Annotated in this window: 136 protein-coding genes, 1 tRNA gene and 2 pseudogenes (1 of these 139 running past the window's edge); 69 read left to right on the forward strand and 70 right to left on the reverse strand. The window is 42.1% G+C overall.

Features of this window, described 5'->3' with window-relative positions:
• Both V7K76_RS21665 and V7K76_RS21670 read left to right on the forward strand, forming a co-directional pair.
• Positions 1-310, forward strand: partial view of a TauD/TfdA dioxygenase family protein gene (locus V7K76_RS21665; protein WP_334951815.1) — the final stretch only. It extends 659 nt beyond the left edge of the window; only the last 310 of its 969 coding nucleotides appear in the window; its start codon lies off the left edge, out of view; the stop codon is at positions 308-310.
• Between the two features lie 93 nt (positions 311-403).
• A complete protein-coding gene (locus V7K76_RS21670; RefSeq protein WP_334951813.1) occupies positions 404-574 on the forward strand; it encodes a hypothetical protein in 171 nt (56 codons plus the stop codon).
• A 75-nt stretch (positions 575-649) separates the two neighbouring features.
• Here the strand turns inward: V7K76_RS21670 and V7K76_RS21675 are convergent, their stop codons facing one another.
• Complete coding sequence (locus tag V7K76_RS21675; protein WP_334779763.1) at positions 650-1,201, reverse strand: DUF2231 domain-containing protein; 552 nt, start codon at positions 1,199-1,201, stop codon at positions 650-652.
• 589 nt (positions 1,202-1,790) lie between these two features.
• On the opposite strand from V7K76_RS21675, the gene V7K76_RS21680 reads away from it, so the two are divergent.
• The 3 genes from V7K76_RS21680 to V7K76_RS21690 all read left to right on the forward strand — a co-directional run bounded on the left by V7K76_RS21680 (position 1,791) and on the right by V7K76_RS21690 (position 4,147).
• Complete coding sequence (locus V7K76_RS21680) at positions 1,791-2,357, forward strand: HD domain-containing protein (protein WP_334951811.1); 567 nt, start codon at positions 1,791-1,793, stop codon at positions 2,355-2,357.
• 407 nt (positions 2,358-2,764) lie between these two features.
• The gene (locus V7K76_RS21685; RefSeq protein ID WP_334951809.1) at positions 2,765-3,289 is read left to right on the forward strand and encodes a hypothetical protein; all 525 of its coding nucleotides are present in this window, start codon (positions 2,765-2,767) and stop codon (positions 3,287-3,289) included.
• A gap of 21 nt (positions 3,290-3,310) precedes the next feature.
• A complete protein-coding gene (locus V7K76_RS21690; protein WP_334779966.1) occupies positions 3,311-4,147 on the forward strand; it encodes a CheR family methyltransferase in 837 nt (278 codons plus the stop codon).
• Between the two features lie 364 nt (positions 4,148-4,511).
• On the opposite strand, the gene V7K76_RS21695 is transcribed toward V7K76_RS21690, so the two are convergent.
• Both V7K76_RS21695 and V7K76_RS21700 read right to left on the reverse strand, forming a co-directional pair.
• Positions 4,512-5,033 carry an SH3 domain-containing protein gene (locus tag V7K76_RS21695; protein ID WP_334951807.1) on the reverse strand — a complete coding sequence of 174 codons (522 nt, stop codon included), beginning with the start codon at positions 5,031-5,033 and terminating at the stop codon, positions 4,512-4,514.
• 377 nt (positions 5,034-5,410) lie between these two features.
• Positions 5,411-6,922: an AAA family ATPase gene (locus V7K76_RS21700; RefSeq protein ID WP_334779758.1), complete on the reverse strand. Its 1,512-nt coding sequence runs from the start codon at positions 6,920-6,922 to the stop codon at positions 5,411-5,413.
• A 467-nt stretch (positions 6,923-7,389) separates the two neighbouring features.
• Between V7K76_RS21700 and V7K76_RS21705 the strand changes: the two genes are divergently transcribed.
• The gene (locus V7K76_RS21705) at positions 7,390-8,853 is read left to right on the forward strand and encodes a S8 family serine peptidase (RefSeq protein WP_334951805.1); all 1,464 of its coding nucleotides are present in this window, start codon (positions 7,390-7,392) and stop codon (positions 8,851-8,853) included.
• A 31-nt stretch (positions 8,854-8,884) separates the two neighbouring features.
• On the opposite strand, the gene V7K76_RS21710 is transcribed toward V7K76_RS21705, so the two are convergent.
• The 7 genes from V7K76_RS21710 to V7K76_RS21740 all read right to left on the reverse strand — a co-directional run bounded on the left by V7K76_RS21710 (position 8,885) and on the right by V7K76_RS21740 (position 13,262).
• The gene (locus V7K76_RS21710) at positions 8,885-9,406 is read right to left on the reverse strand and encodes a YceD family protein (protein ID WP_334951803.1); all 522 of its coding nucleotides are present in this window, start codon (positions 9,404-9,406) and stop codon (positions 8,885-8,887) included.
• Between the two features lie 250 nt (positions 9,407-9,656).
• A complete protein-coding gene (locus V7K76_RS21715) occupies positions 9,657-10,184 on the reverse strand; it encodes a Jag family protein (RefSeq protein WP_334951801.1) in 528 nt (175 codons plus the stop codon).
• On the reverse strand, positions 10,181-11,332 hold the full coding sequence (gene yidC, locus V7K76_RS21720; protein WP_334779753.1) for a membrane protein insertase YidC: 1,152 nt from the start codon (positions 11,330-11,332) through the stop codon (positions 10,181-10,183). Before yidC ends, V7K76_RS21715 begins: the two co-directional genes overlap by 4 nt.
• Before the next feature lie 229 nt (positions 11,333-11,561).
• Complete coding sequence (locus V7K76_RS21725; protein WP_334779752.1) at positions 11,562-11,954, reverse strand: PH domain-containing protein; 393 nt, start codon at positions 11,952-11,954, stop codon at positions 11,562-11,564.
• Positions 11,941-12,363 (reverse strand): ribonuclease P protein component, encoded by a 423-nt coding sequence (gene rnpA, locus V7K76_RS21730; protein ID WP_334779751.1) that lies wholly within the window; start codon positions 12,361-12,363, stop codon positions 11,941-11,943. The genes V7K76_RS21725 and rnpA overlap by 14 nt, the downstream gene beginning before the upstream one ends.
• 25 nt (positions 12,364-12,388) lie before the next feature.
• Entirely contained in the window at positions 12,389-12,523 is a 135-nt protein-coding gene (gene rpmH / locus V7K76_RS21735; RefSeq protein WP_094327629.1) for a 50S ribosomal protein L34, read from the reverse strand.
• A gap of 226 nt (positions 12,524-12,749) precedes the next feature.
• On the reverse strand, positions 12,750-13,262 hold the full coding sequence (locus tag V7K76_RS21740; RefSeq protein WP_334779750.1) for a DUF2808 domain-containing protein: 513 nt from the start codon (positions 13,260-13,262) through the stop codon (positions 12,750-12,752).
• 766 nt (positions 13,263-14,028) lie between these two features.
• Between V7K76_RS21740 and V7K76_RS21745 the strand changes: the two genes are divergently transcribed.
• From V7K76_RS21745 to V7K76_RS21760, 4 genes are all read left to right on the forward strand, one after another.
• Positions 14,029-15,201: a Re/Si-specific NAD(P)(+) transhydrogenase subunit alpha gene (locus V7K76_RS21745; protein WP_334779965.1), complete on the forward strand. Its 1,173-nt coding sequence runs from the start codon at positions 14,029-14,031 to the stop codon at positions 15,199-15,201.
• A 105-nt stretch (positions 15,202-15,306) separates the two neighbouring features.
• On the forward strand, positions 15,307-15,600 hold the full coding sequence (locus V7K76_RS21750) for an NAD(P) transhydrogenase subunit alpha (protein ID WP_179066403.1): 294 nt from the start codon (positions 15,307-15,309) through the stop codon (positions 15,598-15,600).
• Positions 15,597-17,003 carry an NAD(P)(+) transhydrogenase (Re/Si-specific) subunit beta gene (locus tag V7K76_RS21755; protein WP_334779749.1) on the forward strand — a complete coding sequence of 469 codons (1,407 nt, stop codon included), beginning with the start codon at positions 15,597-15,599 and terminating at the stop codon, positions 17,001-17,003. Before V7K76_RS21750 ends, V7K76_RS21755 begins: the two co-directional genes overlap by 4 nt.
• A gap of 257 nt (positions 17,004-17,260) precedes the next feature.
• The gene (locus tag V7K76_RS21760; RefSeq protein ID WP_334779747.1) at positions 17,261-17,995 is read left to right on the forward strand and encodes a hypothetical protein; all 735 of its coding nucleotides are present in this window, start codon (positions 17,261-17,263) and stop codon (positions 17,993-17,995) included.
• Positions 17,996-18,260: 265 nt separating this feature from the next.
• Here V7K76_RS21760 and V7K76_RS21765 read toward each other — a convergent pair whose 3' ends face one another.
• The 5 genes from V7K76_RS21765 to V7K76_RS21785 form a co-directional block, all read right to left on the reverse strand.
• Positions 18,261-18,710 (reverse strand): type II toxin-antitoxin system VapC family toxin, encoded by a 450-nt coding sequence (locus tag V7K76_RS21765; protein ID WP_334779746.1) that lies wholly within the window; start codon positions 18,708-18,710, stop codon positions 18,261-18,263.
• Complete coding sequence (locus V7K76_RS21770; protein WP_334779745.1) at positions 18,707-18,985, reverse strand: hypothetical protein; 279 nt, start codon at positions 18,983-18,985, stop codon at positions 18,707-18,709. The genes V7K76_RS21765 and V7K76_RS21770 overlap by 4 nt, the downstream gene beginning before the upstream one ends.
• 39 nt (positions 18,986-19,024) lie before the next feature.
• A complete protein-coding gene (locus tag V7K76_RS21775) occupies positions 19,025-19,261 on the reverse strand; it encodes a hypothetical protein (RefSeq protein WP_334779743.1) in 237 nt (78 codons plus the stop codon).
• 232 nt (positions 19,262-19,493) lie between these two features.
• On the reverse strand, positions 19,494-19,949 hold the full coding sequence (locus V7K76_RS21780; RefSeq protein ID WP_334779741.1) for a DUF29 domain-containing protein: 456 nt from the start codon (positions 19,947-19,949) through the stop codon (positions 19,494-19,496).
• Between the two features lie 312 nt (positions 19,950-20,261).
• Positions 20,262-20,897, reverse strand: coding sequence for a type I restriction endonuclease subunit R (locus V7K76_RS21785; protein WP_334779740.1), 636 nt, complete (start codon positions 20,895-20,897; stop codon positions 20,262-20,264).
• 1,276 nt (positions 20,898-22,173) lie between these two features.
• Here V7K76_RS21785 and V7K76_RS21790 point away from each other — a divergent pair.
• The 4 genes from V7K76_RS21790 (at position 22,174) to V7K76_RS21805 (ending at position 27,325) form a co-directional block, all read left to right on the forward strand.
• Entirely contained in the window at positions 22,174-22,815 is a 642-nt protein-coding gene (locus V7K76_RS21790) for a hypothetical protein (RefSeq protein WP_334779739.1), read from the forward strand.
• Positions 22,816-23,035: 220 nt separating this feature from the next.
• Positions 23,036-24,364, forward strand: coding sequence for a hypothetical protein (locus tag V7K76_RS21795; protein ID WP_334779738.1), 1,329 nt, complete (start codon positions 23,036-23,038; stop codon positions 24,362-24,364).
• An 835-nt stretch (positions 24,365-25,199) separates the two neighbouring features.
• Positions 25,200-26,450 (forward strand): RNA polymerase sigma factor SigC, encoded by a 1,251-nt coding sequence (sigC, locus tag V7K76_RS21800; protein WP_334779737.1) that lies wholly within the window; start codon positions 25,200-25,202, stop codon positions 26,448-26,450.
• A gap of 419 nt (positions 26,451-26,869) precedes the next feature.
• Positions 26,870-27,325 (forward strand): Fur family transcriptional regulator, encoded by a 456-nt coding sequence (locus tag V7K76_RS21805; protein WP_334710252.1) that lies wholly within the window; start codon positions 26,870-26,872, stop codon positions 27,323-27,325.
• A 132-nt stretch (positions 27,326-27,457) separates the two neighbouring features.
• Here the strand turns inward: V7K76_RS21805 and V7K76_RS21810 are convergent, their stop codons facing one another.
• Entirely contained in the window at positions 27,458-28,600 is a 1,143-nt protein-coding gene (locus V7K76_RS21810; protein WP_334779736.1) for a peptidoglycan-binding domain-containing protein, read from the reverse strand.
• Positions 28,601-28,609: 9 nt separating this feature from the next.
• Positions 28,610-32,893 (reverse strand): cobaltochelatase subunit CobN, encoded by a 4,284-nt coding sequence (cobN, locus tag V7K76_RS21815; RefSeq protein ID WP_334779735.1) that lies wholly within the window; start codon positions 32,891-32,893, stop codon positions 28,610-28,612.
• A 94-nt stretch (positions 32,894-32,987) separates the two neighbouring features.
• Between cobN and V7K76_RS21820 the strand changes: the two genes are divergently transcribed.
• A complete protein-coding gene (locus tag V7K76_RS21820; RefSeq protein ID WP_334779734.1) occupies positions 32,988-35,033 on the forward strand; it encodes a GAF domain-containing sensor histidine kinase in 2,046 nt (681 codons plus the stop codon).
• A 275-nt stretch (positions 35,034-35,308) separates the two neighbouring features.
• Here the strand turns inward: V7K76_RS21820 and V7K76_RS21825 are convergent.
• The 5 genes and pseudogenes from V7K76_RS21825 to V7K76_RS21845 form a co-directional block, all read right to left on the reverse strand.
• Positions 35,309-36,601, reverse strand: a pseudogene (locus V7K76_RS21825) (MFS transporter).
• Between the two features lie 483 nt (positions 36,602-37,084).
• Positions 37,085-37,158 (reverse strand) — tRNA-Pro (locus V7K76_RS21830).
• A gap of 50 nt (positions 37,159-37,208) precedes the next feature.
• A complete protein-coding gene (locus V7K76_RS21835) occupies positions 37,209-37,574 on the reverse strand; it encodes a DUF1818 family protein (protein ID WP_334779733.1) in 366 nt (121 codons plus the stop codon).
• 181 nt (positions 37,575-37,755) lie between these two features.
• Entirely contained in the window at positions 37,756-38,301 is a 546-nt protein-coding gene (locus tag V7K76_RS21840; protein WP_334779964.1) for a hypothetical protein, read from the reverse strand.
• A 198-nt stretch (positions 38,302-38,499) separates the two neighbouring features.
• The gene (locus tag V7K76_RS21845; protein WP_179064685.1) at positions 38,500-38,736 is read right to left on the reverse strand and encodes a DNA-directed RNA polymerase subunit omega; all 237 of its coding nucleotides are present in this window, start codon (positions 38,734-38,736) and stop codon (positions 38,500-38,502) included.
• Between the two features lie 150 nt (positions 38,737-38,886).
• Between V7K76_RS21845 and V7K76_RS21850 the strand changes: the two genes are divergently transcribed.
• Entirely contained in the window at positions 38,887-39,306 is a 420-nt protein-coding gene (locus V7K76_RS21850) for a fasciclin domain-containing protein (RefSeq protein ID WP_334779732.1), read from the forward strand.
• 214 nt (positions 39,307-39,520) lie between these two features.
• Here V7K76_RS21850 and V7K76_RS21855 read toward each other — a convergent pair whose 3' ends face one another.
• A complete protein-coding gene (locus V7K76_RS21855) occupies positions 39,521-40,987 on the reverse strand; it encodes a glycoside hydrolase family 13 protein (protein WP_334779731.1) in 1,467 nt (488 codons plus the stop codon).
• A 790-nt stretch (positions 40,988-41,777) separates the two neighbouring features.
• On the opposite strand from V7K76_RS21855, the gene V7K76_RS21860 reads away from it, so the two are divergent.
• Positions 41,778-43,505, forward strand: coding sequence for a S8 family serine peptidase (locus V7K76_RS21860; protein ID WP_334779729.1), 1,728 nt, complete (start codon positions 41,778-41,780; stop codon positions 43,503-43,505).
• 114 nt (positions 43,506-43,619) lie between these two features.
• Entirely contained in the window at positions 43,620-43,919 is a 300-nt protein-coding gene (locus tag V7K76_RS21865; protein WP_334779728.1) for a hypothetical protein, read from the forward strand.
• 39 nt (positions 43,920-43,958) lie between these two features.
• On the opposite strand, the gene V7K76_RS21870 is transcribed toward V7K76_RS21865, so the two are convergent.
• Positions 43,959-44,330 carry a CU044_2847 family protein gene (locus V7K76_RS21870; RefSeq protein WP_334779727.1) on the reverse strand — a complete coding sequence of 124 codons (372 nt, stop codon included), beginning with the start codon at positions 44,328-44,330 and terminating at the stop codon, positions 43,959-43,961.
• A 147-nt stretch (positions 44,331-44,477) separates the two neighbouring features.
• Here V7K76_RS21870 and V7K76_RS21875 point away from each other — a divergent pair, with 147 nt between their 5' ends.
• Positions 44,478-48,032 (forward strand): nSTAND1 domain-containing NTPase, encoded by a 3,555-nt coding sequence (locus V7K76_RS21875; RefSeq protein WP_335030004.1) that lies wholly within the window; start codon positions 44,478-44,480, stop codon positions 48,030-48,032.
• A gap of 62 nt (positions 48,033-48,094) precedes the next feature.
• Here the strand turns inward: V7K76_RS21875 and V7K76_RS21880 are convergent, their stop codons facing one another.
• Positions 48,095-48,250, reverse strand: coding sequence for a hypothetical protein (locus V7K76_RS21880; RefSeq protein WP_334779725.1), 156 nt, complete (start codon positions 48,248-48,250; stop codon positions 48,095-48,097).
• 393 nt (positions 48,251-48,643) lie between these two features.
• Between V7K76_RS21880 and V7K76_RS21885 the strand changes: the two genes are divergently transcribed.
• From V7K76_RS21885 to V7K76_RS21895, 3 genes are all read left to right on the forward strand, one after another.
• Positions 48,644-49,933: a glucose-1-phosphate adenylyltransferase gene (locus V7K76_RS21885; RefSeq protein ID WP_334779723.1), complete on the forward strand. Its 1,290-nt coding sequence runs from the start codon at positions 48,644-48,646 to the stop codon at positions 49,931-49,933.
• 54 nt (positions 49,934-49,987) lie between these two features.
• Positions 49,988-50,605 carry an AAA family ATPase gene (locus tag V7K76_RS21890; RefSeq protein WP_334779722.1) on the forward strand — a complete coding sequence of 206 codons (618 nt, stop codon included), beginning with the start codon at positions 49,988-49,990 and terminating at the stop codon, positions 50,603-50,605.
• A 113-nt stretch (positions 50,606-50,718) separates the two neighbouring features.
• Positions 50,719-51,714, forward strand: a complete 996-nt coding sequence (locus V7K76_RS21895) for a DnaJ C-terminal domain-containing protein (RefSeq protein WP_334779721.1) — start codon at positions 50,719-50,721, stop codon at positions 51,712-51,714.
• Positions 51,715-51,786: 72 nt separating this feature from the next.
• Here V7K76_RS21895 and V7K76_RS21900 read toward each other — a convergent pair whose 3' ends face one another.
• From V7K76_RS21900 to V7K76_RS21910, 3 genes are all read right to left on the reverse strand, one after another.
• Positions 51,787-52,440 carry a glutathione S-transferase family protein gene (locus tag V7K76_RS21900; protein WP_334779720.1) on the reverse strand — a complete coding sequence of 218 codons (654 nt, stop codon included), beginning with the start codon at positions 52,438-52,440 and terminating at the stop codon, positions 51,787-51,789.
• A 230-nt stretch (positions 52,441-52,670) separates the two neighbouring features.
• The gene (locus V7K76_RS21905) at positions 52,671-53,207 is read right to left on the reverse strand and encodes a peroxiredoxin family protein (protein ID WP_334779719.1); all 537 of its coding nucleotides are present in this window, start codon (positions 53,205-53,207) and stop codon (positions 52,671-52,673) included.
• 201 nt (positions 53,208-53,408) lie between these two features.
• Positions 53,409-54,020 carry a peroxiredoxin gene (locus tag V7K76_RS21910; RefSeq protein WP_334779718.1) on the reverse strand — a complete coding sequence of 204 codons (612 nt, stop codon included), beginning with the start codon at positions 54,018-54,020 and terminating at the stop codon, positions 53,409-53,411.
• 131 nt (positions 54,021-54,151) lie between these two features.
• Here V7K76_RS21910 and V7K76_RS21915 point away from each other — a divergent pair, with 131 nt between their 5' ends.
• Positions 54,152-56,311: an amylo-alpha-1,6-glucosidase gene (locus V7K76_RS21915; RefSeq protein ID WP_334779717.1), complete on the forward strand. Its 2,160-nt coding sequence runs from the start codon at positions 54,152-54,154 to the stop codon at positions 56,309-56,311.
• 255 nt (positions 56,312-56,566) lie between these two features.
• On the opposite strand, the gene V7K76_RS21920 is transcribed toward V7K76_RS21915, so the two are convergent.
• From V7K76_RS21920 to V7K76_RS21940, 5 genes are all read right to left on the reverse strand, one after another.
• Positions 56,567-57,226: a Uma2 family endonuclease gene (locus tag V7K76_RS21920; protein WP_334779716.1), complete on the reverse strand. Its 660-nt coding sequence runs from the start codon at positions 57,224-57,226 to the stop codon at positions 56,567-56,569.
• A 142-nt stretch (positions 57,227-57,368) separates the two neighbouring features.
• Positions 57,369-58,604, reverse strand: a complete 1,236-nt coding sequence (locus V7K76_RS21925; RefSeq protein WP_334779715.1) for an LL-diaminopimelate aminotransferase — start codon at positions 58,602-58,604, stop codon at positions 57,369-57,371.
• Between the two features lie 228 nt (positions 58,605-58,832).
• Positions 58,833-60,185, reverse strand: coding sequence for an NAD(P)/FAD-dependent oxidoreductase (locus V7K76_RS21930; protein ID WP_334779714.1), 1,353 nt, complete (start codon positions 60,183-60,185; stop codon positions 58,833-58,835).
• A 658-nt stretch (positions 60,186-60,843) separates the two neighbouring features.
• On the reverse strand, positions 60,844-61,056 hold the full coding sequence (locus tag V7K76_RS21935; RefSeq protein WP_334779713.1) for a hypothetical protein: 213 nt from the start codon (positions 61,054-61,056) through the stop codon (positions 60,844-60,846).
• Positions 61,057-61,062: 6 nt separating this feature from the next.
• Positions 61,063-61,989 (reverse strand): DUF4349 domain-containing protein, encoded by a 927-nt coding sequence (locus V7K76_RS21940; RefSeq protein ID WP_334779712.1) that lies wholly within the window; start codon positions 61,987-61,989, stop codon positions 61,063-61,065.
• A gap of 285 nt (positions 61,990-62,274) precedes the next feature.
• On the opposite strand from V7K76_RS21940, the gene ilvC reads away from it, so the two are divergent.
• Both ilvC and glcD read left to right on the forward strand, forming a co-directional pair.
• Complete coding sequence (ilvC, locus tag V7K76_RS21945; RefSeq protein WP_334779711.1) at positions 62,275-63,270, forward strand: ketol-acid reductoisomerase; 996 nt, start codon at positions 62,275-62,277, stop codon at positions 63,268-63,270.
• Positions 63,271-63,738: 468 nt separating this feature from the next.
• Positions 63,739-65,211 (forward strand): glycolate oxidase subunit GlcD, encoded by a 1,473-nt coding sequence (gene glcD, locus V7K76_RS21950; RefSeq protein ID WP_334779710.1) that lies wholly within the window; start codon positions 63,739-63,741, stop codon positions 65,209-65,211.
• 419 nt (positions 65,212-65,630) lie between these two features.
• On the opposite strand, the gene V7K76_RS21955 is transcribed toward glcD, so the two are convergent.
• A complete protein-coding gene (locus V7K76_RS21955) occupies positions 65,631-66,824 on the reverse strand; it encodes an FAD-dependent oxidoreductase (RefSeq protein ID WP_334779708.1) in 1,194 nt (397 codons plus the stop codon).
• Between the two features lie 256 nt (positions 66,825-67,080).
• On the opposite strand from V7K76_RS21955, the gene V7K76_RS21960 reads away from it, so the two are divergent.
• The 5 genes from V7K76_RS21960 (at position 67,081) to V7K76_RS21980 (ending at position 71,934) form a co-directional block, all read left to right on the forward strand.
• Positions 67,081-67,584: a hypothetical protein gene (locus V7K76_RS21960; protein WP_334779706.1), complete on the forward strand. Its 504-nt coding sequence runs from the start codon at positions 67,081-67,083 to the stop codon at positions 67,582-67,584.
• A gap of 5 nt (positions 67,585-67,589) precedes the next feature.
• The gene (locus tag V7K76_RS21965; protein WP_334779705.1) at positions 67,590-67,874 is read left to right on the forward strand and encodes a hypothetical protein; all 285 of its coding nucleotides are present in this window, start codon (positions 67,590-67,592) and stop codon (positions 67,872-67,874) included.
• Between the two features lie 400 nt (positions 67,875-68,274).
• Complete coding sequence (locus V7K76_RS21970) at positions 68,275-68,784, forward strand: (2Fe-2S)-binding protein (protein ID WP_334779704.1); 510 nt, start codon at positions 68,275-68,277, stop codon at positions 68,782-68,784.
• Positions 68,771-69,748 (forward strand): FAD binding domain-containing protein, encoded by a 978-nt coding sequence (locus V7K76_RS21975; protein WP_334779703.1) that lies wholly within the window; start codon positions 68,771-68,773, stop codon positions 69,746-69,748. The genes V7K76_RS21970 and V7K76_RS21975 overlap by 14 nt, the downstream gene beginning before the upstream one ends.
• Positions 69,745-71,934: a xanthine dehydrogenase family protein molybdopterin-binding subunit gene (locus V7K76_RS21980; protein ID WP_334779702.1), complete on the forward strand. Its 2,190-nt coding sequence runs from the start codon at positions 69,745-69,747 to the stop codon at positions 71,932-71,934. Before V7K76_RS21975 ends, V7K76_RS21980 begins: the two co-directional genes overlap by 4 nt.
• A gap of 74 nt (positions 71,935-72,008) precedes the next feature.
• Here V7K76_RS21980 and V7K76_RS21985 read toward each other — a convergent pair whose 3' ends face one another.
• On the reverse strand, positions 72,009-72,671 hold the full coding sequence (locus V7K76_RS21985) for a class I SAM-dependent methyltransferase (RefSeq protein ID WP_334779701.1): 663 nt from the start codon (positions 72,669-72,671) through the stop codon (positions 72,009-72,011).
• Positions 72,672-73,027: 356 nt separating this feature from the next.
• On the opposite strand from V7K76_RS21985, the gene V7K76_RS21990 reads away from it, so the two are divergent.
• A complete protein-coding gene (locus tag V7K76_RS21990) occupies positions 73,028-73,966 on the forward strand; it encodes a phosphoribulokinase (protein WP_334779963.1) in 939 nt (312 codons plus the stop codon).
• Here the strand turns inward: V7K76_RS21990 and V7K76_RS21995 are convergent.
• The gene (locus V7K76_RS21995) at positions 73,960-74,247 is read right to left on the reverse strand and encodes a hypothetical protein (protein ID WP_334779700.1); all 288 of its coding nucleotides are present in this window, start codon (positions 74,245-74,247) and stop codon (positions 73,960-73,962) included. The two genes, V7K76_RS21990 and V7K76_RS21995, sit on opposite strands and share 7 nt — an antisense overlap.
• Positions 74,248-74,455: 208 nt before the next feature.
• Between V7K76_RS21995 and V7K76_RS22000 the strand changes: the two genes are divergently transcribed.
• The 3 genes from V7K76_RS22000 (at position 74,456) to radC (ending at position 76,019) form a co-directional block, all read left to right on the forward strand.
• Positions 74,456-74,758, forward strand: a complete 303-nt coding sequence (locus tag V7K76_RS22000) for a type II toxin-antitoxin system HigB family toxin (RefSeq protein WP_334779699.1) — start codon at positions 74,456-74,458, stop codon at positions 74,756-74,758.
• The gene (locus V7K76_RS22005) at positions 74,739-75,155 is read left to right on the forward strand and encodes a helix-turn-helix domain-containing protein (RefSeq protein ID WP_334779698.1); all 417 of its coding nucleotides are present in this window, start codon (positions 74,739-74,741) and stop codon (positions 75,153-75,155) included. Before V7K76_RS22000 ends, V7K76_RS22005 begins: the two co-directional genes overlap by 20 nt.
• 132 nt (positions 75,156-75,287) lie before the next feature.
• A complete protein-coding gene (gene radC / locus V7K76_RS22010; RefSeq protein WP_334779697.1) occupies positions 75,288-76,019 on the forward strand; it encodes a RadC family protein in 732 nt (243 codons plus the stop codon).
• A gap of 158 nt (positions 76,020-76,177) precedes the next feature.
• On the opposite strand, the gene V7K76_RS22015 is transcribed toward radC, so the two are convergent.
• The 3 genes from V7K76_RS22015 to V7K76_RS22025 all read right to left on the reverse strand — a co-directional run bounded on the left by V7K76_RS22015 (position 76,178) and on the right by V7K76_RS22025 (position 80,754).
• The gene (locus tag V7K76_RS22015) at positions 76,178-76,969 is read right to left on the reverse strand and encodes an SDR family NAD(P)-dependent oxidoreductase (protein ID WP_334779696.1); all 792 of its coding nucleotides are present in this window, start codon (positions 76,967-76,969) and stop codon (positions 76,178-76,180) included.
• A gap of 142 nt (positions 76,970-77,111) precedes the next feature.
• On the reverse strand, positions 77,112-78,587 hold the full coding sequence (locus V7K76_RS22020) for a PGAP1-like alpha/beta domain-containing protein (RefSeq protein ID WP_334779695.1): 1,476 nt from the start codon (positions 78,585-78,587) through the stop codon (positions 77,112-77,114).
• 157 nt (positions 78,588-78,744) lie between these two features.
• Positions 78,745-80,754: a hypothetical protein gene (locus tag V7K76_RS22025; protein WP_334951782.1), complete on the reverse strand. Its 2,010-nt coding sequence runs from the start codon at positions 80,752-80,754 to the stop codon at positions 78,745-78,747.
• 828 nt (positions 80,755-81,582) lie between these two features.
• Here V7K76_RS22025 and V7K76_RS22030 point away from each other — a divergent pair.
• From V7K76_RS22030 to V7K76_RS22050, 5 genes are all read left to right on the forward strand, one after another.
• Positions 81,583-82,977 (forward strand): NADH:flavin oxidoreductase, encoded by a 1,395-nt coding sequence (locus V7K76_RS22030; protein ID WP_334779694.1) that lies wholly within the window; start codon positions 81,583-81,585, stop codon positions 82,975-82,977.
• 66 nt (positions 82,978-83,043) lie between these two features.
• The gene (locus tag V7K76_RS22035) at positions 83,044-84,510 is read left to right on the forward strand and encodes a cytochrome c (RefSeq protein ID WP_334779693.1); all 1,467 of its coding nucleotides are present in this window, start codon (positions 83,044-83,046) and stop codon (positions 84,508-84,510) included.
• Between the two features lie 31 nt (positions 84,511-84,541).
• Positions 84,542-85,978, forward strand: a complete 1,437-nt coding sequence (locus tag V7K76_RS22040; RefSeq protein WP_334779691.1) for a cytochrome c — start codon at positions 84,542-84,544, stop codon at positions 85,976-85,978.
• A gap of 7 nt (positions 85,979-85,985) precedes the next feature.
• Entirely contained in the window at positions 85,986-87,266 is a 1,281-nt protein-coding gene (locus V7K76_RS22045; RefSeq protein WP_334779690.1) for a hypothetical protein, read from the forward strand.
• Between the two features lie 5 nt (positions 87,267-87,271).
• A complete protein-coding gene (locus V7K76_RS22050; protein ID WP_334779689.1) occupies positions 87,272-88,858 on the forward strand; it encodes a GMC family oxidoreductase in 1,587 nt (528 codons plus the stop codon).
• Positions 88,859-89,027: 169 nt separating this feature from the next.
• On the opposite strand, the gene V7K76_RS22055 is transcribed toward V7K76_RS22050, so the two are convergent.
• Complete coding sequence (locus tag V7K76_RS22055; protein ID WP_334779688.1) at positions 89,028-89,168, reverse strand: hypothetical protein; 141 nt, start codon at positions 89,166-89,168, stop codon at positions 89,028-89,030.
• Positions 89,169-89,242: 74 nt separating this feature from the next.
• Between V7K76_RS22055 and V7K76_RS22060 the strand changes: the two genes are divergently transcribed.
• Both V7K76_RS22060 and V7K76_RS22065 read left to right on the forward strand, forming a co-directional pair.
• A complete protein-coding gene (locus tag V7K76_RS22060) occupies positions 89,243-89,515 on the forward strand; it encodes a type II toxin-antitoxin system HicB family antitoxin (RefSeq protein WP_334779687.1) in 273 nt (90 codons plus the stop codon).
• Entirely contained in the window at positions 89,493-89,723 is a 231-nt protein-coding gene (locus tag V7K76_RS22065; RefSeq protein ID WP_334779686.1) for a hypothetical protein, read from the forward strand. Before V7K76_RS22060 ends, V7K76_RS22065 begins: the two co-directional genes overlap by 23 nt.
• Before the next feature lie 452 nt (positions 89,724-90,175).
• Here the strand turns inward: V7K76_RS22065 and V7K76_RS22070 are convergent, their stop codons facing one another.
• The 3 genes from V7K76_RS22070 to V7K76_RS22080 form a co-directional block, all read right to left on the reverse strand.
• Positions 90,176-92,752, reverse strand: a complete 2,577-nt coding sequence (locus tag V7K76_RS22070) for a tetratricopeptide repeat protein (RefSeq protein ID WP_334779961.1) — start codon at positions 92,750-92,752, stop codon at positions 90,176-90,178.
• Between the two features lie 75 nt (positions 92,753-92,827).
• On the reverse strand, positions 92,828-93,274 hold the full coding sequence (locus V7K76_RS22075; RefSeq protein ID WP_334779684.1) for a hypothetical protein: 447 nt from the start codon (positions 93,272-93,274) through the stop codon (positions 92,828-92,830).
• Between the two features lie 345 nt (positions 93,275-93,619).
• On the reverse strand, positions 93,620-94,300 hold the full coding sequence (locus V7K76_RS22080) for a glutathione S-transferase family protein (protein ID WP_334779683.1): 681 nt from the start codon (positions 94,298-94,300) through the stop codon (positions 93,620-93,622).
• Positions 94,301-94,622: 322 nt separating this feature from the next.
• Here V7K76_RS22080 and V7K76_RS22085 point away from each other — a divergent pair, with 322 nt between their 5' ends.
• Complete coding sequence (locus V7K76_RS22085) at positions 94,623-96,176, forward strand: cation:proton antiporter (protein ID WP_334779682.1); 1,554 nt, start codon at positions 94,623-94,625, stop codon at positions 96,174-96,176.
• Between the two features lie 134 nt (positions 96,177-96,310).
• On the opposite strand, the gene V7K76_RS22090 is transcribed toward V7K76_RS22085, so the two are convergent.
• From V7K76_RS22090 to V7K76_RS22100, 3 genes are all read right to left on the reverse strand, one after another.
• Positions 96,311-96,871: a DUF3124 domain-containing protein gene (locus V7K76_RS22090; protein WP_334779681.1), complete on the reverse strand. Its 561-nt coding sequence runs from the start codon at positions 96,869-96,871 to the stop codon at positions 96,311-96,313.
• Between the two features lie 291 nt (positions 96,872-97,162).
• Complete coding sequence (locus tag V7K76_RS22095) at positions 97,163-97,840, reverse strand: potassium channel family protein (RefSeq protein ID WP_334779680.1); 678 nt, start codon at positions 97,838-97,840, stop codon at positions 97,163-97,165.
• Between the two features lie 215 nt (positions 97,841-98,055).
• On the reverse strand, positions 98,056-101,079 hold the full coding sequence (locus V7K76_RS22100; RefSeq protein WP_334779679.1) for an MFS transporter: 3,024 nt from the start codon (positions 101,077-101,079) through the stop codon (positions 98,056-98,058).
• 253 nt (positions 101,080-101,332) lie between these two features.
• On the opposite strand from V7K76_RS22100, the gene V7K76_RS22105 reads away from it, so the two are divergent.
• The gene (locus V7K76_RS22105; protein ID WP_334779678.1) at positions 101,333-101,668 is read left to right on the forward strand and encodes a hypothetical protein; all 336 of its coding nucleotides are present in this window, start codon (positions 101,333-101,335) and stop codon (positions 101,666-101,668) included.
• Positions 101,669-101,723: 55 nt separating this feature from the next.
• Here V7K76_RS22105 and V7K76_RS22110 read toward each other — a convergent pair whose 3' ends face one another.
• The 6 genes from V7K76_RS22110 to V7K76_RS22135 all read right to left on the reverse strand — a co-directional run bounded on the left by V7K76_RS22110 (position 101,724) and on the right by V7K76_RS22135 (position 113,805).
• Positions 101,724-102,062 (reverse strand): hypothetical protein, encoded by a 339-nt coding sequence (locus tag V7K76_RS22110; RefSeq protein WP_334779677.1) that lies wholly within the window; start codon positions 102,060-102,062, stop codon positions 101,724-101,726.
• 915 nt (positions 102,063-102,977) lie between these two features.
• The gene (gene lnt, locus V7K76_RS22115) at positions 102,978-104,648 is read right to left on the reverse strand and encodes an apolipoprotein N-acyltransferase (RefSeq protein ID WP_334779676.1); all 1,671 of its coding nucleotides are present in this window, start codon (positions 104,646-104,648) and stop codon (positions 102,978-102,980) included.
• Positions 104,629-107,241 (reverse strand): DNA topoisomerase (ATP-hydrolyzing) subunit A, encoded by a 2,613-nt coding sequence (gyrA, locus tag V7K76_RS22120; protein WP_334951777.1) that lies wholly within the window; start codon positions 107,239-107,241, stop codon positions 104,629-104,631. The genes lnt and gyrA overlap by 20 nt, the downstream gene beginning before the upstream one ends.
• A 729-nt stretch (positions 107,242-107,970) precedes the next feature.
• Positions 107,971-109,380 (reverse strand): family 2B encapsulin nanocompartment shell protein, encoded by a 1,410-nt coding sequence (locus V7K76_RS22125; RefSeq protein ID WP_334779674.1) that lies wholly within the window; start codon positions 109,378-109,380, stop codon positions 107,971-107,973.
• Between the two features lie 301 nt (positions 109,381-109,681).
• The gene (locus V7K76_RS22130) at positions 109,682-111,091 is read right to left on the reverse strand and encodes a family 2B encapsulin nanocompartment shell protein (protein WP_334779673.1); all 1,410 of its coding nucleotides are present in this window, start codon (positions 111,089-111,091) and stop codon (positions 109,682-109,684) included.
• A 359-nt stretch (positions 111,092-111,450) separates the two neighbouring features.
• Positions 111,451-113,805, reverse strand: coding sequence for a family 2 encapsulin nanocompartment cargo protein terpene cyclase (locus V7K76_RS22135; protein WP_334951770.1), 2,355 nt, complete (start codon positions 113,803-113,805; stop codon positions 111,451-111,453).
• A gap of 975 nt (positions 113,806-114,780) precedes the next feature.
• Here V7K76_RS22135 and V7K76_RS22140 point away from each other — a divergent pair.
• From V7K76_RS22140 to V7K76_RS22150, 3 genes are all read left to right on the forward strand, one after another.
• Positions 114,781-114,921, forward strand: a complete 141-nt coding sequence (locus tag V7K76_RS22140; protein WP_334779670.1) for a hypothetical protein — start codon at positions 114,781-114,783, stop codon at positions 114,919-114,921.
• A 97-nt stretch (positions 114,922-115,018) separates the two neighbouring features.
• A complete protein-coding gene (locus tag V7K76_RS22145) occupies positions 115,019-120,418 on the forward strand; it encodes an ATP-binding sensor histidine kinase (protein WP_334779669.1) in 5,400 nt (1,799 codons plus the stop codon).
• A gap of 77 nt (positions 120,419-120,495) precedes the next feature.
• The gene (locus V7K76_RS22150; RefSeq protein ID WP_334779668.1) at positions 120,496-126,354 is read left to right on the forward strand and encodes an AAA family ATPase; all 5,859 of its coding nucleotides are present in this window, start codon (positions 120,496-120,498) and stop codon (positions 126,352-126,354) included.
• 230 nt (positions 126,355-126,584) lie between these two features.
• Here V7K76_RS22150 and V7K76_RS22155 read toward each other — a convergent pair whose 3' ends face one another.
• On the reverse strand, positions 126,585-127,712 hold the full coding sequence (locus tag V7K76_RS22155; protein ID WP_335030005.1) for an ABC transporter ATP-binding protein: 1,128 nt from the start codon (positions 127,710-127,712) through the stop codon (positions 126,585-126,587).
• Positions 127,713-128,144: 432 nt separating this feature from the next.
• Here V7K76_RS22155 and mrdA point away from each other — a divergent pair, with 432 nt between their 5' ends.
• From mrdA to V7K76_RS22170, 3 genes are all read left to right on the forward strand, one after another.
• On the forward strand, positions 128,145-129,992 hold the full coding sequence (gene mrdA / locus V7K76_RS22160) for a penicillin-binding protein 2 (RefSeq protein WP_335030006.1): 1,848 nt from the start codon (positions 128,145-128,147) through the stop codon (positions 129,990-129,992).
• Positions 129,993-130,100: 108 nt separating this feature from the next.
• Positions 130,101-130,352 carry a helix-turn-helix domain-containing protein gene (locus V7K76_RS22165; RefSeq protein WP_335030007.1) on the forward strand — a complete coding sequence of 84 codons (252 nt, stop codon included), beginning with the start codon at positions 130,101-130,103 and terminating at the stop codon, positions 130,350-130,352.
• Positions 130,330-131,079 (forward strand): hypothetical protein, encoded by a 750-nt coding sequence (locus V7K76_RS22170; protein ID WP_335030008.1) that lies wholly within the window; start codon positions 130,330-130,332, stop codon positions 131,077-131,079. The genes V7K76_RS22165 and V7K76_RS22170 overlap by 23 nt, the downstream gene beginning before the upstream one ends.
• Here V7K76_RS22170 and V7K76_RS22175 read toward each other — a convergent pair.
• Both V7K76_RS22175 and V7K76_RS22180 read right to left on the reverse strand, forming a co-directional pair.
• Positions 131,042-132,199, reverse strand: coding sequence for a DNA cytosine methyltransferase (locus V7K76_RS22175; RefSeq protein WP_335030009.1), 1,158 nt, complete (start codon positions 132,197-132,199; stop codon positions 131,042-131,044). The genes V7K76_RS22170 and V7K76_RS22175 overlap by 38 nt on opposite strands.
• 75 nt (positions 132,200-132,274) lie before the next feature.
• Positions 132,275-133,084: a M15 family metallopeptidase gene (locus V7K76_RS22180; RefSeq protein WP_335030010.1), complete on the reverse strand. Its 810-nt coding sequence runs from the start codon at positions 133,082-133,084 to the stop codon at positions 132,275-132,277.
• Positions 133,085-133,186: 102 nt separating this feature from the next.
• Here V7K76_RS22180 and V7K76_RS22185 point away from each other — a divergent pair, with 102 nt between their 5' ends.
• Entirely contained in the window at positions 133,187-134,104 is a 918-nt protein-coding gene (locus V7K76_RS22185; RefSeq protein ID WP_334779960.1) for an AEC family transporter, read from the forward strand.
• Positions 134,105-134,162: 58 nt separating this feature from the next.
• On the opposite strand, the gene V7K76_RS22190 is transcribed toward V7K76_RS22185, so the two are convergent.
• The 3 genes from V7K76_RS22190 to tsaB all read right to left on the reverse strand — a co-directional run bounded on the left by V7K76_RS22190 (position 134,163) and on the right by tsaB (position 136,536).
• Complete coding sequence (locus V7K76_RS22190) at positions 134,163-134,621, reverse strand: hypothetical protein (protein ID WP_335030011.1); 459 nt, start codon at positions 134,619-134,621, stop codon at positions 134,163-134,165.
• Between the two features lie 46 nt (positions 134,622-134,667).
• Positions 134,668-135,582 (reverse strand): hypothetical protein, encoded by a 915-nt coding sequence (locus V7K76_RS22195; protein WP_335030012.1) that lies wholly within the window; start codon positions 135,580-135,582, stop codon positions 134,668-134,670.
• A 297-nt stretch (positions 135,583-135,879) separates the two neighbouring features.
• On the reverse strand, positions 135,880-136,536 hold the full coding sequence (gene tsaB / locus V7K76_RS22200; RefSeq protein WP_335030014.1) for a tRNA (adenosine(37)-N6)-threonylcarbamoyltransferase complex dimerization subunit type 1 TsaB: 657 nt from the start codon (positions 136,534-136,536) through the stop codon (positions 135,880-135,882).
• Positions 136,537-137,006: 470 nt separating this feature from the next.
• On the opposite strand from tsaB, the gene uvrA reads away from it, so the two are divergent.
• Positions 137,007-139,895 (forward strand): excinuclease ABC subunit UvrA, encoded by a 2,889-nt coding sequence (uvrA, locus tag V7K76_RS22205; RefSeq protein ID WP_334779661.1) that lies wholly within the window; start codon positions 137,007-137,009, stop codon positions 139,893-139,895.
• Between the two features lie 252 nt (positions 139,896-140,147).
• On the opposite strand, the gene V7K76_RS22210 is transcribed toward uvrA, so the two are convergent.
• From V7K76_RS22210 to V7K76_RS22225, 4 genes are all read right to left on the reverse strand, one after another.
• Complete coding sequence (locus V7K76_RS22210; RefSeq protein WP_334779660.1) at positions 140,148-141,713, reverse strand: HNH endonuclease family protein; 1,566 nt, start codon at positions 141,711-141,713, stop codon at positions 140,148-140,150.
• 183 nt (positions 141,714-141,896) lie between these two features.
• On the reverse strand, positions 141,897-142,301 hold the full coding sequence (locus tag V7K76_RS22215) for a helix-turn-helix domain-containing protein (protein ID WP_334779659.1): 405 nt from the start codon (positions 142,299-142,301) through the stop codon (positions 141,897-141,899).
• Between the two features lie 11 nt (positions 142,302-142,312).
• Positions 142,313-142,726, reverse strand: a complete 414-nt coding sequence (locus V7K76_RS22220; protein ID WP_442936206.1) for a DUF2358 domain-containing protein — start codon at positions 142,724-142,726, stop codon at positions 142,313-142,315.
• Between the two features lie 30 nt (positions 142,727-142,756).
• Positions 142,757-143,902 carry a glycoside hydrolase family 10 protein gene (locus V7K76_RS22225; RefSeq protein ID WP_334779657.1) on the reverse strand — a complete coding sequence of 382 codons (1,146 nt, stop codon included), beginning with the start codon at positions 143,900-143,902 and terminating at the stop codon, positions 142,757-142,759.
• Between the two features lie 976 nt (positions 143,903-144,878).
• Between V7K76_RS22225 and V7K76_RS22230 the strand changes: the two genes are divergently transcribed.
• On the forward strand, positions 144,879-146,948 hold the full coding sequence (locus V7K76_RS22230) for a vWA domain-containing protein (protein ID WP_334779656.1): 2,070 nt from the start codon (positions 144,879-144,881) through the stop codon (positions 146,946-146,948).
• A 235-nt stretch (positions 146,949-147,183) separates the two neighbouring features.
• Here V7K76_RS22230 and V7K76_RS22235 read toward each other — a convergent pair.
• A pseudogene (locus V7K76_RS22235) lies at positions 147,184-147,396 on the reverse strand (DUF4351 domain-containing protein); the annotation flags it as partial.
• Between the two features lie 396 nt (positions 147,397-147,792).
• Between V7K76_RS22235 and V7K76_RS22240 the strand changes: the two are divergent.
• Together V7K76_RS22240 and V7K76_RS22245 are read left to right on the forward strand one after the other, a co-directional pair.
• Positions 147,793-148,134: a hypothetical protein gene (locus V7K76_RS22240; RefSeq protein WP_334779655.1), complete on the forward strand. Its 342-nt coding sequence runs from the start codon at positions 147,793-147,795 to the stop codon at positions 148,132-148,134.
• Entirely contained in the window at positions 148,134-148,832 is a 699-nt protein-coding gene (locus V7K76_RS22245) for a DUF6745 domain-containing protein (RefSeq protein WP_334779654.1), read from the forward strand. Before V7K76_RS22240 ends, V7K76_RS22245 begins: the two co-directional genes overlap by 1 nt.
• A 42-nt stretch (positions 148,833-148,874) precedes the next feature.
• On the opposite strand, the gene dcd is transcribed toward V7K76_RS22245, so the two are convergent.
• Both dcd and V7K76_RS22255 read right to left on the reverse strand, forming a co-directional pair.
• Positions 148,875-149,444: a dCTP deaminase gene (gene dcd / locus V7K76_RS22250; protein ID WP_334697832.1), complete on the reverse strand. Its 570-nt coding sequence runs from the start codon at positions 149,442-149,444 to the stop codon at positions 148,875-148,877.
• Between the two features lie 86 nt (positions 149,445-149,530).
• Positions 149,531-150,067: a P-loop NTPase family protein gene (locus tag V7K76_RS22255; RefSeq protein WP_334779653.1), complete on the reverse strand. Its 537-nt coding sequence runs from the start codon at positions 150,065-150,067 to the stop codon at positions 149,531-149,533.
• A gap of 348 nt (positions 150,068-150,415) precedes the next feature.
• Between V7K76_RS22255 and V7K76_RS22260 the strand changes: the two genes are divergently transcribed.
• The 8 genes from V7K76_RS22260 (at position 150,416) to rnhA (ending at position 156,415) form a co-directional block, all read left to right on the forward strand.
• The gene (locus V7K76_RS22260) at positions 150,416-151,039 is read left to right on the forward strand and encodes an adenylate kinase family protein (RefSeq protein ID WP_334779652.1); all 624 of its coding nucleotides are present in this window, start codon (positions 150,416-150,418) and stop codon (positions 151,037-151,039) included.
• 142 nt (positions 151,040-151,181) lie between these two features.
• Positions 151,182-151,925: a ribonuclease PH gene (gene rph, locus V7K76_RS22265; RefSeq protein WP_334779651.1), complete on the forward strand. Its 744-nt coding sequence runs from the start codon at positions 151,182-151,184 to the stop codon at positions 151,923-151,925.
• 274 nt (positions 151,926-152,199) lie between these two features.
• Positions 152,200-152,922, forward strand: a complete 723-nt coding sequence (gene pgl / locus V7K76_RS22270) for a 6-phosphogluconolactonase (RefSeq protein WP_334779650.1) — start codon at positions 152,200-152,202, stop codon at positions 152,920-152,922.
• Between the two features lie 216 nt (positions 152,923-153,138).
• Positions 153,139-154,011 (forward strand): FHA domain-containing protein, encoded by an 873-nt coding sequence (locus tag V7K76_RS22275; RefSeq protein WP_334779649.1) that lies wholly within the window; start codon positions 153,139-153,141, stop codon positions 154,009-154,011.
• A gap of 182 nt (positions 154,012-154,193) precedes the next feature.
• Complete coding sequence (locus V7K76_RS22280; protein ID WP_334779648.1) at positions 154,194-154,937, forward strand: M50 family metallopeptidase; 744 nt, start codon at positions 154,194-154,196, stop codon at positions 154,935-154,937.
• Positions 154,937-155,122: a hypothetical protein gene (locus V7K76_RS22285; protein ID WP_334779647.1), complete on the forward strand. Its 186-nt coding sequence runs from the start codon at positions 154,937-154,939 to the stop codon at positions 155,120-155,122. The genes V7K76_RS22280 and V7K76_RS22285 overlap by 1 nt, the downstream gene beginning before the upstream one ends.
• Before the next feature lie 7 nt (positions 155,123-155,129).
• Positions 155,130-155,384 carry a hypothetical protein gene (locus V7K76_RS22290; protein WP_292854786.1) on the forward strand — a complete coding sequence of 85 codons (255 nt, stop codon included), beginning with the start codon at positions 155,130-155,132 and terminating at the stop codon, positions 155,382-155,384.
• Positions 155,385-155,506: 122 nt separating this feature from the next.
• Positions 155,507-156,415 (forward strand): ribonuclease HI, encoded by a 909-nt coding sequence (gene rnhA / locus V7K76_RS22295; protein ID WP_334779646.1) that lies wholly within the window; start codon positions 155,507-155,509, stop codon positions 156,413-156,415.
• A 63-nt stretch (positions 156,416-156,478) separates the two neighbouring features.
• Here rnhA and cruG read toward each other — a convergent pair whose 3' ends face one another.
• The gene (cruG, locus tag V7K76_RS22300) at positions 156,479-157,675 is read right to left on the reverse strand and encodes a 2'-O-glycosyltransferase CruG (RefSeq protein ID WP_334779645.1); all 1,197 of its coding nucleotides are present in this window, start codon (positions 157,673-157,675) and stop codon (positions 156,479-156,481) included.
• A gap of 145 nt (positions 157,676-157,820) precedes the next feature.
• Complete coding sequence (gene cruF, locus V7K76_RS22305) at positions 157,821-158,729, reverse strand: gamma-carotene 1'-hydroxylase CruF (RefSeq protein WP_334779644.1); 909 nt, start codon at positions 158,727-158,729, stop codon at positions 157,821-157,823.
• Between the two features lie 733 nt (positions 158,730-159,462).
• Between cruF and V7K76_RS22310 the strand changes: the two genes are divergently transcribed.
• Positions 159,463-159,912 (forward strand): hypothetical protein, encoded by a 450-nt coding sequence (locus V7K76_RS22310; RefSeq protein WP_334779643.1) that lies wholly within the window; start codon positions 159,463-159,465, stop codon positions 159,910-159,912.
• Between the two features lie 202 nt (positions 159,913-160,114).
• Here V7K76_RS22310 and V7K76_RS22315 read toward each other — a convergent pair whose 3' ends face one another.
• The gene (locus V7K76_RS22315; RefSeq protein ID WP_334779642.1) at positions 160,115-160,888 is read right to left on the reverse strand and encodes an MlaE family ABC transporter permease; all 774 of its coding nucleotides are present in this window, start codon (positions 160,886-160,888) and stop codon (positions 160,115-160,117) included.
• Positions 160,889-161,769: 881 nt separating this feature from the next.
• Here V7K76_RS22315 and V7K76_RS22320 point away from each other — a divergent pair.
• Positions 161,770-162,102 carry a hypothetical protein gene (locus V7K76_RS22320; RefSeq protein WP_334779641.1) on the forward strand — a complete coding sequence of 111 codons (333 nt, stop codon included), beginning with the start codon at positions 161,770-161,772 and terminating at the stop codon, positions 162,100-162,102.
• 782 nt (positions 162,103-162,884) lie between these two features.
• Here V7K76_RS22320 and V7K76_RS22325 read toward each other — a convergent pair.
• The gene (locus tag V7K76_RS22325) at positions 162,885-163,052 is read right to left on the reverse strand and encodes a hypothetical protein (RefSeq protein ID WP_334951757.1); all 168 of its coding nucleotides are present in this window, start codon (positions 163,050-163,052) and stop codon (positions 162,885-162,887) included.
• A 97-nt stretch (positions 163,053-163,149) separates the two neighbouring features.
• Positions 163,150-163,530 (reverse strand): hypothetical protein, encoded by a 381-nt coding sequence (locus V7K76_RS22330; RefSeq protein WP_334779639.1) that lies wholly within the window; start codon positions 163,528-163,530, stop codon positions 163,150-163,152.
• 480 nt (positions 163,531-164,010) lie between these two features.
• Between V7K76_RS22330 and V7K76_RS22335 the strand changes: the two genes are divergently transcribed.
• The 5 genes from V7K76_RS22335 (at position 164,011) to V7K76_RS22355 (ending at position 171,499) form a co-directional block, all read left to right on the forward strand.
• Complete coding sequence (locus V7K76_RS22335) at positions 164,011-167,565, forward strand: NB-ARC domain-containing protein (protein WP_334779638.1); 3,555 nt, start codon at positions 164,011-164,013, stop codon at positions 167,563-167,565.
• Positions 167,566-167,669: 104 nt separating this feature from the next.
• Positions 167,670-168,029: a hypothetical protein gene (locus V7K76_RS22340; protein ID WP_334779637.1), complete on the forward strand. Its 360-nt coding sequence runs from the start codon at positions 167,670-167,672 to the stop codon at positions 168,027-168,029.
• Positions 168,030-168,098: 69 nt separating this feature from the next.
• Complete coding sequence (locus tag V7K76_RS22345; RefSeq protein WP_334779636.1) at positions 168,099-169,433, forward strand: KamA family radical SAM protein; 1,335 nt, start codon at positions 168,099-168,101, stop codon at positions 169,431-169,433.
• Between the two features lie 649 nt (positions 169,434-170,082).
• Positions 170,083-170,274, forward strand: coding sequence for a hypothetical protein (locus V7K76_RS22350; protein ID WP_334709115.1), 192 nt, complete (start codon positions 170,083-170,085; stop codon positions 170,272-170,274).
• A gap of 88 nt (positions 170,275-170,362) precedes the next feature.
• Complete coding sequence (locus V7K76_RS22355) at positions 170,363-171,499, forward strand: AI-2E family transporter (protein ID WP_334779635.1); 1,137 nt, start codon at positions 170,363-170,365, stop codon at positions 171,497-171,499.
• Positions 171,500-171,655 lie beyond the last annotated feature (156 nt).

Raw genomic sequence — 171,655 nt, forward strand, 5'->3', positions numbered from 1 at the left:
CAAGCTGCTGCTTGAGTTGTTCTTCAACCAAGTTACCAAGCCTGCTTACACCACCCGCTTCCGTTGGAACAACGGTGATATTGCCTTCTGGGACAACCGCGCCACCGTGCATTTAGCTCCTCAAGATTTGGATCATTTGGATGTTGAGCGTTTGTTATATCGCACCACCATTACTGGTGATGTTCCAGTTGGGGTTGATGGTTTCCGCTCAGAAGTGGTTCAAGGTGAAGCGTTCAGTTCCGAAGTACCAACCGTCTTCAAGCAAAAAGCTCAGAATCTAGAAGCACAACCACAACCAGTACTTTCCTAAGCTACAAAATACTAAATTGGGCTGCCTGCATCTGACGCAGCCCGGTATTAGGGACTTCCAATAAAAAATAATCAAGCTTTATTCCAGAACCGAATGGCACTAAGAAAAGCCGAAAGGATTGTGTCACCTCGTTCCCAGTCTGAAGACTGGGAATGTATTCCCAGAGGCTCTGCCTCTCTAGTCAGTCCACTGGAGGCGGAGCCTCCCAAAATCGTTTCCCAGCCTGGAGGCTGGGAACCAGCCAGTCTAAAGGCTGTGTTTTAACTTAGTGCCATTCATTCCAGAACCTTTGTAGAGACGTAGCACTGCTACGTCAAAACAATTCTTTTTCACAGATGTTTATGGATATCTTCTGCTACCTGCACCCACTACACCGATTTTGTGGCGATAAGAGAGTTCAGCACCGAACCAACCAGAAATACTAGTCAGCGTACCGACAACAATCGAGAGTAACAGTCCCCAAGGTAGTATTCGGGATTCAGCGTCACCCAAGCGTATGAGAAAGTTGACGAGTGATAAAACTAGTAAAGAAACATTAAGTATCAAATGTGCCCAGCCGGCGGTGCGCTTGCGGACTCGTTCAATTTTCAAAAAGTCGCTAAGACCGATCGCAGCAGCGAGTAAACCTCCAGCTAATCCGAGTCCAATTAACCATAACGAAGCCCTAGCCCAGAAGAAATCACCAGTTAACCAGTAGCCAATGTCACTTCCCAAGGCGGCGGCTAAAAAGGCTATGGGAAAGATCACACTCAGGGGATGTAAGGGATGTCCGGCGATCGCAACTGTGCTAGGTACACCGCTATCACGATACTCACTATCGTTACTTTCAATAACTGGTGGAATATTTGGGAAAGGTGTTGAATTTGTTGGCGTTGTTTCTGTAGTTTCCATTATTAGTATCCTAAATTTATTAGATCAGAAGGAATTCAACACTGTTCGGTTAAGGTAGGAGACACGGTGAATCGCCGTCAAGACAAAATACTGATTATTGTAGAGACGGCGATTTATCGCGTCTTTGTGTTTCATCAAAAAACCTTAACCAAACCGGATTGAGAAAGAATATATTCAACATCAGCTTCAGGTTGCAAGCTTAGTTTACCTACTTCTTCTATATTTTGTATTTTGTTTTTCTGCCCTTTTATTCAGTACAATCTGAACATTATTAATTTAATAAAATATCATCAGATTTTTATCTATCTAGCGATGTAATACAAATTTAAATTTTGTCTATCTATGAGATCAATTTATTTTAATTGCTAGAAAGTACGTATATAGACAGCCATAGACATTGCTTTTACAATCATTTTTTCAAATGCAACATAAACCCAGGTACAAAATCTTCACGGCTTAATATTGCTGTAGCTGGAACAGTTTGTTATAAAATTGACACAAACCCTTTAATTGGTGTAGTTATCCTGAATTCTGACCGGGGGCGGAGCGTCTTTGCCTTCGCTGCTTGACATTTAACTCCTTTTATACAATGCTTTCAGAACGTTTTACCGCAGCCCTCATCTACGCCACTGAACTGCACGCCAGCCAAGTTCGTAAAGGTTCAGGTGTACCCTACGTTGCCCATTTGTTAGGTGTCGCTAGTATTGCTTTAGAATATGGGGCAAATGAAGATGAAGCGATCGCAGCTCTCTTACACGATGCGATCGAAGATCAAGGTGGCGACGCAACACGAGAAGAAATTCGCCGTCGCTTTGGTGACAATGTAACAGCAATTGTAGATGGTTGTACTGATGCTGATACAACTCCCAAACCCCCTTGGCGACAGCGCAAGGAAGCATACATCGCTCATATTTCTACTGCTTCCCCATCGGTTCTGCTCGTGTCATCAGCAGATAAACTTTACAACGCCCAATCCATTCTCAAAGATTATCGTGTTTTGGGTGATTCGCTCTGGGAACGTTTTCAGGGGCGCAAAGAAGGGACTCTTTGGTATTATCGGGCGCTTGTGGATGCCTTCAGAAAAACTGGAATCACGCTAATTATTGAGGAATTAGAACGGGTAGTTGCACAAGTTGAACTATTAGCATCTCAATAAAAAAATTTAGCGAACAGAATTCAGTAGTCAGAAATCAGAATTCAGAATGAATTTTGACCGAAAAAGCGGATAGCGCAGCGTAAAGCCTGCGGCATGGCAACTCTTAGAGACGCTGCGCGAACGCTTAGAGCGAGTATTCGATAGCGCAGCGTTAGCGAGTATTCGAGCGTCGCGTCTTGATTCTGACTCCTGAATTCTGACTTCTGAATTCTTCTTCAATTCCCCAGAATTAAATAAAAGATTCGTAATGAACTAGACAAATATCCTTTTTACAGACACGATATAGTCATGTCTCTTACAAACAAATTTTGGAACGAATTTTGGCTTTTAGGTTCTCTCTCTAGATAAAAAATCTTTCTCTCGGTAGATAGGTGTACTGACATTATTATGAATGCTATGTTACCAATATGACAATAGTAAGACGAAATACCTTAAATCGAACCGTAAGTCCTCCAGAAAACTTGACAGAAAAGTATATGGAAGCAGAGCGTATGCATGATGTTCTGCTTTTACTGCAAAACTTGATTAACAGTGAAGAAGCCACTGTGAAACTAATTCTGGATTGTCTTTATGATGTTGGTTCAGTGAATCTGATCAATCAAAAGCTTCGCTTGAAACCCTTAAACAGGGTGATGAAATTAATTGCCCGAATGTCAAAACCAGTTTTTAGAACTATAGCTTTAAATTGGTTTAAAAAGAACTGTCCCCAATTGATTACTAATTGGCTACATACGCAGGTTGCTTTTGAAAAGCCCCAAAATAAACCCGAACAAGTAGCGATCGAAGTTGTCCAACTAGAACCTTATGCTATACCACAGACAGAAAATCTCAGCCAAGAGGTTCAAAATCTGCGCTATCAAATTAGATGGCTAGCTGGGATTTCAATAACAGCGATCGCTATTTTAGTAGTAACAGCCATTCGGTTAAACTGAAACCTATGAATTATGAATATAATGCCTCTGCCCAAACCGATCTTGGAGGACATAGAAATACATCTGCTTTTGGAAGGGGTATATCAGTACTATGGTTATGACTTTCGTAATTATGCTCTTTCCTCGCTCAAGCGCCGCATTCAGAGCTTCATGCAATTGGAGGGATTAGCAAATGTTTCTGCATTGCAAGAGCGATTACTCCACAACCGTGCCTATTTGGAACGATTTTTGCTTGCTCTGACGGTGAACGTCACATCAATGTTTCGCGATCCCAGCTTTTATAACACCTTTAGAAATCAAGTTATTCCCTTCTTACAAACCTATCCATTTATTCGCATCTGGCACGCTGGATGCTCAACCGGTGAAGAAGTATACTCAATGGCAATTTTACTGCAAGAAGAAGGACTTTACCACCGTTGCCGCATATATGCCACTGATACGAATGAGAAGGTATTACAAAATGCTAAAAGTGGGATTTTCTCGCTGAAATTGATGCAGGAATACACTCACCTTTATTTGAAAGCAGGTGGCAAGAAGTCTTTTTCAGAATATTATACCGCAGCTTATGATAATGCGATTTTTCGAGCATCCCTAAGAGAAAACATTGTTTTTGCCCAGCATAATTTAGCAACTGACAGTTCTTTTAATGAGTTTAATGTCATCCTTTGTCGTAACGTCCTCATTTATTTTAATCAAATACTTCAAAAACGAGTACATGAACTGTTTTATAATAGCCTTTCCACCTTTGGTATCTTAGGTTTAGGAAGACAAGAATCTATTAGATTTACCTCTTATGAGCAGTACTATCAAGAGATAATCAAGGGTGAGAAAATATATAAAAAAATAGCAGGCGCTTAGGGTCCACATTCCGCAGATATTAAAGAAGTCGGAAGTCGGAAGTCGGAAGTCGGAAGTACAGTTTTGTAATGGGGATTTAGACCCCACCACAAAACTGACTTATTTATTGAACCGGGGGACTTCAACCCACCGAATTCGTTAAAGCGGATTTCATAATTATAAAATTGAATAACTTCAAACCTGAAATGATTGTAGAGCAATTCTTTCAGGCTTTTTTCCTATAAAATAATAAGGCGGTAAGTGGAAAGAGAAAAAGCATGAACGAGGCATTAGAAGCCATAAAAGTCCTAGATATATTTTCTGGGGAAGCAATCAAAATTAGAGCCAGATGGAGCTATTGAGTAGACACTTATGATTTTTTAGACTATTGTCCATCAACTTTTCCATCAATTTTTTCAGTATTACCTGCTTTTACCCAACCTTCTTGTTCGCTACCTTCCAAACGGATCTTTTGCCAGGATTTATCGTCGTTTTCTTCCAAAATAATAATTTTTTGATTAAAACGAACCCCACCAATCTTTTCAGCTTCTTGACTTGGTTGCGATCGCAAACTCAAACCTTCGGCCCAACTCACACGCCCTCGGTAGGCTCCTGCTGGCAATGGTTTTGGTGATGGAGTAGCCTTTGGTGATTCTGTGGGAGTAGGGGTTGGACTTGGAGACGATTGAGCCTGAGTTTCAGGTTTAAGGGTAGGTTTACCTCCTCTAGGCTCAGTTGCTTTTGGAGCTTGAGCTTTCAGCGAGGGACTATCGTTGGAAAAAATGGGTTTGGCAGGCGCTATGCTGGTACTCCGCATGAAGTAGAGTGCAACTGCAACGCCGCTACCGATTAACACAGCGATCGCTAAGATAAACCCCAGTATAAACTTTGTTAAGCCAGACAACATAATTAAAACCTGATTATCAAGAGTTAAGGGTGAAGGAGAGCCAGTTATCTGTGTATTTTCCTCCCATTGAGAGGAGTGGCGTTAAACTGGCTCTCAAGGGTTACAGCAAGTAACCCAGCCGATAAGAATCAATAGTCCATAATAATTCATCATTAACTATTGACTATGGGCTTTTGACTAACTCATTATTGTAGCTACTGCTGAATAGACATCGACCGAATGTAAAAGGGACTGGGGATTAGGGACTGGGGACTAGGGATTAGGGATTAGGTGCCAAACCCTTAAAATTATGGTGGGGGCTTTTACGCACCACCATAATTTTAAAAAACTTTTTCCCAGTACCCAGTACCCAGTACCCAGTACCGGACTTTCGTCTATCACGTAGTGCGCCGGAGGCGTTCGCTTAAAGGACTGTGTTTTGATGCTAAACGCGCTCTCCCAGCCGCCGCCCATTCTTGGAGTTGCTGAATTTGCTCTACAGCAGTTCGCGCCAAGGGTATGATCTGACTTGCTGCTTCTAAAATATCGTCGTTAGCAAAGTCGCGGTTTTGGCTAAATCCAATATGCATCGCTTCAATTAAAGTTTGCTCAATCTCTGCCCCAGAAAAATCAGGCGTTTCATAAGCTAGCCTATCGATGTCATAACTTTTCAAGTTATGGGGACGCAATCGGGATAAATGAACATCGTAAATTGCTTTTCTCTCTTCTTGAGTGGGCAAACCCACAAAGAAAATTTCATCAAATCGCCCCTTACGGAGCATTTCTGGCGGTAACGCTTGGATGTCGTTGGCGGTAGCGACGACAAACACGGGTGAGCTTTTTTCGGCTAGCCAGTTAATAAAAGTGCCAAACACACGGCTGGCTGTTCCGGCGTCCCCTTTGCTACCAAGTCCCGCAAAGGCTTTATCTATTTCATCAATCCATAAAATACAGGGGGCAAGGGCTTCAGCTACTTGAATCATTTGACGAGTCCGAGATTCTGATTCACCCACCAAACCACCAAATAACCTGCCTACATCCAGACGTAGTAAGGGTAAATGCCAGTGATGAGCGATCGCTTTTGCTGTTAACGATTTACCAGTTCCCTGAATACCCACCAACATTAAACCACGGGGGTGCGGTAATCCGTACTGTCGCGCCTTATCTGTAAATGAGCCTCCCCGACGAATCAACCAATCTTTCAAGTTATCCAGTCCGCCGATATCAGAAATTTGCTCAGTGGCGGGGTAGAAGTCCAGGATTTGGGTTTGGCGAATAGTTTGGCGCTTTTCTTCCAAAACCAGATCCACGTCTTCTGGTTGCAATTCTCCGTGGGTAGCGATCGCTTTTGCCAAAACCCGGCGAATCCGTTCCATCGAAAGTCCTTGACAAGAGCGTACTAAGTCATCTAAAACTTTGCCAGAAAGGGAGTTACTAGTACCTTGTAGTAAGCGTTCCACCTCAGTTTTAATTTCTGGGGCGGCGGGTAAAGGAAACTCGACGACTGTCAGCACTTCCGTTAAGTCGTCAGGAATAGCGATGCGCGGCGAAAGTAGGACAATATTTTTGGGTTGCGACTTGAGGAGTCTGGACAGGTTGCGGAGTTTGCGAGCGATCGCTACATCATCTAAAAAGCGATGATAATCTCGGAGAATCAATACCGCAGGTGCGGAAGCTGGTAATTTTTCGATAAATTCTAAAGCTTGCAACGGGTTACGTCGCCCAAACCCAACATCATTGGGGTTTCCCTGGTAGCCATCGACAAAATCCCAAGTATACACTGGGCGATTACCCTGGTTGGTTGCTTCTTCCCGAATTGCTGCTTCTACCCGTTCTTCCTCATAAGTGGGAATATAAATTAAGGGGTAGCGGGCGCGTAGCAACAGTTTAAACTCTTCACGGAAGTTCATATTTAGCTGTGATTATTAGTTCTTCTCTCATTGTTCAGGTTTGTATCGCCTCTCACAACTAAAAAACCAACATCTACCAGTTTATAGTGGTTGCCAGTGCGATCGCTGGTTTTGCTTCAGCCAATTTTTTGAGTCTGAGCTAGGCAAATTGGTTGGGCGAACTTCAAGAAACCTCTTACACCAGCCCACCGATTATAAAGTCTCGGATTTGATTTATACACGATATTAGATTTACCTTGCCATCCTTAATTTTTAGGATGTAACAGAGTTGCTAAAACTTGGAAATTATACTCAAATATTTCCAGTTTTCTTAAGTTTATTTGTCAAATACATATCAATTTTATATTGAGAAAAATATTAATTATTTAATTAATGATAACAATCTTTAAAACCTGAAAATAACTAAGGTTTTGACAGTTTGCTTATATTGCCAAAATAAAACTGCAATTCCTAAGGGGGGGATACTGATGTCTATGGACTATATGAGTAATAATTCCTTATCTAATAACGGTCTAAATATTAGCTCTCTCCCTTCATATAATTACTTAAATCTCAACAATAACTACGACTTGAACTTCAATAGTTATAGTAGTTTTAACCAAGGGACAAGTTATTTAGAGACGGACATTAATCAGAATCAGCAGTTTACTTCGACTTCTCTTAGCACTAGTGGAACATATAATCCCATCTCCGGCTATGGCTTAATTGATGCCGCCTCAGCCGTGGCTCAAGCTGCTGGTCAAAATACCTTTTCTGACGTTCCTAATCTTGGTGCTAATAATTGGGGAGATAACCTGGTAAAAGCTCCAGAAGCTTGGGCAAAGGGATATACAGGTAAGGGTGTTGTCGTTGCCGTTCTGGATACTGGGGTAGATTATAATGATACACAGTTGCAAAATAATATCTGGACAAACCCCAATAATGATGCGGCACAAGGGTATGCTAATGATGTTCACGGATGGAACTTTGTGGACAACAATAATAATGTCTTAGACACATCCACAATCGGTCATGGCACTCATGTTTCTGGCATCATTGCTGGAGAAAACAACGGTTCTGGCATCACTGGTGTTGCTTATGATGCCAAGATTATGGCAATCAAAGTTTTGGATAACTCTGGTGCTGGCTCTGACACTACCATAACAGAAGGTATTTACTATGCCGTGGATCATGGAGCTAATGTGATTAACCTCAGCCTGGGTGGTGCTTATCCTAACATGGCTCTAGAGTCAGCTATTCAATATGCCAGTAGCAAAAATGTTGTTGTTGTCATGGCAGCTGGTAATGATAGTGCCAACACCCCCGATTATCCAGCAAGTTATGCCAAAAACTGGGGACTAACAGTAGGAGCGGTAGATCAGAATAACAATATAGCCGACTTCTCTAATCGTGCTGGATCTGATCCACTTGCCTACGTTACTGCACCTGGTGTGAATATTTCCTCTACAATTCCAGGTAATCAATATGCGACTTATAGTGGTACATCGATGGCAACACCTTTCGTTGCTGGTGTCGTTGCTCTCATGCTGAGTGCTAACCACAACTTGACTGATGGTGAAGTCCGTGAGATTGTCACACAGACAGCACAGCATAGTACACAAACTACAACCTCAGAAGATATTGCCAGCCCTACACTCAACAGCATGATTGCCAGCACTAGCTTCAGTAGTCAACTTGTAGCCGAGAAAATGATTGAAATTTCTAGCTCAGAGGTTATGTCTATAATCAACAGTATGGTTACTAGCCCGATAATTGGAAGCAACAATATTTTAATTAACTCAGATATTCAGTCACAATCTTTGAGCAACGACCAGAAGACTTTTGACGATAGCAGTAGTAATGATAATACTGATGCTGAAAACATTAACCTACTGGAACTGTACCAAAACAATAAAACAACTAGCCTGCGTAGGCAGGCTAAGTTGGTGTAGCCCCAGACTTCAGTCTGATGGAATTACCGAATTACTGTCCCGAAAGTTGCTTTTTCAGTGCTTCTAGAGAAGCCCAACGGTGATCAATTGGAGTTTCAGGACTATCAGAACTATCAACAGTACTACTTACAGGAATACCTGGACAATTGCGATCGCACAGTTGCCGTTGTGGTACTGCCAAGCACATCTGCTCATACAGCCACTCGTTGGGATAAAAATAACCATCGGGCGGTAAGCTTTCCAGCAACTCTTCCATAACTACTTCCCTTTCTAAGGGCAAGTCATTTGCCTGATTTGCAGTTTCGTCTAACCAGATGATTTCTTTCGTATCAAGCCCTAAACGTCGATTGTATTGCTGCAAACATCGGTTGCAGGTACAAGTAATAATTGTTTCTGCCTGACTAGACACTTGCAAGTAATTACCATGATGCTGTACGCGCACGTGGCCGCGAACTGGCGTCAAGGTTTCCAGACCAGGCAGAAATTCATTAACCTGAACTTCCTCTGTCCGCTCCGGGGCTTGAGTTAGCTGCGGAATATAAATTGCGTCCATAGGATTCGTGAGATATCCTCACTAAAATTTATCTTCATTATCAGCAATTATACTGATAATACATCTTTATTTTATCTCTTAAGAACAAGAGAAATTTTGAAATTATATAGTTATGAGTTTTCAATTAACTCATAACTCTGACAATTTTAGATTTTGGTTCGCACCTTTGGTGCGCTTACAGCGCAACTTGGATTTTGGATTGAATAAAAAATCTAAAATCTAAAATCTAAAATCCAAAATTGAACGACTCCTAACTCCCAACTCCTTCCAAGGAAGCTGGACGGACAACCAGATGACGATGCGGTTCTTTACCCCGACTGAAGGTTTCCAAATCTCCAAATTCTTTCAAGAAGGTATGGACTTGGCGACGTTCAGCAGAACTAAGAGATTTGATTTCCACTTCTCTACCAGAAAAGCGCACTTCATCGGCTGCTGCTTCTGCTAATGCGCGAATTTCGGCTTCTCTTTTGACGCGGTAGCCATTCAACTCAATGGTGTAAGAGGCTTGTTCCTCTAGGGGTTGACTGAGGTTTAGAACCGAATTTGCTAGATACTGAATCGCATCTAGCACAGAACCATCAGCACCAATTAATACCTGGATTTGTTCTGAGGTTAAATTAGTTTGATCAATTGTCAACCAGTAGTTATCTGGTTCTGGGGAATCGCCATCTTGAGATTGGGCAGTTTCTAAATGACCCTGAATCTCAGATGGTATTCCAGTGAGTTCTAGCAGTGTTTTTAACCACTGCTGACCTCGCTGCATCGAAATGTTGCTCATGATCCCCCTGTAGCCTTTTTCTTGGCACTTTTTGGTTCAAATGGGAGTGCCTTTTGTTCTGTAACTGCGACTTCTTTCTCCTGGGTTTCCACGATTTTTTGCAGTTCTTCTGGTAGAGGCTCGCGGGAGAGAAGATAAGTTTGTGCGGTTTGGAATATATTACCAATCACCATATACATCAGCACTCCAGCCGGCAGGGGGAAGAATAAAAACATCCCAGAAAAGATGACGGGAGTGATTTTGTTAACTGTATCCTGCTGCGGATTGCCACCACTGGAATTTTGCCCAGAAAGCATTTGGCTAACATAAAGGCTGATTCCAAAAAAGACAATCATGGCGACGATATCCCAGTGGATTGTACCGTCTGGATCTTGTGCGCCAACCCTGCCTAAGGCATCGATGAATAGAAAGCCTTTTTCTGCTGCTAGTCCGGGAATTGTTCCTTGAATGCTAACTTCTCCTGGTTGCAAGGCTTCTACATTACCTTCAGCATCAATTTTTATCCTATCTTCACCTTTGGTAATTTTCCAATCAGGAGTCAGCTTATTTTCTGGGTGTTCTGCTAAAAGTACCTGAAATGGTTTACCTTCAACAGTCTGATACTGTATCTTGGTTTGCTCTCCCACTGCTAGTTTGTTTCCGCTGGGAATGATGGCAGCTACTTTAACGTGTTCTCCATCGGCAACGTAAATATTTTGAGGGGCAGTGGCAAAAGCTTGCGGTTGAATTTGTTCGATTTGTTCTGCAGGAACAATTTGCAGGTTAACACTGTAGCTTGCACTTGCGAAAGGTGAACCCCGCAAAGTGGCAAACAGGGCTAACAAAACTGGCATTTGTATTAGTAATGGAAAACAGCCTGCCAAGGGATTGCCAAATTCTTTTTGAACATTGACCATTTCCTCCTGCTGCTTTTGCGGTTCATCCTTATAGCGCTCTTTTATTTCTGCCATCCGCTTCTGCATCAGAGGTTGTACAATTCGCATCTTCCGCATGTTGCGAATTGAGCCAGCACTCAGGGGATAGAGCGCGAAGCGGACTATCAAGGTCAAAGCAACGATCGCTAATCCGTAGCTAGGCACTATACCATAGAAAAAATCTATGATTGGCAGCATCACGTTGTTCGAGAGAAAGCCGATACCAAAATCCATTATTCTGAATTCAACCTGAGGTACTGTAAACTGAATCTAATTTATCTAAATCATCATTTGTCGGCGACTATCTTTCGCTACGGATAGCCGCACATTTCAAAAAAGGGGAGTAGGGAGTGGGGAGTGGGGAGTGGTATGAAGTTTTTAGTAAGTGAGAAGTTCGGAATTTTAGATTTGATGTAAGTAAATTTTGCATTCACTATTCCCTACTCCCCACTCCCCACTCTCATCACTTGTTGGCAGTGGCGACATATTCGGGATTTTTCGCGGCAACTCTTTCGCTGATGTAGTCATAGACTTCCCGAAAGTTGGGAATTGCACGTAATTCGAGACGACTGCCATTTTTTAGGGTGATGGCCATATCTCCCCAAAAGCCAAGGCCACGGGGGACTTTGACGATTTTGACAATTTCTGAATAAATTACGTCAGTGCGATCGCGCCCTTGCCAACCTCCGATCACCGTAATTCGGCGATCGGTGATGCGAAAACGCAGCCACAATGCCCTGACAATTGCTCCGACTGTTAATGGTATGCCAACAACAGTTAGCCCAATCAGCAGGTTGATAATTAAATCCCCAATGTGGGGGCCACCTTCATAATAAACATCTTCACGAATTCCCATCGAACACCTCAGCTTGTGCCAACAACTGCTCTAATTCTTGCAGAAATTGTGGGCTTACGCACTTAGATTCTGCTGCTGTGGGTTTGACAATGACCACTAGCCGCCATCCCGGTAATAATTTTGGTAGTAAATTGTGTAAGGCAGCAGTAATTTGCCGTTTGATTCGGTTGCGAACTACTGCCCTTTTGCTGACTTTTGTGCTAATCGAAATGCCAATTCGCGTGCTGGCAAGATGTGCTGAGTCAGTTGCTTGTGTAGTCTGAGTGGCAGTATCTAATGCAGGTTTGATTGAATACATCGGTTTTAAGGCTCTTAATGTTAAATAAGAGCCATGACGCCGAATTCCTTCGCGGAAAACTGCCTGGAAATCCTTTCGGGATTTTAGCCGATTTGCTTTGGGCAAAGCCACAGATGCTCTTTTAGCTTGATATTCCCTAAACGCTCAGGCGGTGACGCCCTTTTCTTCTTCTGGCGCTAATCACGTTTCTGCCGTCTGGTGTCCGCATCCTAGCGCGAAAACCAGAAGTTCTTTTTCTCTTACGGCTAGTACCGCCCAGTGTTCTTTTCATACTGTTCTCCTCTTAGGTGATTTTTATAAAAACTCACAATCTCTAATTGTATCACTTTATTAGGGAATTGGGAATGGGGCATTGAGAAGACGCAGAGGGGCCGGGGGCAGAGGGGAAAACTCTTCTCCCCTACTCCCTACTCCCTACTCCCTACTCCCTACTCCCTACTCCCTACTCCTTACTCCCTACTCCTTACTCCTTACTCCCTACTCCCTACTCCCTACTCCTAACTGATGCTCACAATCCATGTTCCCAAATAACGCAGCAGTGGCACATCGCCAGGGGAGAGGACTTGACAGTTAAAATAGTAAACTCCACCGAAGGGTGGGTTTTGTACGTTAGATAAGACTAACTCAACCTTACTACCTGCTGGCACCGGCTCTTCGGGAAAAATATTAATCAGCTTACCTTCTTTGTCCCACTTCACTTCCGAAAGCTTAACGGCTTTGTCTTTGACTCGGACTTCAATGTTTTTCGGGTCAAAAATTCCTTTGTAATAATCGGGGTAGGTAATGGCAAATTGACCAACTGCCAATTTCATTTTTTGGGCTGGAATCCTCAATATGTATCGATCCCAACCATTAGCTTGTCCACCAAAATCTAACCGAAAAGGCAGCTGATTCTCGCCTTTGACGCCGCTAAACAGCGTTAATCCAGGTAAACTTTGCGCCCAAGTCAGGGCTGGTAATCCAGTAACCAAAAAGCCAGTCACGGCTAAAGCAGAAAGTAAACGTCGCATAATCGGGTTTCCTCTTACCAAAAGATAAATCTGTTATCTAAAATAACTGTGTGTTAGTATTCTTTACTAAACTTTACTACTGACTTCCTGACAATGGACGTTTAATTGTGATAAAAAGTGCCATTTTCCCCAAAGTTTGGTTGGTAGTAAAATTACTTAGTATTAGATTCGATGTAGGATATTAAATTTACTTCATTCCCTTGTAAAGTCTTGATTTGATTAGTTTAGTTGGTCTAAATTTGAACTAGATAGAAACACAGTTGGAATTAGATTGTATTTCTAAATATGTATAAGTGTATCTAAATTTGATAATTTTGTTATAAAAATTGAGCCGCGCCATCAGCGATCGCCACTTAGAATTAGGCTAAATTGATTAAAATAAGTTGGAATGAAAGTCGTAATCATTAAAATTTGATTGGAAAATTATCAAGCTTTCAAAATTCGGTCAATATTACTCTATAAGAAAGGAATACCAAAATTTCTCAATCCCGAAAATAAGCTGAAGATAAAAATGCAAAATTTGGGAATCAATTTAGGATGTGCAATATGTAACCCTGTTTGCAACTATCTGAAAATATGACATCTGCGAACGGCAAAGTCAGGCTTTGCCTAAAGAGCTAAGAGTGGGAGAGGAAAGATTCAAGGTTCAATCTACAAGTAAAATTCATGGCTGATGTTGCTGCCTAAGTACTATGAGCGCAAGACACCCATCGTCTGGACAATCGCTTACTTGGCAGAGATTAAGCATTTATCTTCAGGAGATTTCATGAGAATAGCAGTTGCTAAAGAAATTGAAGTTTGTGAACGTCGTGTGGCATTAATTCCTGACACAGTTACCAGATTGGTAAAACAAGGTTTGGAAGTGTGGGTAGAAGCAGGTGCAGGAGAGCGATCATTTTTTGGCGATTCTGACTATGAAGCCGCAGGAGCCACAATTATCAGCGATACTGCCAAATTATGGGGCGAAACAGATATCTTACTGAAAGTCAGTCCACCGCAAGAACGAGAAGATGGACGCTCAGAAATTGACTTGTTAAAGGAAGGGGCTGTTTTAGTCAGTTTCCTCAATCCCTTGGGAAATCCCATTGTGGCGCAGCAACTAGCAAATCGGAAAGTCACCGCTTTGAGTATGGAGATGATTCCCCGTACCACCAGGGCGCAAAGTATGGATGCTTTGTCTTCGCAAGCTTCATTAGCAGGTTACAAGGCAGTATTAATTGCCGCAGCTGCATTACCGAAATATTTCCCGATGTTAACCACAGCCGCAGGTACGATCGCACCAGCGAAAGTATTTATTATGGGCGCTGGTGTAGCCGGATTGCAAGCGATCGCTACCGCCAGACGTTTGGGAGCAGTGGTAGAAGCCTTTGATATCCGTCCCGCCGTCAAAGAAGAAGTGCAAAGCTTAGGGGCAAAATTCGTTGAAGTTAAATTAGACGAAGAAACCGTCGCCGCAGGTGGTTACGCCAAGGAAATCTCTGAGGCTAGCAAACAACGTACCCAAGAAGTTGTTGCCGAACACATCAAAAATTCTGATGTGGTGATTACCACGGCTCAAGTACCTGGGAGACAAGCGCCACGACTAGTTACAGAAGAAATGGTGGCACAAATGAAACCCGGTTCAGTGATTGTAGATTTGGCTGCTGAACAAGGTGGTAACTGCGCCTGCACCGAACCCGGCAAAGATATTGTGTGGAATGGTGTAACAATTATCGGCCCCATCAATCTCCCATCATCGATGCCAATTCATGCCAGCCAATTGTATGCCAAGAACGTAACATCGTTGATGCAATTGTTAATTAAAGACAAAGCTTTGCAGGTGGACTTTAGCGACGACATCGTTGATGCAGCTTGCGTTACCCACGCTGGTGAAATTCGCAATCAACGAGTGCGGGATGCGCTACAAGTTTTGAATACTCAACAACCGGCAGTTAGTTAGGGAGTAAGAATTTTAGATTTTAGATTGAAATTTAATCCAAAATCCAAAATCCAAAATCCAAAATTGAATCGCCCAATGCCCATTTACAAAAGGAGTTTTGATTTCATGACAGAGGCATTACTTGCTGCTTTGTTTGTATTTGTTTTGGCATCTTTTATCGGTTTTGAAGTCATCAACAAAATCCCACCGACTTTACACACGCCCTTAATGTCAGGCTCAAACGCGATTTCTGGCATTTCGGTACTGGGAGCAATAGTTGCTGCTGGTGCTAGAGAAACGAATGTGTCAGTAATTCTTGGTTTGATTGCTGTGGTATTAGCAACAGTCAACGTTGTGGGTGGTTTTTTAGTGACAGACAGAATGTTGCAAATGTTCAAGAAGAAGGAGATTAAGGCGTGAGCGACTTTTTACCAACTGGCATTCAGCTGACGTACTTAGTCGCTGCATCGTTATTCATTCTGGGCTTGAAAAAGCTGGGATCACCTGCTACAGCGAGGAACGGTAATATTGTAGCGGCTGTAGGGATGCTGCTAGCAATTGTAGCAACAATGCTGGATCAACACGTGTTGAACTACGAGATGATATTGTTGGGCTTGGCGATTGGATCGCTGATTGGTGCGATCGTAGCTTACAAAGTCCAAATGACCGAAATGCCCCAAATGGTGGGTTTACTCAACGGTTTGGGCGGTGCAGCTTCGGCGCTAGTAGCCGTTGCCGAATTCTGGCGGTTATTAGATAGTTCTCAGCCGATACCCCTAGATGTCAACATTTCCATGCTGTTGGACGTGTTAATCGGTGGTGTTACATTCACCGGTAGTTTTCTCGCCTTTGCCAAATTGCAAGGTTTAATTAGCGGTTCCCCGATTACATTTCCATTCCAGCAACCATTTAACCTTTTGCTTCTGGGTGCGTATCTGGTAGGTAGTGCCTATTTAATCATCACACCAGATAGTTTACCCATATTCTTGGGAGTAGTTGGCGTTTCATTGGTGTTGGGTGTGATGTTCGTCATCCCCATTGGTGGCGGCGATATGCCGGTGGTCATTTCGCTGTTGAACTCCTTATCAGGTGTAGCGGCGGCAGCGGCTGGATTCGTGGTGATGAACAATATGTTAATCATCGCTGGGGCTTTGGTGGGAGCATCTGGCTTAATCCTCACCGAAATTATGTGTAAGGCGATGAACCGCTCCTTATTTAGTGTGCTGTTCAGCGCTTTTGGTACAGGTTCTAGTTCTGGTGGTGCTGCTGCTAGTGGTGGTGCAACTGATCAAACCGTCCGCAGCATCGATCCTGAAGAAGGGGCGATGATGTTGGGTTATGCCCGTTCTGTGGTAATTGTACCTGGTTATGGTATGGCAGTTGCCCAAGCGCAACATAGCGTCCGGGAATTGTCAGATCAGTTAGAAAAAATGGGTGTTGATGTTAAGTATGCCATTCACCCCGTTGCTGGGAGAATGCCGGGACACATGAATGTGTTGCTGGCGGAGGCAAATGTGCCTTATACGCAGTTGTACGACATGGATGATATTAATCCCCAGTTCGATCAAGCGGATGTGGCTTTAGTAATTGGGGCAAATGATGTGGTAAATCCGGCGGCGCGGAGTGATACAAATAGCCCGATTTATGGTATGCCGATTTTGGAAGTTGATCGGGCGAAGCAGACGATTGTAATTAAGCGCGGGATGAGTACGGGTTTTGCCGGTGTAGATAATGAGTTGTTCTACAAGGATAAAACTACGATGCTTTTTGGTGGCGCTAAGGATATGGTGGCGAAGTTGGTTTCGGAAGTGAAGCAACTTTAACGAACCGCAGAGGCGCAGAGAGCGCGAAGTAAAGAAAGAATGTAGAGAGTTTGCTTGCTTTGGGGGTTTGATGCTTCTGAGGCAAGTTTTTTGTTGGGGAATTATCTCACGCAAAGGCGCAAAGAATAAAAAGTTTATTTATTATAGACTTGATAATTTAGGAAAATTTTAACTTTGGTTATTTAACTTGACATTCCATATATACTCGATTAGTTTTGACGAACAAGTTTTAATTTTTTCAGTAAAATAACAGAGTTATGTTGAGTCAAGATTTTTTTAATGATGAGTTTCTAGAAAAAAGAGTTGATACATTTTATGGATATGGTAATTATAAAGGAAATTATTGGTTTATTGGTATGGGAGAAGCAGGAGGAGAAGATTTTCAAGATATTGAAAAAAGAATAAATATATGGTCAAACAGGGGCAAATGTGAAATAGATGATGTTGCAGAATATCATATAGATATGGGAACATGGGACGAAAACATACAACCAACATGGAATAAATTGATTCGCATTCTCTTAAGTGCTAAAGGAACAGTGAATATTCATATAGAAGATGTCCTTAAATATCAAATAAACGAATTAGCTAGAAAAGATAAAGAGACTTGTTTATTAGAATTATTACCTTTACCCTCACCATCTCTTAAACATTGGATATATGGTGAACATTCTCAGCTTACTTTTTTATCTAATAAAGATACTTATAAAAAATATTGTCTTGAAAAGCGAATAAATCATATTAGTCAAAGAATAAAAGAACATCAACCTAAAGCTGTTGTTTTCTATGGTATAGGATTTAAAGATTATTGGAGAAGAATAACTGAAAAAATAACGGATATTGAGTTTTCACCAACTTCAGAAGGTTTCTTAATTTGTCAAAATACTCAGACTGTGTTTGTTATCGCTAAACATCCTGTAGCTTTTGGCGTAACTAAACAATACTTCCATGACATTGGGAGAGCGATCGCTGCTAAAATAGCGGAAAAATAATTATTTGCGTAGTTTGTGGTTCGTTTAAAAAAAGCGATCGCCTGTAAAAACTCCACAGTGCGATCGCCCTTTTCTTTCTCTGTATTCTCTGCGCCTAATAAGGTTCGTTAAAAAGAGCGATCGCTTGCAGCAAAACCTCTATTGTGCGATTGCTCTCTTCTGGCTCTGTGTTCTCTGCGCCTCTGTGGTTCGTTAAAAAAAGCGTAGGCGAAGCCCGCCGTTCGCGGAGCGTCTCGTAGAGAAGGCATCGCTCTGCAATATATAATTAAGACTGCGGTGTAACACTGCGCGGATCAACAACTATAATCGCAGAAAAACGTTTAAAGTCATCAATATTAAATGTAATTAGATGTGTAATCTGGTGCGTTATCATCGCCGCAACTAAACGTGCATCATGCACCTGTTTTCCCATGACTTGGTATTTTACAATTAGAGATTCCCACTCACCAAAAATTTCAGGTGTATCAAGGTGTAGTATAAATATCTTCTTAAGTTTCTCAGTTTCTTGTAATGCTTGAGCCGTGGATAAACCTAAACCATTACTATTAATTGGTCTTGTAGCAACAGCCCAAAACTCAATGAGATTCTGTGGAATTATATATAATAATTCACCTTGTCTCTTAAGCATCAAGATCGCTCTTTGAGTATCAAAGTGCATTGGGCTATTCTTCTGCACCAAACGCAGCAAAATATTAGTATCCACCAAATAGCTCATAACATTTCATTTTCTCTGGTGTAAATACTCTCTCGACTAATCGCTTCATCTGAAAGCGCTGGTGCTAATGAAAAAGCAGGACTATTTATTAAGTCTGTTAATATAGCTTCCCATTCTTCCTGAGTTGATACTTGATAAAAAAAACTTTCTTCATGGCTGGTTAAACTGTTTTCAATCAGAGATGCAAGATAAGCTTCTACCGATAAACCTTGTGCAGCAGCTTCAGCAATGAGACGAGCCTCTATTTCTGGTTTCAATTGTAACTGTATGGTCATTTATTGTCTCCTATCCTAATTCCCTGAGTTGTGGAAGTCTTAATCTGGATAGTCGCAAAAGTCTTCTCCCTCTAAGTCAGAGAATATATCTAATTCACTACCAGGTGCATAATCTACAATAACTGTCACTGCCGCTAGTGTTAATTGGCGTTTTTGCTCATCTTTGGTAAGTGAGTATTTTTCTTGAAGAACTAATTGCAGGGCTGACTCAGCTATCTTCAGGCGATCGCTTATGCTCAGGTTTGGGAGTGCTTGGAGAATTTCTTTAGTTTCCATATTAATTCATAGAGCAACTCATATTACTAATGCTAGTGAAATTATAATAAGCGATCGCCTGCAAAATCTCCAGCGTGCGTAGGCGTTCGCGTAGCGTCTCCAAGAGTTGCCCGCCGTAGGCATCGCTCTCTTCTTGCTCTGTGTCCTTTGCACCTAATAAGGTTCGTTAAAAAGAGCGTAGGCGAAGCCAGCCGTTGGCATCGCCTGCAAAATCTTCACCGTGCAATTATGATTAATTTGGAAAAAAATCAGAATCTAAGGTTTCATCAACAGAAAAAGGATAGTCTTTGGGAAAAATAGACAGAGGAAGACCTGTTTCAATAGATGCTTCTTTTCTAGCGTGTTGGTAACAAATGTCAAAAACTTCCGTGTAATAGTATTTTAAGCTAGGACTATCTACAAATGTTTCTTGTAATCTTTGACGATGTTCATAGATTGTATATAACCAGCTATTAGATCGGTTCTGGGGTTGAAATTTGTATTTGAGAAGGTGCATTAAAAGCACTCTAAGATTACTCCTTAAAGCATTTTTCTCACTTCTTCCCATACTTTCAATTTCTTCAATTAAATTTTCTAACTCTAATTCTAAAAATTTTTTGTTTTTTAATAAATCAACAGTGTATTCTAACCACAAGTGATAATCTTGTGCATAGAGACTATTTGTTTTAGGAACAGATTGATTGCTCATAATCTTCTCCTTTCTGGATATATAATTTTAACATTGTTAGAGGATTTAGCCGAAGCCTTACTAGATTTATCAATGCAAGCTGATTTAGTGGCTTCGTTGCAACATCAGCAATAAAATATGTATTCTACCAAGCGTAGGCGTTCGCGTAGCGTCTCGTAGAGAAGCCCGCCGTACCACTTCGTGGAAGCAAGCTACGCGGAGCGTCTCGTAGAGAAGGCATCGCTCTCTTTTTCCTCTGTGTTCTCTGCGTCTCTGTGGTTCGTTAAAAAGAGCGTAGGCGCTTTGTTAAAAAAGCGATATTATAGCAACTTCTCACCCCAACATGGCTTGTCCCAACCGCTTTAGAATCCGCAAGACTTCAGCTAACTCATGTCTTCGAGGAAATAAAGAAAATGTCCGTGATACATCGTACTGCGGAGTGTCTGTGAGAGTGAGCTTGAGAAATACAAACTCATCGCCGTTTGTGGCCATTCCGAACACAGATTTATCACTCTGAGGATTAGTCAGCATATGAGCTAATAACTGCGGTAATGCTGCTGCTACTGGAATACTAGTTCGTTTCGACTCCACCACCAAAATCCACAGTTTTTCCTGCACAACTAGTGTGTCAATAAAGCCGCGAATCGTTTCATCAGGATCTTCAAGTTCTAATGCAACACCATAGGGTGAGCGAATTCGATATGGTGGATCGAGAAAGCCTGTTAGTTCTAACAACGGCGAAACCACCAAAAGGTTAATCGTACCTTCTAACAATAGACCATCAACTCGATGGTAGTCATAACGCTGCTTAATCCGAGCAATACCCGCCTGTTCTTGTTGGTTTAGTTCGGGTAATTCGTCAATCCACTCATAGAAAAAGCGATCGCTATCAGCTTGAGTTAAATTACAGCGAGTCTGTAAATCGTTCAAGCTTTTAATGGTATCAGTAATTCCAACGCTGGAAACCATCTGCTATTGTCTCATCATTGCGTTTAGTCTAGCATTAGTACACAACGCTTTCCCCTTAACAATTCCCGTCTAATTTCATAATCTATAATTTCTGGTAAAATTACTTCATATCCTCTCTCAAAGAGCGTATAAAACCATTCTTGACATTGCAGAGCTAGAGGCGTTGCTTTTGGATTAGTAATTAATCCCACAGGTGCAGAATCTAAGATATAACCTTACTCATTACTCTCTATCCTCTGCGCCTCTACAGTTCGTTAAAAAAGCGTAGACGTTAGCATAGCCTCTGGTAGAGAAGTCATCGCAATTCACCCGCCTGCGATCGCTTTGCAAGTTTCCACACTTAGTATATATTTGTTGGCTAATTCTAAGTACTCTCCTTTGTCTACTATTCGGGGCGATCGCACCATGTCAATAAGATTGTAATATTGTCAATAAATCCAATAATAATCTCATTAATCCTTGCTTATCGACAAAGATTTTAGCGTTGGCGTAGCCCAGCTTAGTAATCGCTTTGAGACTTGAAAAGTAAATAAAACTAGAAATACTGATTTTTTGTTGCTTCTTAGGGTTGGTTGCGATCGAGAGTAATTTAGATGTGTTTACCCTGTACATCTGGTCTATTTGCCATGAAATTTAATGAAGAGGTGGTGACAATTCCCAGTGTACAACTTTGATAACTGTCCACAATACTGTTGCATGTCCCAAGCTCATGGTAATATTATTTTACTGTCAGGGAGATATTATTTTATACATCAAATTGCAACCATGCTGAAACAGCTACTTAAGTGTGCTGCTTCCAAAGAAGAAAAAATTATTCGACCTATCCAGGAAATCAACGAAAGCGCCAACCTGCAAGGCACGGAGCTTTTAAAAATTTGCTTATATAAGGTACTAAAGAGCTAAATAAAGCCTTTTTAGGAATCATGTCAGCCAGCTAAAAAGGCATAAAACCCTTTTAGAATGGCAAAAAATTAGACAAGAGTAAATAGAAAAATTTTGACACAATGTCAACTGTTTTTTGTATATGTAAAAATATCAAAAAGCCCGACTTTTGTTGTCAACAATACATGAGTATTGTGTGTTTTATTTAGATACTGATTATTTTCGTATTTAGTTACCTATATATATAAGTTCTATTTGATTGGTGAAAACTTAAGCTACCTCTACCAAATGAGGCAAATACTTAAATTCAACAAATGATTTAGGACTGCTAGATCAATCTTGATTTAGGAAAAAATCGATTATTAACAAAGTAACTAAGAGTAACAGGAAAAACATGAATATCATTGTTAGTTTGTTTGGAGCGATCGCTCTCCAAGTATCTCTGCTGGCTGCGATGTCTAGCATGGCAATGGCTGATGACAGACCTCTACGCGTCCGTCTCCGGGAGAATCATGCTGTTTCTCAACAAAAAACAACACAGAGGATTTGCTCTTTAGATCCCATTGAGGACTTATTGCCTCCACCACAAATTAAGACAAATAACTCTTTACTTTCTTACCTTGCTGAACAGGGTTTTACACAAAATAAAGAGGGTTCTTGGGTCTGCTATGCGAACGATCCTAAAAAAGAAGGGCGTTACTTTACTCTATTTAAGGTTAAACAAGTTGATAACAGGCTTATAGCAAGCTCTTTTTTAGATGAAGGCAGTCTGATTCAGGGGCAGGAAAATCGTAGTTTGGACTTCTTTATGATGCTAATTGAGCATCATATGAATACTACTCAAGAGAACCGTCAAGGTATTCGTAGATATTTAGAAGCCTTTGTTTCCTTAGTAAAGCAAGGGAAGATCAAACCCACACGTCGGGGGTTTCTTTTCGACCAACCAAACCGGGCATTGGTCTTGTATCACACACTCTCATCAGGAAATCTCAAAGGTACAGGAATCACGATCAACATTTATTTACCTAAGAGTTGAATTGGGGACTGGGGACTGGGGATTGGGGACTAGGGACTGGGGACTGGGGATTGGGGACTAGGGACTGGGGACTAGGGACTAGGGACTAGGGGAGATAGAACTTGAAGTATTCACATCAAAGACTCATTCATTTCTCAAACCAGCTAATTCTCAATCCCCAATCCCCAATCCCTAATTCCCAATCCCCAATTAAATCGTTGTCGTTTAGTGGAGGTGCATCTTGCCTAAATCAATTGTTCAAAGAATTGCGATATCGAAAGCGAGTCGATTTGCAGCGATCGCATTTTCATCTGTTGCAGTAATACTCACTACATGTCAATCTGCTTTTGCACAGTTAAATGTTGGCCGCTATGGTATCCAACAAGGACTGGAGTCTGAGTATCTCCAGTACCAACTCAATAACCAGAATTTGAACCAGATGCGAGTCATTCCTGCATGTGATGTGGGATTTGGTCTGACCTGCAATAAAACAGGATCGGTAATCCAACAATTAGTAGAGTTAAATAACGGAACTAGTTATCAAAACCTCCTGATGCGAGCAGCTGGTGGTGAGAAAAACTTTCAGAATTTCGCTAGCTTCTACGGCAATAATCCTAATCTCTCTGCGGTGCCTTACGCTTCATTTTGGAGAAACGCATCTCCCACAATCATGGATGGATCTCAATACCTTCTTGGACAACCTTTTGGTCGCAATCCAGTAGAAGGACTCGGACTTGTAACTAAGCAGTTCTACTGGGCACCGTACTCAGGAGTAGATAACTCGGTCAGTCTCCGTAGTGGGTTACTAGACCTAAAATTGTCATACGGACGACTGCTGTTTGAAGAGGCCTCGAAAATTCCTAACATTAATGAGCAGATTCAATCTCTAGGTCTATCGCCAGAGATGACAAATTTTTATGTAAATAAAATCTCTACAGGCTTGGATGCATTGAGTTCTGGAGATCAGAACCAACTCCAACAGAAGATTTTTGAAGTACTATCCTTTCCATACTCCGAAGACGGCGGGGAACTCGGACGCCCCAATAACGGGATTCCACAAGAATTTAATCAGTTCTTAGGAGAAGATATCCCCGGAGATACTTTACTAAGTGACAATCCAGCACCCTTGGATGGAGAAACAATTGCTTTCGATGCTTTCCCTGGTTCTGAGGGAGATGTTTTGACACCCAACAATTCTGATTCATTTCCACTCGGGCCAATAATCGGAGTTGCAGGTCTTGGTCTAATTCTGCTTCTACTACTGAGTGGTGATAGTTCTTCAGCTAAATCATCAGTTTCTTTAGGAAATACACCTTCTCCAGTAAATACACCTTCTCCAACAAATACACCTTTGTCTCTCACCAACAAAGGTGAATGCGATCTGACTCCTAGTGGTAATGGTTCCGATCACACACAAATCATGGAGATTCCGTGTAATGTTACTCCTAAACCCCCTACGGAAGTGAGGAAGGTAGTGGAGCCATCAATGATGAAAGCGCTTATATTGCTAATTGTTCTACTATGTATAGTGCGTTATAAACAGCACTCTTTAACAAGTCGTAATTCGTAATTATGTTACGGGGATTTAGAACCTATCTATACAAAGCTACCTATGGAGGTAGCGATGTCTATATAGCATTTCCCGACAAGCGTAAGGTACACCCGTAGGGGCACAACATGTTCATTGGTGTCAACTTAACGTGAAACCGCTTGTCCGCCGGGAATCTTCTTAGTGCCATTCATCCAATAACAACGCCGCCGTACATCGCTCTAAATTAGCTTCTGGGTAAAAGTCGCTACAAATCTTCTTAATCTACACAGTATTAAATACAGTTGAGATGAGATTTCCGCCGATTCTTGTTGAAACTGACAGGTTACTACGGCACTGAGAGAGTATTTAATAACTTCCCCACGTCTTCTATCTCCGTGTCGAGAGAATTTTTGCCGTTAATACTAATCACTTCCTAAATATCTATTAGTTCTACTTATACCTGAATAATCCTGAGAAAAAATTAGTAAATCGTCAGGATATTACTTTTGTGGGCATGTAAATGTGACTATGCCAATTATAAAGATGACATTCACTGAAGGATGTTTATACTGTGTTACAAAAGTTACGATCAAAAACCATCGAAGTTGAAATATTAACTAAGTAGTTGAAATATTGAAAGCCTAGCTGTGGATTGAAATAGCTATTGGTTGAATCAAAAATTTAGCAGCCGATTAAGTTCAGTAATACTGTATCCAATAAAACCATTACAGTTAATTTCTAAAAAAATTGTAATGGAACGTTCAACCATGTTAGTTCATCGTTAATCGCGGGAACAATAGCAACAGTTGAATAGCTGACCGTAATCTAAGCTGACCGAAATCTATTGTTACCTGGAGCCATTGAGACGATCTTTATGCCAGCAACATCTTTTTATGCAGACGCCCCCTACAACACCAAAAAGTCCCGCCAGGCTTTGGACTCGGATCTCACGGTTGATGACAGTGAGTTATCGGTAGATGACCTACAGGAGCTAGAACTGGCTTCTGCTGACAATGCTAACTTTGCTGCTAGCACTAACCGTCGGAGTACAGACCTAGTACGTCTATATCTTCAAGAAATTGGTCGGGTTCGCTTGTTGGGGCGCGATGAAGAGGTTTCAGAAGCTCAAAAAGTCCAACGTTATTTGCGGATGCGGATAGTACTTGCTAAGGCCGCGAAGGAAGGGGATGAAGTGATTATGCCCTATCTTCGGTTAATTGAAGTTCAAGAACGTCTTACTTGCGAACTAGGACATCGGCCGTCTTTGGAAAGATGGGCTGCTACTGCTGATATAGTTTTATCCGATCTTAGGCCGACTTTGGCAAATGGCAAACGTCGCTGGGCTGAAATCGCTAAGTTGACAGTAGAAGAGTTGGAGCAAGTTCAGTACCAAGGACTCCAAGCAAAAGAACACATGATTAAGGCGAATCTTCGCTTAGTTGTGTCTGTTGCCAAGAAGTATCAAAATCGTGGTTTGGAATTGTTGGATTTAGTCCAAGAAGGTACATTAGGTTTGGAGCGGGCTGTAGAAAAATTTGACCCAACAAAGGGTTATCGCTTCAGTACTTATGCTTACTGGTGGATTCGTCAGGGTATTACACGGGCGATCGCTACTTCTAGTCGCACGATTCGCCTACCGGTTCACATCACCGAAAAGTTAAACAAAATCAAAAAGGCTCAACGCAAAATTGCTCAAGAAAAAGGTCGCACTCCAACTCTAGAAGATTTAGCAACTGAGTTAGAGATGACACCGACCCAAGTCCGAGAAGTTTTGTTACGGGTTCCTCGCTCCGTTTCTTTGGAAACCAAAGTAGGTAAGGATAAAGACACTGAGTTAGGCGAATTACTCGAGACTGACAGTGTAACTCCAGAAGAAATGTTAATGCGAGAATCTTTACAAAGAGATTTGCATCATCTTCTGTCAGATTTGACTAGCCGGGAGCGCGATGTAATTTTGATGCGGTTTGGTTTGGCAGATGGTCATCCTTATTCTTTAGCAGAAATTGGTCGCGCCCTTGACTTATCGCGCGAACGAGTCCGCCAAATTGAATCCAAGGCTTTGCAAAAGCTACGTCAACCCAAGCGCCGCAACCTCATCCGCGATTATTTGGAATCTCTAAGTTAGTCATTTGTCATTAGTCATTTGTCATTAGAAAATTACACTTGACAAATGACTAGGGACAAAAGGCTGATTTAATTCCCAGCTTAAAAGCTATTTATAGGCTTACAGCAAATAATTAGCATTAAATTGTACAAGAGTTGCCCCAGACCTTTGCTCAGATATCTTAAAGGTGGGGAGCAACTAGACAATTCAAAATTAACTTATACAAAATTCAAAGTCAAGGGATGCAATCGTTACAAGTATCCTAATTATTAGCTGTATGCAAATTAAATGCACTACAGCTTATTACTTGAATTTTGCTCAAGATTTGATGAATTGTTCTTAAATATTTAGTAAGAATTATCAATAGGCAATGATTGTTGCAAATTGCTCCTAAGATTTGTTATATTCTCAACTAACAAGCTTTGTTGAGAACTATTAGTATGACTGTCTACACAACTACTTCACTCAAGGCCGAACTGAATGAACGAGGCTGGCGATTAACTCCCCAGCGCGAAACGATTTTACACATTTTTCAAGAACTTCCGCAAGGTGAACATCTGAGTGCGGAGGATCTTTATCATCGGCTAGAAACTGATGGCAAAGGGATCAGCCTATCAACTATTTATCGGAGTTTGAAGTTGATGGCCAGGATGGGAATTTTACGGGAACTAGAATTGGGTGAGGGACATAAGCATTATGAGATCAACCAGCCCTATCCTCATCATCACCATCACTTAATTTGTGTTAGATGCAACTCAACTATTGAGTTTAAAAATGATTCAATTTTAAAAATTGGGTCAAAAACTGCTCAAAAAGAAGGTTTTCACCTCTTAGACTGTCAAATGACTATTCATGCAGTGTGTCCCAAGTGCCAACGAGCGCTGATGCCACTTTAGCACTTGGGTGGATAAATAAGACGAAACTACTCAAATTTACCAAAGAATTGGAACTTTGAGCAGTTTGTAATTTGCTGTTACTGGAGGCAAACAACCACTTGGGGACTGACACTAACGACACTAAAGCGGATGTTAAAAGCGTCCGCTCTTAAGATCCTTTAAGCTAATGCCGTAGAATTCCTGGGCTTGTTTAATCGCTTTTTTGGTGTCATCCGCCATTACACCATTCAGCTTGCCTTTATAAAAACCCCGCTCCCGCAGTCGCGTTTGGATTTCTAGGGTATTAAATTCACTTTTGCTAGTAGTATTAACTGAGCCATATAACTTAGCTCGCGTAGTTGGGCCAGCAACACCACTTGCTGTTAAGAAATTAGCTGCCTGAAATCTCTTTACAGCATCAGCAGTAAAGGGGCCATAGTAGCCATTTGGCTCTCCCTCTAAATATCCTGCTTGGATCAATTGTTCTTGAAGGACTCTAACAGGCTCACCGCGATCGCCTACACGAAGTTTATCTCGATTGACTACCTTTTTAGGAGCCTCTTCTCCATCACCAATGCCAATTCCTGGCAGTTTACGTAATGTTGCTGGGCCTACGATTCCATCAACGCTTAATTTGTAAGAATCTTGGAACCGCTTGACAGATTCTTCAGTAATTGGGCCAAATATTCCTGTAGCGTTTCCGTAATAAAAGCCTGCAACTCTTAACCGTTCTTGCAAAACTCTGACATCTTCACCTTCATCCCCCTTCGCAAGGTAGTTGGGATTGCGGCGTTTGCTGTCGGCTGAACTAGCTGAACTAGTAGTGCTAGACTTTTTAGCCTGTTCACTTACAGCAGTAGTTTTTTTAGTTTGTGTAGTTGCTACAACTGTGGACTTTTTGGCTTGCCAACTTTCTAATTTTTGCAGGGTGCTGGCTCCAACAATGCCATCCACTGGTAAGCCAGCGGCCTTTTGGAAGCGCCGCACAGCTTCTTGTGTGGATACGTCATATACTTGGCTAACAGAAGCTTGGTAAAAACCTGCTGTTTTTAACTTTTGTTGTAGATTTCTGACAGAAGGGCCTTGATCGCCTTTTTCTAGTGCCATGACGCTGCTAACAGCACCAAGAATAGATAAAGACAGAGCAAGGGGCAACATATACTTCCAAGCCCTACCAGAAAGCCTTTTCCAGTCTGGCGCAGCTGCTTTGTTAAACAAAGAACTGAGGGATACCAATTCACTGGGTGTGCTGTCTTCGTAGGCGAAAGCTAGGTGCAAATACGCAAGATTCTCCATATTTGTTTCCTACACCATTGATTTTTCTTCGATAACTGCTTCAGCTTGATGTACTAGGTTCCTCAAAGCTTCTAATGTTCCTATATTTACATCCTCCCACAAATTGCGCTGATGTGCTTCTAATAATTTTTCAGCAATATCACGCAGTGCGTAAGGGTTCTTTTGCTGAATAAATTCTACAACAACTGGATCGAGTAAATAAGCATCTGCTACGCCTTGATACATGTAATCTTCGACACATTTTGCGGTTGCATCGTAGGCGAAGAGATAATCTACTGTCGCCGCCATTTCAAAGGCTCCCTTGTATCCGTGACGCATAACTCCTGTAATCCACTTAGGATTAACTACGCGAGAACGATACACCCGTGCAATTTCTTCTTTCAGTTGGCGAACGCGTGGTTGGGCGGGTATGGAATTATCTCCAAAATAAGTTTGGGGATTTTTTCCCTGTAGAGAACGCACTGCTGCTGTTAAGCCACCCTGAAATTGGTAATAATCATCAGAATCGAGTAGATCGTGTTCACGATTATCTTGATTGTGCAGGACAACTTGCATTTGTGCCAAGCGTTGCTTGAAGGCTTCGGTATTGGGGATTGGGGACTGGGGACTGGGGACTGGGGATTGGGGACTGGGGACTGGGGACTGGGGACTGGGGACTGGGGACTGGGGATTGGAAATTTTATCCTCCCCTGCTCCTGTTCCCGAAGAATAGGCGTAAGAACTCCAGTTGATGTAGGCGCGGGCTAAATCTTGGTCATCTGTCCAGTTTTGCGATTCGATTAAACCTTGGAGTCCGGCGCCGTAAGCACCTGGGCGAGAACCAAAGATGCGATAGCGCGATCGCACCACGGCTTCTTGTATAGTTAAACCTTGGCTTGTCCACAAATCAGTTTCTTGGCGAACTGCATCCGCTAGGGGATTTTGTTCTGGCGGTTCATCTAAGTCTGCTACTGCTGATACTGCTTGATCGAATAAGTCAATTAAGTTGGGAAAAGCATCGCGGAAGAATCCCGAAATTCGCAAGGTGACATCTACACGGGGACGCCCCAAAATCGCTAGGGGCAAAATTTCAAAATCTACTACTCGCCGTGCTGCACCATCCCATACAGGTTGAACTCCGAGTAAAGCCAAGGCTTCGGCTATATCATCACCGCCTGTTCTCATGGTGGCTGTTCCCCACATTGATAAGCCTAGTGTTTTGGGATACTCGCCATGTTCTTGAGTGTAATATTCAACGAGGGTTTCGGCGGCTTTTCTGCCGATATCCCAAGCTGTCTCTGTGGGAATGGCGCGAATATCGACAGAATAAAAGTTTTTCCCTGTTGGTAGAACTTCTGGGCGGCCGCGTGTGGGTGCGCCAGATGGAGCGCTGGGGACGTAACCGCCATCGAGTCCGTGTAATAAATGGGTGATTTCTTCGGGGGTTTTTTGTAAGGCTGGGAGGAGGCGATCGCGTATCCAGGTGGAGAGGCGATGAATCGCGTCTCCACCCTCAGCACAGACGCGATGAATCGCGTCTCTACAAGAATTCTGAATTCTGAATTCTGAGTCCTGATTTATTAGTTCTTCTACTAGAAGGGCGGCGTGTTCTTCTAGAACTTCGACGATATCACCGAGGGTACGGCATTGTGTGCCATTGACTATTGAGTATTCACCACTAGTCATTGACAAATCGGCTGTGAGGGGATCGAAATCTAATCCCCAATCTTGAGCGATCGCACGGGTAATACCTGGAGAATGGCGATTGGGGATGCGAGCGATCGCTACTATTAAATCTCGCAGTTGCCTTCCTTGGGGACATTGCCCAAAAATATGCAAGCCATCGCGGATTTGGGCTTCTTTCAATTCACACAGATAGCCACCGATGGAATTCAAAACCAGAGATTCAGAATTAAAAATTTCTGTTTCATTTTGGATTCCTAAATCTAGATGGAGATTTTCTTTGATCACCAGTTTGTGGATGCGATCGCGAATCACTGGCAAACGTGAAGGATCTAAACTGTCGGCTTCATAATACTCATCAATTAAATTTTCTAACTGTTCTAAAGAACCGTAGAGTTCCGCGCGAGTCATCGGTGGCGTGAGATGATCTATAATCACCGCTTGAGCGCGACGTTTAGCTTGGGAACCTTCACCAGGATCGTTGACAATAAACGGGTACAGGTGGGGAAGTGCGCCAAAAGCTACTTCTGGATAACAATTACTTGATAAAGCCACACTTTTACCCGGTAGCCATTCTAGATTTCCGTGTTTCCCTACATGAACTACAGCATCAGCACCAAAACATTCTCTGACCCAATAGTAGAAAGCTAAATAAGCATGGGTTGGTTCTAAATCGGGTGCATGATAATTCAAACTGGGGTCATTATCATAACCCCTTGCTGGCTGAATTCCCACAAAAATGTTGCCGAGTTGGATTCCGGGAACGGGGATGGGGATTGGGGATTGGGTATTGGGTATTGGGTATTGGGTATTGCTGTCGTTTATCCCGTTTTCCTTTTCCCCAGTCACCAGTCCCCAGTCCCCAGTCCCCAGTCCCCACCTTTCACTAATACCTTGCTGAACTGCTAGCGGTAATGAAGCGAAATATTCTTGATATTCGTCCCAAGAGACGCTTTGGTGTACTGGAAGCCATTCTCTACCTTCTGGATCGTTGGTTACGCCAGATGTTAGCCGTTGAATCAACTCATCTCCTTGAGTGGGTGGATTTTCTACTTCATACCCAGCCTGATGTAAAGCTTGCAGGATTTCTACACAACTAGCTGGGGTGTCGAGTCCCACACCATTGGCGAGGCGGCCATTGCGGTTGGGGTAGTTTGCTAGAATCAGGGCAATTCGCCGTTCTTGGGGTGGCTTGGAACGTAGACGCGCCCAATTTGCTGCTAGTTTAGCAACGAACTCAATGCGATCGCTCACTGGTTCATAAATTACCACATCTGTTTCTAAATGGGGATTACGAGTTTGCAATGCTTTAAAAGACACAGCACGAGTAATAATCCGCCCATCTACTTCTGGTAGCGCCACATTCATCCCAATATCGCGGGGAGACAGCCCTTGAAACTGTGACTCCCACTGCTCAATTGATCCGCCACTGAGAATTACCTGCAATACAGGCACATCTAATTTTTGCCAAAGTTCGGTTTGGGGTGTTTCACTTTCCAAACGTGCTAGAGAAAAACTGGTAGTATTTAGCAGCACAGCGATTGATTCGGCTTCTTTGGGTTGGAAAAATTCACTCAACTCAACTTGAACATCTGGTTCACGCAATGAAGAAACAAATACTGGCACTGGTTGTAAATTTTTCTGTACCAAAGCTTCGCATAAAGCATCAATTACTTTAGTGTTTCCCGCTAAATAATGAGCGCGGTAGAAAAGGATGCCGATTTTGGGGATTGGGGATTGGGGACTGGGGATTGGGGATTGGGGATTGGGGACTGGGGATTGGGAGATTTGAAAATCTAAGGTGGATGAATCTAGTTCCGAGGTGGATGAACGGAGTTCTGAGATGGATGAATCCAGTTCCGAGGTGGATGAACGGAGTTCTGAGATGGATGAATCCAGTTCCGAGGTGGATGAACGGAGTTCTGAGGTGGATGAATCCAGTTCCGAGGTGGATGAACGGAGTTCTGAGGTGGATGAATCCAGTTCCGAGGTGGATGAACGGAGTTCTGAGGTAGATGAATCTATTTGTAACTCTCCCCTTCCCCAGTCCCTAGTCCCCAGTCCCCAGTCCCCAGTCCCCAGTCCCCACTCATACAATCCCACACGCGGAATCGGTTGAGGTGGCGCAGGATTGTATACAGTTGATAAACAACTATCGGAGATAAATTGCAGAGCATTAACGAAATTTTCCACGCCGCCTTCGCTAAAATACTGCCATATTTGGTTAACAATAGCCAAAGGCACGGTAGACTGGGAAATTAAATCGGGATCAAAAGCGTCATCCCCTGGCATTACAATGAGGGTTCTACCATTACGTTGCACAATTTCTTGCACTACTTCTAAGCCATAACCCCAATAAGAGCGTCCTCCTAACAAGCGCAAAATAATTACTTGGGCATGTTCTAAAACTTGCTCTCCATAAGTATCTATACTTAATTGTTGCTGCAACTGCAACAGGTTGGCGACTCTTAAAGCCGGAAAGCTTATAGGTAATTTGGGAACCGCAGCTGCCAAGGTTTGAATGTCGGTATCAGCAGCCGTAATCAACACGAAAGGCGCTGGAGTTTGTTCTAAAAAAATTAAACCTTCTGACTGATTCCATCCACCCGATGTGCTACTTATACGATGCATAATCCTGTGTTACCGTCTTAAATTGTTGGTTAGTACATAATCAAAAGAAACTTTTTTCCCTGGATTCAGCCCTCTCTTACCAAAATGATTGAAAATGCTTAGTTCTCCTGATTTGAGCTTTTCTCGAACCTTGCCTATTGTTGTATTTAATCAGCTTGGGGTGTTGTTAGAACAGATGGCTCAAACGGTGGGAAGTACCGCTCTGATACTGACAGAAGTTGTGTTGGTGCGGATTTACATACCTGGAAAGTGGCAACGACAAAGGTTTACATTAGTGGTTTCTGAGCAGTTTAGCGTTCTTTTGGTAGGAACCTTTGAGCAAGGAAGCAGGGAAACAGAGGGGCAAGGAATTTATTCAGAAATCAATGCTCAGTTGACGTTTAATTTAGAGGCGATCGCTTCTTTTGTCTGCGAATTGAGAGATTTATTTGAGTGCGATTCTGATACTCACCAAAATCTCGAACGCTATCAGCAAATTATTAGACCCAATGATGCCACGCTCCAAAGTCAATTTACGCTGTTGTTATTAGAATCTCTCCTAACTCAGCCAAACCAAGAAATAATAGCACCTCCAAGCCCGATTGATCCGGCGGTTTACATCTGTCAGCCAGTGGAAGATGCTTTAAAAAAACAAATTTCCCAAGAGCGGTTGTTGAATCAGGTAACAACACAGATCCGCAAAAGCCTAGATTTGCCTGTCATTATGGCAACAGCAATTACACAGGTGCGTGAGTTTCTGGAATTAGACAGATTAGTAATTTATAAATTTGCAGGTTCCCAAGTTAATACTCAACCATACCAGTCTGACATTATTCCCTTAAATGAAACAGCACTGACAACAGGTATGGAACTATCAGTTAGGGAACCTTGCGAAATCTATTTTTCTATACATGAAAACAACGGTGAACACTCGCCTTTTGTATCAGTTAATAATAAAACCCTCTTAGAAGACTACCAACAATATGGAGGTTATATTGTCTATGAAGCCCGTGCTACAGATGCGATTCGCTCGGTATTGAATTACACAGAAAAAAATTGTTTTATCCAAAGCTCTCAATGTTGGGAGAAGTATTGCCAAGGCTTTACCTTAGCCGTGGATGATGTCGAAAAAACTTATGCTCTGGAAGAGTGTTTGTTAAATTTTTTAAGGGAATGCCAAGTTAAGGCTAAGTTCGCTGCACCGATTATCTTTGAAGACAAACTGTGGGGATTGCTGATTGCTCATCAGTGCGATCGCCCCCACCAGTGGAATGATAGCGAAAAAAACTTGCTAATTGCGATCGCAGAACAATTAGCGATCGCTATTCACCAAGCTGAGTTAATGCAAACCCTCACCCAAGAAAAACAAAATCTCGAACAACGAGTGATTGAGCGTACAATAGCTCTCCGTGATGCTCTCCTCGCCGCCGAAGCCGCTAACCGTCTCAGAAGTGAGTTTCTCGCTACTATCAGTCATGAACTGCTCACGCCTTTAACTTATGTGATTGGGATGTCTTCGACGTTATTACGCTGGCCTTTGGGTGAATTGAGTCAACGACAACGGGGTTATCTGCAAACAATCCACGATAGTGGAGAACATTTATTAGAAATGATTAATGACATCCTCGATTTATCGCAAATCGAGGCTGGGAAGACAGCTTTAAATATTTCTGAATTTTCTTTGGTGAATGTTGCTCAAAATGCTGTAGAGTCACTGCGAAAAAAAGCAACAAGCGAACAAATTAATCTCATCTTGGATTTGCAAATCGATCCCAAGCGCGATCGCTTTATCGGCGATGCAGAAAGAGTAGAACAAATTCTCTGGAATCTGTTAACTAATGCGATTAAATTCACCCCTGAAAATGGCAGCGTTACCTTACGTCTTTGGGTGGAAGATGACACTGCTATTTTTCAAGTGGAAGATACCGGGATTGGTATTCCTGAAGAACAATTACCATTACTGTTTGAGAAATTTCAGCAACTCGATACACCCTATCGCCGCCGCTACGAAGGCACCGGAGTTGGACTAGCTTTAACAAAACAACTTGTACAACTCCATCGGGGTCGAATTGAAGTAGAATCAACTGTTAGTATTGGCTCAATTTTTACTGTATGGATACCAACTCAGGCAGTGAGAGTGTTTAGGAGTGCTGAGTGTTGAGTAATGAGTGCTGAGTAATGAGTGCTGAGTGCTGAGTAATGAGTGCTGAGTGCTGAGTAATGAGTAATAGACATCTCCAGAAATTAAATATGCGTTACCCAGAACCCTTGTAGAGACGTAGCAGTGCTACGTCTCTACGTTATTTTTCGGAGATGTCTAATGAGTAAAAATACCAGTCCCCAGTCCCCAGTCCCTAGTCCCCAGTCCCCAGTCCCCAGTCCCCAGTTATTCTTTCATTCAAGGCTGTGAAACTTGTTTCATCAGGACTGCCTTCTTCACCGATCGATCCAACGGCTCACTGCTGGCGATTGTGTAGAGAACCATAGCGCACCTAACATACTCAAACTGCCACAGACAATCAAGGCATTAGTCGCACCAAAATTATGCGCCAAAGTTCCAGCTAACAGGTTCCCAAAGGGCATCATACCCACCATTGCTAAAGCATAAAAACTCATCACCCGTCCGCGCTTATCTTCGGCAACTAGGGTTTGGATAATCATATTACTACTGGTGATCATGAGGATGGTAAAGCAACCTGTAAACACCAGTATGACGATCGACAGCCAAACTTGACGCGATAGTGAAAAAGAGATCAGACTCATCCCGATAAAGACTTGAGAAACTACAATCAAACGCTCTAAACCCTTAATCCCTCGCCTGATACTCAGATACAAACAAGCAAACAGCGATCCAATCGGCGCTGAGGTACTCAGGTGAGCCATTGTAGTTGCATCCCCATTTAAAATCTTAGCGGCGAAAATGGGCATGAGCGCGATATGAGACATTCCGACTAAACCTTGTAACGCCAGCATTAATAAAATTGCTCTAATGGGCTGGAATCTGGAGACATATTCAAAGCCCTCACGCAATTTTTGTAAAGTATCGCTAAGGTTCGTCAGAGTCAGCGTGGGTCTGACTTTCAGCCGCATCGCTAGCAGGGTAAAGATGGCAGGGATATAGCTGAGAGTATCGTAGAGAAAACAATATTTCACCCCTAGCGTCGCAATCAAAATCCCGCCCATAGCTGGCCCCAACACCAGCGAGGAACTTAACATCACTGAATTCAAAGCGATGCCTTCGGCGGGCTACGCCAACGCATTACTCAAATCGGCGCGATCGCCTACGGTTTCGGTGACAATTGTATGGCGCACAGGCATATCTAATCCCTTGAGCAAACCATTGAGAACACTCAGTACCAGTAGGATGGGAAATGTAATCCAATTCTGAAAGGTCAGAATCGTTAAAGCCAGGGAAACGCTGATTCCCAATATTTGCACCACCATTAACAAGTCCCGACGACTCCAGCGATCGGATAATACGCCGGAAAAGGGAATCAGTAATAATGTCGGTAAAAATTGTACAAACCCTGCAACTCCCAACAACCAAGCCGATTTAGTCAAATCGTATACTAGCCAAGGAATAGTCAACTGCTGGGTCATAAATGTCCCAGACATTGATAGTAACTGTCCCCCAAAAAACAGGCGAAAATTACGCCAACGAAAGGCGGGTAAATGGTGGTAAAGGGTTTTACTTATGCGATCGCCTACTTGCCCATTCCAAATTTTCATCAGGAGGAATTTTAATATGCTCTACGAATAATTAGATTAGCTAATTATTATAGGATAATTGCGATCGCTTATCTGTTTGGGCTAACACCTTTACCTAAATAAACCTCGTCTAACTTGAGAACGGGAGCATCCCAATTTTGCTTAAATCTTTTCCCTCACCCCCAGCCCCTCTCCCATCTTTGGGAGAGGGGAGACATAATTCTAGTTCCCCTTCTCCCAAAGATGGGAGAAGGGGTTAGGGGATGAGGGCTATCAAGGTTTTTGCACATTTGGGATGCTCCCCTTGAGAACTGTAGTTTTTTACTAAAATTTTGCGATTGCTTCCTACCCTGCGGGAACGCTAAGAGCGAACGTTGCAATGACACAACAGAATAATTCAAAACTCCAGGTTTCAACATGGATGAGGTTTAAGCTTTCGTAATAAAGCTATGAAAAAACCTGCTAATCATTTTGCAAAGACTAGCAGGTATGGCTTATCATCAATCGGAGCGGCGGGATTCGAACCCACGACCTCCACTACCCCAAAGTGGCGCGCTACCAAGCTGCGCTACGCCCCGGTCAGAATTACTATTATATAACAAAATTCTTGGATAATCAAGAGGTAAATTTAAAAAACCTTAAGTATCCCAGTCGCTTGCAGTAAATCTGGAACAGCAGAAGCACTCCATTTACCTTCTACACATCGCCCTGTATTCAAGATGAAGCGCAGACTGTAATCATGAGGATAGCCTTCTACTTCCATCCATAATAAATCGCTTTCGGCTTCACAAGCAATTTTTTCCTCTTCCATTAACTCATCTGCAAGTTGTTTCATGGTGTCTGCTAGCTGTGCTAGTAGACGGCAAAAATCATTCAACTCGGCTTCGGTTAACTCAATTGCCCAATCATCTGTACCGACTAAACCTTTAAACTCAGGTGTGTCAGGGTTCCAGCCAATACGCCAACCCAATCCAGTTTTAATTACGCGTTCCATAGTTTAATTTTTGAAACGTAGAGGTACGTAGGTCACGTCGCTTTGCTCCGAATTCAAAATTCAAAATGACGCTCTCTACGAGACGCTAAAAGCGAACGCGGACTCGCTAACGCTACGCTAACAAAATTCAAAATTAATGATCCCCATAAATTTAGGGGCTTGTATCATGAGTCGTTTTAGGTCATTTCAGTAGTTCGGCCCCTCCCCGTTGTGGTGGCTGTGGGGGTGTGGATGTAGCCGGACTGGTTGTGGTGTTGGGGTTAGGGGGTACGGTATTTTGGGAAGTGGGGTTAAATATATTAACTAAGACTTGTACTAAGGCATCTCGCTGGCTGCGGGTAAGATTGGTGATGGCTTTGCGATCGCCATCTATCGGATTTTCCCGTAGTGAATCATTCCCTGGATAGCTAGCATCATACATAGTTTCATTGACACCCAGGTAATCAGCTAAAGTTAGCTTCCAATCCAAGCGATAAATTGGGGCGCGACCTTTGGTATAAATATGATATCTAATGAGACGATTTGCTAAGGTGTTGTTTTCGGCAACCTTCCCGTTTTCTTTGCTGATATATTTATTTTCTAGTGGAAAATCTGGCAACTGTTGATACACTTGCTGCCAAACATCGCTAGGGGTGATTCTCTGAGCGTATGCTGGTTGGATACCAAGTAAAGTTGTCTGTGTTGATTTGTCCGCCCCTAAACCTAAAACAATTACACCCACTACCATGAAGGCAAGTAGTAGTTGTGTTAGCAGATAGCTAGGGTTTAGCCAGTGCTGAATTCCGAGTTTTGAGAGGATTGATTTACGTAAAAGTTTTTTCTTTTTCATAGAACGATATTTTGGGCGTTGCTGAGTGAAGATATGAATTTGCTTTATTCAGAATTCATAATTCCTAATTCAGCACTCAGCACTCAGCACTCAATCTTATAGTTCGCCGATAATTTCTGGCTGAGTCAATTCATCAGACATTTCGATAATTGCCCTTAGCACTGGCTTCATGATTGCATCTTCGTTACTTTCAAAGTCTTCGTAACGCCGACGTTTAGCACGATTTGCCACCTGAACCGTAATGCGGTAACGATTTGAGGCTGCACTAATTAGATCCTCAGCACGGTGCATAATCTGAGATTGAGTTGTCTCGAACTTAGAACGCTTTAGCATAATCAGTGGTTCTTGGGGTCATTCTCCAGTGTAACAGTAGTAAATCAGTCTGCTGCTGTCTGTTTAATCGCCAGCAACCTTTCCACTGATAGAGGCTAAGAGTATTTTAATCACTTATAAGTAACTTGTAGTATAAGATAACGCACCCTCATGGCTGACCTTGTGGAAACTGCGATCGCAGCTGGTAATTTCAATACCCTAATAAAGGCTGCTAAAGCTGTAAATTTCATAGAAACTTTGAAAAGCCCTGGTTCTTTCACACTCTTTGCACCAACTGACGAAGCTTTTGCTAATCTGCCAGAGGGAACTTTAGATTTGTTATTACAAGATATTCCCAAGCTCCAGAAAATTGTGGCGTATCATATCGCTAGTGGGGATATTCGATCTGATGATTTGCTAGAGATTAATGAAGCAGAGACGCTTGAAGGTTCAATTCTAGCTATTGAATCTGCCGACGGTAAATTTAAGGTGAATAACGCCAATGTCCTCAAAACAGATATTCTGACAGACAATGGCGTAATCCATATTATTGACGCGGTGTTGATACCTGCAATAGTTGCGGGAAGGTAATAGACATCTCCGAAAAAGAATGTAGAGACGTAGCATTGCTACGTCTCTACAAGGGTTTTGGGTAACGCATATTTAATTTCTGGAGATGTCTAATGTATTGGGTATTGGGTATTGGGCATTGGGCATGGGGCATGGGGAAAGAGGAGGTAGGAGGCAGGAGGCAGAAGTTTTTGAATTGATTTCTCCCCAGTCCCCAGTCCCCAATCCCCAGCCCCTACTTCCCAATCCCCAAAATGCACCCACTGCGTGCGGGAATAGTCAATGACAGGTGCTGAGTTTCTCCGTCACCATTCCACTTAATTTCAGCAGTGCCATATAACAACTTGTTGGGTTGAGTACGCAAAGTTGGGACATCTGCATTCGCTGTTGCCGAACTTGTGCCAGCGTTGACGGCAATTATCAATTCTTCTGTGCCTAAAGTTCGCGCAAAGATATAAAGTTGTCCTTGAGCATGAAGAACTTGGTAATCACCTGTACGCAAAGCTGGGTAAGTTTGACGTAGGGTAATTAATTGACGGTGAGTATTGAAAATTTCTTGATTCCAGTTACTCTCTAAAGGAAAGCCACGACGCGAGTCGGGATCTATGCCACCAGGTAAACCAACTTCATCACCATAGTAGATGCTAGGGGCACCGGGAAAAGTCAGTAGTAGTAGAGTTGATAATTCCACGCTGGCTATATCGCCGCCTGCAATAGTCATCAATCGGGCTGTATCGTGACTTGCAAGTAAATTGAGTTGAGTTAGCTGAATTTCCCAAGGGTAAAGTTGCAGTACTTCTTGGATTTTAGTGGCGTACTCAGCAGCAAATAAAGGTGGATAGGGTTGATAGTCGCGGCTTTGGACTTGTTCTAAGACTACGCGATCGCCTGCTGCAAAGGCAATTGTCGGCCCGGCAAATAGATAATTCATCACGCCGTCAAATTGTGTCCCATCTAGCCACTGGCGGGAATCTCCCCACACTTCGCCCACAATATAAGCTTCGGGATTGATGGCTTTGACGCGATCGCGAAATTCCTGCCAAAAGCCAGGAGTCTTTATTTCAAATGGTACATCCAACCGCCAACCATCAATGCCTAATTTAATCCAATATTCGGCAATCTCCATAATGTATTCCCGCACTTCTGGATTGTCGTGGTTAAATTCTGGCAAGGCGCGATTTCCCACCCAACCCCCGTAGTTTGCAGGCAATTCCCCGTTGTAAGGTGCTAGAGGCCAGCCTTCAATTTTGAACCAATTTACCCAAGGCGAATGGGGGCCATTTTCTAAAACGTCGTGGAAAAAGAAAAAGCCACGGCTGGAATGGTTAAACACCCCATCCAGAACGACTTTGATATTGCGTTGGTGGGCTGCATCAAGCAATTCCTTAAAAGCCTCGTTGCCCCCTAACATCGGGTCAACTTGGTAATAATCGTGGGTATGATAGCGATGATTGCTGGCGGATTGAAAAATGGGTGTGAAGTAAATCGCGTTAATCCCCAAATCCTTTATGTAGTCTAATTGCTCCATGATGCCCCATAAATCGCCGCCTTTATAACCTTGAAGGGTTGGCATAGCTTCCCAATCTTCCCAACGGGCTTCCTGCAATAACCGTTTGCGCGGCTGTTTGCTTCTGGCAAAGCGATCTGGGAAGATTTGGTAGAAAACAGCGTGCTTCACCCAGTCTGGTGTTTGAATTTGCATGAAAAACTCTTTGTACGTTCAGAAGCGATCGTTGCAAATATTAGCTTCTTTTTGGCTCTTACTTATGATAGAGAATCTGTAATTTGCCAGTATTCATTAGCGATTTAGACTTTTGATTGCTATTTTATACACAAATGCTATCAGTAATTTGTTTTAGTTTTTAATAGTTCAACAAAACAGACTCGCCACTGATTGCATTCTGACCCCTGAATTCTTATTCAAAAAATTTATCTTTTTTATTTATTACTTAATTATTCTTAATTTTATTTTATTCACTTTGTCCGTAATGATTTAGGCAGACAATGGATTAGTTTAATAGCTTCATAAAAATTACCTGTTACCCAAACTTGGGTAATTCTTAGATACGGCTGCTCAAAAATGTCTCATGAACCAGAGAAAATTACTATGAGGGAGACTTCATTCAGGAATATGAGTTATAAATTAGCAGTTGTCTTAGGAATAAATTCCTGCATCCTAAGCTTATTTGATGTTATCTCTGAAAAAAATAGATAACTATAGTCGCATCAAATAATCAAGGCTAAAAAAATACATATAGGACTAGTATTTGATTTATGAAAAAATCCAAGTATGTGTAGGGTGTGTTACGGTTTCCGTAACGCACCAAAATCTTCGGGTGGTGCGTTAGCCTACGGCATAACACACCCTACAAGGCTACTGAGATATTTTCAGAAATCAAATATGATTCCTATAGTTTGCGTTAATGCTAGAGCGACTGATCTTGCTAAAATCACTACTTCGTTGACAGCGAATAATTTAACTTGAGGTAAAAATGAGACACGAAAAACTTTCTCCCGGACTACTGTTAGCATTTCAAGACTATCAAAATGAAGGAGATAAAGCTTTAGTTACACACAAAAAATCCCTTGGCATCATTGCCCACAAAAGCCCAGTAAAACCTACTAAGAACGTTGTTTTTATTTACTGCGACCCTGATGCAGACTTAAGTTACTTATCACAATATAATATTGAAGTCAATCAAAACTCTGGGAGTGTGCGGACGGCTTTCTTACCGATAGAGAGTTTAGATGCCTTATCTGAAGAAGATGTGATTCAGCGAATTAAGCCATCACGCAAACTTCATTTGAGGATGGACACTGCCCTGGCAACAGTCAAACTACCAGAGTTCAAGAACCGAACCGGATTGACTGGTAAAGGAGTAATCATCGGCATTATAGACAGTGGTATTGATCCGAAACACCCCGCCTTTGCTGGACGAATTTTACACATTTGGGATCAAACACTGCCAGGGCCAGGAGTCACAGAGGGCGGCTATGGGGCTGAATTAACGGGAGCGCAACTGACAATTTCTCAGGATACTGCCGGACATGGTACTCACGTTGCTGGCATTGCCGCTGGTGCTGATACTAACTATGGCGGTGTCGCACCAGAAGCGGAATTAATTATCGTCAGGTCAGATTTACAGGATGCCCACATTGCCGATGGTGTGCGTTATGTTTTCCGAGTTGCTAGAGAGTTGGGACGCCCAGCAGTGGTAAATCTCAGCTTGGGTGGACACGCTGATGCCCATGATGGTAGCGACTCCTTATCAAAGATAATCGATGCCGAAACTGGCCCCGGAAGAATTGTTTGCTGTGCTGCGGGTAACGAAGGAAATGATAACATTCATGGACAAGCGATCATACCCAGTGGATGCACTAGTGGTATGCGCTTTAATGTTCCTTTAAATCAAATAGGCATAGTTTGGTTAAACGCCTGGTATTCCAAAGACAGCGAATTGGAAGTATCTGTGCAGAGTCCTAACGGTTTTGTTACCCCCTTCCAAAAAATAATTACTGACGGTAATGCCGCCCAAGATTACCAGTTACCAGATGCACGGGTGCAATTAGCGACACCAGCGCCAGATAAAGCCAACGGCGACCATAATTTCTTTGTGCAAATACGTGGTATTGACCCCTCGCCAGTAATGGGAGGTGTTTGGCAACTACTAGTCCGCAACACTTCTTCAACTGACACACGTTTAGATGTGTGGACATTAGATGACACTTCGTCAGTGTTTTTTACAGGTAAAAGTGTGAAGGATGCGGTCAAAATTGGTTCGCCGGGAGCCGCTAGCACTGCAATTACAGTTGCTTCTTATACTACTAAAGCCACCTACACAGATATTGATAACCAAGTGCGAGAAATGGGGTTAGAACTGCATACTATTTCGGAATTCAGTAGTGAAGGGCCTCTACGCAATGATGGACACAAGCCCGATGTCGCAGCGCCCGGAGCAATGATTATTTCCACCCTTTCCGCCGATGCCAGTTTTGACCGCTCATCGATGATTAATTCCAAGTTTGTGGTGCAGGCTGGTACAAGTATGGCGACACCCTTCGTTAGTGGGTTAGTGGCATTGCTGTTGCAGCGAGATCCTAAACTCGATCCGGGTGCTGTGAAAGACTACCTACGAAAAAATAGTGCAATTCCCGGAAAAGATGCAGGCACATTTGATGAAAAATGGGGCTATGGAGTGATTAATGCTTTAAATCTGTAATTAGACTGAGAAAGGTGGATATTATTTCTGTACAAAGGTAGGCAATAATAACCGATAAATTTGATAAGTTAGGGTAGGCAGAAATTGTCTACCCTCTTTACCAAGGAGTTGCTGATGAATTATCAGAAACTAGATGCCGCTCTTGCTACAGCCCTGAATGACGTTCAAGATTTAGAAGAAACTAATTTGGCAGTTTTTATCCATACTGAACCAGTTTTAGACTCGGTTGCAACTGCTCTTTTAGAAAGTTTAGGTGTCAGTGATGTTAGCAGTGGCAAAGACATTTTCACGGCAACACTGTCAGCAAATGCCATTTCCCTGTTGTCAGAGGAACCTTGGGTGAAATTTTTGAAGCGATCGCACCAATTACGTTTGGTTAATAAGAAAATCAATATAGGCAAGTTGGGCATTTAATGGGTATTGCCTACCTTTTGTACAGATAATTTTTTGTTGTTACTGTGAATCAGGTTTTGGTTTTTCTGGAAACTTACACTTCACTTGAATTTCCAGATTACTTTCAGCAGAGCCTTCAGTAATGTAAGGAATGCCAGCCTTTCCACCCAGCTTAATGCCAAATTTAAGACTTACCTCCTCAATCTCCGCAGTATTGAAGTCTTTAAAAGCACTAAGAGCATAGATAGTATAAGAGCGAATCATTTGCCGAGCTTGTTGCATCTGAGCGATCGCATCTGTTCGCACATCCTTGTATTCTATGCCATCATCATCCTCCTCAATTTCCTGAGTTATTTCGGTAGCTGTGACGTTAATCTCAATCTGCTCAATCTCCCCATCTGCTTGGAAAAATAGTTGCTGCACTTCTGACATAAGCTGCCTCGATTAAAGTTTTGTAACGTATCTGAATAAATTTCAGCTTGCTTGCAGAAAAATAACAGATGGTATTGTTTCTAATAACACAGCCATTGATTGTGTCTGTCAAGATTATCCCGCATTTACCAACCCAAGGTGTGTTAAATGGCACGATACGCGCTTGTTATTGGCATCGCTGAGTATGTCAGCCCATCATTACCGCGTTTGTCGAAGACTACAAATGATGCTGAAGCGATCGCGCAACTCTTAGAGCAATATGGTGATTTCCAGTCTGTACAAAGACTACCACAGCGTTGGAATAAAGATAAAAAAGGCTATGAAATGGCAGCGTCAAAAGTTACTGGCGCTCAACTTGGCCAAGATTTGAGAACATTCCTGCTAGAGCAAGCAACTAATAATGAAGCGCTGATTTATTTTAGCGGACACGGTTTTACTATTTCCGATAACTTGGGACAACAAAAGGGATATTTGGCAAGTTCTGATTGTCAGATTGAATTTAAGGAAAACGAAAATGTTGAACAAAAATATGGCATTCCCCTGGATAGCCTTAACGACTTAATTCGAGCTTCGCAATTGAGTAGTTTAGTGATGCTACTCGATTGCTGTCATAGTGGCTATTTTCTGGAAAGACAGTTAATAGAAAGAACTCTTAACGCTTTCAGTTCGCAAAAAGATTATTACTTAATTACAGCTTGTCGCGGCTTTGAAAGTGCGGGAGTGATTAAAAGTGAAGAATACAGCATTTTCACAGGTGCAGTTGTTAAGGGATTGACAGCAGAAAATGTAGGTAGTAGTAGGCGAATAAGTGGCGATCGCTTGTTTGATTTTGTCAGCAACGAGCTTAAAGGTTCCGTACAGGAGCCGATTCGCATGGGTTGGGGACGTTCCATTACTTTGGTAACTTATCCCCAATTAGATGTTACCACATCCGAAAAAATTGCTTTCAATCAGGAAAATCCTTATCGGGGGCTTTATGCTTTTGAATCAGAGCAAGCGCAATATTTCTGTGGACGAGAAGAAGCAGTTCGTACCCTAATTTTGCGTTTAGCAGAGAGTCGATTTTTGGCTGTAATTGGCTATTCAGGTAGTGGGAAATCTTCCTTAGTAAAAGCGGGTTTGTTACCACAACTAAAAGGCGATCGTCTCCCTGGAAGCAGTGAATGGGCGATCGCATCTTTTACACCAGGAGAGCATCCATTAGGTAAATTAGTTGACATTTTAGCTCGACAACAGCAGCAAAATAAACCGCATCTATTATTTATCGATCAATTTGAAGAAATATTTACCCTGTGTCAAGACGATGAGGAACGCAAAACTTTTATCCGCTTAATAGCACAGGAAGTAAAAAAGGCTGAGGTAGAAACGCGGATAATTTTGACAATTCGCGGTGATTTCTTAAATCGTTGTGCTGACTATCGAGAAATTATTACTCTCATTAATAATATTCCTCCCACATCATTCATCATCACACCGATGTCTTTTGCTGAGTTAGAAGAAGCAATTGAAAAACCAGCAAAATTACATGGGGTAACATTTGAACGTGGTTTAGTTTCACAAATTTCCGCCGATGTAGTCAACCGTCCTGGTGTACTACCCATACTGCAATATGCGCTTAAGGAATTGTGGCGAGTTTGCATTGAAGAACCGGAATCGCCAGAACCACTTTTAACTCGTAAAGGTTATGAAGAAATTGGTGGAGTTAAAGGAGCTTTAGACAAACGAGCGACAATTTTGTATCAAAGTTTAACAACTGTAGATCAAGCCTTTGCGCGTTGCTTGTTTATGGAATTAGTGCAGTTAGGTGAAGCTGGAGAAGTGACGCGGCGGCGTGCTAGCTGGGAGAGATTAGAAGTAGTTGCAGATTCTCCACAACAATTGCAAAGGGTTGTAGGATTACTGGCAGGTTCCCAACAACGTTTAATTATCACCGATCAAAATACTGTAGAAGTTGCTCATGAAGCGCTTTTATCTGAGTGGAAATTATTAAATAGTTGGATTACTGAAAATCTGGAGAATATTCGTCTGATTCGTTCTTTAGAGGAAGATTGCCAGGAATGGCTACAAAGATTTAATAAATTAGATGAAGCACTATTGGCAGGTGCAAAGTTGGCTGTAATTTCTGAATGGGTGAATAAGACTCAGCCCAGACTTACGCCATTAGAATCAGAATTTTTGCATAAGAGTTTGGAGAGACGCGGCAGACAAATTCAAGCTCAACTACAGCAAGAACGCCAATTGCGAGAAGCGGCGGAAGCTAGAGCTAATGCGGAGGCGGAAAAAGTTAAACAGCAAAAAGCTAAAGTTAAAGCTGAAAGGCAAAGAACTCAAGCATTTGCAGCTTTAGCAGTCGTATTAATTGCATTATCAGCATTGTGGGTTAAATCCGAAAAGGATAATACAGAAGTAGTCAAAATGGGAGAAGTCAAAATAGGAGAAGTCAATACATGGATTAAAGTGTCTCAAACATTCTTTGAAGATAATAGACAAATTGAAGCATTAATGGCAAGTGTACAAGCACTCCAGCGACTAAAAAATATAGATGAGAAAGACCCTGAACAGCTTAAGCGACTGGAATCCATTATCTATACTGTCAAAGAGCATAATCGATTAGAAGGTCATAAAAGTAGCGTTTGGGGCGTGAGTTTTAGTCCTGACGGAAAAATAGCCTCTTCTAGTGACGACAAGCTAATCAAGATTTGGGATAAAAATGGCAAGTTATTATACGATTTGCCCGGGCATACTGGTGGAGTTTGGAGTGTAAGATTTAGCCATAATGGAAAATTTCTAGCCTCTACAAGCCAAGATAAAACGTTCAAACTTTGGAATATAGACGCGAAAGAAAATAAACTGATAAAAACTTTTACAGGTCACAATAATACTGTTTATGATGTTAGTTTTAGTCGAGATGATAAAATTATTGCTTCTGGTGATCGTGATGGAATCATCAAAGTTTGGTACACTGATATTCAAGATAACCCACATCAACCCATTAACACATTAAATATCGGGGAATTACTTAAAAAGGAGGGATATAATATAAATAAACCACCTCGAGTTAACAGTCTAGACATTGATCCTAATGACAGTTCAAAAATTGCTTACGTTGATGATGATGGTAGTGTTAGAATTTGGGATTGGGAAAAAAAGGATACTCCCCCAGAAAACATTGGTACACATGGTAAAAGAGCTTTGCTTATAGTTAGATATAGTTTGCAGAGAAAAAACTTACTGGCTTCTGCCGATGAGGATGGTAATATATTTATCTGGAATACTAAAAATAAACAGAAAAAACCGATAGCAATAATCAAGAATGCTCACGCAAGTATAATATACGGCTTAGATTTTAGTCCTAATGGTAAAGTGCTCGCTTCTGGCGGTGTTGATCAAACTGTAAAGGTGTGGGATGTAGATAAAGCTATTAATGGAGAAGGTTCTTTAATAGCAACTTTGAAAGGACACACTCTGCAAGTTAATCGGTTAGAGTTTAGTCGTGATGGCAATATAATTGCTTCTTCCAGTAACGATGGAACTGTAAGACTCTGGAAGTGGCAAAGCAGTTATAGAAAAGATGTTACGGCTGAAGTGGAAAACTTGTTGAAATATAGCTGTAACTTTTTAGAAGAATATTTACAAACCAATAAAAATATACCAGATTATTTGAATAATCAATCTGGTATCTGCTCTTTTAAAGAAAAGTGAACAACTTCACTATTTAGAATGCTGTTTTAGTCGTCAATTTTATCCTTATTTCTTGCTTGGGTTTACTTGCTTGGTTTTATGGGAATGATGCCTTGAATGCCTTGAAAGTCTTTATCTGGAATATGTTCATTAGGATTTTCTTGAGTTGTTCCTTGAGTTGGTTCATTTGGCTTTTTTTGATTATCTGTGTTAGAATTGGAGTTTTTAACGTTCGCCATATATCTGTCACCCTATTTTAAATAAGTTAGCTTAATAGCTGGCTTTTAACTTGCTTTTAGCCAACTGTAAGTGAATACACTATAGAAACAATATTTTACGGATTACATATAGAACTTTTTTAGATTTATTTTTATCACGAGGTTTGTTACAGACTATTTACCTTTTTCCTTTGCAAGCTGTCTCACATGGATAAAATTCTACGCGAGGGATGTGTAGTCGAAGTTTCCTACACTTTTCACCCCAATTAATACAAATGTTCTAATTACAGCACTATCGATTACTACCAGCATTCTGTAAAATTCATCCTAAAGAATCAGATGATCCCCCTTACCTGTGGTGGCAGACAGTCCTAAACTGAAGATGAGAGTTGAAAGGCAGCTGGGAGAAATTTTGTGAAAAAAGTTTTATCAATCATTCTTGGTGGTGGCGCGGGTACTCGACTTTACCCGCTAACCAAACTCCGCGCTAAACCAGCAGTACCAGTAGCGGGTAAGTACCGCCTAATCGATATCCCTGTTAGTAACTGCATAAATTCCGAAATATTCAAAATCTACGTCCTGACACAATTCAACTCAGCTTCCCTGAATCGTCATATCGCCCGTACCTACAACTTTACTGGCTTCAATGAAGGCTTTGTAGAAGTGCTAGCCGCACAACAAACACCAGAAAACCCTAACTGGTTCCAAGGTACAGCCGATGCTGTACGTCAGTACCTGTGGTTAATGGAAGAATGGGATGTTGAAGAATATCTAATTCTCTCAGGCGATCACCTCTACCGCATGGATTATCGCCAGTTTATCCAGCGCCATCGGGAAACGGGGGCTGATATTACTCTCTCAGTCATCCCCATCGATGAGCGCCGTGCTTCAGATTTTGGCTTGATGAAAATTGACAATTCTGGTAGGGTAATTGACTTTAGCGAAAAACCCAAAGGTGAAGCGTTACTCCAAATGCAAGTTGATACAAGCGTACTGGGATTATCAAAAGAACAAGCCCAGCAACAGCCTTACATCGCCTCAATGGGGATTTATGTCTTTAAAAAAGAGGTTTTGTTCAAGTTGTTGAGAGAAGGTATAGAAAGGACTGATTTCGGCAAAGAAATTATTCCTGATGCCTCTAAAGATTACAACGTTCAAGCTTACCTTTTTGATGACTACTGGGAAGATATTGGAACAATTGAGGCATTTTATCATGCCAATTTAGCCCTGACTCAGCAGCCCCAGCCACCTTTTAGTTTCTACGATGAAAAAGCACCAATTTATACCCGCGCTCGTTACTTACCTCCAACTAAACTTTTAGATTGCCACATCACAGAATCAATTATCGGCGAAGGTTGTATTCTGAAAAATTGCCGCATTCAACATTCAGTTTTAGGAGTGCGATCGCGGATTGAATCTGGCTGTGTCATCGAAGAATCTTTGCTCATGGGTGCAGATTTTTACCAACCTTCTGTGGAACGCCAATCCAATGTAGAAAAAGGTAACATTCCTGTAGGTATCGGTACTGATACACTCATTCGTGGTGCCATCATCGATAAAAACGCCAGCATCGGTCACGATGTCAAGATTATCAATAAAGATAACGTGCAGGAAGCTGAACGGGAAAATCAAGGTTTCTACATCCGCAGTGGCATCGTTGTCGTGTTGAAAAATGCTGTAATTCCCGATGGAACAATCATTTAATAGTGCTGAGTTGTGAGTGCTGAGTGCTGAGTTAAGATTTATAAGTTATGAGTTATGAATAAAACTTCCAATCACTCTTCACTCCTAACTTCTTACTCAGCACGGGCTGAACGCCCCGCTACCGCTAACAGCACTCAGCACGGGCTAAACGCCCCGCTACCGCTAACAGCACTCATTTTGCTGATTGGTCTTCCAGGTAGCGGTAAGTCAACTTTAGCAAAACAATTACTGGCAGAATGCCCCCAGATGCCACTGATTTCTACAGATGACATCCGGGGGCAATTGTTCGGTTCCCAAGCTGTTCAGGGGTCGTGGCTGCTGATTTGGCAGGAAGTAAAACGGCAATTTCAGCAAGCTATTTCCACAAATAATACAGCTATTTTCGATGCCACTAATGCCCAGCGCCACCATCGCCATGAAGTTATTGCCTTAGCTCGTGACTTGGGCTTTACCCACATTACGGGAATTTGGGTGGATACACCAGTTTGGCTGTGTTTGGCACGGAATAAAAGGCGATCGCGCCAGGTTCCTGAAGAAGTTATTTTGCGGATGCACCGTCAACTCCGGGATGCTCCCCCAAGTCTGGAAGAAGGACTAGACAACCTGATCCGCCGATCAGAAAAATTGGAGTACGGAAATTGCGATCGCTTGGTGAGCGAGAACCACACTTGATTTTATATATTTTTTGTTAACTTAAAATCAGATTATTTTTGCTTGGCACTATACCAGGCAAATTAAACATCTTAAAAAAAAACATAACGGGAATTTCTATAGGAGGCTGGTAGATGGCTGCAACCGACTTCAAGGACTATTACGCTATTTTGGGAGTCAGTAAGACTGCCAGTCCAGAGGAAATTAAACAAGCCTTTCGTAAATTAGCCCGCAAATATCACCCTGATGTCAACCCAAACAACAAACAGGCAGAGGCACGCTTCAAAGAAGTTAGCGAAGCCTACGAGGTTGTGTCAGACCCAGATAAACGCAAAAAATACGACCAATTCGGTCAATATTGGAAACAAGCTGGTGAAGGTTTCCCATCTGGCGGTGTTGGCACCGATATGGGTAACTTTGACTTCAGTCAATACGGAAATTTTGATGAGTTCATCAATGAGTTGCTAGGACGTTTTGGTGGTGCTGCGCCTCGCGGTGGGCAACAAAGTTACTCTTACCGCCCTCCTACAGGCGCGCCAAGTGGTTTTGGCGGCTTTAACGATTTTGCGTTTCAAGATGCAGGTGCGGGTACTAGCCAAGATAGTGAAGCTGTGATCGCTCTAACTCTAGCTGAAGCATTTCATGGTGTGCAAAAACGCTTTAGTTTAGGTAACGAAACAATAGATGTTCGCATCCCATCTGGGGCTAAAACTGGTACTCGCTTGCGCGTGCGGGGCAAAGGTCAAATTAACCCTATGACTAAGCAACGCGGGGATTTATATTTAAAAGTCGAACTTCAACCGCACTCGTTTTTCCAAATGGAAGGCGAGAACTTGGTGTGCGAAGTGGCAATCACACCAGATGAAGCTACTTTGGGAGCGTCTATTGATGTACCCACTCCCGATGGTTCAGTTAATGTCAAGCTACCAGCAGGAGTGCGTTCTGGTCAATCTCTGCGTTTGCGTGGCAAGGGTTGGCCTCTAGCTAAGGGTGGACGTGGCGATCAGTTGGTGAAAGTGGCGATCGTCCCACCAAAAGACCTCAGCCCACAAGAACGAGAATATTATGAAAAAATCCGCGCTATACGTACTTATAATCCCCGCAGTCATTTGAACCAAGTCAGACTTTGAATATTTTTGATTGTAGAGGCGCGAAGCGGCAAGAAGTGCAACTTTGCGTTTCTAAATTCATTAGGGATAAATTTACTTTGCCATTCTCGCCACCACAATGGACTTAAACGCTTCTACTACCTCCGGTGTAGGCTCGGTAGCTTGCCACGTTGTCCGTGCTACTAAGCGATCGCACCAAGCACTTAGTTTGGGATAATCACTTAAGGAAATGCCTACTCTCGGCAACCGCGTTACCACAGTTCCAGCTACAACTTCGGCAAAAGTGAGGTTGTGACTAGCAAAGTAAGGGCGATGGTCTAATAAATTTTCAAAAAACTTTAGCACTGTGGTAATTTTATGCAGTGCCTTCTCGATTTTTTCTGGATCTCCTCCAGGCAAGCCTAGATACTGAGGTAAAAATATGCTGGTTGCGGGCAAAAGCTCATTCACAGTTACTAGTTGTACCATACGTGCGATCGCTAAATCCTTGGCATCTTTAGGCAACATCGCAGGTGTTGGATATTTTATCTCTAAATAGTCCAAAATTGCTAAGGATTCCACTACATTAAAGCCATCATCCACCAACACTGGAATATGATGGAAAGGGTTAATTGTCAAAAACTCCGGTTTAAACTGCTCTCCATCCAGTTTTATCTCTACCAATTCAAACTCAAGTCCTTTTTCCAGTAGAGTAATCCAGACGCGACGCGAGTTGGGAGAAATCGACGCGTGATGAAGTGTCAGCATGAAAAACCTCACAGTTTTATAAGTAAGGCGGACAATGCCAATTTTACACCTTATAAGTAAGTCGGTGAGAAAAATTCAATGTATATGAATAAATATAAATTAGCTGTAGGGTGTGTTATGCCGTAGGCTAACTTCCTTGAGATTGTTGACGGTGCGTTGCGCTTTGCGACAACACACCCTACATTAAAATTCCTTAACATAGCTGGAAATATTAGCACCGACTTACTTACTCAATTGAATTGTTCTAATAATGTCTCAACGCTAGCATTATGATCCAGAAAAGAAAATAAATGCCAGTAGCGGAGTTTTCCTTCTTTATCTAATATAAATTGGGCTGGTAAAGGCGCTCCCAGTGCTTGTCCTACTTGATAGGTACGAAATACTCTACAACTAGGATTGCTCAGTAATGGCATTTGCAAGCCTAAATCTCTCACAACTATTTGACTCTGCCGTTCATCGGTACTAGTAATCATTAAAACTTCTATACCGAGTTTTTTAAATCGTTCATAGTTTTCATTTAACTCTTTGATGTGAGGAAAACAAAAAGGACAATATTGCTTTTCGGTAAAGATGCGAGTAAAGGCAATTAACACAGGTTGCTTACCTTTATAATCAGACAATTTTACTAATCTTCCGTTAGTAATATCTGGCAGTTGAAAGTCTGGTGTTCCCACTCCCAATCTGAGCTTATTGCTAGCTGGAACTGGTAAGAAATTACGGAAGAATCGCTCATTTAATAAGCCCCTAAAATCATTTGAAGTAAGCATAATAAAATTTTAGATTTTTGATTTTTGATTTTGGATTGTTAAAAAGTTATTGGATAAGCGTTTGAGCGTTTCATATTTAATGAAAAAACCATAGATATATACGGAGGTTGACATTGTTGAATGTATATCTCTGTTTATCTATGGTTTTCATTGATTTTACTCTCAACTCCAACAGTATGGATTAGAGTTTGCTAGCTAAATTTAGACAGCAGAGAAGTAGACTTTAGACTTCACTGGGTCAGGATTGAGTGTTTTGTCACCAGGTTGCCAACCAGCTGGGCAAACTTCATCGGGGTGAGACTGAACATACTGAATTGCTTGTAATGTCCGCAGGGTTTCATCAACGCTACGACCAAAAGCTAGATTGTTAATGGTGGCGTGCTGTATGATACCATCTTTATCGATGATGAATAGACCACGCAGGGCAATGCCTGCTGCTGGGTCAAGAACGTTGTAAGCGGCGCTAATTTCTTTCTTGATGTCGGAGACTAGAGGATAATTCAAGTCGCCAACGCCACCAGATTTACGATCTGTTTGAATCCAAGCGAGGTGGGAGAATTCACTGTCAACGGAAGCCCCAAGGACTTCAGTATTGATTTTCTTGAATTCTTCGTAGCGATCGCTAAATGCTGTAATTTCAGTAGGACAAACAAAGGTAAAGTCTAGTGGGTAGAAAAACAGGACGACATACTTACCGCGATAATCGGAAAGTTTGATTGTCTTAAATTCCTGATCTACTACAGCAGTTGCTGTGAAATCGGGAGCTTGTTGACCAACGCGGAGGCTTCCTTCGGTTCCGTAAGTAAGGGACATTAACCTAATTCTCCTTTATCGGTTTATTAGCGTTGAAATTCGGGTTAGGTAAAACTCACCCATCCACGCTCTCACAGTTTAATTACGATCTGTTACGACTATATCATACTCATAACGATTTTGAGTAGCAAATGCCTGATTTAGATACAAGAGAATGGTTGCTTACCAATGGCTTAGGAAGTTTTGCCAGTGGTACTGTTTCTGGTGTCCGCACACGTACTTATCATGGTTGGCTGTTTGCCGCGACAAACCCGCCTTCTGGGAGGACTCTGCTGTTTTCGCACCTAGAAGCTAGTTTGGAAATATTAGGGAGCGTTGTGTCACTAGGGACAAATTTTTGGGGTAAAAATCAGATTGAGCGGACAGGCTACGAACTGCTACGCAATTTTGATATTAACCCAGTTCCAAAATGGACTTGGGGTCAAGATAACTGGCAGTTAACCAGAGAGTTAGTGATGCCTTATGGGTTGGTGGGGGCTGGGGACTGGGGACTGGGGATTGGGGACAAGGGGACAAGGGAACAAGGGGACAAGCAATGCCCAATTCCCAATTCCCCTGCCCAATTTTGCCATCGAATTTTAATTCAGTATCGCTATGAGGGAAATCATACAGCGATTTTACGGTTGCGACTGTTGATAGCAGAACGTGACTTTCACCACCAGCAGACATATAGTCAAGAATTAAAGTTCTCACAATTGCTAGGGCAACAGCAAGTCTGTCTACAAGGAATCAATTCTGGACATTTCGGTATACCTTGGCACTTGCGCTGGACACAGGGAAATTATCAACCAGATGCAGTTTGGTATTGGGATTATGGATTGTCTGAGGAGACGAAACGGGGATTAGGCGACAAAGAAGACTTGTACAGTCCTGGTTACTTGATAGTCACACTGCAACCAGGAGATACAGTAACTCTAGAAGCGCGAGTAGGTTTTCCTGACTCGGTGTCAGGTATTCTCACCCCTGAAACCTTTGCAGAAGCCGTGGAGGCAGAGCAAGAAAGGCTCTCAAAGATTTTTGGATGGAGTGAGGGACGCAGAGGGGCAGGGGAGCAGAGGAGCAGAGGAGCAGAGGAGCAGGGAAATAATTATGAATGTCCAATGCCCAATGCTCCATGCCCAATGCCCCATGCCCAATTCTCACTCAATCAACAACTACTCAAAGCAAGCGATCAATTTATCGTCTATCGAGCCTCAATTGCAGGCCCTACGGTGATTGCTGGTTATCACTGGTTTAATGACTGGGGACGCGACACATTAATCGCCTTACCGGGGTTGGCACTAGTTCCACAACGCTTTGATCTGGCAAAAGGAGTATTGCGAACTTTTGGGCATTATTGTCGCCACGGTTTGATTCCTAATGCATTTCCTGATATCAATGGTGAACCTATTTATAACAGTATTGATGCGGCGTTGTGGTGGATTGAAACTTTAGGACTTTATTTAGAAGCTACCCAAGACTGGGATTTTTTGGCAGAGCAATTCCCGATAGTACAGCAAATCTACAAAGCATTTGTCGGTGGTACACATTTCAATATCCAGGTCGATGCTACTGATGGGCTAGTTAGTTGGGATACTCGTGGTGTAGCCCTCACTTGGATGGATGTGGTAATTGGATCGCTTCCCGTTACTCCCCGTCACGGAAAGCCAGTGGAAATCAATGCATTGTGGTATTCTGCTTTATGTTGGCTGAGTCAGTGGGCAGAGCGTTTGAGCCAGCTTGAGTATGGCTCGCCAGTGCGTCTCACGAAGCAATCACAGCGTTATGCTCAACAAGCACAACTTGTAAAAACCTCGCTGCAAAAGTTTTGGAATCCTCAGCTAGGTTATTTGTACGATACTATTGAGCCGGACGATCGCCGGAATTTTCAAATTCGTCCTAATGCTGTTTTGGCGTTGTCGCTGCACCATTGCGGATTTTCTGAACAGCAAGGGTGTCAGATATTAGATTTGGCAACTACCAGCTTGCTTACTCCCTATGGTCTTCGCAGTCTTGATCCAGGAGATCCTGAATATAAAGGGAGATATGAGGGCAACCAAGAGCAACGCGATCGCGCTTATCATCAAGGTACTGTTTGGACTTGGCTAATTGGGCCATATATTCGGGCTTGGCAATGTTTTTATCCCCAACAATCGCTGCCTTTTGATTGGCAACCCCTGCTAGATCACTTCCGATTTGACGCTTGTCTTGGTTCTATTTCTGAGATTTTTGATGGCGATTCACCTCACACACCCAGAGGAGCGATCGCTCAAGCTTGGTCGGTTGCCGAAGTAATCCGCCACATTAAATAGTGCTGAGTGATGAGTGATGAGTGCTAATTGTTGAGTTTTGAGTGTTGAGTTTTGAGTGCTGAGTGTGATATATCGCTATAAGTAGCCATCATAAAAGAATGGCATTAATGCCTGTAATCTCTATGGAGTATAGCTTAGAGCTTTTCTTAGTGCCATTCAATCCAGTAGCTATTCTATTAGCCACTAAATAGACATCTCCAGAAATTAAATATGCGTTACCCATAACCCTTGTAGAGACGTAGCAGTGCTACGTCTCTACATTCTTTTTCGGAGATGTCTAATCAACGCTTCTAATTCTTCTAAAGCTTGAAAACTTCCTACTTGCCAACTACGTTCTACAGCAGCAGGGATAATCTGAGTAATAGCTATATCCTCAAAATTAGGACTGGTATTAGATTTTATATATTTCCCCTCTTTCAGTAAATAAATAGAAAGGTTTCCACTGTCGTAAACCCATAATTCTGGGACTCCAATGGCTTCATAAGCATCGAGAGTAGTTTTTGATGTAACATCAGTTTCAATTGCTAAATCTGGCGGCGGATCATCAGGTTGCAAGCGGCGATGACCAATCATCTGTTGATAATTTTGAATATAAAAGCAAGCATCAGGTTCAACTCCTGCCACACCTTGCCGTTTAAAGGTGGTGGAACCAAAAGGTTGGTATCTGATATCTTTAGCCTTCAACAATATTTTGACAATATCAGAAATTAAATCTTTGGGAATTTCATGTTCTGGTAAAGGAGCCATAATTTCTAAAGCACCCTGGCTGTAGGCAACTCGTGTATTTCTTTTGTCTCCCAATTCTTGTAAAATAGATTCAAATTCTTCCCAGCTAACATCAGGAATTGTCACCGTGCTACCAGGTGCTAACTGCATCTGGCTAACAGCTTTGAAAACGAGGATAGCAGCAGTCATGTCGCTTCTCTACGAGACGCCAAGGGCGAACGCTCCAATTCAAAATTCAAAATTCAAAATTCAAAATCTATCAGGTTACGGTGGGCTGTATATCCACCGTAACCTTTAGATTAATAGATTGAGTTTAACAAAAGCGATCGCTCTACACCTTAAACTTCTCGGTAATCCGCTTCATCGCCTCTTCGACATTCTCCCGACTGTTAAACGCTGAAATGCGGAAGTAACCTTCACCCGCAGCACCAAAGCCAGAACCAGGTGTCCCCACAACGTTGACAGTTTGGAGCAGCTTATCAAAGAATTCCCAACTGGATAAACCATTAGGCGTTTTTACCCAAACATAAGGTGCATTCACGCCACCATACACCGCTAATCCGGCGGCTGTGAGTTTCTCGCGGATAATTTTAGCGTTTTCTAGATAGAAACTCACCAATCCTTTGATTTGTGCCTGTCCTTCTTCGGAGTAAACCGCTTCGGCTCCGCGTTGGATGATGTAGGAAACGCCGTTAAATTTGGTAGACTGGCGACGATTCCACAGTTTCCACAGTTCGACATCGGAACCATCAGCGGCTTTTGCGGTGAGTGTCTTCGGTACTACAGTTAACGCGCAACGGGTTCCTGTAAAACCTGCGTTCTTGGAGAAAGACCGAAATTCGATCGCAACTTCTCTTGCACCTTCAATTTCATAAATTGAGTGCGGAATCGCTGGATCGGTAATATAAGCTTCGTAGGCTGCATCAAAGAAAATAATCGAGTTATTAGCTTTGGCATAGTCTACCCAAGCTTTGAGATACTCTTTGGTAGCAGTTGCGCCAGTGGGGTTATTGGGAAAGCAGAGATAAATTAAATCGACTTTCTTTGCGGGAATCTCGGCGGTAAAGTTGTTATCAGCCGTAATTGGTAGATAAACTAAACCTTCAAATTCGCCTTTATCGTTGGCATCCCCAGTATTTCCCACCATTACGTTAGTGTCTACATACACAGGGTAAACTGGGTCAGTAACAGCAATTATATTGTCATGACCAAAAATTTCCAGAATATTGCCCGTGTCGCACTTAGAACCATCGGAGATAAAGATTTCTGAGGCATCTATATCGGCTCCTCGTGCTTGGAAATCATGAGTAGCAATTTTATCCCGCAACCAAGCGTAGCCTTGCTCAGGGCCATAGCCTTTGAAGGTATTGCGATCGCCCATTTCTTCCACAGCTTTAATCATCGCTGTGCGGCAAGCCTCTGGTAGAGGTTCGGTAACATCACCAATGCCCAACCGAATAATTTTAGCATTACTGTTCGCTTCTGCAAAGGCATTCACCCGCCGAGCAATTTCTGGAAACAGATAACCCGCTTTCAGTTTCAGGTAGTTGTTGTTAATAGTTGCCATTATGTAGATTATGAAAAACGCCCTCAAATAGCTTACTGCTAATTTATGAGGGCGGGGAGTAAGAATTTTAGATTTTAGATTTTAGATTTTAGATTGAAATTTAATCCAAAAGACGCTCTCTACGAGACGCTGCGCGAACGCGGACTCGCTCTAAGCGAAGCCATGCCGCAGGCTTTACGCTGCGCTATCGCCAATCCAAAATCCAAAATTGAATTGCCCAATTAGATATTATCGGCTGTTGACTATTTCCTGATGTGTAATTACTGTGGCGATCGCTAATTCGTGAGTGGGTGGTGATTCTTTTCCTGTAATCAATCTTGCTCCGCGATTACGGGTGAAGTAGTTCCACGCCCACTGAATCATTACTACTAATTTGTTGTTAAATTCAATTAAGAAGTAGATGTGAATCACCAGCCAAAATAGCCATGCAAAGAAACCTTTCAGCTTGATAAAGCCTAAATCTACCACGGCAGAATTGTGCCCAATCATCGCTAAACTACCATGATCGGTATAAGCAAAGGGTGGCAAATTTTTACCTGCAAGCCGCTGTTTAATTAATGTTGCGACATATTCACCTTCTTGCTTGGCTACAGGCGCAACACCAGGTAGGGGTTTACCATTTTGATGAGAAAAATTTGCCAAGTCGCCAACTACAAAAATATTGGGATGTCCCTTAACACTCAAGTCAGGTTCAACGATAATCCGTCCAGCGCGATCGCACTCGGCACCTGTGCGTTCTGCTAGCACTTTGCCCATTGCGGAAGCTTTCACACCTGCTGCCCATAATACCGTTTTTGAGGCAATCTCTTTAACTTCATTGCCTTGTTTGAGGGTAACAACATCATTTGCAATATTCGTTACCAATGTTTTTGTCTGGACAATTACCCCCAACCGCGTCAAGGATGCTTCCGCTTCTTGTGATAACTCTGGTGCAAAGGGTGGCAAAATCCGATCCAAACCTTCTAATAACAAAATCTTGGCTTCTGATGTGTCGATGTTGCGGAAATCTTCTTTGAGGGTTTGGTTTGCTAATTCTGCGATTGCACCTGCTAATTCTACACCTGTTGGGCCACCACCCACAATTACAAAAGTTAACCAAGCACGGCGTTTTTCTGGATCGGTTTCATTTTCTGCGGCTTCAAAAGCTGAAAAAATCCGGCTACGCATTTCTATGGCATCTTCTACAGTTTTCAAGCCTGGGGCGAATTCTTCCCAGTTATCTTTGCCAAAGTAGGAATGCTTCGCACCTGTAGCGACAATTAACGTATCGTAAGCTATTGCTTCGTTGCCCACAGTGACTTGTTTGGCTTCTGGATCGATATTATTCACCTCTCCCAGCAGCACTTTCGTATTCTTGCTCTTGCTGAGGACAGAACGCAACGGTGAGGAGATATCAGCAGGAGATAGCGCACCTGTGGCGACTTGATATAAAAGGGGTTGAAATAGATGAAAGTTACGTTTATCGATTAGGGTAACGTTTACTGCCGCCTTGGCGAGTGTTTTTGCCGCATAAAGTCCACCAAAACCACCGCCAACAATAACTACTTGATGGGGTGGATTATTGTCAAGTGAATTTACCATAAGAAATATTATCGTGTATGCCGACTATTGTAACTATTCTTAACAAATTTGTATCAAAAATGTCATCATATATGTTGTATTGCTCTTTACATTTGAAAAAGTATTAAAGTGATCGAGGCTACAGGATGAATCAATTCAAAATTCAAAATTCAAAATTAAATTCAGCTACCTACAAGGGGTGGGGTTTCTAGCTACCTTGGGAAATAAGGATTTTTTCTCGTGCGAACGCTAGGGACTTCCAAGAAATAAATTATCCAAATAAACGAACCACAGAGACAAGGCAGCGCGGTCTTGGGGGTTTCCCCCATGAGCGACTGCCGCGCAGAGAACACAGAGAGAAGAGAAATAGAGAGGATTTTTGCGTCAGTTTTGGGATATTCTTTTATTTGGAAGTCCCCTAGCGCGAACACGCCACTTGCGAGCGAAAGCGCGTAGCGGGACGAAGTACGGTTTTAAACCTTCACTTTTTTGATATACTAAAAACAGATGATTGCTAGACTTTTGCCCAGGCAAAAATCTTTGTATATCAATACTCTTGGCGATTTTAAAACTAAAGCTGCAACCCGTCTTTAGTATAAACAAAACTTTTTAAGTAAAAGGTTCAAACCATAAAGGCTTAAAATATTTAACCGAATACCGTGGGTTTAAGTCCCCCAGTTCAATAACCAGCAAGTTTTGGGTCGGGGTCTAAATCCCCGGACGCTCGCAGGCTCGCTACCGCTTCGCTAACACAAAACTTAATTACGTTAGCGCAGCGTAAAGCCTTCTCTTTTAGAGACGCTAACGCGAACGGCATGGCTTCGCTTAGAGCGAGTCCGCGTTCGCGCAGCGTCTCGTAGAGAGCGTCATTTTGAATTTTGAATTGATTCATGCAGGTTCACTCAGAAGTAGTTGACCCTGGTGTTTGTGTCAAACGTGGGGAATGAGTTCGCCGCCAACGGGTAAAGCCATAGATAAGAGTAACAAAAATTAACAAATAGGGGCTGTAAACAATTAACCAAATACCCAGCTTGAGTAAGCCAACAGAAAATGCACTTAGAGAATGGGTAGAGTTGTTCCAAGTTTCCTGAACTTGCAAACCTAAGGCAGGTTGGGGACTAGTGCTAGAAACTGCTGCTTCTAAGTTCAGCGTAATAGTGGAATAAGCAACTTGATTTTTGAGGTTTTTCAGTTGGGCATCAATTTGTTCTATGGTTTGCCGGACATTACTCAGTTCTTGGGAAACACTAAGCACATCTCTAATAGAACCTGCCCGATCCATAATTTTTTGCAAATTGGCTTCAGTCTTTTGCAAATTGGTTAATCTAGCTTGGAAATCCACCAGGCGATCGCCCACATCTTCGGCAGTGATATTACGACTATTAACGGTGCCCAATTTAGCTAGTTCTTCTAGGGTAGGTTCCAGCCGATTTTCTGGTATCCGCAATTGGATGGTTGCTGTGTAACGCGGGTTGTCTTTTTTGGGTTGTTGTTGTTTCAACCCGATTAAATCCCCTTGCTGTTGATTGATAATTTGCGAAACAGCATCAACAGTCTTATCTACAGAGTTGACAGTCAAAGACATTGCTGCCTTTTTGATGAGTTGGGGACGAGAACGGGCTATTGGTGAAGTTTCCGCGTTTTGGGAAATACTGTTTTGACTAGCAGGTGCAGATACTGTATTTGCGGCGCTATCGGCTGCAATTTGAGGTAAAGCCTTATTTGCCAACCGATCGGAAGAGGCGCAACTGGTGAAAATCACCCCTCCCAATAACGCACTCATAAATAAAGCAGATGTACGCGGCAATTTAGTCGAAGTGTACATAATCTACCCCCAGATAGATGAAGTTAACCCCAGTATTACTGAACTAAAACTCAAAGCTTGTATTGTTGCGATTTATGTAACAGGATTGGGCATTGGGCATTAGTCATTGGGCAATAATTAATAGTTCTTCTTTCCCTGCTTCCTCATCTCCCCAATCCCTAGTCCCCAGTCCCCAATCCCCAGCCCCCAATTCAATATTTGACAGTTCAGCTGTGGTTACTCAATTTGAGGTACAATCTTAAGTCTGCAAATTAATGATGATGCTTGCTGACAGGAGATGCTTCTATGGCCCGGATGTATTATGACGAAGATGCCAATTTAGACCTTTTGGCTGGAAAAACTATCGCTATTATCGGCTATGGTTCCCAAGGTCATGCCCACGCTCTCAATCTCAAAGATAGTGGTTTGAATGTGATTGTGGGACTATATCCGGGTAGTAAGTCAGTTGCAAAAGCCCAAGCAGCTGGATTAACTGTGAAAAATGTTGCAGATGCCGCTAATGCTGCTGACTTCATCATGATTTTGTTACCTGATGAAGTCCAAAAAACGATTTATAAAAACGAGATTGAACCTAATCTAGAAGAAGGGAATGTGTTAGCTTTTGCTCACGGTTTCAATATTCACTTTGGGCAAGTTGTACCACCTGCTAACGTAGATGTGGTGATGGTAGCACCCAAAGGGCCGGGGCACTTGGTACGGCGGACTTATGAAAGTGGTGAAGGCGTACCAGCGTTATTTGCAGTTTATCAAGATGCCAGTGGTCAGGCACGCGATCGCGCCATGTCTTATGCTAAAGGTATCGGTGGAACTCGCGCCGGTGTTCTTGAAACTACTTTCCGTGAAGAAACCGAAACCGATTTATTTGGCGAACAAGCCGTATTGTGCGGTGGTTTGAGTGCTTTAATCAAAGCCGGATTTGAAACTTTGGTAGAAGCTGGTTATCAACCAGAATTGGCTTATTTTGAATGTCTGCATGAAGTCAAGCTGATTGTTGACTTGGTTGTAGAAGGCGGTTTAGCCAAAATGCGCGACAGCATTTCTAACACCGCTGAATATGGCGATTATACCCGTGGTCCGCGGATTGTTACCGAACAAACCAAAGCTGAAATGCAGAAGATTCTCAGCGAAATTCAATCTGGACAATTTGCACGAGAATTCGTTCTCGAAAACCAAGCTGGTAAACCAGGATTTACCGCCTTGCGTCGCAAAGAAGCTGAACACCAAATTGAAGAAGTTGGTAAAGATTTACGCGCTATGTTTAGCTGGTTGAAAAAGGCTTAAGCAAAGAATGTAGAGAATCAAACTTCTACTTTAGGGACTTCCAACAAATAAATTATCCAATCTTGTGGGGTGGACATCTTGTCCGCCCTTGACTATGGGCTTGTCGCCATTGGTGTCAACTTAACGTAAAGCCAGACTAGAATACCGATTTACTAATCATCAAAACCAGGTTTTTGTTTTGGCGAAGACCGTCTCCGAAAAAGAATGTAGAGACGTAGCAGTGCTACGTCTCTACAAGGGTTATGGGTAACGCATATTTAATTTCTGGAGATGTCTAATAGGTAATATTTGTAGATTATTCACTCGCTGTTGAGTTTCGATATTCAACGCACTTGTTAAGAGACATCGCACCTTCCGTACTCAAATTATGCGATCGCTTTTACTCACCCTTGACTGCTATTCTTGCAACAATAGTAATTAGAGCTATACTAACCAGCCTACAACATCTACCTTGAACTTTAAGAAACTATGCTTGCCCAAGATAAAAAACAACGCAACTGGAAACCCATTCTCAAAGCATTCGAGGCTATCCTTGGCAAAAATGGTGTGGTGCAACGCCGTGAAGAACTAATTACCTATGAATGCGATGGTTTAACTGGCTATCGCCAAAGTCCTGCTGTGGTGGTTTTACCCAGAACTACAGAACAAGTTGCCCAAGTTGTGAAGATATGCAATCAATATTCTATACCCTTCATCGCACGCGGCTCTGGCACTGGTCTATCTGGTGGTGCTTTACCAGTGAAAGACTCTGTTTTAATTGTTACTTCATTGATGCGGCAAATCATCAGCATTGACTTGGAAAATCAACGGACAGTTGTACAACCAGGGGTGATTAATAGTTGGGTAACACAAGCCGTTAGTGGTGCTGGATTTTACTACGCACCTGACCCTTCCAGTCAAATTATCTGCTCTATTGGGGGCAACATTGCCGAAAATTCTGGTGGGGTGCATTGTCTTAAATACGGTGTTACGACTAACCACGTTTTAGGATTAAAAATTGTCACACCAGAAGGGGAAATTATCGATTTAGGCGGACAAATCCCAGAAATGCCTGGTTACGATTTAACAGGTGTTTTTGTTGGTTCTGAAGGCACTTTAGGAATTGCCACAGAAATTACCTTGCGAATTCTCAAAAGTGCAGAATCAATTTGTGTGCTGTTGGCAGATTTTACTAGCATTGAAGCGGCTGGAGCAACTGTTTCTGACATCATCAGCGCCGGCATTATTCCTGGTGGGATGGAAATGATGGATAACTTCAGCATCAATGCAGTTGAAGATGTTGTTGCAACTAATTGTTATCCCCGCGATGCTACTGCAATTCTGCTTATAGAAATTGACGGTTTAGAAGTGGAAGTTGCAGGAAATAAGCAGCGAGTTACCGAAATTTGTAAAAAAAATGGTGCGCGTAATGTCACTTCTGCTACTGACCCAGAAACCCGATTGAAATTATGGAAAGGACGCAAAGCAGCTTTTGCGGCGGCTGGACATTTAAGCCCTGATTATTATGTACAAGATGGTGTAATTCCCCGGACTCAGTTGCCTTATGTTTTACATGAGATTGAGGCATTAAGTAAACAATACGGTTATCGTGTTGCTAATGTATTTCACGCTGGTGATGGCAATCTTCATCCGCTAATTCTTTATGATAATTCTGTGTCTGGGGCATTAGAGCAAGTAGAAGAAATGGGTGGAAAAATTCTCAAACTTTGCGTCCAAGTTGGTGGTAGTATTTCTGGCGAACATGGCATTGGTGAAGAGAAAAAGTGCTATATGCCACAGATGTTTAGCCAAGTTGATTTAGAAACTATGCAATGGGTACGGCAAGTTTTTAATCCTAAAGGGTTAGCAAATCCTGAAAAGATATTCCCCACACCACGAACTTGTGGTGAAGCTGCAAATGCATCGGCACTCAAACAATTTGAAGGTGTGGAAAGATTTTAATTTTATCGAAAGGTTTATTTACAGAATCACTAACAGTTGCTCATCGAAATCTTTGAAAAACTCAGGTTTACTTCTGTAACGTGAATTTGCTTGATTTCGATGATGCAGCCTAGCAATACGCTTGGGTTAAGGGTTATTGGTGTAAATAATTGGAGTCAGTAAGGTAAAATAGGAATTCAAAAATTTAATATTTCACTCTACCCTAAAAAGATAGTTGTCCATAAAAATTAACAATTTGATTAAGTTATGTTGATTTTGCGCGAATAATTCTCAATTATTCAACGAATTTATTGCGTTTCAGGGCTTGACTAAAAACAGTCACTTCTGATATTCTCAAATTACTCAATATAATTGGCGCTAGCTATGAGTTTTTCAACTAAGTCGCGCTCAAAGTAACTTTTTTGATACCATATTAAAATTTAACTTTTTACAGAGGGCTTGAAATCGTACACCCATTTGTGAAAATCATCATTAAGACTCGTTTGCCGTTCTTGCGTCTGCCCTGTAGATGCGGCGAAGTTAGTGTCGTAGTAACGCATTTCGCCTAAGGCGCTACGAGCTTGGATGATTTTCGTGCGCTCGATGCGAAGTTGTTCGTAGCTAGTCAGAACTGCTTGGAGATTCGCTGAATCAGCAAAACACTCTCGCAGTTGGTATGCATCTTCAAAAGTGGTATTGGCTCCTTGTCCCATAGCAGGTGCCATTGGATGGGCGGCATCACCTAAGAGTGTGACTCTGCCTTGACTCCATCTGCTTAATGGTGGGCGATCGCAAATCGGCCCTTCCCAAATTTGCTCGGCTGGTGTCGCTTCTACCACCGCTCGAAAGGATTCATCCCAGTCGGCTAATTCATGGAGAATACGGGACTTTACCTCATCGGCACTGTGAGAAAGGGAGTATTCAGGCGAGAATTTCCGACTAATCCAACTGGTATAACCGCCACCCACATTGAGAAGATACATAAACTGTTTATTGCCTTTGACAAAAACTAGTTCATAGTCATTAAATAGCTCGTGGCGATACTTGATGACGGCACGCCAACACATACTACCGATATAATTAGGCTTACCCTCGCCAAATAAAGTTTCTCGGATGACAGAGTTGACGCCATCAGCCCCAATCAGCAAATCTGTATGTACTGATTTTTCACCATCAAAATGAATTTCCACACCGTTTTCATCTTGCTCAAAGCCGATGCAGCGATGATTGAGGTGAATGATGTCAGATGGTAATCTTGATGCCAAGACTTGCTGTAGACGATACCACCAAATAGTCAACAATGGTTGTCCGTATTGCTCTAAATATTTAGTTGCGTTAGTTCGGATTGTTTCTCCTTGAATATTCTTTAAAACCGTGTGGTGAACTTCGCATCCTGAACTTTTGAGGGCTTCGACAATTCCCGGCGCGATCGCATCTAGGGAATTCAAGCCATTGGGGGCAAGTCCAAGTCCAGTTCCAGCCGGACGAAATTCTTGAGCTTTTTCGTATACTTGAACATCTATCCCTTGGCTTCTCAGTGCTATAGCAGCAGCTAAACCACCTGGGCCAGCACCGACAATAGCAACTTTGTCTACTATAGGTTTGGATAATTTCTCAGTTAGATTTGTGTTCATGTTTCTCAGGGGAATAGGGAATAGGGAACTGTTAACTGGGGAAAGAGGTAATATTAATCTACGATTGCTGCTGGTAACAAAAACTACATGCTCTCAGAATTTTTCGCGAATCTGACAACCTCGAATAAATACCATTACGTCAATTTTGGCGATAAATTAACTAAATTTGATTTTTAAATTTCATAAACTTACTGTAACAGAACTAAGCTTGCTGTATCATTTTTATATTCAAAAAAGATTGTGAAGAGGAGTTGGGATGAAATTTAAATCCGCTTCTGTATGTGTTGGTTTAAGCCTGCTGAGTTTTTCAGTCAGTTCATTGCCGCGTTTTGTAAATTCACCACAAGTCCTCGCCCAAGATGTTAGCGCTTCATGTCCTCTAGAATATGAAGTTGCCATTACCTTTCTGAATTCTAAATGTCAGGAAGTAAAAATAGAACAGCCTCAGACTTTTTATCGCTACTATAGTAACAGTGGAAATAAATACGGCAGGTATTTAACAGCTGACAAATATAAAACAAATGTAGAAGTCATCAAGAATTTAGCTCTAAATCAAGCATGGGGCAATCAAGCCACTAGGATAGAAACAATAACTTTACCCGCAGGAACGATAACTTATCAAGGCATTGTTGGTCCTCAAGCACCTGCGGAATGCTATCCAGGTGGTGGTCAACAGACATTTATTAAAGATTCAAAAGATCCAAATATCAAGTGGTCTGACGGAGAAAATATAGTTGTAGAAAAGTTTAGTTGTCCGTAAAAATCATGGGAACCAAAACAGAAGAATTTATCAAGCTGATCGATCGAGCCTCTGAGATTGCAGAACAGATGCTAAAAGATAAAAAACCTGAGCTTTTAGCACAGATAAACAGTGCGATCGCAGCCTTACAATCGATTAAAAGCCAGACATTGAATGGTAAACTTGAACCATCAGGAGGAACTTCAACCCTTGGTCTAGCTCATGGTGTGGCGGATTGGATTGAGCCGTTAGATTCGCCATTATTAAAAGCTGTCGGTGCAATCGAGGAATATTACCAAAAACAACTCTAAATTTTTGGGAACACGATATTAAGAAGTAAAAAATGAAAGGGAGTAGGGAGTAGGGAGTGGGGAGTAGGGAAACTAAGCAGGCTTTTCCGAAAAGCGGGGTTTCAACCAATATGCGATACAAGGATTTTTTCTCTGACGAGACGCTGTTCGCGTTCGCGCCACTTGCAGGCGTTAGCGTGTAGCGGGACGTTCGCGGTAGCGTCTCGTAGAGAAGTACAGCTTTAAACCTAAATCGAGGGCTAATTTCTTCCCCTATTCCCTACTCCCTACTCCCTACTCCCGCCCCGAAGAGATTGTAAAAATATTGATAAATTTCTTTGTTTATTTTAACTTTTAACTTGTTCAAGCCCCTAAATTTACTTTATGGGGATCATTAATTTTAAATTCGGAGCGAAGCGACGTGACCCAGGAATTGAAAATATTAGGTTTAGAGGAAGTAGAATTATCGTTGAATGTCAATAATGTTTCCTACACACTGAAGCTAGAACCTCGTGTTACTTTACTGGATGCAATACGCGAAAAGCTAGGTTTGATGGGCACTAAAAAAGCTTGCGATCGCGGTGAATGTGGTGCATGTACTGTATTAGTTGATAATCGGCGAATCAACTCTTGTATGACTCTAGCTGTAATGCACATCGGTAGTAAAATTACCACAATTGAGGGACTAGCACAAGATGGCAAACTCCATCCGATGCAAACAGCTTTTATTACCCATGATGCTTTTCAATGTGGTTACTGCACATCGGGTCAAATTGTCTCAGCCGTAGGGATGATATTGGAAGAATTACCAAAATCTGAGGTGGAAATTCGAGAAAAAATGAGTGGAAACCTTTGCCGTTGTGGAGCATACCCAAATATTATCGCGGCGATTCAGGATGTGCTAGAGGAAACAAAAAATGCAGCCATTTAGTTATGCTAAAGTAACTTCACAAGAGACTGCGATCGCAACAGTTGAGCAAGACAAGACTGCTGCATTTATTGCTGGTGGCACAGATTTACTCGGATTAATGAAAGATGGTGTCCAAACAGCGAATATATTAATTGATATTAATAGTTTGCCCCTAGCAGATATTGAATCACAGCCTGATGGAATCCGCATTGGTGCAATCTCTCGCATGAGTGATGTGGCTTTTCATCCCCAAATTCAAGAATTTTATCCAGTAATTAGCCAAGCTTTATTACAAAGTGCTTCACCACAACTAAGAAACATGGCAACAGTGGGCGGTAATTTACTGCAACGAGTCCGCTGTGGTTACTTTCGCGATCCGGTTTTTCCTTGTAATAAACATACTCCCGGTATCGGTTGTTCGGCAATTACAGGTTACAATCGAATGCACGCTATTTTCGGGGCGAGTGAACATTGTATTGCCGTTCATCCCTCAGATTTAGCTGTAGCCTTGACGGCATTAGATGCCGTGATTTGCATCCAAGGAGTAGAAAAAAATAGGCGAATTTCAATTCATGATTTTTATCTCTTACCAGGTGAGACGCCACAAAAAGAAACTCTATTACAGCCTGGAGAATTAATTGTTGCCATTGAAGTGGCTAATTCTGCTTATAAATCCCATTATTTAAAAGTTAGAGATCGTGCTTCCTACGAATTTGCTCTCGTTTCCGTAGCTGTTGCCTTAGATATAGAACAAAATATCATCAAATCAGCACGCATCGCTTTTGGAGGAGTAGCACCTAAACCTTGGCGTGCATGGGAAGCTGAGGAGTTATTAAAAGGGAAAGTAATTAACGAAGCTATCTTTACAGCCGCAGCCGAAGCAGCTGTTAAAGAAGCGAAACCGCAAACACACAATGAATTCAAAATTGAATTAGTCAAACGCGCTTTGGTACGCGCACTCTCAATTGTGGCAGAAAAATTATGAATAAAATTATCGGTAAACCACTCGATCGCGTTGATGGTAGGCTGAAAGTTACCGGAGAAGCACCTTACACAGCCGACGTGCCAATAGAGAATTTAACCTATGGAGTGATTTTTCAAAGTGCGATCGCCAGTGGTAAAATTATCCAAATAGACACATCCGCCGCCGCAGTCGCCCCTGGTGTGATAGATGTCGTTACTTACCAACAAACCCCATCTCTGGTAAAAATACCCTTCTTTGGCCCTCAACAACCCCAGCCAACGGAAAAAGACCATAATATCTACTACGATGGTCAACATCTGGGGATTGTAATTGCCAAAACTTTAGAACAAGCCGAAACTGCTGCCTCTAAGATAAAAATTATCTACGCAGAAGCCATTCCAACGCTCACAATGGCACATGCAGAGATATTTGAACCCGAATCAATATTTTTTGGCATCATGCCGGGTAAAATCACCAGAGGGGACATTGAATTGGGGAAAGCCCAGGCACATGTGCTGGTAGAGCAAGTATATACCACACCAATAGAACATCATAATCCCTTAGAACCTTCTGCAACGATCGCAATGTGGGAAGGGGATAATTTGACATTGTATGAAACCACTCAAGGCATTTCTGCAACCCAAACAGGGATCGCATCTGTTCTCAATATTCCTCAAGAAAATGTCCGTGTCATCTCCAAATATTTAGGCGGTGGATTTGGTTGTAAGGCGCTGCTGCGATCGCATACAATTCTAGCTGCCATTGCATCTCGTCAAGTAAAACGCCCCGTGAAAGTTGTGCTAACGCGATCGCAAATGTACACAGCTTGCGGCCACAGATCCCAAACTCAGCAGCAGCTAACCTTAGGTGCAACCAAAGAAGGTAAACTAACCCTGATCAATCACATTGGCACATCCTTAACTTCCCTCTTCGATGACTTTGTAGAACCTGTGGGTGCAGCCACAATCATGATGTACGCCTGTCCCAATTTGGAAATTAAATACCGTTTAGCACGTATCAATACTGCCACACCAACCTTTATGCGTGGCCCAGGAGAAGCCACGGGAATGTTTGCCCTAGAGTCGGCAATGGATGAACTGGCATACACCTTAAATACTGACCCAATAGAACTAAGACTAAAAAATCATGCAGATATCGATCCCCACAAAGGATTACCTTGGTCAAGTAAATCCCTAAAAGAATGTTACCAAAAAGGGGCAGAAATTTTTGGTTGGTCACAACGCAACCCAGTTCCCCGTTCTATGCGGGATAATCATTTTCTGATTGGTTGGGGAATGGCAAGTGCAACATTTCCCACCAACGTTCAAACAGCATCGGTAAGGGTAGAAATTTTTGCCACCGGAGAAGTGAAAGTACAAAGTGGTACTCAAGACATCGGTACTGGCACGTATACAGTGATGACGCAGGTAGCTTCGGAAGTATTAGGCTTACCAGTACAGTTTGAATTAGGTGATAGCAATCTTCCCAAAGCCCCGATTACAGGGAACTCAATTACCGTTGCTAGTGTTTCTCCGGCGGTGCATAAAGCCGCGATCGCCGCACGAGATAGAATAATTCAAATGGCGATCGCTGATTCTAATTCTCTGCTTTATCAATCTCAAGCAGAAGATATTACCGTTGAGTCAGGGCAAATATTTTTAAAACAAGATCCATCAAAGCGAGACAGCTATACCGATATTCTGCTTCGCCACGGATTAGAAAGTTTAGAAGTTACAGAGGAATCTTCACTCAACCCAGAAAGCAAAGAATACGCCAAACACTCATTTGGTGCAACGTTTGTCGAAGTTGCAGTTGATGAGTTGTTGGGAGAAATCAAAGTTAGACGTTGCGTAGGCGTTTATGGTGCTGGACGAATTCTCAACTTTAAGACAGCGCGGAGTCAAGTTATTGGCGGCATTACCTGGGGAATCGGCATGGCGCTGATGGAAAAAACTGTAATGGATATCAATCAGGGCAGAATAGTTGGTGCTAACCTTTCAGATTACCTGATTCCGGTTCATGCAGATATTCCCAATATAGAAGTGCAATTTGTTGAAGAACACGATCCTTATGTGAATACACTAGGAACCAAAAGCTTAGGAGAACTTCCGATTGTTGGGGTAGCTGCTGCCATATCTAACGCAGTTTATCATGCCACCGGTAAGCGGATTCGTGACTTACCAATTACGCCAGATAAGCTGCTTTGAAAAAGATTACACCAATTTGAACAAAAGGCAATTCTCAATAATCCAAAATCCAAAATCTAAAATCCAAAATGGTATTACTTCTTCAGTGCCAGAGTTAAACCATCTGCGATCGCAACTAAACTTAGACTAACTCGCTCATCTTGATGCAGCTTTTGATTAAAGGCACGAATTCTTTTAGTTCTATTATCCTGCACTTGGGGGTCAGCAACCCTACCTGACCAGAGGACATTATCGATGGCAATCAATCCCCCCGGACGCACTAATTGCAGCGATCGATCATAATAATCATCATAGTTCCTCTTATCTGCATCGATGAAAGCAAAATCAAAAGTTTCCGCTTCCTCAGTTGCCAGTAGCCGATCCAAAGTCTCCAAAGCTGGGGCAATATGCAGTTGAATTTTATCCGTCACTCCAGCTTCCTGCCAATAGCGTCGAGCGATCGTTGTAAACTCCTCACTAATATCACAGGCTACCACCTTACCATCTCTCGGTAACGCCAATGCCACCACCAAGGAACTATAACCTGTAAATACCCCAATATCCAAAGTTTTCTTCGCTCCCAACAACTGCACCAGTAACGCCAAAAACTGCCCCTGTTCGGGAGCAATCTGCATTCTCCCTATTGGATAATCGGCTGTTTCCTGTCTTAATTGAGTTAAAATTTCCGGTTCTCGCAGAGAGACTGACAGCAAATAATCATACAGGTTTTGTTCGAGTCCTAATGTTTTAGTTGTCATAAAATTGGGTATTGAGAATAGGGGACGAGTCTTTTTTACTCGTAAATGATTTTTTAAAATTCAAATTTGAAAACTCAAAATTAATACAGTGTAAGCATTTCATTGATTTTGAATAGGTGGTTTATTTACGCCGTGTTGTACTAGTTTTTATGCGTACAGATAACTCTAACAATCATGTAAATTATAAATTATCATGCAAAAAGCGTGGTTTACCGCCGTAGGCATCGCACAAACATTTTATGTGTAGAGATATTGCATAGCAAGTCTTTATTTGAGTTACTTGCTTAAACCCTTCTAGAATAAAAACTATTGTGGGTATTTTATTACTAAATTTGTTTTTATTGTGGGAGGTTATGATGAGCCGTCCAATCATTCTTGGTATTGTCGGCGACAGTGCGGCTGGTAAAACAACACTAACGCGAGGAATCGCTCAAGTACTCGGCCCAGAAAATGTCACGCTCATTTGTACAGATGATTATCACCGTTACGATCGCCAACAACGTGCAGAAATTGGTATTACTGCCCTCCACCCGGACTGCAACTACTTGGATATTATGCAGCAACACCTATCGTTGCTACGTACAGGACAGCCAATTCTGAAGCCAGTTTACAGCCATAAAACCGGTACATTCGAGCCACCACAGTATATCAAGCCCAGTAAATTTGTGATCATTGAGGGATTACTCGGTTATTCTACTCGTGCCGCCCGTGACTCTTACGACGTAAAAGTTTACCTTGCACCGCCTGAAGAACTACGCGCGAAATGGAAAGTCAAGCGAGACACCCAAAAGCGCGGTTACACTGCTGAACAAGTGCTAGCGGAACTAGAAAAGCGTGAACCAGACTCAGCACAATTTATTCGTCCGCAGCGACAATGGTCTGATATAGTCATTAGTTTCTATCCACCCGCTGAGAATGATGATGAAATCAATGGACATCTGAATGTCCGTCTGGTATTACGTCCGACAATTCCCCACCCAGATTTTACCGAGATTATCAACTCTGGCTATGGTAATTCTGACTCAGCAATCCGCTTGGGGCTAGACAGAGATATGAGTAAACCTGTAGATGTTTTAGAAGTTGATGGTCATGCCACCTTAGAACAAGTGAATAAGCTAGAGCATATTATTTGTTCTGATATGCCCCATTTACGAAATATTTGCGATCGCGAAAGTAATCCCGAACTGGGTAAAATTGCTGGTACAACTGGAGAAACATTGCAAAGTTATCCTCTCGCACTCACCCAGTTAATAATTACCTACCACATGCTGAAAGCAACTCAAATTTATCAGTAATCAGCGAAGATGAAGGGGTTTAATGGGTTTGTGTAGAGGCAAACCCGCTTGTTGTCATAAGCTTCAATTTGCCAACTTTCTCCGACAATTGCAATACCTCCCCTTGTCACAGTGGAATCGGCAAGTGTGAATCGGCGAATCAGCACAAATGGCTCTGCGGGTTCGGGAACGCCGAAGCGCTTTTGCAGATCGTTACCGACTTCTTGAATTTTAGAGTCAATAAAACCTTTGAGATTGTTGAATAAATCATCGAACATAGCGTAGTTTACCGCCGTAGGCATCGCCTATGGTAGCAGGTACATAATTGCACTTATTAAACTTGGTAACAAGTATATTTTCACTGAAAGTCTACTGTCATTAGGGGTAAAGCGAAAAATCTAATCATTTAACTATTGACATCAACTTAGCAAATTGCTAAGTTTTAATAACTACGGTTTGACACTTCGAGGGACATTCTTATGAGCTTTATTTTGAAAAAATTCATTTATTATGCATATTATTTCCAATACAGCACTAAAACTTTTTTATCAAAAGTATCCCGATGCTGAATCTAGTTTACGTGGTTGGAACAAAATTGCAAAATTAGCCAAGTGGCAAAATATACTTGAAGTTCACCAAGCTTTTAACTCTGCCGATCCAGTAGGTGAGCTTACAGTTTTTAATATTCAAGGAAACAAGTATCGCCTTATTACCTATATTGACTATCAAAGTCAAAAAGTATTTATTCGCAACGTATTAACTCATACAGAGTACGATACAGAGAAATGGAAAAATGACCCTTGGTTTAAATAAACGTCCTACCTACATTGAACTGCTGCAAGCATTTCCTCCTCGTCCTATCAAGACTGAGGATGAGTTATCTGCTACCCAAAAAGTTATTAATTCTTTGATAGATAGCGCTCCATTAACATTGGATGAAAAAGATTATCTTAATATTTTAGGCACTCTAGTTTACGAGTTTGAACAAACGCAAGAGCCTGTGCCTGATATTTATGGAATAGATTTACTTCAGGTTTTGATAGAAGAAAATGGGCTACTTCAAAAAGATTTAGTACCCATTTTCAAAACAGAATCTATTATATCGGCCATATTGAAAAAGCAGCGTAAATTAACAACTAGACACATTGAAGAACTCGCGAAATTTTTTCATATTTCACCTGCTGCTTTCTTCCCAAATAGTCTTGAGTAACTTGGTATAAGATATATAGAAATAGAGAAAATTTCCTAAAATTAAAGATTTTCTCAAATAATGATGATTTTGAGAGCAAACGAGGGATAACTAAGGATAGTTCTATGTGTGGTGCTATTTTCTTAGTTTAATATGACCTATTGCCTCAGAATTGCCGATATACCTACAAATGAGCGTCCGCGTGAGCGATTAATGACGCATGGAGCGAAAATTTTAGCCACAGCAGAGTTAATTGCAATTCTTCTAGGCACTGGTCAAGGGCCAGGAAAACTATCTGCTGTGGGTTTGGGACAATATATTTTGAGCGAATTAGGCAAACACCAACGCGATCCTTTGGCAGTTCTGCGAGAAGTTAGCCCCGCAGAGTTGATGCAAATTTCTGGTGTTGGCCCGGCGAAGGCGACAAGTATTTTAGCAGCAATTGAATTAGGTAAACGCGCCTTTCAATCTCGTCCAAATGATGGCACATTAATTGATAGCCCACTTGCGGCTGCTGCTACCCTTAGCCAAGATTTGATGTGGCAGACACAAGAACGTTTTGCAGTGGTGCTGTTAGATGTCAAGAATCGTTTACTGGGTACGCAAGTAATTACCATTGGTACTGCAACTGAAACCCTCGCCTCTCCCCGTGATATTTTTCGAGAAGTTATTCGCCAAGGCGCAACGCGGGCAATAGTTGCCCACAACCATCCTTCTGGGAACCTTGAACCCAGCCAGGAAGATATAGAATTGACGCGTCAGTTATTAGCAGGGGCGCAGCTTTTGGGCATTCCGGTACTAGATCATTTGATTTTGGGTAATGGCAATCATCAGAGTTTACGGGAAATAACAACCTTGTGGGATGAACATCCACAGGGAGATTAAAATAATTCGTAATTTGTAATACTCGCCTCCGGCGAGAAGCAAGCTACGTAATTCGTAATTAAAGACTTGTGAGAATTGCAAACGGCAGATTCCCGACTTCTTTAAGAAGTCGGGAATCTTGTTTCTGCGCGTTTGATTTAGGATTGCTATGTTACAACTTACTTGCTTTCCTGCATATTTCTGACCATTTTAGTCACTAGCTTTCTGGGAGTAAATCTTACAGATTCAGCGAGGAGCTTATTTTTAATTCCAGGAACAATAACAGTTTTGTTTTCAAATAAACCACGATAGCCGATTTCGGCTACCGCTTCCGCAGTCATAATTTTTTGACCGCTTACCAACTTTGAGTCTTCCATTGCGGCTCTTTGTTGAAAACCGGATTCGGTAGGCCCTGGACAAAGGGCTGTTACAGAAACGCCTGTACCTTCTAATTCATTAGCGATCGCTTCTGAGAACGATAAGACATAGGCTTTACTAGCGTAGTATACTGCCATCAGCGGCCCTGGCTGAAAAGCAGCAGTCGAAGCCACATTTAATATTTTTCCAGACCCCCGCTTAACCATACCCTTGAGGAATAACTTGGTTAAATGTGTCAGACATAAGACATTGACCTGTAGCAATTGCAATTCAGCATTCAAGTCAATTTCGTGAAATAATCCGTAGGTAGCAAAGCCAGCATTATTTATCAGCACATCAACTCTAATTGATGCTTGTTCTAGCTCAGTAAAAATTTCTTCTGGGGCTGATGGATTAGATAAATCCTTGGAAATAACTTTGACATCAATGCCAAATTTCTTTTTAAATTCATCAGCGATTTTATTCAGCTTGTCCACGCTTCTAGCTACCAACACAAGATTGTAACCATCCTGAGCAAATAACTTCGCGAATTCATAACCGATGCCGCCAGATGCACCCGTAATTAGAGCCGTTTGTTTGCGATTACCTTGCATAATTTTTCCTTTGTTAACTGCTTCAAAACAAATGAATCATTAGTAACCTAACGTTCTTTAATGACCCTCGCTATAGGAAAGTCTAAAATCTTTATCCAGGTAGATTTTGGTCACTCACTAGGCTTCTTATGAAAAATGACATTTATTTCCATTGGGAAATTTCTAAGCGAACTGCCGCATTTGTTCCTAAGACTTTTTGCCCCCGTTCAGGTAAAGAAACATAAGCAACATATACATCTGAACTGGATTCTGGATTGGGAGTTAAGTCTATTACTGGCTCTTTTTGATCGGAATTCCAACTATAGGTAGCTTTGTAAGTGTTATTTGATGCGGCAACATCGGTAATTAAATAGTCAGACCACAGAGGTACTTGGTCGAGATGACTGTCACGCAACCAATTTGTCTCTTGTTTTGTAAAAGAATGCAGTGCTAAACGCAGAGCATATCTACAGGTATTATCATCACTAGCTGAATTTCTGGGGATTAAGAAAGCTGTAAACAGGGGAATAGGTTTATCTGTTCTGAGTAACTCTTGGGTGATTGGGCAATAATGAGCGATCGCTTGCTCATATATAGCAATAGGAAGACCACGCAAAGCAACCCTAGTTTCCAGTTGATAAAAATTATTGTCCTGGTCTTTTAACTCAATATTGCTCAGAGATAGTTTTACCTGGATATCACCAAACAAAAAGCGTTGTAAATTTTGATAACCTTCTTCTGAGTTGACTATGCCATAACGCCCACCATGAGAACGGTGAACATAAGCACGATGAGATCCTGTGATGTAAGCTTTATCGATTTGAACTAGACCATCACTTTTCACCCCTACAGCCTTTTGTGAAATACCAAAAAGTTCTTCATAATCATGTGCATTAGTACCGATTAGAGAAAAAACGCGGTTTGGCGGGAATGCATCTTCTAGGCTTTGTAGTTTTTCTAGCTGAAAGTCATCGGGTAACTCATTTGTTGGATCGTTGGCTTTAGGTGTTAAATACTGGTACATTCTCTGGGGGCCAAAGTCATCAGAATTATTTAATTTAAACTTGTCTCTAAGACTTTCGATTAAGCCACTTCCAATCTCAAAATAAATACCACCATGAGGTGTAGCGTAGGTAAATAATTTGTCAATGTGATCCACAGCTTGCTCACCTTGATCTGGATAAATCTTTTGAATCAAGCTACGACAAACAAGACCTCCCATTGAGTGAGCAACAAGATAAATTTTGTCAGCACCCGTCGTTTTCTTAACATCATCAATCAGTGTTCTTAAACCCTCAGCTATCTGCTCCATTTCCTGTCTGACTACACTTGAAGAGTTAAAACTAGGTGTAGTTACATCATAAAATCGGTAGACCCAAATAGTTTTATTAAGTTGTCCAGATAATCTTTTAATTTGATTGCTCACATTTTGATTGTCAACAATCGGTTGATAACCATGATCGGTCATTAGCCGCAGTAATGGACTCTCGAAAAAAAACTTCTGGGGATTTTCGTTCTCATCTACTCGAATATGGGTTGAACCATTATTGAATCCATAAAATGGATCGTCAACTACATGCTCAACATCTTTTTGTGTACCTGCATATCCACGAACGAAGATGATTGGTAAATACTGCATATATATCCCCGCTATGTAATAAATATTTTTGCTCGTTCCCAGTTTTAACCTGGGAACGAGTGCAGAGTATTCAGACAAGTTGTTTTAGTACAAAATTTGATCAATTCGTAGTGAATTCTCTGTGCCTCTGGAGCATTTAAAACACTACGAAGCTGTACTAGAAGGTTTTCACAAACTCAATTAGGGCCTTCTTATCTTTATCTGGGAGATCGGAACCAAAATAGTGACCCTCATCTTCCACGAAGTCAGGAGATTTGTTGGCTCTTAAAAGCACACGTGCCAACTTACTCTTAATTCCTCCACCTGGTTTCAAGTCTTGGAAAAGGCTGCTGAGATTGAGAGATGTAATTGCCTCTCTAATATTGATGCTTGCCAGCAAATTCACAGGCGTACCTTTAGGAACAGGAATTCTAAATCTCGGATTCGGATCTCCTGGGGGAAGCTCTAATTTCGTATCTTTAGATGTCCTGCTGATAATTCCCTCGCGCTTTTCAGGCCAGAGTAGCTTTTCCATTGCATCCGTATAGGCTTCTACACGTCCTTTCACTGAAGGATCTTCGTTGTAAAGTCCTAGTGTGTTGTTGTGAAGAAGTGGTGCTGTTGCCCAAATACTTACTAGCGAAGGTGTACGATAATATCCCAAACCGCCGTCTGGTATTTTAAATTCGATGGGTTTTTTCTCATCAAAGGGGTTGTACAGCGTCAAAGTACCTGGTGATGGCAGTTCTTTGTAAGTCTTGGATGAGAACTGATCCCAAATATGCCCCTTAGTGGCATTTGTTCCTAGCGATCGCGCCGCATTAGTACCAATTAGGGTAACTGGATAACGCTGGTCATCAGACAAAAAGTTGTGGTCTAAAAAGTTACTACTGAGTACAGACTCTTCATACCATTTCTGAGCCTGTTCGGGGTCAGCAGCAATTTCAGCAGGTGGCTTTTTGCTGGAATGGCAACTAGCACAAGTGCTGGCAAAAACCAGTTTGCCACGTTTGAGAACTTCCTCGTCTTTAGTTAAGAAGTCTTCACCATCAGGTGCATCTTTTAGGTGCAGCGGCTTGATGGTTTTCAAGAATGCTTCGGCATCAGCCATACGTGCTTCTGTCTGTCTCCAGCCTTCGCAGTCTTTCCGCGCCTTGGCGATGTCAAAAGGTTTTTGGGGAGTTCTGCCTAATAAAGGTTCATGGAGACTTGTCCAGTAATCGCCACACATCCCAATGTTGACGTAAACCCGTAGTGAGGCATTTGCCACTCCTGTGGAGTCTGCACCATCCTTGAGAATATGATTCACATCCTTGGTTGAACCATCGTTCATCACCTCTGGATATTTGGGGCGATCGCCTAAATTAAAAATGGCATTGATCGCATTCGGATTGTTGATGTGATCGGTAGCAATTCGAGAAGTATCAGAAGTCCCAGGTTGTTGAGAGTCAAGTACTTGCTTAATAAAACTATTTTCCCCAACGCTGGTTCCAAAGAATTTGTTTTCCTTGATGTACTGATTACCCAATGCTGGTACGAGGTTTTCCCATTTTGGATGTTCCTTGTCTTTGGGTGGGTTGAGGGGATCTAACGCCACGTGACAGATGGCGCAAGACTGCCCAATTAAGTAGGGAGGCTCGACTTGTGAGGTTTTGAAATATTCCTCAGAGTTCCATTTTGCTTGGTCGAAGTTGGGATTGGGGAACTTACGCAACCCAATAACACCACTTGAGAGCGGGTCTTTACATTTATCTAGCCGCAACCCGTATTCATCTTTTTCTGTGGATTTTTCACATCCAGGATCGTTAATTGCGCCATATAACTCAAATCGCTTGTCATGCTCTTTTGAGTCAATCAGCTTTAGCAGGTCAGCACCACCATTTGTCCGTTTCGCTAAATCACGATAGTACTTATCATTACCGCCAGTCCATAAGTACCAGGTGCAACGACCCCGTTTTTCGGCATCTGTCAAATTCTCCTTTGTGTACTCCGGGAGATAACCGATACCCTCGCAGTTATCAGGGTATTCGCTTACACCAGTGTCAGAGTACTTGTTACTTATGGGCGCAGGTGTTTCACTATACTCATCAGCTAGGGCTGTAGGCGTTCCATAAAAGCCGCAGACTATAAACATAGTCACGAACAGAAGGAGCAGACAGCCCTTAAAAATTAGACTTGTCTTTTTCATAAAACTCTCTGGTTGTAACCCCTAAACCTTCTCCATTGCACCTCACGTTTGCAGAGGCACACTAATGCTTCATCACTAATTTCCCATTTTCCAGATTTAGTCTTGGGATATTTTGATGATTTAAAATGTACCTTACTGAGGTTCGTTATATATGAACTTACTACACAAGTTTGCAAAACGTCATTAATAAACTTTTATACATTTCTAAACAAAAAATTTAAAAAATTGTAAATTTACAGTGGTTTGAATAACCAATTTGCTATGGTTATATGCGTTACTTACGTACTTGGTAATGTTTGTAACAAATCGTCAAGTGCTTCTTTTAAAGTTGCCTTAACCTGATCAGAGAAATAAAAAAGAGGAAAATTTTAGCTTTTTTTAAGAATTGCTCTGTAAATACCGTAGGTTTACAAATTGCAAAAGTCTTTATATAACTGTAAAAACCAATAAGGCTAAATACCCATGCTGAAACTTGGTAAGTAAATCTAAGTAACAAAAAATTAATAATTAGCGTTCCCATCCGAAAACCTGCACTGTGGATTTGTAGACATAAGAAATTGCCCTCGCAGAGACACTAGTACCGCAAGGCGGAATTCAAAATGACGCTCTCTACGAGACGCTAAAAGCGAACGCAGACTCGCTAACGCTGCGCTAACAAAATTCAAAATTCAAAATGAATACAGCGTAAGCGTTTCATTAATTTTGAATGGGTTGTTTATTTACGCCATGTTGTACTAAAAAAATATTTCTCTGGCGAGACTGTTAGTGCTACGAATAATTTTGACTTCTAATTTTATTGCCGAAAGAACACGAAAGAGAGAGGAACAAATGGAAAACGATATTATCTTTGAACCATTGAGATTTCGTAATCTCACAGTAAAAAATCGGATATTTCGCTCTAGTATTTCCGGAAGATGGGATAACTACGATGGTTCAGGTACTCAAGCCCGAATCAATTGGGAAGAAAAGTTTGCTCGTGGTGGTGTCGGGGCAATTATTACTTCCTTTGTTCCAGTCGCCATCCGGGGCAGAATTATGCCCAATTACGCCACAATTCACTCTGATGAAACCGTTCCTTTTTGGCGAAAAGTAGGAGAAAAAGTCCATGAATATGACTGTAAATTTATCTTACAATTAAGTCATTCTGGGCGACAGCAGGATATTGGCGGTGTCGAAAACTTAGGGAAAAAAGCATTAAGTTCTACTAGCCAAACCGAGCCATTCCACGGCTTTTTGTGTCAATCGATGACACTAGCAGAAATTAAAGAAACAATCCAATACTTTGCCAATGGCGCTAGACGTGTCCGGGAAGCAGGTTTGGATGGAATAGAATTGCATAGTGCTAATGGATATCTTTTTAACCAATTTCTCAGTTCTGGAATTAATGACCGTCAAGATGAATATGGTGGTTCATTAGAGAATCGAGCGCGGTTTTTGCTAGATGTTATTAGAGCAATTCGCAAAGAAGTAGGTAAGGACTTTCACCTACAATTCAAAATTAGTGCTGTTGATTATAACAACGCTGTCACCTTTTGGGAAAAACCAGGTAATACCATCAAAGATTCCATTCAAGTTTGTAAATGGGCAGAAGAAGCTGGGGCTGATGGCGTTCACGTATCAACTGGTAGCTTATTTCCTCATCCACTCAATCCCATTGGTGATTTTAATTTTGATGTCATTACTAGAACTTATGATACTATGTTGTCGAGTGGCGTAGAGACTACACGTAACTACATTTTATTTCGCAATTCCTTTTTGCATCCTGTTTTCAATCTTTTATGGAATCGAGTCAAAAAGCAATTGGCTCCGCAAGCATTTAGTGGTGACGATGTAAAAGACCCTAAAATCAAGCAATTACTGGCAGAGAACCAAGGCAGAAACTTACTAGATGCCAGAGAAATTAAAAAGCACGTTAATATTCCCGTACTATGTACTGGTGGTTTGCAACAGGCTTCTTATATTCGTCAGGCAATTAATGATAAGTATTGTGATGGTGTCACAATGGCTCGTACCCTAATTGCTAATAATGACTTAGTTAAATCTTTTCAAGCAGGTAAAGACCTAGCAGATAAACCCTGTACCTATTGTAATAAATGCCTACTGAATGTAACTGAAAATCCTTTAGGTTGTTACGAGCAGGATCGCTTCAATAGTTATGAAGAGATGATGGAAGAAGTAATGTCAGTCTTTCATCCAACTCAGTTTGCCAATTCATCTAAATAAAAAAGCGATGGGTATCAAATTGACAATTTCGCTTACAAATAATCTCGACAATATGGGGAGTGTTTCATGACTGAACAAACAAACCCTACCCTACTCCCGACCTCAATTAAGGGAATCTTCCGGCGAATTTGGGTTGTGATTGTCGGTGTTATTGCAGTAGCAGTATTTTTCCTTTGGCCTGTTTTCTCTAACTCTCCAGTGGATTATGCTGACATTGAAAACCACTTTAAATATGGTTCAATTGGCAGCGAACCCATCAATGGTATTCCTTACTGGATTTGGAAAGTTTTACCAGAATTATTCCCAGATAAATTACCTGGCAAAGGTTATGCTTCTCTGGGATTTATCAAAGAACCTGATCAAGATTTACCTGTAGGTTTTTCGCAACGGCGAGTATTTATTAATCGAGTTGGATTGAATTGTGCTGTATGTCATACAGGGACGCTGCGAGATAATCCTAATAGCGACCATCAAGTGGTTACAGCAATGCCTGCTAATGTACTTAATTTGCAGGGATATATCAAATTTTTATCAGCAGTTGGTCTGGATGAGCGCTTTACTGCCAACCGGATGTTACCAGAAATTGAAGAAATCAGTGGTGGTCTGAATCCCATTGAAAAATTACTTTATCGCTTCATTGCAATTCCCCAAACTAGAGATGCACTAATTAATCAGGCATATCGACTTAAGTTTGTGGAAGAACAACCAGATTGGGGGCCAGGTAGAGTAGATACTTTTAATCCTTATAAAGCGATTCAATTCCATTTCCCAATGGATAAATTGCGTCAGGATGAACTAATTGGTACTTCTGATTTCCCCTCAATTTGGAATCAAAGACCCCGCAAGGGACTAGAGTTGCATTGGGATGGTAATAATAGTTCTGTTGATGAACGTAATAAAAGTGCAGCCTTAGGCACTGGAGTTACACCCACAACGATTGATTTGCCTCGGATTGATCGAATTGCCGATTGGCTTTTGGAACTACCACCACCAAAATATCCCTACGAAGTTAATGAAACTTTAGCAGCCACCGGAAAACCGCTTTTTGAAAGTAATTGCGCTAGCTGTCACGCTTTTGGTGGGGCTTATACAGGCAAAGTTGTGCCAATTCAAGAAATTGGAACAGACCGACATCGCCTAGATTCATTCACTTATGAAACCATCTCTAACCAAAATACCTTGTATGCAGGTTATCCGTGGCGCTTTAAGCATTTCCGTAAGACTAATGGCTATGCAAATATGCCCCTTGATGGTGTTTGGTTACGCGGCCCTTATTTGCACAATGGTTCAGTCCCCACCCTACGGGATTTATTAGAAAAACCAGAGAATAGACCACAAGAATTCTATCGGGGCTATGACGTTATCGATAGAGCCAAAGTTGGCTTTGTCTCTGATGTTGCTGAAGAAAATGGTAAAAAATACTTCAAGTTCGATACAAAACTTGATGGTAACAGCAATAGCGGTCATTTGTACGGCGTTGATCTTTCCCCAGAAGAGAAAGATGCAATTGTTGAGTACATGAAGAAACTTTGAAGGACACTTTAGCAAGGAGAAACCTAAGTTTATGGCAATACTTAAGTCAAAATTAGGGAAAATAATCACCTCAATTGCTGTAGTTATTGTCCTGATTTTTGGGGTTGTGGGTTACGCGGGATGGTACAGTCTTTTCCGCGAAGCTCCTAGCGAAGTTTATGAGTTACCAGAGGATCATTTTAAATATGGTTCTATTGGTACAGAACAGGCGCAAGGTGTACCGTATTGGATTTGGTTAGTATTGCCGCGCATCTTTCCCGATAAGCTACCAGGTCCAGGAGGTTATACTTCTTTGGGAATTACATGGGAAGAAGGTAAAGAGCTACCAGTCGGTTTTTCTAAAAAAACCATTGGGTTTCCGAGAGTTGGGATAACTTGTGCTGTTTGTCATCATGCTACTTATCGAGAAAACCTCAAAGATAAGCCAACAATTATTGCAGCCGGGCCTGCTAACAAATTTGATTCTCAAGGCTATGTTCGGTTTCTTGGTAACGCTGCTAGTGACCCCAGATTTGAACCTGACTATATTCTTGATGAAATTAAATATAGTCATGAGTTTTCTTGGTGGGAAAACCTGCTTTATCGTTTTGTAATTATTCCCGAAACTAAGAAAGGATTGCTGCAACAAAAAGCAAACTTTGCTTGGACTGATTCTCGTCCCAATTGGGGGCCGGGTAGAATTGACCCCTTTAACCCTGTGAAGTTCACTACCTTAAAGTTGCCTAAAGATGACACCATTGGTAACTCAGATATGATGCCTCTGTGGAATCAAAAGCAACACCAAAACTTTGCTCTGCATTGGGATGGTTTAGAAACTTCATTGCGAGAAACGGTGCAAACTGGCGCTATTGGTGACGGTGCAACCAAAGAGTCTCTACCAGTGAAGGATCTCCAAAGGGTAGAAGATTATATTTCAGAATTACCACCTCCCAAATATCCGTTTGCAGTTGATCAGCAATTAGCTACACAAGGAAAAGAAATTTTCAGCAGTACTTGTGCATCTTGCCATGCCTTTGGCGGCGAAAGGACTGGTAAGGTAATTCCTGTTGCAGAAGTGGGAACTGACCGCCACCGTCTAGATATGTGGACGCAGCAAGGAGCAGATACTTACAACAAATTTGGTGATGGTTATCCCTGGGACTTCAACGAGTTGCGGAAGACTGATGGTTATGTATCTGTCTCTCTTGATGGTCTTTGGTTAAGAGCGCCTTATCTCCATAATGGTTCTGTGCCATCCCTAGAAGATTTGTTAGAAAAACCAGAGAATCGTCCCCAATCTTTTTACCGAGGATTTGATGTCTACGACCAGAAAAAAGTTGGCTTTATTTCCGAAGGAGAAGAAGCGGAACGTGTAGGTTTTAAATACGACATTAGCGTTCCTGCTAATAGTAACCAAGGACATCTCTATGGCACTGATTTACCTGCCAAAGAGAAACAAGCATTAATTGAATATCTCAAAACTTTGTAACTAAGCTATGAACAAATATGCTGTTTGGTTTCGCCGCATCGTCTGGCTAGGCGTTATCCAAGATTGGGCGATTGGCTTACCGGCGATTTTTGCACCGAATTGGTTGCTGGAATTACTTCACCAAAGACCTACCCAAGACCCAGTATGGACTTCCTTTGCTGGTTTGCTAGTGGTTCTGCTGTCGCTGTTCTACATTCCTGGAGCAAATGACCCCTACCGCTACACTCCCAACGCTGTATTAGCGACCCTTTCCCGTCCGCCTGGAGTTCTGTTCTTTTTCTTTCTTTACCCCAATATTTATCCTGCCTTCGGGATTATTGACTCAGTTTTGTGCTTATTCCAAATCCCATTGTTGATACTAACTATGCTCAACAACCCTCAAGCTTCTACCCCGGACAACGATGTTTTCGAGTATGACGGGTCTACCTACAAAGAAGTAAAAGAAGTTGGTTTTAGTGAACCCTATGGTGAACCCCTGCCTTACCAACAAGGTGTAGGATTGACAACTTTTGTCCAGTTGTTTAATGATGCAGCGCGGAATTTGTTCGACAGGCGTGATATCCGCCCCTATTACGATAAGCTAATCCACGCTAATGGTGTTTGCTATTCAGGTCTTTGGAAAATCACTGAGAATTCACCTTACACGGGTTATTTTACTAAGGGTTCAGAAGGTTTAGTATTTGCTCGTCTTTCCGTTGCTGGTGCTGGAATTAAACGGGGCGATCGCAGGGCCTTGGGTTTAGCTGGTAAAGTTTATCCTACCCTCAATCCTCACGAAAAGGTAAAACCAGGTAATTTCGTGACTGTCGATTATCTCACAGGCATCAAGACGAAGCATATCACTGATACTGAGTTAACCAATTTTCCTGATGTTGGCCCAGATATTGGTGCTAAACTTGTTAACCGCGTGATTTTCCGACTGGTAGATAAAAGACCAGGGTTTCGCCAAGTCTTTCCCATCTCTACCCTTGGTGTCGAACCAGGAAGCAAGGTTGTTACCCCAGACCTGTTTATGCTCAGAGTGGCAGAAGGCACACCTAAAATTGATGCAGAAGATTTCCGGGATGAATTGCGACTAGAAAAGTATCCTAACAATACCTTGGTCTACACCATCAACGTCAAAAACTTCGATGAAAAAGAGTGGACGCAGTTGGGCGTAATTGAATTGAATGACTATGCCATCTGCGAAGGTTGCGATAAACGGATACACTTTTGGATTCCCCGCGATATCCCAGTACCAAAAAGAGATAGCCTTGCCCGCCCTTCAGACCCCGTTGTGATTAAGTAAATCCTATGAGCCAGCAATTTGATGTCATTGTAATCGGTAGCGGCTTTGGTGGGTCAGTAGTTACCTGCCGTTTGGCTGAATCAGGAGCGCGGGTTTTGGTGTTGGAACGCGGTCGGCGTTGGACGAAAGACCAATACCCACGTCAAGCTAAAGATGCCTGGATTTATGAACACACCCAGCCGCAAAAACATAATGGCTGGCTCGATTTACGTTTTTTTAAGGGGATGGCTGTTGCTCAAGGGGCCGGGGTTGGTGGCGGTTCTCTGTGTTATTCCAGCGTGGTTTTAGAAGCAAATCCAACGCGATTTGAGCAAGGTTGGCCACCGGAAATTACTTATAGTGAATTGCAGCCTTATTACGATCGCGTGCGGAAAATGATGGGTGTCCATCCCATACCTCCAGGGCAACATACCCAACGGGCAAAATTGATGGAACAAGCGGCGCAAAAGGTAGGATATGGCGATCGCTATCAAAGTATGCCCTTAGCAATCTCCTTCGATCCAGACTGGAATTACCAACTGGAAGACCCATTGAATGAAAAGCACTCCCGGCAATTTGTCAATGCCCAAGGGCAAAAACAAGGTACTTGTATTCATTTGGGTAATTGTGATTTGGGGTGTGATGTCCATGCCAAGAATACCCTCGATTTGAACTACATCCCGGCTGGGGAAAATAAAGGGGCAGAGGTGCGATCGCTCCACTTGGTACGCTATATTCAACCAGAAGAAGGTGGTTATCGCGTTATTTTTGACCGCATTGAAAACGGGCAATTAATTCGTGGGGAAGAGAGGGGCAAAATAGTTGTCATCGCCGCAGGTTCCCTTGGTTCTAGTGAGTTGCTATTAAATAGCCGCGATAAGTACCGCACTTTACCTAAAGTTAGTCAGCAACTCGGTAAAAATTGGAGCGCTAACGCCAACGTTCTTACCCCCGATTTCTACGGCAAAGATGTTGAGGTTAGGCAGTCCATTGGCCCAACGATTACCGCAGGTATGGACTTTACTGACAGTAGCTTTGAGGGAGAGAGTTTTATTATTGAAGATGATGGCTTTCCCAATATGTTGCTGAATGCCATTAGCAGCAAGCTGAATTCTGGTAATTTCAGCCTATTCGCCCTAGCTTTACGCAACCATTTGCAGCGTGGTTTGGATGAAAAGAATCCCTTAAGTAACGTTATGGTTTGGCTAGGTGCGGGTGTTGATGCTGCCGATGGGCAACTTTCTCTCGGTCGTAACTGGCTCAAACCTTGGGAAACAGACTTAAAACTTGATTGGAATATCCAGCGCTCAAAGTCTGCAATTGATGCCATCTTGAATCTGCAAAAGCAACTTTCCCAAGTCAACGGCGGTAAACTTTATATTCCTTTTTACTGGTCAGTTCTCCGCAGTTTGTTAACAGTGCATCCTCTGGGAGGATGCAAAATGGGGACAACTGCTGAAGATAGTGTGGTCGATCATAAAGGAGAAGTTTTCGGCTACAAAAATCTTTATGTCGCTGATGGGGCAATTTTACCTCAAGCTATTGGACGCAATCCTTCTATGACTATTGCTGCTTTAGCAGAACGGGTGGCTCACTTGATGGTGAGCAACTGATAAGTAAGTCGGTGATAAAAATTCAATGTATATGAAGAAATATAAATTAGCTGTAGGGTGTGTTACGCCGTAGGCTAACTTCCTTGAGATTGTTGACGGTGCGTTGCGCTTTGCGACAACACACCCTACATTAAAATTCCTTAACATAGCTGGAAATATTAGCACCGACTTACTTACACTTGATAATTTTTGCTTGCGGGGGCGATCGCTCTTCATCATTGACAACCACATAATAGCGTAGGCGTAGTCCGCCCTTATGCGCTTGTAGATTTACACTTCTTTGTAGAGCATTCACTTTGAACACGATCATTCAACTGAGATAAGCCGTCAGAGTCATCAATTTTTTAATGTAAAATTAAACATGGCAGCACAACCCAAGATTTCATGACAATAAGGTTTATTCTGAGCGAATATGTTGACCGAGCGATCGCCCAGGCAATTTATGACAAGTTAGAAGATGGTACATTTACAGGTAGAATTCCTGTTTGCAAAGGAGTGATAGCCTTTGCATCGACTTTGCGCGAGTGCGAGGATGAATTACGCTCAATACTGGAAGACTGGATTTTGCTTGGGTTAAAACTGGGACATTCTTTACCAATGATTGATAATATTGATCTCAACAAGGAGCCAACCCTTGAGCCGATGGATACCGTGTAAACGTCGGGATTTTGTGAAGAAATTACGACGGATTGGGTTTGAGGGGACTTATTCTGGAACAAGACATCAGTTTATGGTTTATGGCCAACATCGTCTAACTATTCCCTCTAATGATGAGTATTCTGTACCGCAATTGCGGATGATGATTGGGGAAGTTGAGGTGATTCTAGAGCGGGAAATTGCGCTAGATGAATGGAATAGCCTTTAAGATTTGCAAAAGAAGCGATCGCTTGCAATTTACACTTCTTTTTTAGAGCGATTCCCAGCTTGCAGCTCAATGATATACCAAAATGAATGCGTGAATTACTTAAATGAGTAAGCAAACTGGGGTTTGAGAAAGTAAAAGCTCATTTTACTTGCGGAAAACACTAAAATGAGTAAGCAAACTGGGGTTTGAGAAAGTAAAAGCTCATTTTACTTGCGGAAAACACCAAAATGAGTAAGCAAACTGGGGTTTGAGTAAGCAAAAGCTTATTTTACTTGCGGAAAATACCAAAATGAGTAAGCAAACTGGAGTTTGAGTAAGCAAAAGCTTATTTTGAGTAAGTGAAATGGCATTTTGAGTAAGTAATCAGATATTTTTACTTAGTTCAATATGAATTTTAGTCTAGGCGATCGCGTTTTTCAGTTTTATCACGGTACGCTTTGCACAAAACTAGCTTATTCTGGATTTGGGGGGAGGCGATCGCGAAAATCTGCTAAATTTTTACGCACAGTAACAGTATTAGGATGATTTGCGCCTAACCGTTGCTCTAAAATATCTAAAGCTTGGATGTAAAGGGGTTCGGCTTCGCTGTATCTGCCTTGGTTACGGTAGAGTAATGCTAGGTTGTTGAGGCTAACGGCGACATCTGGATGTTCATCTCCGAGCAGTTGACGCCAGAGTGCCAAAGCTTGGATGAAAAGGGGTTCGGCTTCGCTGTATCTGCCTTGGGAGTTGTAGAGTGACGCTAGGTTGTTGAGACTTTGTGCGATATCTGGATGTGATTCTCCCAGTAGCTGGCGCCTGAGTGCCAAAGCTTGGATGAAAAGGGGTTCGGCTTCGCTGTATCTGCCTTGAGAGTTGTAGAGTAACGCTAGGTTGTTGAGACTTTGTGCGATATCTGGATGTGATTCTCCCAGTAGCTGGCGCCTAAGTGCCAAAGCTTGGATGTGAAGGGGTTCGGCTTCGCTGTATCTGCCTTGGGCACGGTAAAGTTCGGCTAGGTTGTTGAGCCTAGAGGCGACATCTGGATGTGATTTTCCCAGTAGCTTGCGCCCAAGTGCCAAAGCTTGGATGTAAAGGGGTTCGGCTTCGCTGTATCTGCCTTGGTCATGGTAGAGTGCCGCTAGGTTGTTGAGCCTAGAGGCGACATCTGGATGTGATTCTCCCAGTAGCTTGCGCGTGAGTGCTAAAGCTTGGATGTGAAGGGGTTCGGCTTCGCTGTATCTGCCTTGGGATTTGTAGAAATACGCTAGGTTGTTGAGACTTTGTGCGACATGTGGATGTGATTCTCCCAGTAGCTGACGCCTGAGTGCCAAAGCTTGGATGAAAAGGGGTTCGGCTTCGCTGTATCTTCCTTGGGATTCGTAGAGATACGCTAAGTTGTTGAGGCTAAGTGCGACAGATGGATGTGATTCTCCCAGTAGCTGACGCCTGAGTGCCAAAGCTTGGATGTAAAGTGGTTCAGCTTCGCTGTATCTGCCTTGGTCACGGTAGAGATAGGCTAGGTTGTTGAGACTTTGTGCGACATGTGGATGTTCTTCTGGTAGCAGCTTGCGCCTGAGTGCCAAAGTTTGGATGTAAAGGGGTTCGGCTTTGCTGTATCTTCCTTGGGATTCGTAGAGATTAGCTAGGTTGTTGAGGCTAGCGGCGACAGATGGATGTTCTTCTCCCAGCAGCTTGCGGTAGAGTGCTAAAGCTTGGATGTAAAGGGGTTCGGCTTCGCTGTATTTGCCTTGGGAGTAGTAGAGTCCTGCTAGGTTGTTAAGGCTAGTGGCGATATCTGGATGTTCTTCTCCCAAGCGCTTTTTAGTGACTTTTAGACATTGTTCATACCAGGGTAAAGCTTGGTTATATAAACCTTGACCATTATAAAATAGGGCGTTACCGATGAAAGGCCAAATTAAATCATCATTGCTAAGGTATTGAATGAGATGATTCGCTACTTCAGCTATATGAGGTATGGCGGGAGAAACGCCGGTGATTTGCTCAAGGGTGGGTGTTTCAGGAATATCTTTGGCAACTGCTACCATTACCCGACAAAGCGATCGCTTTAATTCCTCTACCTGTTCTAAACCTGTAAGCTTATCTTGAAAAAACTCCCTTAGCAATGGATGCAGTTGATAGATTTTCTCACCCTTATATTGGAGTAGATGTAACTGTAACAAATCACGTCTGGCTTTTTTCCAATCTTGAGCCTCATCTGCTATTGTTATAGCCTCCACCAGTTTCCAAGGAATCGGAGCTAGGGCAAATAAACTCAGAAGACAGCCTAAAAGTTGGTCATTTTTTCGCAAACGTCGCCAACTCAACTCAAAAGCAGCAGCCACACCCAATTTAGCAGTCATTTCTGGTCGAGTTTCGTCTAAAGATTCATTCTTCAGACGCTCATTTTCCAGATATTGCAGCATTTCTGCTAAAGATAGCTCCTCATCACCTAACAAATAACGCCCGACTAATTCCAAACCCAAGGGCAAATATCCTAGCCACTTACAAAGTTTTTCTGCAACTAAGTGTTCGCGTCGCAGTCGTTCCCTACCAATTATGGATTCAAATAACTGCATTGCCGCTAGTGAAGTCAGCACATCTAAATCTAATCGCACTATTGGCGGCTGTAATTTTTCCCGTGTGGTAATCAACACTTTAAAGCGAGAAAATGGCGGAGGTAGGTAGGGCTTAACTTGTTGATATTCTCCAACATCGTCTAATACTAGCAGCACATCACCTTCGCGCCAGTGCTGCCAGCAGTATTCCACTTGACTGGGTAAGTCTCCATCCAGATATTGTGGTGGGTTTAAGTCAAGTTGCGTTCTGGCAAACTGCACAACTTGAATGCCTACATCTCCAGTCTTTGCCAGCAACCAGCAAATTCCACCTTTGTAAATTTCACGGTGAGCCATTGCATATTGTAAGGCCAATTCTGTTTTACCCAGTCCACCCATGCCAGCGATCGCCGCAATTACCACCTGATTATTTTCCTGCAACATCTCATGCAGGTTTTGCAATTCCGCTTCACGTCCAATAAACTCCACCACCCCACTCACGGGTAAATTTTGCGGTGTTTCAGTACAGGGATTTAACTTTACCTGTTCCCGTTCAGGCGACTGTAGTCAGTTGTAAGTGTTGTGCTGTTGCTCAATTATTACTTGTTGGGCAATTGTTGATCCTTTCTCTACTTTGATCTGGTCTGCTAACTTAGCAAAGTTGTTGACAATTGATGGTTGCGACTCAATTTTTTTTGCTAATTTTTGAATTTCCTCAGCACTCCCAGATTGGTCATTGTTGGTTGCTGCTTCGACTTCTCGCACAGATTGAGCAATTTCGGTATCTGCGTCTGCTGCTGCTTTTAATTCCAGTACTGCTTTGCCATAATCTAACGGCTGCTGTGTTCCATCTGCTAGCAAGGGTAACTTATTCTTATTATGTAGCTGTTCGATTAACTCACGACTTTTGTCTAATGCAGCTTCCCCAAGCTTTTCGCCAGTTTTTTCTAGAGCTTTAGTTAAAACTATAGTAGCGATTGCTGTTGCAACTGCGGTCAATGTTACAGGTTCCATAATAATGAAATAGTTGATTGCAGTAGGATATACAAATACAGTTCTGTCTATTTCGGAAATATATCATAGATAATTAAACCCATATCCCGCCTGGCAATCAATTGCAAAGCTAATAGCCCAATCCACACCAGTGAAATTAAAATCCTTACTGTTCGGTTCAGACAAGAGACGCGATGAATCGCCGTCTCTACAAAACGATTGATTTATTGTAGAGACGGCGATTTATCGCGTCTTTATAATGCGATTTATCGCGTCTTTATAATGATTCATCGGATCTTTGCTCTATAATTTCCATCAAAAAACCTTAACCGAACCCTATTGAGTCTGGAAAAACAATCCGCGAAATTACGATTGGATGCGTTCAAACCAATCTTTAACATGAGAATATGATAAAATCCGCTCTTTAAGCGGACTAGTACGAAGTATCTCATCTATTTGTGCAGCGACAGCTAAATCCGCTATGCTCTGATGGCTTCCCACTAACCAATCTTGCTGACTGAGGATGGTATCAAGGTTGCCGAGATGGTTGAAAAACTTTTTTTCAACGCGGTTCTTGTCGATGCGACCGATTCCTTGAGCATTCAATTGCTTTTCGTAGGTGTAGCGAGCCAGAGGAGCAAAGATTACTTGCTCAAACTTTGATCGTCCTTTACATAATAAGCTGTTCGCTAGCTGGAGAGCATCTGGATAGCGGAAGCGAAAATATACTTCAAACCAGTACAATGATTCATCTGCCCAGTCTTCCCACAAATAGGCTTGTGCTAAATCTTTGCTATCTGCGGGGTAAAGTGGATGTTCTGGATGTCGGGCTTCCAAAAATTCTGCAATTTCCGAGCTGTCTTGAATCTTCTCACCATCGTATTCAATCACGGGAAGCTTGCCCACAGATGACAATCGGGAAGCTGCCACTGCCAGCAGACCATTATAGTTGACAACAGAATAGGCGAGATGCTTGTGCTTAAGAATCTTACGAACCTTGTTACAAAAGGGAGAAACTTCCCATTGATGCAGGATGATTTTTGGCATCGCGCTCACCGATATTTTTGAATGTCGATAGATTGGGGATTGGGGACTGGGGATTGGGGATTGGGAAGTCTTAAAAAAGAGAAGGCGATCGCTGTTTGATGTTAATACTGAGGGTTAGAGGAAAGATTGTCTAGAGTTATCTACAAATTTTTATATTAGCAGTAGCGATCGCCTTTACTCTGAGTTAACTGCTGGATTACCCAGCTACGGTAGCGAGGTACTGCCCCATTCAGTTCTGAACCCACATCCTAAAGTTGCTAATTTGGCATGAATGAGGGGAGAATTTATCAGTCAAGTCAAAATACCTTTCCAAAACGTAATAGTGGATGTTACCGAATTAGTCAAAGTTTCAATTATTCTCTTACTTGTTGCTACCGGTGTAGCTATGCTCTCCCGGCGGCTGCGAATTCCTTATGTTACAGGTTTAGTATTAGCAGGTTTGCCAATTACTGAGCTATTATCTCGTCGGGTTGGTTTAAGTCCAACCCTTGTTTTGGATCTTTTCTTACCAATTCTCATCTTTGAAGCTGGTATTAATACAGATGTCAGCCGCCTACGCAGCACCTTTAAACCAATTGCCCTATTAGCTGGGCCTGGGGCTTTGCTTTCCAGTGGTATTATTGCTGTCCTGTTAAAATTTGGGCTGGGGCTGGATTGGATACCTGCGTTATTTGTCGGAGTAATGCTGGCAAACACTGATACAGTTTCCATGATTGCCGTCTTTAAGGATATACCAGTACCTTCGCGGCTTTCTACCATCGTTGAAGGAGAAACTTTATTTAACGATGCCGCTGCCCTAGTTTCCTTCAACCTGATTGTACAAGTATATTCAACAGGCTCACTCACATTTGTAGAGGGAATCCAACAACTGCTATTTATCTCTCTAGGAGGCTGCGTTGTCGGGTTAGTTTTAGGCTACCTGAGTATACCCGTATTCGCCCGTTTAGATGATGCTCTTAGTAGTCTTTTACTGACAGTCGCAGTTGCATTAGGAACTTTTCAGGCTGGGCAATTTCTTGGTGTGTCAGGCCCCGTGGCTGTAGTTGTTGCTGGATTAATTTTCGGGAATCTAGGACTTTCTCGCAATACCTCTGCTTCTAGCCGCATCACTTTATTGAGTTTCTGGGAATATGCCAGTTTTACGGTCAACACCTTTATTTTTCTATTAATTGGTGTAGAAATAAACTTGGTAACGCTCTGGAAAACTTTACCTGCAATTTTACTTGCAGTTTTGGCTTATCAAGTCGGGCGAGTTCTTACAGTCTATCCGCTACTAGCTGTGGTTCGTTGGATTGACCGCCCAATTCCGCTACGCTGGCAACATTTACTGTTTTTAGGCAACATCAAAGGTTCGCTATCAATGGCTCTGGCGTTGAGCTTACCTGCCACATTGCCAGGGCGAGAAGTTTTGATAGCTATAGTCTTCGGCTGTGTGCTGGTGTCCTTAGTGGGACAGGGTTTAAGTTTGCCTTGGGTAGTAAAACGCTTAAAGTTAACTAAATTTTCCGAAATTCAACAACAGGTTGAAGAATTACAAGCTCAGTTGATAACGGGTAAGGCAGCACAGGATGAATTAGATAGTCTGTTGAAATCAGGGGTGTTACCAAAAGCGGTTTATGAAGAGATGCGTTCAGGTTATCAGGTGCGAATTGCCGGTGCAGAAAAGACGCTACGGGAACTATATAATCGCCGCCCTGATGAGGTGGAAGGCGAAAGTGGCAAGAGCAGTAAACTTGAAGCGATTCGCCGACGTTTACTCTTAGCAGAAAAAGGAGCGCTCAATGAGGCGATGCGGAAGCGAATTCTCTCGGAAGAAATTGTGCGTGGACGGATACAGACTCTTGATGAGCAATTGTTGAAATTGGAAGATGATTAATATTGGGGCATTGGGCATTGGGCATTGGGCATGGTTTGAGTTTTGTGAGGTTAAGACAAGAGACGCGATGAATCGCCGTCTCTACAATAATTAGTGTTTCGTGGAAACTAGGAATGAAGAAACTTAATTACGAATTATTTTAAAGGCGATCGCTTATCGTTATTTTGGCTTTTAATTACTCTACCAGGACTAACAAAGGAAATTCCCTGTTGAAAGTCAGTACCAATCATGACTGCCTCTACTATAGGTTCGGATATTTCTGTTTGGGCTACCCATTCGACAATAAAGTTTGCGCCTAAACCTCCACTGGTATCATTTCTATTGATAAAAAAATCTGTAGAAGCCAGGGCATCAAGTTGAATAGGGCGCTCTAAATACTGCTTCACTAATTTTCCTTCTGAGTTGTAGTAGCGCACAGAGGTAATAATAATCGGATTGGTCAAATCTGTATTCCGAATACTGAGTGTAACAGCTAACTCAAAAATCTCCTGGCGATTGTAATGATAGATATGAGAATAAACTGGGACATAAAGAGTTTGACTGCTAGCTATCTTAAAATTCTTATCCAGCGTCACTGCTTTTTGCACCGGGGTTGCTTGAATAGCACTAGGTTGTGACTTGGGTGGAATATTTGTGGATTCACAAGATGCCAGAATAATAGCGATCGCTAAATAAATATATCGATACGGCTTCATCAAAACTCACCAATTTTTTTATATGTGTAGCTAACCCTACCTAATAAAACAGGAATCAGAATTCAGAATTCAGAATTCAGAATACTATACCCATAAAGGGATAGAGTTTTAAGGTGAGAATATTTTAATTTTGTTCGCCCACCATTCCACTCGCTTTTAACCAATATTCAGACGCGACTCGAAAATACTCGCTTGCCGCCGGCGCTATCACCCACTCGTACAGAATTCATACTGAATTCTGACTCCTGAGTTCTGAATTCTTCTTATAAACAGTTTAGGTAGGAACTATGCTCAACATCTTTGTTCAATAAAATCAATGACTTGATGTAAAGATCCTGGTTTAGTCACAATCAGCACAGTTGAATGAGGTTCCAGTATTGTACTACCGTTAGGAATTATCAAATCTTCGTGGGGATGGGATTGATAGCCAATAATTAGCGAACCACTAGGAAATTGTGAATCCTGAGCAATTTCGGCAACGCTACGACCAGCAACATAGCAATTGTTGGGGATGGAAAGTTTCAGAACCTCAATCTGTCCCTGCTCAAAATGCATCATTGATTCCACTTGCGGATACTCAATGGCATTCACCATTGTTGAAACTGATAGTTCAACAGTACTGATAACGTGGTTAGCTCCAGCTATCCGCAACGGTTCGGCAAAATCGGGGTGGCGCATCCGACTTAAAATATGGGTTACACCGTAGTGTTTCGCAAGAGTTACCATTGCCAAGTTTAAGGCATCACTTCTCAGAACCGCCGCCAAGGAACCAGCTTTGCGAATCCCAGCTTCTAACAATACTTCTGTACTCACAGCACTGCCTTCAAAAGCCATTGCTCCCACTTGTTCACGGGCGTAGCGGCAAGCGATAGGATCAATATCAATTACAGCAACAGTATGTCCTAGTTCTACCAGCTTTTGCGCCAAACTTAAGCCCACTAAGCCTGCTCCACCAATTAGTACGTACATGAATATTCTTAATGCTCCTTCACTCCACTCTCTAGGCTAACAAGGAATGAAGCTATAGCTTTTAAGCTTCCCCGCGCTAAAGCGACGGAGATTTCCGAAGAGTCCAGAAAAGAACTTTCTTAGACGTAGTAGGTTGGGTGGAGCGGAGCGCAACCCAACAGATATACTGTTATCCTTATTCTTTAACTATTCTGAATTCTGAATTCTTAGTTTCTCTAATTGTCCAGTCCTTTAAAATTGTAATTTTTGAATTGGTATTTTTCGAGCAACTCTTTAACTTGAGTGGCTACTAAAGGATGTGTATCTTTCTGTAACTGGGGGAGGATTTGCAGGAGAACGCGATGTGAAACCATATTCAAGTATGCGATCGCAGCTTCTCTAACAAAGCCGGTTGGATGACGTAAACTCACTAATATCTCAGAACTGGTGAGTCGGATGCGTGTAACTTGAGCATAATGAAAACAGCAAGCTAGACACCAGTCAGACAGGAAGTTACCCAACATCAGCAATCTGTGGAGGCGATCGCTAACTACCATATTCTCATATTCTACGACCTTGGCTTCGATCAGATGTTGCAATTTTTCTGACTGGGGTCGGTTATCTAAAATATTCAGCAACAAAGACTTTGAAGACAAAGTTACCGTATGCTCTAAGATTTCTAAGCCCCGCGCTAAGTTTACCACTGAGGGCGATCGCAGATTGAAGGATGCTGCCTGCATCTTTTCTGGCGAGTAAAGCAGTCTCAATAACAGTAGCACCCGCTCTTTGACATCCAATTCCAATTCTAAAAGGGCGCGTTGCAATAACTCAGAGACAATCACAATCCTCTCCCTAGATTGATAATTTTCTTTTTGGTCTATTGTTTGGAAATCAATGTATGCGGCGTAAATTTCACCTAAAAATTTTAATTCCTGTTTAATTAAATTTTCTACCCGACTTTCATAAAATCGATCTACTAAACCTTTAATTCCTGGTTGTTTGTGTATTTTTAGTAAGCTGCGAAGAATATGATCTCTTGTAGTACCCCAGGATATCTCCAAGTTTTCCCATAAAGTATCCAAAGCTTCTTGAGTGCCGACTTGAGCAATGGTGCGCCAAGCATACATCCGCACTACTTCTGGTTTGTAAATATTCGTAGCTAACCGCAACAGCATTTCTAAAGCTTCATTTTCTAGTCGCGTTAGGGCTGACATTGCTGTACTGCGGGTTGATTTGTAATAAAGTGCTGCAATCAGTGCCGAATAGTACTCTTCTAAATGAGTTGCTGCAATCATTTCCAAGACAGCACAGCGCACTCGTAATGACTCATCTTGTAATAAATTCGGGATGTGAATCCGCAACGCCTGCAAATAAACTGCTTCTCTCAGCGCTCTAACTCCATTTATCCGTTCGCGTTCTTGCTTATGAGTCAGCATCCGGCGCATGGTTTGGGTAGCTGCTACCTTTTGCATCGGCGTTCCCTGACGTAAGACTAAAGCGGCGGCGGTGGCGCGGATGAGTGAGTTTTGCCGGGGGTTCAGGTATTCTTCTAGGAGGCCTAAATTGGGATTTGGTTCAGCCAGCCAAACGTAGCGTAGCGCTAAGGCAAAAACTTCGGGGCTAGTTTCTTGGGATTGTTCTAATAAAGGACGAATGTCGGCTAGATAAGCCGGATTTGCACCTCCCGTCAGCATCACCTCCAAACTTTGGCGTTGCAAATCTGGGGTTAACTTGACTAGTAGGGGTGCTAAAACTTCCGCAGCTCCTTGGGAATCCATTTGGGCTAAAAGTTCAATACAAGAGCGTTTATCAGCCTCACTGCCTTTTTCTGCCAAAGCTTTGATTACTCCCTGCTTGAAGAATCGTAAGCCCATATTGGTTGCACTTAAGTGACCCCGCGCCACACTCAAGACTAACAGTTCAACGTAGCGCGATCGCAATTCCCAAACTACTGTTAAACAAGTGCCAGCGATTAGCATTGTTTCTGCTACTAACACCCATTTTTGCAGTGATACAGGTACAAACCGTCCACAAAATAATAGAGTTGCAAAAATTAGCGCTCCTGTCAAACCTGTGGCGATCGCTTCGGCAGTTCCACCAGATAAAGTCTGCATCCGGCTGCGTATTCCCTCTGGAATCGGTTGGTACAGGATGGGGCCACTACTCATCACAAAGGTGTAGCGCAGAAGTTCATCAAAGAATTTAACAATTACCAAACCCCAAAAAAAGCTTTGTGATTGGATGGCTGGAATTAAATGCAGCAATATCAGCACACCCGGTAGTGAAAAACCAACGGTAATTGGTAAAAGCGTAGCAGTGAAAAATACCCCCATTCGTTCAATAATTCGGCTGGAAATAAACCACTGCAATAACAACTCACACAGTCCCAACGTCCCACCAAACAGACCCAAGAAGCTGGCGAGTTCTCGCTCGTCCAAATTGGATTGGAGTTCGCGCAAATACTGAAAGTCTATTAACAACCCAATGACTTGCAACAGACCAACAAAGGCAAACAACTGCCAGACATACCGTTTCAGTGGACTTTTAATGAAACGCTGACGTGAAGCTTGTTCTTCAGGAATTAGTCTTTGTGGGGTTTCAGGAAAAGCTCCTCGATAGTGATTAGTTAAATAGAATAAAATCCCCGATCCGAATAAAATCACTACACAGGAGATGAGGACAATCTTATTTAGCGTGGTGTATTGTACTAGCCAAGGCAAACTAAAGCCACTAATTACATCTGCGACCAACAGACCACTACTCACCAATGGATAAGTGCGCTTAATCTCCCGAATGTTAAATAGTTGGTTGGCGACAATAGAGATGTTGAGGTCGTTAACCACATAAAGTGCATCTACCCACAGCCGCAGCAGAAATACCGAAATAACTGCCAGGTAGGAAAAATGAGACCCCCAACGTAATACAATTAATAAAACTAATGGTACTAACATGCAGGGTGCGATCGCCACAATCACCCGACGTAAGGGAAACATCTTTTGCAGACAAGAGTATAAAAAAACCAGCCCAGCACTCATCGCGGCACTAGCAATATACATCCACGGCAGCAGATGAGTCCCATACTCATCCAAAAACAGCGCCACCGTACTGTCCTCTGCCCAGCGCAGTCCTACACATACAGTTGTGTAAAAAAGAAACATTAGCTGAGTTCGTTCGCTCTCCTCTGGCCGGAGATTCACCCACTGTAGTAATCGTGTTAGAACACTTTTATTTGCAGCCAACCAGTAATTTTTCAGTTCCATGCAGTTTTAGTTTCTGGTAGTATCACCGTTTCAGGAGGCAGAATAGCGCAACCGTAGGGGGTAGGAGTCTTTAAATTTTGAATTTTGAATTTTGAATTTTGAATTTTTAATTGATTTCTACCCCATCTCCTGGAAATAGCAAAAGTCCTGAGCGACTGAGTATTATGTTTCCCACTCAGCCTTCAGGACTATCGATTTGAGATAAATTTAAATTGTTTTAGCTCCCTTCATACTGCGACTGAGCCTGCCAGTAATGGCAGCAATAGTGTTGAGTATAGTGTATCGACAAGTACAACATCTTACGGATGTATTGCGATCGCTAGAAATAGAAGGATTAATGTGGGTGGAAGCAATGAAAGTCAGTAAACAAGCGTTGTTTCAAAGACTCAATAGTTTGCCGGCTCACCTATTTGCACTAGTTTTTGAGCAAGTGATAGAGCATCTGTCAGCGAAAAGGAGCGCAAAAGAATTAGCCCCAGCTTCGTCATCAGTAGCACAAAGATTTACCGCCATCTGGATTGGAGATGCGTCATTAATGAATGGCACTAAGAAAAGCTCAAAAGCTTGTGTAGCCTCGTTCCCAGCCTGAAGGCTGGGAACCAGTCAGGGCAAGGGCTGTATCTTAACTTAGTGCCATTCGGTCATTAATACCGTCGTCGGATTATCTGCCGTCCGCCAAAGGGCTGCCGACGTTGGATTATTTGCCGTTGTCTCAACTGCTGGCGTCGAATTATCTGCCGTCTGCCGAAGGGTCGCCGGCGTTGAATTATCTCCCGTCGTCGGATTCTTTGGTATCGTCCTTCTCGCCGTTGAGCAATCAAAAACTCTCCGGTTTTATTTCCAACCAGGTTAGCATCTGGTGCAACGCTCTGTTCATTCAGAGCATTACTTTGAGAAATATTTTTTGCTTCAGCTAATGAGGGTGGAGACACAAAGGCAAATAGCAACACTGCTATTGAAGATAGCTTCCTGAAACCTTTCATGTTTTTGCTTCTCTAAACTTTGGTAATAACTTTATTAAAACATTTTCAAGTCTGAAAATTATCACTTAAACGCTTTTTTAAAACTGAATTTGGTATGAGATTCTAATACGTAATTTCATCCTTGTGAATAGTTGCAGTTTTTTTATCATTGTGTATATAAATATTGATTATTTAGCAGAATGTAATTTTTTCTACATCTATATTAGATAGGTTTATTAAGTTAATAGACTAAATTTATGTTACTGTGAAATGGGACGAAAAGCCTTGCTTAGTAAGGATTAAGATACTCTATTTTTATTTAAAAAAGTCTTAGATCGTACTTCTCTCCACCCCAAAAGATGTATCAAAACTGTATGTAACCGATAACTACTAAATATTCTTAGTATAAACTGTAAATAATAAGCTGTTATCAGGTTTTTAGCTCCAACCAAACGAACTCAAATAAACCCTAAATATTTTGAGACACGATATGCGATCAAAATACCTACAATTCCCCCGATAACACTCCATAGGATCGAGGTAATCGATAACAAACTTCCACCCCATAATATCGGTATATAACTGCCAATAGTAGTTCCTAAAAACATACCAATTCCGATCAGTAATTTATTCATTTGGAAGAAGCCTCAAAAATGGTTGAGTAGCTATGAATGTCCAGAATTTAGCTTGCAAAGGAAAATTCCGTACTTCTACCTTGCTCAACTTTTGAGTCACTGGCAAGGGTAAAATTACAGCAGGTTTCATCTATTTGAACGACATCTATCGTCAGGGCACAGCAATGTTTATTGGTGTCAACTTAAGCTGAAACTCCTTTAAAACCCAATACGCTTGGGTTAAGGATAATCGTAGGTTGGGTGGAACGAAGTGAAACCCAACAAACCCGCGAAAATGTTGGGTTTCGTTCCTCCACCCAACCTACGCATCTGAGGGGTTTTTGGCGCTAACTGAACCGTATTTATTTATACTGCGAATTACCAACCATGCTCCTCCAGAGGAGATAAATAACAACGGTGTTAACCAATCACCCCAGCGCACATATAAAGTCTGTGTCTGTCGCCGATAAATTGTTTCAGCATGAGTTTCGTAGGTATTATATCCAGATATCCACAAGGTTCTACCATGAGGATTTATAAAGGCTGAATATCCAGTATTAGTTGCTCGTGCTGACCAGCGATCGGTTTCAATAGCCCGCATGATATCCTGTGCATGATGCTGGAATGGCATCGATGCAGTGTAATGAGCATCATTAGAAGAACTGAGGATAAATTGCCCACCCGCCGCAGCTTGACGGCGAAATTGTTCAGGAAAAGCAGATTCGTAACATATACTAGCGATCGCACGACCAAATGGAGTGTCAAATATCTGATTTGCTGAACCAGCAACTTGATGTGCATCCAAAGGCGACAAGCGTTTAACTAGTCCACCTAAAATTCCTTCAAAGGGAATATATTCTCCCAGAGGTACTAGTTTGGCTTTATCGTAGCGGCTGACAATTTCACCTTTACTATTGAAAGTAAACAAGCTAATTGTATAACTATCTCCCCGTTCGCCAAAAGCCCCAATCCAAGCAACTACGCCTTTTTCCTTAACTGCTGCGACTAAGGCAGTTCCCAGCAAGTCACGTTGGAAAATAGGTAAGGCTCCTTCTGGGGTGAGGACTGCATCGACACCTTGATTTGCTAAAGTTAGATACCCACTGGTGTAATTTTCTTGAGCGCGACGAAACCCTTCTGAACTTCTTAAAAGTCGGTTTGGAATATTACCCTGAACAATCCCCACTTTCAAGGCTGCTTCTGGTGGTTGGGCAATGGGACGACTGTATAAGATAAAACCTATGATATGTAAGGTAATTAATAGTCCTGTGGCTGTAACTAAGTATTTATTAACGAACCACAGAGGCGCGGAGGACACAGAGGTTCTCTCTGCGCTCTCTGCGTCTCTGCGGTTCGTCCATCCTTCTGCAATTAACCCATTAACAGCAACAATCGCCGCTGTCACAGTATTAGGCCCAGAGAGTTGCCCCAGATGTACAATTACGAGATTGTGCGGACTCTGCGTGTAAGCCAGGGAACTCCACCAAAGAGGCCCCGCACTCCACAGACTTTCTAAACCGCACCAGACGGCTGTACCAATCAATATACGTAGCCAGGGTTTTTGCCCGCCCAGGCGAACCATCACAGCCGCCCAAATAGCAACGAATATCCCTCCCAAGACACTGATAAATCCCCAACAGAAAAGGGTGATTGCCAAACTCGGCAACCACGGAACGCCCAACCAAGTCATGGGATGAATTCCCGTAATCCAAAATAGGGCGACACCGTGATAACCGATACCCCAGAGGAAAGCAGGGGGAGATGGGGGAGATGGGGGAGCAGGGGGGGATTGGTTTTTGCGTTTGGAGTAAGTAACAACTAATACCCATAAGGGAACTAGGGCAATCCAAGCCAAGAACCATGCACCCACTGGAGCGACGGTTAGTCCCATTAAAATCCCACTGGCTAAGGCAATCAAGTAAGGGAGTAAGGCGGTTAACCTCTCCCCCTGCCTCCCCTGCTTCCCCTGCTTTTTACTCTGCTTCTTCTGCATCGGCAGCATCAGGCGGAACTATTGCCACTCCGGTAATAGCGTCATCTTCATCTAAACGCTGTACTCTTACCCCAGTCGCCGATCGCGATTGGATCGAAATCGCATTCACCGCTTGCCGGATGATAATACCGCGATTTGTCACCATCATGATTTCATCATCATCATTGTTGACAATACGTAGGGTTGCCAATTTATCTTTGGTTTTGCGGTTTTTGAACTTGGTTGCCATTAAACCTTGACCAGCACGATTTTGTAGTCGGAACTGGGCAACTGGTACGCGCTTACCATATCCTCCCATTGTAATTACCAACACCCAAGGGCCAACAACGCCACTGGTAGGCACTTCTGCGGACTCTTCATTAGTTTCGGTAATTTCGATATCTTCTGTTTCGATTGTTTCGATTGTTTCGATATCTTCAATTTCGGCTTCTGTAACATTCAAAGTTTCAAGAATTGCTGCGGGCAGAATATCCATACCCACCAGTTCATCTTTATTTTTGAGTTTCATGGCTTTCACCCCACGAGTCGCCCTACTTAAAGGACGCAGTTGTTCGTGGTTGCACCGGAAGTTAATCGCCATCCCGTTACGAGAACCAATGATTACACTGTCCTCGACTCTGGCGCGTCGCACCCAGCGGAGTTGGTCGCCTTCTTCTAAGGAAATAGCAATCAAGCCATTGGCGCGAATGTGACTAAATGCTGCCAATTCGGTTTTCTTGATATTGCCACCCTTCGTAAGCATGACCAAGTATTCTTCGTTGCTAAACTCGTCAACCGGTACAATTGAGGTAATTTTTTCCTCTTTGGGAATCGGTAGCATTTGGACAATTGGTGTCCCGCGACTGGTACGCGAACTTGCTGGAATTTGATAAGCTCTTAAGCAGTAAACGACACCACGCTCACTAAAGAATAAAATACTATCGTGATCGCAGCAAGTTAAGAAATGCTCAATAGTATCATCATCTTTGACCTTGGCTGCGGCTTTACCTCTGGTAGCACGGCTTTGCGCTTCAAAGGTATTAACTGGCATCCGTTTGATATAGCCTTGCTCTGTCACCAAAATGATCGCTTTTTCATTAGCAATTAGGTCGCGATCGTCTAATTCCCCTTCTCCTGGTAAAATTACCGTGCGCCGGGGTGTGGCAAAGCTAGTTTTGAGTTGCCCAACTTCGGTTTCAATGATTTCTAGCACTCTCTCCCGCCGGGCCAAAATATCCTGCAAGTCGGTAATCTTCGCTTGCAATTCATCGTGTTCCAGACGGATTTTGTCTGCTTCTAAGGCAGTCAAGCGCCGCAGTTGCATTTGCAAAATCGCATCTGCTTGCACTTCTGAGAGTCCATAAGTTGTGATTAATTCGCCTTTAGCTGTGGGTGCATCGGGGGCATGGCGAATCAAGACAATAATTGGATCTAACTGAGCCAGGGCAATTAATAACCCTTGGAGGAGATGGTCGCGTTCTTCGGCTTTGCGTAGTTCGTAGCGGGTGCGTCTGGCTATGGATTCAATACGGAAATCCAAGAATACGCTTAAAAACTGCTTAAGGGTGAGTACTTGGGGTTCGCTATTCACCAACGCCAACATATTTGCGCCGAAGTTGGCTTGCAGTGGCGTTTGCTTGTAGAGGTTGTTCAGAACAACGCGGGGATAAGCATCACGCTTGAGTTCGATGACAATTCGCATCCCGTCGCGATCGCTTTCATCCCTTATATCTGCGATGCCCTCTAGCCGCTTTTCGTTCACCATTTCGGCGATTTTTTCAATCAGCGCCGCTTTGTTGGTTTGATAGGGCAACTCGGTAATGATAATTGCTTCTCTATCTGGCCGTCCCCGTTGTTCAACGGTTTCAATGTTAGCGACACCACGCATGGTAATGGAACCACGCCCAGTGGTGTAAGCTTCTCGAATGGCAGATGTTCCTAAAATCTGCGCCCCAGTCGGAAAATCTGGGCCGTGGACATACTGCATTAATTCCAGATCGGTGATTTCTGGATTGTGGATTACAGCCACCAAAGCATCAATCAATTCGCCCAAGTTGTGGGGGGGAATGTTGGTGGCCATACCCACGGCAATCCCAGAGGAACCGTTGAGCAATAACTGGGGAATCCGTGCTGGTAAAACTGTCGGTTCTTGTTGGGAACCGTCGAAGTTATCGGCAAAGTCTACAGTTTCTAATTCGATGTCGTGGAGTAGACCAGCACTAGTTAAAGCTTGCAAGCGGCATTCTGTGTACCGCATCGCGGCTGGCGGATCGTTATCTACCGAACCAAAGTTACCATGCCCGTTCACTAGGGGCGATCGCATGGAAAAATCCTGCGCCATCCGCACCAAGGCATCATACACCGCCGTGTCGCCGTGGGGGTGATATTTACCTAATACTTCCCCTACCACACGGGCGCATTTCTTAAAGGGGCGATCGTGGAGCAGACCTAGCTCGTGCATTGCGTAGAGAATGCGGCGATGCACAGGTTTTAGACCATCCCTGGCATCTGGCAGCGCCCGACCCACTATCACGCTCATGGCGTATTCCAGATAAGACTGCGACATTTCGTTTCGCAAGTCTGTCGGGATAATCCTCTCCTGTGAGGTTGTCATAACCTAAAAATCTCCAAAAATCGTAGATTTTAGCTTTTTTACTCAACAAAGCGCAAAATTATTCTAAATTGCTCTTGAATAATTGCTATATTTTGATACAATCTTAGCATATATTGCTTTTTATTGCCTTGGAGAGCTAACTTAAGGCGCTAACGCCTGCAAGTGGCGCGAAACTAGTATTAAACTTTTTCACTCATTTAAAACTCTATCCCTTCCCTACAGGACGCTGCGCGTAGCTTGCTTCCCTGTAAGGGTACATGGGTAGAGAATTCACCAATTCTGACTCCTTTTTATCATTGGAATTCTGGTGTAAAAGACTGTGCTACGAATGGCACTAAGTTAAGATACAGCCCTTGCCCTGACTGGTTCCCAGCCTCCAGGCTGGGAACCCATTCTGGGAGGCTCCGCCTCCAGTAGCTTGACGAGAGGCAGAGCCTCTCGGAATACATTCCCAGCCTCCAGGCTGGGAACGAGGCTACACATGCTTTTGGGCTTTTCTTAGTGCCATTCGACTGTGCTACTGGTTTATAAATAACTTTATGGGAATACTAAATCTGGAAATCTTATAGATTAGGTTTACGAAAAAGATAAGGTTCAAAGCCTCGCCCGCAAGTGGCGCGATAGCTCCCTTGCTCCCTCGCTTCCTTGGTTGAAGCCCCACCCGCAAGTGGCGTGGTTTTTCTCCTCTGCTCCCCTGCCCCTCTGCTCCTCTGCTTTTTCACCCTTCCCTCAGCGTCCAATTTCCACATCTTCCAGAATGCCAAGTGCATCGGGGATGAGAATGGCTGCGGAGTAGTAGGCGCTGACAAGGTAAGAAACGATCGCTTTTTCGCTGATGCCCAAAAACCGCACAGACAAACTGGGTTGGTATTCATCAGGGATACCCGTTTTGTGTAGACCTACCACCCCTTGGTTTTCTTCTCCGACACGGAGTACCAAAATAGAGCTAGTACCTTCCTTGGTGATCGGAATTTTGTTACAAGGAAAAATCGGATAGTTGCGCCATGCAGGTACAATCTTTCCGTTCACCTGTGTGCTTGGAGAATAGATTCCACGACGGTTACACTCCCGGTTAAAAGCTGCGATCGTACGAGGGTGAGCCAGGAAAAAATGGGATTTGCGCCGCCGAGAGAGCAATTCATCAAAATCATCTGGAGTCGGTGGGCCGGTGCGGGTAAAGATGCGTTGCTTAAGGTCGGCATTGTGCAACAACCCGAAATCAGGGTTATTCAGCATTTCGTATTCTTGCCGTTCTCGCAACGCTTCGATAGTCAGCCGTAATTGTTGCTCCGTCTGGTTTATCGGTTCGTTGTAGAGGTCAGCAACTCGCGTATTCACCTGTAAAATGGTTTGAGCGACGCTTAACTCATACTCCCGTGGACTCAAGTCGTAATCAACAAATGTCCTGGGTAACTCAGTTTCCTGACTATGACCGGCGGACATGACGATCTCGGCTTGATTGTACCTATCCTGAGGTTTGCTCAACATCGCTCTCAAGCGATCGACCTGAGTTTGCAACGCTTCAGACTGGTTTAGCAACTCCCGAAACGCCTGTATTGGCAAAGACAAAACTATACAACGCGTAACAGCTCTCAGGCTAACTTCCCATGTATCCTGAGATAAAACTATCGCTTCGCCACCAAAACAATCGCCGTCAGCTAAGATATCCCGTAAAGCTTCCGCCTCATATTTTCCTGCCTTAAGCTGATTAACTTTACCATGAGCAATTAATAACACCTGGTCGGCTGGTTGACCTTCCTGGACAATTACCTCACCAGGGGCAAATTCTTGTTGCACAAAGCGAGCTGCCAAGGCGTTGAGTACCTCAATATCCTCAAACCCACGCAGTAAAGATAGTTCACGAAGTGCTTGGGGAATGACCCGTACTTCGGCCCCTACATTGGTAAAGCTAACCCGTCCATTGCCAACATCATAGGTCAAGCGACGGTTAACCCGATAGGCTCCACCTGTGACTTGCACCCAAGGCAACATCTGTAACAACCACCTGGGGGTAATGCCCTGCATCTGGGGCGGAGTTTTCGTGGTTTTGGCTAAATTCCGTGCCCCTTTAGTGCTTAAGCTAATCTGGGATCGCCCGTTTTCTTGGTCTAAATTTGGCCCAATCGAAGCATCTGTCATAAAGTTAACGTTTCATGTAACTAAATTTACATTCCTAAGAGAGAGCATTGGGGGGTAGAGGCGAACGCTTGCTCTGACTGGTTACCAGCCTCTAGGCTGGTAACCCATTCTGGGAGGCTCCGCCTCCCGTAGCTTGACAAGAGGCAGCAGCCCCTTTAAATACATTCCCAGCCTGGAGGCTGGAAGACGACACAAGTCTTTAGGCTCTTCTTAGTGCCATTCACCAATGAGCATTGCTGTTCCCTGACAACAGATGTGGTTCAAATACATGAAAACTGCTGTAAAGAGGATGTCCGACTACTTAGAGACCAATTTCTACATCTTCAAGGATGCCTAATGCGTCAGGAACAAGAACGGCTGTAGAGTAGTAAGCGCTGACTAGATAGGAAATAACAGCCTTTTCGTTAATACCCATGAAGCGCACAGATAAACTAGGCTGATATTCATCAGGAATGCCAGTTTTATGAAGACCAATGACACCCTGGTTGGTTGCTCCCGCACGGATTAAGAGAATCGAGCTAGTACGCTCTTTGGTAACTGGAATCTTATTGGAAGGATAGATGGGAATACCACGCCAAGAGGGAATTGCACTGTTACCTGTGGGGATAGGATCGGGATAGAGTCCTAGACGGTTGCATTCTCGACCAAAAGCAGCAATAGCGCGGGGATGAGCTAAGAAAAAGCTTGGTTCTTTCCAAACAATAGAGATCAATTCATCGAGATCGTCAGGAGTTGGCGGGCCACTGCGGGTAAAGATGCGTTGTTTGAGATCGGCATTGTGTAACAATCCGAAGTTACGATTGTTAATTATTTCGTGTTCTTGGCGTTCCCGTAATGCTTCGATGGTGAGCCGCAATTGTTCTTCAGTCTGATTCAGGGGTTCGTTGTAGAGGTCAGCAACCCGTGTATTGATTTGCAAAATAGTTTGAGCGACGCTTAACTCATATTCCCGTGGATTGAGTTCATAGTCTGCAAATGTCCCTGGTAATACTTCCTCTGCAAGGTGGCCGGAGGTAATATCAATTGAGGCTTCCCCTTCTTGGTTTTTGGGCTGGCGCAATTTTTCTCTGAATCGATCCACTTGCGCTTGCAGAGCCTCAGACTGGTTAACCAGGTTTTGAAAGGCTGCTTCAGGCAGAGATAAGATTATAGAACGAGTCAGGGCGGTGAGAGTGACATCCCAAGTATCCTGGGATTCCACTAAAGCGTAGTCACCAAAATGATCGCCATCGGCTAATACATCCAAAACAACTTGCTCATCATACTTGCCAGGGCCAATTTTATTGACTTTACCATGAGCAATCAACAATACTTGATCGGCCGCTTGACCTGCTTGGATGATCACATCTCCAGCAGCAAATTCTTGTTGCACAAATTGACTAGCCAAGGCGTTTAACACCCCAACATCTTCAAATCCCCGCAATAAAGGTAACTCAGTGAGTTCTTGAGGAATAACCTGTATCTGAGCGCCTGTATTGCTAAAGCTAACCCGTCCATCCCCAACTGTATAAGTTAAGCGGCGGTTGACCCGATAGGTGCCACCCACTGTTTCTACCCAAGGCAGCAGTTTTAAGAGCCACCGTGAGGTAATGCCCTGCATCTGGGGTTGGGTTTTGGTGGTTGTTGCCAAATTACGCGCCGCTTCTGTCCCCAAACTTATTGGCTGTTGCTCAATTTGATTTTCTAGGGGAGTATTTGCTGCATTAGTCATAATAAATCTCCATTGGTAGTGTTTGTTGACAAATTACTTAACGGAATACGGACTCAGATTGGAATGGCACTAAGAAAAGATACAGCCCTTGCTCTGACTGGTTCCCAGCCTCCAGGCTGAGAACCCATTCTGGGAGGCTACGCCTCCAGTAGCTTGACGAGAGGCAGAGCCTCTTTTAAATACATTCCCAGCCTCCAGGCTGGGAACGAGGTGACACAAGCCTTTGGGCTTTTCTTAGTGCCATTCGACTCAGATTGAGCTAACCTTTAGACATCTCCATAAATTAAACATGCGTTATCCAGAACCCTTGTAGAGACGTAGCACTGCTACGTCTCTACATTCTTTTTCGGAGATGTCTTTTAGTTCTTAATTAATAGCGATCCGATTTTGGTAGCTGAAGTCCCTAACCCTGTTGGGCCACTCAGTAAGTTCTGCACCACTGGCTGAACATTGGTTTGAGTTGTTTCCTGACCGACACTTGGTCTAATCTGGATCGCCGCAGTGCCTAACCCTGTAGGGCCTTGGAGTAAGCGTTTTTCTGTCGAGTTATTCCGCAATTCAAATTCCTTATAGCGGTCTACTGCTCTATGCCATTTGAGTACCCCACACATCCACTGCTCTAGTTTCTTGATATATCCGTACAGTTTCTTACGGGTGCTTGTATCCAGTCCGAAATCATCACACAAGGCAGGGAGTTCAGTAGCAACAATATGTTCAAACTGAAGGGCACGAGAGGTCATCAGGTCGTTAACAATTGCGATCGCGTGGGGGATATCGCAGTTCAGGAAATTCTGAACCGCCAGCACACCGTTATTAATCTCGCCCTCAAATTCGATTTCTTTCTGATAAGAGAAAATATCGTTTGTCAAACAGGCGAAATCAGCAGCCGAATTATCGATATTCTGCATGGTTCGGGTGCGGAATATCTCTGGTGGGATCTCGTCGCCTTGAGAAAGTCGAGACAGGCTCATGGTTAGATCGGAACCAAAGGTCTTACGACGCATTTCCACATAGTCTATCGGGTCTGGAATGCGATTTTGGATTTGGTTAGCTAGTTCCCATAACCAGCTTTCCGTCATATCCTCAATCGCCCGACGAAACAGACGACGAGCATTAGGGTTCATGGGGCCAGCCGTCCGCGCCCAAATATCCGCCAAACCCCGTTCGACTGGGTTGGTGGCTTCGGGAACAGGACTCCCATCAAGGGGCATAAAGTCCGATAACCTAGCGTTGAAGATTTTCGCCCCGGCCATGTTGCGGCTATAACCATACAGCGCCGGGAAGTAGTCATCAGCATAGGTTCCCCAAACCAGCCAGCAGGCTGTGATATTCAACTCAGCACTAGACCCATTGGGATGAATATAAGCACCGCATAAAGCTACGTCAGCCACATCGAATTTATGGTCATCCCAAATGTAAATGCTCGGTATCCCTGGTAGTCTGTCCAGCATCCCCATTTGACGCGCCCATTCCTTAGAATGCCGCCGAGCCTCTTCTAGATGGGGATTCAAACTGGTGGAAAAGGGCATATAAAACTGTGGCAGGGTTACTGGCCCTACAGGCTGATAGGGAACATGGGTGAAGCTTTTAAACCGTTTTAGTCCCAAACTATCGTATAAGGCTCCCAGACGGGCGGCCGATGTGCCTAGTCCAGTGGGGCCACCTAAAAACCAACTTGCTGTCGAAGATTTGTCTGATGCCTGGTTCATGTAGCGGCTCGATCGCGTATGCCACTCATGACCCCCCGACTGCCAGTCCTGAAGTCCTTTGGCATATAGGACAACTTTCAGACGCTCATCAGGAGTCAGACTATATTCCTCGAACAAGGAAGGAAGTTCAGTAACAAAGGTATTCTCGAACTGTTGCACGCGAGATGTGAGTAAGTCGTTAGTCAGGTTGGCTGCTTCTTGGGTACTCACATCGAGGAATCGTTCCAAGACCAAGATACAGTTCGCATTTTCCCCTTCTTCTTCTACTTCTCTTTGATAAGAGAAGATGTCATTTCGCAGATGTACCCCATCAGAAAAGGTGTCTTTGAGGACACGCATTGGTCGAGATGGCGCGATCGCAGCTGGAATTTCTGCCCCAACCGCGTGTTCTACTAGGTTAGCTGACCAGGGCGCTCCCCCTACCTTACGGCGCATCTCAATGTACTCAATGGGGTTCGCGACTCGATCTTGGCTGATATTGGCGAGTTCCCACTGAGATTCTTTGAGAAGATTGATGGTACTTTCAGAAAATCGGATTACCCAGTCTTGGGAGGCATTGGGAATGGTGCGATTCCAGAGGTCTACTAAACCCAGTTCTACGGCGTTGGTGGGTTCTGGCGACGTTTCTTGGGGCTGTACAGGCATAAACGCTGGTAGTCCATTGAGGTACTTCTTAGCCCCGGACATATCTTGGGTACGCTTGTAAAGCTCAAGGAAGTGATCGTCAAAGAAAAATACCCAAACATACCAGTCAGTTACCAGATTGAGCATCTGTTCATCGGCATCTGGATGGGTATAGGAACACAATAGTGCATAGTCATGGGCATCAAACTTGCGCTCATCCCAAATCCCATAATCTTCTGATCCTTCTGCCCCACCCAAAATTCCCATTTCATAAGCCCAAGCTTTAGAATGTACCCGTGCTGCTTCCAGGTTTGGGTTCAGCCGTGCCGGCCAAGGTACATAAAAACTCGGCAACTCAAAAGGTTGCTTACTTGAAGTCATTGTCCATTTAAACCTATCAGTTTAAGCTCATTGTTTTGATTTAAGTCTTGTTAATTTTTTTGATATTTTTGGTTAATCTTTGATACCATGAACTTTCTCCTTATAATCGAAAAATTCACAAATTGCTCTTACCAGAATTTCGTGAAATTGTTTAACCGACTACCGTGGGTTTAAATCCCCCAGTTCAATAACTGGCAAGTTTTGGGTCGGAGTCTAAATCCCCGTCACAAAACTTAATTACGAATTATTTAAGATAATCCACTTTTTGCTGTGCCTACTTAAATAAATTAAGCGGCTTTTTAGTTAAATCTCATTATGCAGGAGTCTGAATGAATATATAGGAGTGCGATTTGATTTCTGAAAAAATCTAAGTATCTGTAGGGTGTGTTATGGCGTAGCCTAACGCACCTAAATCGTTAACTGGTGCGTTAGCCTTTGGTGTAACGCACCCTACGTATATTTCAGAAATCAAATATGAGTCCTATATACTGATTGACTATCAATTGCTGCTTCTAAAGGACTAGGTTTACGCCCCGCAGCAACTCGAACTCACTAAGAAAGTTTGTCATACACCTTCAGCCAAGTATTATCTTTGCTTTATCTCCAAAAATAGCTATAAACATCTGTCTTTAAGATCATCTCAGCTTTATCAATAAAATGCAATAACAGTTAAGACGTTTAGTTATCATTAATTGGATAGTTAAGACAGTTAAGAAAATAATTAAGTAGACAGTTAAGACAGTTAAGAAAATAATTAAGTAGACATTTAAGACAGTTAAGACAGTTAAGAAAATAATTAAGTAGAGAATGAAGTGAATAATTAAAATATAAAAAAAAATAATAAGTAATATATCAGTTCCCAATGAGAGCAATGCGATGGTAGTTCCTACAGAACAGTGCAGGTAATCAGAAATAGAGCCAATCCTCCGGCAAACCGAGCCTACAAGTAAGGAAAATCGTTACTGAAACGATCGCTTGTTTTTTGTTCTGAACCTCGAAACCCTATATATTTCGTACCTGCACCCGTTTGTAGGGACTAGCGAAGAAATATCCAGAGGCGATCGCTGGGTAATTGAGGCATCAGCTGGAACAGCCTGCCATGTTGCGATCGCGTAGCATCTCATAGAAAGCGTCCTGGTTGAATTTTGAATTCCGCCTTGCGGTACTAGTAATTTGGGAATACTAAATCTGGAAGTTTTAAGGATTTAGCAGTATGGTTAGCACTATTGTCAGTATTCCCGGATATCGCATCAGTAAAGAACTCTACAATGGTTCCAGAACCTTGGTTTATCGGGGGTATCGAGAAACCGACTCATTACCTGTAGTGATTAAAATACTGAAAAATCCTTATCCGAATTTAAGTGAACTCTTGTCATTTCGCAATCAGTACACCATTGCTAAAAATCTCAACTCACCGTTAATCATCCAAACCTATAGCCTAGAAGCCTATCAGAATGGCTATGCGCTGGTGATGGAAGACTTTGGCGGGATTTCTCTCAAAGATTATTTCACCTCTGACCAGGGGCGATATATCGCGTCTGGTGAAGAGTTTTTACGGATTGCGATCGCACTGTGCAATACCTTAGATGTATTGTATCGAGAGCGGATTATTCATAAAGACATCAAACCCGCCAATATTCTCATTAATCCCGAAACCAAACAAGTTAAATTAATTGACTTTAGTATTGCATCTTTACTACCACGAGAAACCCAAACACTAATTAATCCCAATGTCTTAGAAGGGACACTAGCTTATATTTCCCCAGAACAAACAGGCAGAATGAATCGGGGAATTGACTATCGGACTGATTTTTATTCTCTGGGTGTGACATTCTACGAGTTACTTACTGGTGTTTTACCATTTCAATCAAACGATCCGATGGAGTTGGTGCATTGTCATATTGCAAAACTTCCACCCCTAGTACATGAAATTAACCCACAAATCCCGTCTGTAGTCTCGGAGATTGTCAGTAAATTGATGGCAAAAAATGGTGAAGACCGCTATCAAAGTACCTTGGGACTGAAATTTGATTTAGAAAATTGTTTAACTCAACTGCAAGAAACGGGTTCCACTGAGAACTTTCAAATTGCCCAAAGGGATATGTGCGATCGCTTTATTATCCCGGATAAACTCTATGGACGAGAAACCGAAGTATCAACCCTCCTCCAAGCATTTGAAAGAGTGAGCCTTGGTGCAACAGAAATGATGCTGGTAGCTGGTTTTTCGGGAATTGGTAAAACAGCAGTTGTCAACGAAGTTTATAAACCGATTGTGCGGCAACGCGGTTATTTTATCAAAGGGAAATACGACCAATTTGGGTGCAATATTCCTTTCAGTGCATTTGTGCAAGCATTTCGAGATTTAATGGGACAACTGTTAACAGAAAGTGAAGCTCAAATCCAGCAATGGAAAAGCAATATATTAGAGGCTGTGGGGGAAAATGGACAAGTAATTATTGAAGTCATCCCCGAATTATCTAGAATTATTGGTATCCAACCAGCAGTACCAGAATTATCAGGAACTGCTGCCCAAAATAGATTTAATTCAATATTTCAGAAATTTATTAGCGTTTTTACAACTAAAAAACATCCCTTAGTGATGTTTTTGGATGATTTACAGTGGGCTGATTCGGCTTCTTTCAAACTGGTTGAATTATTGATGGCTGAGAATAGCGGATATTTATTATTAATTGGTGCTTACCGGGATAATGAAGTGTCTCCAATACATCCTTTGATGATGACTTTGGAGGAGATGCATAAAGTGGGTGCAGTTATTAATAGTATTACATTGCAATCTCTTAGTGAAAATACTTTAAATCGACTGGTTGCAGATACTTTAAATTGCATACACGACCTAGCGACACCTTTGACGCAGTTAATTTATCAAAAAACTCAAGGAAACCCATTTTTTAGTACACAGTTCCTCAAGGCTTTGTATGAAGATAATTTGATTGTATTCAACTCTGATCTAGGATGCTGGCAGTGCGATATTACTCTAGTTAAACAAGCTGCATTGACTGATGATGTGGTAGAATTTATGGCGCAACAGTTACAAAAGCTGCCTTTTTCAACCCAAGGGATTTTAAAGTTAGCGGCATGTATTGGCAATCAATTTAATTTGATGACCTTAGCAGCTGTTTCTCAACAGTCAGAAAATGAAACTGCTGCCGCACTTTGGAAAGCTTTGCAGGAAGCTTTGATTTTACCAGAAAGTGAAATTTATAAATTTTATATTGCCGAGAAAGAAGCAATTTATCAACAAGAAATGTCCCATGTTGTTAATTACAGATTCTCCCATGACCGCATTCAGCAAGCTGCTTATTCATTGATTCTTGATGAAGATAAACAAGCAACACATTTACAGATTGGACGTTTATTATTATCCAATACTCCCGATGGCGAACAAACAGATAAATTATTTGATATTGCCAATCAATTGAATATGGGAATTTCCCTGATCGCCGATGATGTTGAGAAAAGTAAAGTTGCTCAAATCAATCTCAATGCTGCTCAGAAAGCGAGAAGGGCAACGGCATATTCTGCGGCTTTTAGTTATGCAGAAAAAGGGATGAGTTTGTTAGATGATAATAGTTGGCAACGGCAATATAATATTACTCTTGGTTTGCATAATATTGCCGCAGATACAGCATTTCTGACGGGTAGGTTTGCAGAAATTACTCAATTGATGCAGGTAGTAAAACTGAATTCCCAAACAGTAGCAGATAACCTTGCTGTTTATGAGGCTCAAATTCAAGCTTATAGTGCCCAGAAGAATTATCAAAAGTCGATTGATACGGGTTTAGAATTTCTCCAATTATTAGGGATTAAATTACCATCGCAGCCAAGTAAATTACAAGTGTTGGCAGAATTAATCAAAACTAAGGTTTTATTGCGTGGTAATTCCTTAGAAAAGCTGTTGCAATTACCTGTGATGACAGATCCAGAAACTATTGTCGTACTGCGAATTAGCAATTTAATTTCCTATCCAGCATATTTCTGTTCGCAGCCATTAATGGCACTATTGGCATTTCTGGGTGTCCAAAAATCCCTTCAACAGGGTAATTCTATCTGGTCATCTAGTTTTTATACAATCTATAGCATTATTTTATCAAATTTGCAGGAATTAGAAGCAAGTTATCAAATGGGGCAATTTTCCCTCAAGTTACTAAATAAATTACCAAACCTCTACATTGAAGGAAAAATAAAAGTAAGCATAGCAATCTTCAGCCAATTTTGGCAACAACCACTCAGCAACAGCTTACACTTGATTCAAGAAGGCAAACAGGCAGCCTTGAATTGTGGAGATTTTGCTTTCGTAGGTGTGGGATACTTCAGTGAAATTAATGTAGGTTTATTCTTAGGAAAGTCACTCACTGAGTTGTTACCAATCTCTGAACTCTACCATCAAGCATTGACAACGGAAATACCCAATGAAGTGAGTCTACAACAAATTATTATACTGCGGCAGGTAATGCTAAATCTGACGGAGGCATCTTTGCAACCCCATATATTAGTTGGCACAGAGTGCGATGAAACACAGCTAATTCCCCACTTTCAAGCCAGTAATGATGCTGTCTTTCTTTCTACTATTTATTGCTACAAAGTACTTATTGCATACTTGTTTAATAATATCTCAGTAGCACTTGATGCAGCAGATGCTTCCCTTCCCTACGAACCAGAATTAATTGGCATCAATGGTATTATATCTACTTGGTTTTATGATGCCTTAACGCGATTGGCTGCTTATCCTAACTCCTCACCTCAACGAAAAAAGCAGTTACTCAAACGAGTTACCAAAATTCAGCACAACCTAGAACGACGGGCAAAATTAGTTCCTACCGACATTAAACACAAATGCGATTTAATTAGAGCAGAACGCTCAAGAATTCTCGGCAATAAACTTCAAGCACAAGAATATTACGACCTGGCAATATCAGGGGCAAAACAAAACGGCTATATTCAAGAAGAAGCTTTAGCAAACGAACTCGCGGCTAAATTTTACCTCGAATGCGGTAAAGAAAAAATCGCTCAAGTCTATATGCAAGAAGCATACTACTGTTATGCCCGTTGGGGAGCAAAAGCCAAAGTTACCGATTTAGAAAAATGCTATCCCCAACTACTCGAATTTCTCTTGAAACAACAAAAACTTAATCTCAATCTCAATCCCTTAGAAACTATTGGCTTTGCTGGGACTTTCTCATCTAGTTACACGAATACTACTGGCGGCACCAATATTTACGACGTTTTAGATTTTACCTCTGCCCTGAAAGCCGCTCAAGCTATTTCCAGTTCTCTGGAATTAGATACACTTATCGCCAGTCTCACCCGGATTATCTTAGAAAACTCTGGCGCGAGAAAAGCTGTACTGCTACTTCCCCAAGAAAATATTTGGCAAGTACGAGCAATTACTTTTATTGATCGTGAGAAAATACAAACCAGCCTTAGCCCAGAATCACTAGACAATTGTCAAGATATTCCTATAAAAATTATCCATTACGTCAAAAATACCCAACAAACAGTGGTTATAGACAATTGCAAAACAGATATCCCTGGTTTAATTGGGGAATATATGTTGCAACATCAACCCCAAAGTGTATTTTGTACTCCGATTATTAATCAAGGGCATTTGGTGGGGATTCTCTATTTAGAGAATCAAAGGATTCAAGGGGTATTTAACAGCGATCGCCTCAGTATAATTAACTTACTGTCTTCCCAAGCAGCAGTATCCCTAGAAAATGCTCGACTGTATCAACAAGCCGGAATTGCACTACAAGACTTACAACAAGCCCAATTACAAATTGTCCAAAGTGAGAAAATGTCTGCATTGGGTAACTTAGTTGCTGGGGTAGCCCATGAAATGAATAATCCTTTGGGATTTATTTCTGCCAGCCTCCAACAAGTTAAACCCAGCCTTGCGGATATTGTTAAACACTTCAAACTCTATGAAGAAAGTTTTCCCAATCCAGGTGATGAAATTATCGACCATGCCGAAGAAATTGACTTGGATTATACCTTAAAAGACTTGCCCAAGATAATTGATTCAATGGTGATGGCGTGCGATCGCCTGGAAAATATCAGCACTAGTTTAAGAACTTTTTCCCGCGCTGATAAAGATTATAAAGTGCCGTTTAATATCCACGAAGGTCTTGACAGTACGATTTTAATTCTCAAACATCGCCTGAAAGCAAACGAACAACGTCCAGCAATTGAAGTGATAACTGATTATGGTAATTTCCCACAAGTCAAATGTTTTCCTGGGCAATTAAATCAGGTATTTATGAATATTCTTGCTAATGCCATTGATGCGCTGGATGAATCAAATACTGGGCGGAGTTTTGCAGAAATTAAAGAAAATCCTCACAAGATTACAATCAAAACTTCATTGAAAGGTCATCAGGTTGAAATAAAAATTGCTGATAACGCTAATGGCATGAATGAAGAAGTCAAACAAAAGATTTTTGAGCATTTATATACTACGAAAGCTGTCGGTAAAGGTACAGGATTAGGGTTGGCGATCGCTCGGCAAATCATCGAAGAAACCCACGGCGGTCAATTGAATTTTAACTCTGTTCTAGGTGAGGGTACAGAATTTATCATTACAATTCCTTTGTAAAAAACTTTACTTTTGTTTATCAATAACCTGATCTATTCTGGGAACACTAAATCTGGAAGTCTTAAAGATTTAGCAGTATGGTTAGTAATCTTGTGAATATTCCCGGATACAAGGTAAGTGAAGAACTCTACAATGGTTCCAGAACTCTAGTTTATCGAGGGTATCGAGAAACCGACTCATTACCTGTAGTCATTAAACTACTGAAAAATCCTTATCCGAATTTCAGTGAACTCTTGTCGTTTCGCAATCAGTACACTATTGCTAAAAACCTCAACTCACCGCTAATTGTCCAAACCTATAGCCTAGAAGCCTATCAGAATGGCTATGCGCTGGTGATGGAAGACTTTGGCGGGATTTCTCTCAAAGATTGGGGAGTGGGGAGTAGGGAGTGGGGAGTGGGAGGAAGCGTAGAATCTCTGATGGAGTTTTTAGAAATAGCGATCGCACTGTGCAATACCTTAGATATATTGTATCGAGAGCGGATTATTCATAAAGATATCAAACCCGCCAATATTTTAATTAATCCCGAAACCAAACAAGTTAAATTAATTGACTTTAGTATTGCATCCCTCCTACCACGGGAAACTCAAACACTAATCAATCCCAATGTGTTAGAAGGGACACTTAGTTATATTTCTCCTGAACAAACAGGCAGAATGAATCGCGGAATTGACTACCGTACTGACTTCTATTCATTGGGTGTGACTTTTTACGAGTTATTGACTGGAGTTTTACCGTTTAAATCAAACGACCCGATGGAATTGGTACATTGTCATTTAGCAAAGATACCACCATCTCTTCAGGAGGTTAAAGATAAAGAGATTCCGCAAATATTGTCAGATATCGTGATGAAATTGATGGCAAAAAATGCCGAAGATAGATATCAGAGTGCATTGGGATTGAAGTTTGATTTAGAAAAATGTTTACATCAGCTACAAGTTGATGGTAAGATAAAAGGCTTTGAAATTGGACAACGGGATGTGTGCGATCGCTTCATTATTCCCGACAAACTTTATGGACGAGAAGCAGAAATAGAAACACTACTCCAAGCATTTGAAAGAGTTAGCCTTGGTGCAACAGAAATGATGCTGGTAGCTGGTTTTTCGGGTATTGGTAAAACCGTTGTCGTTAACGAAATTCATAAACCAATTGTCAAACAACGCGGTTATTTTATTAAAGGTAAATATGACCAATATCAACGGAATATTCCCTTCAGCGCATTTGTGCAAGCCTTCCGAGATTTAATGGGGCAACTATTAACAGAAAATAATGTTAAAATTCAACAATTTAAAAATAAGATATTAGCGGCTCTAGGTGATAATGGACAAGTAATTATTGAAGTTATCCCCGAATTAGAAAAAATCATTGGTCAACAACCCCCCGCTACAGAATTATCAGGAAGTGCGGCACAAAAACGATTTAATTTATTATTCCAGAAATTTACTCAAGTCTTTACTAGTGACAAACATCCATTAGTAATATTTTTAGATGATTTGCAATGGGCTGATTCGGCATCGTTAATGTTAATGCAGTTATTAATGGCTGATACCAAGCATCTGTTCTTAATTGGTGCTTATCGTAATAACGAAGTTAATCCAGCACATCCATTAATGTTGACTTTGAATGATATCCAAAAAACAGCAGCAACGATTAATACGATTACTTTAGCACCACTTAGTCAAGAGCAAATAAATCAATTAGTTGCTGAAACACTTAAGTGTACAGAAAACTTAGCATTACCTCTTTCTCAATTGGTATTGCAGAAAACTCAAGGTAATCCATTTTTCGCGATCCAGTTTCTCAAGGCATTGCATCACGAGAATCTCATTCAATTTACCCCCCCTTACCAAGGCAGGGCTACGGGGGGGTGGCAGTGTGATATTGCCCAAATTAATGAACAATCGATTACAGATGATATTGTTGCCTTTATGGGTTTGCAATTACGAAAATTACCGCCATCCACTCAAAATATCTTGCAGTTAGCAGCTTGTATTGGCAATCAGTTTGATTTGGCAACTTTAGCTATTGTTGCAGAACAACTTGAAACCGAGACATCTGCTGATTTATGGCAAGCTTTACAAGAAGGGTTGGTTTTACCAATTAGCGATTTTTATAAACTTTATCAAGGGGAAAATAATGATAAATTAGCGAGTCAAAATGAAACTAACAATAAACAATTAGCTAAATATAGATTTTCGCACGATCGAGTACAACAAGCTGCCTACTCTCTTATTTCCGAAAACCAAAAACAACTGACGCATCTCAAAATTGGACAAAGGTTACTTAATGCCACACCCGAACAGGAGCGAGATGAGAAACTGTTTGAAATTGTTAACCAGTTGAATCAGGGAGTCGCATTAATTACTACTCAAACTGAGCGCTACGAACTAGCAATGCTCAATTTTGCGGCTGGACAAAAGGCAAAATCTTCAACTGCTTATGTAGCCGCAATGCAGTATTTAAATCAAGGCATTGAACTGCTAACTATAGAAAGCTGGCAACATTGTTATGAAATGACTTTAGCTTTATATGAGTTAGCTGCCGAAGTTGCTTGTCTGAGCGGTGATTTTGAGTTAATGGAGCAACTTGTGGATGATGTGTTGCACAATGCTCAACACTTACTAAACACTATTAAAGTCTACGAAATAAAAATTCTGGCCTATGTGGCACAGAGCAAACAACCCGAAGCTATTAAAATCGCCCTCACAGTTCTGGAATTATTTGGAATTGTGTTTACAACCCAGCCTAGCCCAGCAGAGATTAATCAAAGTTTACAAGAAACTAAGTTACTCTTGAACCAAAAGCAGTTAGAAGAATTGCTGAAATTGCCTGAAATGACCGATCCTGAATCCCTAGCAGTCATCCGAATTCTGGCAGTAGTGACAGCAGCAGTCTATCAAGCAGTTCCCCCTCTGTTGCCAATGATAGTGTGTAAACAGGTTTGCTTATCGATTCAACAAGGCAATGCGACTGTATCCACACTGGCTTACGCTTGGTATGGCGTGATTCTTTGTATCACAGGGGAAATTGAGTTAGGAAATCAGGCAGGTCAATTGGCATTGGATCTCCTGGCAAAATCTCGGAGTCAGGAATTTAAAGCCAGCACGATTAACATGGTGTATCCATTTGTGAAGCCGTGGAAATATCCCCTTCAAACATCTCTTGTTCCTCTCCTGGAAGGATATCAGAGTGGCTTGGAAATGGGTGCTTTAGAATATGCAGCTTACTGTGCTTATAATTACTGTTCTCTATCCTTTTTCTTAGGCAAAGAACTAACTGTTTTAGAAAAAGAAATGGCCGCTTATAGTCAAGCATTGGCTCAACTTAAGCAGGAAGTTTCTTACAACTATCTGAAGATTTTCTATCAATCTACTTTGAATTTAGGGTCAACTTCAGTTAGTCAAAGTCATCTACCTTGGCAATTTCAAGGCGTAGTTTATAATGAAGCCAAAATGCTGCCCTTGCACCAAACTGCTAACGATCTTTACGCCATTGGTACGCTGTACGTCAATAAATTGATCCTTTGCTATCTGTTCCAAGAATGGGATGAAGCTATTGTAGTGGCAGACTATGCTCAACAATATTTAGATGGGGTAGCTGGCTGTATCATGGTAGCAATTTTTCATTTTTATGATTCATTAACCCAGCTAGCTATCTTACCTGATACTTGTGAAGAGGAACAAGAAAGATTGCAGCAGCGAGTCCTTGTTAATCAGCAAAAACTGAAACAATGGACATCTCATGCTCCCATGAACTTCCAGCATAAATATTATTTAGTCGAAGCCGAAAAATATCGCGTTTACGGACAGAATACACATGCAATGGAACTTTACGATCTTGCTATTCAACTGGCTCAAAAAAACCAATATCTCCAAGAAGAAGCCCTAGCTAACGAACTCGCTGCCAAATTCTATCTCGACTGGGGTAGAGAAAAAGTCGCCCAAACATATATGCAGGAAGCATACTACTGTTATGCTCGTTGGGGTGCAAAAGCCAAAATAGAAGACTTAGAAAAGCGCTATCCTCAACTACTGCAAACAATTCTGCAACAGCGACAAATTAATTTCAATCCTCTAGAAACTATCGCTTTTTCTTCTGGCACTTCTTCATCTCATCGCGCTTCTACTACTACCAACACCAGTATTTCTAATGCCCTAGATTTTACCTCAATCCTCAAAGCCGCTCAAACTATCTCAAGTTCTCTAGAATTAGATCAACTCATTGCCAGCTTGACTAGCATTATCCTAGAAAACTCCGGTGCGAAAAAAGCTGTGTTAATTCTTCCCCAAGATGATATTTGGCAAGTTAGGGCAATTACCTTTATTAATCATGAGAAAATACAAACCATTCTGGAATCTCAATTACTCGATGATTGTCAAGATATTCCCGTAAAAGCGATCAATTACGTTAAAAATACTCAAAAAACAGTAGTTATAAACAATTGCAAAACAGATATTATCGGTTTGATTGGGGAATATATGTATCGAACACAACCCCAGAGTGTATTATGTACCCCGATTATAAATCAAGGGCGTTTGGTAGGGATTATTTATCTAGAAAATCAACTGACTCAAGGGGTATTTACTAGCGATCGCCTTTCTGTGATCAATTTCCTTTGCACTCAAGCCGCAATTTCTTTAGAAAATGCCCAATTATATAATCACCTCCAAGAGCGAGACAAGTTCCTCAGTAGTATTTATGAAGGTGTTGGCTGTCTGATCTTTGTGATTGATGTCCAGGATAATGGTAGGTTTGAGTACACCGGATGGAGTAAATCGTGCGAATTAGTGATTGGGATACCTGCTGCAGAAGTGCTGGGTAAAACTCCGCAAGAATTAATTCCTTCTGATGAAGGTGCAGCAGTAGAACAAAAATATCTCCATTGTTTCCAAACTGGTGTACTCGTCACCTATGAAGAATGTCTAACATTTAATGAACAGAAAATTTGGTGGTTGACTACACTCAATCCCTTAAAAGATCAGACAGGCAAGGTTTATCGCCTAGTTGGGACAACTATTGATATTAGCGATCGCAAACAAGCTGAAGAAGCAGTAACCGAAAAATCTCAGGTACTCGGAACAGTTTTAGAAGATTTACAACAAGCACAATTACAAATTGTTCAAAGTGAGAAAATGTCTGCACTGGGTAATTTAGTTGCTGGTGTCGCCCATGAAATGAATAATCCTTTGGGCTTTATTGCTGCGAGTCTCAAACAAGCTAAACCAACTATTGCTGATGTTGTTCAACACTTGAAACTTTATCAACAAAGTCTACCCAATCCGAGTACTGAAATTATTGATCATGCAGAAGAAATTGACTTAAGTTATAGTTTAGAAGATTTACCCAAGTCAATTGATTCAATGGTGATAGCGTGCGATCGCCTCAAAAATATCAGCACTAGTTTAAGAACTTTCTCCCGTGCAGATAAAGATTACAAAGTGCCATTCAACATTCATGAAGGTATTGATAGTACGATTTTAATTCTCAAGCATCGTCTCAAACCAAATGAGCAACGCCCAGCAATTGAAGTGATAACTGAATATGGAAGCTTACCGAAAGTTGAATGTTTTCCTGGGCAACTAAATCAGGTATTTATGAATATTCTGGCTAATGCTATTGATGCGCTGGATGAATCAAATACTGGGCGGAGTTTTGCAGAAATTAAAGAAAATCCTCACCAGATTACAATCAAAACTTCCTTGAAAGATCATCATGTTGAAATAAAAATTGCTGATAACGCTAATGGCATGAATGAAGAAGTCAAAGCAAAGATATTTGACCATTTATTTACTACTAAATCTGTGGGCAAAGGGACGGGGTTAGGGTTGGCGATCGCTCGTCAAATTATCGTAGAAAAACATAGTGGTTCGATACAATGCAATTCATCCCCAGGACAAGGTACAGAGTTTGTAATTGCTATTCCAGTGCGCCAATGAAGATTGCTGAGTGAAGAAGTACACCCAATATGTTTCGGTTAAAGCAAGAGACGCGATAAATCGCCGTCTCTACAATAATCAGTGAGACGGCGATTCATCGCGTCTTTGCCATCTAGAATTTTCATCAAAAAACCTTAACCGAACCGTATTGGAAGTACACCCATAGAATCTACGTAGAATAAATCTCCGGTCAATCTAAAATCTAAAATCTAAAATCCAAAATTGTTTGACTATTGACTAATTGCTAAACAATCGGTTTCTGCCCACCAGATATAAATAGGTGTATCGCGGTCTGGTAAAACGCCAAAAGTATTCGGTTGCAATACATGAATCCTAATGCTATTTGTTAATTCCACAACATAATTAACGTGTGTACCCAAATACATAACGTTGATCAGCCGTCCTTCAAAGCAGTTAGCTGGCAAGTTTGGTGAATAAAGCGAAAGCTGTATTTTTTCTGGACGCACACTCACGACTACAGCTTGTGATAATTCAGTTGGTGTATCTTCAGTGCGGCTAATGACAATTGAGAGTCCTGTTTTTGTCGAAATTTGCACATTGGTGGAGTCTACTGAGACAATTTCACCACTGAATAAATTAGTATCGCCAATAAAATCAGCAACAAAAGATGTACAGGGACGTTCGTAAATTTGGCTGGGAGTACCAACTTGTTCAATTTTGCCCTGATTCATCACAGCAATGCGATCGCTCAAAGATAATGCTTCTTCTTGGTCGTGTGTCACCATCACAAAGGTCAATCCCAAGTCTTTGTGTAAATTTGATAACTCAACCTGCATTTCCTTACGTAGCTTTAAATCTAATGCCCCTAAAGGTTCATCTAACAATACAACGGTGGGACGATTGACTAAAGCCCTAGCTAAAGCAACTCGCTGCTGTTGACCACCAGAAAGTTGATTGGGAAAGCGCGATCGCAAACTTTCCATTTTCACGAGTTTTAAAGCTTCTTGGACTCTAGATTCAATTTTCGATTTGGGTATTTTTTTTAACCGCAGTCCAAAGGCGATATTATTCCAGACATTTAGGTGGTTAAATAAAGCGTAACTTTGAAATACAGTATTGACGGGTCGGCGGTAAGGCGGCACATTAGTCATAGACTGACCCTGAATCAGCACCTTACCAGCGTCAGCGATTTCAAACCCAGCAATTAAGCGCAGTGTTGTTGTTTTACCACAACCGGAGGGGCCTAAAATACTAAAAAATTCTCCTTGTCTAACATCCAAGTCGATTCCATTTACTGCTGGTTCTTGGTTAAAAAACTTGAAGACGTTACGCAGTTCAACATCAAGTGGCTGAAAACTTGTTATCCCCCTCTGATTCTGCATGACAATTTGAGCCATAATCTTCAGTAGAATGCCATGATCTTACGTTATTTTGTCACTTTATCTAGTCTATTGGGCAGACTAGATTTAACACCTTGGTTCATTGTATCCGCCAAAAACTATTGTTTAAGAATATACTCGCCGGATTATTTCATCCTCAGTATTATAGTATCAGCTTAATTGTATATACTCGTGTTAGTACTTAGATATTCTTTGATGAAGCTATTGAAGGAGGCAGGAGGCTCAGTTGGAGCATATCCAATATTGTGGGGTGGGCATCTTGCCCGCCATATCGACTGGGCGGGCAAGATGCCCACCCCACAAGAGTTAATTGAATATTTTTTTATTTGGAAGTCCCTAAGCATTAAAACTGCATATTAACAATTTCTAAAAGGCTCGCTAAAATTGCGTTTATTCATTATTGAATTTTGAATTTTGTAATTGATACCTATGTCTTTATTCCCATCACTTGGCAGTAAAAAAGATACCCGTACAGTTGGACGTGGTTTCCAATCAATATTTTTAATCCTATTTACCCTATTAATGACGGCTGGAATTGGGGCGCGTTTGGCATATTTGCAAATTGTTGAAGGGCCAAAACTCCGGGAACGAGCCGAAGCAAACCGAATTCGGCTGATTCTCAAACAACCAGAACGGGGCAATATTTTTGACCGGAATGGCAAACTTTTAGCCAGTACTCGCTATCCTAGCTCTGTATATTTGTGGCCGATGGCACATACTAAACCTTCCTGGTCTGTAGTCGGCCCGCGTTTAGCGCAAATTCTCAACATTCCGCAAGATGAGATGGAAAAGAAATTAGAACAAGCAGGTGCTAATTCTTCTTCACTCATCCGAGTTGCCCGCGATCTAAATGAAGCAGAAATCACGGCATTAAAGGAGTATAAGAATGAACTCCCAGAAGTGGAAATTAATACAGACTCAGTGCGCTATTATCCCCACGGTAAGGAATTGGCGCATGTACTAGGTTATACGCGAGAGTTAACCGCCGACCAGTTAAAGGACAAAAAGGAGCAAGGCTACCGACTGGGAGATGTAATCGGTCAGATGGGCGTGGAAAAAGCTTATGAGAAAGCTCTACGGGGCGAATGGGGCGGTCAGCAGGTAGAAGTAGATGGTGCTGGTAGACCAATCCGGGTTATTGGGGAGAAACAGGCAAAAGCTGGTAATGATTTGCACCTAACCATCGATTTAGATGTGCAAAAGGCAGCCGAAAAAGCTTTGGGAAATCAACGAGGCGCGATCGTCGCCATTGATCCGAAGAATGGTGCTGTTTTAGCAATGGTGTCTTATCCCACCTTTGACCCAAATATCTTCTCTAAACAAAAACTCTCCCAGAAAGATTGGGAAAGCGTGCAAGGTAAAGATCATCCCTTGGTAAATCGTGCCCTGAGCGCCTTTCCCCCCGCCAGTACTTTTAAAATTGTCACTACGACAGCTGGGCTGGAATCAGGTCAATTTTCTCCAGACTCAGTATTACAGACCTTTGGTTCCCTGACCGTTGGGGGGGTGACATTTGGTGAGTGGAACCACGCCGGATTCGGGACATTAGGATTTCCCAGAGCGATCGCTATGAGTAGTGATACTTTCTTCTATCAAGTTGGTAGAAAAGTCGGTGGCCCAACTTTAATCGAATGGAGTCGCAAATACGGGTTTGGTCAAAAAACTGGCATTGAATTTCCCAACGAAGAATCAAAAGGTTTGGTTCCAGATGAAATATGGAAGCAGAAGGTTTTGAAGACACCTTGGACTGTAGGTGATACCATAAATATGTCGATTGGTCAAGGCGCTTTGCAAGTGACACCCCTACAATCGGCGATTATGTTTTCTGTCCCTGCCAATGGTGGGTATCGGGTTAAGCCACATTTGCTCAAAGATAATGAAGAAGCAAAAAGCTGGCGAGAATCCTTAAATATGAAGTCGGAAACCATCAAAGTTCTCCGCGACGGACTGCGGAGGGTGGTGAGTGAGGGTACTGGTAAGAGTTTGAACGTGCCCACAATTGCCCCGGCATCTGGAAAGAGTGGCACTGCTGAAGCCGGTGTTGGTCGCCCAAATCATACTTGGTTTGGTGCTTATGCCCCCAGTAATCAGCCGGAAATTGTGGTTGTGGCCTTTGGTGAAAATACTGGCGAGCATGGCGGAACTATTTGTGGCCCGATGGTTTTACAAGTGCTGGAAGCTTATTTTCAACATAAATATCCAGGTAAGTATCAAAAAACTCAGTCTGAAGGAGCAGAGGCTAAAACTCAGAGTTCAGGACATGGCACTGGAGACTAGTACATTGTGGCGGAAGTTTGCCACTATCTTTGTTATCTCGATCATTGTCCTATTTTGAATACTTTAGTCTGTAGAACTTTTGTATTCAAAATTCTACGCTTTTTCTTCATGCAGCCCAGTAAACTAGACCAAATTTTAGGACTAGAACTACAGCGTCGTCGCACAGAGAAAGGTTGGTCACAGGAGTATCTTGCAGAAGTGACAGGTCTGCACAGGACTTATATCAGCCAGCTTGAGCGAGGGCTAAAAAGTCCATCTGTTAGAGTTCTTAGCCATATTACCAATGCTTTAGATATAACAATGAGTGAGTTTTTACAAGCTGTAGAGGAATCCCTGAGTGTTGACGGACAACGAGATTGAAAGATTAACCCAAGCCATTATTGCTACCATTGCATCTCCAGTCATCGGCTCGATAGAAGATTATACGTGGGAAGCAATTTTTCATTATGTTAAGGATATTCCTTTATCAGATCCCGCTTTGGGACGTAGCAAGCTTCTCTATGATGCTGTTGACTTGGTAACTAAAACTGGTTGGTCGCTCAAATCCCTGCAACTAAATAGCCTCAACTTTACAAATCCATTTTTCTTTGTAATTCAGAGAGCAGATGTCATCAAGAAAGCTGTCCAACTGGGTTTTCCTGGTCTGACTGAGCAATCTTTGCCTAATGAGCTTGGATCAGCCATTATCCAACATTGGAACGAAAAAATTATTTTGAGTCAGGCAGCACAAAGCGTTGTAAATAGTTATGAAGGCATATTACTGAAAACTATCAAAGGCTATGAGTATATTTACTGTGAGTTTCCACTCAATCCTCTTGATCCAAATAACTTTTCTTGGGCTTGGACGGTAGATAGAACTACTGGGGGATCAGGGGCTGGACTACAGGGAAGCGTTGCAGGCAAAATAGAATTAGTTTGGTACAAAAATCAGAAACAACTTTTTCGAGCTAGAACTATTCCTACACAGGCGGTTCGGATTACAGTTGCAAGAACTCGTCTTACGCTTGCTCGATATGTAGAGACAGTTCTTTCTGCTTTGCAAGATCAAATCAATACCCAGTTTTCTGAAGATAGGTCTGAAGAATAGATGAAGCGATCGCTTTACCTAGCAGGGGAGGTACAGATTCACCAATTTGAGAAGCCATCTCAGTATATGTTCCCAAAAAGTGAAAATCATCTGGATAAGAGTGTAATCTTGCAGCTTCACGTATTGTAATTGTTCGATCTTGAGTAGGATGAAAAAACCTACCCGATCCTGGATGGAAGACCCATCTGGTGATAGTTCTCGCTGGCTTATCCCAGTAAAGTCTCCCGTATGCGCCGCTATAGTGCTTCTTGGGAGCTAATTCAGGAGGTAAGTCCCTAGCATCTTGTCCTTCAGAAAGAGCGCGAGCTCTCGAAAATTGAATTGGACTTAAAGCACGAGCAACATGATTAACAATTTTTATGCTTTCATGACGCATCATCCCTTGATATGTATTTTGTGGAGGAGAAGGATAAACTTCAGCCTCATACTCTTGTCCTGCATGTAGTGGTGGTAAGTCTCCAATGGCATCTCTAACCGTGACAATTGGAGAAATATTTCCCTCTAACAAATTAAGCTGATTATAAGATTTTGTAGTTCTATAGTCACTCCGAATGTCACCAAAATGTGTTGGTTCAGGAAAATGAAGTAAGTGATCTAGACTAGCTAGAAAAAAAGCTCTGGTTCTCGTTTGTGGTATTCCATAATGTGCAGCATTTAATGATGAAGAGACAACTTTATAGCCCAATGATTCAAGTTTTTCTGTTATTTCTTCCCTAATCACGCCATTATAAGCTTTTAATATTTCAGGCACGTTCTCCATTACGACATAAAGGGGTCTAAACTCCTCTACAAATTCCAAAAACGTTCGATATAGCAGGTTACGGGAATCATTGAGGTAGCGATAACCAGCAGGAATATTTCTGGAAAATCCCTGACACGGGGGGCCGCCAATCAACAGTATTGGTGCTTCTCGCCGCAAGCCCAACGCTAATCGTAAGTCATCAGGACTGACCTGACGTATGTCCTGATGAATGATTTTAGTTTTTGGGTAATTGTGCTTGTAGGTCGCCAAGGCTTTTGCATTTACATCGATTGCACATAGAGATTCAAAGCCCGCCATGTGAAATCCTTTTGTCAAGCCACCAGCACCAGCAAATAAGTCAATAATCTTGTGTGTCATTTATGAATACTATAGTATTCATAAACCATCGTCAAGCAACTCCTTTATCAAAAATAGTAATCCCTAGATCAACTTTTATTGAGGTATTTTAGCGGGTTTCAAATTTCTGGCTTTGTAGAACATTTCTAAACTATTGCGATCGCCTACAAAACGCCAGTGCCAAGGCTCATAACTCACACCTTGAATATTATCTTTGGGAAAAGACATTTCAAAGCTGAAACGCGCTGCATTTGCTTGCATCCACCGATAAGCCTTGGTATTGTCAAAGTTGGTTTGGAGATTAGTTGCTGGTACTGCTCCGTCTCCAATATCCACAGCGTAACCTGTGTGATGTTCACTATGACCAGGAGGAGCGCTAAGGGCAGCTCGTTCTGCTGGGGTTTGATTTCGTTGGGCACCGACAGCAAAAAACAATTGCTCCTGATCTTTGACTGAGCGAAAACCAGAAATTGGTACTACAATTACCCCTGCACTCCGCGCTGCTGCTACCATCTCCTCAAATTTTTGGGCAGCAGCTTTTCGCATTCTAATGCCCCTATTTGCGGAGATGGTTACTAGTTCTGACTCAGGCGCTTCTGGGTAGGGAAAATGCCCTAACACAGTATCGCTGGAATTATTAGATGGTGCGGGAGTTGGAGTTGTGGGAGCAGAAGTAGCTGGTAAAGCTTGAGAATCGGCGGTTTTTTTGGGTGCAGTGAGGAAAAACAAAAAACTGCTAATTAAAGCCAGCAAGACAAATCCCATTACTCCCCCAATTAGCACAATTCGGGGTTGTAACCAAATTTTCGGTGTTGCATCAGGAGTATCGCGTACTGCCACTGGAATATCATCACCAAGGTCAGTTGATGAGTTTTGCGGTTTTCCAGAAAACCCTGCCTTATTCAAGGGTAAACTCCTGTTTTTGTGGGATAGCCATAACAGATTTTGCACTGGACAAAAGTAAACGTAACAGGTAGCATTTTACATCTGTGGTTTTTAGGCGCAATCTTGACAAACCTTTTAGAACTATACGTCAAGCTAGGAGGATTAGTCCTGGTAGGTTTTATTCTGGGACGCAAACTACCTGTGACAGTTCCTACACGTTTGGGACAGTTCCTATTTTGGGTGGGAGTACCCATAAGCATAGTATCCTTTTTACGTCAATCTAGCTTATCAGGGCAAGTTTGGATTGCACCTGCGATCGCTTACCTAGCCATTTTACTCGGAGCATTTTTAGCTTGGTTAGGGATTAAAGGACAAGCATATTTTAAAAATACTGTCCCCCAAGCACCAACTCAGGCTAGCTTGATATTAGCGGCAATGTTGGGTAATACAGGTTATCTTGGTTTTCCCATTACCTTAGCAATGGTAGGCAAGGAATACTTTGCTTGGGCGCTATTTTACGATTTGTTAGGTTCCTTCCCCGGAACTTATGCCTTCGGTGTGTTACTAGCAGCGCGTTTTGGCGGTGGTGTCCAGAATCATTGGCAGATTGCTAGGGCTATCTTAATTAATCCTGCCCTATGGGGTTTCGGATTTGGCTTGCTGTTTCGACAGGTGACAATTCCCACTGTCGCGGAATTCTGGTTAGAGAAATTTGCTTGGAGTAGTGTAGCTTTATCTTTGATGTTAATTGGAATGCGACTGGCGCTGCTCAAATCTTGGCGTAGCCTACCACAAGCAGGGATGAGCTTAGGAATCAAAATGCTGCTAGTTCCCTTGATATTGGGCAGTTTTTTACCACTATTTGGATTAACTGGGCCGATCGCAAAGATCATTGTGCTACAAATGGCCATGCCTCCAGCTTTTGCCACACTGGTAATTGCTGAGACATTCAATCTCGATCGCGATTTGGCAGTTACAGCCTTAGCTGCTGGGGCTATAGGATTGCTGGTTACTCTCCCAGTTTGGCTGTGGCTATTTTAATTTGGGATTTATGCATTGTGATGCGATCGCTCGCTTATAACCCCAGGAGAAACGCATCTTATCGTTTTAATTTAAGCGCTTTTAGAACATGATTTTGAAATCCTACTAATCCACCTCGGCTACCCCAATATTCGTTGAATGTAGGTAGGGTTTCCAAATTCATCACTTTACCCCCTTCAAGATGGACATGATAACCAAACACCATGTCTTGTTCTGGAGGTACACTCCAATAATCTGCTATCCAAACTACTTGAACGAGACGGGAGATACCAAATTCTCCACCGAGAGGCTCTTTATACAAAGTCTTGTTCAGAAGTTTGACAATATGCGTTACTTTGGCACGCTGTCTTAAAAGAATGAGTTCGCTTTCCTCTGGTTTAAGGGCGTTCTCTGCACATTCTGTTTTCCAATTTAATCGAAAAATATTTAAATCTGGGTCAATTTTTTGATAAGCCCAATATTTATCATCACCCTTATGATTTACATTTTTAGTCCACTTTAATTCTGTCAAATCCATACATTTAATCTCTATTGTAACAACAAACTTTATATATCAATATCAGCTAGGGATTTTGCATAACCCCAGAATAGTTGCTACTCTCAACTTTTACAGTTTTAACATAACAAGTAGAAAAAGTGCCATTTGCCATAATTGTAGAAATTTTCTTAAACTCCTGTTCTGTTAATATTTGTCCACTATCAGATATAATAATATTCATAATCTTGTTACTACTATCAAAGGTTGCTTCAGCCCCTCCTGCCATAGTCTCATTAAAATTTTTTGCACATAATCTTCCGTTTACCTTTCCAGATATTGAAGAAGATTCAGATCCACTTCCAGAAGATGAAGAAACAGATGGAAATGAAATATTAATCCAGGCTAAAATTAAAAATCCTAAGATAAGAAATATGATATTAAAAAACATTCTTAAACCTTGATGACATGATCGGATAAATTTAGAAGATACATAAGTTTCTTCATAGGATTTTCCAGTAAATCCTGATATATACCACTTACAAAAATTCCATAAAGCTGATAATATTACGAATATTACTACCTTTGGGTCATATTGCTTTTTACCAGAGATAGATTGATAATATTCTGAAGATTTATCTGTTGATTGTTTTTTGGTAGGAGAATTTGTTAATTTAATTTCCGATGAATTTGATAAAAGCGGTAATTCCTCTGCAAATGTAAATTCTTGGCTCCATGCCGGGAAGTCTTCACCTGTACGTCGTCCGTACACCTGAACTATTTTAACGGACGAAATATTCAAACCCGTTATTCCTCTGCGAATAAATTCAACTAGAACCTGTTGCTCTGGGACTAGAGTTGATTCCAACATTACCTTTAAGCAACTATTTTTAAAAGCAATCTTGGCATTGATACCTTTAGGTTGGAGAGAGCGGTTTATCAAAACACTAATCGCTTGTGCATCACCCTGCTTTGCAAGTTTCAGATAATTTGGTTGCGTCATTTTTTAGTTCAAATAGGTTTGCTAGTGCTGAACTCCACAAAGCCCTATCTGCTGTGGACACACAGCAATTATTTCCTACATCGTATTCTCTGCAAATTCTTGCTGTCATCCGAAGAAAACGAGGATTGTTGAAAACTAACATTAGATTATTTCAGTAAATTTACTGTAAGATTATCATCTATAAGCTGTAATTTTTTCAACTAGTTTCGTGGAATTCACCATCTCTCTATAGATAAGTTATTTCTGTGCGATTCCTTAGCATTATTAGAGCATTGCGAAGGAATTGACGCATATCAGTTAAACTTCTACTGGATGCTGCCCGTAATATGGCAAAGCCTCTGACCAATTAGGATATTTGCCCTCTTGCCAATCGAGATTAGCTAATTCTAAAATACTTGTTACCGTTGCTGCTAACCCAGATTGGGCTTGAATCAACTGATAATTAGTGTGCCAATTCGCTAAAGTTTCCTGCCATGCCTCTGGTGTTAACACTCTATCTGATAAACACACTCTTAGTTGAGAAACATCTGATTCAAACTCATAAATACCAGCAAAAATTTGACCTCGTTGTGCTGGCATTTCCACAGCAATAGTTTTTGGATTTTGACTTTTGCCTGCTTCTGACCAAGCTACCGCAGCCAAAGTTGAAATCGCAAATACAGGAATATCTAACTGTTGCCCCAAAGTCCGGGCAGTAACAACACCAATTCGAGTGCCTGTAAAACCACCAGGGCCTTTTGCAACGGCAATAAAGGACAAATCTGCCCAAGTTTGCGGTTTGACAAATTCAATCAAATATTGATGCAATAAGCTAGATAAATCACGCCCCAAATTCCAAACTTGGGAGCGAGTTTCACCAACAAAATCACTAATTGCCAAACCTAATTCAGGTGTGGTGGTGTGTAGTGCTAAAGCGTATTTATTTATTACAAAGCCTTTTAGTTCAGTTGTCAAAGTTACTTAAAATATCTATTCTTATAGAGTTAACATCATTTATTCAAGCATATAACATAGCGGTTCTTAAGTGAACTCGCTTGTTTACCTTGAGAGTAGGAACTTCCGTGACGCGTTAAATGGACATCAAAAAGTTCACCTCACCAATAGACATCTCCAGAAATTAAAGATGCGTTACCCAGAACCCTTGTAGAGACGTAGCACTGCTACGTCAAAACAATTCTTTTTCGGAGATGTCTAATGGTTAAAGCGATCGCGTTCCGTCTGCGGTTAGATTTGCCATACCATAGATTCACCCTCAGAAGGATATTGAATCGAGATGTTTCCAAATTAGCACACTGTTAAGTATATCTGCGGCATGAATCTGGAAGAATAAGTAACTAAAACAGTACGATTGTTCTACTATAAACTAATTAAAGATAGTATTATTAAGGACTGTTTCATAAGAAACTCCTTCTTCGCCGCCCAATATGTCAGACCAACAGCTAGCAGCATCCTTGAATGGCCATCTTCCCAACCCCAGCCACAACAGCCAGAATACCATTCGGATTCGGGGTGCTAGGCAGCATAATCTGAAAAATATTGACTTGGAATTGCCACGCGATCGCCTAATCGTCTTCACTGGCGTTTCTGGTTCTGGTAAGTCTTCCCTAGCCTTTGATACGATTTTCGCTGAAGGGCAACGTCGCTATGTGGAATCCCTCAGCGCCTACGCACGCCAATTTCTCGGACAACTGGATAAGCCGGATGTGGAAGCCATTGAAGGCTTAAGTCCAGCGATTTCCATTGACCAAAAGTCAACGTCTCATAACCCCCGTTCCACTGTGGGTACGGTGACAGAGATTTACGACTATTTGCGGCTGTTATTTGGTCGCGCTGGTGAACCCCATTGTCCGATATGCGATCGCTGTATTGCACCCCAGACAATCGATGAGATGTGCGATCGCATCATGGAATTACCAGACCGCACCCGCTTCCAAATCCTTGCACCCGTTGTTCGGGGCAAGAAAGGCACACATCGTAAGCTTTTGTCAAGTCTGGCTTCCCTTGGTTTTGTCCGCGTGCGAATCAATGGCGAAATCCGCGAACTGTCAGATTCTATTGAATTGGATAAAAATTTTACCCACACCATCGAAGTGGTAATTGACCGCTTGGTGAAAAAAGATGATATCCAAGAGCGTTTGGTTGATTCTCTGTCTACGTGTCTTAAGCAATCAGGTGGAATTGCAGCCATTCTAGTGAGTCTACTTGGTGACGACGGCCAAGAAAAAGAAGAAGAATTAGTATTTTCAGAAAACTTTGCTTGTCCAGAACATGGCGCGGTAATGGAGGAATTATCGCCGCGATTGTTCTCTTTTAACTCACCTTATGGTGCTTGTCCGCACTGTCATGGCATCGGGACTTTAAGGAGATTTGCGCCAGACTTGATTGTACCCGACTGGGAAGCGCCAGTTTATGCTGCGATCGCGCCTTGGTCAGAAAAAGATAATTCTTATTATTTAGAATTACTTTATAGTGTGGGACAGATTTATGGCTTTGAGTTACAGACAAATTGGGGCAAGCTGACAGAAGAACAGCAGCAAACTATTTTGTTTGGCGAGAAAGATGAACGAACCGCAGAGGCGCAGAGGAAGCAGAGTTTTAAAGGCGCTATTCCAATTTTGCAACGGCAATATGAGGGTGGTTCGGAATTAGTTAAGCAAAAATTAGAGCAGTATTTAATCGATCAGCCGTGTGAGGTTTGTCTGGGAAAACGGTTAAAACCGGAAGCCTTGGCGGTGAAGTTGGGACAATATGGAATTTTAGATTTGACTACCGTATCAATTCGGGATTGTCGAGAGAGAATTGAGCAATTTAAGTTGAGCGATCGCCAGTTACAAATTGCTGATTTAGTATTGAGAGAAATCAAAGCTAGATTGCAATTTTTGTTGGATGTCGGTTTAGATTACCTCACCCTTGACCGTCCTGCCATGACCCTTTCCGGTGGCGAAGCCCAACGAATCCGTCTAGCAACGCAAATTGGTTCTGGTTTAACAGGAGTTCTCTACGTTTTAGATGAACCGAGTATTGGTTTACATCAACGAGATAATGGCAGGTTGCTTAAAACCTTAACAAAATTGCGCGATTTGGGTAATACGTTAATTGTCGTTGAACACGATGAAGAAACAATTCGTGCAGCCAACCATATAGTTGATATTGGCCCTGGTGCAGGAATTCACGGCGGAAATATTATTGCCCAAGGTGATTTTCAGGCGTTATTAGCAGCAGAAGATTCCTTGACGGGTGCTTATTTATCAGGAAGACGAGTAATTACCACGCCAGCAGAACGCCGAGAAGGAAATGGGCGCAGTTTGGGAATTAAAAATGCCCATCGCAACAATTTACAAAATATAGATGTAGACATTCCACTAGGTAAACTCGTCTCCATCACCGGTGTGTCTGGTTCTGGCAAATCTACCCTAATTAATGAATTACTATATCCATCTCTGCAACACCATTTAACTAAGAAAGTTCCCTTACCCAGACATTTGGATAAAATTCAGGGATTAAACGCGGTTGATAAAGCGATCGTTATCGATCAATCTCCCATTGGACGCACACCACGTTCTAACCCTGCAACTTACACAGGAATTTTCGATGCCATTCGGGATGTATTTTCCCAAACAGTAGAAGCCAAAGCTAGGGGTTACAAACCTGGACAATTTTCCTTCAACGTTAAAGGTGGACGTTGCGAAGCTTGTAGCGGACAGGGTGTGAATGTGATTGAAATGAACTTTCTCCCGGATGTTTACGTGCAATGCGAAATTTGTAAAGGTGCAAGATACAACCGCGAAACTTTGCAAGTGAAGTACAAAGATAAGTCAATCTCTGACGTACTGAGAATGACAGTTGAGGAGAGTTTAGACTTTTTCCAGAATATTCCCAAAGCGATCGCGCGTTTGCAAACTTTATTTGATGTCGGGTTGGGTTATGTACAATTAGGACAACCTGCGACTACCTTATCTGGTGGTGAAGCGCAACGGGTAAAATTGGCAACAGAACTATCTCGACGCGCCACAGGTAAGACACTTTATTTAATAGATGAACCGACAACAGGGTTATCTTTTTACGATGTCCACAAATTGTTAGATGTGTTGCAAAGATTGGTAGATAAAGGCAATTCAATTTTAGTCATTGAACACAACTTAGATGTAATCCGTTGTTCTGATTGGGTGATAGATTTAGGACCAGAAGGTGGCGACAAAGGTGGAGAATTGATTGCTGTGGGTACACCGGAGGAAGTTGCAAAAAATCCCAGGTCTTATACTGGGCAATATTTAAAGCAGGTTTTGAAACAGTATCCGGCAGTGAAGAAGTAGCACGGTGCTTTAGTGAAAGCTAGCGCATCCTACTACCTCACCACCATATCTAATTTCAGAGGATGTTTGAAAAGTTTTGGGCGGATATAATTTGCTACCACACTGGCATTGTCCGCCTCCTCGGACTCACATAAAATCAATGTCTTCAACCCACGGAGGTGGGTTTCGTCTGTGTAGCCGCGAATTATATTCGCCAGGGCTGGTATTAAATTAGACTTTTCAAACAGCCTCTCATACTTGGTTTTAAAATATTTAATTTTTGTATGTTGTATTACAGTATGGATGAGTCAACTGTGCATTGTCTAAAGTCCCTAGACCACCATCAGCTTTTCTCTTGATGTGATCTATAGAGTTAACACGAGTGGGGAGATAGCCACCACAGATTTTACATCGTGGAGAGCCAGGTAAAGCATCTCTGATAAAGGCAGCAGCTTTTGTCTCTCGTGAGAATTCTTTACTTTGGATATCACTTGTATTACTTTTAGTTTTAGTTTTTAAAGAGCCAAAACTTTTTTCGGTAATGATCTCCTTAATGACATTTTTCTTATCTATTCCTTGCAATAATTTATCAATAACTTTTATATAAAAATCTTTAACCTTGTCTCTAGACTTAAGTGCATTTCCATTTTTGCTAACAATCTGTGGAACCATATCATCTTGCCAAATGACCCATTCAAAATCTTTTCGTACTTTTATAAATTTAGAGAAATATGTATTTTTTTCTAAATTTAACATTAAGGTAACGATGCCATAAAATGAGCCGATTTTGGGCTTACCGGTACTATTATAAAAATATATTATGGGATGCAAACCCAGAGAGGAAGGATGATTGCTATTTATCCTCTGCACAACTTTTTTGCAATTTTTTAGCAGTTCTACAGTTTTTTCTCCTGTGGGATCGTCTCCTAATTGCTCATCGAATTCTATACTATTAACCATATTTACAAACTCTAATATAACTTCAAGTTTTTCCGGAACTGATAGACTACCCACTATTGGTAAGTCTAGAGTTTTAATAGGGTTCTTTAGTTTAGGTTCAAAAATAAGTTGATGTATTTCTTGAGCTAATTGTTCGATTTCATCTTGTTTCTCTTGCGAGAAATCTGACCAATACTTGTGACCATTACCACTTCTCATAATTGCACGAGCTGCAACACCATTAGGTGTCTTTCGTGCTTGTAATAAACGCATCTCAGTCTCACCAATAGGTGCTGCCTTTTGGTTAATTTTGAAAAAAGATGCTTCTGCTTTTTCTGAATTTCCTTCAACCCACTGAAGCTGGATACCTAAAGCTCCTAAGTTTCTTGCTCTATCAAGAAATTTTTGATCTACTTGTCCTCGATTCTGTGTTAGAGATTGATAATCCTTGTAAGAGCCTATACTTGCTTTAATAAGTTTCCTTACCTCTTGAGCAGCGCCTTTTTGCTCTTCTGTAATGTCCCCATCATAAAATTCTTTGGAAATTTTACCATCACCATAGTCATCATTAATCCACGCTATTAGAGAACTAAGTCGATGGGAGCCGTCAATAACAAAATAATAACTGCTAGTACTTCTCCAAAGAATAACAGATGGTATTAAATCACCATCTAAAAAACTTTCTACAAACTCACATATTTTTTCAGACTCCCATTCATTAGTTTCTCTTTGAAAATCCGGTTTGCGTAAAAATGGATAGAAAAAAGAATTTTTTTCTAAATCCCGAATAGATATCATAGGAATATTTCTTCCTATGTTTTGACCTTGTTGCCCTTGTACTTCAAATGCTTCTCTACATATCAGGGCATCTAAACAAACCTTTAGACTGTCTTTTGGCATCTTAAGTGGCTCTTTAGTTTATTATACTTACTACAAGTATATACAACATCTCAGTTAATAAGAATACAATAATAATTTTAATTTATCAATATAAGAGCTAGAAGTTTTCATAGCAATTAAGTTAGGCTAAATGAATAGTCGCCTATTGTATCTGAACTAGGTTTCACTAAAAAAAGCGATCGCTTATTCTAAAACAAACAAACTTGTATTAACATGAAAAAACTTTCCCAAAGCCTCAGCTTGGTTTTTAGTGATTTCTAGTTCGCTATTCATGATTTTAGCAACAATCTCGCTCGAACCAAGAATTTCTACCAAATCAGCTTGTTCCAAACTCCTAGCTTCCATCAAATGCTTGAGTCTTGAGCGAGGCGTAGAAACATTAAGCTGATAATGCTTATCTTCAAAATCCTTAATCAGTTTTACCAATAATTCCAACAAAGCATCTTCTTCAAGAGTCAGATGGGAACGAGAAAGCAGTTCTTCAACAATTTCTAAAAAATTCTCATTTTCCTCTTCTGTCTTGATAATCCGAGGTTGATGTTGAGACAGCAATTGGCTGTAAATATCTGGGTTAAAAGTAAGGGTCATTTTTCCAATAGCTAATTAGCTGTTTCTCCCATTTGCCAAAACTGCTTTAAAATCTCCCCGGGTTTACGATCCCAGGTGTCGATATGCTCGTATATCAAATTATCTTGGTTGACTTTATATGTTGAATAGCCATTAAAAAGCAAACCTGCTTTCCAAGGAACGCGCAACACTCCCCGCACTGTCCACTTGGCTAATATTGTATCTTCGGCTGACTGATAAACTTCATGCACGTCAAAATAAATTTCGGTAAAAAATAGCCGAGCGTGAAATCGCAAAGTCCAAAATATAATGCGATAGTTAAATTTATATTTGAATGTATTTACCGGGTCTTTAAAATAGATATTCTGTGTATAAATATTATAAGAAATATCTTTTTCAAAAAGTGTTGGTAAATCCTCTTTTAAAGTCTTAATTACCTGTTCCATCGAAAATTGAGATTCCACGCGCCTTTTCCCTTAAAAAATCTTTTTTAACAACCTTTGCCAAATTGAAGATGTACTCTTATCACTCACGCTACTCACACTCAAATCTGACAGAGTGGGAAATGATGCAGATTTAGCATATGGCCCATTTCGTAAAACTTTAGCTAAGGCATTATCATTCTCGCGCAAACCTTCATAAAAAAAGAATACCTCACCTTGAATTCCAAGTTGGCGATTGTATTCAATTGCCTGCACCAGATATTCTGGACTAATGCAATAACTACCAAGCTTCATCAGTATTCCCGGTGCTAACTTCGGTAAAGTCGCATCTGTGAACTGCTGGTTTACCAGTTTATCAGCGATCGCCTGATAACTCCCAAAATCACGGCGATAAATCTGCGGCTGAATCATATCAACTATTCCCCGCTTCAGCCATGCGGGGGAGTCTTGCAGATATTCCTGGAATGCCCAATCATAAATATTAGGTGCGATCGCTACTAACAAATTAGGATTCACCGCTTTCACTTCCCGGTAGAGACGCGCCAAAAAGTCAGTGAGAATATCTGCACGCCACTGTAACCATTGCCTATCCTTGGGATTCTGTGGCGGATTGCGATCGAATTCCTGGCGATAACGGGTGACAGTTCCCTCATCATACCCACCTTCAGAGGGTAATGCCGGGAAGCGATCGTCACCTTGAACACCATCCACATCATAATTCTTTACAACTTCCAGCACCAAGTTCAAGAAGAATTCCTGCACCTGTGAGTCGAGTGCATTCAACCATTCAAAGCCGTTTTTCTTCAATAAATTGCCGTTATAATCACGCGCCGCCCATTCCGGTTTTTTCTGTAAAAGTACACCACCATTCAAATTGTAGGAACTAGCAAAGCCGTATTCAAACCAAGGGATGACTTTCAACCCAACTCGCCGCGCCTCAACCACTACTTCTTCTAAGGGGTCACGACCTACAGATAAAGGGTCAATTTCAACTCCAAAAGTCTGCCCCATTGTTTGACTGGGATACAAAGTTACTGCCTTGTTCCAAACAACTGGAAACACCACATTAAATCCCGTCTCAGCCAGGAAATCCATCGCCTCACCAATTCCTTGCTTTGACCTGAGAACTTTACTATCAGTAGTAGTCAGCCAAATACCACGCGTTTCTATTATGCTCATTTTATTTGTATCTCAAATGAATGAAGAAACTACTAAGAGTACTCCAAGAAATAAATTATCCAATATTGTGGGGTGGGCATCTTGCCCATTGGTGTCAACTTAAGCTGGAAATAGCTTATCTGTTGGCTTCCATGCCCGCCAGGGAATAAATAAATGAGTAATGAGTAATGAGTAATAAGTAATAATTCAGAAGGCAGAAGTACGAAGGCAGAAGGCAGAAGGGAACCCACGTTTAAAAACGTGGGATTGAAGCAATGACGCTTTGTATCTCGCGCTACGCGTCTCGATACAATTCTTTTTTTAAACTGGGCAATAACCCAGAACTAAAGTTTTTATTAATACTCCTTTCATAAAAGCCTTCTGCCTCCTGCCCTCTGCCTTTCTTGTAATACTCATTACTCATTATTTATAAGAAGAATTCAGAACTCAGGAGTCAGAATTCAGTATGAATTCTGTACGAGTGGGTAATGAATATTGGTTAAAACCGGACTTCGTCCCGCTTTGCTAACGCCCCTGGTGGGCGAAAAAAATTAAAATATTCTCGCCTTAAAACTCTATCCCTTTATAGGTAGAGTATTCTGAATTCTGAATTCTGAATTCTGACTCCTGTTTTATTACTTATTACTTCAAAAATAAATTATCGGGCTTTTAGCTAAAGTCTAATGAAGTAGACTGGAGATTTTTGGCGATATTTAGTCATCTTCAGATGACTTTCGCTATTATACGGGAATTGAAATTCCCGGCGGACAAGCGGTTTCACGTTAAGTTGACACCAATGAGCAATGCTGTGCCCTATTGTGTATTGCATCCAAACGAGAACCGCTATATTTCCTGATGCTAGACAGAAATGCTTAGTTTTGTATCAGGTACAGTTACCAAAACTGCAACGGTTATGAAATCTCAGGCTGCTCAAGACTATTCTAAATAAGTAGAAACTTCAAATGTGACAAAACAAATTTAGTGTGAGGATTTGGCCATGTCTTACCCGATTCCGTCCAAAATGTGGCAACGAGTCAGTATTATTGCACTGTTATTATTAATACCATCAATAGTAATTGCAATTTTACGTCAGTCTGCTACGGTTGCGGTTCCAGCTAATCAGACTCCTCCCAGTTCTACCATTCTGCCCAATCACCCTGACTATCAAGCACTCCAGGGATTGGTAAAACAGTATAGTTGTGTCGTCTCAATCCAAAACTTTGGTACTCTTCCCATAACTCGAACTGAGTTTGCCAGAGTCTTGAATGACTGTCTAAATCGCATCAATGAGCTAGCAACGACTGATCCCAAGATAGTTACCCAAGCAGATATGAAAACTCTGCAACGCTTGCAGTCCGAATTCGCGCCGGAGTTAGCAATCCTCAGAAGTTCGATAGATGAATTGGATGCTCGTAATCTTACCACTCCAACTCAGACTACCAGAGAACGTACTCTAGCTGAGTCTACCCGAAAGACTCAACCCTTACCCACAGTTCTACCCCCTAGTATTCCGTCTAGGGCATCTGTGCAGGATCAACTTGTTAGCCGTCCCGCAAGCCCTAAACTCCAAGCTGGTAGTAGTATTGGAAGGGTTGCACCCCAAACTGAAACAGATAGCAGATTCAATACAGAAAACTACAACCGAATTGAGGATAATCCCTTTCATCGCGTCGGGAATGACCCACTTTCCACCTTTTCTATTGATGTCGATACAGCATCCTACAGCAACGTGCGACGGTTTATTACTCAAGGGGAATTACCACCCAAGGATGCAGTGCGAATTGAGGAATTGATCAATTATTTTACCTACAATTATCCTCAACCAAAAGGCGAACGCCCTTTTTCTGTAACCACTGAAGTTGCTGCTACCCCCTGGAATCCTCAACATAAGATGGTACTAGTGGGTTTGCAAGGTAAACGCCTAGAGAGTGAAACCTTACCACCCAGCAACCTAGTATTTCTGATTGATGTCTCCGGTTCTATGGATGACCCCAACAAATTGCCCTTGGTGCAACAATCCTTGAAATTACTAGTGAATAAACTGCGCCCTGAAGATCGGGTGAGTTTGGTAGTTTATGCTGGGAATGCTGGATTAGTCTTACCTGCGACTCCTGGTAGTCAGAAATCAAAAATTCTGGCGGCTATTGACCGCTTGGAGGCTGGAGGTTCCACTGCTGGCGGTCAGGGTATTGAACTAGCTTACAAGATAGCCAAACAAAACTTCCTCAAATCTGGCAATAACAGAGTAATTTTAGCTACCGATGGAGATTTTAATGTCGGGGTTTCCAGTGATGGCGACTTGACGCGATTAATTGAACAGAAGCGAGACCAGGGAATTTTCCTGACGGTGTTGGGATTTGGCACTGGTAACTATAAGGACGGGAAAATGGAGCAATTGGCTGATAAGGGTAACGGCAACTACGCTTACATTGATACCCTATTGGAAGCCAAAAAGGTTTTAGTTAACGATTTGAGGGGAACTCTGTTTACGATCGCTAAGGATGTGAAAATTCAGGTGGAATTTAATCCGGCGAAAGTTCAGGCATATCGGTTGATTGGCTACGAAAACCGCTTGCTGCAAAACCAAGATTTCAATGACGATAAGAAAGATGCAGGAGATATTGGGGCTGGTCATTCTGTGACAGCACTTTATGAAATCATTCCCACTGGTACAAAGAGTGATGTGAAACTGCCAGAGGTAGACCCCTTGCGATATCAGCGTTCTGGGGAAACTGCCTCGGATGCTGTCGGCAATGAATTGATGCAAGTAAAACTACGCTATAAGTTGCCCCAGGATAGCACCAGTCAATTAATTACCCAAACCATCCAAGATGATGATGTAAGAGCCGACCAGATACCCTCTACAAACCTGACATTTGCTGCTGCGGTTGCTACCTTTGGGATGGTTTTGCGTGACTCTGAGTATAAGGGGAATGCTAATTATGATTTGGTGATGAAATTGGCAACCCAAGGGAAGGGGGAAGACCAGGAGGGTTATCGGGGTGAATTTATTCGTCTGGTGGAACAATCTAGGGGGTTGATTGCCAAGACGGGGAATAGGGAGTAGGGAGTGGTGTAGTTCAATTAGAGTACTTCAATTAAAAAAATGCCCAATTGTCATTGCGAGTGAAGCGAAGCAATCCCAGTCATTGCGAGCGAAGCGAAGCAATCGCAATGACGAGTTTTGGATCATTTATTTTTTGGAACACTCTTACTTGAACAGAAATGTTTCGCGCAGTCCCCACCTAAAAATACTATAAAAATATCTACATTCTGCGCTATAAAGCAGATCGCACTTTGGATCACAGTTGATTAAACCAAGTGTCTAAATCAGCCAAACTGGTAAAATCTAACAGTGCTTCGCCGAGATTTTCTAATTGTTCTAGTCCGAGAGCTTCAATGCGTTGACGCACATCTTGAGGTAATTCTCCCACCCTTCTTTGTAGTAGACGCAGAACGAGCGATCGCTCTCCCTGTTCTCGTCCTCTTTGTTCTTCCTCTTGCACTCCTTCTTCACCCAGAACCCTTGTAGAGACGTAGCAGTGCTACGTCTCTACGTTATTTTTCGGAGATGTCTATTGAGTCTCGGCGCATGAAGTATTGTATTTAACTTATTTCTTAAATCTGCAATACATTTGATTTTACATTTTCGCGATCGCTAGAAGGTTAATTCACCATTTACAGTTAACCCCCGGTGATCCATTCACGGTGCAGGGCAGGATTTCGTGGGAGTTTTGATCTCGTTTGCGCGATCGCGTACCTGCCAGATCATGGCGTAGTTCACCCGCGAAGCGATCGCACTCGTACTTAATTTTAGGCGATTCCTGCGGAGCGCTTCTCTACGAAACACTATGCGATCGCAGTGGGCAAAAAACTACATTGAAAAAAATCTACTTTGTTATCATAGAAAAATGTTTAACAACAGCAATAACTCCCAAGCTAATCAAAGTAGTGTTCTCTACAGACATGGCGACGTTCTGATCAAAGGTATTGTTACCTTACCTGTCGCTGCTCAAAAGCGCGTAGGTGCTACTCTCGCTCATGGTGAAATCACAGGACACAGCCATCGCATTCAGCAATCCAATGCTGTTCAGTTGTGGGCACATGGTAGTGACCTTTTTCTTGAGGTTAAAGAAGCAAGTGCTACTTTAGTTCATGAAGAACATCGGGCGATTGAATTACCCCAAGGGCTTTACCGCATCTGGAAACAACGTGAATATCGCCCTGATACTTATGTAGAGGTGATGGACTAATGCTCAAGATGATGTCAAATGGACGTGTGCCAAATAAACAAGTTTTGCAGCGCCCCAAGGAAAGTCACGAGCCTATATCGGCCGAAGTTGCTCGAAAATTTATCCTTGAGCATCGCGCCTGGGATGGTATGCGTGTTTTAGGTCATCTAGATTTAAGCAATGCGTTGAATCTTTACAATCTACCTGAAAATCTAACCTGTGAAAGTATTGATATCAGCGATTGTGTAAACCTCACTACACTTCCCAAAGGACTCCACGTTACTTATTGGATCGAGTTAGCGGGAAGTGGAATCACCAGTCTATCTGCGGGGCATGGTTTTGTCTTACGCTGGCGAGGCGTGCAGGTAAACGATCGCATTGCCTTTGAATCCCAGTCAATCACCGGGCAGGATATTCTCAATATAGAGAATGTTGAGTTGCGCCGCGTACTGATTGAACGTTTGGGATACGAAACATTTTTGCAGCAAGTGGGAGGATTGATCCGCGATCGCGATCGAGATGTTGGTGGAGAACGCCAACTAGTCTACATTCCTTTTGAGGATGATGAGCCGCTTATGGTATTGAAAGTTACTTGTCCCTCTACAGGACATATCCATATCCTGCGCGTTCCACCTCATACGCAAAGTTGTCATCAGGCAGCCGCCTGGATTGCAGGCTTTGATAATCCAAATGATTATAACCCTGCGATCGAGGCTTAACAATCCATCTTACTGCTATGATTTCATCGCTAAAGTCCCAATTTATACCTTTGCTAACGTCACGATTTCTAGCTGATCCTGATATTTTCCCTGACGAGTTTCATAACTAATAGCGCAGGGTTCACCTTCTAAAAATAGTAATTGTACCACGCCTTCATTAGCGTAAATGCGACAGTCAGCGCTAGAAGAATTAGAAAACTCTAAAGTTAAATGACCCCGCCATGCAGCTTCAGCAGGGGTTAAATTTGCAATTATTCCACATCTTGCATACGTAGATTTACCTATGCAAATCACGGTAATATTCTCAGGAACCTCCAGTTTTTCTAGAGCAACCCCCAGACCATAGGAATGGGCAGGTAAAATAAAATAACTACCATTGGCATCTGTATGCAGTGCTGTTGGTTCTAGATTCTGGGGATTAAAGTTTTTGGGATCAACTACAGTTCCGGGAATGTGGCGGAAAATGCGGAACTCAGCCGAAGAAAGGCGTATATCGTAGCCATAAGAAGATAAACCGTAGCTAATTACAGGTTGAACCGCTACAGACTCATCTTTTTGCACTTTTCGGATTAAACTTGGCTCAAAGGGCGAAATTAGACCCTGTTGAGACATTTCAGTAATCCAGATATCGTTTTTAATCACAACTTCACAGCTAATTCAAACCGAATTACTAGGATATCCTGAATTGAGTATTTTGTTTAAGGTCGATAACTCCGACGGATTTCTGTAATTTGATCTGCTACATCCAAAAGAGATTTTGGCATCTCTGGCCCTGTAAGAATGATATCGACGTGGGGAGGGCGTTTTGCCAAAAAAGCTAAAACTTCCGTTTCAGGAATTAAACCAAAATTAATCGCTAAACTTAACTCATCTAACACTACGAGAGAATACTTACTCTCACACACTACTTGTTGTGTATACTGCCACAGCTTTTGTAAGGCTTGGTTTTCCGTATCATCTAGATGTGGTGTATCGATACAACGAGGCAAATCACAGCGAATCCAATCTAAATTTTGTCCTAGTTGTACAGGTCGATCCTGTCCTTGACGAATGCCTCCTTTGAGGAACTGGACTATTAATACTGTTGTTCCTTGTCCAGCTATTCTCAGTGATTGAGCCATGACGGTCGTAAAAAAATTGCGATGGGGACTAGTGAAAACTTGTACTAGCCCTTCAACTGGATATGGTAGTGTAAGGGTTGAATTGATACTTTGAGTTTCTAGCTGGGCAACCATAGTATTAAGTATTAAAAAATACAATAAATCAAGAGTTTATACTAACAAAGGTTTTTGTCAATTTGCGTGTATAATCAATCTGTTTTTCACAGGTGTGCTGGATTTAGCAAATTGCATTCTTAGTCAAACATTACGTTTGTGTTGAAGTCAAGAGTTATTTTAATTTAAATTTTTTTGTCTTTATATCCGAAATAAGTTGTAAAAATGAAAACATAAGAGGTACAGTTCCAATTATTTAAACAAGTTGGGTAGAACGTCTGAAAATCGCTAAATGTTAGATTTGCCGCTTATTTGGGCAAAACAGACTTAGTTAGTAGCGAATTTGACAGAAGTGAGGAGTAAATTGTTGTGAGATTGGTGATTCTGGGAGGTTCAGGATCGGGGAAAAGCACTCAAGCACAAAGGCTTTGCAGATACTTTGATATTCCTCTGATTTCTACAGGTGAGATTTTACGGGAAGTAATATCTGGCGATCAGCGCCTACCGGAATTTCGATGGTTGGAAGGCGATCCCCGAACTTCTCTTTCGGTTTACGCTAGCTTGAGTGAACTAGGCTACCACGCACAGCCCTACATTCAAAAAGGTGAGTTAGTTCCAGACGAAATGATCGTTGAATTGATCAGAATACGCCTCAGACAACCAGATATTAACTGCGATTGGGTGTTAGAAGGTTATCCCCATACTGCCTTCCAAGCTGAAGAATTAGATTTTTTATTGGATAATTTAGGGCAAAAGCTAGATTGGACTATTTATCTCCAAGTTCCAGAAGCGGTAATGGTTAGTCGATCCTTGGGGCGATCGCTACCAGATGACCAACCAGAAATCGTGCAGCGCCGTGTAGAATTATTCTACGATCGCACCATTCCCATTTTAGAATACTACGACCGCTGTCGCTGCTTATTGACCATCAACGGCGACCAGTCACCAGAAATGGTGCAGCAAAATATTTTGACTCTGCTTTCAGTTCCTTGAAGAGTGCTGAGTGCTGAGTGCTGAGAGAGTTAGGAGTTAGGAAAAATTCTTGCCAATGCCCAATGCCCAATCCCCAATGCCTAATACCCAATAACACTAAGGTAATCTATAAGGCAGTACTGTAAAACTTGAGGCAACTCCAATGGCTTGGCAGCGTCCTGACGGTCGTCTTCCCTATGAACTACGTCCGATCAGCTTTTACCCCAATTTCACCCGCTTTGCCCCCGGTTCTGTTCTCGCAAGATGTGGTGATACTCAGGTACTTTGTACTGTTAGCGTTAATAAGGGAGTTCCAAAGTTTCTTGAAGGAACTGGTAAAGGCTGGTTAACTGCTGAGTACCGGATGCTACCATCTGCTACTCAAAAACGGCAAGAAAGGGAATTATTGAAATTATCTGGACGGACGCAAGAAATTCAACGTCTAATTGGACGTAGCTTACGCGCAGCAGTGGATTTTGAGGCATTGGGAGAACGCACGCTGACTGTTGATGCTGATGTGTTGCAAGCGGACGCTGGAACTCGGACAACAGCTATTACAGGCTCGTTTGTGGCGTTGGCTCATGCGGTTTCTAAATTGTCGCAAGAGGGCACGTTGGAGCGATCGCCTTTATGTGGTCAGGTTGCAGCAGTTTCCGTAGGATTACTGGAGGAAGAGCCATTTCTGGATCTTAATTACATAGAAGATGTGGCTGCAACAGTAGATTTTAATGTGGTGATGAATCAACACCTGGGAATCATTGAAGTCCAAGGAACAGCCGAAGAAGGCAGCTTTAGCCGCACTCAGTTGGATAAATTGCTAGATGTGGCTCAAAAAGGAATTCAAGAATTGTTAATTGCCCAACGTGAAGCGATCGCAGACTGGGAAGCGTTGTTTCTAATTAATTAGTTTTATTAATTTTCAATAAGAATTAATAAATGTATCCTTTGTGGCGTTAATCAACCAAGTATCAAGTAACTGGATGTAAATAAAAATTAATCATGACAGCGATCAGTAGTTAATGCAACTCACTACTGACAACTTACGCTTCAAGGTGATAATGAGCGTCTACATTTTTCCAGTCTACTTAATCCACGATGTTAAATGTTTCAAAAGTTAAAAAGGGGGATTGTAATAAGTTCGGTATGGTATTGCTGGAAGCCAGTAATATGATGATGAAGCCATGAACAAAACTGTTGAAGTTCTACCGGATCAGCCGGCGCTGGTTGCACGAGCGCTAGAATTAATTCTGTCTAAGCTAGAAACTGCCATTGAGCAGCGTGGGCAGTTTACCATCGCCTTGTCTGGTGGCAGTACACCTAAACCGTTATACGAAGCGATTGCTACTCAAAAACTACCTTGGGATAAAATTCATATATTCTGGGGGGATGAGCGCTACGTACCACCAGATCACCCCGATAGCAATGAATTGATGACGCGTCGTGCATGGCTAGATCGTGTTGATATTCCAGCAACTAACATTCATCCCGTATCGACTTTAGAAGCCAATCCAGAGCTATCTGCTGCGAAGTATGAACAACATCTCAAAGAATTTTTCAGTTCTTCTGGGGTTGAGTTTCCTGCATTGGATGTAGTATTACTAGGAATAGGTGATGATGCACATACTGCATCTTTGTTTCCCCACACAGAAGCTCTCAAAGTACGCGATCGCCTAGTGACTGTGGGTAACAAAGACGGAAACCCCAGGATTACTTTCACATACCCCTTCATCAATTCTGCTCGCAGCGTAATTTTTCTGGTTGCTGGTGCTAATAAACGACCAGCTTTAGCGCAAATCTTTGCACCTGTGGCCGATGATTTCACTTACCCATCCCGCTTAATTCGCCCCCAAGGAGAACTTTGGTGGCTGCTGGATGCAGCAGCAGGTTTGGAAATCCAACAATAATTGGGGCATTGGGGATTGGGGATTGGGCATTGGGGATTGGGCATTGGGCAACAATCAATAGTTTTCTTCCCCTACTCCCTGCCCCCTGCCCCTGCGTAAGAGTGTCCAATTCATTGTTCCATTAGCAGTAATTGCTAGAATCTAAAGTTAGGGCCGCCCTCTGCTTGCCAGTCCTACCTATTATTTATGATGATCTTGAACAAAGGCTAAATATCGATGATCGTCTGCCCTAATTGCAATCATCCCAACCCTGATGGTGCTGTCCAATGTGAAGCTTGTTATACACCGTTACCCGCGACTACTAATTGTCCCAGTTGTGGGGCAACTGTGCAGGCAGATGCTGCATTTTGCGGTCAGTGTGGCTATAACCTTCACTCAGCAGGAGTTCCACACGTTCATACCGCAGTAGCTACAACAGTCACTCCAGATATTTCTGTGGAAGTACCGCCGTTAGTATCACCCGATCCACTGCTAGAACTTTTACAACCAAATGCTTTGGGAATCGGCGAATCTACTAACTCCCGTCCCCGCGAATCATCTTTACCACCAACAGAGGTAGCAGTTCCCCCAGAACCAGCGCCACAGATACCTGTTACACCAATCAGCCCGCCAGAACCAGCGCCAACCATTGCAATTCAACCTGTAGTTTCTGTACAAAGTATTCCTACTCCACCACCTTTGGAACCAGAACCGACCTCTGAAGCCGAAGTATCCGCGCCACCAGCAACAACTGCAACTGCTGCCAGAACGCAATTGCAGCAGGTTACAGCGCGGTTAATCCACGTTCAAAGCGATCGCTTAATTGAATTGCCGCAAAATCTCTCTGTGATTCATATCGGTAAACCCAATGACCGGATTCCCCCTGATATAGATGTTTCAGGATTTACCAATTCAGAAATTGTCTCGCGGATTCATGCAGATATTCGCGTCGAGGGAGATGCCCATTATGTAGAGGATGTGGGAAGTTCTAATGGCACTTATATTAATAATTTGCCACTTTTACCAGGCAACCGTCATCGCTTGCGACCAGGCGATCGCATCAGCTTAGGTAAAGGAGACTTGATGACATTCCTCTTTCAACTTGCTTAACTGATTTTCGCTCAATTGTGACATCAGTCTTCCGAATTTGAGATTTTGAATTTTGGATTTTAGATTGAAGAAATAATCTAAAATCTAAAATCTAAAATCCAAAATTAAATGCCCCACGAATTAATCTGGGGAATAATCTAAAATCTAAAATCTAAAATCTAAAATCTAAAATCAAGTGTCCTATGAGGGAATCAAGTAAAAATTTTGAAACCTTACTTACCAAAGAAGCCCCGCCAGTTGTTGAACGTATGGGACTTACCTGGCTAGTTGCCGCAGCGATCGCAACTGCTTTATTGTGGCAAGTACCAGGAGGGGATTATATCTTATACCCATTTACAATTCTGGCAACTTGGTTTCATGAAATGGGTCACGGCTTAATGGCACTGCTATTAGGGGGACAGTTCCAGAAGTTAGAGATTTTTAGCAATGGTTCCGGTGTCGCAACTTATGGCATCCGGTCGTTATTGGGGCCAATTGTCCCGGCAATAATCGCCGCCGCAGGCCCAATGGGGCCACCTATTGCCGGTGCAGCTTTGATTCTGGCTTCCCGCAGTTTTACAGCAGCAACCCTCTGTTTAAAAATATTAGGGAGTTTTCTGCTATTTTCGACATTAATTTGGGTGCGTTCCTGGTTCGGATTGGTGGCAATTCCCTTACTGGGTTTAATAATCTTAGGTATCGCCCTGAAAGCACCTCGTTGGGCGCAAGGTTTTGCTATTCAATTTCTGGGTGTACAAGCTTGTGTAAGTACATACCATCAACTTGATTATCTATTTAGTAGTTCTGCTGGTCCCCTTGGAATCTCTGATACAGCACAAATGCAGCGATATTTGCTTTTACCTTACTGGTTTTGGGGCGGGTTAATGGCGATCGCATCTTTGGTGATTTTAATCCAAAGTCTCCGTATTGCTTATCGTTCTGAGTAATGAGTAAGAAGCACCATCAAAAAGCGATTGAATCTTTAGATCAAAGAATTACCGAACATCAAGAAAAGATTAGATTGGAATCAGAAAAGAATTTTCCTGACGAAGGTTTAATTAATCATTGGGAAAAAGAGATTTGTGCTTTTGACAAGGCAATCCAACAAGCGCGTAAAAGATTGGGACAATAACTAAAATATGCAGATTAGCGATCGCCCTCTTGCAGTCACCAATTCAACCCTCAGTACCTTGATTGCTGAATTAGGTACAGAATGCCTGAAAGTACAAGCCTTAATTAACCAGTTACAGTTAACTAGTTTAACTGCTAACCAACAAGCTGAAATTCTCGCAGAACTCCTAGCTGCTGCGGTTCATCTGTATAATCATTGTGACGAAGATTTTCAGACGCTAATTACTGAAGAAATGGAAAATTTGCCTGATGATGAGGATTAAAGAAAAATTCCGAAGTCACAATTCAGGAGTCAGAATTAAGAGTTTTTATCAGTATAATAGCCTGGATGTTGTTAAAAAATTGCCGCTAATAACTCTTGCCTTCGCGCTTCGATACTCTAAGCATGTCCACCCAACCCACAATTCAAAGCATATACACCGATGGTGCTTGCACCGGTAATCCTGGCCCTGGCGGTTGGGGTGTAGTCGTCTACTTCAGCGATGGCTCAATCCACGAAATAGGTGATGCATCCCCTCATACCACTAATAATAAAATGGAGATGCAGGCTGCAATCGCCGCTCTGCAATTCCTGCAAACGTCTAAACAAGCCCAACCAATCACCCTTCATACCGATAGCGAATACCTAATTAACTGCGTTACCAAGTGGGTGAAAGGCTGGAAAAAGAAAGGCTGGAAAAAAGCAGATGGTAAACCCGTCCAAAACCAAGACCTTTTAGAAATCTTAGATGAACTCAATACCCAACAGGTAAAATGGCAACACGTCCGGGGACATTCTGGTAACATAGGTAACGAACGTTGTGATGCGATCGCTCGCACTTATGCAAGTGGCAAAACCCCTTCTCTACAACAATTATCTTCCACAGATTTTTATAAACCTTTACCTTCCACAAATGAACTAAATGTAGCAAAAGTAGCTGATTATGAAAAAAAACCTAGAATAATTAACCAAAGTCCGCAAGAAATCAGTACTTCTGCACCAGAAATAATCGTTATGGAACCATCAACCGGGCCAACTGCGGCCGTAACCGATGAAAAACCGCCAGAAATGAGGGTTTCGCAACTCCGCAGCTTGGTCGAAACTCTGCGTATAGCTGACGAAATTTCCGAAAAAGGCTACTTAATCACCAGTTCTGAGTTAGCAGACTTGATGGATGTCCATGCCAGCGCTGTCACCAGTCGTGGAGATCAATGGCGCTGGCGAAACTGGATAGTGTCACGGGTACGCCGTGAAGGAAATCAAATTCTTTGGGAATTGGAACGCGGGGATCAAGTAGGAGGGGAAGAAGAGTAGGGAGTTATGAGTTATGAGTTATGAGTTATGAGTTATGAGTTATGAATTTTTAACTCCTCACTCCTAACTATACTTGCGTCCTCGCCAATCGCGCGGCGTGTGGAATGCAGATAAGAAGATTCGCAGTACAGCTAAGGGATCGGCCAAAGGTGAAAGCCAGAACAACCAGCCGCCTTTAGCGCTTGTGCGATCGTAGGAAGGTGCGATCGCTATCAGCATAGCAAAGCGAATTACCACCAGGAATAAATTCAGTCCCAGCAGCAGGAGTGGGGGAGTGGGCAAATCTGAGAGTGGGGGAGAAATCAACAAAAAAGTAAGGACAATTAACAGAGGTAGACCTTGAACAGATGTGAGTAGCCATAAATCTCCCCACAACTGAGAACGAGAAGTCGCATCCTTGAGATCGAGACTCCGCCCCCATTCCTTCCACGTCTCTATTGCCCCTTCATACATTCTTACCTTTAGCACCTTTGCACCGTCTAAAAAGCCTACCTTATAACCTTGAGCAGCAATATTTCGTGCCAAGGTAACATCATCACAAAAAGAACTCTTCGCACTGCTATAACCACCTACAGCCGTTAAAACGGAGCGACGACACAAAAAACACTGCCCATTTGCCATTACCCGTTCTGGCTGCTCTGTATTGATCCCTGTTGGATCAAATCGATAAAGTAAAGTCATCAACAAAGCAGGTTGTAGCCAGCACTCCCCAGGATATTTGAGGATGAATTGGGGTGAAAGGGAAACAAGGTCATAGCCTTGTGCTTCGGCTGTCTTCACCAAACCAGCAACTAAACCAGGATGTGGTTGGATATCAGCATCCAGCCCCAGAAACCACTGACTCGCTTCTGAGCTATATAGAAAACCGTTATGCAACGCCCAAGGCCGCCCCACCCAACCAGAGGGTAAGGGATCATCTGTCATCAGGCGAAAGCGCGGATCTTTCTGCTGTGAGGCTTTTACCAAGTCGGGAGTGCCATCACTGGACTTGCTGTCTACAACCATAATTTCCCGAACTTCATAGCTTTGCTGACTTAAACCAGCCAACAGAGGGCTAATGCGAAGTGCCTCGTTGAGTGTAGGAACAACTACGCTAGCCTTACCCAAAAGCTCAGGTGTAGGCTGTTGGGGTTCTATTGGAGGATGGCGTTTTGGCCCCTTTAATAGGCGCGAAAACAAAATTGCCGTTGCTGGTAATTGGATAAGTAGCAAAAAAAGGGAAATGGCGCTTTCTACTATCAAAGCGTTGTCATTATTCATTATTCATTGGGCATTGGGCATGGGGCATGGGGCATTGGGCATTGAAAAGAGGCAGAGGGGCGGGGTGCGGGGTGCGGAGGGGAAAACTCTTCTCTCTTGCTCCCTGCTCCGTTGCTTCTTCCCCAGTCCCCAATCCCCAATAGACTTATTTCAAGGCAACTTCAACCTTGGCTACTGATACTTCTTTGGTTACTGGTTCAAAAGCAATTTCAGTAAGTGTTGTTGAACTCCTGAACCATAGCACTACGGCAGGAGTTACACCTAGTAATAAACCGAGTAACACAGGGATAGAGAACCCAGCTGCCAAGCTAAGACCGGCGGCGAAGGCAAAGTTAGTTAAATAAACTACTAAGGGCAGATTAAGTTGCGATCGCTCTAATTTAATCGAGGTATTTCTCCACAATAATCCTGCCACACTCATAAACAGGGTGCTAGTACCAAACCAACCTGCATAGTTCTGGTAAGGTGTCCCAAAAAAAGCTCCTGGTTGTTCCCAATACCAGAAGGGCAAAGAAGATTGACTCATAGCTGGCTCAAGGGCAAAATCCCAGCAAGTGAAGAGTAAAGCACCAACAGCTATAGCAGCAATATGGCGTCCCCAACTGGGTTTTTGAGCCACTTTCAAACCAGTTCTAGCAATTAAGTAAGACGACAGCCCAACATAGAACCAAGATAAGGGAATTGTGAAAGGAACTAGCCCCCCAATCTTATAACCTAAGCCACTCAAGTAACTATAATCACCAAATGGAAATCCTGTACTAGTTCCCAGTAGTTCACTCCCCAAGGAGATAAACACAGCCGGCAACATAAATGCTAGCCAAGTTCCTAATCCCAACGTCCGGTAAGCATAAATAGAGACAGCTATTGTCCCCAAGATGATATCCACGACACCACCGCCAGCCATACTTAACTCTATGGCAGTTTCTCCGACCTGCGATGAGCTTAAAATTATTTCGGCATTAGGTACGACCAGTAGCATCCCTACTAGTCCAAAGGCTTTTGACACGATATGACCAATGAGGCATACGCGTTCAGCAATAACAAGTTGTCTCATAATAATTCCTTAACAAGATGTGACACGCGGCTACTCGGCTGCTAATAGTTTACAAATCTTTAACAACATATTTAACTACTTTGTACCGCAATTATCGACAAACTTGTTTGGCTTTCTTGGGAAGAGCATAACAGCCTATTGATTGAAGCTATAAGAAAATATGATGATAGACTTACCAGTTTAAGCCATATAACCAAAATCTACATAATTTCATCTGCAAAAACTTCTGGTTTCTTGTCTCATTGATACCCGTATCCTAAAAAACTCCTTTTATACTGGGATATCCTTGAGCAAGGACAGCCATCTTAACAATTCAAAATTCAAAATGACGCTCGCAGACTCGCTAACGCTGCGCTAACAAAATTCAAAATTAAAGAAATTTCAGACGTTCGCGTAGCGTCTCGTAGAGAAGAGAAGTGCCTTGCGCGGGTTCCCCGCGTTGTGGCAACTGACGCTCCTCCGTCGCTCTAAGCGAAGCCATGCCGAAGGCTTTACGCTAGCGCTAACGGGGGATTTAGCGAGAAACGCGGTCTTGGGATGCATCCCAAGTGGAGCGATTTCTCAAGACAAACCCCGACTGAAATGGGTGCTACATGTAGATTGCAGGTTCTTAAACCCTTTAATTTACGATAAACTGAGCAAGCTCTCAAGCAAAATCAAGTCTTGAGTTACTACACTTAGTTATTGTTAGTTATCGAATAAAAACTTGACTCTGTACTAGGAATATTAACCCATGTCAATTTTGAAAAGAGTTCCTTGGGTCTCCCTGGCGCTAGTACTGCTTAGTTATAGTACTTTGGGCTGGGTAATATCTGAAACTCGTGCCCCTCTGTTTGTGTGGGTAGTAACTGTAGTTGCTATCTTGCTTTTAATCGTAACGTTGACCGCTCCTTGGCCGAAGATGACATACTACTACAGTATTTTACTTAAATCAAATATTAGGACTTTCGGTGTTGCCGTCTTAGCAGCTTTTTTATTTTTTATCATGATTGCCTGGTTTCGGGTATTTCTTGATACCTTACTCATCATTTCAGCGACTATATTAGTCAGGATAGACTTTCAAAGAGCGGGTCTTAAGGAAGGGTTAGCCTTTTCCACTGCGTCTATCTTTTCATTGGGAGGTTTAGCTTTGGGTGGGCTAATTTATAAGTTAATATATTCCCACATTTCGCTAATGTCATAAAGTCTATCCAAAAAAGCTCGCGATCGCTGTTGCGGGCTGTGCCAACAATTCAGAATCAGTATTACTTTGAACCTCACACGACTCAAAGTCGCGTGAGGTTCAATATTTTGGTTGGGGTCTGAATCCACGTACTTAATCTTAAGAGACTCCGATCCCCCAATTCCCAATCCCCAATCCCCAATCCCCAGTTCAATACTTAGGTTCAAAATGCAGCCTGTTCAAATAGTAGTAGAGAGAGGAAAAAATCCATGATAAAAATTGACACCCAACTAGTAACAACTGCTTTTGTCGCCGATTCTCCTACTTCTTTTGCTCCCCCTCTAGTAGTTAAACCCCAACTACAGCCAATGACAGCAACCAGCACTCCAAAAATAAACCCTTTTAGTAAAATAATAAACAAATCTGACGGCTGTAAAAAATTTCTGACTGATTCTAAAAATGTTTCGGGAATAATTTGGTAAAAGTGTGAGGCGGCAAAAATGCCGCCGATGATGCCTGTAACTAAAGCTAAAATCGTCATCAAAGGTACCATCAGACAACAAGCAATTACTCTAGGAAGTACTAGATAATCAATTGGATCAGTTTTGAGCATATAAAGTGCATCAATTTGCTCGGTGACTCGCATTGCACCTATTTCTGCTGCAAAAGCAGAACCTACTTGTCCCGCCATAATACTAGCAGTTAAAATTGGAGCCAATTCTCTACAGAAAGCTAAGGCAAAAGCACCTCCCACTGCATCGACAGCCCCAAATCTGACTAATTCCCTCGCCGTCTGAATAGTAAAAATCATTCCGGCAAAACCACTGACAAGAAGAACTGGAGAGATAGAACCTGGTCCAGCAGTCACGAGATGTTGCAGAATCTTACGATAGTAAGTTTTTCCTTGGAGTAAATGTAGCCACACCTGACCAAAGAGCAGTATTGCTGCAAAACAGCGTGTAATCCAAGATTGCTCAAAATTTCTTTTTGGTTGCAATTTTATAGTCCTTACGACTGACTTTTTTTGCACATTCTGTTATTTCAACTCTCCAAAATAAGACTACAGATATAAACGGCGGAAAACCAGCCAGGTGTAATCTGACTTTCTCAATTACGTAAATGCACAAAATGTGGCTTCCCGTTCGCGTAGCGTCTCCTGTAGGAGAAGGATATTACGAATTGGTATTAGCGTATGGTACATGAACAGATGCACTAGATGTCTACCCAATACTGCGTAGGTTTTGGAATTTCTTGGTTGAGGCAAGCAGGGGGAGCAGGGGGAGAAATGGGGGCAGGGGAAGAGTTTTGCCTCCCCTGCTTCCCCTGCCTCCCCTGCTTATCCGAGCAGTATTGGATGTCTACCCTCAAAGTAGAGGAGGTGTTTGAGCATGGTTCAGTTTAGCTTAGTAAACTTGAGCGAAAAATAGCATTTATGGTAGTATCAGCCTTTTTGCTAGTGCTTGCCATATTTTTTGTGCTAGGGAACATACAATCTCTGGTCTGTCAAACTAGGAAAAGTCGTAAGGGTACAGCATTGCTCATGAGTGTCAACTTAACGTGAAACCGCTTGTCCGCCAGGAATTGAAATTCCCGTCTCATAGCGAAAGTCATCTGAAGATGACTAAATATCGCCGAAAATCTCCAGTCTACTGAAATAGACTTTAGCCTACTAGCCCGGAAATTTATTTTTGAAGTAATAAGTAATAAGTAATGAGTAATGGGTATTACTTATTACTCATTACTCATTTATTTATTTCCGGGCGGGCATGGAAGCCAACAGATAAGCTATTTCCAGCTTAAGTTGACACCAATGAGCAATGCTGTGCCCCTACCACGTGGTCTATTTACCTGAAAATAGCTGTAATTAAATAATTTTTTATGGATAGGATTAGATACATAATATTTTTTGTGTTGCTATTAATACTTCCTTTCTCAGTGGTACATCCGGCTTTTGCAGATGTATGCCGCAATTACGATGTCTACGATGGGCTACAGCTACATCACCAGATTTGCATTCTCAGTATCAGCCGAAGTGCAAAAAATTATTGGGAATACAGGGCAGCCATTAGTGTAGATGGAGTAAAAAGACCTACCGAGGTTTACAATTGCCGTGAGCGATTCAAGGTTCACCAGGGTGAAACTGTTTTGCCCTTTGAGCAAAAAGTCCCTGGTGAGATGATATGTAGCTTTTTTAATTCTTCTCGGCGGTAAATACACGCCAGATAATGAAGATGGTGAAACCTAGATAGGCGAATACTGTTAGCCATTCTTGCCAGGCACTAAATGCATTGTTCATTAGCAAAAGCCGGAAAATTAATATTTTTCAATCCTACACGCTGATGCGACCAGTTGGTTGCTGCATTTTGGGAGATAAAATAAGGGTAGTCAAAAATTCTTAGCTAATTTTCCGGAATCGATCGCAACTGGGTGGTAGTACATATCAGAGCATCGATAATTATACTGAACTTCTATAACAAACCTTCGGGGAATATAACCCCATTGTTTCCGCCCAAAACCCGGTCTTCATGACCGGGTTTTGATTTTGCTTCTATTTTAAGTTTTGTTAACTAGGGGACTTCCAAATAAAAAAATATCCAATTAACTTTTGTGGGGTGGGCATCTTGCCCGCCCTATGTACTGGGCGGGCAAGATGCCCACCCCACGATATTGGATAATTTATTTCTTGGAGTTCCCTAGATGCGTAGGTTGGGTGCAGGAACGAAACCCAACATTTTCGCGGGTTTGTTGGGTTTCACTTCGTTCCACCCAACCTACGATTATCCTTAACTGAACCGTATTGGAAGTTGTCGGGGATCTAGCGAACAGACTCAAAGACTACTGTCGTCAATATTAAGCAAAGAAGAATCAGCCCACACCGGAAAATGACCCAATATAAAACAAAGGGTAGTAGACTCATCGCAATATGTGAACTTCCAAAAATAGCTGACACAACGTAAGCGATCGCTAGACCAAATAATCCCAGCGCAAAATATTTAAGAACCCGCGAAGTCAAACGAAATAAAAAGCTGTGACGATTCGTATCCATATTTTCCTCCTGATAAATTAATAAAAAACAACAGGGTTGATGTGGCACTTTTTAGCACCATATCAACCCTGCTGTAGTCTTTTTCTAGACTCTCTTGGGCTGGAAAACTATTCACTTGTTAACCTCAATAACGAAAACAATTTTCTACTGTTTTTCTAAAGCTTGAGGTGAAATCAGTGGCTTTTGATAATTACTTAAAAAAACAACCAAACTTAGTCAATATCCAACAACTCAGATACCATCCAGCCAAATATCGGCGCGGTATTTCCCTTCTTGCATTTAGAAAAGTCCAGGCTGAGTAGTCCAAACCCATTCTTTAACAATCCCCTCAACCCCACTCGAAAGCGATCGCGATAGATAGATACCTGACTTTGCGTATCTGTCGGTAACTCCTCTAAATACCTATTTAGATCCGCATGAACGCAACGAAAAGAACCTCGAAAAGAGATGACACGCACTTCAAACTCATCGGTTCCGATCTTGCGGATACTCACTTCAATCATTCCATCCTTGCAAGTGTGACAAGCAAGAATGTCTTTCTCAAGTAAGTCAAATAATTCCTGAGTAGAATTTGAAACGTCAGGTGTTGGCATAGTGTGGGGTACCTCAGTGCTATTTACTTCAGCTATCCTCGCGATTCACACCTAATTTGTTATCGATTCTACATTTACTTTATTAATCTTGTCAATAAGTTGATAGGTAGAAATTGACAACTTGATAATTTAGACTATAGTTAGTTTAGTAGTTTCTTGTCAATTCACTTTTCTGTAAGATGCTAGGTGATGTCCACGACGGCTACGCCAACGCACGGGACTGGAGACTAGGAAACCCGATAAATTTATCGGGTTTGTGGTTGAGTTTAATACAGACCTAACCCCCAACCCCTGCTAGATCCCCGACTTCTTGAAGAAGTCGGGGATCTGAACACCACTAACCTCTCAAAACTTTTGGGACAGACTACTAGCGTTGGGGAATAAGAATAAAAAGAGAAGATTTGGGTATAAAGCAGTAGAAATATATCTCACATCTACCTCACATATCGATAAATAGTTTTGGCTGGAGAAATTTATTTCATGACGGAAATTCCTGAAAGTTTCTTGAGAGCGGTTACAGCCGAACACAATGTATCTGAGGCTGAGGTAAGTGCCTTACTTCTAGCTTTAGCTGGCCAAACGGCAGAATCTATTGCCACCACTCTCGAAATTAGTGCAGCAGCAGTGCGAAAGCGGCTTGGTTCGGTTTACCAAAAGTTTGATATTGCTGGGAGTACTCCGGGGAAATTAGAAGTAATCAGGAGTATCTTTCAGGAAAGATATCAGTTATCAACAGTAGTTAATACCTCATCCTGTTATGATTTTGGCGAAGCGCCTGATGTCCCCGTTTTCTTTGGGCGTGAGTCGGAGTTAGATGTTTTAGAGCAATGGGTAAATAAAGATCGTTCCCGACTGGTGGGAATATTCGGGATGGGGGGAATTGGCAAAACAGCCTTATCTATCAAGCTGGCACAGAAAATTCAGGAACAGTTTGAATATGTTATCTGGCGATCGCTACGTCATGCACCCTCTGTTAAGGAGATTTTTGCAGACCTGATTGAGTTTTTCTCCAAAAAGAATGAGCCTAAAGAAGTAGGAATTTCGCAATTGATTGCCTATTTGCGGAAACATCGCTGTTTATTAGTACTGGATAATGTCGAGTCAGTTTTACTTGGAGGTGATTATGTCGGTCAATATCGAGAAGGATATGAAGAATATGGAGAATTTTTTCGACAAGTTGGGGAAGTGCCTCATCAAAGCTGTTTAGTCTTAACCAGTCGTGAAAGTCCCAAAGAAATTATCACCTTAGAAGGAAACAATCTTAAAGTTAAATCCTTGCAGCTAAGTGGGCTAGAAAACATCGCCGCAAAAAGCATATTTGTGGGCAAAGGTGATTTTTTGGGTTCAGAGAAAGACTGGAACAAGTTAATTAATCAGTATGCAGGTAATCCTTTAGCCTTAAAAATCGTTTGTAATACGATTCAAGAAGTTTTTGGTAGCAATATATCAGAGTTTATTAGTTGTGATATATCTGTGCTATTTGGAGATATCCGCAATTTATTAGAACAGCAGTTTAATCGGTTATCAAATTTAGAAAAAGAGATTTTATACTGGTTAGGAACTAATTGCAAACCTACTTCCTTTGTCGAATTACAAGCAGATATTATTTCAACGACATCACAACCAGAATTAATTGAAGCTTTAGAATCATTGCGACGGCGATCGCTAATCTTTAACGAGAAGGGTTTGGCGAAATTCATGCTCCAAGCTGTAGTGATGGAATATATCATTAGCAAATTTGTTAATCAGGTTTGTGAAGAAATTGTTTCCGAGGTTACTCTAGAAAATATTTCCTTGTTAAAAAATCATGCCTTACTCAAAGCGCAAACAGAAGGGAAGACTAGAAATGCTCAAATTCGTTTAATTATAGAACCAGTTGTTGAAAAACTAATTAATAGATTTGGCAATAAAGACCGGATTAAAGAACATCTGTTAAAAATTATAAAATTGCTGCAAATAAACACTCCGTTGACATCCGGTTATGCTGGGGGGAATATTATTAACCTCCTTTGTCATCTGGGAATTGATTTAAGTGGATGTGATTTTTCTACTTTAAAGATATGGCAAGCATACCTAATCAATGTGAACCTGCATAATGTAAACTTTGCCAACTCTGACTTATCTAAATCTGTATTTACAGGAATCTTCGATAGTATTTTATCAGTGGCATTTAATCCTGTAAATGGAGAAATTGTTGCTACAGGTGACGCTGATGGTCGGATTAGCTTTTGGCAAGCTACTTATGGGGAGCAACTATTTCATTGGAAAGCACATGCTAATTGGGTAAGAACTGTTGCCTTTAGTCCCGATGGTAAAACTTTAGTTAGTTGTAGTGATGACCATACTGTAAAACTCTGGGATGTTGCTAGTCAAAAACATCTCATGACTTTTGAAGAACATACTAGCTGGGTCAGGTCTGTTGTCTTCAGTCCTGATGGCAAAATTGTCGCTAGTGCTAGTAGTGATAAAACTATTAGAATCTGGGATCTGGATACCCAAAAATGCTGGAAAATTTTCAAGGGACATAGCAACTTTATTCGTTCTGTTGCCTTTAGTCCTGATGGAAAAATACTCGCCAGTGGTAGTGCTGACCAAACTGTGAAGTTGTGGGATGTAAAAACAGGTAAATGTTTGAAAACTCTAGAAGGACATACCAAATTAGTCCAGTCCGTAGTTTTTAGTTCTGATGGAGAAATACTTGTCAGTTGTAGCGATGACAAAACTGTAAAACTTTGGGATGTTCTAACAGGGAAGTTATTAAAAACTTTAGAAGGACACACTAATTTAATCCATTCTATAGCCTTAAGTCCGATCCCCTCTTCACAAGGAGGAGAGATCATCGCCAGTTGTAGCGACGACAAAACGGTGAAACTCTGGGATATTCAAACGGGGGAATTATTAAAAACTTTAGAAGGACATAGTAATTCTATTCTGTCTGTTGCATTTAGTCCCGACGGAAAAATACTTGCTAGTGGTGGCTATGATAAAACCGTTCGGTTTTGGGAGATCGAAAATTATCAATGTATCCAAATCTTGCAGGGATACACTAATTGGGTACACGATTTAGCCCTGAGTCCAGATGGGAAGATAATTGCTAGTAGCAATGATGATAAAACCGTTAGGCTGTGGGATGTTCAAACTGAAGAATGTATCAGCACTTTGGAAGGACACGCTGGCCGCCTTTGGTCTGTTGCTTTTAGTCCGCTAGCTGGGGGGCTATTAGCTAGCGGCGGTGATGATCAAACCATCCGTATTTGGGATACTCTAAGTGGACAGTGCGTGAAAATTTTGCAAAATAGCGATCGCATCCGTTCTATTGCTTTTAGTCATGATGGTCAAATTCTGGCTAGTGGCAGTATTGACTGCAACATCAAACTCTGGAACATTCGGACTGGCCAATCCTTTGAAACATTACCGGGGCATACAAATTGGGTGCAGTCTGTCAGTTTTAGTCCTGATGGTGAAATCCTCGCCAGTGGAAGTGATGATCAAACACTGCGGCTATGGAATGTTCATACAGGGAAATGTATTCGGGTTTTAGAAGGACATACTATGCGAATATGGTCTGTTGCTTTTAGCCCGCTTCTCCCTTCACAAGGGCAACTTGGAGGGCTATTAGCTAGTGGCGGTGATGACAAAACAGTACAGCTGTGGGATGTTCAGACTGGCGAATGTTGCAAAATTTTAGTCAATCATGATTGGATACGTTCTGTTGCTTTTAGTCCTGATGGTAAGATTCTTGGCTGTGCTTGTGTTAATCACACTGTAGAAATTTGGGATGTTGACACAGGTAAACGTTTAATGATTTTGCAAGGACATAATAATTGGGTTCGTTCTGTTACCTTCAGTCCAGATGGAACTTTGTATAGTGGTTCCCAGGATGGGGCTATTAAGCAATGGAATGTCACAACTGGAGAGTGTATTAAAACCCTCATGCCAAAAAGACCTTATGAGGGAATGAATATCAAAGGTGTTTCCGGTTTAGGGGAAGAACAAAAAAATACACTTAAAGAATTGGGTGCTATTGAAGATTAATCGGTTAATTAAAAATAATAATCATGCTCTTTAATTGCACTCTTGGAAATGTGTATTAGTTTCTGATTGTTGAATATCATTAATTTTTTCTGAGGATTGCCATTATGCCAAATCATATCGGTCTGTTCAGTCCTTCTATCCGTCCACTGGCTATGGCCTTGTCACTAGGAGTAGCTTTAGGTTCTGGTTTTGGATACGGCTTTTATAAAGCGGTTTTCGATTCTAAGCAGCATGGACAATCTGCTCCAACTAAACCTGATTGTGTCAGCCGTATAGAGTTTGAACAGTTACAACTAGGAATGTCCTTAACAGATGTACGCTCAATCTTAGGTAAAGGGATAGAGGTTAAGCGTTCGACAACTGAGGTAACTTTTGTTTGGAAGAATCCTGATGGTTCAATAATTACTCTTACTTTCGATAAAAGTTCTAAACTCGCAGAGAAAGGACAGTGTGAGTGGAAGTAAGAAAATAGAGTAAAGGCGATCGCCTTTTCCTCTATTTTTTATATAAGTTAAAAAAATAATCATAATTAAATGTCACAACTTAACCCTAAAAAAATTGAATTATATGAAATTAAAGATATAGAACGGCTGCCTCAACTGCAAAAACTTTCAACAGCAGACCGCTTGGCAATGAAAGCAGTTGCCCAAGTATTACCGTTTCGTGTCAATAATTACGTAGTAGAAGAACTGATTGATTGGGAAAAAATTCCCGATGATCCGATCTTTCGCCTCACATTTCCTCAAAAAGAAATGTTGGCTCCCGAATCTCTCGACAAGGTTATTTGGCATCTGCAAAATTCTACACCAGAAGAACTGCGTCAAGTAGTAAATACGATGCGATCGCAACTCAACCCCCATCCAGCCGGACAGGCACATAATATTCCCACTTTAGATGGAAAACCAGTACCAGGAATTCAACATAAATATCCTGAAACAGTCTTAATTTTTCCCACAGCAGGCCAAACTTGTCACGCATATTGCACATTTTGTTTCCGTTGGCCCCAGTTTGTAAAGATGGATGGAATGAAATTTGCTACTCGTGAATCAGGATTTTTTCAAGAGTATCTCCGCCAACATCAAGAAGTCACAGATGTTTTAATTACTGGCGGAGATCCAATGACAATGAAAGCGAAACATCTGGCTTTATATATTGAACCACTGCTCAATTCGGGTTTTGAACATATCCAAACAATTCGGATTGGGACTAAATCGGTAGCTTACTGGCCTTATCGCTTTGTTACAGATGAAGATGCTGATGATGTCTTACGTTTGTTTGAGAAAGTGATTAGCTCAGGCAAACATCTATCAATTATGGCACACTACGATCATCCAACAGAAATCAAAACTGAAATTGCTCAAACAGCTATCCAACGCATTCGTAGTACAGGCGCACAAATTCGCACCCAAGGGCCGCTTATGCGCGGAATTAATGATTGTCCACAAATATGGATAAAAATGTGGCAAGAACAAGTTCGCCTTGGTTGCATTCCTTACTATATGTTTATGGAACGAGATACTGGAGCAAAACATTATTTTGAATTGCCAATTATTCGCGCTTGGGAAATTTATCAAACAGCAATACAAAAAGTGTCTGGATTAGCTCGCACCGCTCGCGGGCCAGTCATGTCAGCACTACCAGGTAAAATTGCAGTGGATGGCGTAACTGAGATTTATGGCGAGAAAGTGTTTGTACTTTCTTTTTTACAAGGACGCGATCCCGATTGGTGTAAACGTCCTTTTTTTGCACGTTATGACGAAAAAGCAACCTGGTTAACTGATTTAGTTCCAGCTATGGGAGAAAAGGAATTTTTCTATGAGAATAAATTAAAAGAAATTCTGAAAACACAAATCAGAGAGTTCGCGTAGGCAGACTTCTCTGCGAGACGCTACTACGCGAACGTTTGTGTAGCCGCGATTTCCAAGATACTGTTGGTCAATTCACGGTGGGTTTGACCCCTCACCCCTAAAACCTTGGTTTGGCGTTGCATTCCCGCCCTGAAATAAATTTCGGGCTAATAGCTCAAGTCCGTTGAAACGGACTTAAATCAGAGTAATCAGGAATGATGGGTTAGATCCCCTATTAATTCGCCAACAGTATCTTTCCAATCGCCCGGTGTTTCTTCCAAAAGTGGATGCTCCCGATTTTATTGGTCTGGTTCTCCAAATTCTGCAAAAATTAACCAATGTCATCTTCTGCTCGTTCAGAAAAATGCTAAAGATTAGGTAATTTCGCTATGATTAGCAAAGTTTGAACTAACAGTATTTATGGATAACGATTTACTGGCTTTCTTTGCGGGTGCTGGATTCCTGATTCTCTATCTTATCTTCTCAGCATTAACTGAGATGGGGACTAAATTGCCTTGGAAGAAATAAATTAGACTTTTCAAACATCCTCTAAAGCGATCGCATTTCCTAGAGAAAGTTGGAAAGGATTGTATCTGTAGGATTATTGTAGAAACTAGACGGTACAGCGCCAATTTGTATGTACCATAAAAATTTGTATTGCTGTACTTTTATGGAAAATCAACTAGGATTTGTTCTGAAACTGCTTTTACTCTCAGCTTTATTATCGATATTAATTAAGTATGCAGGGCCAAGTCTATCAATTCCGGCGACAGCAACCAACGCGCTAATTATAGTATTGTTACCGATTGTGATGATTGCGATCGCGCTACTGTGGCGATTCCAAGCACAGAAACAAAATTAGCTCAAACCATGACTACAAGTTCCTAAAATCAGTTAACCTAGCTGAATTACCAGAAAATTGCATTTTGCCACCTCTTGGGAGTCAGCCTGTGAAACTTGGTCAATGGATCGGCTTAATCGCCATAGTTCTTTCTTTATACATCCTGTGGCAAATTCGGGAAGTGCTTTTGCTAATGTTTGCTGCTGTTGTGTTAGCTACTACTTTAAATCGGCTGGCAAAACGCTTCCAAAGCTTTGGGATAAAACGTGGATTCGCTGTACTCTTAGCGGTGGCTATCTTTTTTGCAGGTATAGTGGGTTTTTTCTGGCTAATTGTGCCACCATTTGCACAACAATTTCAAGAATTAACCAATCAGGTTCCTAAAGGGTTTGAGCGCTTTAATGATTGGCTTGATGCCCTGAGAACTCGGATTCCTAGCCAATTAGTTACTTACATTCCAGATATCAATAGCCTCATTCAACAAGCACAGCCCTTCGTCAATCGAGTGCTAGGAAACTCCTTTGCTTTTGTATCTGGTTCTTTGGAAGTTGTCCTCAAGATTTTGCTAGTCTTGGTTTTAACAGGAATGATATTAGCCGATCCCCTAGCTTATCGCAAAGTATTTGTGCAGCTTTTCCCCTCATTTTATCGGCGGCGGGTAGATGGAATTTTAGATAAATGTGAAGTCTCTTTAGAAGGATGGATTACAGGTGCTTTCATTGCCATTTGTGTTGTAGGGGTGATGAGTTTTGTTGGCTTATTAATTTTGGGTGTAAAAGCAGCAGTAGCTTTAGCGGTTTTAGCCGGATTTTTCAATTTAATTCCCAACCTTGGCCCAACCATGAGCGTCATCCCAGCAATGGCGATCGCCTTCTTGGATGAACCTTGGAAAGCCATCGCCGTCTTGATTACTTACTTTATCATTCAACAGATTGAGAGTAATTTCATCACACCTGTTGTGATGGCGCATCAAGTCTCATTGCTACCTGCTATAACCTTAATTGCCCAGCTATTTTTCGTTACTTTCTTTGGTTTTTTAGGATTATTTCTGGCGCTACCTCTGACTGTTGTCGCGAAGATTTGGTTACAAGAAGTGTTAATTAAAGATGTTTTGGATAAATGGGGAAATGAGCATATACAAGAGACTGAGTTTGTGATAGTTTCTGAATCTCCTGGAGCAAATGATAATTGGACAGCAGAAAGTCTCGATATTAATCATGAGCAACCGATTGATGATGATAAGTAGACTGAATTCTTGTAGAGACGGCGATTCATCGCGTCTCTTGCCTTAACCAAACAGTATTGTGTAACCCACATTCCGCACTTCAACTTGAAGCATAAAGAGATTACAGTCAAGATAAAAGCGAAAAGTCAGGATAATTAAGAAAATAATACTGAATTA

The sequence above is a fragment of the Nostoc sp. genome (assembly GCF_036917975.1).
Lineage (GTDB): Bacteria > Cyanobacteriota > Cyanobacteriia > Cyanobacteriales > Nostocaceae > Nostoc.

Bases quoted from the DNA above. Each gene is read 5' to 3' on its own strand.
- V7K76_RS21670 (WP_334951813.1), top strand. From the start codon at position 404: ATGGCACTAAGAAAAGCCGAAAGGATTGTGTCACCTCGTTCCCAGTCT.
- V7K76_RS21675 (WP_334779763.1), bottom strand. From the start codon at position 1,201: ATGGAAACTACAGAAACAACGCCAACAAATTCAACACCTTTCCCAAAT.
- V7K76_RS21680 (WP_334951811.1), top strand. From the start codon at position 1,791: ATGCTTTCAGAACGTTTTACCGCAGCCCTCATCTACGCCACTGAACTG.
- V7K76_RS21685 (WP_334951809.1), top strand. From the start codon at position 2,765: ATGACAATAGTAAGACGAAATACCTTAAATCGAACCGTAAGTCCTCCA.
- V7K76_RS21690 (WP_334779966.1), top strand. From the start codon at position 3,311: ATGCCTCTGCCCAAACCGATCTTGGAGGACATAGAAATACATCTGCTT.
- V7K76_RS21695 (WP_334951807.1), bottom strand. From the start codon at position 5,033: ATGTTGTCTGGCTTAACAAAGTTTATACTGGGGTTTATCTTAGCGATC.
- V7K76_RS21700 (WP_334779758.1), bottom strand. From the start codon at position 6,922: ATGAACTTCCGTGAAGAGTTTAAACTGTTGCTACGCGCCCGCTACCCC.
- V7K76_RS21705 (WP_334951805.1), top strand. From the start codon at position 7,390: ATGTCTATGGACTATATGAGTAATAATTCCTTATCTAATAACGGTCTA.
- V7K76_RS21710 (WP_334951803.1), bottom strand. From the start codon at position 9,406: ATGGACGCAATTTATATTCCGCAGCTAACTCAAGCCCCGGAGCGGACA.
- V7K76_RS21715 (WP_334951801.1), bottom strand. From the start codon at position 10,184: ATGAGCAACATTTCGATGCAGCGAGGTCAGCAGTGGTTAAAAACACTG.
- yidC (WP_334779753.1), bottom strand. From the start codon at position 11,332: ATGGATTTTGGTATCGGCTTTCTCTCGAACAACGTGATGCTGCCAATC.
- V7K76_RS21725 (WP_334779752.1), bottom strand. From the start codon at position 11,954: ATGGGAATTCGTGAAGATGTTTATTATGAAGGTGGCCCCCACATTGGG.
- rpmH (WP_094327629.1), bottom strand. From the start codon at position 12,523: ATGAAAAGAACACTGGGCGGTACTAGCCGTAAGAGAAAAAGAACTTCT.
- V7K76_RS21740 (WP_334779750.1), bottom strand. From the start codon at position 13,262: ATGCGACGTTTACTTTCTGCTTTAGCCGTGACTGGCTTTTTGGTTACT.
- V7K76_RS21745 (WP_334779965.1), top strand. From the start codon at position 14,029: ATGAGAATAGCAGTTGCTAAAGAAATTGAAGTTTGTGAACGTCGTGTG.
- V7K76_RS21750 (WP_179066403.1), top strand. From the start codon at position 15,307: ATGACAGAGGCATTACTTGCTGCTTTGTTTGTATTTGTTTTGGCATCT.
- V7K76_RS21760 (WP_334779747.1), top strand. From the start codon at position 17,261: ATGTTGAGTCAAGATTTTTTTAATGATGAGTTTCTAGAAAAAAGAGTT.
- V7K76_RS21765 (WP_334779746.1), bottom strand. From the start codon at position 18,710: ATGAGCTATTTGGTGGATACTAATATTTTGCTGCGTTTGGTGCAGAAG.
- V7K76_RS21770 (WP_334779745.1), bottom strand. From the start codon at position 18,985: ATGACCATACAGTTACAATTGAAACCAGAAATAGAGGCTCGTCTCATT.
- V7K76_RS21775 (WP_334779743.1), bottom strand. From the start codon at position 19,261: ATGGAAACTAAAGAAATTCTCCAAGCACTCCCAAACCTGAGCATAAGC.
- V7K76_RS21780 (WP_334779741.1), bottom strand. From the start codon at position 19,949: ATGAGCAATCAATCTGTTCCTAAAACAAATAGTCTCTATGCACAAGAT.
- V7K76_RS21785 (WP_334779740.1), bottom strand. From the start codon at position 20,897: ATGGTTTCCAGCGTTGGAATTACTGATACCATTAAAAGCTTGAACGAT.
- V7K76_RS21790 (WP_334779739.1), top strand. From the start codon at position 22,174: ATGAATATCATTGTTAGTTTGTTTGGAGCGATCGCTCTCCAAGTATCT.
- sigC (WP_334779737.1), top strand. From the start codon at position 25,200: ATGCCAGCAACATCTTTTTATGCAGACGCCCCCTACAACACCAAAAAG.
- V7K76_RS21805 (WP_334710252.1), top strand. From the start codon at position 26,870: ATGACTGTCTACACAACTACTTCACTCAAGGCCGAACTGAATGAACGA.
- V7K76_RS21810 (WP_334779736.1), bottom strand. From the start codon at position 28,600: ATGGAGAATCTTGCGTATTTGCACCTAGCTTTCGCCTACGAAGACAGC.
- cobN (WP_334779735.1), bottom strand. From the start codon at position 32,893: ATGCATCGTATAAGTAGCACATCGGGTGGATGGAATCAGTCAGAAGGT.
- V7K76_RS21820 (WP_334779734.1), top strand. From the start codon at position 32,988: ATGCTTAGTTCTCCTGATTTGAGCTTTTCTCGAACCTTGCCTATTGTT.
- V7K76_RS21835 (WP_334779733.1), bottom strand. From the start codon at position 37,574: ATGGAACGCGTAATTAAAACTGGATTGGGTTGGCGTATTGGCTGGAAC.
- V7K76_RS21840 (WP_334779964.1), bottom strand. From the start codon at position 38,301: ATGGTAGTGGGTGTAATTGTTTTAGGTTTAGGGGCGGACAAATCAACA.
- V7K76_RS21845 (WP_179064685.1), bottom strand. From the start codon at position 38,736: ATGCTAAAGCGTTCTAAGTTCGAGACAACTCAATCTCAGATTATGCAC.
- V7K76_RS21850 (WP_334779732.1), top strand. From the start codon at position 38,887: ATGGCTGACCTTGTGGAAACTGCGATCGCAGCTGGTAATTTCAATACC.
- V7K76_RS21855 (WP_334779731.1), bottom strand. From the start codon at position 40,987: ATGCAAATTCAAACACCAGACTGGGTGAAGCACGCTGTTTTCTACCAA.
- V7K76_RS21860 (WP_334779729.1), top strand. From the start codon at position 41,778: ATGAGACACGAAAAACTTTCTCCCGGACTACTGTTAGCATTTCAAGAC.
- V7K76_RS21865 (WP_334779728.1), top strand. From the start codon at position 43,620: ATGAATTATCAGAAACTAGATGCCGCTCTTGCTACAGCCCTGAATGAC.
- V7K76_RS21870 (WP_334779727.1), bottom strand. From the start codon at position 44,330: ATGTCAGAAGTGCAGCAACTATTTTTCCAAGCAGATGGGGAGATTGAG.
- V7K76_RS21875 (WP_335030004.1), top strand. From the start codon at position 44,478: ATGGCACGATACGCGCTTGTTATTGGCATCGCTGAGTATGTCAGCCCA.
- V7K76_RS21880 (WP_334779725.1), bottom strand. From the start codon at position 48,250: ATGGCGAACGTTAAAAACTCCAATTCTAACACAGATAATCAAAAAAAG.
- V7K76_RS21890 (WP_334779722.1), top strand. From the start codon at position 49,988: ATGAATAAAACTTCCAATCACTCTTCACTCCTAACTTCTTACTCAGCA.
- V7K76_RS21895 (WP_334779721.1), top strand. From the start codon at position 50,719: ATGGCTGCAACCGACTTCAAGGACTATTACGCTATTTTGGGAGTCAGT.
- V7K76_RS21900 (WP_334779720.1), bottom strand. From the start codon at position 52,440: ATGCTGACACTTCATCACGCGTCGATTTCTCCCAACTCGCGTCGCGTC.
- V7K76_RS21905 (WP_334779719.1), bottom strand. From the start codon at position 53,207: ATGCTTACTTCAAATGATTTTAGGGGCTTATTAAATGAGCGATTCTTC.
- V7K76_RS21910 (WP_334779718.1), bottom strand. From the start codon at position 54,020: ATGTCCCTTACTTACGGAACCGAAGGAAGCCTCCGCGTTGGTCAACAA.
- V7K76_RS21915 (WP_334779717.1), top strand. From the start codon at position 54,152: ATGCCTGATTTAGATACAAGAGAATGGTTGCTTACCAATGGCTTAGGA.
- V7K76_RS21920 (WP_334779716.1), bottom strand. From the start codon at position 57,226: ATGACTGCTGCTATCCTCGTTTTCAAAGCTGTTAGCCAGATGCAGTTA.
- V7K76_RS21925 (WP_334779715.1), bottom strand. From the start codon at position 58,604: ATGGCAACTATTAACAACAACTACCTGAAACTGAAAGCGGGTTATCTG.
- V7K76_RS21930 (WP_334779714.1), bottom strand. From the start codon at position 60,185: ATGGTAAATTCACTTGACAATAATCCACCCCATCAAGTAGTTATTGTT.
- V7K76_RS21935 (WP_334779713.1), bottom strand. From the start codon at position 61,056: ATGAATCAATTCAAAATTCAAAATGACGCTCTCTACGAGACGCTGCGC.
- V7K76_RS21940 (WP_334779712.1), bottom strand. From the start codon at position 61,989: ATGTACACTTCGACTAAATTGCCGCGTACATCTGCTTTATTTATGAGT.
- ilvC (WP_334779711.1), top strand. From the start codon at position 62,275: ATGGCCCGGATGTATTATGACGAAGATGCCAATTTAGACCTTTTGGCT.
- glcD (WP_334779710.1), top strand. From the start codon at position 63,739: ATGCTTGCCCAAGATAAAAAACAACGCAACTGGAAACCCATTCTCAAA.
- V7K76_RS21955 (WP_334779708.1), bottom strand. From the start codon at position 66,824: ATGAACACAAATCTAACTGAGAAATTATCCAAACCTATAGTAGACAAA.
- V7K76_RS21960 (WP_334779706.1), top strand. From the start codon at position 67,081: ATGAAATTTAAATCCGCTTCTGTATGTGTTGGTTTAAGCCTGCTGAGT.
- V7K76_RS21965 (WP_334779705.1), top strand. From the start codon at position 67,590: ATGGGAACCAAAACAGAAGAATTTATCAAGCTGATCGATCGAGCCTCT.
- V7K76_RS21975 (WP_334779703.1), top strand. From the start codon at position 68,771: ATGCAGCCATTTAGTTATGCTAAAGTAACTTCACAAGAGACTGCGATC.
- V7K76_RS21980 (WP_334779702.1), top strand. From the start codon at position 69,745: ATGAATAAAATTATCGGTAAACCACTCGATCGCGTTGATGGTAGGCTG.
- V7K76_RS21985 (WP_334779701.1), bottom strand. From the start codon at position 72,671: ATGACAACTAAAACATTAGGACTCGAACAAAACCTGTATGATTATTTG.
- V7K76_RS21990 (WP_334779963.1), top strand. From the start codon at position 73,028: ATGAGCCGTCCAATCATTCTTGGTATTGTCGGCGACAGTGCGGCTGGT.
- V7K76_RS21995 (WP_334779700.1), bottom strand. From the start codon at position 74,247: ATGCCTACGGCGGTAAACTACGCTATGTTCGATGATTTATTCAACAAT.
- V7K76_RS22000 (WP_334779699.1), top strand. From the start codon at position 74,456: ATGCATATTATTTCCAATACAGCACTAAAACTTTTTTATCAAAAGTAT.
- V7K76_RS22005 (WP_334779698.1), top strand. From the start codon at position 74,739: ATGACCCTTGGTTTAAATAAACGTCCTACCTACATTGAACTGCTGCAA.
- radC (WP_334779697.1), top strand. From the start codon at position 75,288: ATGACCTATTGCCTCAGAATTGCCGATATACCTACAAATGAGCGTCCG.
- V7K76_RS22015 (WP_334779696.1), bottom strand. From the start codon at position 76,969: ATGCAAGGTAATCGCAAACAAACGGCTCTAATTACGGGTGCATCTGGC.
- V7K76_RS22020 (WP_334779695.1), bottom strand. From the start codon at position 78,587: ATGCAGTATTTACCAATCATCTTCGTTCGTGGATATGCAGGTACACAA.
- V7K76_RS22025 (WP_334951782.1), bottom strand. From the start codon at position 80,754: ATGAAAAAGACAAGTCTAATTTTTAAGGGCTGTCTGCTCCTTCTGTTC.
- V7K76_RS22030 (WP_334779694.1), top strand. From the start codon at position 81,583: ATGGAAAACGATATTATCTTTGAACCATTGAGATTTCGTAATCTCACA.
- V7K76_RS22035 (WP_334779693.1), top strand. From the start codon at position 83,044: ATGACTGAACAAACAAACCCTACCCTACTCCCGACCTCAATTAAGGGA.
- V7K76_RS22040 (WP_334779691.1), top strand. From the start codon at position 84,542: ATGGCAATACTTAAGTCAAAATTAGGGAAAATAATCACCTCAATTGCT.
- V7K76_RS22045 (WP_334779690.1), top strand. From the start codon at position 85,986: ATGAACAAATATGCTGTTTGGTTTCGCCGCATCGTCTGGCTAGGCGTT.
- V7K76_RS22050 (WP_334779689.1), top strand. From the start codon at position 87,272: ATGAGCCAGCAATTTGATGTCATTGTAATCGGTAGCGGCTTTGGTGGG.
- V7K76_RS22055 (WP_334779688.1), bottom strand. From the start codon at position 89,168: ATGATCGTGTTCAAAGTGAATGCTCTACAAAGAAGTGTAAATCTACAA.
- V7K76_RS22060 (WP_334779687.1), top strand. From the start codon at position 89,243: ATGACAATAAGGTTTATTCTGAGCGAATATGTTGACCGAGCGATCGCC.
- V7K76_RS22075 (WP_334779684.1), bottom strand. From the start codon at position 93,274: ATGGAACCTGTAACATTGACCGCAGTTGCAACAGCAATCGCTACTATA.
- V7K76_RS22080 (WP_334779683.1), bottom strand. From the start codon at position 94,300: ATGCCAAAAATCATCCTGCATCAATGGGAAGTTTCTCCCTTTTGTAAC.
- V7K76_RS22090 (WP_334779681.1), bottom strand. From the start codon at position 96,871: ATGAAGCCGTATCGATATATTTATTTAGCGATCGCTATTATTCTGGCA.
- V7K76_RS22095 (WP_334779680.1), bottom strand. From the start codon at position 97,840: ATGTACGTACTAATTGGTGGAGCAGGCTTAGTGGGCTTAAGTTTGGCG.
- V7K76_RS22100 (WP_334779679.1), bottom strand. From the start codon at position 101,079: ATGGAACTGAAAAATTACTGGTTGGCTGCAAATAAAAGTGTTCTAACA.
- V7K76_RS22105 (WP_334779678.1), top strand. From the start codon at position 101,333: ATGGCAGCAATAGTGTTGAGTATAGTGTATCGACAAGTACAACATCTT.
- V7K76_RS22110 (WP_334779677.1), bottom strand. From the start codon at position 102,062: ATGAAAGGTTTCAGGAAGCTATCTTCAATAGCAGTGTTGCTATTTGCC.
- lnt (WP_334779676.1), bottom strand. From the start codon at position 104,648: ATGCAGAAGAAGCAGAGTAAAAAGCAGGGGAAGCAGGGGAGGCAGGGG.
- gyrA (WP_334951777.1), bottom strand. From the start codon at position 107,241: ATGACAACCTCACAGGAGAGGATTATCCCGACAGACTTGCGAAACGAA.
- V7K76_RS22125 (WP_334779674.1), bottom strand. From the start codon at position 109,380: ATGACAGATGCTTCGATTGGGCCAAATTTAGACCAAGAAAACGGGCGA.
- V7K76_RS22130 (WP_334779673.1), bottom strand. From the start codon at position 111,091: ATGACTAATGCAGCAAATACTCCCCTAGAAAATCAAATTGAGCAACAG.
- V7K76_RS22135 (WP_334951770.1), bottom strand. From the start codon at position 113,805: ATGACTTCAAGTAAGCAACCTTTTGAGTTGCCGAGTTTTTATGTACCT.
- V7K76_RS22145 (WP_334779669.1), top strand. From the start codon at position 115,019: ATGGTTAGCACTATTGTCAGTATTCCCGGATATCGCATCAGTAAAGAA.
- V7K76_RS22150 (WP_334779668.1), top strand. From the start codon at position 120,496: ATGGTTAGTAATCTTGTGAATATTCCCGGATACAAGGTAAGTGAAGAA.
- V7K76_RS22155 (WP_335030005.1), bottom strand. From the start codon at position 127,712: ATGGCTCAAATTGTCATGCAGAATCAGAGGGGGATAACAAGTTTTCAG.
- mrdA (WP_335030006.1), top strand. From the start codon at position 128,145: ATGTCTTTATTCCCATCACTTGGCAGTAAAAAAGATACCCGTACAGTT.
- V7K76_RS22165 (WP_335030007.1), top strand. From the start codon at position 130,101: ATGCAGCCCAGTAAACTAGACCAAATTTTAGGACTAGAACTACAGCGT.
- V7K76_RS22175 (WP_335030009.1), bottom strand. From the start codon at position 132,199: ATGACACACAAGATTATTGACTTATTTGCTGGTGCTGGTGGCTTGACA.
- V7K76_RS22190 (WP_335030011.1), bottom strand. From the start codon at position 134,621: ATGGATTTGACAGAATTAAAGTGGACTAAAAATGTAAATCATAAGGGT.
- V7K76_RS22195 (WP_335030012.1), bottom strand. From the start codon at position 135,582: ATGACGCAACCAAATTATCTGAAACTTGCAAAGCAGGGTGATGCACAA.
- uvrA (WP_334779661.1), top strand. From the start codon at position 137,007: ATGTCAGACCAACAGCTAGCAGCATCCTTGAATGGCCATCTTCCCAAC.
- V7K76_RS22210 (WP_334779660.1), bottom strand. From the start codon at position 141,713: ATGCCAAAAGACAGTCTAAAGGTTTGTTTAGATGCCCTGATATGTAGA.
- V7K76_RS22215 (WP_334779659.1), bottom strand. From the start codon at position 142,301: ATGACCCTTACTTTTAACCCAGATATTTACAGCCAATTGCTGTCTCAA.
- V7K76_RS22220 (WP_442936206.1), bottom strand. From the start codon at position 142,726: ATGGAACAGGTAATTAAGACTTTAAAAGAGGATTTACCAACACTTTTT.
- V7K76_RS22225 (WP_334779657.1), bottom strand. From the start codon at position 143,902: ATGAGCATAATAGAAACGCGTGGTATTTGGCTGACTACTACTGATAGT.
- V7K76_RS22230 (WP_334779656.1), top strand. From the start codon at position 144,879: ATGTCTTACCCGATTCCGTCCAAAATGTGGCAACGAGTCAGTATTATT.
- V7K76_RS22240 (WP_334779655.1), top strand. From the start codon at position 147,793: ATGTTTAACAACAGCAATAACTCCCAAGCTAATCAAAGTAGTGTTCTC.
- V7K76_RS22245 (WP_334779654.1), top strand. From the start codon at position 148,134: ATGCTCAAGATGATGTCAAATGGACGTGTGCCAAATAAACAAGTTTTG.
- dcd (WP_334697832.1), bottom strand. From the start codon at position 149,444: ATGTCTCAACAGGGTCTAATTTCGCCCTTTGAGCCAAGTTTAATCCGA.
- V7K76_RS22255 (WP_334779653.1), bottom strand. From the start codon at position 150,067: ATGGTTGCCCAGCTAGAAACTCAAAGTATCAATTCAACCCTTACACTA.
- rph (WP_334779651.1), top strand. From the start codon at position 151,182: ATGGCTTGGCAGCGTCCTGACGGTCGTCTTCCCTATGAACTACGTCCG.
- pgl (WP_334779650.1), top strand. From the start codon at position 152,200: ATGAACAAAACTGTTGAAGTTCTACCGGATCAGCCGGCGCTGGTTGCA.
- V7K76_RS22275 (WP_334779649.1), top strand. From the start codon at position 153,139: ATGATCGTCTGCCCTAATTGCAATCATCCCAACCCTGATGGTGCTGTC.
- V7K76_RS22280 (WP_334779648.1), top strand. From the start codon at position 154,194: ATGAGGGAATCAAGTAAAAATTTTGAAACCTTACTTACCAAAGAAGCC.
- V7K76_RS22285 (WP_334779647.1), top strand. From the start codon at position 154,937: ATGAGTAAGAAGCACCATCAAAAAGCGATTGAATCTTTAGATCAAAGA.
- V7K76_RS22290 (WP_292854786.1), top strand. From the start codon at position 155,130: ATGCAGATTAGCGATCGCCCTCTTGCAGTCACCAATTCAACCCTCAGT.
- rnhA (WP_334779646.1), top strand. From the start codon at position 155,507: ATGTCCACCCAACCCACAATTCAAAGCATATACACCGATGGTGCTTGC.
- cruG (WP_334779645.1), bottom strand. From the start codon at position 157,675: ATGAATAATGACAACGCTTTGATAGTAGAAAGCGCCATTTCCCTTTTT.
- cruF (WP_334779644.1), bottom strand. From the start codon at position 158,729: ATGAGACAACTTGTTATTGCTGAACGCGTATGCCTCATTGGTCATATC.
- V7K76_RS22310 (WP_334779643.1), top strand. From the start codon at position 159,463: ATGTCAATTTTGAAAAGAGTTCCTTGGGTCTCCCTGGCGCTAGTACTG.
- V7K76_RS22320 (WP_334779641.1), top strand. From the start codon at position 161,770: ATGGATAGGATTAGATACATAATATTTTTTGTGTTGCTATTAATACTT.
- V7K76_RS22330 (WP_334779639.1), bottom strand. From the start codon at position 163,530: ATGCCAACACCTGACGTTTCAAATTCTACTCAGGAATTATTTGACTTA.
- V7K76_RS22335 (WP_334779638.1), top strand. From the start codon at position 164,011: ATGACGGAAATTCCTGAAAGTTTCTTGAGAGCGGTTACAGCCGAACAC.
- V7K76_RS22340 (WP_334779637.1), top strand. From the start codon at position 167,670: ATGCCAAATCATATCGGTCTGTTCAGTCCTTCTATCCGTCCACTGGCT.
- V7K76_RS22345 (WP_334779636.1), top strand. From the start codon at position 168,099: ATGTCACAACTTAACCCTAAAAAAATTGAATTATATGAAATTAAAGAT.
- V7K76_RS22350 (WP_334709115.1), top strand. From the start codon at position 170,083: ATGGAAAATCAACTAGGATTTGTTCTGAAACTGCTTTTACTCTCAGCT.